The sequence below is a fragment of the Priestia iocasae genome (assembly GCF_016909075.1).
GTDB classification, from domain to species: domain Bacteria; phylum Bacillota; class Bacilli; order Bacillales; family Bacillaceae_H; genus Priestia; species Priestia iocasae.
The window spans coordinates 863,698-1,048,944 of the sequence record NZ_JAFBFC010000001.1; the positions used below are offsets into that span (position 1 = coordinate 863,698).

Sequence of the window (185,247 nt, forward strand, 5' to 3'; positions counted from 1 at the left end):
GTGTCATCACGTAGCACTTCAATTCTCATCCATTCATGAGGGTTTTCTTTTGAAAAAATCATATCTTTCCCTGGTTCTTCTTCTGCAAATTCATATTCGTTAAATACATAGAGAGTGTATTGTTGATTAGCACTTGTTTTTAATAATGCGTTTTTTGAGTCCTTGTTTATAATGAAAGATTTCTTTAATGGTCTATTTGCTTCAGCGGCTAGCCATTTATTTAGAATGATGGTCTTTTTATCTTCAATTGATAGTTGGGAGATTTGCATAGGTTTCTCAGTATGTATAGTAGTGGGAGAACTTAGCAACATGGCACTTATTAATAAATGAATACTCATGGTTTTCCTCCTTGTGAAAGTTAGACTTGCTTTTTTACGTATAGTTTATCAATACCCTATATCTAGAAATTGTAAACGCATTCAAATTGGATATGCTAAAGATAATAAGCTTGATATCGAGGTGATAAGGATGAAGAAGCAACTGCAAAGTGAGATTCAACAAGAGAAACATTTGATTTGCAGTGAACAATTATTTTGGGCGGATTTACGTGCGATTGTAGATGACACGGTTGAAGAGAGCTCTAAATCTAAGTCTGATGTAGTAGAAGATTGAATTGGAGGGAGAGTTAATGAGACAGGTTCGTTTGTGGGGAGCTTTCCTATTATTTACATTAATCATTCTTACTCATAATGAGACAGAAGCAGCTAAAAAAAGCCGGTTTTATTACGAAAAAAAAGGGGACATCGTGTGGGAGGTTCCAACGAAAGAAGAGAAAATTATTGCGTTAACATTCGATGATGGTCCAGATCCTAGATATACGCCTGTCATTTTGAATTTATTAGATGAATATGAAGCAAAAGCAACATTTTTTGTCGTTGGAAGCCGGATTGATCGCTACCCTCGCATTGCCAAAAGGCAAGTGAAAGAAGGACATGAACTTGCTAATCATACATATAGTCACCTTCAAGTTCAAGGGCAATCCGTTCAACGAATTGAAGAAGAGATTAAACGTGCGGGTACTGCGATTGAAGAAATAACGGGGCAGCCGTCCTATTTATTTCGTCCTCCAACAGGCTATTATGATGATAACGTAGTAAATGCAGCTAAAAGTCAAGGGTATACGGTTGTAATGTGGTCATGGCATCAAGACACGTTTGATTGGAGAAATCCAGGTGTAGGGCGCATTGTAAATCAAGTGTTGAATAATGCTAGGTCGGGCGATATTGTATTATTTCATGATACAGGAGGTAATCGTAGACAAACGATTGAAGCACTTAAACAAATTTTGCCTGAACTTGAAAAACGAGGATATAAATTCGTTACCATCTCTGACTTGCTAAAACATCATCCAAATTATAAATCACTCTATCCTTTATAGAGGAAGTGCCTTTCATTTTCATTGTGTAAGCAAGGGCTTTTACAGTTAGCATCTCTTGTTGAATGCTTGGGATTCCTATTTGCGTATAAGTAAAGAAGGACTGAGATAAACGTAAAGATGGATAGAAGGGTTATTCTTGTAAAGAAACAGTAATTAAAACGTAATTGATTTATTATTGCGATTTCGAAACGGACATGTTCTAATGAAAGAAAAGGAACGATGTCGTCGGAAAGGGTCGTATAGATGAATGTGTCTCAGCCAGAACCAAAAATTACTCTATCATATACGCTAGAAAATTTGCGATCGTTACTTTTGCAGATTTGTGATCGTGAAAATGGTTTTTCTCATCAGCAATTAGTTTATTGGTGTGATAAATATACACTTTATCACTATGAATATGAAATGGATGACCAAAAATGGTTAGATGATATGTTAAGTGAAGATCCAGTGAGAAAAGAACGAGCAAAAGGATATGGAGTAGCAAAAGATGTTAGTTGGAAGTGGTACTTTTATCTGTTACAAGGTACGACGTATAAAGATGTTGTAAGTGAAGATTTATCTCACCTTGAACTTCCAGGAGATTTGTTTGTTAAATGGCTTACAGAACTATATTCCTAAAAAGAGTTGTCTCGACAAGAAGAGGCAACTCTTTTTTATAATTCAAAAGAAAAACATACTGAATAACTAGGGATTAAGAAAGGGAAGTAGATGTGTGGAGAAATTTCAAATGAACGATAAGCCTTGATTTATCGAGGTTTAGATAGAGTGTTAATAATTCGAAAAATAAGACTTTTGATTTTTTTGTATATCCTAGTTGACTTATTGGTTTTACTGTAATAAAGTGTAATATACGTTGAAAATAAAAGTAAGAAAATGGGAGGATCAATAATGAACACATTGTTTGTCATTGTAAACATTGCAATATTACTATTCATTATTTGGGGTTTATTTACAATGCAAAAGAAACATGTTTCATTTTCGAAGCGTGTATTTACAGCTCTAGGACTAGGGATTGTATTTGGTTTTGCATTACAATTTATTTATGGAGCCGGTTCAGATATTATTACAACAACAGCTGACTGGTTCGCAATTGTAGGAAGCGGATACGTTAAATTTCTGCAGATGATTGTCATGCCTTTAGTATTCATTTCAATTGTTGCAGCATTCACTCGTTTAAAGTTAACAAACAATATTGGTAAGATTAGTGGTCTTATTATTAGTATTTTAGTAGGAACAACGGCTATTGCGGCAGCGGTTGGGATTACAACAGCAATAGGTTTTAATTTAGAAGCCGTACAAATCGAACAAGGAGATGCAGAAGTAGCTCGTGGTCAAGCATTAGAAGAAAATATGTCAGGCCTTGAAGGAAAAACGATGCCTCAGCAAATTCTAGAGCTTCTTCCAGCAAATCCGTTCTTAGATTTTACAGGAGCACGTCCAACATCAACGATTGCGATTGTTATTTTTGCAGCGTTTATCGGTCTTGCTTATTTAGGTGTGAAACGCAAAAAACCTGAAGAGGCAGAAATGTTCGCTAAGATTGTTGATACGTTCTACGCAATCGTAATGCGCGTTGTTACGTTGATTTTACGCCTTACTCCGTACGGCGTACTTGCAATCATGACAAAAACCGTTGCAACAAGTGACTTTAATGCGATTGTAAGCTTAGGGAAATTTGTCGTTGCATCTTATGTAGCGTTAGCGGTTATGTTTATCATTCACTTATTATTATTAACAGTCGTTGGATTAAATCCATTAACGTATGTGAAGAAAGCTTTACCTGTTCTAACATTTGCCTTTACGTCACGTACAAGTGCAGGAACATTGCCATTAAATATTAATGCACAAACAAAACAAATGGGTGTACCAGAAGGAATTGCAAACTTTGCAGGCTCATTTGGTTTATCAATTGGTCAAAATGGTTGTGCGGGTATTTATCCAGCGATGTTAGCAGTAATGATTGCGCCAACAGTAGGGATTGATCCATTGTCTCCATCTTTCATCGCATCGCTAATTGCCATTGTAGCCATTAGTTCATTCGGTGTTGCAGGTGTTGGTGGAGGAGCAACATTTGCGGCATTATTAGTTCTTTCAGCGATGAACTTACCAGTTGCATTAGCTGGTCTATTAATCTCTGTTGAACCTTTAATTGATATGGGGCGTACAGCCGTTAACGTAAGTGGTAGTATGACAGCTGGAGTTGTGACGAGTAAAGTAACAAATGAACTTGATACAGAAACATACAATGATCGTTCAATTGAAGCAGAAGCAGTAGAAGCGTAACAGAAAAAGGTTGATTACTCATTTTAACGAGTAATCAACCTTTTTTCATTTTGTGCATACGGCAATGCCGATTGGATAGTGCAAGCCTTGACGTCCTGGTTCGACTAATACTCCTTTTTGATAATAAAAGTCCACTTGGCTGTAGTTGTGAAATAACTGTTTAAATTCTTCTTCTGTTAATTGATGTACATGAAAAGGTTCGGAAGTAGGCTTTCCTCTTCCTAAGCCAAACGGAGTAGAGATAATAAGTGTTCCACCAGGTTTTAGCATGTGAAAAATATTAGACATATATTGACCTTCATCTTCAATATGCTCTAATGTTTCAAAACTGACAATGACGTCAAACTGTCCAAGCTTCTCAGGGAGAGAAGGATCAACAGCATCGGCTTGTTGAAATGAAACAGAAGGATGATAATAATGTGCATTTGCGTATTGAATAGAAGCGGCGTCTATATCGATACCTACAATTTGATTAATCCGCTTTTTAGCTGCTTTGGCCATTGCTTGACTACCAAATCCACTTCCACAAGCAAAATCAAGAACTCTTCCATTTAAATAATGAATCGCAAAATGATAACGAGCAAGGTGTTCTAATAGCATACCGTTCGTTGGTTTCATTAATTCAGGGATGATTCGTTCCCCTGTATATTTCAGCATAGATAACTCCTTTAGAAAGCGTTGTTCTCTCTATTCTATCATACTACATCAATCCATTTAGAGAAATTGACATAACGATAGGACTGGCATATCTATTTTTTTAGACATAAGCAGTTGCCACCTTCCTGGTGAAGTGAATGTTATCTGCCTATGTGAATTGATTGAGGAGGGTCAGTAAATTTGGATCACTGTTTGTGAGTTCTTTTTAATCTAAAAGATTGATTTTTCAAACAAATTAGTTGATTTTAAAGAAAAGCATGATAGAATATATTTTGTAAGCGTTTCCAATATATAGGGGAGGTATGGGAATATGCAAAATATTGGTACAAAATCAGTTGAAGTGAGTGCGAAGCTAGCTAATTTTTTAACAGGTGTGAAAAAGCTATACATCAATGGTGAATGGGTTGATTCATTATCAGGTAAAACGTTTGAAACCGTTAATCCAGCAACAGGTGAAAAACTAGCAGAGGTTGCAGAAGCAAATCCTGAAGATATTGACCGAGCTGTAAAAGCGGCAAGAGAAGCGTTTGACAATGGTCCTTGGTCCAAGATGGGGACGGCAGAGCGTAGTCGTCTCATTTATAAGCTTGCGGATTTAATGGAAGAAAATAAGTTAGAACTAGCTCAGCTTGAAACATTAGATAATGGTAAGCCTCTTCGAGAAACATCAGCTGCTGACGTACCATTAGCGATTGAACATTTCCGCTATTTTGCTGGTTGGTCCACAAAAATTGTTGGACAAACCATCCCTGTTCAAGGAAATTATTTTAATTATACTCGCCATGAAGCTGTAGGAGTTGTAGGACAAATTATTCCTTGGAATTTTCCGTTACTTATGGCTGCTTGGAAGCTAGGAGCAGCACTTGCAACAGGGTGTACGGTCGTATTAAAACCTGCAGAGCAAACGCCATTATCTGCTTTATATTTAGCAAAGTTAGCTGAAGAAGCAGGTATCCCAAAAGGCGTATTAAATGTTGTTCCAGGTTACGGTAAAACAGCAGGCGCACCGCTTGTTGACCATCCACTTGTTGATAAAATTGCCTTTACAGGATCAACAGCCGTTGGAAAATATATTATGAAGCAAGCGAGCGAATCATTAAAGCGTGTTACATTGGAGCTTGGAGGGAAATCACCGAATATTATCTTACCTGATGCGGATCTATCAAAAGCAGTACCCGGGGCATTAATGGGTGTGATGTTCAATCAAGGACAAGTATGCTGCGCAGGAAGTCGTTTATATGTTCAAAAAAGCTTGTACGATAACGTTGTAGCTGATTTAGTATCACAAGCTAAGTCAATTAAGCAAGGACATGGCTTAGCACAAGATACGACAATGGGACCTCTAGTCTCTGCTGAACAGCAAAAGAGAGTAAAAGGATACATCGATAAAGGTATTGAAGAAGGAGCAGAAGTATTAACAGGTGGAAATATTCCTTTTGACAAAGGATATTTTGTTGAGCCTACTATTTTTGCTGATGTGAATCATTCAATGACGATTGCCCGTGAAGAAATCTTTGGGCCAGTTGTAGCTGCAATGCCATTTGATGATTTAGATGATTTGATTTCAAAAGCCAATGATACATCATATGGTCTAGCAGCTGGCATTTGGACGCAGGATCTTAAGAAAGCTCACTACCTTGCTCACGGTATTAAAGCAGGAACAGTGTGGGTGAATTGCTACAATGCATTTGATGCAGCAAGTCCATTTGGTGGATACAAACAATCAGGCATAGGCCGTGAAATGGGAAGCTATGCATTAGAGAATTATACCGAGGTCAAAAGCGTTTGGATTAACATGGATTAATCGTTCGCAATCTCATAAAATAACCCCTATCGGACAAGCGATAGGGGTTATTTGCATGCCTTTTAAAAAATTAGTAGAATGGTTTCATTTTGCTAAAAGGTGGTACCAATTAATAAGCCAAACATATATTAATAAGGAGAAAGCGTTTTCTTGAGTATGTATTTAAAGGGGAATGACAATGAGATTTCTACCCGTATTTACCATGGTTTTATTAATTATTGGTGGTTTAAATTGGTTATTTGTTGCACTAGATTTTAACATTGTTCAAGAGTTATTTGGATCGATGCCACAGATAGTGACATTCGTTTACTGGTTAATCGGATTATCTGCTATTTATCAATTATATGATCGTTTTTTAAGAGGGCGCTAGTAAACAAGAGCTGATGAGGGCTTACTAAATCCTCATCAGCTTTTTTGAAAATACATCTTTTCATTTACTGTGTAGATGCGTTACAGTATACATAATAGTTTTAAGAGATGAAGTGAAGAAAATGAGAAAAGATGTATTTAATGAACTAGTACAGAAAACGTTGTTACCAGATTTACAGATTTCTAGTGAGTATAGCTATGATCCTGTTATTGTAGAGGCTAGCCCGAGTAATTGGACATGTATTGGAGTTGGCAATTATGCTGCTGTATTTGAGCATAAAGATTATGAAGAATGGGTTGTAAAAGTATATAGTAGAGAGCCCGAGCTCGTCAAAAAAGAAGTGTGGGTGTATGAAAAGCTGGGTGTGCATCCATCTTATTCAGAGCTTATTCATTATGAGCAGAACTATTTGATCCTAAAAAAATTAAAAGGTATTACTTTATATGAAGCCGTTCATCGAGGCATCCGTATTCCCGAACAAGTTATTAAAGATGTGAATGAAGCATTAGATTATGCTCGAATGCGTGGATTAAACCCGTATGACATTCACGGGAAAAATGTGATGATGAATCATAATAGAGGTTATGTTGTGGACATTTCTGATTTTTACAAAACAGGAATTGACCGAAAATGGCGTGATTTAGTTAAAGCCTATTATAAAATATATATGCCTTTTTTTTATAAATATAATATTCATATTCCTTATTTTGTGTTAAATGCAGTTAGACGTGGATACCGTATTTATCGGAAAATAAAAAGAAAAGATATCCTCATGTAATCTAAAATCGGTTAGCTCATTTCATATGAGTTAACCGATTTATATTTGATGATTATGAATTATACACATCTAAATAATTGAATCTCCTTCATTGTAGAATTTAGTCGGAACATAATAGTCCTATGCATTTCATGCTTGTAAACAGAAGTTAATGCGCGATTTAAGCGAGAGGATGTAAAGAAGAGGTCAATTTGTTTGCTGATGTAACGGTGTACTTGTTCTTGATAAAAAAGCTTTTTTTCTTTAATTCTTGTTTTAACATCATCAATTAGAGAGAATGTAAATTGTAAAATAGAATGATCAAATGTACCACAATATTCTTCTACTGTCATATCTATACCCCCTTAGTTTGTCAAGGTTTTTGTGTAATAATTTACATTATCTTTACAATAGTTTAATATAAGATTGAAAAAAAGCAATAGACATGACAAAAGTAGACAAAAATAGACGAAAACTATTTACCTTAAAATAAGAAACGTGCTCGACAATTGTGTAGTCGAGCGCGTTTCTTATTTGTACTGAGTTAATGGAAGATAATCTTTATAAACGTTATCGATAAGATCATTGATAATGGTTTTAGATGCTTGAGGTTGATAGATGACTTGGATAGCATGCTTCATTTTCTCTAACTTTAAGTCGTCTTCTAGTAGCTCGTATACAATTTGATAGACTTCTTCGGTATGGTATGCAACCATAGCCGCTCCTTTTTCTTCAAAAAATAAGGCATTAGACTTCTCCTGACCTGGAGTGGGTTTATAGAGGAGAAGAGGAACACCCACTGCTGCTGCTTCTGTTAACGTAATACCCCCTGGCTTTGTGATCATAAGAGAAGCTAGCTTATAGAGTTCATGGACTTGTTCAACATAACCAAATACGTTTAGTTGAGTTGGGAAGGATGTTTGAAGATCTTGTAGTTCTTCTTTTAATTGATCATCTTTCCCACAAACAACGATGACTTGACAATTATGGGTAGAAAGAATCTTTTCACATAGCTTTTTAATCTTCTTTAAAACACCGAATGCACCAGCCATTATGAGAATGACTTTTTTGGTTGGATCAATTTGGTATTTGCTTATTAAATCGATTGATGATTGGTCCTCAAATGATGAGCGAATGGGAATACCAGATAGAACAATCGATTGATGAGGTACACCTAAAGAGTGCAATTTTTCTTTTGTGTGAGCGGAAGCTACGTAATATTTGTCAATCTCGCGCTGTACCCATGTGTTGTGCACGCAGTAGTCGGTAATGATGTTGACAACAGGTATCATCATATCCGTTTTGCGACGAAGAGCTGATACTGCTAAGACTGGAAATGTATTGATAATCACATCTGGTTTTTCTGACTCAATTAAGTAGCGAAGGCGTTTTTGGCCAATCTTTGTTATCCAACTGGCGACCTTTTTATTACATACTTTATCAAAGCTGTGATAGCAAAAAGAATAGAGTGGTTTTCCAAGAGGTGTGTAGCTTTTTAAATACATTGATTCTGAAATAGTTGTAAGAGTAGGGTAAGATTCTGAATAAATGCTAGAAACAACGACATCTGCGCAATTACGATCTAAAAGTTCTTGTACCAATGCTTTTGCGACTTGTACATGTCCATTTCCATATTCTGCTGTTAGTAACAAAAACTTTGGGCGTCTTTTCAATGCTCATCACCTCATGAGACAAATTTTAGGATGGAAAAGTCCTCATTTTTTATTGTACTATGAGGGTTTTCATTATAATGTAAAGCTTTCTTTAAGAGTTTGTAAGACTCCTTATCATATAAGATAAATAGAAGTGAAGATGATGACGGTTTATATCTTTATGCAATAGTAAAAAAGAAGAAAAGGTTGTAGAAATAAAACGATAAATTGTAGTAAACTAAGAGCGTATATTCCGAGAATGCACTTTCTTTGAGACGCATGAGCGTTCAAAGGAAATGTGCGCTAGCCTTAGTGAAAATACGTGGTTTATTTTCTGAACATTTAGATATAAGGAGAGGAAGGATGTTCATGCTTACATCCACGTTAGAGAAAAACATATTTGAACATCAGGGATCTAAAATTAAAATTGAGCAACAAGAGGTGCAAATTATTGCTCGATATGAACAACCACTAGTCGTCGTGTTAGATCACGTTCTTACAAATGAGGAATGTGATAGGCTCATCACTTTATCACAAAACCGATTAGCACGTTCAAAAATTGGGGCATCGAAACACGTAAATGATATTCGTACGAGTAGCAGTATGTTCTTTGATGAAAATGAAAACGAATTCATAGGAGAAATTGAACAGCGTATATCAGCCTTGATGTGTGTTCCAGTGGAGCACGGGGAGGGGATTCAAATTCTTCACTATGCACCTGAGCAACAATTTAAAGCTCATCATGACTATTTTGTTGAAACAAGTAGAGCGGCAGCTAATAATCGAATTAGTACACTTATCATGTATCTAAACGATGTAGAAGAAGGTGGAGAAACGTTATTTCCAGAGCTAAACCTTTCGATTTCCCCTCGAAAAGGGATGGGCGTGTACTTTGAATACTTTTACAATGATTCTTTATTAAATAAGCAAACTCTTCATGCTGGAATGCCTGTTGTAAAAGGTGAAAAGTGGGTTGCTACACAATGGATGAGACGAAAGCCGTATCGTGTGTAAAGTTCATGAAAAATCTAAAATAAAATTACGCTAAAAAGGCACAAAGCGTTAGTCGCTTGTGCCTTTTTAGCATGTTACCTCTTGTATTTGAATCTGCATAAAGTATGTTACGATACTGCTTTTTTTGGCATACGATGTTGCCACTTTTTTAATAGTTGTTCGAAGAATGGGAAAGAGTATTGTACAACAAGACCCAGTGTGAGTGTCACAATAATTGTTCCAATTCCGATTGCTCCTTGAAATAAGAAAGCCAGTGATAAAGCAAATCCTTCACTAATGATTCGCGAAGTACGTAGATTCAATCCAAAGCGTGTATGAATGGCAACCATTAGTGTATCCATTGGACTTGCTGGGAACTTCGCTTGCAAGTAAATAGCGATTCCTACACCCATTGTTAAAATACCAGCTAAAAGTGAAATGATTTGTAAAATAAGTGCTTCTGGAGACTGAACAATTGATAACCAAAAATCAATTAGTGCCCCAATTAAAAGGATGCTTCCGGCAGCAAGAATTTCTGGGCGTTTCTTTAATAAAAATGAGTTAATAAAAATTAATACAATTCCATTTATAAATACAAATGTTCCTACGGATAAACCAAACATTTGTGATTCGCCAACCGCTAAGGCATCCCAAGAAGATGCTCCTAGGTTCGACTTTATAATAAGCGCTACACCAAGCGTTAAAATCAATAAACCAACTGTGAAAAATATGATCCGTTCTTTCATTTTATATCCCCTTTTATTTTATATAGTGGTCAGTCGTCAGACTTCTTTGAACCGCTTACATATCGAATCATACTCAAAAATGAACATAAAAGCAAGATGAAATAACTTCTAACGAAATCTTTTTGTTTAACCATATTCTTTTTTGGGAAGTAAACAAATAACAATCACAACATTTTACAGGAGGAGATTAACATGCCACAAGTAACAGTACGTGAGGAAAAAAACAGTAAACTTGTAAAAGGAATTGTCATTGGAGGGATTGTTGGAGGAGTGATTTCGCTATTAGACACAACAACGAGAAATCAAGTGAAAAGTGCAGCAGTAGACCTTAAAGATTCTTCTAAAGAAATGCTCAATGAAGTAAGAGAAAATCCAGGCGAAGTAAAAAATCAAATGGTTCAACAATTTAAATCTGCTTCAGAAACATTAAAAGATGCTATAAATGACGCTCAAAAATTGTACGAGCGTATTAACAATGATGTATTTGGTAAATTAAATGATGTTGTTGAAATCACAAACGAAACAGTTTCAACTGCCAAAGAAGCTACTGAAGAGCTTAGTGAAATCGGTTCGAAAGTAAAAGAAGCAGGTGTAGAGTTGACAGAACCTCTTTCAGATTCTTCCGTAGAACATGAAAAGAAATCAGACTCTATGAGCCAAGCTAATCAGCTCCATGCTCATAACGAAGCCGTGAAAGAGCATAGTTATTCTTAAATGAATTGAAAAATATGTATAATAGAACAGCCCTGCCATTATCTATTACTATAAGTGGATAAATGGCAGGGCTGTTTTATGAAGAGAAATGATTTTGTAGAGAAAGTGATAAAAAATAACCATCTGTAATCACGATTTAGATACCATCGAAAGAGAAAGATGAAGAAGCCACATCAATAAGAAATTAATGCTAAATCCGATTGGAAAGAAAATAAATGAATGTAACCAAAGTAGATGTATAAAGCTCGTGAAAAATGAAACAATCGCAAATTCGAGGTGTAAGAAGAAAGAAGAGTTTGTTAGTTCAAACAATTCATCTAGCACGCGATTTGTTTCGTCCGTCATGTTTTTTCTAGCAAACCGCTTCATGAGGATTCCTCCTTCAAAGAAAATCACGATTTATGAAATTGTTAACATTCTCTCCTAGATCATTTGCTTTTATCCATTTACATTACTCTAACTATATGAAAAATAACCTTTGTCTTATGTAACGTTTTTAAAGACATAACGTCAAAGTAATAGATACTTTATTCGTCTAGAAAATATCACATAGAGACAGGGCTGTGAGGTGACTTACATGTATAAACAAAGGAGAGTGAATCGATGTACAAGTATTTCTCAATAAATGGAAGATTGGTAAGCGTAATGATAGGATTAAACTTGACCGTAATAGGATGTGGTCAAGAGACGCATACAGAAAATACTGTAAAACAAGTAAATGGAGGTCAACAGATGACGGAACAGCTTGTAGGAGATGCAGTAATTACAAATGAGAAAAATGGAAGAGTGAAGATTGTTTATACGGTTAACAATCAATCAGAAGAAGATGTTGAACTCGAATTTCCAAATGGGTTAAAAGCAGATTATGTGTTGTATGATGAAGCAGGAAATAAAATAGCAAAGTATTCGGAGGGAGTTTTTACGACGATGGCCATTGAGCATCTGATGTTAAACCCACATCAAGAGTTTGTTCAAGAATTTACCATCAATAACCTTAAAAGTGGGAAGTATTCGATCACTCTCTTTTTAAATGTAGCAGGAAAGAAAGGAAAAGTGACAAAAAGCTTTTCCGTCTAATGGCAAGTAAAATGACAAAAGCTGACTGTTCACGTGTTAGTCAGCTTTTGTTGATTTATAAAGTTTCACTATCCAAGTTCTCGGTTAATTCTACATTATGCTCTTCGGCTAGGTTTTTAATATTAACTTGGTAATCTCTCATTAATTTTCGTGCTTCATCTAGCATGCTATTTGCTTCCTCAATTAATTGCCGGTCTTGTTGTTCAAGAGCGGTTACCATTCTTACAAAAGCATTGTATTGAAGATTTGCTCCCTTAATATATCCCTCATGAATCTCTCTTACTTCATCTGTATCAATTGAAATGGCTTCTAATTCTCTGACAAATTCATTGTAGGTTGGAATAATTTCGTTTACAAGTGCTTCATATAAAACGATGTCATCTGTGTAGTTTGGGCCAGTTACGCTATCATAGGTACCAACGGCTTTCAATTCTAACTCAAATACTGTTGGGATATCATCATTGATGTACGTAATTAAGTCATCTTGAACAGGGTCATTCAAACATCCAGTTACGAGCGAAATCATCACTAAAAATGGAAAAAGCCATTTGAGCTTCAAGAGACCACCTCCATTTTTCAGTGTATGAAAGTCTGCAAGTCCAGTAGTACGATGTCCACTCGAGATTAATAAACATACATCATTTGTGTGAATGGAATAGATTCAAAAAGGTGATAGTACTATGCATCTGTATTAATTAAGAGAATGGATAATAGTAAGAAAGTATGATTGATGTATTAATAAATATAAAATATTATGTATAAGTAAACAATTATGCAGTGAGATTATGAAAGGAGCATTATGAGAGATGAAAAAAGTTAGTGTAGTGATTACAATTATTTTTACCTTGTTATGTGCATCGGTTGCTTCTGCGCATGGACCAGTAAAAGGAAAGAAGAACGGGAAAATAGCATATAAGCATATGACATACATATCTGAAACAATTGGCACACGTGTAATGGGAACAGAGAAAGAAAAAGAAACAAGTGAGTATATTCAACGTGAATTACGTAAATTAGGCTATGATGTAGAAGCGCAGCCGTTTACGTTTACGAGAAAAGGGAATCAAATTTCGTCCGAAAATGTCATTGCAGTTAAGAAAGGGAAATCAAAAAAAGAAATCATTGTTGGTGCTCACTATGATTCTGTTGCGACAGCGAAAGGTGCAGATGATAATGCCTCAAGTGTAGGTGTAATTTTAGAAGCAGCAAAAGCACTGAAAAAGAAAAAAACGCCACATACCATTAAGTTTGTGTTATTTGGTGCTGAAGAAGGTGGGCTAAATGGGTCTACCTATTACTTGTCACAGATGTCTGAAACAGAAAAAGAGAATACAGTCGCAATGATAAACTTAGATAGTTTAGTAGCTGGAGATTATATGTATGTCTATGGAAGCAAAGAAGCAGCAAAAGGGTGGGTGCGTGACCAAGCGCTAAAAGTAGCGGCTAAGAAAAAGTTAGATGTCACAACAAATCCAGGGTTAAACCCAGATTATCCAAAGGGGACAACGGGTGACTGGAGTGATCATGCTCCATTTGAAGCATCAGGTATTCCTATTGCCTATTTTGAAGCAACAAACTGGCAAATTGGTGATAAAGATGGTTATACACAAACCGTAAAACATGGAGCAATCTGGCATACGGAAAAAGACAACATTGCTTTTTTAGAAAAAGAATTTCCTGGACGTATCCAAGAACGACTTCATACATTTACAACGGTATTAACGGAGTTACTGCTAAATATAAAAAAAGAAAAATAGACTTCTTCACTATAAACGATGAGGCAGAACGATTTTTCGTCCTGCCTCATCGTTTAAGTTGACGCTTTAATTAAGTAATAAAGTAGCTTGATAACTTTCTAAAATGTGGAAAGTTATTGTTGACCGATTATTTGCAATCGCATACAATGAGTGTAGTTATTAGTCTATTTAGAAAATTCAAAAGAGGTTTTTCCATGCTTGAAGATGTAAGCAGACGTATAGGGCGGAATGCCATTTTACTCGCATTTACAAATGAAGAGGGAGAGCTTTCTTTAAAGAAAGAGCTCGCTAAGTTGGGTTGGTCTTATTGCCAAGGTAAAGTAGGTGCCATGGAGCTGCAAAAAATTGTGGCTGCGATTGAAACATCTGCGAAAAGGCAAGGAATTGTGAATCACGATGTGTATCGAGAAATGCATGCTTTGTATCATGCGATTTTAGAAGCGGTTCATGGTATTACACGAGGACAAGTGGAATTAGGTGGACTGTTACGCACGGCTGGCTTACGTTTTTCAATTGTAAGAGGAAAGCCATATGAAAAAGAAGCAGAAGGCGAATGGATTGCAGTTGCGCTTTATGGAACCATTGGAGCGCCTGTTCGAGGTTTTGAACACGAAGCAATCGGATTAGGAATCAATCATATTTAACATAAGCCCAGAGTTTAGTAGATGAAGAGGGGGCTATATTGCAGACGGGATACGTCTGTCAATATAGCCCCCTCTTTTATTTTTTAGAAGAGAGGTGCATACAATGGTTGTATTAACAGGTGAGACATTAACCATTTTACAAGCGAAGCAAGTGTTAGATGAAGATGCATTTGTGAGTGCATCATTAGATAGCTTAAAACGAGTAGAAAAAAGTCGAGAAGCGGTTGATCGAATTGTGGATCAGAAAAAAGTCGTGTATGGGATTACGACTGGATTTGGCAAGTTCAGTGATGTGCTCATTGATTCGCAAGATGTAGAAGCATTGCAATGGAATCTCATTCATTCTCATGCGTGCGGAGTAGGAGACCCCTTTCCTGAAGTCGTTTCAAGAGCGATGGTGCTGTTACGAGCGAATGCATTGTTAAAAGGCTTTTCAGGTGTCCGTCCGGTTGTGATTGAAACACTTTTAGAATTGTTAAATGCACATATCCATCCGGTCATTCCACAGCAAGGATCTTTAGGTGCAAGCGGGGACTTAGCGCCACTTTCACACTTAGCACTCGTTGTCATGGGTGAGGGAGAAGTCTTTTACAAAGGTCAAAAAATGCCGGCAATTGATGCATTAAACAAAGAAGGAATCCAACCAGTCACGTTAAAAGCGAAAGAAGGTCTTGCACTGATTAATGGTACACAAGCAATGACGGCAATGGGCGTTGTTAATTACATGGAAGCTGAGCAGTTAGCGTATCAAGTTGATGCAGTTGCATCATTAACACTTGAAGGGCTACAAGGAATTGAAGAGGCATTTGATCACCGTGTTCACGAAGTGCGTGGGTATCGTCAGCAATGTGAAGTAGCCAAACGAATTCGTCATATGATTTCGGGAAGTCAGCTTACGACAAAGCAAGGAGAATTACGTGTTCAAGATGCGTACTCATTAAGATGTATTCCTCAAGTTCATGGTGCTTCCTGGCAAGCGCTTGATTATGTCAAAGAAAAGCTTGAAATCGAAATGAATGCAGCCACGGACAATCCACTTATTTTCGATGAAGGAGAGAGTGTCATTTCAGGAGGGAATTTTCATGGTCAGCCAATCGCGTTTGCCATGGATTTTATGAAAATTGCGGTAGCGGAGCTTGCGAATATTTCAGAGCGACGTATCGAGCGTCTTGTAAACCCACAGCTGAATGATTTACCCGCTTTCTTAAGTCCTGTACCGGGCTTACAATCAGGCGCTATGATTATGCAATATTGTGCGGCTTCGCTTGTTTCAGAAAATAAGACGTTAGCTCATCCTGCTAGTGTCGATTCCATTCCTTCGTCAGCAAATCAAGAAGATCACGTGAGCATGGGGACGATTGGTTCTCGTCATGCTCATCAAATTATCCAAAATGTCCGTCGTGTTGTAGCGATTGAATTAATTTGTGCGCTTCAAGCGGTTGAATATCGAGGGGTTGACCGAATGGCTTCTTTTACAAGAGCGATTTACGAAGAAGTTCGACAGTTGATTCCGAGTATTACACAAGATCGTGTGTTTTCAAAAGACATTGAAAAAGCAGCAAGCTGGCTCAAGGACGTTAATTGGCCATCATTTATGAAAAAGCATTTATCAATGAATCAAACAAAGGGGGAATTCAAATGACACAAAAAATGTCTAGAAACGTAAAAGTGAAAAAGGGGATAGAGATTGAGTGTAAAGGATGGGAGCAAGAAGCGGTATTACGGATGCTTTATAACAATTTAGATCCAGAAGTAGCGGAAAAGCCAGAAGAATTAGTCGTATACGGAGGAATTGGCAAAGCTGCTCGCAACTGGGAGTCGTTTGATGCAATTGTTGCGACACTTCGTGATTTAGAAAATGATGAAACAATGCTCGTTCAGTCTGGTAAGCCAGTCGCTGTATTTAAAACTCATAAGCATGCACCACGTGTTTTATTATCAAACTCTGTGCTTGTACCAAAATGGGCAAACTGGGAACATTTCCATGAACTTGATCAAAAAGGACTTATGATGTATGGACAAATGACGGCAGGTAGCTGGATTTACATTGGAACACAAGGGATTTTGCAAGGAACGTATGAGACGTTCGCCGCTCTTGCCAAAAAGCATTTTGGTGGTTCATTAAAAGGAACATTAACCCTTACAGCAGGTCTAGGAGGAATGGGGGGAGCTCAGCCTCTTGCCGTTACAATGAATGAAGGGGTGGTTCTTGCTGTCGATGTAGACCCAGATCGTATTCAAAAGCGATTAGATACGAAATATTGTGATCGAATGACGAATTCGTTAGATGAAGCGTTAATGTGGGCGATGGAGGCGAAGAAAAATGGCGAACCTCTTTCAATTGGTCTTATCGGAAATGCAGCGGAAATTCATCCTATCTTGTTAGAAAAAGGCATCGAGATTGACATCGTCACAGATCAAACATCTGCTCATGATCCGCTAAACGGCTATGTACCAGAGGGAATGACACTCGCAGAAGCAGATGCTCTTCGTAAAGAAAATCCAACAGAATATGTGTGTCAGTCAAAGAAAAGCATGGCAAACCATGTAAAAGCGATGCTTGCTTTCCAAGAGCGCGGAGCCATTGTATTTGATTATGGAAATAATATTCGCCAAGTTGCACTAGATGAGGGCGTTGAGAATGCATTTAACTTTCCTGGATTCGTTCCGGCGTACATTCGTCCATTGTTCTGTGAAGGAAAAGGACCGTTTCGCTGGGCAGCATTATCAGGAGATCCAGAAGATATTTATCGCACAGATGAACTCGTGAAAGAGCTGTTTCCTGATAATAAACCGCTTTTACACTGGATTGAAATGGCAAAAGAAAAAGTGAGCTTTCAAGGGCTACCTTCACGTATTTGTTGGTTAGGGTATGGCGAACGTGTGAAGATGGGGCTAGCGATTAATGAATTAGTACGTAAAGGAGAGTTAAAAGCGCCAATCGTTATTGGTCGTGATCACCTTGATTGTGGATCCGTTACCTCACCGAATCGTGAAACAGAAGCAATGAAAGACGGTAGTGATGCTGTAGGAGACTGGGCTGTGTTGAATGCACTTATTAATACAGCTGCAGGTGGTTCATGGATTTCATTCCATCACGGTGGAGGCGTAGGTATGGGGTATTCACTTCACGCAGGTATGGTTGTCGTTGCAGATGGTACGGATTTAGCACAAGAGCGTCTAGAACGAGTGTTAACGACAGACCCAGGTATGGGGGTTGTTCGCCACGTTGATGCAGGTTATGAAAAAGCAATTGAAGTAGCAGATGAAATGGACATTACGATTCCAATGAAGAAATACGGAAAGGAGTGTTAACGTGAAACTGGATCTTTTAGTAACCAACATTGGGCAACTACTGACAATGGATCATGGAAATGGGCCGTTAAAAGGAGCAGACATGTCAACGCTGCCAGTTTTAACACATGCATCAGTAGGAGTAAAAGACGGTAAGGTTGTTTTTATTGGACCTCGAGAAGAAGCGAAGCAGCATGAGGCAGAAACGGTAATCGATGCGAAAGGTAAGCTTGTTACACCAGGGCTTGTCGACCCACATACCCACCTTGTATTTGGGGGATCGCGTGAGCATGAGATGATGCTAAAGCAACAAGGAGTACCGTACTTAGATATTTTAAAGCAAGGTGGGGGGATTTTATCAACCGTAGCCGCAACAAAAAAAGCAACAGAAGAGGAGTTGCTAGAAAAGGGTTCGTTTCATTTAAATCGATTGCTGTCATTTGGAGTCACAACGGTCGAAGCAAAGAGTGGATACGGGTTAGATGAAGAGACAGAATTAAAGCAGCTACGTGTTGCAAAAGCGCTAAATGAACAACATCCAGTTGAGGTTATTTCGACCTTTTTAGGTGCACACGCCATTCCGCCACAGTACAAGGATGATTCTAACGCGTTTTTAGATGAAATGGTTCGGATGCTTGATGTGATTAAGGAAGAAGAGCTTGCAGAGTTTGTGGACATTTTTTGTGAAACAGGTGTTTTTACGGTTGAGCAATCACGTGCCTTTTTACAGCAAGCGAAAGCGAAAGGGTTTGATGTGAAAATTCATGCTGATGAAATTGATCCTTTAGGAGGAACGGAGCTTGCAGCTGAATTAGAAGCGGTAAGTGGTGATCATTTAGTTGGTGCATCAGATCAGGGCATCTTTATGCTGGCAAATAGCGATACAGTAGCGGTCCTGTTACCGGGAACGTCCTTTTATTTAGCTAAAGAGAAGTTTGCAAGAGCACGTACGATGATTGATAACGGATGTGCCGTTGCTTTATCAACGGATTTCAATCCTGGAAGCTCACCGACAGAAAATATTCAGTTTATTATGAATCTCGCAGCACTAAAGTTAAAAATGAAGCCAGAAGAGATTTGGAATGCTGTCACAGTGAATGCAGCTTATGCAATCAATCGGGGAAATCGTGCAGGTCAAATTAAAATTGGTCAACAAGCAGACCTCGTCTTATGGGATGCCCCAAACTATGAATATGTTCTGTATCATTATGGTGTGAATCACGTTCATGCCGTTTGGAAACAGGGTGTGAAGGTGTATGAAAGGGGGATATTCTTTGAGCGAAACGTTCCCGTATCTTAAGTCTGCTGGTAAAGCACAGTTTGTTGATCGTCACGTGCGAAAGGCAGGAGAACTTCTGCAACAACGTGAAAGTGCCTCTGTCACCTTGTTAGGAGCGCCGCTATCAAAATCAAGTATTAGTCATTCTGGGGCATTATTAGCACCTACGACCATTCGAACGATGCTGCATTCTTATAGTACGTATTCAATTGAAGAAGAGATTGAATTAGATGATATCCAAATAGCAGATTTAGGTGATATTTGCATGCATCCAACCGATATTATCGGATCACAATCACGTATTTATGAGACAGTATCAGCTGTCACAGAAAAGTATCCAGATTCTTTGTTTGTATTACTTGGGGGAGATCACTCGGTTAGCTATCCTTCCATTAAAGGATTTTCAACGAAAAAAGGAGCGGTAGGAGTTATTCAGTTCGATGCACACCATGACTTACGCAATTTAGAGGATGGTGGGCCAACAAATGGTACCCCTTTTCGAAGCTTAGTGGAGAGTGGCGTGATGAAGGGTGAACATCTTGTTCAAATTGGTATTCGTGATTTCTCTAACAGTAAGCCTTATTCAGACTTTGCAAAAGAGCATGGTGTGAAGGTGTATACGATGAAAGAGGTTGCATCCATGTCCATCTCTTCTATTGTAAAAGAAAGTGTAGCATGCTTGAAAAACAAAGTAGATGCTATTTATATATCGGTCGATATGGATGTACTAGATCAAGCATTCGCACCAGGTTGCCCGGCTATCGGTCCTGGAGGGATGGATAGCGCTACTTTGTTAGAAGCGATTATGCTGTTAGGGAAAGAAGAAATGGTTCAAGGAATGGATATTGTTGAAATTGATCCAACGCTCGACTTTCGTGATATGACGAGTCGGGTAGCTGCTCATGTGATTCTCACTTTTTTAAAAGGAAAGAAAAAAGCACAATTATTGTAAAATGAAGAAGGCAAAATAAATAAAAAGAGTTGTATTAACGGGTGCTTATTAGCTCGTTTGATGCAACTCTTTTTGTATAGAATAGAGTCTGCTGCTTCATAATAAAAGCAATAAATGGAAAGGAGTGCTAATCATGCGCAAGTTTATAAGCACGGTTGCCTTAACAGCGATTGTTCTATCGAGTAGTTTGACGGCTGTGCATGCCGAGACTAGCAATCAACCTATAAGAGAGAAAAATATACAGTTAACGGACGCACAAAAACAGGAGCTTTCTACGCTTCATAAAGAACTTCTGACAAAGCGAAAAGAAGTCATTCAAAAATATGTTGAGTACGGTGTTATGCCAAAAGAAAAAGGAGACAAAATTATGTCTCATTTAGAAAAACGGTACGATCAATTAGAGGAAAATAACTTTATTCCAAAGTGGGAGCATCATAAAAAGCATCACTCTCATTGAGAACTGCGATAAATAAACGGTCAATTCGGTAGAGGACTAGAGTGGAACTAGTAAGATTGCTCGACTGTAAATGGTAAATGACGTTACAATAGTGATAAAAAGGACAGGTGCTGTGCGTCTGTTCTTTGTTTTGTTTTCATAGGAGGTGATGGGATTGAAGAGCACGGTTGAGATTGCAACATTTGCAGGAGGTTGTTTTTGGTGTATGGTTTCGCCGTTTGATCAACGTCCTGGTGTAATAAAAGTGGTCTCTGGATATACAGGAGGAACAGAAGAGAATCCAACATATGAACAAGTCATAACTGGAAAAACGGGTCACTATGAAGCCGTACAAATTACGTTTGATTCAACACAGCTCTCTTATGATGAACTTCTTACAATCTATTGGCAACAAGTTGATCCAACAGACGAAGGTGGCCAATTTAGTGATCGAGGATCTTCATATCAGACTGCTATTTTTCACCACAACGAACAACAAAGGCAGAAAGCAGAACAGTCAAAGCAACATTTAGAAAACAGTAGAAAATTTATGGTTCCGATTGTGACCAAAATTTTGCAAGCAGGTCCTTTTTATGTAGCGGAAGAAGAGCATCAAGATTTTTATAAAAAAAGCAACTTTCAATACAAGTTATATGTAAAGGGATCAGGGAGAGAACGATTTTTAAATGAGCATTGGCCAAAAGATCGTACGTACTTAAAAAAGCTGTTAACGCCTATACAATACCATGTGACGCAGGAAAATGGAAAAGAACCACCGTTTGAAAATCAATATTGGAATCATAGAGAAGAAGGCATTTATGTAGATGTGGTGTCAGGCGAGCCTTTATTTGTTTCAAAAGACAAGTGCGATAGTAAAACGGGTTGGCCTACGTTTAGAAAGCCGGTGATGTCAGCAAGTGTCAATGTGACAGCTGTTATAAATGAAGAAGGAGGACAAGAGGTACGTAGTCGAGAAGGAAATAATCATTTGGGATATGTATATAATGCTACATCTCAATCTAAAGACATTCAGTATCATATCTATTCTGCTTCCCTGCGTTTTATTCATAAAAGTCGATTAGAAGAAGAAGGATATGGTGATTTTATACTATTATTTCCAGTCTAATACTATTAGAGAAGTGAATGTAGTAAAATAAAAGAATAAACGATATGTAGAATGGATGTGAAAACATGGAGAAAGTAGATTCATCCATCATTAAAGAACGCTTTATCCAAGTAGGGTATGTGATGGGTTTGTCTCTTATATTAGCGGCAATTATTTATTTTTTTGCTGCAAATTGGCCTGGATTTGATAAGTGGACCAAAATTAGTCTAAGCATCGCTTTGATGGTCTTATTTTATGGCACTTCCTATTTATTCACAACTTGGTTAAAGCGTCGCCCATTTTTAAGCGAGTGGCTTATGTTTACAGGATGTCTTACATTTGGAGTGACTGTAGCGATTTTAGGGCAAATTTATAACTCCCATGCAGATAGTTTTCAATTGTTTCTCGTATGGGCCATACCCGCACTGTTATTTTCCATTTTTACAAAGTATCAACCTTTTTATATTTTAAGTCATGTGCTTCTTCATGTCGCGCTTTGGTTTTGGATGTTTCCATCTTCAAGCTTCTTTGGAGCAGATGAAGGGTGGTATCGTTCATTATTAATAATCGTGGCGGTTGTTAATGTTAGTTTGTTCTTAATCATTCAAAAAGGGTGGCTACAGTCAAAAGCGTTGTCATTTTTATCACTTGCTGCCTTTCATGGTGCCATGTTGGGGTTAACGTTAGGAGAATTATTTGAACCGTTTATCGTCTTTGTGAGTGTGATTTACATTGCGGCTGCAGCATTCTTGTTTTGGTATAGCAATCGGCAAGGTTGGAGTAAATGGTTTACAGTCATAAGTGGTTTAGCAGCAACGTTCTTCCTGATTTGGAAGTTTATCGCCTTTCTTCTTTACATTGGATCAGAGTCAATCTTTTACTTGACCATTTATTTTCCTTTCATCATTGTAGGAATTGCAGTTGTTCTTATTCGTAAATTTAAAGAGAATACGATGGCAAAACGAGTGTTTATCGGTGTGATTGCAATTGTATCAGCATTTATCGGTGCAAGCTCCTTCATTGGAATCGTTATGTTAATAGTCGGAGAAATGGAGCCAATCATGTTTGCGCTTTTTGCTACAGCCTTTCTCATTGTGCCGGCTGTACTCAAGCCACAGTGGGATAGTGTAATCCGATATACGATGTTATTAACGGGTTATTTTATTACCATTCCTTCTGTTCTATTCGAAGGAATGTGGATTTCTCTGCTCTTTCTGCTTGTACTAGGCTTTGTCTTTTTGAAAGTGACAAGTCAAATTTTTAAATACATCACGTACTTGGCAGGAATGATCGTTTTTGTAGCAGCATTCTCCGTTGAGAACATATCTCCAGAAACAGTGAGTATGGCTGTTATTGCCCTGAATCTTGTTATTTTATTTGGGCGAACGTATTTACTAAAGAACTTGCAACACATTCTGTATCACAATAGTGTTATTTATTCATTGCTCGCATTTTTTGTTTGGACGTTTTTAAATGAACAATCGTATGCTCTCTATTTTGTTGTAAACGTACTTTATTTTGTTACTGTGACCGTTCTTTTATTTGTCGCGATTAGGAAGGAAGCCACATTTTTGTTTATCGTTAGTTTTGTAGGGTGGCTAGCCTATGTCGGATACAAGTATTACGATTTATTATGGAGCCTACTTCATAAATCCATTACATTTATGCTTGTGGGTGTGCTCATCTTTGCAATTGTGAACTGGGTGGATAAGCGAACAGCCTTCAATAGCGAGGTTCGTAGTTTTGTAGCGATAAGAAAAGGGATTTTACTAGTAATCATTAGCATTCAGCTTGTCATTATTGGTGTGCAAGTAACCAAAAGTGAACGAGTGCTAGCAAATGGTGAAACCGTTACGCTACAGTTAGAGCCACTAGATCCACGGTCGTTGCTGCAAGGAGACTATGTAATATTACGATTTACAATATCACGCCTCGAATTAAAAGAAGAACCGAGCTACAATGAGAAAATTAAAGTAGGTCTTGTTCAAAATAAGCAAGGTGTTTACGAATATCATACGCATGTAGTAGGCGATGAGAAAGAAAGTGGCGCCGCAGATGTATGGATAACGGGTCGCTATAAAGGAAATGGAAATGTAGAATACGGCATTGAAAACTATTTTATTGAAGAGGGAACAGGGCGAGAGGTTGAGGAAAACGCAAGATACGCGAAAATCAAAGTAGGTAAGAATGGAGACGCGTTGTTAATTGAAGTGTATGAGTAAGTACGAATGACAGAGAGGGCGTTCTAAAAGAAACAAGTGATGATATTTAAAGCTGGATCGTCATTCAAAGAGATTTGATTGACAATCCAGCTTACATACAGTCGAAAACTGTCCACTTCTAAAAACGTTCAACGTCAGCTTCTTTTACTCATTTCACCTGTAGTAGGCTGGCTCACTGTTGGAATCTGTTGAATCTTTTTCTTTCATTATTTTAATAAATAACGAAGCGAAATAAGGATCCCATTGTGTTCCTTTTCCATCTTCAAGGATGGCAAGTGCTTTGTCTACAGACATCCCTTTTCGATAAGGACGATCCGAAGTCATTGCATCAAATGCATCGGCTACAGCGATAATTCGTCCGAATAGAGGGATGTTTTTTTCTTTTAATCCATCAGGGTATCCTTTTCCATCAAATCGTTCATGGTGATATTTCACGCCTGGAAGGATAGGCTTCATTTCTTCTGTTAAACTAACTTGCTCTAATATAGTCGCTCCAATGACAGGGTGTTGTTTAATATAACTAAACTCTTCGTCTGTTAATCTACCGTCTTTTAATAAGACGCGATCAGGAATGCCAATTTTTCCGATATCATGCAATAAAGCTGATTTTTTGAGTAAGTTGAGTTCCTGCTCATTAAGATGTGCGTTCTCACCGATTTTTACAGCATAACTTGCTACACGTATTGAGTGACCAGCTGTATAATGATCACGTGCGTCTAATGTAGCAGCAAAGACTGTGAAAAAGCTTTCTAATAATTGCTTATTTAGAGCATCTCTTTCTTTAATTGCCGTTACCATATGATTGTATCCTGTCACGAGCTGAGAGAACTCATCTGAATAAGTGTTTTCTAATACATTAAACTCCCCGTTTTTTACGTCATGAAACGCTTCTTGAAGTTCATGAAGTGGCTGTTGGATGTTTTTATAAAGCAAAAATGCACCGCTTAATGCAATAATCATGACCATTACTAAAATGATACTTGCCCAGCTCCAATATTCACTCCATCGTAATCCTTGCTGTTCAAAAACATGTACTTCGTTTGCAAGACTAAATAACATGACAGGAAAAATGGCCGAAAATAAAGAGCTTGTTAACATCTTTTTTTTGATGCTAATAAACGTGTTTTTATGAAGAGATAAGTTTGCACTGAATTGGGTTTTTGCTTGCTCACTTAAATACGTAAGTAGCGGTTGAATGGTACGAAACGTTAAAAAAAACTCAATGAGTGCATGCATCGTTGCAATTAATATAGCTCCAGCCCACGCCAAAATAATAAAGTAGTAGGGAATTGTTAAGTGGCCCATAAAAATAAAAAAGCTTGCTAATAAAGAAGCTGGAATGGATAAGCCAAGTAAGTGAGGAATCAAAATTCTTTTTACGGTCAACACAGGAAAAGTGTGAGCTTGCTCATAAGCTTGTTGAAGTGTTCGTAAGCTATTTGATTTTTCGGTAAAAGCGAGTTTGATTGGCTTGATTTGTTTTTTATATGTTACAAACTCACAGGTAATCATAATGAGAACTGATAGCACCATGATGACTAAAAGAATAATCGTTTCGAATAGAGATAAAGAAATGGTATAAAAAATGAAGGTGCTTCCAACACCGAATACAGCAAAAGCTGAGCTAAGTAGGTTGTTTAAAAACATTCTTTTTTGAAAGGTTGAAAAAATAGGCAATGAAATCTGCCTCCTATGTAGTAATGTGAGCTGAATCTTAGGTCTTAGGTAAATTATATCAAAAATGGCAGAGGTGTAGAACGATGAGAAGTGACAAAAAAATGGAGAAGTGGACAATGAAAAAGGCTAACCTTCACTGTCCACTTGAAATAGGAATGTGCGATTATCGTTAGCTTTGTAGGACGTGATCTCCTACATTCCAATCCATTGGGCAATAGCCGCCTGTTTGGAGCGCTTTTAAAACTCGTAATGTCTCGACCGCGCTTCTTCCGACATTGTCATTCGTCATTGTAGCATATTGAATGGTTCCTTTTGGATCAATGATAAATGTTGCGCGATAAGAGGCGCCTGTTTCCGGTTGAAGAACATCGTAAGCTTGTGTCACTTCTTTTGTAAAATCAGATGCAAGCTTTACATTAATGGTTCCAATTGCATTTGGGTGATCTGCTTTTAACCATGCACGCTGTGTGAAGACACTATCGGTACTAATGGCTAACACTTCTGTATTCAATTCTTCAAATTCTGGAAGATTTCGATCTAAACTTTTTATCTCGGTTGGACAAACAATTGAAAAAGAATAAGGATAGAAAAAGAGAACGAGCCACTTACCTTTATATGCATCAAGTGAAACTGGAATAGGTAACGTGGAATGAGAAGAAACAGTGTTCACTGTAAAATGTGGTGCTTGTGTGCCGATGTTTAACATCATGCTACCTCCTGGTAATAGTTCTAAAGTACTTAGTTCTATTATACTATCTGACTTACTTATTTGAAAACTTTTGTGCTCTCTATACAAAAAAAGCACTCCGACAAACGGAGAGCTTTTCATTTTATGCTCGCTTAAATCCTTCTTCTTCTAAATACTGCTCTGCTTCTTCGTATGTTTCAAACGCTGCTTCTAAGTTTAGGCCATCGTAAATGTTCCATAAGTCATCTTCATCAATTAGTAAGAGAACAGCGTTATTAGGACCAATCCAGCGTTCTTCTTCTCCATCCCCAACAATCGCCATTTCAAGGTGTACATCTGATTTAGGTGACAATGATTGAATGGCTTCGTGAATAATGGTTTTTAATTCTTTTTCTGAGAAATCACGAATGTTTACAAAACCTTTATCATTTGTTTCATAGTTTGTTAAGTTCCCGCCATATACAAATCCATTTCCATTAGGGTGTAAGTGATACACGACCGTCTTTTTTTCAAACACACTTTCATCATAATGAAAATTAACACGACCTAGTGATACGTTGTTACGTGTTAGTTGTGGGAACGATTCAATAATACCTATTTTTTCTTCAAAAGTTAACATGAATAAATCCTCGCTTTAGTTATAATTTACGATATGCTTAAGTTTTATCTTCTACTATTTAAAAAAGAAAGAGTATCGCATGTGTATATATTCGTGCTTGTTGATTATACCATATGCTGTACAAGAAAAAAGAACGTCACCCGATCATCACCTAGAAAAGTTAAAGTACAAGCAATGTTACCATGTCGTCCTTTAACGATATTGCTCCAATAATGAAAAGAATTCTGTTGCAAACTGGAAAAATACTTTTTCAGACGGAGCTAGATCACGGTTTGTTGGAATGATAATGCCGACTGTGCGACGAACGATTGGAGTTTCAATGGCTACTTTTTTTGTGAAGCGTGGCGTTGTTTCATGGAATGTACTTTCGGGTAGAAGAGTTACACCAATGCCAGCAGAAACCAATCCTTTAATCGCATCTAAGTCTTCCCCCTCAGATGAAACATTCGGCTGAAACCCAGCTTGTTTGCATGCATCAATGGCAATTTGTTCAAGAATAAACCCTTTCGGAAACAAGACAAATTGATCTTTTCGTAAATCACGCAATCGAATGCTTTGACGCTCTGCAAGAGGGTGGTTAATCGGGAGTAGGGCTGAGATGTTTTCTGTAAATAAAATGTGACCTTCAATGTCAGGATCGTCTGTTGGAACAGGGCCAAGAAACGCTAAATCAATTTCTCTTTTTTTGACTGCATCGATTAAAAAGCTATAAGAGCCTTGTCGTAAGTGAAAAGCTACGTTCGGATGTTTTTGTTTAAATGCCGAAAGAACAGTAGGAAGAAGATGGCTCGCAAGACTTGTTGGAAATCCAATTTTAATCGTTCCACGCTCCGGATCTAAATATTCGTCGATTTGCTTTTTTGCGTGTTCAATTGCTTTCATGGCGACTTCCGCTTCCGACAAAAAAATTTTTCCGATGGAGGTGAGCTTTACATTCCGTCCTTCACGCTCGAACAATTCAACGCCGAGCTCACTTTCTAAATTGCTGATTTGTCGACTAATTGCAGACTGTGCAACATGTAAATGAGCAGCTGCTTCAGAAAAATGTTCTTTTTTAGCAACTTCGATAAAGTACCTTAATTGGCGTAATTCCATAGGTTCCTCCTGCATTCATCTCAAAATGAGATTGGTTTGATCTTAATTATATATTGTTTATATAATTCTGAAAACCTACAATAATTAATAAGTGATCTGAACTTGATAAATAGACAGAGGATAAAATTAATGAAACGGGGGAGAAAAGATGACATACAATCAATTACCGAAAGCGCAAGGTCTCTACCGTCCTGAATTTGAACATGATGCATGCGGAATCGGTTTATACGCGCATTTAAAGGGAGTTCCTACACACGATATTGTAAAAAAGGGACTTGGCATGCTTTGTCAATTAGACCATCGCGGTGGACAAGGAAGTGATCCATTAACAGGTGATGGAGCAGGACTTATGGTACAGATTCCTGATGCTTTTTTTCGTAAAGAGTGTGACAACTTAGATTTGCCAACTAAAGGTGAATATGGAGTTGGAATGATCTTTTTCTCAAAAGAGGATCAAAATCGCCAAAATATTGAATATAAAATAAACGAATATATAGAACAAGAAGGTCAAGTTGTCTTGGGATGGAGAACTGTACCTACAAATGTCGGAAAAATCGGAACAGTTGCACAAAAGAGTGCGCCAATTGTGCGTCAAGTGTTTATCGGAAAAGGAAAACAAGCAGCAGATGATTTAGCATTTGAGCGTAAATTGTATGTCATTCGTAAGCAAGCTGAAAACTGGGGCAAAAAGGAAGAGAAATCATTCTATTTTGCAAGTCTTTCTAGTCAAACAATTGTTTATAAGGGATTGTTAACTCCTGAGCAAGTAGATGCATTTTATTCTGATTTACAAGACGAGTCTTTTGTTTCAGCATTTGCTTTAGTACACTCCCGCTTTAGTACAAATACATTCCCAAGTTGGGAGCGAGCGCATCCGAATCGCTATCTCATTCATAATGGTGAAATTAACACGCTACGCGGAAACATTAATTGGATGAAAGCGCGTGAACAACAGTTTGTGTCAGACGCATTTGGAGAAGATTTAGATAAATTACTTCCTATTTTAGACACAGATGGAAGTGATTCCTCCGTTCTTGATAATGCATTTGAATTTTTCGTACTAGCAGGACGTAAGCCAGCTCATACCGCGATGATGCTTATTCCAGAACCATGGACAGAAAATGAACACATGGCAAAAGAAAAGAAAGCATTTTATGAATATCATAGCTGTCTAATGGAGCCTTGGGATGGACCAACTGCTATTTCATTTACGAATGGAAAGCAAATCGGTGCGATTTTAGATCGAAATGGTCTTCGTCCTGCTCGTTATTATGTGACAAAAGACGATTACATCATTTTCTCTTCAGAAGTAGGTGTTATTGATGTCGAAGCTGAAGATGTTTTATACAAAGATCGTCTAAGTCCAGGTAAAATGCTTCTCATTGACTTAGAAGAAGGTCGAATCATTTCTGATGATGAAATTAAGTCGGAAATGGCAGCTGAGTATCCTTATGCTCAGTGGTTAGAAAACCAAATCGCGACATTAGAAGATAGCCAAGAGAAAGTTCCACAATCATTTAACGATTTACGTAGCCGTCAAAAGGCATTTGGCTATACGTATGAAGATATTCATAAATATTTACTTCCGGTTGTAACTGAAGGAAAAGATCCGCTTGGTTCAATGGGGAATGATACACCACTTGCCGTTTTATCAGATCGCCCACAGTCGTTATTTAATTACTTTAAGCAATTATTTGCACAAGTAACGAACCCACCGATTGATGCGATTCGTGAGCAAATTGTGACCTCAACGCTGTCATTTTTAGGAGCTGAAGGTGATCTTCTTCATCCGAACGAATCAAGCTGTCGTCGTATTAAATTAGACACACCTGTTTTAACTAATGAACAGCTTACACACCTACGAAATAATCGTTTTGCCGAGTTTCAAACTCGAACGATTCCAACTTTGTTTAAGGAAGATTTAGAAGGTGCTATCCAGGAAGTGTGTGTAAAAGCTGATGAAGCAATTAAAGAGGGTGTAAGTCTTCTTATTTTATCAGACCGTAATATGACTGCTAACGAAACAGCGATTCCAACATTATTAGCTGTTAGTGCATTACATCAGCATCTTATCCGTCAAGGAACACGTACGAAAGCAAGCATCATTGTAGAAGCTGGTGAAGTAAGAGAAGTTCATCATTTCGCAGCGCTAATTGGCTACGGTGCTAATGCAATTAATCCTTATTTAGCATTCGCGACGTATCATGATGAAATTCAAGCCGGGGCTTTAGCAGTGAGTTATGAAGAAGCGGTGCAAAAGTATGTAAAAGGTGTGACTGAGGGTGTTGTCAAAGTCATGTCGAAAATGGGAATTTCCACTGTACAAAGTTACCGAGGTGCTCAAATTTATGAAGCGGTTGGAATTAGCCAAGAAGTGATTGAGCGCTATTTTACAGGTACGGCTTCACAGCTAGGCGGTATCGAGTTAGATGTTATTGCAAAAGAAGCAACCGTTCGACACGAAGAAGGGTATAAAGAAACACACGAACAGTCATTAGAGTCTGGTAGTGACTTCCAATGGAGAAAAACAGGTGAGCATCATGCGTTTAATCCTAAAACCATTCATACGCTTCAATGGGCGTGTCGTAAGAACGACTATAACTTATTTAAAACGTACTCTGATATGGCAAACGAAGAGCGAATGGGCTTTTTACGTAACTTATTCGCATTCGATGAAGAGCGTCCAGCGTTGTCTCTTGATGAAGTAGAGTCTGTCGATTCCATTGTGAAACGCTTTAAAACAGGGGCGATGTCATTTGGTTCATTAAGTCAAGAAGCGCATGAATCATTAGCTATTGCAATGAACCGTTTAGGGGCGAAAAGCAACAGTGGTGAAGGTGGAGAGGATCCAAGTCGCTACAAACTTGATAAAAATGGTGATTTACGTCGCAGTGCCATTAAACAAATTGCGTCTGGTCGTTTCGGTGTGAAAAGCCATTATTTAGTAAACGCAGATGAGCTTCAAATTAAGATGGCGCAAGGAGCAAAGCCAGGTGAAGGTGGTCAGCTTCCTGGAAACAAAGTCTATCCATGGGTAGCCGATGTTCGTGGATCTACACCAGGGGTTGGGCTCATTTCACCACCTCCGCATCATGACATTTATTCAATTGAAGATTTAGCACAGTTAATTCACGATTTAAAAAATGCAAACCGTGATGCACGCATTAGTGTTAAGCTTGTAGCAAAATCAGGGGTTGGTACCATCGCAGCAGGTGTGGCGAAAGGGGCAGCCGATGTTATTGTTATTAGTGGATATGACGGAGGAACAGGTGCTTCGCCAAAAACGAGTATTAAGCATACAGGCTTACCGTGGGAGCTTGGTTTAGCAGAAGCTCATCAAACATTAATGCTAAACGGCTTACGTGAAAAAGTGGTATTAGAAACAGACGGGAAGTTAATGACGGGTCGCGACGTTGTAATGGCAGCTCTTTTAGGGGCTGAGGAGTTTGGATTTGCAACAGCTCCATTAATCGTGCTTGGCTGTGTCATGATGCGTGCTTGTCACTTAGACACATGTCCGGTTGGGGTAGCAACACAAAATCCAGAGCTTCGTGCGAAATTTATGGGCGATCCAGACCACATTGTGAATTACATGCGATTTGTGGCAGAAGAAGTACGTGAATTAATGGCTCAACTAGGCTTTAAAACAGTGGATGAGATGGTTGGACGTACAGATGTATTGAAGGTGAGTGAACGTGCAAAAGCACATTGGAAAGCAAGTCACCTTGACTTAACAAACTTACTGTATCAACCAAAAGGAGCTCGTACATTCCGTACACCACAAAATCATAAAATTGACGAATCACTTGATATGCAAAAGCTATTACCGGCTGTTCGTCCAGCTTTAGAAAAACAGCATCAAGTGGATATTGAATCTCCGATTACAAATATCAATCGTGTAGTTGGAACGATTGTTGGTAGCGAAGTATCGAAGCGTTACGGAGAGAAAGGATTACCAGAAGATACAATTACACTTCGCTTTACAGGATCAGCAGGTCAAAGCTTTGGTGCATTTGTACCAAGCGGCATGTCGATGTATTTAACAGGAGATGCAAATGACTATGTTGGAAAAGGCTTGTCAGGCGGGAAGATTGTGGTCTCTTCACCGAAAGAAGTAACACTTGTCGCAGCTGAAAATGTCATCATCGGAAATGTTGCGTTTTATGGAGCAACAAGCGGTGAAGCGTACATTAATGGTCGCGCTGGCGAACGCTTCTGTGTTCGTAACAGTGGGGTAAAAGCAGTTGTGGAAGGCATTGGTGATCATGGCTGTGAATACATGACAGGTGGCCGAGTCGTGATTTTAGGTGAAGTAGGTAAAAACTTTGGAGCTGGTATGTCAGGTGGTATCGCATACGTATTACCAGAAGATATCACATCATTTAAAAAGCAATGTAATCAAGAGATGATTGATTTCGAATCTCTTTTAAATAAAGAAGAAATCGCGGAAGTAAAAGCGTTAATCGAAAAACATTATGCATATACAGAAAGTCCAAAAGCTGCGTATATTCTAGCAAACTGGGACGTATTCGTTTCAAAATTTGTAAAAGTTATTCCGAAAGATTACAAGCGAATGATGACGCTTATTGAGGATAATGAAGCGAGTGGATTACCGAAAGAAGAAGCGGTTATGAACGCGTTTCAACAAAATGCAAGTCAAGAGAAAAAGGTTATCGCAAAGAAGTTAGAGGTTGTATAAGAACGGAAGGGAGAGAGAGTAATGGGAAAAGCAACAGGATTTATGGAATATACACGTGAAAAGGCGACAGAGAGAAATGCTAGCACGCGTATTAACGACTGGAACGAATATTCAGCTCCTTTCTCTGATGAATCATTAAGCAGACAAGGTGCCCGCTGTATGGACTGCGGGACTCCTTTCTGTCACATGGGAATGGAATTAAACAATGTTACAACAGGATGTCCAATTAACAATTTAATTCCTGAGTGGAATGACTTAGTGTATCGTGGTAGGTGGAAAGAAGCATTAGAGCGTTTAATGAAAACAAATAACTTTCCAGAGTTTACAGGACGTGTTTGTCCAGCTCCATGTGAAGGTTCCTGTACATTGGCCATTACAGATCCGGCTGTCGCGATTAAAAATATTGAGCGTACAATTATCGACAAAGGATTTGAAAATGGCTGGATTACACCAAGAATTCCGACAAAGCGCACTGGTAAAAAGATTGCAATTGTTGGTTCAGGACCTGCGGGATTAGCAGCGGCTGATCAGTTAAATCAAGCTGGACACTCTGTGACCGTGTATGAGCGTGCTGATCGTCCTGGTGGACTGTTAACGTATGGGATTCCAAATATGAAGTTAGAAAAAGAAGTCGTTGAACGACGTGTACGCTTGCTTACACAAGAAGGCATCGATTTTGTAACGAATACAGAGGTTGGAAAAGATATTTCTTCCGAAGAGATAAACGAGCAATATGATTCTGTTATTCTTTGTATTGGTGCACAAAAGCAGCGCGATTTAGTTATCGAAGGACGAGAAGCAAAAGGAATTCATTTAGCGATGGATTACTTAACAGAAACAACAAAGAGTCTATTAGACTCAAACTTTGAGGATGGTCAATTTATTGATGCAGAAGGTAAAGATGTTATTGTCATTGGAGGCGGTGACACGGGTGCAGACTGTGTCGCAACCGCTTTACGTCAAAAATGTCGTACCGTTGTTCAGTTCGGTAAACACCCTCAGCTTCCAATGGCACGTACAGAAGACAACATGTGGCCAGCTTATCCGGATGTGTATTCACTTGATTATGCATACGAGGAAGCACAAAAGCAATATGGCCGTGACCCACGTCAATATTTAATTCAAACGAAAAAAATAGTAGCGGACGATAATGGTAATTTAAAAGAGTTGCATACGATTCAAATGGAAAAAGTAAAAGGGGAAGATGGCCGATTTGTGTTCAACGAAATACCAGGTACAGAAAAAGTGTGGCCTGCACAGCTTGTATTCGTTGCAATCGGATTTGAAGGGGCTGAGCAACCGCTCCTTAAGCAATTTGGTATTGAAACGACGAATCAAAAAGTAAAAGCGGCTTACGGAGAGTACACAACAAATGTAGAAGGGGTATTCGCAGCCGGAGATGCAAGAAGAGGTCAAAGTCTCATTGTGTGGGCCATTCACGAAGGTCGTGAAGTAGCTCGTCAAGTTGACACGTATTTAATGGGAAGTACGGTGTTAACGTAAACATAGGATGGGAATGTTGTATGAACAAAGGGGTTTTAATAAATAAGACAAAGAGCGCGAACCGTTCGTCAAAGGTTCGCGCTCTTTTTTTGAATGATTCACCTACTAGTTTCTTTGACAGGCAGCCCTTTGTGTATGGATGGCTTTTGCTTTAACCCAAACAGAAAACGCATCACATTAAAAGGACGGATGAGTACGTGATAGAGTAATAGAACAAGACTAAAGCACGTTGCGAAGAGAAAGGTTAATTTCCATTCCACTGACCAAGATAAATCTTTTATAAAAAAACCAATGATGACGATAACGGGCTGATGAAGAATATAAACCGGCATCGCTGCTTCACTCGTATAAGCAAGTGTATGGTTTGAACGTCTCAAATAGCGATGACCTAGATAAAAAATTGTTATAAGAGAGCTCCAGCAGCTAAGTCCACGAATACTTTTAAATAAATAGAAAGCCGTTGTTCCGACTTCTGGTATATTGATGATAAACCAACTTGTATAAATGATGGATGTTGAAACACCGATAAGCAAGTGAATCCAAAACGTTTTTTGAATCATTGTTTGAAAGACATTGCCATGAAAAAAGTAATAGCCATATATGAAAATAACGACATAGAAAAAAATGTCCCAGCTACCTAAGTCTACGATATTGATAGTTGACAACAAAACGAGTGGAATCGGTAGGAAATAGTAATAAACCGGTTTAATTGTAAGGTGTTGTATGAATCGAAAAAGCGGCAGGGTAAGGATTGAAAATACTAATAAAACAAGCAAATACCATAAATGTAGACCAACAAATGCAAAATTTCCACTACCTCCAATGCCAAGGTATAACCCATCTACATAATGAGGAATAAAATCTAAAAATGAGCCGTTAAATTGTTCGTATGAAATCCTCTCAATATAGACTTGAGGTGGAGATAAAATCCAAATGCCTAAAAGTAAAGGAATTCCAAGCCGAGTCAATCGTTCTGTTATGTAATTTCTAACTGTTTTTCTCTCGAGTGCATACCGCACACTAATGCCTGAAATGGCAAAGAATATAGGCATAAGCCATGTACTTAGAAGGAGAGAAAGTGAAAAAACCCATCCTGAATTTAACTCGTTGTTCTTAACGTGCCACGGAAAAGCGTTTGCAAACATTGTACAATGAAAAACAAAAACAGCAACTGTTGCAGCGACGCGTATCCAATCTAAATCATACTGTCTGTTCAATCTTCTCATCTCTTCTTTCTATTCAACAATCTATTCATTTCCTTATTCTAGCTTATGTTATTCCTTTTCTGTTTTCAACTATAAAAAGAGATGGTTTAAAAGGTAAGATGTTCTATGTACGGATCCCTTGCACATTACCTTCTAACGATGTAATAGCAGGGACCGATGCACAGGGAGATATCTTTGGCTCAATTTCCATTTACAAATGGAAAGCCTTGATAAGGAGAGAATGCTTGATGAGGTGTATAGGATTTCATAAGGGCAGGATTTAGATAATACAAATGATAGTGATTGGTGTGTAAGTTATGCCAAGGCCCTGTATTGTAAGGAGAAAAACCATAATATCCCCACGTTTGTGGATGAGGAAAACGATTAAATTGATTGAACATCTTTTATAACCTTCCTTCGTTAAACTGTTATAGATTATGCTACAGACGATGCAAAAGAGCTTTTATACGAAAAAAATAGGTGTTGTTTATAGTTCATTGGTTTTGTTTTAGATAAGTTTTTTATTATTTTCGTAGTCTTAAAGGTTTAAATTTATGTAAAATTTTTCTATAATAAATATAGTTGTATAAAAGAGGTGGAAAGATATGAAAAAAATGGCCATTGCTGCTTTAACGGGAATGTTACTACTGTCTCCTTTAGGGCAATCACAAGATTCAGCAGAAGCAAAAGTAATGTGGGGAAGTACAGAATTAGTGAAAGGACAAGTTGGAAAGGTCACATTTTCATCAGATATCAAGCTATATAAGAAAAACAAAGATGGCTCATTTACTGTATCAATTGGTAAGAAAGGTCAAGCATATCGTGTCTATGAAATGATTTATCAAAATGAAAAAACGCTTTATAACATAGGTGGAAACATCTTTGTTCCTCAAACGAATATCGTAAAATTTGAAAAAGCACCAAGCGATAGAATTCAAGCTTTAGGCGTAAATTATACAATCAAAACATTGATGGAAGGGATTACATATCCTGAATTCTCGGGTCTTTTCAATAAGAAGCTAGAACGAAGTATTAATCATCATTTTCTTAATCTAGCAAATAAAGCAGAAACAGAGTATTGGGACCTAAAAGACATGGAAGCCGAAGATGAAGCAAGTGGTTGGTATTTAGGACCTTACGATTATTCAATGAAATCATCTGTTTCGTACAATCAAGATAACCGACTAAGCGTTTCCTCAACTTACTACATGTATAGTGGTGGTGCACATGGCCTTGGGGGTGTCGAGACCTACAATTACGATTTACTAAAAGCGAAAGAAATTCAGTTGGGTGACGTTATTACGAATAAAACTCAGCTTAATAAAGTGAATACATTCATTAAAAATACGATGATTGCTCGCAACAAAAAAGGTGCTCAATTTTGGGTAGAGGAATTTGAATCTGTCAATCTAAAGCAAGATCAGTTCTATTTTAAAGAAGATGGAATTATGATTATCTTCCAAGAATATGAATACGGCCCTTATTCAAATGGCATTAATTTCTTTAAAGTTCCTTATTCGGTGTTTAAGCACTAAACTAGTTCAATACGTATCTCTACAGCTAAGGAAGAGGAGGAAATCTCTTGAGTACTTATGAAACGTATCAAACTTATCAAAAAAAGTATCGAGCGTGGGGTATTCAAGAGGTTCATGCCTTTTTTCTTAATGAGCTTGAAGCCTTACCGCTGCCCATTGATCATCCAGATGTGCAAAATCATTTAGCTGATCCGTTTATGCCCGTTCGTGAAAAAATTTGTGGAATCTATGTTATTTATAAAAAATCGATTTTGGCACTTCTGCAAGGAAAAGTACAACATCGATACGGACTCGATTTTGCTTTAGTAAAGGAAAAGGACGTTGAATTAAGTCTTGATGATGCAGAGTCAGCGCTTTTTATCGGCGCATTGGTTGTAGTAGAAACAACTAACCATAAACAAATTTCTTCTTGCTTTATTGGTGGAAGCGCGGATCGACTTTATCATTTAGTTAAGATTTTTGCAGGATTGCCCTCTATTTCTCGTGAAGATTTTGATGAGAAAGAACTGCAATCGTTTATTTCATCGCTTCATGTTGTGAAAAGTATGGGGTTTCTTAACGAGTAACCACTTTACCCTCCAGATGATCGAGACGATGAGTACTACTTGTAAAAAAAGCACCAACATGTAGTCAGTGCTTTTTAGACGTAGCCCAGTCAGTTTCTTTATTCTCCAGTCATCTTCCTTCGAATTCTCTCTAATACCGCATCTAACTCATCTGGCTTCAAAAATTCAATTGGCGATACGCCTTTTTCAAACAGAATGGATTCCGCTTCAACCACAGCGACGTACCGTCCATTTACTTTGGCAAGATGTATATTTTGCCCGAAATCGGCTAGTAATCCTTTAATCTCGGTTTCTCCTACTTTCATTTTAAGCTCTGCTTCTGGTGAGTGTTCAATAATGTGGGCAGCAGCTTCAACGACTTGGTGTGTGTCTAGTCGCTCTTGAATTTCACGCTTTTCACTTGTGGCCCATGTTTCCATTTCCACTTCGAATTGTTCAAGCTCTTCACTTTCTGGCTCAAACGTTTCATGAATATGTCCACGTACCATTTCCATCACTTGATTTTTCATGATTTCTGGCATCGGTTCGCCGTACTCAACAAATTTTAAGAAGTCTTCAAAATAGCGAGCATGTGATGATTGGTGAATTTTTAATTCGTTTTCTTCAATCATGCCTTCTTCAGGCATGTAGGGGTATTGAATCGATTTCATGTTTTTCGTTGTGATGGCCATTTCAACGTGACGGATCAGTGTTGATTCGTCAGCGATGGACGCTACCTTTGGTTCAAAGTCACATTTCATCACGAAAACGAAAGAGTGGTCAAAGTATTTTCTTGGTGTAGCCGTTGCGACTAAAAATGCGCCACCTCGTACAGCGGCTGTATCGATGTAGGCCCGAACGAATTCTTCACTGACTTCTTTAAACGCTTCATTGGAGTCAGCATGGAGAGCACGGTGAAAAAGATTGTAGTTCGGGTTTGATGTGAGTTCATGACCAGGTTCAACAATAAAGTAACCAAGCTTTGTTGGAACTTGCTCGGATTTGGGGTGACGCTCCACTTTACGTTTGACAATCTTTTTAAACTCACCGTCTAAAAAATCTTTTAACGCACTATTTTCATATTGTTCTTCATTCATCGTTTGAAAGTGTTTATAGTGCTTAGCTGCTTGATCTTCTTTTCCTTCTATTTGAACGACATAAAAAGATAAAAATCGCATTTGAAAGTCCATTGTTTTCACCTTCATTCATTAATTAAGAGTCTTTTAAGTATAGAAAAGGGAGATCGTTTCGTCAATTCACGCTCACTTTCATTGCATGATGCATACCATACTGTAACGGCAGGGTGAAAAAAAGGAGGGAGTGGAATGGGGCAATATGAACTCCTTGGTGCGTGGATAACGGCAACGGGAAATGTAACAGCAGCAATCGGAGCAACGAGAGAATTGATGAAAAGCTCTCGTGAAAATGAACAGATTATTATCTTAGGTAACGGTTTACAAGCGCTTGGAAGCTCTCTGCAAATTAATGAGCCACCTGGTGAAATCCTTGAAAGTTTAGGTAGTAAAGTGCAAATAACCGGTAATTTATCGGTTATTGCAGGGGTGATAGGTGGACAACGTGAAGAGCTTATTGAATATGATATTTTAATTGTGATTGGTGACAGTTTACAGGGGATTGGAGCGGGTTTGGAGGTTATCAATGATTTGCAAAATGTAGACACAAATCAGCCAATCTTTTTAGAAGTAGTCGGTAACTCTTTACAATCTATAGGAGCTTTCATACAAGCATTATCAGGAGCTTATCAGCTAGGAAACGAGCAGCGGATATTTGAGATTATTGGTGTAACCGGTAGTTGGATTCAAGCTACAGGAGCCGTCATTGAAGCATTCAAAGAAGCGATTCGTCCTCATTCGCCCAAACAACAAGAGCAAAATCCAGAGGAAAGCAAGAGTGAAAAAGAGCAGGATGCATACTTATATTGTAAATTCTAAAATATAGTATGTAATCAACTTATTACCATACTAAAAAATGTTTGAATTATCAGTTAATTTAAGTTATAATAAAAAGGGACAAGGAGTTGATATCTATGGAAAAAAATCTACTAAACGAATCCTACCAATCGGAAGAGAAAGTGATTGATGCTCTATTAGCAGAAATGTTTTTAGATAAGGTTCTGCGAGATGTCCATGAAGAAAAACTTCGAAGCCAAATTGATTTGTCATTACAAGAGCGAGATAAGGAAAAGTTTTTGCGTTTAACACAGGAGTTACGAACTATATAGAGTAAAAAAACAGGGGAAAGAACCCCTGTTTTTTTTTTCAAAGATTAAGTGCTTTTTTTGTTATTGGCCCGACGACACCATCAGCATCGAGGTTGTTGGTGCGCTGAAAGTTTCGTACTGCTGCATTTGTTGCAGCTCCAAATATACCATCAATACCTCCTGTGCGATATCCTAATGCATGTAGTCTTTGTTGAAGAGTCATCACTTCATTTCCACGACTACCTTGTCTTAATGTACTTGAAATCCCTTTAGAAGAGATGACGGTAGGTGGAGCTGTTTTCTTAGATGAAAGATTTGAAAGATGTAATGCTTTTTTAGTTGCAGAGCCTACGATACCATCGACAGCTAGCTCGCTTTTTCGTTGAAAGTCGCGAACTGCTCTTTCTGTTGCTACTCCAAATACACCGTCAATACCACCTGTGTTATAACCTAACGCATGTAGCTTTTGCTGCAGCTGTTTTACTTCACTTCCTCTATGTCCCTTTTTTAAAGCGCTGCTCGAACTTGGCGTAGACACGACTGGTGTGTGACTTCCACCACTTACCTTAAATCCGTTTGCAGCAGCAATTGAATCAAACGACTTTTGCGAAGTGGTGATAATGACGACTGCATTGACACGAACTTGATCAAATAACCAACGTACTTCCTCATCGTACATACGAATGCAACCATTGCTAACATACCTCCCGATAGAGCTGGGATTGTTGTTTCCGTGTATAGCATAGGTCGTACCATATGTGCCACGTGCATTAATACCTAGCCACCGATCGCCTAATGGATTGCGTGGATCACCGCCTTTTACCTTGCCTTTGTAGTAAGGGCGGTTCTTAATTTTGTTTACAATTTTAAAGGTTCCTTCTGGGGTATAGGATGGTTTTTTACCCGTTGCCACGCGAAAGACTTTGATAAGCTTGCCGTTATTGTAATAAGCGAGTTGATTTGTGGATTTGTTAATAATGATGAGTTGACTGCTAGAAGCTTCCGCTGAGGTTATATTGACGGCCAAAATAAGAAGACAAGCGGTGATCAGAGTTACAATAAGCTTACGAATCAATGATTACCCTCCTTTTGTGTGTAATGAATCTGTTGAACTCTTTGTATGTTATGTGGGAAGAGCTTGGACACTTTACAGTTTTGTTAAAATTGTTACAAAAAGGAAAAAATACCTATGGGCAATCTGTTCAAAACGATGATTAAAGTTCGTAACGTGAAAAGTAACTCACTAGCTTGACCGAGGTGTGTGGTACAATAATCAGACCGAAGAAAAAGAAAGAGGTCGTGTGTGTGCAATGATAAGGATTCAACGGTTTATCAGAGAAACAGGCTATTGTTCAAGACGTGAAGCAGAGCGTCTAATTGCTGCTGAGCGTGTAAGAATCAATGAAGAAACGGCGAATAAAAACAGCTTTGTTACACAAGGCGATGTCGTGTTGATTGATAGAAAAGAAATTAAGCAAAATGAAGATCCCGCCATTTATATTGCGCTAAATAAGCCTGTTGGTATTACATGTACGGCTGCTGAACATATTAAAGGGAATATTATTGAGTTTGTCAATCATCCATATCGAGTGTTTCCGGTAGGACGTCTAGATAAAGCATCGGAAGGGCTCATTTTACTGACGAATGATGGTGACATTGTCAATAAAATTTTGCGTGCGGAACATCATCATGAAAAAGAGTATGTTGTCACAGTAGATAAACCATTTAGCGATGCTTTTCTAGAAGGAATGTCAAAGGGTGTGCAGCTTCCGAATGTGAAAACGAATCCTTGTCGAGTGTTTCGAGTGAATGATGTAACATTTCGGATTATCTTAACACAGGGACTTAATCGCCAAATTCGTCGCATGTGCCGAGCATTTGGGTACACCGTGACAAAGCTAGAGCGCATTCGCATTATGAATGTTAAGTTAGGTGGACTTGAAAAAGGGAAATGGCGTGACTTAACAGCTGAAGAATTAAAGACGCTACATATGCAAGTAGAAAACTCTTAAAAAATAGCTTGTGTTTTTAGAAGAGAAGTGATATATTAATTGAGCGATGAGCTAATTTGTGTAAGTCGAGCGACACGCCTTGAGCAACGTGTGGATGTGGCCACACGGTCGATCTCGCCTCAAAACGCATCAAAGACGCCTGCTTTGTACAGGCGTCTTTTTATTTTGATCAAACAAGCACGTTTGTTTTTAACACAAATTCTTCTACTACTTTTGCTACACCATCATTCATATTTGTATCGGTTACATGATTAGCAATCTCTTTAATGTCATCAGGTGCATTCCCCATTGCCACACCTAATCCAGCAAATTCAATCATGGCTAAGTCATTATAGCTGTCACCCATGGCAATAACCTCTTCTTGTTTAATGCCAAGCTTTTTAATTAAAAGGTGCAAACTTGTTCCTTTTGTCACACCCACTTCTGTGAATTCTAAAAAGAAAGGCTTTGAGCGCATAACACTTAGCTCACCGTCTAGCTCTGCTTGTAATTTTTTCTCTACTTCTACTAATCGATTTGCTTCTTGCAGCATTAGCACTTTGACTACAGGTTCATTCACCGCATTCACGAAATGTTCGACCTTTACAATTGGCATGCCAGTTAAGTTGCCTTCTACATCCGTAAACTCGTTTTCTTCTTCCGTCACAATGTCATTCCCTACATATGTGTGAATCCATACGTTTTCACGACGACTAATGTCATATAAACGATGAACCGTCTCAGGAGGTAGCGTACTACTAAATAGTTCTTCGTTCGTTTGGCAATTTATAATTTTGGCACCATTAAATGAAAGAATAAAACTACCATATTCTTTTAAACGAAGCTCTTCGGCAATATGGGTCATTGCATACGTTGGTCGTCCTGATGCTAGTACAACTTTTACACCCATTTCTTGGGCTTTCATTAACGCTTCTTTCGTACGAGGTGAAATCGTCTGATCATCACGAAGAAGGGTATCATCTAAATCTAATACAATCATTTTATAAGTCATTTGTACAATTCCTTTCTATGATGAGTTACTCATCACTATCCTACTATAAAAAATTGATTCTACAAATAAATCAAAAGTTCTTACTATTCATTCTACTAGCTAGGAAGTTTACACTAACGTTATCGTTTTAATCAGTAGATTCATGTATCAATCGTTCTATTGATGGTGCTTTTAGAATAAAATGAGTTGGATAATCGATGAAAGTGAGGGGAAATTACGTGAGAATAAAGGCAACTCAAAGTAACGAACTCCTTCAAATCATTTATAATGGATTGGAAAAAGGGAAGCCTTCCAAAAATATCATAATCATTGGTGCCGGTATAGCTGGTTTGGTTGCGGCTTCTCTTTTAAAAGATGCAGGACATGAAGTGACAGTATTAGAGGCAACGAATCGAGTGGGAGGGCGAATCTTTACAGAAAAGGCACCATTTATCGATGGTTTATATTTAGATGTGGGAGCGATGCGTATCCCAGAATCTCATGAGTTAGCTCTTGCGTATATAAAGAAATTTAATCTTCCTCTTGATCCATTCATTAATCGAACACCTCATGACATCATGTATATAAATGGTGTGAAGACAACCTATGGAGAATATGAAAAAAATCCTGATATCTTTAACTATCCTGTAGACGAACATGAAAAGGGAAAAACGGCAGAAGAACTGCTAAATTGGGCGATTGAACCAATTACGAACTTTATTAATCAAAATCCTGAAGAGAATTGGCCGAAAGTCATTGACGATTTTGATTGTTATTCAATGGGTAGCTATTTACGATATAACCCATTTGGACGTACACTCTCAACGGGTGCAATTGAAATGATTAAAGTGATCGTTAATTTTGAAGGGTTCGCCGAATTGTCTTTCTTAGGTATTTTAAAAGAAATTATGGTTCTTTCTATTCCTAATCTAAAATTTTTTCAAGTTAGAGGAGGAAGTAGCCAGCTTCCGGAATCATTTTTACCTCAGTTAAAAGAGCATCTCTTTTTTTCTCAACGAGTAACGAAAATTGTGCAAGAAGAAAAGAAGGCTATTGTTCATTCGGTTCACACTCAAAGCTTCCGAAAGTTTCAAATTGAGGGGGATATCGTCATTGTGACGATACCGTTTTCAGGTATGAACTTTATTGAAGTTGATCCTTACGATTCCATTTCTCATAATAAAAGAAAAGCCATTCGAGAACTTCATTATGTACCTTCTACTAAAATAGGACTTCAATTTAAAACGAAATTCTGGGAAAAGCAAGGTATTACAAGTGGAAGCTTAATTACAGACTTACCGATTCGTAGCGCTTATTATCCAAGCCATGTAACGGGAACAACAGGATCAGGTATTCTCCTTGCTAGTTATACATGGGAAGATGATGCACTCATTTGGGATAGTTTAACCGAAGAAGATCGAATCCGAAATGCACTTGATAATATTGCTACCATTCATGGACCAGACATTTATCAGGAATTTATCACAGGGGCTTCTCATATTTGGTCGCAGTACCCGTATGTTGGTGGCTTCTCGATGTTTAAACCAGAGCAAATGAAAGAACTAGGGCCATCACTTGCTACTCCTGAAGGTCACATTCATTTTGCAGGAGAACATACGTCATCCTTACCAGGTTGGATTCAAGGAGCGATTGAATCAGGTATTCGAGTGGCAAGAGAAGTGAATGAAAAAGTATAAAAGTGGAAAATAATCAACTTTTTATTCAGAATATTTTGTATAATAAAAGGTGTAACAAATAAAGAAAGGAGAGAGCGTATTGAGTTCAACACTGATTCACGCAGATGATACGTTGACGCTATGGGGGATTATTGTCGTGTGGGCCTCTGTTAGCATTTTCTTGGAGCAGCGATATCAATGGGCTTCAAAAATATCAGGAGCCATCATTGCATTAGTTGGGGCTATGATTCTATCGAATACGGGAGTGATTCCAACCGAGTCGACGGTGTATGATTCCATTTGGGGAGTGGTTGTACCTTTAGCCATTCCGTTGCTTTTGTTTCACGTAAATATTAAGAAAGTATGGAAAGAGAGTGGAAAGCTGCTTATTCTTTTCTTAATTAGCTCGATTGGAACAGTCGCAGGCACAATCATTAGTTTCTTTTTATTAAAAGCTCACATTCCTCATCTTGAAAAAATAGGGGCGATGATGAGTGCGTCGTATATTGGTGGAGGCGTGAATTTTGCAGCCATGTCCGCAAAATTTGAAACACCAGGTGAGCTCGTTTCAGCAGCTGTTGTTGCAGATAATTTGATGATGGCTGTTTATTTTGTTCTTTTAATGACAATACCAGCACTCGCATTCTTTCGAAAACGGTATCCAATTCCGCACATTACAGAAGTAGAACAAAGAGGAGCAGCAGAGAAAGGAAAAACACTTGCAGAAAGCTTTTGGAAGCGGAAAGATATTTCTCTAAAAGACATGGCACTTGCTGTTGGAACGGCTTTTTTACTTGTAATCATATCATTCAAAGTTGCACAATTTTTCGATACGATTATTCCATCTGGAGAAGATGTCTCCATTGTAATGAATATCGTAAACGGTTTTCTAGGAGATAAATATTTAATGCTAACAACCGTCACACTAGGATTACTCGCATTCTTTCCTGCCTATTTCGAGAAAATTAACGGTAGTCAAGAGATGGGTACATATTTGATTTACCTTTTCTTTGTTGTCATTGGAATTCCAGCATCAATTCCACTTATTTTAGAAAATGCACCTTTACTGTTGTTATTTGTCTTCATTATTGTCGTGATGAATATGTTGTTTTCATTTATTGGCGGAAAGCTGTTGAAGTCTGATCTTGAGGAAATTATTGTTGCAAGTAATGCAAATGTCGGAGGGCCCACAACGGCTGCTGCTTTAGCGATTGCGAAAGGTTGGAAAGACTTAGTCGGTCCAATTTTAGTTGTTGGAACATTTGGTTATATTATCGGAAACTACGTTGGAACGATACTTGGCTTTTGGTTTTCGAGTTTACTGTAAGGTAGAAAAGTCTAGAGGTAGTACTCTAGGCTTTTTTGTTTGTCCTATTGAATTATTCATTATGAAAGAGAAATTGTATGCTATAGTTAGTGTGATAGTTGGAATTAGTAGAAAGGAGCGTTCGTATGCAGTTAACGATTCGTGCAACAGGAGACAACGTGAAAGCGGTTTCGTATTTATTATCAAAAAATCCAGCGAACGTGTATGAACGAAATCAAAAAGGGCACCTTGTGCGCTTATTTTATAGTCGATTTGAAGAACAAGAGGTAGAGGTGACGATGTTTGTCACACCTGATCCGCTAGAGATTGTGAAAAATAGTGCTCAAGCCTATGACATTACACATTATATAAATGATCGAGAGTTTGCGGTAAGCAGTATTTTTTGTTCGTTTATTCGAACTGCTTTAGGCACGGCATTAAATGGACAACCAAAGGAAGAATATATGAAATGGGTCTCTCATCCTTTTTCATTTGAATTTGAGTTAGGGCCGGTTGTGTCGTCATTATCAGATCAACAAGTGAGAGATTTATTTGAACCAATTGGATATGACATCACCATCTCTCGACCAGAGATTGATTACTCGTTTCATGTAAAAGCCAAAAGTACGGCAAGATATTTAACATTAAAAGGAACAACCACGTTACAGCAAGCGCTCAGACAGCTGTTTGTGTTAATTCCTGTAATGGATAACTATAAACATTATTACATTGATGAAAAAGAAATAGAGAAGCTCGAACGATATGGAGACGGATGGTTAGATCATCATCCACTAAAGGCGTTTATCCTTCGTCAAGCGCTTCGTTTTAAAGAGATTTATAGTCAGGTAGAGAGTGAAAAAGAAAAGGCATCGACAAAAAATGAAGCAGAAACAGCGAAAAAGGTTCGGCTAAATGATTTGCGCTATGAAAAGGTTGTTGAAACCGTTCGTTCTCTTCCAACGCGTCAATCAATTGTTGACTTTGGTTCGGGTGAAGGAAAGCTTTCTGTTCAGTTAGGATTTGTAGAAGGTGTAACTGACATTTTAGCTGTTGAGCCATCTGAGTATGCCACTCTTCAGGCAATTGAACGATTTGAGAAGGCAGCATCCAAGTCAACATTTGTGACGCCAACACCATTATGGGGTTCACTTTTTTACTATGATGAGCGCTTAAAAGAAAAAGATGTGATGATTCTTTGTGAAGTCATTGAACACATTGAGGAACGTCGTTTGCCTAAAATCATGGACACGATTTTAGGACAATACAAGCCGCGCGTATTAATTGTTACAACGCCAAATAAAGAATATAACGATGTCTATGACATGGTGGAGCACATGCGTCATCACGATCATCGTTTTGAATGGACAAGAAGCGAATTTGAAACCTGGTGCGCAAGCCAAATAGAAAATCATCCATATGACGTACAAATTGAGGGGATTGGAGACGTACATGAAGAGCATGGTTATCCAACGCAAATGTGCATCTTTGTAAGAAAGGAAGTTAGGTCATGAAACTATCATTACCTTATGCTGGAATCGTTTTACTCATAGGTCCATCCAATAGTGGGAAAACAACCTTTCTAGCGAACATGATGGAGAAAAATCAGTTAAAGAAGTCGGAAGTCGTTAGCTCAGATGAGTATCGCGTTGTCGTCAGTGATAAAGAATTCATTGACTGGCGTGACCGACCAAAAGATGAAGCAGATGGTTTGTATGATGAATATCACCTCATTTCAAAAGAAGCATTTGTCATGATGGATGCGGTCATTGAGGCAAGATGCCGGTTAAATAAATTAACGGTTGTCGATGCCACACATCTTCATCCAGACGATCGAAAGAGATATAGTAAGTTAGCGAGAAAACATAGTGTGCCGATTGTGGCAGTTGTTTTCGATATTGCCCAGCATGTATTAGTCGAGCGAGATGCACAGCGTGATAACCCACGTGGAAACCGACGAATTAAACAACAATATCAAGTATTTAAACGTGAAAAGCGCTTTATTAAAAAAGAAGGCTACAAAGACGTGTATGTCATTTCTGATGGAGAAGAAGTTGAATTGATTCGTCGCGCTCATCCTCTACAGCAAGACGTAGGGCAAGGCATTGACATCATAGGAGACATTCATGGTTGCTATGATGAGATGATCGTACTTTTAGAGAAGTTAGGATATGAGAAAAACAACGAAGGATTATACACTCATCCTGAAGGACGAAAATTCGTGTCAATCGGTGATGTCATGAGCCGAGGGCCAAAATCACTTAAAGCGATGCAGTTTTTCTATCATCACGTTCAAGCGAATCTGGCGTATATGATTGATAGTAATCACGGTTGGAAGATTGCTAGGTGGCTAGATGGACGAAACGTGACGTTACATCATGGTGATGAAAAAGTAGCGGAAGAGTTTGAGCAATATGAAGAAGAACATGGAAGCGAAAAAGCAGCAGAGTTAAAGCGAGAATTAAAGCAATTTTTACTGAAAGCACCATCTCATTATGTGTTTACCAAAAACGGAGTACAAACGCTCATTTGTACTCATGCGGGAATAAAAGACGAATACATCGGAAAGCAATCACATGAGATTAGTGACTTTTGCCGTTACGGTGATACAGATGGAGTAGATGAGGTAGGAAAGCCTATCAGAAAAGACTGGTTTGTTCATCATCAAACAAGTGCACTTATTGTATGGGGGCATGATCCAAAGCCGCAGCCGCTCATCATTAATCAAACAATTAATATTGATCAAGGGGCTGTGTTCGGAGGTAGCTTAACAGCTTTTCGATACCCTGAAAAAACGTTCCTATCGGTAAAAGCGCAGCATGATTACGCGCAAGTTGAAGATAATCCGCTAAAAAAATGGGATAAGGAGCGCTTAAATCCACCAAACATTGCAACGTTCATTAATGGTTATTCGGTGTTAACAGAAGAAGCAGGAGACATTCACGTTGAATCATCTGTTGTTAAATCTGCCATTGATACGGTTTCTCATTTTACGATTCCGATTGAACAGCTTTTATATATCCCACCGACGATGAGCCCGACACCGAAGACATCAGAGCTTCCAGATTACCTAGAACACCCGAAAGAAGCAGTCGAGTATTATCGAAGTCATGGTGTCACAACGATGGTAGCGCAGAAGAAGCACATGGGAAGTCGAGCTGTTTTGTTTTTATTTAAAAGCAAAGAGGCTGCAAAAAAGCATGTAGGTACTGAAACGTTAGGTGTTGTTTACACGCGAACGGGTAGACGCTTTTTTGATGAAGAAACAGAAACGAAGATGGTTCAACAGTTAAATGAAGATTTACATGCACATGCGTACTTTGACAAATATGACACCGATTATGTGCTACTAGACGCAGAAATCATGCCTTGGAATTTAAAAGCAAAAGAGCTAATTAGTAATCAATACGCACATGTAGCAGAAAATGCTTTATTAGACCGCACAAAGATAAAAGAAAAAATTCAAGCAACTGTTCATCAGCATGAGAGGTTGCTTGAATGGTTGAATGAGTATGAACAAAAGCTAGAAAATGCACAAACGTTTAAAGAGGTGTTTCAACATTATTGTTGGGATATTCAAGAAATAAGTCATATTCAAATTGCACCTTTCCATGTGCTAGCTCATAGTAACGAAACGTTTTTTAATCAATCTCATATGTGGCATATGGATAAAAATCGAGAGTTTGCACAATGTTCCGATCTATTTGTTGAAACCGATTATAAGATTATCCATGATGAAGCAAGTGAAGCTGAGGTCATTCAGTGGTGGGAAGACATGACTTCTGAAGGTCATGAAGGCATTGTCGTTAAACCGCAGTCCTTCATTGTAAGAAGCAAAGGAAAACTAGTTCAACCAGCGATAAAAGTGAGAGGTCGTAAATATCTACATATCATTTATGGGATGGATTATTTACAGGAAGAAAATTTGGCTCGACTAAAAGCGCGTCATACAGGTAAAAAGCAAAGGCTTGCCTTAAACGAATTTGCATTAGGAATTGAAGGGATTCGTCGTTTTGTAAATGGTGAATCCATTGAGCGTGTACATGAGTGTGTACTGGCCACATTAGCGTTAGAGTCAGATAAAGTGGATCCAAGATTGTAAGAATAAAAGAATGAAGCAGCTGTCTTAAGTAGAGTCAAACGTCCTCTAATCGAGACAGCTGTTTTTTATGAATTGGCCTTCATAGATAACCGATACATCACAACGAGAAAATTACATGAGTTTGTAGTAGTAGGAAACAACGACCTCGTACATTTAGATAGAGGTCGTTGTTTTTTAATAAGCTGATGAAACAAATGTTTTTGAAATATGAGTGACAACAGGGTCAAATTTTTCTTTTAAAAAGAGATGAATAGTTCTTTAACGCGATAGCTATGTTGAAAACAGGTCTTTTTTACGAAATAGTTTGTAGCTGATTGGTAATAGATTAAAATAAGATGTGTAGTACTCAATGTCTGTTCAATGTGAGGAGAGAGGAACATGAATGAGAAAGAGAATGTCCTTCATCAATTCGGCAAAAATGCAGGGAAGTATGTAACCAGTCATGGACATGCAAAGGGAGCAGATTTAGCTATTTTGACAGAAATTGTAAAAGGACAAAGTGGGGAACAAGCCCTTGATATTGCAACAGGTGGCGGGCATGTAGCCAACGCAATAGCTCCTTTTTATGAAACAGTGACAGCGTTAGATTTAACACCTAAGATGCTTGAAAAAGCGAAAGAATTTATTGAGGGTAACGGCTATCAAAACGTGAATTTTGTACAGGGAGATGCGGAATCACTTCCTTTTTCAGATGAGCATTTTCATACAGTCACATGCCGTATTGCTCCTCATCATTTTCCGAATGTTAATCTGTTTATTCAAGAAGCACATCGGGTAACAATGGCTGGAGGATTATTTATCCTTATCGATAATGTGGCTCCAGAACAGGATGAGTACGATCAGTTTTATAATATGGTCGAAAAAAAGCGAGACCCAAGTCATTATCGAGCGCTCAAGAAAACAGAATGGATGGCTAAGCTCGAAAAAGAAGGGTTTCGAATTGAATCAATGATGACGTTTGAAAAAACATTTATGTTCGACCAATGGTGGGACATGATGGGATTACCTCTTAAAGAAAAAGAAAAATTGAATCAAGACATGATTTCTGCTTCAAAAGAGATGATGAAGCAATTTTCCATTAAGCTAAAAAATGAACGCGTTCAATCTTTTCAAGGAGAATCAGCATTATTCGTGGCAAGAAAAAAATAGTAAAGTAAAGGCTGCTCCGCGTACTGGGGGTGCAGCTTTTTTGATTGATAGACCCTTTTCTAAACGAGTGTTGTATGTCAAGACTCGTCATGAAAAGCTAAATAAGCGATGAAGAAGTGGAATGGGTAGGATTAGACTTCGATATCCCAACAAAGCAAGCCAATTTTCGCGTTATCTATCACTCAGAGGTAATAACAGATTTGTCTAAGCTAATGAATGATTTTTCTTTTATGGATGAGCTAGATTTGGATTCTTTTCCAATTCAACATGAGATGAAGCTGTCATTTAAAATGGATGAAGAACCGGTATCAATGACTGACTTTCAATCAGAACCATTACCTATTGATTTTGACGAATCAGTGAGTGAGGATTTAGTGCTATGGGATGTTTATGAGGAAGCTTTTAGTGGAGATGGTTCTAAGATAGGTGGATATGGATTTTTCACCCAACAAGATCCGCGTAGTTATGGTAAGAAATATAAGGGCCACAGCGTGATGCTGCTGCAAATTGATTCAGATGACGATGCAATCATTTGGGGTGACAGCGGAGTGGCAAACTTCTTCATTACTCAAGAGGATTTAAAAAGCAGAAACTTTACAAATGTACTATATAATTGGGATTGCTATTAAGAAGAAAGAGGGATACCAACATAGGTATCCTGTTTTTTTTATTCATTTTTACCAGCCTCAACCATTAAAAAGATAGCGGTCAAAATATGCATAATCATACCGACAACAGGGATCCAACCGAGACATGAAGCAATTATTCCTACAACATGTCCATTTGGCTTTTTACCAGCACGTATGGCAAATACAAGGCCAACGATGTGGAGGGCGAGCATGAACAATAGTGGCGTCCATAAAAGACTTACAACTAGTGTTCCTCCAATAATCGGAAGTCCCCACAATGCTTCCAACCCACCTGCTACCCACTTCAAAACGTTGGATGTCATCGCATCATCTCCTTTTTTCCTTTTAAAAGGTATGCGGAGAGAAAAAGGAATATGTGAAGAGTTGACTTTACAGAATGTGAGGTAAAAAGAAAAGCTACTTATCACGATTCAAATAGTGATAAGTAGCTTTTTTTACAAAATTGAATAGTGACTATCTTTCACATCTGTAATCAACATATGTCCTGGTGCGTGCGTAATCATTAAGTCTGGCTTACTCGACATCGCCACGGATTGTGGGGTTACGCCGCATGCCCAAAATACAGGGATTTCACCGTCCTTCAATGTAACGGTATCTCCGAAATCAGGTTGAGATAAATTGTGAATACCAATTTGTTCAGGATTTCCAATATGAACAGGTGATCCGTGAACAGATGGGAATCGAGAAGTAACTTCTACTGCACGGATGGCATCTGCTGCTAAAAACGGACGCATGCTCACCACGAGATTTCCTTGAAAAGCGCCTGCTGGTTCACAAGGGATATTCGTTATATACATTGGGACATTGCGATCTTCTTCAATATGTCGAATGGAGAGACCATTATCGATTAACGCTTGCTCAAATGTAAAGCTACAGCCAATTAAGAACGACACGAGATCTTCTTGCCAGTACGCTTCAATATCATGGACTTCTTCGGCGAGTATGCCTTTTTTATAAATGCGATATTTTGGTAAATCAAACCGTAAATCCGCATGTGGTGTTGTAAGCTTTGGAACAGGTGAACCTATGTCTGTTACTTCAATAAGTGGACACGATTTAGGATTTCGCTGACAAAACAATAAAAAGTCATATGCATAGGCTTTTGGTAAAATAACGAGGTTTACTTGCGTGTGTCCTGGTGCAAACCCCGAGGTTGACTGAGTAAATTGATTTCTTCGAATTAGACTTCGTAACTCGACAAGATTGAGTTTTCGACTCATTGTCTTCATAAATATCACGCCACCTTTTAGTAGTTTGAAAAAGTCTTACTTCTTCTAATTTACAAAAAATATCGTCTTTTTTAAAGGGATAACAAGTAAATTAGAAAGATTATGAATGAATATGTTCGCTTTTTTAATACGAACAATTCGTGAACAACAAGTGAACATTTATTTTTTTATGACCTACTACTAAAAAAATAGTGGCAGTAACCGCTATAAACTTGTATGATTAAGATGTGAGTGATTACATGGTTGTTACCAAGTACTAAATTGACAGGTAGCTTTTATGAAGAAGGGAATTTGGAATTTGAAAAGTGTTCAGTGATAAAAATATTAGCACTTTATTGGTGCCTCTTATTAGTAAAGAGACGTTCAGGAGGAACTTATGCGTAACGAAAAGCAGAGGAACTTAAATAAGGAAATTGCGCCTTATACAAAATCAGATCTAAAAGCAAGTATACGACAACTATGCAATACAGTTATTCCGTTTGTAGCACTTTGGTATTTAGCGTATGAAAGCTTAGCTATCTCGTATTTTCTAACGTTACCTTTAACGATTATAGCTGCAGGTTTTACGATTCGAATCTTTATCATCTTTCATGATTGTTGTCATGAGTCATTTTTTAAACATTCAAAAGTCAATCGAATTGTTGGAACAATTACAGGCGTGTTAACCTTTCACCCTTATTATCAATGGAAGAGAAGTCACTCCATTCATCATGCGACAAGCAGTAATTTAAATAAGCGTGGGACAGGTGATATTTGGATTTTGACAGTCGACGAATATTTAGCTCAATCGTTTTGGCAACGTCTTGCTTATCGTTTATACCGTAATCCATTCGTTCTCTTTTTGTTCGGGCCATTTTACTCAATCTTAATTGAAAATCGCTTTAATCGTAAAGGTGCACCAGCAAAGGAACGCATCAATACGTATATGACCAATATGGCAATTGTAGGGATTATTGCGTTGCTTTGTTGGTTAATTGGTTGGAAAGCCTTTTTACTCGTTCAACTTCCAATCTTTTATTTCTCAGGTGCAGCAGGCATTTGGCTATTTTATGTGCAGCATCAATTTGAAGATAGCTATTTTGTAAAAGAAGAAGAGTGGGATTATGTAAAGGCAGCTGTCGATGGAAGCTCATATTATAAGTTGCCAAAAATCATTCAATGGTTAACAGGTAATATTGGATTTCATCACGTTCACCATTTAAATCCTCGTGTACCGAACTATTATTTAGAAGCTGTTCATGAAAACACACCTGCGCTTCAAAATGTGACAACGATTACGATTTGGTCAAGTTTAAAAGCAATGAAGTTCCGCTTGTGGGATGAGCGTAACAGAAGGTTTGTTAGTTTTAAAGAATTAAAGAAACTAAGTACAACGATATAAAGAATAAAAGAAGCCTTGCCTACAACATCCATTCACATTATGGATAGAGAGGGCAAGGCTTTTTGCACTTCTGTGATTTTTAGGTAATGGAGCAATTCTTATTGATCTAATCGAATTCCATATAAGAGGTTTTATGCGGCATTAAAAGTCATCGTCAGACGAAGAAATGATGATGTTTAATGTTCTCTCAACTGTGCGTAGTCGTCGATTCAATCGATTTAATCGATTTGTATGGCGCTCTACAACTCGGTTTAATCGCGTAATTTCTTGAGCTTGTAATTCAGTTTGTCTCTCTAAGTTTCTTACACGTCTTTCAAGGCCGCCATAATAAAGAAGCTGTTGGCGCTCTGCTTCAGACTGATTTTGATGCGGTACATATTCTGTCATATAATCATAATTCATATATGGTATTTGTTGGGGAGCATATCCATTATAAAGATAATATGGATTCATGTGTAATCCCTCCTTCTCCTATGTCAGCGTAGTGTAAATACCCTATATGTTATGTAGATGCCTATTATTTGTTTGGGTGGGTGCCTAAAAATGTAAAAATAGCATAAAAAGGCTTACCATTGCAGAAGCAGGTCTAGAAGATGGCAAGAAAGAATATAGTAAGGAAGAAAGAATAAGTGCTTTAAAAAAATTCCTTCTTGACAATCATCCTTTTTCAAAGGATAATATCAAAAAAATTAGAACTAAAAAACGGTAGAGGATTAGTAAATCTAGGGAATGTGATAGAGAGTGAAACCCATCGGCTGAAAGGTTTCTCACAGAAAGCAGATTGAACCTACCTTGTCATACCGCTTATGAAAACATAAGCCGTCTTCCTTCGTTACAGGAACAAAGTGGATGCTTTAGCATCAATGAAGGTGGTACCGCGGAACGATTTTTCCGTCCTTTTTACAAGGATGGAGAAGTCGTTTTTTTATTTTAGAAACAGATAAAGAAAGGTACGAAGAGAATGAAAAAACAACGCATTGTCGTCAAAATTGGAAGTAGTTCGTTAACAAACGATTCAGGGGCATTATCTGAACAAAAGATGCGTGATCATGTAGAAGCGCTTGCGTTTTTAAAACAACAAGGTCACGAAGTCATTCTAATCTCGTCTGGTGCAGTTGCGGCAGGATTTGGTTCACTCGGTTATCCAACGCGCCCTAAAACAGTGGCTGGCAAGCAAGCAGCAGCAGCAGTCGGACAAGGATTATTAATGCAAGGATATCTTTCGCTTTTTAGCGAATACAGCATTGTACCTGCTCAAATGTTATTAACGCGTGAGGACTTTTACAGCCAAGAACGCTTTCGCAATCTTTATTCAGCAATGTCAGAGCTACTTGATCGCGGCATGCTACCCATTATTAATGAGAATGACTCGGTCTCTATCGAAGAATTAACGTTTGGCGATAACGATATGCTATCAGCACTTGTAAGTGGCTTTTTACATGCGAATGCGCTCATTATTTTAACCGACATTAACGGCCTGTATGATGGTAATCCAACCGTTTCAAAAAGCGCAAAAAAATATCATTTCATTCCAACGGTAACTGATGAATTGTTAGGGGTCGCAGGTGACAGTGGTTCTTCTGTTGGAACAGGTGGAATGAAATCAAAGCTTCTTGCTGCTAAAAAAGCCCTTTCACTCGGAGTGAGCGTATTTGTTGGAAAAGGAGAAGGCAAGGAAAAGCTTGTCGATATGTTAGCTGGTAAAGGAGACGGAACCTATATAGGAGGGCCTTTCCAAACACAGATGCAAATGAAAAAGCAGTGGATTGCTCATCATTCTCAAGTAGCAGGTGTCATTGAAATCGATGAAGGAGCTGAAAAAGCGCTCATTCAAAACGGAAAAAGCTTGCTTCCAGTTGGCATTACAACCGTTATGGGTACGTTTAATGCATTAGACGTGGTCGTCGTTCGAAATCAAAAAGGACAAATGATTGGAAAAGGACAAATTCATTATTCGTCCGAGGACCTTCAAAAAGTGAAAGGATTACCTAGTGAGCAAGCGAAAAGCTATTCAATTAATCAACGTGCAGAAGTCATTCATCGAGACAATTGGGTGACGGTTGAAAAGGAGCGTGTATGAAGATGAGTGAGTTAATTCAAAAAGCAAAGAAGTTACAGCAAGCAGCCAAAACATTAAGCATGCTAACAACGGAAGAAAAGAATGAAGCGTTAGCGAAAATGGCAGATCGTCTTTTAAACGAAAAAGCATGGATTGTTGCTGAAAATGAAAAAGACATTAAACAAGGTGAACAAAATGGCTTTTCTCCAGCCCTTTTAGATCGCTTACTATTAACCGAGGATCGAGTGGAACAAATTGTTGAGGGCATTCGTCAGCTAATGGAATTAGAAGATCCAATTGGAGAAGAGATTGAGGCTTGGGAACGACCAAACGGGTTACATATTCAAACAATTCGTGTGCCGCTTGGTGTGGTTGGAATGGTGTATGAAGCACGTCCGAATGTGACCGTTGATGCAGGGAGTCTGTGTTTAAAAGCTGGAAATGCGGTGCTTTTACGAGGAAGCTCATCGGCACTTCATTCAAATAAAGCGCTCGTTCATGTCATGAGAGAAGCATTAACTGATTCAGCCATTCCAGCGGATGCGGTTCAATTATTAGAAGACACAAGTCGTGAAACAGCAGCGGATATGTTTAAGCTAAATGAATATTTAGATGTACTCATTCCACGCGGCGGAGCCGGGCTCATTCAATCCGTTGTTCAACATGCAACGGTCCCCGTCTTAGAGACAGGTGTAGGAAACTGTCACATTTTTGTGGATGAAACGGCACAAAAACAAATGGCAATTGACATTGTCATCAATGCAAAAACACACCGCCCATCGGTTTGTAATGCGGTGGAAACGGTCTTAATTCATAAAGAGTGGCCTCATATTTCTATCCTGCTGCATGCACTTCATGAGCAAGGAGTCGAGCTACGTGGAGATGAAAGCTTAGTGTCAACTTATTCGTTTATGAAACAAGTAACAAACGAAGATTGGCAGACAGAATTTTTAGCACCGATTTTAGCGGTCAAGCTTGTACAAAATGTAAAAGAGGCCATTGTGCACATTGATCAGTATGGAACGAAGCATTCAGAAGCAATTGTTAGTGAGGAAGGCCAAAACGTAAGCCTGTTTTTCCAAGCAGTTGATGCTGCGGTCCTATATCATAACGCATCTACTCGCTTTACAGATGGTGAACAATTTGGTTACGGAGCCGAGATTGGCATTAGTACACAAAAGCTACACGCAAGAGGACCGATGGGACTAAGAGCGATTACAACGACAAAAGCGATTGTCAGAGGGACAGGTCAAATTAGAAAATAAAGAGATGAATAAGGGACAAAACTCTTATTTTATCTCCGATTGATCAAGAGTAGAGACTCGTTCCATGTTAGGTAAGGATGAAACAAGTCTCTTTCTTTTACCGTTAGCATAGACCTTCTTCTATGCATTCCTTCTCGCACCACTAGGGTATGATAAAGATTCGAAAACTAAGAAGCTTGTGCCTAATGAACGTTCTGAAGATATTAAATATATATTTGCAGAAGTAGTTAAAGGTACTACTATACCTGACTTATTAAGGAAGCTTAAAAGTATGGAGATGAAGACAAGGCAAGGATATGACTTTAAGTACAATAGTATCCAACGAATTATCACTAACGAAGCATGCAAAGGGACAATCATTAGTAATAGAACAATTGATAGATACTCTAAAATCTTCGACCAAAAGAAGAGTGGATTATTGTTCATAATGCACACCCACCTATAGTTGATCAAAATATATGGGAAATAGCTAATAAAGTGGTCAATGAGTATTCATTTAAAGCCCCGAGAGGATATATCCAACAAGTAATTTGATATACTGTGCGAATTGTGGGAAAGTACAAGGTTGTAACTATCACCCACATATCGACAAGTTTTATATTAAACATTGTCAATGCGGTAACAGAAGCTTTTATTATAATTCTGTTTTAACTTTGATTAAGGAGGAAGTAATAAGACATAAGGACAGCCTCATAAAAGCACTAGAAATATTAGAAGAAGGTAAACAGGAAGACAATACTGAATATAAAATGAAAAAGTTAAGTAGCAGATTAAATAAGTCTAAAAAGGCTTTAGACAACATCAATTTTCTTTTTGAAGAAGGCGAATATGATATTGTTGAGTACAGACAGAGAAAATCTAAAAGACAAGAAGAAATAAAGCTAATAGAAGAAATATTGACACTAGAGAGGGCAGGTAAAACGGCTAAAATTAAAACTGTACAGGAACAAATTAAGGCAATTGATAGTCTTATAGGTAAATAGAATTTTCTGGACGGTGAAGGCTATTCAGATGAAAAAGTAAATCGTTTATTGCATGTTTTGATTAGTGGTGTATTATGGTCTTACAAAAAAGGTGCGGAATCTCCCGATATGAACATAATTTACAAGTAGGGATAATCATTGTTGATTCTCTTTTTTATTTAAACAAAAAGAAAAACCCCTAACAGCTAAAAGCCGTTAGAGGGAAAAGGCAAAGGTCAGCCTTTATTTATATAAGGTTATTAAGAACAAAAGATTGACTTCGTCACTCATTCACTTCGTTCGTTCGTTCGTGCAATTCTTTAACTAATAACTATAATTCCTGTCTATAGCTATCATTAGTTATTTGGAGAGGAACTTTAGTTCCGAACTGGCGAAGTCATATTCTTTATTACTGTTATAGCAGTTATTTATAATTTATTATCTTTACTTCTTCTCTTACTAGTTTACCAACGAACCCTCATTTAAAGGTAGTTTTTAAAAGGGGTTTTTTACCAACTATAAAACTCTTGATACCGCTGGTTTTCTTTAAAGTCATAAGTTTAGGGATTAACCTGTGGGACCCTGTACGGATTTTGGGATATTTGTTAATCACATGATATTTTAACCAACTAAAGACCTTTGAATTTAATGGGTTTCTAAATAGTTAGTCACAACGCTAATATTATTCTGTTTCTTACTAAAGTTGCTTTACCACGAGGCAATTTTAGTCACATCATTATTTCCTGGTCCTGGTATTCTTAAAGTCTTTCCAAGGTATCTTGCTTCGAAACGGTAATATAATTCTCTTCGACTTAAATCTGTCCCGATAATCAACTTCCATTTTACTTTTGTTGGAACACCATAGACAGGTATTGTATACTCATCTTGGAATGGTGGTAATTGGCCAGCAGGCATTGGCATTGTTGTATCTACTACTACATTGTCAAATACTAATGCTTGAAGCTGTAACTGCTGACCTCCACGAAGAATTTTACCTCTTACTGTAAATCCCAATGGTCCGAATACAGGGACGTTAATATCGAATGGTTTTGAACTTACTTCAGTACCACCTGTTGTACCACCTGTTGTACCGCCTGTTGTACCACCTGTTGTACCGCCTGTTGTACCGCCTGTTGTACCACCTTCAATAATAGCAGACCATACAGTACCAGTTCCTTGCTGGCATGTATACGTACCTGAAACAGAATTTCCTTGGATTACACCTACGTAATCACAATCGCCACCTTCGTTTGCTTGTCGTCTCTGTGCAGTCACTTGATTGCCGTTAAGTGTAATAAAGATAGTGGCATAGATAGGGTTGTCGTGCGGGTGCGTATATACTGCATCAAAAACATTGGAATTTCCTCTACGTGTCCATGTCCATTTCCATTGTTTTTCTTGTCCTACCCATCTTGTACCTAATTGGTCTACTCGAAATGATACATTCGTTGGATTACTGTAGTAATGATGATACTGATTGTATTGTGGAGTAACATAATTATATGGATTAGCATAGTAATTTCTATTATCAAGGTAATACGGGGTGCTATTGTAATAAGGACATAGGTAATAATTTGGGAAACCGTAGTTATTATACATAAATATAACCTCCTATCAAGTTGTAGCTAAGAAATACAAATTATCATATGTAAAATTAAGTGGAGGGTGTTTGGATAATCTGAAAAAATGAAATCAATGCACAAAGGATCTCTAGCTGAGAACTTTCATGAAATAGGGGTTTGGGAGTTTTGGGGGTGTTGAAATTTGTGTAAATATCGCTTACTTGCTCTTTTTATACAGTTTCATAGAAATGTTTTTTAAACATTAGGAAACCTCAAAAAAATGACCACACCTATTTCAGTGTAGCCTTCTTCTTAGCACGAATTAAGGTACTTTTACTTATTCCTGTTGTTTCCTCGACTTCTTTATATGAATGAGTTTCTAACAACTTCAAAGCGTGTTCTAGCTGTTTCTTAGTATATTTGTTTGGTCTGCCCTTCTCTAAAGTCGTCGCGCTGCTTTGCAATAGCCTTACCTTCCTGAGCACGTTCTACAATCATATCCCTTTCAAACTCAGCAAAGGAACTCATAATATTAAAGATTAGTCTGCCTGCTGGTGTTTCCTCAACTATACCCATATTTAATACATGAACCCTGACTCCCTTTTTAAATAGTCCTTTAATAGTTTTTATAGCATCACCTGGAAGCGGTCTAATTTAGTAATTACTAAAGTGTCGCCAGCCTCAAGGGTTGATAGCAATTCTTTAAAGTGTGGTCTATCTGCTTTTGTACCTGTGAACTTCTCAGAATGGATTTTTTCACAGCCCTCATTTTCTAATACTGTTATTTGTGATTCTAAATCTTGATTAACTGTTGATACCCTTGCATATCCGTATTTCATATGTAAAAACCCCATTTTCTTTAGTTTATTTATGACACTGTGATTATAAATATTACCACTAAATAATATTAGGGCTATACCTACCGATACAGCACCTGATTAGCACCTCTAAACAGGCAAGTGAATAGGAAAGAGGGAAGGGCAAGAACTAGGACAACGAGGGCAACAGGACAAGGCAAGGAAGGACAACAGCACGAAACAAGAAGGGAAGGACAATATGTAATGAATGAAGAACAAACGAATGAAAAGAAATAAAGAAAAGAAACAAGTGAACTTAGGCACGATACATCAAGGAATAGAATAAAGATCAGGCCTACCAGCATACCCTCACTATAGGGGCGTGTATGTCCAAATAGGCGATCTGGCACTTACTGTTTATGTACCGTTTTTTAAAACCTTTCCACGCACAATTGGTGCTGCAAAGCAAACATAGTTATTACCACTTCTGCTGAAACGACTTTCCAATTAAAGTAATGTAAGTTAGAGTGCTTTAAAATAAGTTAGGTTAAATTAAATTATTTGTAGTTTAATTTACTAGGTGATATAATCTGTGTTTATTTAGTTTACAGTCTCGTCTACATTTGGTAAGTTTAGAATATCAGATGCAGTTTTGGAGGATTATATGAATATTGAAGAATTTTATCAAAGAGAAAAACCAATTGAGAAAAAGTAAATATCAATATATTTAGACACTGACGTAATTGAAGCCTTCGATGAATTTGGAAAAAGTAACGGCAAAGGTGCAAAAAGTGATCTAGTTAATAATTTCTTAAAAAAGGTTTTTAACATTGGGCAGGAAGATGTCCTTAATAACCTTGGAAAAGAGTTCAATGATCCTATGAATGAAATAAATTTACAGTTCAATCAAATACACCAAAAGCTTGATAGAATCATAGCTAAAAAAGAAGAACAAAACGAAGAACAAAACAAAGAACTTCGCCAAGTCTTACTAAAAGTTTTAAAAAACTTAGAACGTTAATATAGTCAAGAGTGTGCTAACATGGGAGTAATAAACATTGATAGCACCTCTTTAATTTCTAATGATTTCTTTGAGTTCGTCAAATGTGTCTAACAGGTATTCGATAATTTTCTTGATTGCTTTCCTCGTAAAAGTGTTCGTCGCTGTCTGACGAATAAATTGATTCATCAATGACTTCAACTACCGCATATATTTTACGCTTTAGCTTTTGTTTACCGCTTATTTGTTCCTTATTTCTATAGTTGTAACCAACTCTAATAACACCTAATTGTCCTTTCTGAAACCAGCCTTTTTGCCAACTAGTTATTGAAAATGTATTTTCAACTTTATTTGATGCTAAGAAATCGTTAATAGCCCATTTCTTTGGATTACAGAAGAATGTCCAAAATCCTGTAGATTCAACTCTTTCCATCTTTATGCCTCTTATGTTTCTTTAATAAAGCTTAATCTTTTCTAATAGCTGTTCACTTGTATATAACTTATCGTAATGTTCTCTTATAATCTCTTTAGTATTTAGATCATTTCTAATTCTTTTAATGAATTTACTAAAGTCTGGATTTTCCTTGCATAATTTATTTACTGTTTCCCAATCAATATCTTTCTTTGGTTTAGCGGGGAATAGTATTTCTGAAGAGTCGGGTTCTTCTACATTTAATTTAATAATTCCTATTCCAAATGATGTTGTTAATCGCTTTAATTCACTCATAAATTCATCATCATTTAAAATCTTAGCAGTAACTAGATAGCCTTCGTTAGCCCATGTAGAGTTAGAGACTGTTTGAAAAAATGCTTTCCTAATGTTGGTGAAATCTAGCTCTTTTTTTAGTTCGAAGGAATATATTTTTGACAACTGGCCACCATGAATTAAGCCAAAGTCTAACACCTCTGATTCCCATTCTTCTATAGGAAAGTTAATTCCGACAATATCAGGGTGTAGCCATTGGGTAAAAGAACGCTTTAAGGACTTTTCGTGATAAATAGTCTTTGTATAAACATTTAAATATGTGTAGGCGAAGTAAGATAAGAGGGGGTGTAAGTCCCGTTCAGAGTATAAGGGCTTTTTATATACTTTCTGCCTTACTTCCTCAACTACTGGCTTATTTGAGATAGCTTGAATATGGACTGGCTGTAATTCTTTCATAAAGAACTTTTTGGGCTTAGTATCAATCTTGATAAAAGGTGTTTCAGGGTTGTCTTTTAAATCTACATATATTTTAGCCCCCATAGTTCTCCATGGAGTTTTTCCCTTTGTTTCTACCAACATGTCATATTTATTTTCCACAGCGTATTCCCACATTTCTTCTGCGGTTAACGGTTGTTTTGATTCCTGTAATATTTTCACCGCTAGTTCTCCGAATGTTAATCTATTCATGAGTTAACACCTCACTATTTTAAAGTTCTGACTAATACTATATTACCATAAATCCCCTGATGGATTTTTAATTATGTAGCTAAAAGTACCCTAAATAGTTCTTCAATTGCAAGTACATGTTGGTAGAGGTATTTAAAAGAACTTTAACATTCAGTTACTAAGGTGCTAAAAATGCGGAAAGAGACAGTTAAGAAAAAGAAAGAAGTTACTATACATGTTACAATTATCAATAAGCCGTCTAATAAGGCAATTTTAAATACAGCAAGAATTTTAAAGACTTTAGGAACTAATTTCTAAGGTGTTTCTTTATTTTCACTTAAAGTTATCCTTAAAAACTGGTCCTACGAGCCGTGTGATTTTTATGCGGGTTTGTTAAAAAGAATAAGAACCATACTGCATGATTTTGTTCATCGGCTGCTGCACGTTGAAATGTTGCTTGAATAAAAGGGTTTTGAGATTTATCAGCGATATCTAAATAAAAGTCCACCGTTTCTTGCTCATCTTTAAATGCTACTAGTGTTCCTGCTCGATACGTACTTTTGCATTCTTCCGTTTGTGTTAAAGTAGGTGAAGTCCCTGTTAAACTCATATATATTTGGTGAAATGCTTCGAAGTGCCGTTTTTCATCTTTACGTATTTCAAGAATATGTTGTCGTTCTTCTTGTGTCGGTGCCATTTTGGCTAATTCTTTATAGCATAATATGGCACTATATTCATCATTAATTGCTCGCTGAATCTCTGTTATTAATCGTGAATCGTTCTGTAAGGTAGAATAATGGGATAGATGAAAAGAGTGATTTATATACATAGTAAAAAATCCTCCATATTTAAATAGTTAACGTATTATATATGTCAGTAAAACAGATAGAGGTGCAAGGTCTATTTAAGTGTATATAAAACAGAGTCGAAATAAGTTAAGAGTTGTCCGTACATTTGAAATTAAAATATTCAGTAAATAATTCTTGAAGGGTCGTGAAGAATTTGGTAAGATAAGAGCAATTCAAAGACTATATGTGACTGGCGAAACACGGATGACCGTGAGGGAGCATATAGTGTCGTTTAGCCGTTCGCCTGGGCAGAGGTAAGGGAAAGCAGTTCCTTACCTTTTTCTGTTTATAAGGAGAGGATGCAACAAGACGACTGTAACTTTTTATCGTGTTGGTACATGTAGGTTTTCTTGAGTGTAAAAACGTAGGTTGAAAAAATTATCAACAAAAAAGGGGAAAACAAAATGAGCGCATTACTAGTACAAAAAGTCAAAACAATCAAAACATTAAACAACATTGCACAAAGCGGCTTAAATGTTTTTAACAACGATTATTTCAAAATTGACAATGACAGTGAAAATCCAGATGCTATCGTAGCACGTAGCTTTAACATGCATGATATGGAATTTGGATCAAATCTAAAAGCAATCGCGCGTGCGGGAGCGGGTGTTAACAACATTCCAGTTGACCGATGCACAGAAGAAGGGATTGTTGTGTTTAACACACCTGGTGCGAATGCGAATGCGGTGAAAGAAATGGTCCTAACGTCATTAATGGCTTCATCTCGTAATCTTTTTGCTGGTATAGCATGGACGAAAACGTTAGAAGACCAAGGTGATCAAATCCCGAAGCTTGTCGAAGCAGGAAAGAAACAATTCGTTGGAAAAGAAATTAAAGGAAAAACATTAGGGGTAATCGGCTTAGGAGCAATTGGGGCTCTTGTGGCAAACGATGCACTTGATTTAGATATGGATGTCATCGGATTTGATCCATTTATCTCTGTTGATACGGCATGGAGCTTATCTCGTAACGTTCAGCGTGCCATGACAATTGAAGAGCTATTTGCACAATCGGACTACATCACGGTACACGTTCCACTTACAGATAAGACAAAAGGAATGTTTAATAAAGAAACATTCCGCATCATGAAGCCAGGTGTTCACATTTTAAACTTTTCACGTGGTGAGCTTGTGAATGAAATTGACATGGCGGTAGCGCTTGAAGATGGAAAAGTAGGTAAGTACATTACCGATTTTCCGAATGAGAACGTATTAAAAATGAAGAACACGGTTCCGATTCCACACCTTGGGGCATCTACACAAGAATCAGAAGAAAATTGTGCAGTGATGGCAGCTCGTCAAGTAAAAACGTTCTTAGAAACAGGAAACATTAAAAACTCTGTGAACTTCCCAAATGCATTTATTCCTTACACAGGAAAGCGACGCGTCACAGCGTTTCATAAAAATGTACCAAACATGGTTGGTCAAATGACATCAGCTGTTTCAAGTTACAGCTTGAACATTGCGGACATGGTGAATAGAAGTCGCGGCGAATATGCGTATACAATGATTGATATTGATAACAAAGTAAATGGTGATATTATTCCAGGGCTAGAAGAGCAGCTTAGCCAAATAGAAGGTATGATTACAACTCGAATTATTTAAGGATGGTTACGTGAAGAGTCTCACTTTCTTTTCAGGAGCGAGACTCTTTTACATGACAACTTAAGTAAATGGGCATTCTTTTAATAAAGGAAAAAAGAGTCAACCGTTTGGCTGACTCTTTTTGTGTTAAAACGTATGAGCAACATCTTTCGCTCGTGCTATTGCATGTTCTTTGATTTCTTGTGCTTTGTCTGGCATTGCCGCATGTCCTTCAACAAATACTCCCTCAAACGAAGGAACGCCGAAGAATTGCATAATGACGCTTAAATAGCGATGCCCCATTTCAAGTTCAGCTGCAGGACCTTCTGAATAAACACCGCCACGAGCTTGAATGTGTAATGCCTTTTTATCTGTTAGCAAGCCAACTGGACCTTCTGCTGTATAGTTGAATGTTTTTCCAGCAACTGCTACCGAGTCAATATAGGCCTTCATGACCGGTGGAAATGAGAAATTCCACAGTGGTGTAACAAACACGTATTTATCGCCAGAAACAAACTGATCGCATAGCTCTGACAGTCTACCTACTTTTGCTTTTTCCTCTGCAGAAAGCTCCTCAAAACCTTTACCTGATTGAAGCTTTCCCCAGCCGCTAAACACATCAACGTCAATATGAGGAATGTTCTCTTTGTAAAGGTCAATATGAACAATTTCATCAGACGGATTGACTTCTTTATACGTATCCATAAATGCTTTCCCCACAGCCATACTATAAGAAGCAGTATCGTCATGTGGATGAGCCGTAATGTACAGTACTTTAGCCATTGTTGCACTCCCCCTATTTCTTTGTACTAAAAGTCTGTGCGTTTTAGTTTGTGAAGAGACATCCTATTTATGTGCTTTGTAGCTGTTGAAGTATTTTGATGAACTGTCTTTATCTAACAGATTTATTTTGCCGCTACAGACGTACACTACTAACAAAGAATAAGACGTTAAAACCTCGGTTTTGTACGAATCGAGGTTAAATGTGTTTTGGTTTTGAAGAAAACTTGGTTAGGTCTTTAGGAGTGTGAGTAAATAGAGAAATTTTACCTATTTAGCTAAAATCTTTTCAAACTTATACTTTAAATGTTAAAGTTTCCAGTTAATTTACAGACGGGGAGTTTTGTATTAGAACGTAGAGACAGCGATAAGTTCGTAAAATGATTCATAGAGAGGAGTGCATCGGTTGGGAGCTATACGTTATGAAGCAAGTACGCTTTTACAAGCAGCAAGAGAGCGGGTAAAGGCATATGAACAGTTAGAGCAACAGATTCTTCATTTACAGCAAACCTTTAACGGAGTGGCTAACCTAGGTGAAGATTTAAAAGGAAAAGGAGCCGATAACATAAAGCAATTCTATAAAGGTCACGCTTCTATTGTAGATCAATGGCTCAATTTAATCCGTACACAGCTCGCTTTTTTTAAAAGTATTCCATTATATATGGAAAGTGAAAATTTAGCGGGGCAAACGCTTGTTTATGAAGGGTTTCTCGAAGGAGAAGTAGCAACTGGTATTCAAAAATCAAGAGAAATGGTCAATCAGCAACAATCGTCATTAAATGATATTTTGTCTTCCATTCAAGATATTGTTTCGTTGAATGTCTTTTCAGACGAAGTATTTGAAGAATCGATGGAACGAGCTGAAAAAGACAGAAAAGATACAGTCGAAGCAGTACGAACACTTGATGAAACACTTTTGAGTGAATATAGCAGACTTGATGTTTATTATCAATCAGTCGCGGCAAATCAACAAGCACTTATGAGCGCAACGAATAATGGCGGAAACGCTTCGCCTCTTTACTTTGATGAGCGAGCATTTCAGTCTAGTCGTGCTTATCAACTTCAAGAAAAAGCAACGGAAATGGCATTTTCGTATTTACGTCAAAAAGAACGAGAGCGAAAAGCATTAGAAGAACGCATTGAAGTTGCTCGAACATATGACTTTACTGAAGTGTATGAAAATCTGAATGCGACAGCAAGCAGTAAGGTAGATGAAGCACTTGATGGTCTAAAAGAATTTGGTCGAGGCTCAATGGATAGCATCCTATCAGCAAGTGAAAAATCAGCCAATAGCTTTAAAGAAATAGGTTCAGATGTGTGGGAAGGCATGGAAAACCGAGCTGATAAATGGAATGACTCATGGTATGATTTTGGAAACTACATGACAATGGGTGCATTCGATGGGGCGGTGGGCTTTAGAGACGGACTAAAAGATCGATCTGATCAAGCATTAAATTCAACTTATGATTTCTTCAACTATGCATCAGTCGGTCTTCTCGATATTGCCAATGAAGCAATCAACCCAAAAGACCCGCTCTCAAAAGAACATTGGAGCAGCAGTATCGCCTTATTCACAACCTTCCTAGGCGGAGTAAAACCGGTAAGTGCCACAAAATCAAAAATAGATATCGAAAGCACAAGAGCTCCTAAACAGCAGCCAGTCGTTCAACAACCGAAACGACCAACAGCACCAGCTCTGTCCCTTGTTGAAAGGTGGAAGCGTATGCTGTCGATGCCGGTGTTGCATAACAATGAGTTCGCGTTTGCAGGTATTGGTAGTCATGATATGATTCCAGATGTCAAACCAGAAACACCAAAACAATCGAATGTTATGAACTTCTCAACCGTAGACAATTACGGTGGTTCTCGACGAATAGACAGTTCAAAAACCATTCGTACTGTTAATGATGCCCATGAATGGGGAGAAAAACACTACCGTGAGTGGCTAAATTGGTTAACAGATCAGGAGCGAGAAGGTATTATTGATTACACAGGTAATGATTATGCGCCTATCAATAGATATTTAAGAGAAATAAGTGATACGTTAGAAGAAGGAGTCGACTCTCGAACAATTAGCGCGATTTATAACGGGCTGTCGAAAGCGGAAGTACCTCATGATATGACGGTATATCGTGGTACTGGAATAGGTGGAATTAGGAAATATCTAGAGTTTGATGAGTATCGTGAAGTTATTAATATTGAAAATTTTGTAGGTAGGATTGTGGAAGAAAAAGGATTTATGAGTACCGCAATACTAAAAGATAGCTCTTTTAATAACCAAGTATCTTGGACAATTAATGTTCCAGAAGGTGCTGATGGAGCATATGTGGGATCAGTAAGTAAATTTCCAGATGAAGCAGAACTTTTATTCAATATGAATCAAAAAATGATTATTAGAGAAGCGTCAGTAGATGATTATGGCAATATAAATTTAGTAGCAGATTTAATAAAGAAAAAGGAGATGGAATAATGCGTAGAGGTTCGTTGCAAGATAAGTGGGATTCAGATGAAAGTATATATATTGGAGTAACAATAAAAGAAAGGTTATACCCAACCATCCTAGGAGGCATTGTGGGAGACGCATTAGGCGTGCCCGTAGAGTTTAAAGATCGTGATACGATAAATGTAACCACGATGACAGGTTATGGTACATATAATCAACCGGAAGGAACGTGGTCAGACGATACATCGCTTACGATGTGCTTAATTGAAACCATCATCGAAGGAAAAGACGAGCGCGGTTTAATGGAGAAGTTTGAAAAGTATTGGAGTGAAGGATACTGGACGCCATATGGTGAAATGTTTGACATTGGAATTGCGACAAGTGATGCCATTTCACGTTATAAAAAAGGTCTACCCGAAAGTGAATGGGGAGGAAAAGGTGAATACGACAACGGAAATGGTGCGTTAATGCGTATTGCACCGCTTGCATTTACTTTATGGGATGAGTTGGACTTTAACAAACGTCGAGAAGAAGTAGAAAGAGTAGCGCACGTTACGCATTGTCATCCGCGCTCTACTTTAGGATGTATAATTTATATGGAATATCTACTTAGACTTTTTTCTAATAATAAGCCTCTTGACGCTTATGAGAGAGCGATTAATATTTGTAAGAGACACTTAACAGGCACCATATATGAACAAGAATTTGCAGCGTATTCACGCATCATGGATTTAAGTTTGCCAACGCTAGAAAGAGACAATATCCAATCCACAGGCTATGTCGTCAGCTCATTAGAAGCGTCTATCTGGTGTTTTCTTAATACCGACAACTATAAAGATGCCGTACTAGCAGCGGTGAATCTTGGTGGAGATACCGATACAATTGGTTTTATTACAGGAACCATCGCAGGTATGTATTATAAAATGGATGGTATTCCAAAAGAGTGGATGGATCAATTAGCGAGAAAAGATGACCTTTTAGATGCTTGTAAGAGGTTCTTTCATTATTGTCATGAACGCGCTGATATACAGCGCAAAGAGCGTGGAGAGTGAATGTGTGAAGAACCATGTTTGACCATTTATAAGCTTGTATGAGCTGTATCAAAGTGAGCGTGTTTCTCTCACTTGATACAGCTCTTTTTTATATTTATCATGCTTTCTGACATTTTATCTTAATTTTCTGAATAATAAATACTAATACGAGCTATGTCAAGAGAACTAGTCGTTTCGCACATACCACTTAATAAGGGGGCGCTGTATTGAAAGTTACGCTTAAAGATGTGCCAGCTATAGATGTTCATGCCCATCCGTATGAAGCCAATGTAGCACCATATACGGAAGTAGAATATGTTCGAAAGCTTTCTTTATCGGTTGTTTCAAACAATATTTCTAATCAAACAAAACGAATGGTAAAACAACCGTTTCCAGGCACGAATATGTGGGTGCAAATTTTAATTAAACGATTGTCTTCCTTTTTAGGATGTGAGCCAACTCTTGAAGAAGTCGTGGCGTATCGAAACCGTAGAGCGACAAACTTTAAGCAATTTACCCATGAACTCTTTCAAGATGCCAATCTAACAGGGATTGTAGGTGATTTTGGGTATCCTCAACCGCCACTTACGAAAGAACACTATCAAGATTTATGTGGAGTACGTATGTGGGAGGTGTATCGAATTGAGCCTGTGATGGTTCGAATGAGTGAACAATGTGACTCTTTTACACAGTTTGTTGAAAGCTACCGAGAAGATGTAAGAAATGAATTGCAAAAAGACGGAGTGATTGGTTTAAAATCCATCATTGCGTACCGAAGTGGTCTTGATATTCAAGAGATGAATGAGTCAAAAGCAAAAAATGATTATGCCACATTTAAAGCAAACACTCGCGCTGAAGCTAAAAATCTTCGAGACTATTGTTTACACATTGCGATGGAGGAATGTACAAAGGCAAATAAAGTGATGCATATTCATACCGGAATTGGTGATGGAGACGTCATCCTTCCAAAAGCAAGTCCAAGCTTTCTATTAGAAATGTTGCGACACGAAAAGTATAAAAGCGCAAAGGTTCATCTCGTACATGGAGGCTATCCTTGGGTAGAGGAAGCAGCTTTTATTGTGAGTATTTTGCCGAATGTCTATATGGACATCTCCCTGCAAAATCCTTTTAGCGGACATGGAGTAAAGCGCATTTTATCTCAGATTTTTGAACTTGCTCCTTTTGATAAAGTGATGTATGGCTCTGATGCGTTTACGATGCCGGAGATGAATTGGCTTGGCGTGCACTTGTTTAAAGAATGTTTTGAAGAAGTGTTAAATGAGTGGGTAACGTGCGACTATATGGATGCAGAGACTGCACGAATAATTGGTGAGATGGTTCTTTACAGAAACTTTGAACATGTTTACCAAGATCATTTAAAGGGGGCTACATCATGAGCAAACCACAAACGTTAAGTCTTGAGCCGCAAAGAAAGCTTGGTTATTGGTCCATCTGGGCACTTGGCGTAGGAGCGGTTATTGGAGATGGTATCTTTGTGTTAATGGGGCAAGGAATTGCTACGGCAGGACCGAGTGCCATGCTCGCGTATTTAATCGCGGGACTTTCACAGTTGTTTTTAGTTATTGCACTTGGCGAATTAGCAGTTGGCATGCCAAGCGCAGGGGCAATGTCTCAATGGGTAGAACGATTCATTGGAAAATGGTGGGGGTTTTTAGCTGGCTTTGCATTTGCGATTGGATGGGTTATTGCTGGCGGTAGTGTGGGGCTTGCATTAGGAAAGTTAACCATGTGGTTTTTTCCGAGTTTAACAGGGAATATATGGCCTGTCTTTTTTGCGATATTGTTTATTTCAATCTTTGCTATTTTAAACATTTTAGGCGCAGAGATTGCAGCAAAAACACAGCTTGTCCTCGTTGTCATTATGACGCTTGTCATGGCACTGTTTTCGATTATTGGCTTAAAAGATATCAATCTTGCTAACTTTCAACCATTCTTTGCAACTGGGTCGGAAGGATTTTGGGGAGCGGTTCCACTTGGAACGTATGCGTATCTTGGCGCGGTGACGCTCGCAACCGCAGGGGGAGAAGTGCGAAATCCAAAAGATTTACCGAAAGCTCTTATTTGGGCAAGTATTACATTTCTCGTTCTATATACAGCGGCACAAGCTGTGTTACAAGGATTAATTCCATGGGAACAGATTACGATGGATGGCTCACCGTTTACAGATGCAGCTGAGATGGTATTTGGCATTGCGGGTGCGTACATTATGAACATAACGGCTTGGATTGCGGCCGCTACGTGCTTATTAATGGGAACGTTATATGCATCTTCACGTATTTTTTATGCACAAGCGAAACGAGGGTTTCTTCCTGCATTTCTTGGTCAAATTAACCCAAAAACAGGCACACCCGTAAATGGCATTCTTGTTGTATGGGCAGTTTCCGTTTTGTTAATCATTTTAGGTTCGTTTAATCCAGACTTTCTCTATGTGGAGCTATCGACACAGCTTGTATTAGCGTGGCTTGTATCATGGACATTAGCACTCATTGCAGCTGTTTTATATCGAAAGCGTGCTTTTGATGAAGTGCAACAATTACCTTGGAAGCAACCGCTTTATCCGTTATTTCCAATCCTCGGTTTTATCGGAATTATCATTGTCTTCTACGGTACGTTCATCGGAGCACCGATGACACTTGTACGCGGTATCGTTTGGATGGCCGTTTTATATGTGCTGTTTCGTATGTTCCATAAAAATAAAAATGAATCAACAGACGCGAATGGCTAAAGAATCATGATGAAACATGTACGTGTCTCCTTAGAATTAGAGGCGAAATTAGTAAGCATTCGTCAACATTTACACAAACACCCAGAGCTATCGTTTCAAGAATTTCAAACGCAACAATTTATTATCTCCATTTTAAATGAATGGTCTATTCCTTTTAAAAGAATAGGAGAGACGGGCGTTTTTGTAGATATTGTCGGTGAACATGGAGAAGGGCCTCACATTGGGATTCGAGCGGATATTGATGCTCTTCCAATTCAAGAGAAGACGGAATTATCATTTGCTTCCGTCTATCCAGGTGTGATGCATGCGTGTGGTCATGATGGACATACAACCATTTTACTCGGAACGATTTATCAACTTTATCACAATCGGAGCCTCCTATCTGGGAGGGTCCGTTGTGTGTTTCAGCCTGGTGAAGAGGTAGATGGTGCAGCACATCAACTTATTCAGCTAGGTGTGTTAGAAAATCCAAAAGTGGATGAAATGCTTGCTCTGCACTTATGGCCTCACCTTCCACATGGAACGGTAGGGATTAAATACGGTGCCATTACCGCTTCCTGTGATGATTTTCGCATCGAGATAAAAGGAAAAGGAGGCCATAGCGCAAGACCTCATCAAGGGGTTGATGCCATTATGATTGGTGGTCATATTCTTCAAGCAATTCCGACGCTAGTCACAAAAACAACGAACCCTGTTGAACCAGTGGTCATTCACGTTGGGAAGATTTATGGAGGAGCAGCAAGTAACGTAGTGGCAGATACGGTTTTACTAGAAGGTACGACAAGAGCGGTCACGAGAGAAACGCGAGCAACATTAAAACATCAACTAACCGAGCTAAGTGAAAGAATTACAGAAGCTTTTGGTGGTAAAGCCTATGTGTTTTATGAAGAGAGTCATCCACCAGTAATCAATGACGAGTCTGTGACAAAGGTAGTAGAAGAGAGTGCACGAAAGCTATTGGGAGATGAACAAGTAGTCATGTTAAAAGAGCCGTCAATGGGTGCAGATGATTTCGGTGCTTTTGCAGAAGTAGTGCCAAGTACATACTTTCGTCTCGGTACCGCTCTTTCACATCAACCTGTTTACGACTTGCATCATCCTCAATTTACGTTTGATGATTCCATTCTCTCGATTGGTGTTGACTTATTTACGTCTATCGTTTTAAAAACGCTACAAAAAGGAGGAAAGAGCCAGTGAGAACAAAAGATGATGTGCTCGAAGAAGTCAAAAAGCAAGACATTCAGTTTATTCGAATCGAATTTTTAGACTACGCCGGCGTAACGAGAGGGCGTACCATTCGTGCATCACAATTAAAAAGCGCATTTGAACAAGGCGTTAATTTTAGTACGGCTATTATGAGTTTTGACATGTTTGACGAGTACATCCCTGATCCTACATTTGGTCCGGACGATGGGGACTTTTTTGCTGTTCCAGACCCTACTACTTTTGCAATCATTCCTTACCGAAGCCATACGGCAAGAATGCTTTGTGACTTAGTTGATGTTGATGGAAATCCATGGCCAGGCTGCCCTCGACAAGTATTAAAGCGGTTGTTGAATGAAGTAGAAGTAGTACTTGGTGGAACATTAAACATGGCGTTTGAACAAGAGGCTTACCTTTTAAAAGAAGTAGGAGGAAAGCTCCTTCCGGCTGATCAGAGTCATTGCTTTTCAACAGACGGAGTCGATATTCAAGATGACTTTATTCAAGACTTTGTTTCGACACTAGAAACGATGAATGTCACAACTGAACAAATTTCAAGTGAATACGGACCAGGACAGCTTGAAATCAATTTGAAGTATACAAACGCATTAAAAGCAGCGGATGATCAAGTGACATTTATGCACGTATTTAAGCAGCTTGCTCGTAATAAAGGGATGATTGGTACGCTTATGCCAAAGCCTTTTCAACATTTAGCGGGAAGTGGACTTCACGTGCATATGAGCTTATTTAATGAAGAAGGTGAGAACCTATTTGCTGATGTGACCGACAAACGAGATCTCGATTTATCGAAAACGGCTTATCAGTTCATTGGAGGACTGTTAACGCATGGAACATCTCTTGTAGCCATTGGCGCACCTAGTATTAACTCCTATAAAAGGATGCAGCCAGGTTCATGGGCTCCCGCTCATATTTGCTACGGAATGGGAAATCGTTCGGTGTTGATTCGTGTTGTTGATAAACGACGAACAAGACGTTTTGAATACAGAGGCGCAGACGGTACGTGTAATCCATACTTACTTGCAGCCTCTCTTATCGCAGCTGGACTTCAAGGTATTCAACATCGAATCGACCCCGGAGATCCAGCGCATTTTGATGTAGGTCATGCATCGGAATGTCAACTAAAAGAAAAGAACATTCACTCAATACCAAGAAACCTAAACGACGCCATCAATAGTCTCGAACAAGATGCAGTGTTAGCTCAAGTCATCGGTCCTACAATCTGGAAGGAATTGATTAAAATTAAACGAACAGAATGGGACAAATATTTGCGACATGTGAGTGATTGGGAGTTAGGGGCGTTTTCTGAGAAGTTTTAATTCTTTTAAAAAAAAACGATTCATAGGCTCGTCCCACCACTTATAGTTGCTTACACGAAACCACTGTTTTAAGCAGTGGTTTTCTTATGTCATGAAGAGATATTTTTAGATAAGATACTAAAGAAAAAAGTCGCAAAAGAGGTAGTGACGTTACATAATAGAAACGGAGAAGTAATTCTAAATATAAAAAAATAAAGCTGCACACTCATTTTGGGGCAAGGTGATTAGTTAGCAAACAGCGGGGACCTTTTCTGAACGAGAAAAAGAATAACGTAATAGTTTCATAGTTTTGTTAAGGTAAAAGAGTGGAGGGGTAAAAATTAGATGAGCGTGACACATACACAGTTAAAAAAGATGACGTTAGAAGAATTAGAAGAACTAGAGCAAGACCTTCATGATAAAGAGGACAACATAGAGTATTCTTTATATGCTCAAAAAATTAGCGTATACAAAGAAATGTATGCAAGGCTTCACAAACTAGCAAGAGAGAACAAAGAAGTAGCGAGGTATCTTGAGTATGTAAAAAAGAAGCTTTTATTTTGTCTCATTCACTATGGCACACATTTAAAAATGAAATACGAAAAAGATGATAAGATGGCCGTAAATTGTTTAGAACAGGCATTAAAATACGATGGGAAAAACCCAATCGCAGCGTATCGGCTAGGCTTCTTATCTTATAAACAAGAAAAGTATGACATGGCGCTCAATTACTTTCAAATGGCTATTAGGAACCAGACTTATGATGAAAGCAGAAAAGATTATCGATTAAATCATCAACAAATGATAAATGCACACCTTTATTTAACAAACAGTGCACTTTATATAGCAGCAAAAACACATGATGAGCTAGACGCGATGACACATGGGAGTCAACAAGAGCTCCCAAACTATGAATTTTCGTCTCTGTATCGTAGTTTAAAAGAAAACGAGACCTATTTAGAAAAGAATGCATTTTACAAAGTGAGTCAAGATGGAAAAGTGATGTGTTCAAAGCAAGAGTGTGAAGAATTAATTGAGAGCGAGCTATCTCATACGATTTTCCTTTATTTTAGTGATCGAGATATCAGACTCTCTTTTGGTGAGTACGATTGTCAGCTTAGTCCGAATCATGCGCGTATTTTTCATTATTTACTAACGAACACATCTCAACACTCACCAGGTACAAGAATCAACATGAAGTTATTTTTTACAGATTCACATGTGAAGGATGAAGTAACAAAAGATGCATTTAAACGAGCAATCAGTAGGTTGAGAGGAAAGATACGGGAGTGTGATATTCCTAACATCATTCAAACGACCAACCACTATGGTGAAACAGCATATTATTTTGATGGACAACTTCCATATTACGTGATGTACAGGGTAGACGATCCAATCGAATAGTTCTCTTGAAAAAGGTGGTGACAGGGGTGTCACCACCTTTTTGTGATAATAAAGTCATAACGAAGAGGGAGATGATCAAATGAAAACGTGGAATCAATTATTTACTCGTCATGGATTTATGGTGAAAGAAGAAGGAATCAATGAATTTATTTGTTGGGAAGAAACCGAAGAGAATATTGCTTTTCTAGTAGAAAGCTTAGAAAACGCATTTGTATCTTACAAGTTTGAACATGGTTTTTTAACGATAGACAGTCCAGTTGTTTCAGAAGAAACATGGTTAAAGGGTATAGACTTTAAGAATCGAGGTAGAGGAGAAGGATTATGGTTTCGTCCAGGAAAAGATGAGCCAAAAGTAAAAGAGCTAGATACGTATATCGCAGGTGTCGTACGCCAGTTGAACCGATTAGGTTTTCATACAATGCACTGCTGTGATGGTCATGAAAAAAGAAGACCGTCAATTGGTTTTGTACAGTCAGTGAATATGGATGTTGTAAGTAACGTTTTACAAGCAGCAGGCGTATCAAACTTTCACGTTAGAAGCCGAACAATTAGCTTATCTTTATCACGTACAAATCTGCTAGACATTGCAGAAAATCTTGCCGTTTTAAAAAAAGAATGGATTAATAAAGGATCGGAATGGATAAAAAAACAATTATTTTTGCATGAGCTCGAGCAGTGTTTATCCGTAAACGGAGGAAGTGGAAACGAAGGAGAAATTCGAGATTACGTGGTAGAGCGGCTAAGTTCTTATGTGGACTTTGTAACAGTTGACCGAACAGGAAATATCTTGGCTCAAAAAGTATGTGGAACAGGTCGTGGCCCAACGATTTTAGTAAACGCTCATCTCGACACAGTAGATATTATTGAAGATGGTAGAAAAATTATAAAAGAAGACGCTATCTGGTCAAGTAGTCAAGGGATACTTGGAGCAGATGACAGAGCGGGTGTAACGATTTTAATACAGTTAGCTCAGCGTCTTGAAATGATAAAGTTTGATGGCACCGTGAAATTTATCTTTACAGTGGAAGAAGAAATTGGGTTAGTTGGGGCAAGAAACGTTGATGAATACTTTCTATGGGGTGTTGACGCAGCATTCGTTGTCGATCGTCGTGGTGCAGGTGACATTGTGACATCATGCGGAGGATATGAAGCGTTTTGTCATCAAAACTACGGAGTGTTTGTTGAACAGATTGCGAAAACTCAAGAATTAGAAGGTTGGAAGTGTACAGTCGGAGGAAGCAGCGACACAAGAATTTGGTCTGCTTATGGTATTCAAAGTGTAAACTTATCAGTTGGCTATCAACATGAACATACAAGTGAAGAGACATTGGATGTAGATGCTTGTTATGAAACGTTTATGTTGTTAAATGGTGTATTTCAACACGGGAGAGAATTAGGAAGATTAGTAAGAGAGCTGAAGAGAGTCGAAAGACGAAGAGAAATGATGTCATCATAAACAAGTTTGTATAAAGACGTGAACTGTAAATAGGAAAGAAAGAGTTAAACTAGTGAAGGGACGTTGTCGAATGAAACATGATGACAACGCCCCTTCATGATTGAAATGGATGATGAAATAGTTACTCCACCTTAACATTCTCCTGAATAAACTCTTTTTCTTCTTCCAAACTCAAAATTCCTTTTGCTTTTCCAATGGTTCCTTTTTGTAACTTCCAAATCGCATTGTGATCTTTATCGATTTTTGAGAAATCGTGAGCTTGCCAGCGGGTTAGGATAGCTAGGTATGTATCGCTATGTTTATAAGCTGCTTTATTTTTTGTGACAATGTCCAGTAGACGGTTAATGCGATCATCGGTTAGCGGGATGAAGCCCCATTTGTCCTTTGCTTTTACTTTTTGATGGCTCATGCCATGGAGGGCGTTTTGAATGTCTTCTTCGACCATATCTATTGGGAATTCATCTTCAATTGGTTGTTTGCGAACTTCTTTAATTTTAAGAAGGGTGCTTGTGCCATCTGAGTTAGCTTCGACGTTTGTCGTAGTAACGCTTGATTTTGTGTACGCTTTGTAGCCGTAAAATCCAGCCGCTCCTCCAAGTATACATACAGTTATGGCAATCAGAATCGTCTTTTTCATTATGTGACTACCTCTTTCTCTCTGAAGTGGAATATTATGTATTTCGACATTGTCACATGCTATTCCTCCTTATGGTGAACAAGGAGGGGGGATGGTAGATGAAACGAAGGAGCAATAAAGTAGGTTTTCTAGTAAGGGAGGAATTTAAGAGCTTCTCATCAACTAAAATAAGCCTAGCCAACTGGCTAGACTTGTTTTCATTTGCTCATGTTAGAGATGGAGCTAGCGAGAATCGAACTCGCATTACTTGACTGCCAGTCAAGCGTAATCCCATTATACCATAGCCCCGTGTTCGTAAAAATTGTAGCGTTTTCATTCTGTTGTATTCATTTTAATCGTGTCCTATGATTTCGTCAATATAAATATAAGAAGAAGCTTGATGTTTGCTTAAAAAGCATGGCTTGAAAGTGTGACTTCATGTTGTCAAAAGCCACGTGATTACATGTTCAGTAGATGTAACAGTAAAAGAACACCTTCTTAATCGTGCGAGAAGGTGTTTTGGGTATTAACGAGGTTTTGCGACAATGCCGTTATGCACTTTAATAAAACCGTGGCGTAAAATGTCAAACCCACCTTCATATACGTACAAGCCCATCTGACGAATATCCATCAGTTCACGATACGTGTGATTCATGACGTCGGCCATAATTTTGTAAAAAAGAACCGATTTTAGCTGATGACGAGGTGTCGTCATAATCGCATAACCACCTGGTTTTAAAAACTTTCGGTGCCAGTTTAGTGCTTCGTGTTTATGTTCATCGGGAAAATGTTCAAGAAGTCCGACACTTAAGACAATATCAAATTCTTTTCCAAATGGTAAGTTACGAATGTCATCCACGACATAGTGGATATTCATTTGATTTTTGTACCAGACTTTTGCTTGACCTGTCGCCGGGTTGCTTCCTAAAAACGGATAGCTGTCAGGGAAATGTCCAAATCGGTCTGTTTTGCAAAACTCATCATAATCAACGAGAACCACTTCACCACCAGGATACATGGCATGTAGCTGCATGGCTTCATAGCCTTCTGCTGCGCCTAAAAATAAAATTCGAGGTTTGTGTACATCTAATCCATCAAATAGCGCACGTTTACCTCTTGGGTCCCATACGCCATCTTCAATGCGGTGTGCATAGTTCCATAGAGAGAGACGAAGAGTTTCACCAAGCGCTTTTTTTACTTCACTTATTTCAAAGCGAGATAAATAGCGCCAAAGTTGCTGTTTAGATTGAACTAATTCAGTTGGTACATCTTTAACGAACCATTCATGAAAGGAGCGGTTAAAAAACTCCCATGACTGTTTAACGGACATCGTTCCGTGTTCGCTTTCCCATTGTTGCTTTGATGCAGCTTCTGTTTTTACAATATAAGGTTTTTTTACTTGTTTCCATGTAAGCTGAGACCAATCAGAGACGAGGTTGGCGTTAATAAACTTATCAATGTTTTCATTTGAAAGCGTCGGATCTCGTAAATCAATTCGATAAGCAGGTGTTAGCTCTGTCTTACCGAAGTCATGTTCTGTATAGGCTTTTGCATGCTGCACAACTGACATTTTTACTTCCTCCTTACATGTCTAACTTGTTATGCTTGTTAATTATTTTTGTTCTTCTTTGAATTAATTTGTTACCGCTTACATTAATATTCCATAGAGAATGATTAATTCCTTTTTATAGGTAATGGAAGTAGTTGATGTAATACATTTTTTAATAAAGTGAACGAGTATGAAAAAATCATAAAGTCAGTGAGAATGATAACTGGATAGTCCAGAAGCAATTGTGGGGGAGAATGAACATGACATGTTGAAACGTATCTTGGTATAACGGAAAATTTTACACTCGTTCATTTAACAAGATAATCACAGATATTTGAGGAAAAGGACGAGCAATATTCTATAAAGAAGTTTAAGAAAAGATTTTAAGTGGAAAAAAAGGACAATAAAGATATACATCTTCTCATAAGATAGATATAATAAACTAACAATTCAAAAAAATAACTTCTTTATAGCTAAGGAGGATACAAGATGTTGGAACAAAATGAATTTCAGCAATTTGTAATGGCTCCTGCGAATGCTCGATACGATTATTTCATTCAGCGGGTGACAAAATCTCGTGAAGTGTGGGTCGTACTAGACAGCAATAATCAAATTAAACTGGCTGGAGATGAAGAAAATAAACTTGTTGTTCCTGTTTGGCCGTTTAAAGAATCCGCCCAGCGCTGTTTAGAAGGAAATATGGAGGATTGTAAAGTCATATCTATTTCGTTAGAGCAATTTATGGATAAAGTGTTGTTAGATATGAAAAAGCAGGGTGTACCCTCTTCAGTTTTTTGGAATGGTCGTGATACAGCAATTATTGATGTTGATCAATTGCTATTTGATTTAAACTGGGAGTTATCTAAAAATCAGCTTCTTCACTAATAAGAATAAAAAAAGCCTCGAATGCATTAATTCGAGGCTTTTTATTTGTTATGCAGATGTTTTGACATTTGATACAGGACCCTTCGTTGTTTTAGGTTGCCAATTTTTAAGCTTGTTCTTTAGGTAGTCTTTTAGAGAGTCGCGTCGTTTCTTTCGATTTTTATCTCGATTCTTCACGATCAATCACCACCCTTCCTTTGTATAGAAGTAGTTGTCCGTCCTTTAATGGTGTCGGTATACCTTATCTATCTTTATTATACGTCAAAGAACGCGTTGCTAATTACTATCTAAAATATATAATAAAAAAAGACTCTCGGAGAGAGTCTTTTTAACTACTTCGTTTAATTAACCTTCTTTAACAACGTTAGCAGCTTGAGGTCCACGTTGACCTTGCTCGATGTCAAATGATACTTTTTGGCCTTCTTCTAAAGATTTAAAGCCATCGCCTTGGATTGCGCTGAAGTGTACGAATACATCTTCTCCGCCTTCTACCTCGATGAATCCGAAACCTTTGTCTGCATTAAACCATTTTACTGTACCTTGTGCCATATTACTTTTCCTCCTGTTGTGGATGAAACCACATTGTATTACTACCCTTGCCCAAACATACTATTTCAAGATAAAAATTTCCTGTTAAAGATAATTCGTTTCTATCCATGTTACACCGAACAAAAATAATTAACTTGATTATAGCATATAAAATTTAAAATAGCAAAGCGCTAAAAAAGAAATGGACCTTTTAAAGAGTAGGTTATCCATATTTTGACTCCTTCTTTCTTCTTTTATTCCAATAAAATGTGAAAAATCCTCTCTATTTCTAGCTTCAAGGACTCTTGACTTCGTATAGAGTGATAAAAGTGAAACTGTTATCTAGGCTAATCTTCTGCTTTTACTAAAAAGTTACCAGCGTCTCTTAAAAATGCCCTATGTTGTTAAGAATCCGAAATCTATGCAACCAGCCTTGAAAAAAGTTGACTTAATACGGTTCAAACAAGGTCTTCTCTTTTTCAAGTATGTTTTTTTCAGAATGTTATGTATAATTCTAGATAGCGAAGCAAAGGGGAGATTAGATGGATACAAGGTGGATGGATCATCAACTAGCTGAAATTAAGAGAAAAGAGCTATATCGAACGTTACGTACGATGGAATCGGCACCTAAGTCAACCGGAATATTAAATGGAACAGAAAAGCTAATCTGTGCCTCAAACAATTATCTTGGACTTGCTGCCGATGAACGTTTAATTGAAGCAGCTACTGAGGCTATGCGAAAATATGGAGTAGGTAGTACTGGTTCTCGATTAATTACAGGAAATACAGCCATTCACGAACAACTAGAGAGAAGATTAGCGTCTTTTAAACAAGCAGAAGCGGCAATTATTTATTCGAGTGGTTATTTGGCGAATATTGGCGTATTGTCGAGCCTTGCTCAAAAAGGAGATATTATTTTTAGTGATGAATTAAATCATGCAAGCATTATTGACGGTTGTCGGTTAAGCCGAGCTGAAAAAAGCATTTATTCTCATGTAAATTTAGTAGACCTCGAATCACGCCTTCAGCAATCAGCTCACTTTCGTCGCCGCTTTATTGTGACAGATGCGGTTTTTAGCATGGATGGAAATATTGCCCCTCTAATAGAATTCAAGCGATTAGCAAAAGCATACGATGCATATCTCATTGTCGATGATGCTCATGGAACGGGTGTATTAGGAACAAATGGGCGTGGAACATGTGATTACCTTGGCGTAAGTCCAGATGTTTATATCGGCACACTGAGTAAAGGACTAGGAACAGAAGGAGGATATGTGGTTGGCTCTCAGACTCTCATCGATTTATTAAGAAATGTATCGAGGTCGTTCATTTTTCAAACGGCCATGTCACCAGCCGTGGCAGCTGCCACATTGAGAAGTATCGACATCCTCGAAAGCGAGGAAGGAAAGGAGCGTCGCCATCATTTGTTGCATCTCTCGGCACATTTGAGAGCTCGTTTAAAGGAAATTGGCTTTCATGTCATGGGTGATGTCACACCAATCATTCCAGTTTTGATTGGTGATGCTGATCGGACCTTAGTTTTTGCACAGCGATTACAAGAAGAGAACATTTTTGCACCTGCTATTCGACCGCCAACGGTTCCAGTAGGTAAAAGTCGTATTCGTATTTGTTTAACTGCTCAACACTCTATGGAACAGGTGGAAACAATTGCTCGTGTTATGAATAAAGTTGCACAAGAGCTAATTATCTTTTCTTGATAACAAGCAGGATGAACAACAGGAAGAAGACTCATCCTATGAGACTCTTTCACTTTATACGTAAATACAATATGATAGATAGTAAAGATAATCTGTGAAAGTGGTGAATATGTTGATATCATCCTCTGAAAGATTAACGGAGTTTCTTGATAATAATACGTCTCATTTTCTAAATTTCTGGAGAGAAAATATCTATATATCAAATAATGATTTATTTGTGGATGAAGTGGCGAGTAATGGTTTAGCGATGTATAAGTTAGTTCGAAAGCATATTCAAAGTCCGTTAACGGAAGATGAGATTAAAAGTCTAGCTTTTAAAGTTGCAAATGAACGTGTCAAAGCAAACATTAACATTGGCGACTTTGTATACAATGTTAATCTAGGGCGCAGTCTCATAGTTAAACATATTAATCAATCTGGCCTGCCAATTAACGAGTTACAGCTAGTTGTGGATGATATTAATTCATTATTTAATCGATTTTCATTCCACGCAGTAACGAAGTATACGGAATTAAAAGATCAAGAGATTCAAGAGAAGAATCAATTTATTAGTCAAACCCATAAAGATCGCCTTTCGCTTTTAGGACAAATGTCATCAAGCTTTGTACATGAGTTTCGGAATCCATTAACGGCTGTTATGGGGTTTATAAAATTATTAAAGGATGAAAATCCTAATTTGCGATATATTGATATTATCGACTATGAGCTAGATCAGCTTAAATATCGAATTACACAGTTTCTTCATACGTCTAAGCAACAAATTGTTGATAAAGGAAAAGAAGAGGTGTCCTTTGCGAAACTCTTTCAAGAAATTCTTGACTTTATTTATCCCACAATGGTAGACGACTATGTAGATGTAATCACAGATATTGAAAAAGAATGTCAAGCTATTGCGAGTAAAGAAGAGTTAAAGCAAGTGTTTATTAATTTAATTTTAAATTCAATTGATGCTCTTAGGCAAAAGGAAAAGCCAAGGCAAATTTGTATTGATGTAAAAGAGCAGGAAGCTTGTATTGTTATTCAATTAACAAATAATGGTCCTCAAATTCCGCCTGATAAAATCAGTGTCATCTTTGAACCTTTTTACACAACGAAGGAATTAGGTACGGGAATTGGATTATATGTATGTAAGCAAATTATTGAAAAGCATGGTGGGACCATCACATGCTCATCAGATGAAGAGTTAACGACTTTTCATATTTACCTACCCAAAACATTTGAAAGTGAAAGAAAGCTCGCTTACTGAATGGAAGAGGGTGTCATATGAATTTTTCGATGAAGAAAAACCATTTTATAAAGTGTATCAAATGGATTGCCTTAGTCCATAGTGATACACTTTTTTATGTTGCGAACTATTACTATAGTATGATTAAACGTGATTAGAGAGTGTGTTTGATATGATTAAAGTCACAGAATGTTGCGCTTATATCTTATAAACTAATAAAAGATAGAGTGTTTAAAATTGTTTTAGTGGGTAAAAAGAATTATATTGATAGCGACTTTACGTGCTCTTTTTATAAGTTTTTCAAAAAAGGTGTAATGATTAGATAGATTTTTTAGCAAAAAATGTTTCAGCTGATTGGGGCGAAAATCAGCTACTCTTTATTAAATGAAAAAAGATTATAAAAACAGCTTTTTATACTAAAAGCAACACATATAGGAGGAATCAAAATGGTTTTATCTTGGCGAATAAGAGAAGAAAAGAAGTCTTGGGTTGAAGAAGCAAAAAGAATGAACGTGTCTATTCAAGTGAATGAACAAAACGTGAGTGAAAAAATTCAAATGGTGAATCTTACAGAACGTGATTTACAGTTAATCAAGTATCTTCAACCCCTAATCAATGAACATATTTCTTTGTTAGTAGACTCTTTTTATCAAACGGTTCTCCAAATTCCTCAACTTGAACAAATGATTCATACATACACACGCGTTGACCATTTGAAACATACGTTAAGCCAGCATCTTCTTGAACTATTTAGTGGAGAAATTGATGAAACATTTCTTCAAAAGCGACTTCGAGTAGCGAAGGCACATTATCGAATTGGTCTTAAGCCAGCTTGGTATATGGGGGCTTTTCAAAACATTCAGCATTCTTTATTTGAACTAGTTTTTCAGCGTATACCAATCAAAGAAGAAGCAAAATCGTTTATCCAAGCAGCTACAAAGCTCCTTAGTCTTGAACAGCAAATGGTGCTAGAAGCATATGAAATTGAATATCGAAGTCACCAAGAACAGCAGTATGAATTGATTCGTCAGGAAGTAAGGGGGCGTATTTTAGACATTAGTGCAGAACTCGTTGCATTGTCACAACAAACAAATGCAGCAGTTGAAACACTTATTCATAATAGTAGTAAGATGAATACGATGGTGGTTGAGAACAATGAAGAATTAGGAAGCGCGCAATCATTTACCGAAGAAGGCCAAAGTTACATGAACCAGTTAATTGATAATATTCAAACCATTGGTTCAAATACAAAAAACATGAATGATTCTGTTGAAAAGCTATCGAAAGCTTCTTCACAAATTACCTCTGTTATTAAAATTGTACAAGATATTGCTGATCAAACAAATTTACTTGCCTTAAACTCAGCAATTGAGGCAGCGAGAGCTGGTGAGCATGGTCGAGGATTTGCAGTAGTGTCAGATGAAGTTCGTAAATTAGCAGAGCAAACGAAAAAGTCTGTAGGAGAGATTCAAGAGCTTGTTAATAATTCAAATCAGTATACGGAATACGTATTTAATGCATTAAATAAAGTGAATGAAACGGTTATAATGGGAGATCAAACATCAAAGCAGACGAGTGAAGCGTTCTCAAATATTTCTAGCTCGATTCATACGAGTGTGAAAAAAGCAATGGCTGTAAAAGAACAAGTTCATCATCTTGTGAAAACTATTGAAGAGATTGGACAGTCTACATCAGGTGTGGCAAAGTCAGCAGAGTATTTAAATGAAACAGCAAATATGAGCTAATTTAATGGAAAACGACAGAAAAAATCTGTCGTTTTTCTTTGTGTTTAACAGCGCAATAACCTTTACGATGAAATGCTTTTAAGAATAAATGACCTTCAACCCTTTAAACTTGACTTGAAAAAAGATAGAATAAAAGATGTTACTTCTATTCTTTAGCGAAGTAGCGAGGAGGTATCTCCAAAAAAACTAGTTGGTGATAGCATATGAGAGTAGCAGTGAAACAATTAGCAGAGTTATTTCTTAAAGGGAAAGTAGAAGAGTCTCTAACTATAATGGAGCAATGGATTGAAAAAGAAGTACCTAGTATGGAAGTTTATGAAGAGCTTTTAACTGAAACGATGTACCATATAGGAGAGCTGTGGGAAGAAAATCAAATTACCGTAGCTGATGAACACATTGCTTCAAATGTTTGTAAATATATCGCTTCAAACTATGTAGCGGCCAAAAAAAAGAGTCACCTTGATCAAGAAAGGTTAAAAGTGAAGAACAAAGCAATGTTTTTCTGTGTGGACGAAGAAAAACATGATTTGGGTATACAGATGGTGTCGAATATATTTAAGGAAAGCAATTGGGATGTACGACTACTGGGAGCGAGCTTACCTCTCGAAGATGCATTATCCTTTGCTCGAAAATGGCAACCGGATGTCATTGGTATGTCAGTAAGTATTGCCTATCATCTACCTTCAATCATCAACTATACAAATGAGCTTCAACAGCTCAGCTTTAAACCTACTATTCTTGTTGGAGGTAGGTTGGCGAGAATCTATAATTTGAAAGAATATTGCACGGACAATACGCTTGTTTTTCAAAATTTAAAAGAGGTTCATAATTGGATTAATTATATAAGGGATGATGAGCATGGAGATGCAAGCAGTTTTTAACCGGTATGAAACCATACCATTTTCATACTTTTTACTTGATAGAAACCTAGATATCCTTTCTGTATCGAAACATACGTTAAAACAATTTTATGAAGTAGAACATTTTTTAGATTTGATCGATATAGGTAGTCAACGAAAAGCGAGAAAGTTTTTATTGGAAACGCCTTCTCTCTATAAAATAGAGTTGAATTTGCGGACAAAATCAAATCCATATTCATTATTTGATGTATATACACAATATGAGCAAGATCATATTCACTTATTTTGTATTAACAAAGATGATGATTTACGAGAAATTCAAAACGTAATGAGGACGTTAGAGCTAGATTTAATGAATAGCAATATGCTGTTAGTAGAAAAAAAAGCAGAATTAGAAAAGGCATTGCAAGAGATTAGAGAAGCGGCGATTAAGAATGATAATTTAGCAACAGTAGGTAAATTAGCAGCTAGTATCGCTCATGAAATTCGTAACCCCCTTACTACAGTAAAAGGATTTATTCAACTATTAAAACCGCACCTAGTAGCAATTGGAAAAGAAGAATATGCAGACATTGCAATCGATGAGATCAACCGCGCCAATGACATCATCTATGAATTTTTGAATGCATCTAAACCATCTCCACCTATTAAACAAACCATTTCCCTTTCAAAGATAATAAATGATATAGTGTTACTGTATGAAGGGGAAGCGACTATGAATAATTGTGTTCTTTCATACAAGGCAACCAAACATGATGTTCTTATCAACATTGATGTAAAACAAGTGAAGCAAGTATTATTAAATGTCATAAAAAACGCAATTGATGCCATATTAGAAAGCAGTAATAAACAAAATGGACAAGTTTTCCTTTATACATTTCAGTGTGACCGCTATATTGAAATTTACATTCAAGATAATGGAAAAGGAATGGATGAGAAAGTTATTCAAAAGCTGTTTATGCCGTTTTTTACAACAAAAGAAAAAGGGACAGGAATTGGACTTTCGGTTTGCCACAAAATTATCGAAGCACATGATGGGAAAATTGAAGTAGAAAGTCATGTTGGTAAAGGCTCTATATTCAAAATTACGCTACCATTATAAGTAGCAAACATGGAAAGGGAGTACAACATGTATATTGTACACTCAACTTTTTCAGTTCCAACTGAAAAAGCAGACGAAGTCATTTCTATCTATCATAATCGATCAGGTTTGGTTGATGCTGCTAAAGGATTTATCCGCTTTTTGTTGTTACAGAATGAAAAGAAAAACGGTGAATTAACGGTACATATGGAATGGGAGACAAAAGATGACTTCCTCACATGGGTACAAAGTGAAGACTATCGACGAATTCATGAATTAGAAAAAAAATATCCCGATCAAGAACTAGCTTCAATCATTCCGTCTATTCAAAAGTTTAAGGTTGTGGCAGAATGATAAATTCTATCTACAAAGAATTATTGGATGAAGTCGTTCAAGAGATTTATGAAGCGTACCCAGATTTAATCAACCGCTATGGGGAACAAGGAAAGAAAAAATGTTTTGAAGACAATGTTCATCATATGAAACATTTAGAAACAACGTATGCACTTGGTGGCAATAGTCAATTTTTTACGGATTATGCGCTTTGGCTAAATGGTATACTTGTTCGTCATGGAATGGAAACGCGTCATTTAATTGATAACTTTGAGCGTATCCAGCGTGTCGTACCGAAATATATTTCGAATCCCGAAAGAGAAGCGTTTATTCATTATCTTAACGAAGGAATTGCCATTCTCAAAAACCGATAATAAACATGAGTAAGGCTTGTCTGTTCTCTTGTGAATAATAGAAGAGAATGGACAAGCCTTTTTTGTCTGTTATTAATTATGTGGGTACCATTTAATTTCGCCACATTTTTCTTCATAATCTACATCGATTTCAAAATCGTGCTTTTCATAAAAGTGAAGTAGACGATTTAAATGATCCCAATCACGCTCTGCAAGGTCTCCTTTAATACATGGAACGTTATGCTTGAGCGCTACCTCCTTTAAATAATCCATACAAATAGATCCGTATCCTTTATTAGCAGGACCTTTAATGTCTCCGATATGAATGGAATGATCATCTTGATACGTCGCATGAATGGAAAAATCCCATTGACCTCTAAATGAAGAATCACAATCCGTTAGCATGATTTTGCACATATCTTGTGTTTCATCAGCGTACACAATGACCCAGCGATCTTCTTTTGATTGTTCAATGCCAATGACATCCCATTTTTTTGCAATTTCCTTCAAGTTATCTTGCATGCGAAATACTTGAAATTCTAAGTCTTCGAGATTTTCTTGTAACTCTTCGCGATTCGTTTCTTCTTCTTTTGTTCTTACTTGACTCATGAACATCGAATACGCCTTCCTTTCGTTTTTGGCTTTATTACTCCGCAACTAGGAGGCAGGGTATATGATTGTTTACTCGTAAAGTTTTTCTATGTTTTACTAAAATCATCGTTCAATGACAAAATAAAAGGGAAAGACACAAGCTAGGGTAACTAGACGCTAGCAACGTTTCTTTCCCATTATTTTCAATCATTGAGCAGAGCCCTGACTTTTTTCACAACGTTTTTAATCGTAACAAAGCAAAAAAAAGTTGTCAAACATTCTAAATAAAGCACGAGACCATTCTCATACTAAAGTGCTAACTTCCTCGCTTTTTCGATATTTCCACGAACAAGCTTTAACTCTTGTCCATCTACAATAAGATTAATAAGAACACCGTTAAACACATCACCATTTTTCTTGCGATAATTAGATTGTAAATATTGAACGCGATACCACTTTTCGTCATATTGAAAATACATATAGCGCCCCCATGTATAATCGAGCCAAAACTTAGCCGTTTTTCCATTTACTTGTTTTGGGACATATCCCCACGTTCGTCCTTGATGTGTGAGAGCCATTTTTGGTCGAGAGGTATTAATCACTTTGTAATAAAGTTTATTGTTTAAATCATACAACATCATTATCGCTCACCTCACAAGATCTTCTTTTTACTAGTATAGTCACTCTCGTAATACATTAGACTAGTAAATTTCAAAAAATAATAGAGATAGGTCTTAATAACGATTGTGTATCCGAGAGTAAATCTGGTAATATTTTACTTGTATCATATAGTTGATAACGCTTACAAAAAAGGTGTGAAAAAAGAATGGTAAAGCGGTCATTCGTAGCATTGACTACGGCATCAGCATTGCTCTTTTCAAGTCCAGCAGTAAGCTTATTACAACATGAGGCGCATGCAGCTTATTCACCGGTTATACAGGGGGCGCATAGTGTGAAAGTAACGAAATTTAATGGTGAACAAGGCAATTGGTTAACAACGAAAAATCAAAAGCAATATGAAGCAGCCACTGTGTATGGAAACATCGGGTTAGCGCCTTATTTATGGGGCGATTCAAAAGATGGAACAGGCTGGTATCAAATGTACAAGCCTGCAGAAGTAACAGGTGTGCAAGTAAACGGTATGTTTGACGATGCGAAATTTGTGATTCGTGTACCTGATAATTGGAATGGAAAGCTAGTTGTCGCTGGCATTCCAGCGACACGCAATGAAACAGCGACTGATTTGTTATTTAGCGATTTTGTGTTAGCAAAAGGCTATGCATTTGCAGCAATTGATAAAGGAACACAAGGAGAAGAAGATCCAAACGATCCGTTGGCTAAAGTGAAAAATGCGCTCGTAGCAGAAGAAGATAGCCTTGCAGAATGGCACATGAGATTTAGACAAGTAACAAAAGCTGCGCACCGCTATTTAGAAGAAAATTATAAAGAGCGATTAATTTTAGCAAAAGACAAAAAGAATCCTGCTAGTAAACTCATTACAAAGGATCATAAAGTTCCAACGTATGCAATTGGTATTTCAAACGGTGGCTATGTTGTGCGTTATGCACTCGAGAATGATTCTCCTAAAAAGACAGGAGAGCCTGCGTTGTTCGATGGTGGAGTTGATTGGGAAGGTGTATTATGGCGAGCAAATGAGCCAAACCTGATTTCATCCCTTACACCAGTTGTCAATCATGCACAAGAGGCTCTTTACGGAACAGGAGAGCAAAAAGAAAAAGCAATGTCAGCATTATATAGGGCGGGTTTGCCTAAAGGATCAGAAAAACTATGGGCTTATCACGATCAAGTATATTGGTTTGTTTCGTTAAATATTTATCGTGATGAATTTGATTCGAAAGCTCCGAAACGAATACCATGGCAACAGTATTTAAACTTTACATCAAGTGGAGTGCGTGACCGATCTTATGATTCTATCTTTAGAAAATATGATTATTTCTCACGACCAAAAAAGGTAAGAGAACACGTGAAATCCATTGAGAATACAGGAGATATTAACGTTCCACTCATTAGCTTCACTGGAGAGTGGGATGCGCTTATTTTTCCAGATGTTCATGCCAAACCTTATGAAAAGCTTGTAAAGAAGGCTGGTAAACAAAACCTTCATCGAATGTATATGATAGAGAAGGGCAATCATGTTGATAGTTTAGTATGGAATCCTGCAACTGACCCAGCTAGAGAAGTGCAGCCGCTACTTCCATATGCACATCAATCATTTGATTTATTAGTAGATTGGGTAGAAAACAAACAAAACCCACCAAAGAGCCAGACCATTCCAACACCAACAGTTAATACAAATGTTATTGATATTAAAACAGGAAATGAAGTACCGCCGAAATCGATTGAATAAGAAAGAGCTCACAAGTAAGAGAGTCGCTTGTGAGCTCTTTCTTATTTTGAATCGTCTAATAATGAAAAGAGAGACTAGGACATAAGTGAGTAATACGAAGAAAAAAATTGATATGCAAAATCCCTTGACTCTCTATCCATTAATGTTACTGGGCTTTTTGTCTTATCCCCTTCTAAAAGCAGTTTTAAATGTTTAAATCCAAAGAGGAAGTGGAAAAGATGTAGCAATACACTACATATCATAGGAGGATGCTAACATGTATACACATAAACTTTATATCAACGGAGAATATGTATCTTCTACTTCTCAAGAGACCATTGATGTCATGAATCCATCTACAGAAGAGGTCATTTCACGTATTCCAGACGGCACAGAAGAGGATGCAAATAAAGCCATTGATGCAGCATATGAGGCACAGAAGGAGTGGAGAAAAATACCCGCAGTCGAGCGTGGAAAAGTAGTCCGTAGGATTGGAGATGAACTGAACAATCGTCGTGACACGTTCATTGAGTTGCTTATGGAAGAGCAAGGGAAAAGTTATGAACAAGCCAGTGGTGAAGTTGAGACAGCAGTTGATTACTTTTACTATATGTCAGAATGGGCTCGTCGTATTGAAGGAGAAATTGTACCGAGCGACCGCACGAATGAAAATATTTTTATTTATCGCAGACCGATTGGTGTAGTTGCAGGGATTGTACCATGGAATTTTCCAGTTTTTATCTTAGCGCGCAAAGTGGCTACTGCCCTTGTGACAGGATGTACAATCGTACTGAAGCCGAGTCAACAAACACCCAATACAGCGGCTGAGTTTACTAAGATTATCGATGGAATGAAAGAGATTCCAAAGGGTGTTTACAACTTTATTACTGGAAAGGGCTCAACGATTGGTCATGCGATGGCGTCCAATCCGAAAGTAGCCATGGTGACAATGACAGGGAGTATACCAGCAGGTTCAAAAGTAATGGAAGCAGCGGCAAAAAATATTACGAAAGTAAACTTGGAACTCGGTGGAAAAGCACCAGCCATTGTGACAAAGAATGCCGATTTGGATGTTGCTGTTAAAAGTATTAAAACATCCCGCATTACAAACTCTGGACAAGCTTGTACGAACGCAGAGCGTGTCTATGTCCATGAAAGTGTCGCCGAGGCATTCATTGAAAAAATGGTAAACGCCATGAAAGAAACAAAAGTAGGAAATCCACTTGAACAACGAGATGTGGACATGGGTCCACTTGTAAGTGAAGAACGCTTAAAAGCAGTGGATGAAATGGTACAAAAAGCTGTTGAACAAGGTGCAAAAGTGTTAACGGGTGGGAAGCAAGTAAACGATCAAAAAGGCTACTTCTATGAGCCAACGGTTCTTGTAAATGTGACGCAAGAAATGGAAATTATACAAGAGGAAATTTTTGGACCTGTTCTTCCGATTATGACGTATACAGATTTAGACGAGGCGTTAGTATTTGCGAATGATTCCAAGTATGGTTTATCATCATCCATTTATACCGAAAATCTGCATGAGGCGATGCGTGCAGCAAATGAGCTTCAATTTGGTGAAACCTTTATCAATCGTGAAAACTTTGAAGCAATCCAAGGGTATCATGCTGGTCTTCGCCAATCAGGGCTTGGTGGTGCAGATGGTAAACATGGAATGGAAGACTATTTAGTAACACAAGTCGTGTATCTAGAATATAACGAAAATCAGAACTAACCGTATTATAAAGCCAGTAAAAAAATCCTGCCTCGATATCCAGTGGATAGCATGGCAGGATTTTTATCGTTTTAAGTGAGCTGGGAAATCATATCGGCTTTACTATCAGCCCAAAGTTCTTTCTTTTACTATATTCGTTTTTACTTTTCTGTGCAAAAAGAAAGCACACTGAATCAGGAAAGATCTAGTATTGAGAGATATACTAAACAAAAGGAGTGGTAAAAATGGCGTTTGATGTTGTCATTGTAGGTGGTGGAATGAGTGGCATAATGGCTGCTCGTACGTTAAAAGAGCAAGGAATTCATTCAGTCGTCATTGTAGAAAAAAGCCGTAGCGTTGGAGGGAGAATGGCGACGAGAAGGGTAGGAGAAGGAAGAGCCGATCATGGTGCGCAGTTTTTTACAGTGAGAAGTGAATGGTTTCAACAGCATGTACAAAAGTGGATTGAGAATAATTGGGTGGAACGATGGTTTGGTGATCCGTATCCTCGCTATAAAGGAATAGGTGGAATGAATGCACTTGCGAAGCAACTAGGAGAGGGTCTAGATGTGATGCTTCAAACAAAAATTAAGAAGATCGAAGAAACAGAAAAAGGCATCATGCTAACATCTGAGGAAGGAAAAGATATTTATGCAAAAGCTGTCATTGTAACGGCTCCTGTTCCACAGACAATGGAATTACTTAAACAAAGCCGTCTTATGTATGATGAGGATGTGTTACAGTCGTTAACATCCATTCATTTTAATCCTTGCTTTGTTGGGCTTATCACAATGAAATCCGAAAGTACATTGCCTAAAAGTGGGCATCTCGATCAATCATTGCCTATTGAAGTAGAGCGTATTGTCAATCACATGAAAAAAGGAATCTCTCAAATTCCTGTTATTAGTATATACATGACCGGTCAATGGTCTCGCATGCACTTTCATGAGTCAGATGAAGTCATTTTGGAAAAGATAAAAAAAGTTGTTTCTCCTTATCTTTCAGTGAATGACATGGTAGCCACACAATTGAAAAGATGGAGATTTGCCGAGGCAACGTCTGTACTCCCATTTCCTTTTCTTCAAGTAACTCACCATCGAGCTGTATATATAGCTGGAGATGCCTGCCTACATAAAAACGATCAAGCTGGGAGAACGAGATTAGAAAGTGCTTTTTTGTCAGGCGTGGCAGTTGGTAACGAACTTGCACAGAAATTGAGGCGATAGCATGACGCAGAAATGGATTATGAAGCAAACATGGGAGAACTTATTATTTGTTCATTGGCCAGTAGATGCATCCTGGTTACAGACAATGATCCCATCACCTCTTAAAGTGGATACGTACGAAGAAAAAGCGTGGATATCACTCGTGCCGTTTGAGATGACAAATATTCGCTTTCGTGGTCTTCCTTCTATACCATATGCATCAAGCTTATCTGAATTAAATGTACGGACATATGTTAGGTATAAAGGAGAAAGAGGCGTATTCTTTTTTAGTCTAGATGCTAGTCATCACCTTGGTGTATGGATTGCTCGTCACTTTTTTCATCTTCCTTATTTCAAAGCGGTAATGAGTGTGACAAAAGATGGAGAATATGTTCGTTTTGTATCTTCACGAGCACACCGAGGGATGAAGAGAACCAGGCTAAAAATGACGTATCAGCCTTCCTCTGTACCGTACAAATCAGAAAAAGGTAGCATCGAAGAATGGCTAACAGAACGATACTGTTTGTTTACGACACATCGAGGGAGTGTCTACAAAGGGGCTCTCTCTCATGAACAGTGGTTATTACAAGATGCTGTTTTTGATATTCAAGAAGATACCCTAACACCGTTTTTTAAAAGACCAGATCATGCTCTTCTTGCTCATTTTTCGAAGGAAATCAAGACGTCTTTCTATCCTTTTGAACGGATATAACTACTATGCCTATACGTTTAGTGATTACCTGTTAGAGTAATATAGTATGAATAACTCTCGTTAGGTGAGGCTCCTGTGTTGGAGATACGCTGCTGCCCAGAAACGTCCAGAGACGCAAAGGGTCAACAAGAACCATCGAATAAAGGTGGTTTTAACGGTCCTTACTGTAACATGACGTGTAGTTAAATGTGCTAGTGTGACTATTCCACTGAGAGTAATCAACGCATCTTCATTGAGAAGATGCGTTTTTCATGCGGATTTTAAGCACTAGTTTACCATAATTAGAATGTAATAGAGTAAGAACAAACTACTTTCACAGAAAAGGAGGTTAAAAGATGGTACGTGATATAACACAAGATCAAATATTAATTAACATCATTCGCTATTTAAAAGATGGGAAGAAAAAGGATCTTCAAGACTTATTAGATGAACTTCATCCGTATGATGTAGGTGTTATTTTTGAGAGTCTACCGGAAAAACACCGCACACGTTTTTTAACATATTTAACACATCAGCAGCTGGCTAATTTGCTTCAAGAGGTAGGAGCAGAAACTCAACTTGTTATTCTGAAAAAGCTTAGTAAAGAAAAAGTCGCAAAAGTCATGGATATTATGGATAACGATGATTTAGCCAACTTAATATTAGAGTTATCGAAAGCAGAAAAAGAAGAGTTTTTAAGTGCGCTGAACGATGAAGAAGCTGTTGTTGTCCAAAATATTATGAACTACCCAGAAGAAACAGCAGGGCGCCTTATGACAAACCGCTTTGTTTGGATTCCTGTTCACTACACAGTGAGAGATGTGGTTGCCAAGTTGAGGTCTTATGCAGAAATTGCTGAAACGATTAACTACTTGTATGTGATTGATGAGCAAAAGCGACTCATCGGGGTTCTTTCTTATCGAGATTTAATTTTGGCTCATAAAGATGAGAAAGTAGAGGACGTTATGTTTAATCGTGTTATTTCCGTCCATGTTTTAACTGACCAAGAAAATGTGGCACAAGTAATTGAACGGTATGACTTTTTAGCGGTCCCTGTCGTAGAAGATGACCATGTGTTAGCTGGGATTATTACGGTAGATGATGTGATTGACGTTGTCATTCAAGAAGCAAACGAAGATATTGAGAAGCTTTCAGCATCAGGCAAAGACATCGATTTTGATACAAAGGCATTCGTGGCCGCTTATCGACGTCTTCCGTGGTTGATTTTATTGTTGTTTATTGGAATTTTATCTGGGAGTATTATTAGTCAATTTGAAGAGACATTAGATAAAGTTGTTGCATTAGCCTTTTTCATGCCAATGATTGCAGGGATGACAGGAAACACAGGTACACAGTCGCTAGCCGTTGTTGTCCGTGGTCTTATTACACGGGACCTCGACAAAAAAGCTGTGACGAAGCTTATTCTACGTGAATTAGGCGTAGGATTAATAATTGGCATTACATGTGGAGTCTTGATTTCGCTCATTGCGTTTTTTTGGCAAGGTAACCTAGAACTTGGCTTTGTCGTTGGGATTTCACTGTTTTGTACATTGATTATCGGTACAATTGCAGGAACGGTTATTCCGCTCATTCTATATCGTTTTAATGTAGATCCTGCGGTTGCATCCGGCCCGTTAATCACAACGATTAATGATATCTTCTCTCTATTAATCTATTTTAGTGTAGCAACGGCATTTTTAACAGCACTTATGTAATGAACAGAAAGGGGCTGAGACAAAAGGGAAAAAGAACAACCCTATTTGACTCAGCCCGTAAAATCCCTTGTCTCAAAAATCCAGTAACGTCAATGGATAGCGAGGCAAGGGATTTTGCATATTAATCTCCTTTTCTTCATTTTACTCAATTATGTCCTAGCCTCTTTTTTGTTTCAAAAGTAATAGGACTACAATGATAGATGTTTCTTCTAACGGATGAAAAGAGGTTAGCTATTATACAAAGAATTGATGAATTGAGAAATATGGCTATTTCATAGAAAAAATTCGGAAAATATAGATAATAGATTAAGAGAAGAAGGGAGAGATGGAGATGAAAAAAGTTAAAAACGTTCTTTTGTCATTAACGGTTGCAACAGGAGTGATGCTACCAACTTCAGCATTAGCAGATCAAGCATCTGAGAAGAAGGAGGGTGTTATTATTGGATTTAAGCAGCACGTCAATGAACAGGCAATTGTACAAGTGAATGGAAAAATAAAGAAAAAATTAAAAACGCTACCAATCGCTGTAGCAGAACTATCAAAATCAGAACAAAAGGCGCTAGCCAAAAATCCAAATGTTGCTTACATTGAAAAGGACATTCAAATCTCCATTGCAGCAGATACACAAGATTGGGGAATTCCAAAAGTAAAAGCACCTGTATCTTGGGATAATGGTCTCACAGGTCAAGGAGTAAAGGTCGCTGTTATTGATACAGGAATTGCAACCAATCATCCAGATCTTCGAGTGGCAGGAGGAGCATCGTTTGTTTCGTATACAGACTCCTACAATGATGATAACGGCCATGGTACTCATGTAGCAGGCATTATTGGTTCATTGAAAAATGATACTGGAACAATTGGTGTCGCATATGATGCAGATATTTATGGAGTGAAAGTGCTAGAAGAGAATGGGTCAGGTAGCTTATCTAGCATCGTTGAAGGAATTGATTGGACGATTGCTAATGACATGGATATTATTAACTTGAGCTTAGGAACATCAATTGGGTCAACAGCATTAAAAGAAGCAGTGGATCGCGCATATCAAAGTGGAATTGTTGTCGTTGCGGCAGCTGGAAACTCAGGTAATATATTAGGACTTGGAGATACTGTGAACTACCCTGCAAAATATGACTCGGCTATCGCAGTTGGCGCAACCGACCAAAGTGATCGTCGTGCTTCATTTTCTTCCCATGGAAGTGCAGTAGAAATTGCAGCTCCTGGCGAAGGGATTTATAGTACGTATTTAAACGGTGGTTATGCGACACTGAGTGGAACCTCAATGGCAAGTCCTTATGCAGCAGGAGTTTTAGCACTATATAAACAAAAGTATCCAATGTATACGAATGTGCAGTTGCGTCAATTGCTAGCAACTCAATCAGTAGATTTAGGAAGCACAGGGCGTGATCGTTATTATGGACATGGCTTAGCACAAGCAGAAGGATTTTAAGTAAATGAAAGAAGGATGATTCAAGAAAACATACTGAATCATCCTTTTCTTTTACTCTTCACTTACAAAGACGTTTCCATCTAAGTCAATTCGAGCATTGTATGAAATGTTATTTAATTTCTCGATGAGCTGACGATTGTATGTATCATCCATTGGTTGTGGACGATTATTGACAATTTTAAAGGGTATAATCTTTGTTGAAATGTTTTGATTGTCTATTTTTACTTCTACAATCATTGTTTCATGACCTTTGTTGGAAGAAGAATCTGTGAACACAAAATTTCCTAGACTATAGTAAATAGGAGCACCTTTGTAATGCTCAATGCCCATCAATGAGTGGCTATGACCACCGATAATAGCATTAACCCCTGCATCAATAAACTTTTTCCCCATTTCTCTTGCGTAAGCTTCAGGATAATCTTGTAGCTCACGATTCCAGTGAATCATCACAATCGTATAATCTGCTTTTTCTACGGCTTCTTTCACATAAGTCATCATGGGTTCATCATGATATCCTTGTGCAATGCCAGGTTTTTCACCTTTAGCAAACCAAGAAACATCCGGAAGAACACGGCTAATGCCGAGAATAGCTACTGTCTTACCATTTACTTCTCGATAATAAGCTTGATACGCTTCTCGCTCATTTTCACCAGCGCCCGTATAGCCAATTTGGTGTTCTTTTAAATGCTTCATCGTATCAAATAATGCATCTACACCATAATCCAGCGTATGATTGTTTGCAAGAGATACAACATCCACACCTGCATTCGCTACACCTTTTAATGTTTCAGGCTTTGAGCGGAACGTAAATTGCTTTCCATCTGGTGTCCCTCGTGTTGAAACAGAGGTTTCAAGATTTAGCGCAGCGAGGTCGGTTCTCTGAAAGTAAGGGGCAACATGTTTAAATGGATAATCGACGCCATTAGTAGCAATATGATGCCCTATAGACTTATCTAACAATACATCTCCTGCAAATGAAATGGTTATTGGCTCGTGTGATTCAGTTGATGTGGTTGCTTTTTTCTCGGGCGTAGCTTCTTGTTTAGATTTATTTGCTTTTTGTTCTACTTCTGATAAATCTTTTTTCTCTGGCTCTTCTTTTATAGGCTCACTCTCTCCTATTTGTTCCACCTGTTTTTCGGGTTCTTCATTCGTCGAAGAGGCGATGCTTTGAGGGCTATTGTTTAAGAGATGATAAACTGAATAAATTAAGAGAAGTGATAAGATAGCTACAGAAGCAAGAGCTACACGGTGTATTTGAAGTTCTCTCCGTTTTCGATTTCGTTTTTGTTGGCTATATCGCTCCACAATGTTAATCTCCTTATTAAAAGTGTAAACTTGTAACTATTAAATGATTAGACATATGATCTGATATTCCTTCTTTTTTGACGTAAAATGTAAAAAAACAGAGAAACTTTTCCTGTTTGGAAAGTTTCTCTGTTTTTCTTAGCTTCTTTTACATTAAATGGATACATGTTCACCAATAGGTTGTTTTTCAATCACATGTAGCTTTTGTCTTCGGTGTGTAGAAAGCTGAACAAGAATCCCAGCCATTGCTAGTGTAATAACAAGTGATGATCCACCATAACTGATGAAGGGTAGAGTGATTCCTGTAATGGGTAGTAAACCAGACATTGCACCTAAATTCAGAAACATTTGAATGCAGATTTTAAATGTAATGCCAATGGCTAATAACTTCGCAAAAATGTCATCCACTTGACGGCTAATTAAAAAACCTCGAATCATAAAGGTTATGTATAAACCTAACACGACATAAATCCCTATAAGACCAAATTCTTCTGCAATGACAGCCATAATAAAATCAGTGTGTGCTTCCGGCAAATAACCGAACTTTTGCGAGCTTAATCCGAGTCCTTGACCGGTCCATCCACCAGATGAAATGGCAATAAACGAGTTAATTAACTGATAACCAGCCCCATCTGGATCGGCATAGGGATCTAAAAAAGAGGTGATACGTTTTAGACGATATGGTTCGGAAACTGCAAGAATTAAAACCATAAACAAGGCAGTTCCCATTAGTAAAAAGATATGTCTCCAACGAGCACCAGAGCAAAACACAATGGTTCCGCATGCCGCCAAAATTAACGAAGCTGTACCTAAGTCTGGTTGCATAAGAATCAGCAGAAACACAAATCCTAATGCAATTAAAGGAGGAATCACTCCTTGTTTGAAGTTCTCAATGACTCGTTGCTTTTTTGTATAGGCGTGTGCAAAGTAAATAATCATGGTGAGCTTTGCAATCTCTGATGGTTGAACAACAAAACTTCCGATTCCAATCCACCTACGAGAAAAATTCCGCTCAACCCCAATGCCCGGTATCAGGACGACAATGAGCAAAAGTACGGTAATGAGCATAATGAATTTAATCCATTTTCCATACGCTTTGTAAGAGAAAACAGAAGCAAGCCAAAATACAAGACAACCTAGTCCAAGCCATATTAATTGACGCTTAAAGAAAGCGTGAAAATCGCCTGTAGTTTCATAGGATAGGTATAAACTTGCACTATATACCATTAACACACCGATTGAGCAAAGCGCAAAAATAGTTGCGATTAAAATCCAATCCATTTGCTTAAATTTTCGTATTGCTTTTTCTTTCATGAATCGATAGGCTCCTTCAATCAAGCTTCTCATTTTATGTATAGATTAATAGTTTATCATATTTTTAGATTGAGAACATGAACGCTCCTATTACATTCTTGTTAAAAAGGATTGATATTGAGTAAAAATGTGAAACTTTTAACAGAATTTCTACGTAGTACAAGTAATACTGATTTTCTTTTACTTAAAAACAAGATAAAATAAAAAAATCAATGGTTCATGTCGTACATAATCGACTACCAATACTTAGTAAGGTGAGGTATGAAAAAACGTATGCAACAATCTAAATTTTTTCGTTATGGTGTAGGACTGCTATTATTTTTGTTAATTTCCTTTATGTTGACGAAAGTAGACTTTATTTTACAGCCTATCGGTATTATGATTACAACCGTCTTAGCTCCCATTTTAATTGCTGGTGTTTTATACTACTTGCTTAATCCAGTGGTGCGAGTCATTACGAAAGGAAAGGTTCCGAAAACACTTGCTGTGTTAATCGTTTTTTTAGTTTTTATTGCACTTATGTCAAATGTGATTGCCTTTTTATATCCGATTATTAGAGAGCAGCTTATTTCCCTAGGTAATTACTTACCAACATTAGGGCGCGATTTAATGAAAGGAATTCAAGATTTACAAAACTCACCGTGGACAAGCCGCTTTGCAAGCGAGCTAGCCGACATGGATATTGAACAACGATTATCTGATACACTGGGTCAGCTCGGTACAACCGTTGCATCTAGTACAGTTAAATTCATCGATGTCATTAGTAATACAATTATTGTACTGGTGACGGTTCCATTTATTTTGTTTTATATGTTAAAAGAAGGGGACAAGCTTCCAAAACGCATTGTAAAGTTTGTACCGAAGAACTACAAACAAGATGCTCGTGACGTTTTAAGCAAGATGAATGCAGGTTTAAGTGCATTTATCCAAGGGCAAATCATCGTCAGCTTGTTTGTTGGTATTTGCATATACATTTGGTATTTGATTATTGGTCTTGATTATGCGCTTGTCTTAGCGTTAGTCGCTTTATTTACAAATTTAATTCCATTTATCGGTCCGTTTATCGGAACGATTCCTGGTGTCATTATGGGATTCATTCAAGATCCGTACGTTGCACTCTATGTAATTATTGGAGTTGTCGTTATTCAGCAAATTGAAAGTAACTTAATTTCACCACAAGTAATGGGGAAAAAGCTTGATGTCCATCCTGTAACGGTCATTTTACTATTATTAATTGCTGGTAGCTTAGCTGGTTTTATCGGTTTATTATTGGCTCTTCCAACCTATACAATTTTAAAAGTAATCGTAAGTCACATTTATTACCGCGTCACAGATGAAGAAGATCGTAAAGCTTAAAAGCTTGCCTACAGGGCGAGCTTTTTTTAGTTTTATTCGTGTTTTTTATCTATCTTTGATATGATAATAAAAACATAAAAACGAAACCCGTCACAGATGCAGTTGTCTGGTTATAACGTACGTTATTTGACTTATTTTTTAAAAAAGTAGAGATGAAACACAAAAAAAATTGAACAAAAACGAACTTTTGTGTTAGATTATTAAATATAGTTCGTACATAATCCCCGTTTTAAAAATGAAAGGAGAGCATGCATATGACAGCAACAATCATTAAAGGAAAAGAAGTAGCAGCTGAGTTACGAGCAGCGTTAACAGAAGAGGTTGCTCAATTAAAGGAACAAGGAATTGTTCCAGGCTTGTCCGTTATTTTAGTTGGTGATAATCCAGCATCACACTCTTACGTTAAAGCAAAGGCAAAGGCTTGTGAACAAATTGGTGTAGTATCTGAAGTGTTAAAAAGAGATGTATCAATTACACAAGAAGAGCTGTTAGCAGATATTCAACAATTAAATGAAAGTCCTAATGTTCACGGAATTTTAGTTCAATTACCTTTACCAAAGCATATTGATGAAAAGGCAGTCTTAAATGCGATTTCTCCATCAAAAGATGTAGACGGCTTTCATCCTGTAAGTGTCGGAAATATGGTAATTGGTGATGAGTGCTATTTACCATGTACACCACATGGAATTATTGAATTAATTAAACGTTCAGGGGAAGAGATTTCTGGTAAACATGCTGTTGTGATTGGTCGTAGCAACATTGTAGGTAAACCTGTATCCATGCTTTTACTTCAAGAAAATGCAACGGTTACGATTGCTCACTCTCGCACAAAAGATTTATCTGCTGTAACAAAACAAGCTGACATTCTTGTATCAGCAGTTGGTCAGCCTCGCCTCATTAAAGCGGAAGATGTAAAAGAAGGCGCCATTGTCATCGATGTTGGGAATACAATGGAAGAAGGAAAGCTTGTTGGAGATATTGATTTCGAAGCAGTAAAAGAAAAAGCAGGATACATTACGCCAGTACCAGGTGGCGTAGGGCCAATGACAATTACCATGCTGTTAAAAAATACAGTAGACGCTGCAAAAACGATTCATCACGTAAAAGCATAAGGATATAAAAAAGTTGACTCATCATCAGGGGTCAGCTTTTTTTATGAAAAAAGAAAGTTTACAAGCTCCCTTTTATGAACCATAGGCGTTGCGTTTGAATACTTTACTCGTAGAGAGTAAAAAGGGAGGACAGAAAATGATTAATTTTCCTGTTCAAGTGTACACGCAGCGTCTTGTAAAGCATAAGTTAGATGTATATGTTCCAATTATCCATGGATTGACGAACGCCACAGCACAATACCGTATTAATACGTCCATTATGCAATCGGTAAACAAGATGATTCAAAATCAAGGGTATGATGAGAACCCTGATACAGAAGTGTCAGGTTACTATGAAATTAAAAACAATCAACGAGGAATTTTAAGTTTAACACTCGTAAACTATGCTTACTCAGGAGGGGCACATGGAATAACTGTAACAAAAGGATTAACATTTGATACACAAACAGGGAAGAAGTATAAGCTGAAAGAATTATTTAATGCCGATAGTGATTATGTAAAAGTGCTGTCTGATATCGTTGGCAAACAAATTAAAGATCGAGATCTTCCACTCATCTCAGAATATAAAGGAATTAGTCCAGATCAAGATTTTTATATTGCGGATAAGTCGCTTGTGTTATTTTTTCAACTATATGATCTAACTCCGTATGTGTATGGATTTCCGTTCTTCCCAATTTCTGTTTATGAAATTCAACCGATTATTAAAGAGGACGGACCACTTGGTGAAATGATTGGCTAATCGTCAAAGAAACTTTTTATGCGGTCGAACATAACGTTTAAGTTCGGCCGCTACTTTTTGACGTAAAGATCGATTTGTCACAGCTTGTGCAATGTCTTTTGCAACAGGAAAGATACCAAATTCATTAAATTGTACACGCAGTTCTCCTTCATAAATCATGTTTCCGGTTGATTCGTGTTTGATTTTAGTGAGAACCGTACACTCTTTCATTTGTTCTTCTGGTCGCTCATTGGTATGTAAAATACGAAACTTACACGTATAGACTTCTTCCATAATAGACACACCTTTCATTCCTAGTTACTCTATCATGTCATGAATGGATGAGAGAATGCAATTTTTAGAAGCCACACATTATCGCCTTGTCTGTGTTACGTCTATCTGTATATTTTTTATCGCATACATAAACGTCTCGATTATTTAGAAAAAGAAGTAACGCGATTAAAAGGAGAAGAATAAGCAGTTTACTATCATGTTATAAAAAGGTTGATGCAAATGTGCGAACAGGTCGCCATTTGCATCAACCTTTTTATATATGGTTACTTTTAGGTACCTATCGTACTTCAAAGTGCGTACTTCCTTTTATTATCTTTACGCTTCATAATGAGGTGCAGGTTGATGAACGAAAGGCGCCTTCGTTCATTCTATGAAATGAAATAACAAAATCAAGGAGGAATTCGTTTATGAGTTCTCATGCACATACAATGAAACAAACCCAAACGAAGGGTGGCACACTGGCGCTATTAGCACTTGCCATTAGTGCTTTTGGAATTGGAACAACAGAATTTGTACCTGTAGGGTTATTATCATCAATTGCTGATGATTTGTCGATCTCGATTACGTTAGCTGGATTGTTGATTTCAGGTTACGCAATGGGAGTAGCCATTGGAGCTCCTATTTTAACCGCATTAACAAGTAAAATAAGTCGTAAGTCGCTTTTAATGTCATTAATGGTTGTCTTTATTATTGGTAACTCTGTTGCGGCTTTATCAACAAGTTTTGGTTTATTACTAGTAGCTCGTTTTATTACGGCCTTTTCACATGGTATTTTCTTTTCAATTGGTTCAACGATTGCAGCAGATTTAGTGCCACCGCATAAACGTGCAAGTGCCATTGCTTTTATGTTTACAGGACTAACGGTTGCAACGGTAACGGGTGTTCCCTTAGGAACATTCATTGGTCAAGCATTCGGTTGGAGAGCAACATTTTGGGGAGTGGCGTTACTTGGTATCGTTGGAATTATTGCAAGTGCAATTTTAGTTCCGAAAAACTTAAAAGAAGCACCACCAGCAAAATTTAGTGAGCAAGTGAAAATTTTAAAAAACGGTAAATTATTATTAGCCTTCGCCATTACAGCATTAGGATATGGCGGTACATTTGTTGCGTTTACGTATTTAACACCTCTTCTTGAAAATGTAACAGGTTTTAGTTCGAAATGGGTAAGTATCATTTTACTTGTGTATGGAGTAGCCGTAGCAATTGGTAACGTCATTGGAGGGAAAGCATCTGATAAAAAGCCTCTAAAAGCGTTGCTTTGGATGTTTATTTTACAAGCCGTTATATTAGTAGGTCTAACATTTGCCGCTCCATTTAAAGGAGCAGGATTAATTACCATCTTCTTAATGGGATTGTTTGCTTTTATGAACGTTCCGGGATTGCAAATTCTTGTGGTGAATTTAGCTGAAAAATACGTACCTTCTGCGGTAAATGTAGCCTCAGCCTTAAACATTGCGGCGTTCAACGTTGGGATTGCCATTGGGTCATTTATTGGTGGACTTGTTGTTGATTCAATTGGTCTTATCCATACACCATGGATTGGGGCGATTATGGTAGCAGGAGCAGTAGTGTTAACTGCTTGGTTACGTGGACTTGAGAAAGAAGCGTAAAAAGATGCAACAACCAAAGCACCTATTCACTAAAATAAGCATGTTTGTAGCCACTGCGATGATCATTATCGTAGTGGTAAAGTTAAAGAGAAGAAAGGAGCATGAAGATGAGTTCATTTCAGCATCATAAAACGTATCGTCGTACGTATAAAGAAGGAGAACTGACGCTAGGTCTTCATATTCCGCTTGAAAATTATCAATTTGCAACCCCAACAATGGAAAAGCAAGTAGAGCTTTCACAGTTAGCTGAACGATATGGATTTACAAGCCTATGGTTTCGAGATGTATTGCTGCAAGATCCAAATTTCGGTGATCCAGCAACAGGTCAAATTTATGATATGATGATTTACTTGACGTATCTTGCAAGTCAAACGAGCGAAATTGGATTAGGAACGGCTGCCACTGTATTATCGCTTAGACATCCGCTCCGTGTGGCAAAAGAGATTGCCACGATTGATCAATTATTTCCTAAACGATTACTGTTAGGTGTATCATCTGGAGATCGATACGCAGATTTTGAAGCGCTTCATGCTTCACATCCAAATCGTGGCGAATCCTTTGTCGAAGCTTTTCAGTATTTAAACAAAGTGCTTTATGAAGAGTTTCCAACTATTCATTCTTCTAAAGGAACGATTCAAGGTGCAAACCTTGTTCCAAAACCAACAACACGTATTCCAACATTTATTACAGGCTACGCACAACAAGACATGTCATGGTTTGCCGAACATGGAGATGGATGGATGTATTATCCACGTAATCCGTATCACCAAGAAGAATCAATTAAAAAATGGCGTGAGCTTGTCGAAGACTATCATCCTGGTGTGTTCAAACCATTTACACAGCCGATGCATCTAGACTTAGCAGAAAATCCAAACGAAGCACCAACTCCTATTCGGTTAGGATATCGACTTGGACGAAATTATTTAATTGAATTGTTGAATATTTATAAAAATGCAGGTGTTAACCACTTGTTCTTTGCCTTATTTGATAGCCAGCGTCCAGCGGAAGAAGTTATTCATGAGTTAGGGGAAGAGGTTTTACCGTATTTCCCAGCCAATAAAGCTTGAGGAGCTATTCCTCAAGCTTTTTTTCTTATCTAAGTGAGATGAAAAATCTCATTCACAATCGTGGGCACTGTGCATAGACTAAAACGAATGAAAGGAAAAGGAGAGGGTATACGTATGTCCTACGAACAAGATGAGAGAGATTACCAAGCTCCTCATATGGTCACTTTAGTTGATCCATATGTATTTGAAACGCTACAATCTGTAAAAGGAAAAGAAGTAGTTATTGAGACGGTACGTGGAAGTATAAGAGGAAAGGTAAAGGATGTAAAAGTAGATCATGTTGTGATTCAAGCAAAAGATTCTGCGTTCTTTGTGCGCCTTCAGCAGATCGTTTGGATTATGCCAGACTAATGAATGATGCGAATACGTCTTTTTAAAAGCTTGATTCCTAATCAAGCTTTTTTATTTTGGGAAAACTACTTTAGTGAATGAAACAACCACTTGCTTACATACACCTTAATAGATGGTCATCCAAAATATGATACACCATTGGAGGGAAGCCTCGTGTTTAAGCGGAGTGACAGATTGTTGATTGAATTACCAGAGCCTAAAAGTGCAGATCCAAATGCAGCGGCCGCTGTGCAGGAATTGCTAGGTGGGAAATTTGGTGAAATGTCGACGTTAAACAACTATATGTATCAATCATTTAATTTTCGTTCGAAAAAGAAGCTGCGACCCTTCTATGATTTAGTCGCAAGTATTACGGCTGAAGAATTTGGTCATGTAGAGCTTGTATCAAATACAATTAACTTAATGCTAACAGGTACAACGTTCCCTGGAGACCCTAATATTGCGCCGATGCAAGATGCAAAGGATTTACGTAATACGTATCACTTTATCTCAACTGCCCAAACATCTTTTCCATTCGATTCAATGGGGAAAGCATGGACAGGGGATAACGTGTTTAATAGCGGGAATTTAATTTTAGATTTACTTCATAACTTCTTCCTAGAGTGCGGCGCTCGCACGCATAAAATGCGTGTGTACGAAATGACTGATAATCCCGTTGCACGTGAGATGATTGGATATTTACTAGTACGCGGCGGGGTGCACGTGGTTGCGTATGCCAAAGCGCTAGAAATGGCTACAGGTGTCGATATGACAAAGCTCATTCCGATTCCAAACTTAAGTAATAAATCATTTGATGCAGCAAAGAAGTATGAAGATCAAGGTGTTCACCAAAAGCTTTATACGTTTAGTGATAATGATTATAAAGAAGTCACAAAGATTTGGAAAGGGAACCATCCAGAAGATGGTAGTAAGCTAGAAGTCATCTTTGGTGCACCAAATGGTGCTCCTGTTCCTGATCTAGATGAAGTACCAGAAGAATTCGCTCCTGGCATTGGGCCAGATGAGTTTGCTGAGATTGCCAAGCGTCTTCAGCGGTCGGCTGGATTAAAGGTCGATTAATTAGACAAGACGAACAAAGACACGAAAACAGAGGGTTCGTGTCTTTGTTCGTTTAAGTATGGGTTTTTTAAAAAGAGCTATGCTTATTTTTAATATTGATGTTTATGACCATTTTTCTTCATCATCAACCCATTGATTACTCTTCAAATCATAGGATTTATCATCATCGTGAAAAACAAAATATGCTGGTAATTTCAACGAACGTCCGCCTGCTTCTTCAAACATTGACTAAACCAGTCTATAAACACCTGCTGTTCTTGTGGAATTAATGTCTCTTCATTTTGCTCGTAAAACTCAAAAAAATCATCTAACTTCTGAACTTCTTTTACAGTTTCAGCTAATTTCATTGATATCCCTCCAAACTCGTCATGTTAGATCATTGAAGATCGTTGTTTCTAATATGAAAATATTAACATTTACCTTTAGCATAGCTTTTAAAAGAAAGGTACAAGCTTACGAAGCCATTAATCGCAAGTAGTATAACAACAATACCTGTCAAATGGGCAAGGTCAGGAGCAAAAGCGACAATTGTATGCCAAGGAGTATGAATACTGTAGATGAAGATAGGAATGATTCCAATGGAGGCTCCTATTAATAATAGTCCTCGTCTTCGCCATTTGGTTTTTTGGATAATAGGACTTCTGAGCTTTCTGACTATGAGATATAAAAGCAGTGTTACTAGTAGACAAGCAATCAATGTAATAGATAGTTGAATATAAGGAAATGGCTTTGTAACATTTTTTGTTTTTTCTCCGTTTATAATGGAAAGAATGCCATCTCTGAATTGCGTGAGGGTAGCTTCTTCTAAAATATGATTTTTGTTTGTTAAAATAACACCACCTAATCTAGAAGAAGGGTAGTAGAAAATTTCAGATCTTGAATCAGGGGTAGAGCCTGCGTGCCAAATCATTTCTGTATTTTCTCCCCAATCTGTCAGCATCCATCCCAGTCCATAATGCCTGTCTTGTCTTGTTTGTGTAAGAGGAGATAGAAATGTATTCATATGCTCGGTAGAGAGAATATCATTTGATGGATTCTGAAGAAACGTTAAATAGTGAATGAAGTCGTTTGCGCTTGCAGCGATGTATCCGTAAGGGGCTCCGCTGTTATCGTAGCTCACTCTACTTTTAAATGAATAGCCAAACCAAGATTGATACCCAGATTGATAGGCATTTTTGTAAACAGAGAGCTGGTCAGCTCCGGCAGAATACATATGTAGCGGTTCAAAGATACGTTCTTTCATATATTCTGCATATGATTGATTGGATAGATTTTCAATAATGGCTCCAAGTAACATATAATTGGCATCACTATATTGATAACTGGCTCCAGGTGGTGATGTTAATTGTATGTTTGCTAGTTTCTTTGCCTTTTTTTGAATGGCATGAGTAGTGTGATCTTCTTGATCGGCTAGCTTTAAGCCATCATAAGTACTGATTCCACTCTTATGAGCAAGCAAATGTTCGACTTTTAATTGTGATTGTCCATCATGACGTGGTGTGAACCATGAAAGATGCTTTTGAACAGGATCATGCAGCTTCAGTTTTCCTTCTTGAACGAGTGTCATGATGGCTAAACCAGTAAAAGACTTACTAATCGAGCCAATTAAAAACGGCGTATCCATTGTCACTTCTCTTTCGTTTTCTCCGGTTATTCCTGATGTGAACGTATAAATGACTTTTTCATTTTGAACGAGTGCAAGAGAAGCGCCAGGAATATGATGAGTTTTAAGGAAATGCTTTACATATTGATTAAGCTGCTTTTCTTGCCCTGTAGAAGCATGAATAACGTAGGGGGAAATAAAAAAGAAAACATAAATGAATACAATAACTATGTTTATAACTTTCATCAAATCACCTTCTTTTTTACATTAATCATACATGGAGTTTTTCCTTTTTATCACAATCTAGAGAATGAGATAAAGCTAAGTCTAGAGGTGTATATGTAACGGTGAATGAATGCTGTTTTATTAAGTGAATGAGTAGATACCTATGATTAAAAACAATAAAGGTATTGACATATGAATGTCGAATTAGGAGGCGAATATATATAAGGTGGGATAAAGGATGAATCGCTTAAATTTAATCACGCTCGGAACAAAAGATCTCGTAAAAAGTCATGAGTTCTTTAAGGAAGTAGGGTTTGACACATCTATTAGGGGAGAGACGTCAAATCCATCTATCATCTTTTTCCGTAACGCAGGAACGCGCATTGCATTGTATCCACTAGACGAGTTAGCGAAAGATATTAATAAAGAACAGCCTCCGTTGACATCTTCTCACTTTGGAGGCATTACATTGTCCTACAATGCGAAATCAATGAACGAAGTAGATGAGGTTTTAAAGCGAGCAGAACAAGCGGGAGCAATCATTGTCAAGTTACCTCAAAAGACGGACTGGGGTGGCTATGGAGGTTATTTTGCAGACTTAGATGGTTACTATTGGGAAGTGGCATACAGTGAAGGTTGGGAGTTTGATGAAAACGATATGCTAGTCATTGAAGATGAATAAAAGGAGTGATTTACATGTTTAAAGTAGGAAGTATTTTCATCCCTGTTACAAGCCTTGAGGAATCAACGAAATGGTATGAAGAACACTTAGGCGTTAAAAAGATTGCAGAGTGGGGAGAGGGAATGGAAAGAGGAGTAGGTTTCTGTTTTCCAAAGAGTGATGTACAACTTGGTCTCGTTGAAGTACAGCATTCTCAATCAACTGAATTTACCATTCAAGCAAACAAGAAAAATGTGTATTTTAACTTTATTGTTGAAAACATAGAAGAGTCTTATAAACAGCTTCAGAAAAAGGGGATACAAGTCACTGAACTGAAAGATAGCGGCTGCATGAAAAGCTTTGAATTTTTTGATTTAGATGGAAATGCTTTTAGTGTCGTAAGTGAGGAAGAAAGCTCCCCGTTTCACGAAGTGCAAGTAAGAAAGCTTCAACAAAAATAATCGTTTTCATAAAAAAGAGATTAGGGATGTTCACCTAATCTCTTTGATTATTTATCTCATTGGCTTTTGACATTTTCTTTACCAATGTACCAATCATACTAAAAAGTGCGACTGCAATTCCGATAACAGAGAGTGCACACATTAATAGGACTCCAAGCATTTTCTTCACTCCCACGGTTTGTTCATTCACTTATTAATACTATTTTAACATAGGGAATAATAAAAACGTCAACTACGAGATAAAAAGCGTTAGTGCTCGATATGGTGAACTAAAATATCGAATAATTTCCCGTCTGTATAGGTTAAAAACGCCCATTCTCCCTTTTGAGGAATCTCTACACTTGATGGCTTATGTGCATCTGCTCCATTTAGAGCACCAGCCATTTCAATCGTCCATTGTTCATCTTTTAAAATCGGATAAATGGTATTGGTTTCTTTATGAAAACCGATAATTGTTAGTTCTTTTGGTTGAATTCCCCATAGGTGCCACATCCACTTTTGACCATTTAAGCTTGGCATATTGGCTCCAATAACCCCTAATTTATTCTCATTCCCAATCATATTTTTATTCTCAAGGATTTTTGCTTGTTTGTTCCAGTCAATTTTTTCTAAATCTTGTTCGTTGAAAAAGTTAGGGAGGTTATCGGGGGATTCTACAGTTGAATGATTCACTTGATTCGAACAACTAGTCAATAAAAAAAGTGCTAATAGAAATACCCATCTTTTTTTCAAACAATTCGCTCCTTTGCACGTTTTAATCATCTTCACAATATAACGTAATAAGATAGTTCGTGATGAAAGCTGATTTTCCTTTCGAAGCTTTTGTTATTAAGGGAGAGATGATATCGGTGATTCAAATAAACGGCATGTTCATTAGCTTTAATCAGCTTCAACAAGCAACCTTAGATCGCGAAAAAATGAAGCTGCTAGAGAAAATGTATGAGCAAAATGAGGTGTACGAATATGACAACGTTGGTCAGCTTGAATTTGAGTTAGAACTAAGGATTCAAATTGTAAAAGCAGCAAAGCTACTAAATGAGAGCGGAGCTAAATTTGCGAATTTTGCTAATTCGAAGTGTAACGAAGACTATTGGTTACTTACGGATAAAGGAGCATTTATTCTTAAAGAAGATGTGTTACCTGAAACGGGAATTAAGGATATTTTCAAAAATGGCCCTCTTTACGCATTCGAGTGCGCTACAGCGATCGTCATTATTTTTTATAAAGCAATCTTAGAGTCGATTCATCACGAGAGGTTTAATCAACTTTTCTCTGGCCTTTATTTATATGATTGGGAATATCATGACAACCTTGATTTGTATGTTCATAAAGGAGCAAATGTTCTTCCAGGAGACTGTGTCTATTTTCAAAATCCAGATTATGATCCAGAATTGCCGCATTGGAAAGGTGAAAATGCAATTGTAATGGGTGACAATCTTTATTTTGGTCATGGCATAGGCATTCGTACAAGTGAAGAAATTATTAGCTTTTTAAATACAAAAAGAAAAGAGGGTTCTAAAACATCAGCTTTTCTTGTGGAAGAAAGTGTACGGGTGAATACTGAAAAACTTAGGCCATTTAGAAGTAGTAAGAGTCAAAAAGCAAGATGAAATGCTCATCTTGCCTTTTCTCCACATTATCTGAACTACTTAGCATTTTAATTAGTTTCTTTTAAATGTTGAATCAAATCGTAAGAATCAACTTTCCATATACCGCCTTCTTTCTTTAACATCATGATAGTTGAGTAGCTGTTAAGGCCATATGAACCGTTTATGACCACAAAGCTTTGATCTGCTTCTAAAGGTTTAATTGGTTTTATGTATGGATCATTTGCCGAAATGGAATTGTAAAACCGATAGTCAATCACCATTTGCTGCATGACTGATAATAGGTACGTGTTGTATTCTTCTTGAAACATTTCAAAGGTAGAAAAAGCGCTGTTGTTGTAGGTGAGTGTATAGACAGTTTCAGTGTCTAACATATCACATGAATGAAGATAGATTAATAAGATTTCTTCTGGCTTAAAATCTTCTAAAAGGCTAAGGTTTTTGCTTTGAGCAAATTGTTCATATGCTTTTTGTTTTTCATCACTTAAATCTTGTAAATAAGAAAAATCTTTTTTCTCTTCTACTTGCTCTGTAACCGCGACTGAAGTTTCTTCAGAAGAGGTATTGTTGGTGACCATTTTCTCTTTTGAACAACCTATTAGTGCAATGGATGATAAGATGAAAATATTCCTCAACTAAATTCCCCCTCTCTTTCATAATGTACCATAAATTCCCTTATTGAAAAGAATGGTTGTCTAGTAAAGCAATATTTTTAAGAAAACCTGTTAAAAATGACCTGTTGCTTAAGAGGGAAATTCGTATCAATACTTGTTATTTAGTCGAAACAACGTGCCAATCTAAAAACACTGTCTGTTTTTGTTGGAAAAATCAGATATCTTAAAGCGATTCATTTGTTATAATAAATATACACCTATTATGAAAGGAGTTGTCTAACAGTTAGATTAAGATGAGTAAAAAAGGGAATGAGATAAAAAGACATTCACACTTTCATAAAAAACAGAGAAAAAAAGCAGGAGTGAAAGTGATTTTATATAAGCTTGAACGAAGTGGAATGATTCCGTGCATCCGTCTGGGTGATGCTTATTAAATAGAGAGATTATATGGGAGGGAATAGAGATGAAACATGTTTTACATAGTTGGGGTATTGAAGATGGTGTAATGAATCAAATTAGTCAAAGTGTATATGTAGTAGAAGAAGGTGGAGGGCAGCGCTACATTTTAAAAAGAATGAGTGGAGACATTGAAAAAATCAATGCTGAATTAGAGTTACTTTTCAATTTGTCTTCACATGAAGTGAAAGTACAAAAGCCTATTATGAATAAAGAGGGAACATGGTCAGTGAGTGATCAACATCAAGTATACGTCCTCTTTAATTATGTAGAAGGTTCTCCGTTACCTGCAAATGATATTCATACTATTATCGCACATGGCAAGGAGGTAGGCGCACAGCTTGCCATTTTGCATCGTGAGCTGAAGGATATTCAACAAACTCCTTTTTATCCAACCATTTATTTAAATAAAAAAATATGTGAATGGGCCATTCCGCAATTAGGATCTCATTTAAAGCTCAGAGCAGACACACATCATATTTTTGCGAATGTTGAACAAGGGCTAAAAGCAGTATGTCCGAAGTTACCGGCTCAACTCATCCATCGCGATGCGCACATTACAAACCTTATCTTTAATAATCATAAGTTAACGGGCTTTATCGACTTTGAAATTGTTGAGCATAATATTCGCCTGTTTGACATTTGTTACTTCCTCACTAGTGTATTAAGTGAAGTGTACAAAGATGAACAAAAACGTGAAAAGTGGTTAGAACTTGTGAAGGTTGTAGTAGCTGGTTATGAAGAAGTAGAGATGTTAACAGAAGAAGAGCGTCAGTCCATTTGGCTTGTTATGTGTAGCATTGAAATTATTTTCATTAGTTTCTTTAAAAATATTGAAATTATGGCAAGACTCAACGAAGAGATGTTGCATTGGATTTATAATAAGCGCGATGAAATATCAGATGTTGTGACAAAACAAGAGCATTAATAATCATGGCTCTCAATAAATGAATGACAAAGAGCTGTATGAAGAGACACTGTACGTTATGTCTCTTCATACAGCTTTTCTACTTTCGGATATTCCAATTTTTGTATAGAATGAAAGGGATAACAAGAGACGGAGGATTTTACATTGAATCGAGTTCTATACATAGAAGACAATCAAGAGATTGGCAGATGGGTAGAAAGAGAATTAAACAGTACAGGATATGAAGTATATTGGTTCCAGTCTGGAGAAGGTGCTATTGAAAAAGCAAAAGAAGTTGATATTGTTGTGTTAGATGTTATGTTACCAGGACTTGATGGATTTTCAATTGGAAAACGGGTAAAGAAAATGGATTCAAGTATCCCCATTTTAATTTTATCAGCGAGAACAGCTTTAGAAGATAAGATTGAAGGATTAGAGTTTGCGGATGATTATGTGACGAAGCCATTTCATCCAGAAGAACTAATTGCACGCATTGAAGTGCTACTACGCCGGTTTAAAAAACGTGAACAGCAAACCATTGATCTCCGTAACGTGGTTTTTTATCCAGTTGAAAATCGAATCGAACGCAAAGATACAAACGAAGAGGTTTTATTAACAGGGAAGCAATATCAAATCTTCTCTTATTTCATTCAACATTTAAATCAAATTTTAACGAAAGAACAACTATATGAAGGTGTGTGGAGAGAATCATACATTGAAGGCGATAAAACATTAATGGTACATATTCGTTATTTAAGAGAAAAGTTAGAAAAAGACCCAGCGAACCCTGAAATCATTGAAACCATTCGTGGTGTCGGCTATCGGGTGCGCGGATGAAGTTTCATCAATCATTATTAGCTAAATATTTAACGGTTGTCGTCGTTGCTATTTTATTATTACCTCTATCCATCCCTACATTGTCTATTGTTATTTATATGCCGCCTATTTTATACAATGAAGGCATGAAACCATACGAGGGGCCATCTGACTTTGAAAAGAAATGGCACAAAGAAGCTAAAAAGCTAGAAGGAGCAACAAATGAAGAAATCAATCAAGCCTTGCTTTTATTTCAACAACGTTATCCTCATGCAGAAATGTTTTGGGTAGATGAATCTGGTGAAACGAGAGCATCTTTTCCGAAAGATCGAACATTACCAAAAAGGTGGACAGCTGCACAAAGTATCCAATTTATGAAAGATAGTTTTGATGCTGATCCGTTTACAGTCGTTGCATTTATTGGTGAAAATCGTTCCAATGGTTTCATGGTGTTAAAAATCGAACGAGAGCATTTAAAACTTCCTATTGAACGTGTAGGTAAAGAATATGAATACATGTTTATGGGTGTCGTAGTCATTGTTATGACGCTATTTATTTTTTGTTCATGGATTTTCTTTCAACGCATTCGCAAGCGTTTGATGAGGCTTCAGCATGCGATGGAACAAAAGGGCGATAGTGGAATTCCGAATCTCGTTGAACGAAAAGAAATGGATGAAATTGGTCAACTAGAAGAGTCATTTAATGTTATGATTCAGCAATTAGAGGACAGTAAGCGCCGACAGCAGGAAGAGGAAACCTTACGCCGAGAGCTAATTATGAATCTATCACACGATTTGCGTACCCCGCTGACAACCGTACGCGCACATGCATATAGCTTGCAAAAAGAAGCGTTATCCCATGCGGGAAAGGAGTCCCTACAGCTTATTGATCATAAAATTCAGTTTGTGAGTCACTTAATGGACAATCTGTTGTCTTATACCCTTTTATCGTCTGGGAAATATTCACATGAATCCAAGCAAGTAGAGATAGGGAGGTTGATTCGGCAATCCTTAGTCGCGTGGTATCCTATTTTTGAAGAAAAAGATTTCAAGATTGACATTCGGTTACCTGAAGAAAAAGTTGAATGGATTGTTGATCAACAGTGGATGGAACGAATTTTAGATAATTTATTTCAAAACATTAATCGTCATGCCGTGCAAGGAAAATATGTTGGTGTATCACTTAATCAAACGACACTAGTTATCTCTGACAAAGGAAGCGGCTTTTCAAATGAAACAAATGAAAAAGGTGCAGGTGTTGGATTAGCCGTAGTGGATATGATGCTAAAAGAAATGGGATTACAGTGGCGAATTGACTCAACGGATAGGGGAACAACCATCTTCATACAAAAGAGATGAAGGGTGGTCTTACTTTTCTATAAAACCTAGATTTCGTTATTTGAACTCTGTCAAATAACGATTCTTATACAATTGTTACCGTTCTTTACTAAGTATAAAGAGTAGATAACTTTGTAGGCTTTGCTAAATAAGAGCTTTCTTTGCTCTTTTTAGCAAAGCCTTCTTTTTAAACAAATTTTAACCTTTCCATTTCCTTCATTTTAACCTTTGTTATCTACAATAAGGAAGAGGTGAGGGAAATGAATCATTTAATTATTGAGACTAATCATTTAACAAAAGAATTTAAAGGAATGAAAGTGGTAAATGAAGTCAATCTATTAATTAAAAAAGGAGAGATTTATGGGTTCTTAGGACCGAATGGTGCGGGGAAAACAACGACGATTCGCATGCTGTTAGGCCTCACAAAGCCAACGAGTGGCTCGATGAAATTGTTTAACCAACCAGCTGAAACGCATCATTTACAAGCGCGACGAAAAATAGGTTCGTTAGTTGAGAGCCCGTCTTATTACGGACATTTAACAGGACGAGAAAATTTAGAAGCACTTCGGAAGATACTACAAGTTCCAGCATCTAGAATTGATGAAGTGCTACAAATCGTGAAGCTCACAAAAGATGCCAATCGAGCTGTAAAGGATTATTCTCTCGGAATGAAGCAAAGACTCGGTATAGCTGCGTCTATGCTTGGTAATCCAGAGCTTCTCATTTTAGATGAGCCGACAAACGGATTAGATCCAGCTGGGATTCAAGAAATTCGCACGCTTATTAAAGAAATGCCTGTGCAATATGGAATGACTGTATTAGTATCAAGTCATTTGCTTAGTGAAATCGACCAAATGGCAACACAAGTAGGGATTATTACAAAAGGAAAGCTGATTTTTCAAGACTCCATTGATACATTACGTAACAAGGCAACGAGTCATCTTTTATTAACGGTGAATGAGCTAGACAGAGCGAAGCGTTTGCTGTTGTCAAAGGGGATTGTCAGTGAAATACAGGGAGAACAATTGAGCATCGACTATATGGCTAATAAACAATTAGCAAGTATCGTTTCCTTTCTTGTATCTGAGCAAGTAGACATGTACCGAATCGAGGAGCAGAAAACATCGCTTGAAGATATCTTTTTAGAGTTAACAAAAGAGGAGGCGCCAAACGATGCTTCAAGTGCTGCAAGCTGATTTATTAAAAGTAAAAAGAAAAGGCCTTTGGTTTTTAGTTGCGCTTGGTCCGATTGGAGTCATTGCTTTGCAAGTGGTGAATTATGGCGTTCGCTATGAGTATTTAATGAAGATATTCCCGAATGTATGGGAAGGGCTTTTGAATCAAGTTAATTTATTCTTACCAACGGCTTTATTATTAGGTATTGCTATTTTAACGTCTATGGTCGCAACGATTGAGCATCAGCAAAGCTCATGGAAACAATTAATCAGCTTACCTATTCCTCGTTGGACTGTATTCGCTTCTAAATTTTTAATGGTTTCTATTATGTTAGCAGTCTCGTGTGCTCTTGCTTTTATTGGCACAATTGGTTTAGGAATAGGCCTCGACTTTGAAAACATTCCGTATGGTGATGTAGCAAAAAATAGTTTTTACCCACTATTGGCAGCATTACCTGTAGTGGCTCTTCAATTGTGGCTTGCAATTATGTGTAAAAACCAAAGCATTCCCTTGTCTGTTGGCATTTTCGCTTCCGTGTTTTCGATGTATGCACATGACATCCCTAATTGGGTGTTTTGGCTTTGGCCCTATTTTGTTAGTATTCATAATCAAGTCGGCTATGTGTATACGGGGATAGCGTTAGGCTTTCTTATTTTAATGATGGGTATCGTTGACTTTAATCGAAGGGATGTGCATTGAAGTGTTCTGGAGATTACTTCAAGTAGAGTGGTTTAAAATGAAGCGCTCTAAACTATGGCCTCTTATTTTACTTAGTCCATTGACCGCTTCAATTGTTGGGTATGGAGCTGTTTCAAGAGTAGATTTTGAATTGTTGAATGATTGGTATGAGCCTCTTGTATTTATGGTCAGTATTCACGCCATTTTATTTTTACCGCTAATATCAGGAGTATTAGTATCGTTAATCTGTCGCCACGAGCATCAAGCAGGAGGATGGAAGCAACTATTGTCTCTTCCTGTAAAGCGTTCAACCGTTTATTTAGCAAAAGGAGTACTTACTTTTTTTCTCATTGGGCTTATTCAACTTCTGTTTGTGATGGGTTGGCTCGTAGTAGGTGCTTCGCAAGGATATGCAGATCCGCTTCCCATTAAGTTGATGCTAACGGTTTTAATTGGAGGATGGATGGCGATGATTCCGTTAATCTGTCTTCAATTATGGGCCTCTACATTATGGGCAAGCTTTGGAGCGCCGCTTGCGCTAAATGTGATCTTCACTGTGCCCAATATCATGATTATTAACTCAGAGCGATTTAGCCCTCTTTATCCATGGGCGCAGCCATTTATGTTAATGATGCCTCAAGATCAAAGTGTAATTGGATTTAGTGCCTCTGCCAACGTGTTATTTCTTGTTATCGGAGGAAGTGCTGTCCTCTTTTTCATAGGAGGTCTTCTTACGTTTCAACGAAAACTTGTTTAAAAAGAGGGGTACCGCATGAAGCACATTATTGTGATACTCTCTTTTTTAACACATCCATTTTTCGAACTGCTACATAGTATTGATATAATAGTTAATAAGTAGAGGTGAGAAAATGGAGAAAATTTTATATCTTATTTTAGGTGTCATTGTAGTAGGAATTATGCTAGTTGCTGGGCCAATGCTTTATGAAAGTCTGACAAAAAAATCGACGGGGAGCTCACCTGTCAACACAGTACAAAGCAATTCTACGAAAGAAGTCGCTACATTTGCTGGGGGCTGCTTTTGGTGTATGGAGCCACCGTTTGAAAAACACAACGGTGTTTTGGATGTCACCTCGGGTTATACAGGTGGAAAAGAGGAGAATCCGGCTTATAATGATGTTGCGTCAGGCTCGACAGGACACGTGGAAGCTGTTCAAGTCGTGTATGACCCAACGCAAATTTCATATGAAGAGCTGTTAGCCATCTTTTGGCGCCAAATTGATCCAACAGATGAAAAAGGACAATTCGTGGATCGCGGCTTTCAGTACACAACGGCTATCTTTTATCATAGTGAGGAACAACGTCTAGTGGCAGAGCAATCAAAAACAGAGCTGATAGACTCAGGACGCTTTGAGAAAGAAATTGTTACGCCTATTAAAGAAGCGATGACATTTTACAAAGCAGAGGAGTATCATCAAGATTATTATAAAAAGAATGCTGCTCGCTACAAGTATTACAGAAATAACTCAGGTCGAGATCAATTTTTAGATAAGGTTTGGGGAAAAGACCGTGAAGTGAAGGTTGGGAAGCATGCTCCATATCCTACATTCACAAAGAAAGAGCTAAAAGAAAAGCTTACATCAATGCAATATAAAGTGACCCAAGAAGATGGAACCGAACAAGCATTTAACAATGAGTATTGGGATTTAAAAGATGACGGAATTTATGTGGATATCGTATCCGGTGAGCCGCTTTTTAGCTCAAAAGATAAATACGATAGTGGAACAGGATGGCCGAGCTTTACAAAGCCACTTGTAAAAGAGAACATTGTTGAAAAAGAAGACAAAAGTTTATTTATGACAAGAACGGAAGTAAGAAGTAAATATGCCGACTCACATTTAGGGCATGTATTTGATGACGGTCCTGAACCAACAGGGTTACGTTACTGCATGAACTCTGCAGCGATGCGATTTGTACCAAAAGGAAACTTAGAAAAAGAAGGATATGAAGAATTTCTTTCATTGTTTGAGTAAAAGTGCCCGAGGTTAATTGTAAGTCGTTCTGTTTTAAAGTAGAAAATGAAATAAATATCAAATTCGCATACTAACTCAAAATGAATGTGATTTGAAAACGATAACTATTTTAGCGCAAAAACGCTTGGCATCATGCTAAGCGTTTTTTTACGCTTAAGATCATGCTGTAATCTTTAACGGAAAAGAAAGGATAAAATTGTAAAGATAGTATATACTAGGTTAGTAGATTGAATATTTAGACAGTTTGGTATTTAAGGCAATGGGGGGAACGATATGCTTAGTCAATCATTAATTGAAGATGTATTACATGAAGCGCTCTCAACAGGGGGAGATTTTTCCGAAGTATTCGTGGAGGATCGATTTAATCATTTATTAACCCTTCAAGGGGGAAAGCTTGAATCTAGTGTGTCAGGAAGAGACTTTGGAGTAGGTATTCGCGTGTTTAAAGGGGAACAAAGTGTTTACGCTTACACGAATGATTCCTCAAAAGAAGGCTTGTTAAAAGCTGCTCACAACGCCGCGCAAGGGATAAAAGGAAAAAGTCAGCAAACCATTTTACCTTTAGTAAAAGAAACTGCGCCACCCATGCATCCATATATGCTTTTACCTCGAGAAGTGGAAAAAAGAAGAAAGATTGATGTGATGAAAAAAGCATCAAATATAGCAACAAACTATCATTCTACGATTGAACAAGTGAAGATACGACTAATGGACCAAGAGCAACATGTGTTAATTGCCAATTCTGAAGGAACCTATGTTGAAGACAAGCGTGTATATAATCGCCTTGCTATTCTTGCGGTGGCAGCTCGAAACAATCAAATGGAACAAGGCTTTTACGGTCCTGGAGCGCTTCAAGGATTTGAATTTATTGAAGGATTAGATTTAGAGCATTATGCAGGTGAGGCAGCTCGAATTGCAGTCACCATGTTAGACGCTGAACCATGCCCAAGCGGAAAGTTTCCGGTTATCATTGATAACGAATTTGGCGGTGTTATTTTCCATGAAGCGTGTGGCCATGGATTAGAAGCAACGGCCGTCGCCAAAAATCAATCGGTATTTGCAAATCGCATTGGTGAAAAAGTGGCGTCTGACCTCGTTACTTATATTGATGATGGAACGATTCAAAATGAGTGGGGCTCCATTAATATTGATGATGAAGGAGAAAAAGTACGTAAAAATGTGTTAATTGAAAATGGTATTTTAAAAGGATATTTAATTGATAAATTAGGAGCGAGGCGAATGGGGATGAATTCAACAGGCTCTGGACGTCGTGAGTCGTATCGCTTTGCTCCAACGTCACGCATGACCAATACATTTATCGCTCCAGGTACATCCACACCTGAAGATATTATTGCGAATACAGAAAATGGTATTTATGCGAAGTACATGGGCGGTGGGCAAGTAGATCCAGCGAGTGGTGATTATAACTTTGCAGTCATGGAAGCGTATAGAGTAGAGAATGGAAAACTTACTACACCACTTCGAGGGGCGACACTCATTGGCAATGGTGCAAAGACGTTACAGCTTGTAGACATGGTTGGAAATAATTTAGCGCATGGAGCAGGTATGTGTGGGTCTGCTAGTGGAAGTATTCCTGTTAATGTTGGACAACCGATGCTTCGTGTAAGTGAAATGACGGTTGGTGGACAAAAGGGGGACGAGTAAGATGGAGTTAATGTCATTTCAGCAGCAGCTCTTTATGTATGGAACGAAACAAGGATTCGAAGAGATGGAATTATCATTTGAAAGTACAGACAAATTTTCTTGTCAAATTCATAAAGGAGAGCTCGACCAATATGACACGTCATTTGAGTCAGGTGTTTCCTTCCGTGGGCTCTTTAACGGAAAGATGGGCTATGCTTATACAGAGAAGCTAGATAATGAATCCATCTTGTTTTTAGTAGAAAACGCAAAAGAAAATGCCCTAATCATTGAAGACGAAGATGAAGAGCTTATTTTTGAGGGAAGTCCATTGTATGAAAAGCATTCATTTTACTCAAATGAGCTAGCAAACGTTACAATTGAAGAGAAAATTGCTTTTCTATCAAAAGTAGAAGCGCTTATTAGAGAATGTGATCCGCGAGTTATTGGCACTAATTACTGCATGCTTGAAACAGGTGAACAAAAACGAGCACTTTTAAATAGTAAAGGATTATCACTTTCTGAACATCATAACTATTTAATGATTTATATTGCGGTGATGGTGAAAGATGGAGAAGAGGTCAAAACTGGTCAATACACAAAATTGACGAGAGATTTCTCAACCTTGAAGGAAGAAGATATTGCACGTGAAGCAGTAAATGAAGCGCTCTCTTTTATTGGTGGTAAATCAATTAAAAGCAAAGGTTATCCCGTTGTGTTACGTCATGATGCCGCTGCTAGCTTACTTCATGTTTACTCTGCTGTCTTTTCATCGGAAAATGCACAAAAAGGGCTATCGCGCTTGAAAGGAAAAGAAGGAGAAAAAATAGGAGTCACAGCATTACAGGTTGTTGATCATCCATTATTAGAAGAAGGATTTGCGAGTCGAACGTTCGACAGTGAGGGTGTAGCATCAACGAAAAGATCTATCATTGAAGGCGGTACGCTTAAAACGCTTCTTTATAATACAAAAACAGCTAAAAAAGAAGGAAAGCAATCAACAGGACACGCATATAAATCTTCCTATAAAGGTACAGTGACTGTTGCACCGTCCAACTTATACATTGAAGCAACAAACACGTCATATGAACAGATTATTGAATCGGTGAGTGAAGGTGTACTCATTACACATCTATCTGGTTTACATTCAGGGACAAACCCAATTTCAGGTGACTTTTCCGTTGCCGCGAAAGGGTACTATATTAAGAATGGAAAAGTTGAGACACCTGTTACTCAAATGACGATAGCAGGAAACTTTTATGAGCTGCTAAACTCTATCGATTCAATTGGATCGGATCTTGATTTCGCGAAGGGCTATGGTGGAGGCTACGTGGGCTCCCCGACATTAAAAATCAATCGTTTATCTGTAACAGCTGAATGAAAAGAGGACTGAGTCAACATGAACAAAAACAGTGAACATGACTCAGTCCACTACATCCCTTGCCTCTAAAATCCATTATAATCAATGGATAGAAGGGCAAGGGATGTTGCGTTTAGGAGGTCAGTTTTTAATTGTAGTGACGTTTGGGACATTCTCTATTTCATCAACATGTTTTAAAACAACTTCATTTTTAAACTAAACGAAATGAATAATCTAGAAATTTTTGTAAGTGGTGGCGCTTATGGCCCGAGACGAAAGGGGTAAAGGTGTGCTATAGTGAATACTACGTATGTGAAAAATGCTTCTGTTTTCTTTGGGAAATTAGGCTTTTTTCTAAAAGTTGTTGCTTTTAGAAAGTGTGTTGAAACATAGTTGTTAAAGGTTGTGTGGAGCAAGAAGCTACCACTTGTCATAACTTATTTAATCGCAATAACATTTACGAAAGTAGCTAAAAATGAATAAAGAAAGGATTGACAATAGAGGCTATGGAACACTTTGTTCCTTTGGAGAAGCCAAAGGTTTCTTCACCAAAAAAGATAATTAAAAAGCTATATATTCAATATAAACAGTATGTAAGAACCGTCGCTTTTTCGTACTTTAGAAATTATGACCTTGTTGATGACATTGTTCAAGAGGTCTTTTTAAAAGCGTATATGCATGTCAATCAATTTAAAAGGAAATCGACTTATAAAACATGGCTCTATCGAATTACAATTAATGTATGTAAAGACTATGAGATGAAACAACGTACGCGCGATAAATATAAGCCAATGTTGACAGAGAGCAAGGAAGAATTTTTGGATCTTTCTGCTGAAGAGTATGTATTCAAAAAAGTAGAAAAACAAGATGTAAAACAGGCTCTGTTATCGTTGTCAACCATGCATCGTCAAGTCGTTGAGTTATACTATTTTAAAGGTTTTTCAATTCAAGAAATGAGTCAAAAACTAGGGTTAAACCCATCTACGATTAAAAGTCGTTTGCGAAGAGCAAAAAAAGGATTTAAAGAAACGTATGAGAGTATGATAAAATAGAGTGTCAATTGAGTAGAAATGAGGATCCATAAAACATGAGTAAACAAATTCAACAAGAGGTCGTAGATTCACGTCGTACATTTGCGATCATTTCTCACCCCGATGCGGGTAAAACGACGTTAACCGAAAAGCTTTTACTACTAGGAGGTATGATTCGCTCTGCTGGAACGGTAAAAGGGAAAAAGTCAGGCAAATATGCAACGTCTGACTGGATGGAAATTGAAAAGCAACGTGGAATTTCTGTTACATCAAGTGTAATGCAGTTTTCTTACCGAGATCACCATATTAATATTCTAGATACACCGGGACATGAAGACTTCAGTGAAGACACATATCGTACATTAACAGCGGTTGATAGTGCAGTCATGGTTATTGACGGAACAAAGGGAATTGAAGCCCAAACGTTAAAGCTATTTAAAGTGTGTCGTATGAGAGGAATTCCAATTTTAACGTTCATTAATAAGTTAGACCGTGAAGGAAAAGATCCACTTGAATTGTTAGAGGAAATTGAAGAGGTGCTTGGCATCGAATCGTATCCTGTTACATGGCCAATTGGAATGGGGAAACGATTCCAAGGGACGTATGATCGCTTTCAAAAAAAGGTTGAAGTGTATCAAGGAAATAAAGAATCCTATTATGTTGATTTTGATGGTGAGAATATTACCAGTGATGTCACAGAACACGTAAATGAACTTTATTTACCAGGGTTAGTTGATGAATTAGCTTTATTAGAGGAAGCGGGAAATGAATTTTCGGTTGAAAAAGTAAAACAAGGGCTATTAACACCTGTTTTCTTCGGTAGTGCCATTGCAAACTTTGGAGTTCAATCGTTCTTTGATGCGTTTTTACAATTAACGTCACCGCCGCAATCACGAGAATCATCCGTTGGAACAATCAAACCAACTGATGGATCGTTCTCTGGCTTTGTGTTTAAAATTCAAGCAAATATGAACCCAGCTCACCGTGACCGTATTGCATTTATACGTGTATGCTCAGGGAAATTTGAGCGTGGGATGAATGTCACGCTTTCACGTACAGGTCGAAAGATGAAGCTAGGGCAATCTCATCAGTTTTTAGCAGCCAGTCGTGAAACGGTTGATGAAGCGTATCCTGGAGATATTATTGGATTATACGACTCAGGCAACTATCAAATTGGAGATACGATTGTCGGAGATGGTACTTCAGCCTTTAACTTTGATGCATTACCGAAGTTCCCACCTGAATTATTCGTAAAAGTACGAGCGAAAAATGCGATGAAACATAAGCATTTTGAAAAAGGTATTACGCAGCTTGTACAAGAAGGAGCGGTACAGCTTTATCGTACGCCTTATTTCGGAGATAACATTTTAGGGGCAGTCGGTGAACTTCAGTTCCAAGTGTTCGAATATCGCATGAAAGCCGAATATGGTGTAGATATTGAGTTTGTACGTATGAAGCACGATATTGCAAGATGGGTAGACCGAAAGCAAATTAAAGATAACATGACTGATTCGCGCGTTATGCTTGTAGAAGATCGCGATGAACATGCCGTGTTATTATTCGAAAATGATTTCGTTTTACGCTTATTCCAAGATAAGTACCCAGATGTGACACTAAGCACACCATTGTAATGGAAAGAATCATTTAGCTATAGAACGATAGAAACAATTGACACGCTGTCAGTAGAGAAGTCTACATACAGCGTGTTTTTTGTCTTTTAGGTGGATTCGTCCCTTACCTCAAGGAACGTAGTCGGTAGGTAGGAGATGAGTCCGTCTTTTTTAAAATCAGAATAAAGGTCTTTTGTTTTCAAAGCATTGTATCGACACACTAAGCATATAGTAAATAAAAGGGGAAGAGAAGGGGAACGGGATGGAGAAAGAGCGAAGAAGGTTGAAAAGTAAAGAAGTAGATTTGAAAGAATTTGTAAGAAGGCGCGTGTATCGCTTTTTAGCAACGCTTGGCTTAGCAACGGCTGTAGGAATTATTTTATACCTATTCTTGTATATGTTTGGTTGATAAGACAAAAAGGAGGCTAGCTATTAGTCTCTTTTTTTGTTTTTTTTGTTTGCTTCGAGTGTTTTTGGATGTATTTGAATGTTTTTGATTGAAAAAGATTGTTATCCGTGATAAATTAGAGATACATTAAAATGAAAACGTTTTTAATGAGGTGTAAAAGTATGTTAACCCCAGAGAGACATCAACTAATTTTAAATTTGATAAAAGAAAAAGAAGTTGTAAAAGTACAGGAGTTACTTGAAATAACAGGTGCTTCTGAATCAACCATCCGACGTGATTTAAGTCAGTTAGAAGACGAAAAGTTGTTAAAGCGAGTACACGGTGGTGCATCTTCAACGAATAATAAGCTACACGAACTAAGCATGAATGAAAAATCAATCAAAAACATTCATGAAAAAAAGCAAATTGCGCAATATGCAGCATCACTTATTAACGAAGGTGATTGTGTCTTCCTAGATGCAGGTACAACGACATTCGAGATGATTCCATTTCTAAAAGGAAAGGATATTGTTGTCGTCACCAATGGACTTCCTCATCTAACAGCTTTACTTGATCAAGATGTCACTCTTTATTTAGTAGGAGGGGCAGTCAAACATAAAACAGGAGCGTTTATAGGTCAAGGTGCATTACTTAGCCTTCAGCAATATCGTTTTGATAAATGCTTTATCGGAGCAAATGGTGTTCATCCTCAATACGGCTATACAACACCAGATCCGGAAGAAGCTTCGATTAAGCAAAATGCCATTCATTTATCTCAACAGGCCTTTGTACTTGCTGATTCTTCAAAGCATTTGGAAACGAGCTTTGCGAAAGTGGCTAATTTACAAGACGCGATGCTAATTACGAATGAGCTAGATGATGAGTTAATGAGACAATATGAAACAAAAACGACGATAAAGGTTGTGAAAGAGTGATTTATACAGTTACATTAAATCCTTCTGTTGACTATATTGTTCAGACCGAACATTTTACAGAAGGAGAACTACATCGCACAACAAATGAAGCAAAGTTTCCAGGAGGTAAAGGAATTAACGTTTCACGCGTATTAAAGCGCCTAGGAGTAGAAAGCAAGGCAACTGGCTTTATTGGTGGCTTTACAGGCGCTTATATTAAAGATTCGTTAAAACAAGAACAGATTCAGACTGCATTTATTGAAGTTCAAGAAGATACCCGTATTAATATTAAGTTGAAAACAGCGGTTGAAACGGAAATTAATGGACAAGGTCCTACCGTGGATGACGTGTCTTTTCAAAAACTTGTTGATCAAATCCATCAAATGAAAAACGATGACATACTTGTATTGGCAGGAAGTATCCCAAGCTCGTTGCCACAAGATGTGTATCAACATTTATTGCAACTAGCAAACGAGCAAGGAGCAAGCGTAGTTGTGGATACAAGTGGAAAAGCGCTCTTAAATCTTGTGCAGCATCGTCCATTTTTAATTAAGCCAAATCATCATGAGTTAGGTGAACTATTTGACGTAGACATTCATGATGTTGACACAGCGGTGTTTTATGGAAAGAAGCTAGTTGAGCAAGGAGCTCAGCATGTTATTGTATCAATGGCAGGAGATGGTGCATTGTTAGTCACAGAATCAGCTGTTTGCTTAGCAACTGTACCAAAGGGAGAAGTGAAAAATTCAGTAGGTGCAGGAGATTCACTTGTCGCAGGTTTTCTTGCTTCCTATGTTCAAAGTAGAGATATAGCGGAAGCATTTCAAATAGGTGTGGCAACGGGAAGTGCAACTGCATTTTCGCTTGAACTATGCACAAAAGAAGAAGTGGATATGTTACGACCACAAATAATGATGAACAACCTAGGGTAAGAGGGGGAGCAACAATGAAAATAACAGATTTATTAAAGAAAGATACCGTTATTTTAGATTTGACTAGCTCGTCAAAGGAAGAAGTAATTGATGAGCTTATTCATAAATTAGGAGAAGCTGGACGCCTTCAAAATGAAGAAGAGTTTAAAAAGGCAATTTTAAAAAGAGAATCGCAGAGTACAACAGGAATTGGCGAAGGTATTGCTATTCCACATGCAAAAACAAGTGCAGTAAAAACACCAGCCATTGCATTTGGTCGTTCAACGGCTGGAATTGATTATGAATCACTTGATGGTCAACCTGCACATTTGTTTTTCATGATTGCTGCAAGTGAAGGAGCTAATAATGCTCATTTAGAGACCCTTTCTCGATTATCTTCATTATTGATGGATCCTTCGTTTCGCTCATCCTTGTTACATGCATCATCGATTGAAGAAGTCATCTCCAATATTGATGAAAAAGAAAGTGAAGGAGAGGTAGAAGAAGACGTTACCGTAATAGATGAACAATTAATCTTAGCCGTGACTGCTTGTCCAACAGGAATTGCTCATACGTATATGGCAGCCGATAGCTTAAAAGCAAAAGCAAAAGAAATGAACATTGCTTTTAAAGTAGAAACAAACGGTTCAAGTGGTGTGAAGAATGCGCTCACAAAGGAAGAAATTGAAAACGCTACCACCATTATTGTCGCAGCTGATAAACAAGTGGAGATGGAGCGCTTTAACGGGAAAAAAGTGATTCAAGTACGAGTAGCAGAAGGCATTCGTCGCCCTGAGGAACTGCTAAATCGTGCGTTAAAAGGGGATGCACCGGTTTATCACGGAGATGAAAAGCAACAATCATCTAACACGAAAAAGGAGCGAACAGGATTTTATAAGCATTTAATGAGCGGTGTATCTGCGATGCTTCCATTTGTCGTAGGTGGTGGAATTTTAATTGCCATTTCATTTATGTTTGGTATTAACGCGGCAGACCCGAATGATCCAAGTTATCATCCATTTGCAGAAGCGCTAAGCACCATTGGTGGTGGAAATGCATTTGGCTTAATGATTCCGGTTTTAGCAGGGTTTATTGCAATGAGTATTGCAGATCGTCCTGGTTTAGCACCTGGTATGGTTGGTGGACTAATGGCTTCAACAGGGGGAGCTGGATTTTTAGGAGGATTAATTGCAGGGTTTTTAGCAGGTTACATCGTTGTAGGATTAAAGAAACTATTAAGCGGACTTCCGCAAACGTTAGATGGTTTGAAGCCCGTTTTGTTATATCCTTTATTAGGGGTTTTCATCACAGGAATGGTGATGATGTATGGAATAATTGGACCGGTTAAAGCTTTAAATGATGGATTAACAAGTGTTCTTGGAAGCATGGGAACAGGAAACTTAGTTTTACTTGGTCTTGTGCTAGGTGGGATGATGGCCGTTGATATGGGTGGCCCAATTAATAAAGCAGCCTTTACATTTGGAATTGCGATGATTGATGCTGGTAATTATGCACCACATGCAGCGATTATGGCAGGAGGAATGGTTCCACCATTAGGATTAGCACTAGCTACAACACTGTTTAAAAGTAAATTTACAGAGCAAGAACGTGAGGCAGGGAAAACAAGTTATTTCTTAGGAGCTTCATTTATTACAGAAGGAGCCATTCCGTTTGCAGCTGCTGACCCAGGACGAGTTATTCCGTCAGCCGTTGTTGGTTCAGCCGTTGCTGGAGCGTTAACGATGATGTTTGGAATTGGCTTACCTGCTCCACACGGAGGAGCGTTTGTTATTCCTGTTGTAACAGGAAATCCATTTCTTTATATCGTTTCTATTTTAATTGGTTCATTTATTACGGCACTTATGGTAGGATTGTTAAAAAAAAGAAAAATTGAATCGTAATTGTACATAAAGGGTGGACATTTGTTCACCCTTTATGTACAATTGGTTTAATTCTTGTTTAATTTTTAGAAAAATTAGACATCATACTTTCCTTGAATAAAGAGTATGATACAATAGTCTACTATTAAAAAGAGAGTAAGGAAGTGTCGTAAAAATGAAGGTTGCGAAATTTGGTGGGAGCTCTGTAGCGAGTGGAGAAAAATTCAAGCAAGTAGCAAAAATTGTGACAAGTGATCCAGAGCGACGTATAGTGGTCGTATCAGCACCTGGTAAGCGATTCAGTGAAGATACAAAAATGACAGACTTATTAATCGCACTAGCAGCAAAAGTACAGCTAGGTGAAGACTATATGAATGAATTCGGGCAGATTGTTGATCGCTATCGAGAGATTGTCACCGAGCTAGAAATGTCCACTGATATTCTGTCTGACATTATGGCAAACTTACAATCCATTATTGATATACATAAACATGACTCATTCCGTTTGCTTGATTGCATAAAAGCAAGTGGTGAAGACAATAACGCGAAATTAATGGCTGCTTATTTTAATCATTTAGGACACGAAGCCTATTATGTAAATCCGAAAGAAGCGGGCATTTTCGTAACCGATGAGCCAGGTCATGCGCGAGTATTACCTCATTCTTATCAAGAGATAGAGAAATTAAAAGAACGAACAGGTATTTTAGTTGTGCCAGGTTTCTTTGGTTATTCTGAAAACGGCAACATGGTAACATTTTCACGAGGTGGATCTGACATTACAGGTTCTATTTTAGCTGCAGGTGTTAAAGCAGCTTTATATGAAAACTTCACAGATGTAGATTCCATTTATAGTGTAGATCCGCGTATTGTCAAAAATCCAAAAGAAGTAAAAGAAGTGACGTATCGTGAAATGCGCGAGCTTTCTTACGGTGGGTTTTCTGTGTTTCACGATGAAGCGTTAGAGCCTGTGTATAAGTTAGGTATTCCAGTTTGTGTAAAAAATACAAATAACCCAAGTGCTCCTGGTACGTTCATTGTGCCAAAGCGTAAATATAGTGACACACCAGTTGTTGGTATTGCAGGAGACACTGGTTTTTGTAACATTCATGTGAGTAAGTATTTATTGAACCGTGAGCTTGGTTTTGGCCGTCGCTTACTTCAAATTTTAGAAGACGAAGGCATTTCATATGAGCATACACCGTCTGGAATCGATAACATCTCTGTCATCATGCGCGAGCATCAACTAACACCTGAGAAGGAAGAGCGAGTGTTCTCACGTATTCAAACAGAGCTTGAAGTAGACGAACTCTTTATTGAGCGTGACTTAGCCCTTATCATGGTTGTAGGTGAAGGGATGAATAGCTCGGTAGGAATTGCAGCAAAAGCAACCGAAGCATTGGCTCGTGCAGATGTTAACTTAGAAATGATTAACCAAGGTTCATCTGAAGTTAGCATGATGTTTGGCGTGAAAAGTGAAGTCGTTCCAAAAGCAGTCGAAGCGCTTTATAACGCTTATTTTAATAACGTGTATTCTATCTCTTATACGAATAGCTAAATGTCTTCTTATTCAATCGGACACTCTTTATAAGGGTGTCCGATCTTTTATGTCTGTTCCTTTTAATTCATTGATTTTACGTAAACGAATTAAGTCTAATAAGCTGAATCCAACTTTTGAAAAAATCGGTAGCAAGACAAAAAACATCGTATCAGCAATTTGTCCTATTACACCTAATCCAGAAGGTCCTAAAAGCCATACTGTTGGATACGATACCCAAAAAGCAGTTAAATAACCTGCCATAATTGTATAAGTTGTATGTAATTGAGAACTTTGAGATTGTGCAATTTGTCGAAGTGGGTACCAAATGATGTAGAGGATAACTAAAAATGCACTAAGACCAACTAAATACCATGTATAGACTGCTGGACCACTAGATAGATCACCAAGTAACCCGCTTAACACCATAATAATATCTGCTACAACGAGTGTACCAATCATGATAAAATCTTTCTGTTTCGAGTAAAACATCGCTGTTAAAGATAACGCAACTAAAAGAAGAGGCGTAGTCACTACCCAGTCAATATAACGAGCAAAATAAATGATTGAACCATTTAGTTGTAAGACACCTTGACCGAGAGCCATTGAAAGGTAAGCAAGACCTGACCAAACAGGAATGATAATAGCAATCATATACTCAACACGTGGAACACCTTTACGATTCCTACTCATAAAAAAGAACACGATTGCTCCTAAGAACATGATCGATACATAAAGCCATAGTAGTTGCACTTCTACTGGATACACAAGCATACTCCTCTTTTCGTTTTTTATCCAGTCTTACCGTAACCATTCATTCATATACAAAAAGAGGCTGAGACAAAAGGGATAAAGAACACCCCTGTTTGGCTCAGCCTACAACGTCCCTTGCCCAAAAACTCAGAAACATCAATGGATAAGGAGAAAGGGATGTTGCTTGTAAATCTTTTTTCTTGTTACTCACGTATGTCTGAGCCTCTACAGCTTTTTAGCAAACAGAATCATTTGGTTTCGGATTTGATAGGCCGAATAATGGTCTAATAAAGAGCGCAAGGTACGTTCCAAGCATCGCCATGACCATCCATACCCATCCGTGCAAGCTAAATGAAGCGATACCTCCAAAGTAAGCACCAATGTTACAACCGAAAGCAAGACGAGCGCCATATCCCATCATTAATCCACCAATTAGTGAGGCAGCTGCAACGCCTGGTCGAATCTTTTTAAGAGCAAAGATTCCAGCAATACTTGAAGCTAAGAATGCACCGAGCATAATCCCAAAATTCATTACACTTGTTGAATCAGCTAGTACAGATTGAGTGAGCGAAGCAGCTTGTGCGTCTTGTTGCCAGTAACTCCATTGTGTAACATCAATGCCAATAGCCGTTGCCACTTTTGCACCCCATAAAGCAAATGCAGATGTAATGCCCCAAGGTTGACCACGAACCATGAGTGTTACAGCGTTTAAAACAGCTAATACAATCGCTGCTACTAGAATTGGCCAAGAACCACGGAAAATACGTTTCCATCCTTGAACGGTTGGAAGCTGTTTCATTTTCGGTGGATTTTTCTTTTTCTGAAGATAAATCGTTAATAAAAAAATAAGTCCAAATATAGTCATTTGAACGAACCATGCTCCTAAATAGCCTAAACCTGTGCTCTCAGCTAATGAAATTGCAGGGAGAGAAGGCATGTCGTTCATCCAAAAATCGAAATGTGCCGTTGCAACTACAGAACCAACAATAAAGCCAGTTAGTGTAATCCACATCGAAGAGCTACCGCCACCAAGTGAATAAAGAGTACCTGATGCACATCCATTTCCAAGTTGCATTCCAATTCCGAAGATAAAGGAACCAAATAGTAAGCTTACACCTACAGGCGACACATAACCAGTTGGTGTTACGCCTGTGAAGCTAAGTCCACTCGATAAAATAAGAGCAAATAACGTTGTCGCTACAGCAAGCATCACCATATGAGCACGTAAAGCTTCGCCGTTACCAACAGCCATTAGGCGTCGAAACGCTGAGGTAAAGCCGAAACGTGCATGAAACAATGTAAATCCAAGTAATAACCCAAGAATAAACAGAACACCTTGTACCGAACCCTCAGATCCTACAATGATGCTTCCTAATACGGCTGAACCAATTAATCCAGCACCTACAAGCATATTTTTCGGCTCTTTCAATGGAGAAGGAGCTAAAGGATTATGTTGTTTATGGAGCGAGTTTTGTTGGTTTATAACTGTTGTACGCAATATCATCACCTTTTCCTATTGAAATAGTAGGCTTTGATTATAACACGTTATGATAAAGATTCAAGTTAAAACATTCTAGCTAAACGCCGTCTGATTTATACATAAAAAAACAAATTTGTACACATTACTAGGGAAACAATACATTTTTTAAAAGGAGTGTACGGTGTGTTAGAGCTATGGAGAATGTATGCAATGAAGACATTAGGGATTGTGTCTGTAATAAATATTGTTGCTGGGCTATACCTCATTATTTTATATTTAGATAAATCTCCGATATATAAAGTTGGATTTGGTAGTGCACATGTTGGAATTACCATTGCATCTATGTTATTGATTTATAAAATAGGAGAGGTCGTTTTTAGGTGGTATGAAAATTAAAGTAGAGATTGATAAAACAAGCGCTCTCAAACATTTACGTTTGAGAGCGCTTGTTCATTTTTCTTCTGTAAAAGCAGGAATTCTAATATGAAAGCGAACCCCGCTTTCTTTATTTTCAGCCCATATTGTGGCACCATGATAAGAGACCACTCTTTTTACAATGCTGAGTCCGATTCCAAATTCTCCTTCCATTCCTTTATGAAAAGGTTCAAACAGAGTTTCAAGTACATGATATTCGATAGGTGGTCCATCGTTTCCAATTGTTAACTTCGCGTGCTTGTCTTCCTGTTTAAAAGAGATTGTAATCGTCGTTTTGGCATATCGTAACTGATTCTCAATTATATTTTCGAGTACTTTCATCCATTGTTCACGATCTCCTTTTATAAAAAGAGCAGAAGCATTTACGTTCCATTCTAAATCTGAACGTGTCCAACGAAAACGATCAATCACTTGATTAATTAAGAGAGAAAAATCAAATGACTCACCTTCTACTTTTTTTGTGGCTAAATAATCTAGCTTTGTTAAGTACAATAAATCTTTAATTTTCTTTTCTAATCTCTCCGCTTCGTCTTCAATGACCTGTACCGTTGATTGTAAATCCCCTTTAGGATAAATGCCATCTTGAATGGACTGAGAATAGCTTCTTATAACCATCACGGGTGTTTTTAAATCGTGAGAAATATTTTGAAGCAATACTTGTTGAGCTTCATCTTTTTTGACAAGTCGCTCACGCATCTGTTCAATTGAAGCTCCAAGCTTTCCAATTTCATCTTCACGATCGACGTTTACGGGCTCATGCCAATCTTGCTTTGAGATTCGTCTCACATGCTTTTCTAATGCGACGAGGGGACGACTTAAATATTTAGCAAGCCAAATGGATGGAATCCAACTAAGTAAAAAGACAATACTCATAATAAAGAGTAACTGCTTGAATAATGTTTGAACTAAGTCATTTCGGTAAGAATCCCATGAATAGGAAAGAAGAAAAGCTGGTTGTCCATTTACAGTTACCTTTTGAATGACATAAAAAAGAGTCTTTTCACCTACATCTGTTGAATAGCGTTCTGTTAGATTCTCTTGTGTAGCAGCTGCAAGTTGGATTTCTCGTAACACGTTAATTGGCAATGTTTGAGAGATTAATGGAATATTTAAATTCTCAGGTAGAAATACATGGTGAACAGAACGGTTTCGAAGAGGAACGTTATCATTTCCTCCGAAATAATATTCTTCACTTGAATTAGGAAGTCCGTATTCTTTTAAAATCAGTTGTTCATTTTCAATGGCTCGATACATCTCTTTTGTGAAGAAGCTTCTTAATGTAGTCGGAAATAAGATAGCAAGTAATAGTGAGATGACTAGTAGAATAGCAGAAATCACAAACCAAATTTGTAAGGTCAAAGGTTTATTTTTCATCCTTTTGTCATCCTATATCCATAGCCATAAATCGTTTCAATTCGTAAATGAGGCATTTTTTTGCGTAATCGGCGAACAAGATCATCAACAACTCGATCCGTTCCGAAGTAATCCTCACCCCAAATACGATTAAGAATTTGCTCTCGAGAGAATGCTTGTCCTTGATTTTTAGCAAATAGAAGAACGAGGTCAAATTCCTTAGACGTTAAGTCAAGCTGTTCATGTTCGTCAGAAACGGATCTTACTTCCATTTCAATTGTATAAGGTGAAAGGATAATAGGACTTTCTTTTTTATCAAGCTCTCCGTATACTCTAGTTAATAGTTTTTGAACACGAATCACAAGCTCTCGTGGTAAAAAGGGTTTTGCTAAATAATCATCGCTGCCCATTTCAAGCCCAAGTACCCGATCAATATCTGCATCTCGAGCGGAAATAAAGATAACGGGTACATCAGAATGAGCTTTAATCTCACGAATGAGTTGATAGCCATCTAAATCTGGCAACATAATATCTAAAATCCATAGATGTGGCTGTTTATGTATGGCGGCTCGTGCCCCTTCCCCTGTTACAAAAGAGGTAACGTTCCATCCTTCTTTTTCTAGGTAAAGAGTTAATACTTCATTTAGATTCTTTTCATCTTCAACAAGATAAATTTCATAAGACACTTTTCTCACACTCCTCTCACACTTCACAGACATTATACTACGCGTGCTCTTTAGAAAAGAAGCATTTCACAATTTCCCACAATGTTTTGATACTTTTCCCAAATTATTTATGTATAGTAAGAAGCATCAAAAGAAAATCGTTCATCAAAAGGAGAGATTATCATGGATATGCGTGAACAAAACAACCATGATTCACAAGAACATCAACATTCACAAGAAGTGGAAAACACAACGGAGCGTGAAGAACATCAACTTAATCAACCTACCTCTTATACAAGACAGGAAAAACGCCAAAAGCGATTTATTCCATTTGTTGCTTCATCCTTAACAGGAGCTATTTTAGGTGGTGGGATTGTATTATATGGGAGTCCGCTCCTAGGGATCAATGAGCCGGTATCTATCCCATCAAGCACGGTAGAGGAACGGCCTTCTAATGATTCATTACCAATTCAACAAACATCGATGAATTCAAGTGACCTTGTAAAAATGATTGAAGAGGTGTCACCATCTGTTGTAAGTGTGACCAAATTTGAACAGAGAAGCAATCCATTCTCGTCGAATACACAAGAAGCAGAAGGTGGGACTGGCTCTGGTGTAGTGTTTAAAAAGGACGGTAAAGATGCTTATATTGTGACAAATAACCATGTAATTGAAGGGGCAAGTAAAATAAACGTTACGATGTCAACTGGTGAAACAGTTGATGCTGAAGTTGTTGGGGCAGACGCTTTAACTGATTTAGCAGTATTGAAGATTGATAGTCAGTATGTTCAAAAGGTTGCTGAGTTCGGAGATTCTTCACGCATTGTACAAGGAGAACCAGCTATTGCAATTGGCAATCCATTAGGGGAACAGTTCTCACGTACTGTTACCCAAGGGATTATTAGCGGAACAGAGCGTTCCATTGCGATTAACACTCAAGAAGGGGAATGGGAATTAGATGTCCTGCAAACGGATGCAGCGATTAACCCTGGTAATAGTGGGGGCGCGCTTGTAAACGCTGCTGGGCAAGTAATTGGTATAAATAGTTTGAAAATTGCTCAATCTGGAGTTGAAGGATTAGGATTTGCCATTCCTAGTAATGATGTGAGTAAGATTGTTGATGACTTAATGAAGAATGGAAAGGTACAACGTGCTTACATGGGGGTATCAATGGTCGACATTACACAAGTGTCTCCTCAAGCGCAACAAGAAGAATTAAAGCTGCCTAAGCAATTTGATAAAGGCGTAGCATTAGCAAGCGTTGAACCATTTTCTCCGGCAGCAGATGCAGGGCTTCAATCAAAGGATGTCATTGTAGCAATTAATGGACAAGACGTAGCAACTGGTAAAGAGCTACGTAAGTATTTGTATACGAAGACAAAAATAGGAGATAAAGTAGAAGTGACCTATCATCGAGGTGCTCAAAAGAAAACGACGTCTCTAACTTTAACAGAAAGAGGTTTAAATAATGAGTAAAAAAATCAGTGTCATTGCGCTAACTGCAGCTCTTGCGATGTCTTTAATGGCTTGCAACAACGCAGATTCATCAGCAAAAAAAGAAACAAGTCAAGCTCAAGAGGTATCCTTTCCAAAATTAGAGCGAAATGAACTTGAAAAACAAAATGAAGTGGTGACTTACAAAGGGGGAGAAGTATCTGGTAAGGAATTCGCAGATTATTTAGCGTTTCAAGGTTTTGTCAATCCAGATGCCCCTATTAATGAAAAAGAGTTCCAAAAAGAAGTGTTAAATCATCTTGTAATGGAAGAAAAAATCACGCAAGAAGTGAAAGATGATCAGTGGGCATCAGAGCGAGCAGATGAGCTGTGGGAGCAAATTTCTGCTTCGTATGACGAAAAAACACGAAAAAAAGGGTATGAAACGTTAAGTGTAAAAGAAGAAACAATTAAAAACCATCTTTTAAACTATTATAAAGTGGAACAATATTTTAGAGAAGGATTGACTGATAAAGATATCCAAGCTTTTTATGAAGATGTATCGGATGAAGTAACAGGTCTGACATTTCAACATATTTTAGTGGCGACAAAGCAAGCAGATGAAGAGGGTAAAGAAAAAGAAGTGAGGACAGATGAAAAAGCGAAGAAGATTGCTGATGATGTGAAGAACCAGCTCGATGAGGGCGGTGACTTTTCAAAGCTAGCAGAGAAGTACAATGAAGACCCTGGTAGCAAAAAAACAAAAGGTGTATATGAGCAGATGCCGCTTTCTCAGTTAGATGGAGAATTTCGTGATGCAGCAGCGAATCAAAAAATTGGTGAAATTGGAGAACCAGTAAAAACGGATTATGGTTATCATATTATAAGGGTCGATAAGCGACAAAAGAAAGAATTAAAAGAAGTGAAAGATCCAATTATGCAGCAATTAGCCATTGAAAAAATGAATAATTATATGAAAGAAACATTGCCTTCGGTCATTAAAGAAACAAACATATAATTAATAGCCCCCTTATATGCTATGCATTTTACGATGGATAATAGCATATAAGGGGGTTTTTTATTGAAAGTAAAAGAAACATCATAAACCTTTTCACATCATGTCTAAAATTCGTCTATCTGTGAAAAGATGGAAAAGAATGAACGATAACATGGAGGGATTATGTTGAAAAAACTTGTTCTTAGTATGATGTTTTTTTTAATAAGTGCAGCACTAGTTGCATGTAATATGAATCAACGAGACCATCATCCATCTCATATGGAAAATCAGGAAGCTGCCCCTGCTAGTGAAGTAGCAATTGAAACAATGGATGTAAATCTGATAAACACGAAAGGTGAAACGATTGGAGAAGCGCGTTTAACACAGCAAGAAAACGGTGTGAAGATTAAGGTAACAGCAAAAAGTCTGCCACCAGGTCGCCATGGTTTTCATATTCATGATGTGGGGAAGTGTGAACAGCCAGATTTCCAATCAGCAAGTGGTCATTTCAATCCGTTTGATCGCCAACATGGTGTTAAAAATCCGAAAGGTCCTCACGCAGGTGATCTTCCTAACATTGAAGTTGGCAAAGATGGCAAAGTGAATACAGAAGTGTTTGCTTCACTCGTAACCCTTCAAGAGGGAAAGCAAAATTCACTGCTTGATATGGATGGAACATCACTCATTATTCATGAAAAACCTGATGATTATATAACAGATCCATCTGGAAATGCAGGAGAACGTATTGCATGTGGAGCTATTCAAAAATAAAAGGGTGTCATGCAAGTGGAAAATATCCTCTTTAAACGCCCCTTTTGCAAACTATAGGATTGTCATAAAAACTCAGTAAAATCACGGGTTTTTATTGACAGTCCTTTTTGCGTAAAACAGAAAAATTAGTTCTTAAACTTGGAGAGTAGCGTTCTCTTCGTTTTAGAACTTTTCTTACCCCTTTTAAACGTCAAAGAATACGAATGTTTTTCATTAATTGAGAAAAACTACCTGTAAGAAATGGTTGGTGAAAAAAATAAAATGATTACATTCCTTTCTTTGTTAGTTTTAAGTGGCTTAATAAGTATGACGATTTTCATTGATGCGTTTTTAACTAAAACAAGCATGATCGATGCATTTACGATGATGTTTATCGAAGGAAAAAACATAGGAAAATATTATGTACTCACTTTTACAATCATTTGTTTAGGTGTTGGAATAGTAAGTGACTGGAAGCGAAAAAAGAAAAAGAAGAATATGCAGCAGGGTTGAGGTGGAGATGATACGTAAAGAGGTTATTTCATATTCACAATTGTTCATGTTAATCGTTAGTTTTGAAATTGGGTCAGCTGTCGTTGTCGATATTGGCAGTGAAGCAAAACAAGATGCTTGGCTAGCGGTATGTGGTGGTGCCTTGCTCGGTTTAGTATTGATTGTCATTTATTGTCATATGTTATTCAAAACGAAACATAAGCATCTTTATGATACTTTCACTACGCTATTAGGTAAGAAGCTAGGAGTGATTCTAGCCTTTTTCTATGTTCTTTATTTTTTATATGTGGCAGCTCGGGTGCTGAGAGATTTTGGTGAACTTGTAAATACTGTTATTTATCCTAACACCCCTATTGAAGTAATTTCAATTTTGTTCTTATTAGTCATTATGTATTACCTTGTACTGGGTCTTGAAGTAACAAGTCGATCTGTTGGTATTTTTATGCCGTATTTCATTTTGTTCTTATTTTTAATTGTTCTATTTTTATTTATTAATCAAAGTATGGAAATTGATAAATTACGTCCTGTTTTAGCAGAGGGGGCACGCCCGGTAATCAAAGCTATTTTTCCGGGTGTACTCACGTTTCCTTTTGGAGAAATTGTTGTGTTTACCACATTTGTGGCATCAATGAATGAGCGAAAGAAGACAATTAAAATTTGTGCATACGCCATGTTGTTTTCTGGAATCATGCTTGCGGCTTTTACAGTAATCAAATTATCCGTTCTTGGAGTAGATGCAGCAGACCGCGCTGCATTTCCTCTACTATCAGCTATTCGCACGATATCACTTGCTAATTTTTTAGAACGATTAGATGCGCTTGTTGTATTTGTGATGATGCTTGGTATTTTTGTGAAGGTAACCATCTTTTTATATGGCGCATTAAAGGGGCTTGAATTTATTAGCGGTCAATCGTATCAAGTATTTGTCATTCCAATTACGTCTATTGTTGGGTTGCAGTCTATTTTAATTGCAAACAATTATGCTGAGCATTTAGAAGAGGGGTTAAAGTTCGTTCCATACTATTTACACCTACCATTTCAAGTGTTTATTCCTTGCTTTTTACTAGTAGGGCTATGGATAAAAGACAAAATGATAAAGAAAGGAGGAAACGAAGCGTGAAATTAGAAGAATTTATTGAAATTCGAAAGCAAAAAAGAGAAAAGCAAAAACAACTAAAAGATCAGAACAAACAAAATCAGCATACTAATCAAGATCAAAGCAACAAGCAAGAAAATCAACAAGATCAACAAGGTAATAATCAGCAGAACGAACAAACGAATGAGCCGAATCAACGAAGTAAAGAGCAAGTGAATCAACAACATCAACAAGAGCAAGATCAGAAAAAGGATAAGCAAGAAAGTGAGCCAAAACCTCTATCAACAAAGAGTTCAGAGACTAAAAATCAGCAACAGGAAAATCAGCAAAGTGCTGAGCAAAAAAGTCAGCAAAGTAAAGTAGATGCAATTGATATTTCAAGTGAATTAGAAAAAACAAAATCCATCATTGAAAGCAGCTTTGGCAAGTCTGTTGATTTGACAATTATGACACTTTTAATAAATGGGCAGAGAGCACTTGTTTGTTATTTGGATTCAATGACTGATGATCAGATGATTGCACAAAAAATTATTGAGCCAATTAGCACAATGAACGAAAAAAAACGGCAAATTTATAATCGAGATGAATTTTCTCATTTTTGTGATGGCGTATTTGCAGGAACGCCAAAGACATTTGTTCATAATTATCAACAAGCAGTCAAGCAAATGCTTGCCGGTTTCTGTGTGCTATTCTTAGAAGGGCTAGAAGACGCAGTAACATTAAAAATCCAAAACATCCCGTATCGACAAATTAGTGAACCAACTGCTCAAACTACAATTCGGGGCCCTAAAGATGTGTTCACAGAAAGTGCGGATGTTAATATTAGCTTAATTCGCAGACGCTTAAAGAATGAAGCACTACGTGTTGAATCCTTGTCAACAGGAGAGGAAGTAGAAACAACTGTGTTTCTTTGCTACATGGACGGAATAGTAGATTCGACAATCGTGACGGAACTAAAGCAAAGAATTCAACGTGCAAAATCTAATATGATTTATGATTCTGGTACATTAGAAGAATACATACAAGATCAAACGATGACACCATTTCCGCTCATTTTTAACTCTGAACGACCTGATTCCATTACCGCAGGCATTCTAGAAGGAAAAATAGCCATTGTAGTGGAGGAAAGTCCTTTTGTCCTCCTCGTTCCGGCTATCTTTAGCGATTTCTTCCGAGTATCAGAAGACTATTTTCAGCAATTTATGATGGTCTCGTTTATACGGTTTATTCGATATGGTGCATTCTTACTATCGATGATTTTGCCATCTATTTATGTAGGGATTATTACCTTTCATCAAGAGCTTATTCCGACTCAGCTTCTGATTAGCATTATTTCGCAGCGAGAAGGGATTCCGTTTCCGACTGTAGTCGAAGCATTTATTATGGAGTTAACGTTCGAAGTTTTACGTGAAGCAGGAATTCGAATGCCAAGAGCCATCGGGATGACGGTTTCTGTAGTAGGGGGATTAGTCATTGGTCAGGCAGCCGTAGAAGCAGGCCTTATTTCAAGCATCATGGTTATCATTGTTTCGCTAACTGCCATTGCTGGATTCGTTAGCCCTGTTTATTCTTTTTCCATGGCTGCTCGATTACTCAGATTTGGGTTTATTATTATCGCTGCATCCATTGGTTTATATGGTGTCATGCTAGGGCTCATGGTGATGGTTGCTCACCTTAATGCGTTGCGTTCGTTTGGCGTACCTTATTTAGCATCTGTAGCCACAGTGAACAAAGAAGATCAAAAAGATACGTTTTTTCGCATGCCGATGTGGATGATGAAATGGCGACCTGCTTTCTTAACATCTGAAAAGCCATTAAAGCAACCAAATTCCACAGGTCCGCATCCCCCTAACGAGGATGATTCTTCATGAAAAAATATTTGTTAGTTATCGTTCTTTGTTGCACAACATTTTTGTCTGGGTGTTGGGATTTAATAGAATTGAGTGAGCTGTCGGTTGTGAGTGGTTTAGCGGTGGATAAGGGTGAAAATAAACGATATAAAGTAAGTGTTGAAGCGGTGAATGCAACGCAATTAAATCCAAAAACAGGAGGTAACGCATCGCCTTCTATACTATTCTCAGTAGAAGGTGATGACATTGGAGAGGTAACTCAAAAAATGAATATAGGCTTATCTCGACATTTAGTCTATTCTCATATGCGAGCGGTGGTCATAAGTGAAGAAGTAGCAAAAGAAGGAGTAAACGACATCTTTGATTTCTTAGAGCGCAATCGTGAAATTCGTAATGATTTTAATATTGTCATTGCGAGAGGAAGCGAAGCAGCTGATATATTAAGCGTCGTGTACCCTCTTCAAAAAGTGTCAAGTATGAAAATCAATGCACAGTTGGAGACGCTTGAAAAAGAATGGGGAGGAGACCCTGGTGTTCGTTTAAATGATATGATTCAAGCATTGCTTTCAAAAGGAAGAGAACCTGTGGCTGCAGGAGTGTCTATCGAAGGTTCAGCTGAAAAAGGGGAATCAATGGAAAATATGCAAAAGGTAAAATTAGATGCCATTGTAAAGGCAGATAGTCTAGCCGTGTTAAAAAAGGGAAAGTTTATTGGTTATTTAGACCTTGAGGATACACGTCAGTATCTTATGATCACTGATAAATTGAAGCATACAACGTTTACAATTCCTTGCGGAGAAAATGATTACTTTGCCATTCGTGTTTATCATAATGATACAGTGACACACGTAAAATATAAAAAAGGCACTCCAAGAGCAACAGTTAGCTTAACAATGGAAGCTTACATTGACAGCGTCTCATGTAAAAAAGACTTAGGAAAAGTAGCAACATATGAAGAATTTGAAAAATTAGCAGAACAATACATTTCAAAAAAAATAGAACAAACCATCGAAAAAACACAACAACAATATGGTGCTGATATCTTTGGATTTGGAGAAAAGATGTTTGTTCAAGACTACCGAAACTTTAAAAAAGTGGAGAAAAGGTGGAATGAAGAGTTTGTGGACATGGAAATCGACGTAGATACAGTCGTGAAAATTAGACGATCAGGCATTGATCGAGGAATATTTATTGATGAAACGTCTTAATAGGAGACAAACTCAACGTTAGTCTCCTATTTTTAAAAAATGTATCAAATCAAATGATTGACTATTCAGAAAACGACTTGTACCTATGTGTCAACTGTGTTACAATAAACAAGACATGTATTCCATATTTATCCTATTCGTAGCAATGATAAAGGAAATATAAATCTTGGCTAATTACTATTAAAAGTCCTAGCAGTTATTTGTAAGCTGTTTAGGACTTTTTTATGTAGAAAGGAGGTGGTAGGCATGCAGTGGCTAGAGCAGTCTTTGCAACTGTTCGCTTTACTTGCCACCATTTTTACGACTATTACAATCGGATTGAAAAACATAAAAGAATTAAAATTAAAAGAAAAGCCCAAAAAGAAGAGGCGATTCTTATCATAGAAGCGCCAACCATCATGGAAAAAAAATCGTTACAAGTTTATTATAATACAAAATAGCGAAAAAAGACCAATATTTTTCTGAATTATTTGTTTATTTTGTGATAAATTGCATAGTTTCAAAGTAGGATAATGGGATTACATGTCATGTTTTACTCATTCATTTCTAAAATGGAGGGAAAAAAATGGGCAAAGTAGGTCTAATTCCTTATCGTGTACAAGCTGTTATGTCATCAACAAAAACAATTCCACCTGGTATCCAAATGATTGAAGCACCAGCTCTATGGAAAGAAGGTTACAAAGGGGAAGGCATTGTCATCGCCATATTAGATACAGGATGCGAGATGAATCATTCAGAATTAAAAGAACGTATTGTTGATGGGTACAATTTTACATCTGATGATGAAGGAAATCCAAAAATGTATCAAGATTATAACGGTCATGGAACTCATGTAGCGGGAACGATCGGTGCAACGGAAAATGAAGAAGGTGTTATTGGGGTTGCTCCGTTGGCTGATCTTCTCATCTTAAAAGTGTTATCAAAAGATGGATTTGGTACGAATGAATGGGTAACAGCTGCTATTTATCATGCTATAAATTGGCGAGGACCCAATGGAGAGAAGGTGCGAATTATCTCTATGTCTCTTGGAGGGAAAGTGAATGATTCCTCTTTACATGAAGCGATTAAAAAAGCTGTACAAGAACAAATATTAGTCGTTTGTGCAGCTGGAAATGAAGGAGATGGAAAAGATAAGACAAACGAATATGCCTATCCAGGGGCGTATAATGAAGTTGTTCAAGTAGGCTCTGTTAATTTGAAAGGCGAGATTTCGAAGTTCAGCAATACAAATGATGAAATTGACTTAGTCGCACCAGGTGAAGAGGTGCTATCAACGTATCTGGAGAACGAATATGCAGTCTTATCAGGCACATCCATGGCTACTCCTCACGTCTCAGGTGCAGCCGCTCTTATTATTGAGAAGTGGGAATCAAAGATGGACAAGCCTTTATCTGAACCGGCACTGTATGAGCAAATTATCAAACATACAGTGGAATTGTCATATAGTCGCAAGTACCAAGGAAATGGTTTGTTAAAGTTAAGTGGTCAAAAGCAAATTGATAAAATAAAGCAGCAAATAACAACAGCATAAAAATAAGAGGTGAAGTGAAAGAGACAAGGTTGGGCTTTTTGACTTCACCTCTTTTTTAACATATTAAAAGTTGAATGAATTGAAGAATGCACCTCACAATATACATATATCTCTTTAGATGGAAGGTGTACATATGCAAGAAAAAGTAGTCATTGTAGGTGGGGGAATTGGAGGGTTAACGGCAGGTGCACTTTTAGCGAAAAACGGCTTTAACGTTCAAGTCCTTGAAGGTTCACGTGAATGGGGAGGGTGCGCTGGTAAATTTCAACGTCAATCGTTTATCTTTCCAGTTGGCGCAACACTTGGAATGGGATTTGAATACGGAGGTATTCATGACCGGATATTACGTTATTTAAAAACAGAAGTTGAGACAAAGTCATTAGATATTGTAATGAAGATACATACGTCTCATCGTACGTTTATGTATTATCAAAATCGTACACAGCATCTTCTTCATCTACAAACACAGTTTCCTCATAAAAAGCGAGAAATAGCACAGTTTTATCAGCATGTTCAATCAATTGCAAGAGAGATTCGAAAATTAATGCAGCCATTACCTACCTTACCTCCCATGACGCTAAAGGAGTGGTTAACACTATTTTCATCTCTTTCCCCAACTTCCTTAAAGCTTGTGCCGCTCTTTTCAAAATTAATGAGGGACCTTTTACATCAACATGGGCTTTTAGAAGTCGAAGAATTTGTACATTTTATTGATGGGCAGCTTATTGATAGTATGCAAACCACAAGTAAGAACTGCTCATTATTAATGGGGTGCTTAGCACTTGATATTTATCATGAAGGAGCTTTTTATGTTAAGGGGGGGTTATATAAACTAGCAGAAGCATTAAAAGGATCTATTGAGACAAATGGGGGACACACTCTATTAGGTCGTAAAGTTGTAGCGGTCCATCGTAAGAAGAAGGAATGGATGGTTCAAGACCATCGAGGAAATGAGTACAGTGCTAATCACCTTATTTGTAACATCCCCATTCATAACTTAAAGCAAGTGCTAGAACCGAATGTTTACGATGCATTGCCTAATCGCTTAAAACAAAAAGCAAGCTTACCACAGTGGGGTACGTTTACGATGTATATGGCCATTGAGGAGGAGGTACTACCAGAAAACATAGAATTGTTTCACCAAGTGCTAGCATCAGAGGCAGGAAATATGACGGAAGGCGATCATATCTTTCTTTCTCTTTCAGACAAAAGCGATGAATGGCGTGCACCAAAAGGAATGAGGACGTTAACAGCCTCTACTCATATTGATTTAACAAATTGGGAAGATAAAGCTCTTTATGAGAAACAAAAGAGAGAGATGCAGGAGAAAATGTTGAAGATGATTAAAACAGTCATTCCTGATTTGAATGAAGGAGTCATTCATCAAATACCTGGAGCCCCAAAAGCGTGGGAACGGTTTACATCACGTGTTGATGGAGGAGTAGGAGGCTTTCCACAAACAATAGAGCATACACTCTTTAAAAGTATCTCTCATCGTACAGGTATGAACGGGCTGTGGTTATGTGGAGATACGATTTTTCCAGGAGCGGGTACAATTGGTGTTTCTGTTAGTGGTTATCATGTTTTTCAATCTATTTCAAACCAATCTATTCCGTAAAAGTGCTAACCATTTTTTGATTGTAAAAAGATATTCTTTGAGCATAGTAAAAGGGAGGGGAATCCTCTAAAAAATGCAGGGGGGAAATACAATGACAAAACGTAATCGAAAACAAAAAGCGGGCTTGCAAAGTGTAAAAAGTGTTGCAGGTAGCGAATTCTCTAAGGAGCTTGCAACTAGCAAAGCGAATCAGAAAGCTGAGAAAACGCGCCCTAACTAATTCACCTTGAAGTCGTTAACTCACATCATGCGACACTCTAAAAAAGGTGTCGCATGATGATTCGCTTATAGCGTTATTCTTTCCAAACCTTCCACCATTTTTTATTCGTACGCTTTGCTTCTGCAGCGGCAGCTTGGCGAAAACCTTGAACAAACTCGCTAAACATTTGCTCACGCTCTGAAATGTTTTGCCGGTGAATTTTACGGTCTTTTTCCATTTCTTTCAAAAAGTAGATACGCTCTTCGTTCATCGAATCAATTAAGTCTCTCAGTTCTTCACTTGCTGTACTACTTGAATTAGTGAGTTTTTCCACCATAAATTTGACTTGATTCATGGCAACAGTTGAATTGCTTGAAAAGCGATCTAATAAATATTGCATTTCTTTCGATGATTCATCTGAAGATTGAGCCATTTCATTTAAAACGCGCATCGTTTCTTCTTTTTGATCTTTTGACAAATCAGTGATATCATCCATCACATTTGCAATTTCTTCAAATGCGAGCTCGTTTGTACGAATAATCTTCTTTGAAATATTTTCTACTTCTTTTACATTTCGCTCAGAGGATTCAGCAATAAAAGCTTCAACGGATTCAACAATTTCTGCTGTTTGATGATTGCCTTTTTCAATTTCTTTTTTTACTTCTGAAATAATTTCTTCTCTTACTTCATTTCGAATGCCTTGTCGCATTTCAGATAACAAATCTTTCTTGAAAGAATCAAGAGCAGCAAAGACGTCTTCGTAGGTTTTTGCTTTGTCAATGAGCTCACCGTGTACATGCTCTGAGTCAGACAAAGATAAAGCTGTACCTATTTCATCCTCTTCCACTTGCTCTTTCTGTTTTTCAAGTTCAGACTCTTCTTCACCGACTGGTTCCATTACATCTTCGGTAGCTGTTACCAAATCTTCTTCTGATGTTGCTACTTGTTGCAAAGACTCAGTAGTCATTAACTGCACATATTCACGAATGTCTGGCCAACTTACTTTTTGTTCAACTAACTCTCTTACATCTTTAAACAATTCCATTTGCTCTTGTCTATACACTCTTGCATTATTAATTCGTTCTATTTTTATGTACCCTTCAAGTTGGTCCTCCCATTGTTTTAGCGTGCGTTTATCTACTCTTAATGCATCCGATACTTTTTTTATTGTATAGTGCTCCATAGAATGACACCATCCTCTCTTTTTATGCAAAGCTTGATAAAATTGTCATTTTAAAGCTTCGTATGTAGCTTGTTTGTTTTATTCACCACAGATTCCTCTTTTTTCCTGCCTGTTGACAAAGGTTGTCAAAACTAGACGTAATCTTTGCTTTATGTAAAGAATTGAAGAATGATGTAATAATAGCCGTTTTATTTGACGAATAAGTAAAATTTCGTTATTATACGTTTAAGCGTTTAAGTTCTTAAACGTTTAGACGACATATCATAATCATGAAATAAATAGGGTATAACTGATAAAAGAAGAAAGCAGAAAAGAGGAACAAACAATGAGTGAAAAAGCCGTTCGGTTATTTCGAGCAAGCATACCAGTATTTCAAGCGTTAAGTGATCCAGCAAGACAAGATATTATTTTATTGTTAGCCGAAAAAGAGCCATTAACAGTGAATGAAATTGCAGCCGAATCAACACTATCACGTCCAGCTGTTTCTCATCATTTGAAAATATTACGTGATCAAAAGTTAGTTCAAATTGAGCAAAAAGGAACACAACGTCATTATTCTTTAGCTTTAGAAGATGCTGTTGGATTATTAAAAGCGTTATTAGCTACTGTTGAGGAAGAATGCTTTACACAAGAAGTAAGGGAGGATTCTTATGAATCATGAACAGTATTATGTAACGGATGAAGCAGTGATTGCACATATTGTCGAAAAGCAAAAGCATTATTTTCACGAAGGCCAAACACGAGATGTAAAAAAACGCATTGAAGGGCTTGAAACGTTAAGGAAAATGGTTAAAGACCATGAACAAGAGATTTTAGAAGCAATGAAAACAGATTTAAACAAATCAGAGGTGGAAGCCTATACAACAGAAATTGGTGTGCTACTAGAGGAAATTCGCTTTACATTAAAACATATTCATAAATGGGTGAAGACGAAGAAAGTCAAAACAGCGTTAACTCACGTAGGGTCTAAAGGATATGTTGTTCCGGAGCCGTATGGTGTCACACTCGTCATAGCACCATGGAACTATCCACTTAACTTAGCGCTGTCTCCAGTCGTAGGAGCGCTAGCAGCAGGTAACACAGTTGTGTTAAAACCTTCTGAACTAACGCCAAATGTTTCTCGTTTATTAGAGAAAATGCTAGCAAAGGCATTTGATCCATCGTTGATAACGGTTGTAGAAGGCAGTGTGGAAACGAGTGAAATTCTCTTAAAACAAAAGTTCGATTATATCTTCTTTACAGGAAGCGTTAATGTGGGGAAAATCGTCATGCAAGAAGCAGCGAAGCAGCTTATTCCTGTGACATTAGAGCTTGGCGGAAAAAGCCCGTGCATTGTACATGAAGATGCGAATATTGAGCTAGCAGCAAAGCGAATTATGTTTGGTAAGGGAATTAATGCAGGGCAAACGTGCGTAGCCCCTGACTATTTGTTTGTGCATAAAAACGTAAAGTCGGCATTAATAGATCAACTTCAAAAAGTTATTCATGAGTTTTATGGTGAATATCCAGAACAAAGCGACCGCTATGGGCGAATTGTAAGTAAGCGTCATTTTGAGCGCCTTCGCTCTTTTCTACAAGATGGTGAGATTGTAGTAGGTGGTCAAGTAAATGAAGATGAATGGAAATTAAGTCCAACCATTTTAGACCACGTAAATGAGGATGCTCCTGTTATGCAAGAAGAAATTTTCGGCCCTATTTTACCTTTGATGGAATATGATGAGCTTTCTGAAGTAATTCAATTTGTGAATAATCGTCCAAAGCCACTGGCCTTATATTTGTTTACCGAAAGTGATGAGGTTCAACAGCAAATTGTAAACAATATTTCGTACGGGGGTGGCTGTATTAACGATACATTAATGCATTTAGCGACTCCGTATTTACCGTTTGGTGGTGTCGGAGAGAGTGGAGTTGGACAATACCATGGAGAAAGTAGCTTCCAAACGTTTTCTCATTATAAAAGTGTGTTAAAACAAACAACGAAATTCGATATGTCGTTTCGCTATCCGTCTGAAAAGCAAAACATCGCAATTATAAAAAAATTGTTAAGGTAACCAAAAAGCTGATTCAATATGTGTGAATTGAATCAGCTTTTTTATGTATGAAAAGCTCAATTTTTTCAAAAGATAAACTGACTACATATGAAGAGTGGAGTGAGTAACATGGATGTAAAGCGTATAAAACAAATTTTATCATCAACAGCGGATATTGAAGTTACATACAACCATCAATCGGTCTGGATTGATGAATTGAATGAAGATGGAACAGTGACCATCCATTCTAGAGGTCCGTTAGAAGAAAGAACAACTGTAGATGTAGCAGATTTGCAAGAAAAATAAATAATTGTACAATATCCTTTGCTTATCATGCACGTTCACAATTAAAAAGAGGTAAACAAAAAAAGACTCCTAAACTAGGAGTCTTTTGTAGTTATCAGCTTATTTTTGAACGTTAGTAGCTTGAGGTCCACGAGCACCTTCAACAACTTCGAAAGAAACTTCTTGACCTTCTTCTAAAGTTTTGAAGCCGTCGCCTTGAATTGCAGAGTAATGAACGAATACGTCATTTTGACCTTCAACTTCGATGAAGCCGAACCCTTTTTCTGCGTTAAACCATTTTACTTTACCTTGTAACATATTAATGTACCTCCTATGTGGCAAACTCTCCACAAATATATTACTATTCTTGCTCTGCACAATCTATTAAGACGAAAAACATGGTAAAACATATTTCTTCTCTCAATCATGTTTGAACAAAAATAAGTACCTTTAATTTAACAAATTTAGAGGTGAAGTGCAAGAGGGTTTGCTTGTTAAATAAGCGTCTCAGTCTTTGGGAATAGCCACTTCTCTTGCTTATAAGCCATGTCCCAAAACAGGTATTCAAGCTCGCAACTTTTAATAAAATGATCTTTCATTTTTGCTCGTTCTTCCTCTGATGCTTGTGCTGCTAATTCATCTAATTTATCGCAATACCATTGTGTAGAGCTGTTTACTTTTTCAGCTCCATAAAACGTAATCCATTCATAAAATGGATGAGTAGGCTCTAGATTTATGTCTTTTATTAGTTTTTGACCAATTTCTAAATACGTCCATGGGCAAGGCAGTAAAACAGCAATTATTTCTCCTAAAGAACCTGTATGAGCAACAGTCATCATATGTTTAATATAGTGACTTGCCGTTGGTGCGAGTGGTTCATGATGTAAATCTTCATACTTAACACCAGCAACTTCACAAAAGTTATTGTGAGGGTGGATTTCACTATTAAGTACAAAGGAGATTCCTTCATTGAACACGGCCATTTCCTCGCGATTTTCACATTTTGTAATCGCCGCAGCGTAAATTCGTACGAAGGCCGTTAAATATTCAAAGTCTTGAGAAACGTAGTGAATGAGCGCTTCTTTAGGAACGTTGCCCTCACCAATTCCTTTCACAAACGGATGGTTAAAGATGGCTTGATAAATGTGATCGGCCTCAAGGCGCAATTCAGCTGAGAATGACATGATACAATTCCTCCCTAAAAGTAGTTTGGAAGACACATAGGGGAAAAGAGCAATAAAAAACACTCCGCACGGACGGAGTGGTAGATGGCAGTTTATATGTAAAAAGTATAGAGGCGTAGTCCCTCTACTAAACTGAACATTACCACTTCCCTACGCTGGTATAACCCAGATCAGGTTCAAAGGGATCAAGTAACCTTGTCTCAGCCCGAAGGCACCCCTAGTGGACTTCCTATTGAATTCTACTATAACATGCTTGTTAAAAGAAGGAAAGGTGTGTAGACGCTAATCTCTTTGTTCATGTGCGAAGAACATGTATGAATTTAGGTGAACATTAAAATTAATAAGCTGCCTATAGATTAATATTCTAAATGAAGGTATTTAAAAATCTTTATACAGAGGATAGATGATAGTCTCTATAGGGTTTTAGCGTTTCATTTGAATGTAAATAAGTATTACGGATATATTACGATTCATGTCGAAATGTGCAAAAGTACAAAAAAGTGTGTATAATATGAGATAGTTGAATAAGAAATATTCTATTCTAGAAAAATATTTTATAAGTAAAAAATTTGAAAAATTCTATTTAGACAATTTGTTTTTATAGGTCATTCAAGTGCACATTATTGTCCTTAAATAAAATTTTTCAATTTTTTCAGTTTAATAGACCACTAAACCTATGAGATTACTATGAATTAATGATGATTAGGAGGTTGATTAGATGAATTTATCAGCATGGGATATGTTTATTGATTTAGGATTCATCGCGTTACTACTATTAGTAGGAACAATTATTCGAGCAAAAGTCAGGTGGGTGCAAAATCTATTCTTACCAGCGAGCATTATCGCCGGAATTTTAGCTTTAGCACTAGGACCTAATGGAGTAGGGATTATTCCATTTACAGATCAAATTGGAACGTATCCAGGCATTCTAATTGCCGTTATTTTCGGTGCATTACCAATTGCGACACAAAATGTAAAGTGGAAAGAGATTGCAGGACGAGTAGGAAGTATGTGGTCTTATTCTCAAATGATCATGTTAGCAATGTGGGGAGCAGGCTTACTATTTGGATTGCTTATTCTTAATAACGTTTGGGGAGACTTAAACTTAGGTTTCGGTTTACTGTTAGCAGCAGGTTTTGTAGGTGGCCATGGTACTGCAGCAGCTGTTGGTGATGCATTTGCAAAGCAAGGTTGGGATGATGCATTATCCCTTGCGATGACGTCTGCAACAGTCGGAGTTATTTGTTCAATTGTAGTAGGTTTATCATTTATTAAATACTATTCGAAAAAAGGTCAAACGAACTATCTTACAAGATTTGAAGATTTACCGATGGAATTGCGAACTGGGTTAGTTCCAGAAGATAAGCGTAAGAGCAGTAAGCCTGATACAGTATCTTCGATTGCCGTTGATCCACTCGTGTTGCACTTGTCCCTTGTTGTGGCAATTGCGCTAGGTGGTTATTATTTAAGTGAATTAGGTCAGTCGTTGTTACCAGATGTAACCATTCCAGCTTTTTCACTAGCATTTTTAGTAGGGTTAGCAGTAAAAGCAATGATGGTGAAAACGAAAAGTGATCAATATATTGATAAAGATACAGTAAATCGCATCAGCGGTAGTGCAACGGATTTACTTGTTGCTTTTGGAATTGCCTCAATTAGTTTATCGGCCGTAGCAAGTTATCTTGTACCACTTCTTATTTTATTAGCATTTGGTTTATTGTTCGCATGGTTTGTTTTCCGTGTGTTATCAGGTAAATTCTTCGGTAACATTTGGTTTGAAAGAGGAATTTTCACGTGGGGTTGGATTACAGGTACGATGGCCATGGGAATTGCATTACTGCGTATTGCAGATCCTGAAGGTGAAAGTAAAACGCTGGATGATTATGCACTTGCTTATATTCCGGTAGCGCCTGTTGAGATTGCGATTGTCACATTTGCACCAGTCATGATTGCGACAGGACAGCATTGGTTGTTTGTTGTTATCACATTAGGTATTAGTATCGGGTTGTATTTGCTAGCGGTAGCAAAAGGCTGGGTTCAACCTAGAACGAATAAAGCGAAATCAAGTGCAGCTACTGAAGAAGTAGGCTCAAAATAAAGAGAAGGCTCACTGTTTATAACAGTGGGCTTTTTTGTTTAAGGATGTACAAAATGTATAGAATAAGTACTAAAAAAGGAGTGAAAGAGATGTGTGGCCGCTTTTATTTACATACCCCGTTAGAAGAGTTGAAGTCTGTCTTTCATTTTGACTATAGTCATGAGCTAGAACCACGCTACAACATTGCACCTACACAATCAGTATTAGCGATTGTGCAAGAGAATGAGAGGCGGATTGGACATTTATTTGATTGGGGACTCGTTCCGTCTTGGGCGAAAGATACATCGTTTCGTCATAAGATGATCAATGCTCGTGCAGAAACATTAACTGAAAAGCCAAGCTTTAAGTCATCTTTTCGTTCAAAACGATGCATCATTTTAGCAGACGGCTTTTTTGAATGGAAAAAAGAAGGGAAAACAAAGGTACCGTATCGAATTCAGTTAAAAACAAGTCAACCATTTGCATTTGCTGGACTGTGGGAAAAGTGGGAGAAAGGTGAAGAACCACTCTATACTTGTACAATAGTAACTACTGAGCCGAACGAGTTGGTAGGAAAGCTTCACCATCGAATGGCGGTTATTTTAAAAGATGAACATATTGATGCATGGTTAGATCCCACAATAACAGACACCGATTATCTTCAATCGTTATTAAAATCATACCCAGCGGATGAGATGGAATATAGTCAAGTCTCATCGCTTGTTAATTCACCAAAAAACGATGTAAAACAATGTATTGAACCAATATAGAAAGGAAAAACAATGAAATCTATTCATCGTTCATTAACACATATAAAAAAAGAACGTATGCCATTTGATGTTCGTTCTCTTGAAAACCACTTTATAAATGATTATTTAAGGTTTTATGGAATAAACGATCAAGAAGTGACTTATAGCCATGGCTATGTATCGTTTCACGATGAAAATCATTTTGTTCAATGGTTTCAGCCAACTTCTATAAAAGGAACTGTTTTATTGGTTCATGGTTACTTTGACCATGCAGCTGCTCTATCAAAAACGATTAATTATCTACTGAAGCAAAATTATGCTGTTTTAACATACGATTTACAAGGGCATGGGCTTTCGACAGGAAACCGTGCGCATATTAATCAATTTAAAGAGTATGTTGTCTTTTTAGAGTACCTACTTACGATAATGGATGATCGGATTCAAAAACCGTTGCATGTTGTGGCTCATAGTACAGGGTGTGCCATTGTAGCATCCTATATGATGACAAACTCTTGCCCTTTTCAAAAAGTTATTTTCATTAGCCCGCTTGTTCGTTCATATAGATGGCATGTATCAAAAGTAGGATTTTATCTTCTTTTTCCATTCATTAAGGAAATGAAGCGTATGTTTAAAGGTAACTCCTCTAACACCAAATATTTGCAGTTTGTTAAGGAAGATCCACTTCAACCTCAAAAACTTCCGCTTTCATGGTTGAAAGCGCTAATTCAATGGAATAATCAAGTAGATACGTTTCAATCCGTATCACATCCACTTCTTATTGTTCAAGGAAAGAAAGATAAGACGGTTGATTGGCGCTATAATTTAAAAGTATTAAAAGAAAAATTTCCTCATTGTCACATTCAAATGATTCGTAAGGGAAAGCATCAACTTTTAAATGAACAAGAAAAAATCCAAAAAGATGTGCATGAGATAATAGAACGATATCTATTATCTTAGAATAGAGATTTAACTACTAATAATATAACGTTAATCTTATTTACCTATTTTATCATCAATAAGTGAGAAGAGACCCTCTACTTCAAGGAGTGAGAGAAGGGTAAGTAGTGGGTAGTTCAACCTACTTTACACTTATTTTGTAAAAAAGTGCATAACGATCTCAAAGACGAGGTATGTATAAACGAAAAGGTATCTTTCTTGCTATTTTATTAACAACCACGAATGAAAGGAGAGAACACTTTTGAACCGTTTTCGTTTTTACGCTATTTTAAATGTTATTGGGTTAGTACTCGTTTTAACGGTCAATTACTTAGCAAATGCATTACCAATAGGTGGTCAAACAGCAGGAGAAGTGTCAGATAAGGTCTTTACCCTCTTTACTCCTGCTGGCTATGCCTTTACGATTTGGGGATTGATTTACCTATTACTAACGGTATGGGTAGCTCGTCAATTCTTTACGAGTGATGACCAAAAAGACATTTATCGGAAAATTGGGGTTTGGTTCTTTTTAAATGCGCTACTGAATAGCTTGTGGGTCTTTGTTTTTCAAAATGAGTACTTTAATGCATCAATTTTTATTATGCTAGGCATCTTGCTTACACTAATTATCATCTATACCATTATTCAACATTCACCTCATTCTACGTGGTTTATGAGGTTTCCAATCTCTGTTTATATTGGGTGGATTTCTGTAGCAACCATTGTCAATGTATTTGTCATTTTTGAAGCAAACGGCATTGAACAGTTATTTGGATTAAGTGAACAATCGTGGGCTGTTATCATGCTAATTGTGGGAGCCCTACTTGGGGTGGTCTTTACATTAACGCAAAATGACATTGTTTACTCACTAGTCTTTATTTGGGCATTTATTGCCATCATGGTGGAGCAAAGTGACCATTCTGCTATCGTAACAACAAGTAGGATAGCGATTGCGATACTAGTCATTGGAATGATCATACAAATAATCAAGAGGGTAAGGAAATAAAAAAAGATTCTAGTCTATCTAAAAGCATTAATCCCGCTTAATAAAGGTGGAAGTAAAACCAATTAAGCAAATTAAAATACCAATAGGTGCAACGATTGGAGCAAAAGAAAGCAGATTCACTGACAAGCTCCTCCTTTTTACGTTTTTAATATGTGTATGAAAGGGAGACTTTTCATATGTTTAGAGAAAAAGAAAAGAGGATACAAACTACTAAACACGAAAAAAGGGAGGAGTTTGAAATGACCTATCTGGTAACCTACACAGACAAAGAGACTTTAGAATATAAACAAGTGACATGTCCTGACTATGAAACAGCTGAACGAGTAAAACTAGAAGTTGAAAAAGAAGGACATAATCACATTGAGATTTTATCCGAGCAAGAAGCACACGGAGATGATGAATCAGTGTTTCTTTAAAAATAAAGCCACGCTGTAAGACAGCGTGGCTTTATTTTTTCTTGAAATATTCATCTAGAATGCTGATAGCATCCGTAATCCGTTCAACGGTTACATCAGCACTTGCTTCGTTTCCGATATGAAAAGGATCAATATAGATGGTCGAGCAACCTAGCTCTTTTGCAGGTGCAATCTCATTTATTAAATTGTCGCCCACACTTAACATATTCTCAAAATCTATCTGAAAGTGACGTTTCACTTCTTCAAAACGTTGCGTAGTCATTGTGGGCTTTTGTCCCATAAATATTTTTTTGTGAAAAACATGATCAAGTCCTAGCTTATGTATAATTGCTTCACTGTCACGCTCTGGGCTGTTCGTTAATAAAACGAGTTTGCACTTTAATGAAATCGTTTCAAGCAATTCTTTTAAGCCTTCCACTCGCTTCATCTGGAATTGATCACTCATCATATATTCACGCGTTTGTAAAAATGCATCATAAGATTCTTCATTTGATACCCCATAATGGCGGGCAATCGAAGAAGGGACCCACCATAAATCTCCAATACTTAGCATATCATCTAAATTTACGTTGATGGTGTTTGGGTATAACCTTTTTAATTCTTGTTGTGATAGCCGTGTCCCATTCCAGCGATGCACACGATCCGCTTTTTTATTTTTAATAGACAAGATGAGGTCGTTTTTAACGTCATAGATACGCCCAACTCGTAAAGCATGTTGACCAGAAAGAACATGTTCATAGTCCTGGCGGTACATTGTTCGATATCGTGGTGCTATTTTTTGCTCTAATTTTATTGCATAATAATCAAAGTGATGCGTGTCTTCATAAAGAGTGCCATCTAAATCAAACACGATGACATGAATGTCATGTTGAAACATATGAATCATCCTTCTTTCGTATATGATGTCCTATACATATGAATACTTTACAAAAATAGTCTTTTAAATTCCTAATTATTAGAAGAAAAAGTATTATGAAGAAAGAAGAAATGAAACAAAATCATGTTAAAGGGAAATGAAAGCGTAAACAAAACATAGAATACATGATTTTTTTATTAAATTGTGATACATTACTACACATGTCGTGAAAGAGAAAGGGGACATCACATGAATAAAGCAAACCAATGGTCCTCGCGATTTGGTTTTATTTTAGCGTCAGCCGGAGCTGCAATTGGATTAGGTGCAATTTGGAAATTTCCTTATGTAACGGGAACGAGCGGCGGTGGCGCATTTTTCTTCTTATTTATTTTGTTTACCTTATTTATTGGAATGCCGCTATTACTAGCCGAGTTTATTATCGGAAGAAATACAGGTAAAGAAGCGATTAGTGCCTATAAAGCCATTGCTCCTGGTTCGAATTGGGCTTGGATTGGCCGCATTGGTGTAGTCAGTTGCTTAGTGCTCTTGTCTTTTTATAGTGTTGTAGGTGGATGGGTTCTCATCTATGCATTAATGAGTATCAGTGGTCAATTAATTGGTCAGTCGTATGGCTCGCTTTTTGATACAGTCATTGGAAATCCATTTATTGTTCTTGGTGGTCAGTTGCTCTTTTTAGTTATGACGGTTTTTGTTGTTTCTAAAGGGGTGCAACATGGAATTGAACGTGCAAATAAATACATGATGCCACTGTTATTTATTTCGTTTTTAATTATTGTTGGCCGCTCTTTAACGCTAGAAAATGCGACAGAAGGCTTGCTGTTTTTCTTAAAGCCCGACTTCTCAGAAATAACCGCATCGTCTGTGTTGTATGCATTAGGACAATCCTTTTTTGCATTATGTGTCGGCCTTTCATGTATGGTCACATATAGTTCGTATCTAGGAAAAGAAGTGAGTTTAACAAAATCGGCAAGTTCGATTGCGTTTTTAAATTTATTTGTGTCTTTATTAGCTGGATTAGCCATTTTTCCAGCCGTGTTTTCGTTTGGATTAGAGCCGGCGGAAGGACCTGGGCTGTTATTTGTTATTTTACCAGCAGTATTTGAGCAAATGCCATTTGGAACAGTATTTTTATCGCTCTTTTTAGTGTTGTTTTTATTTGCTACGTTAACGTCTGCCTTTTCACTTCTTGAAATCATTGTGGCATCATTAACAAAAGAAGAGCAAGAAAAGCGTGTGCGCTATTCTTGGCTATCAGGTCTGATTGTTTTTCTTGTTGGAATTCCATCTGCCCTATCATTTGGAGTATTCAGTCATGTTTCATTTGGAGGTCGAAACTTATTTGACGTCGCAGACTTTTTTGTCAGTAACGTGATGCTACCACTTGGAAGCTTAGCCATTGCTATCTTTTTATCGTTTAAAATGAAAAAAGAAGTTCTTTACAAAGAGTTTATGGCAGGAGGGACAATCTCAACTAAATGGTTTGAATTATGGCTGTTTTTAGTGAAATATGTACTTCCAATCATCATTGTCATTGTTTTTATTAACTTGTTGCGATCTTATTAAAACACTTGAATATTATTTCAAGTGTTTTTTATTTTTTTAGAAAAAGACTGTTCTAAAAAGATAAGTTTCTTTATACTAATTATAGTCAGAATTTTCATTCATTTATAAAAGGAGAGAGTGTATGTCTGAAGGTTATCTGAAGGAGGAGCATCATATTTTTCGAAAGTCCTTACGCAAGTTTCTTGAGAAAGAAGCAGTTCCCTATTATGACAAGTGGGAAGAAAATCGAATGATTCCTAGAGAATTTTGGTTAAAGCTAGGAGCGGAAGGATTCCTCTGTCCGTGGGTAGATGAACAATATGGAGGATTTAACGCTGATTTTGCTTATTCGGTCGTATTAAATGAGGAATTAGAGCGCGTTGGATCAAGTTTAGTAGGCATTGGCTTACATAATGACATTGTCGTTCCTTATTTAGCTTCTTATGGCACAGAAGAACAAAAGAAAAAATGGCTACCTAATTGTGTAAGCGGTAACAAAATTACAGCAATTGCGATGACAGAACCAGGAGCAGGGTCTGATTTAGCCAATTTGAAAACAACTGCAATAAAAGATGGAGATTATTATATTGTAAATGGAGAAAAAACATTCATTACAAATGGTATTCAATCCGATTTAATTGTGATTGCATGCAAAACAGATTCACATGCTAATCCAGCATACAAGGGAATTAGCTTACTAGTTGTAGAACGCGATACGGTTGGGTTTAAGCGTGGAACAAAATTAAATAAAGTAGGATTGCATAGTCAAGATACAGCGGAGCTTATTTTTGAAGATGCAAAAGTACCTGTGACTAACTTATTAGGTGAAGAAGGAAAAGGCTTCTATTACTTAATGGACAAGCTTCAGCAGGAACGGCTCATTGTCGGAATTACGGCTCAAGTAGCGGCTGAAGAAATGGTTCGAATGACAATCGATTATACGAAAAATCGCCAAGCATTCGGTCAACCAATTAGCAAGTTTCAAAATACACAATACAAACTTGTTGAAATGGCAACCGAGGTTGAGATTGGTCGTACGTTTCTTGATAATTTAATTAGGAATCATATAGAAGGAAAAGATGTGGTCACACAAGTCTCCATGGCAAAGTGGTGGATTACGGACATGGCAAAACGTGTGGCTAGTGAATGTATGCAGCTTCACGGCGGATACGGTTATATGGAAGAATATCCAATTGCAAGAAGGTATCGAGATATCCCGGTCATGGCGATTTATGCAGGAACGAATGAAATTATGAAAAACATCATTGCAAAGAATTTAGGGTTGTAAAAGGAGGAGTTTTATTGCTCAAGTCGTTAAAAGTCCTTGATTTTTCACGGTTGTTACCAGGCCCATACGCCACGATGATGCTTGCTGATTTAGGGGCTGAGATTTTAAAAATAGAGTCACCATCCATTCCTGATTTAATTCGAACAGAACCACCTTTCGATGGAGAAGAAGCTGCTGCACATCACTATTTAAGTCGTTCTAAGCAGTCAATGACACTTGATTTAAAACAAAGAGAAGCAATCAATCTTGTAAAGGAACTCATTCAAGATTATGACGTGTTAATAGAAGGTTTTCGACCGGGGGTAATGGAGCGACTCGGGTTGGATTATGAAACATTAAAGGAAGTTAACCCACGTTTAATTTATTGTTCTTTAACAAGTTTTGGTCAAACAGGTCCTTATCGTGATCGGCCAGGTCATGATAATAACTTTTTAGCGCTATCAGGAGCTCTTCATTATTCAAGGCGTCAATTAGAACCACCTGTTACAATGGGTATTCAAGTTGGGGATGTAGCAGGTGGATCACTACACACCGTCATCGGTATTTTAGCCGCCGTCATCCATCGAGAGCAAACGGGAAAAGGGCAGTACGTTGATGTAAGCATGACGGATGCAACGTTTGCCTTAAATGCTTTATATGGTTCAGCCTACTTAGCATGTGATGTAGAGCCAGAACCAGAACGACAGCTATTAAACGGTGGAACCTTTTATGATTATTATGAAACGAAAGATGGACGATTTTTTTCTGTCGGTAGCTTAGAGCCTTCATTTCGAAAAAAGCTATGTGAAGCATTAGGGTTGAATAATCAGCTAGATCTTGCGTTTAGTCGCCAACCTCAAGATGAGATTTCATTCAAGTATGAAGTTAGGCAAGCATTTTTAAAGAAAGACTTTAATGAATGGCTGAGAATCTTTGAGAGCGTTGAAGCTTGTGTTGAGCCTGTTCTAACGTTTTCAGAAGCTTGTCATCATGAGCAAATTCAAGCGCGTAACATGATAGTTAAAGTGCAAAAGCAAGATGGTTCATCACAAAAGCAATTAGCGCATCCCATTAAATTTAGCGAGTTTCAACCTTTGTATAACCAAGTAGGAAAGAGGGTAGGAGAAGACACAGTGAAGGTACTTGAAAAACTCGGTTATACACAACAACAGATTGAAGTACTACAACAAAAAGGCGTATTCGGAACAGTCTCAACGAAGTAAAGTCAAGTAAGGATGCATTCCATTTTTCATAAATAGGGGGATATAGGATGAATATTGGGAGTTATGTGGCGTTAAACGCAAGAAGACATCCGAAAAAGTGGGCTTTAACTTGTGAAGAGCGAGTGTATACGTATGAACAGTTTAATCAAAAAGTGAATCATTTCGCATGGGGTCTTTTGAATCTCGGTGTAAAAAAAGGTGAAAAAGTTGCGTTATTTATGACAAACTCTGATTACTTTGCCATTAGTTATTTTGCCATTCTTAAAATTGGGGCGGTGGCTGTACCAGTTAATTTCCGATTAGTTTCAAGAGAGGTTCATTACATTTTAAATCAGTCCGAAACAGCAGTCATTATTTGTGATGTAGAGTTAAAAAGTGTGATTGAACAGGCAAGAGAAGGAGTTCGTTCTGTACGAAGAGTCATTACTGCTGGAAATGGTGAAGGTGCTGATTTTCAAATGGTGATGAAGGAAATTGATGACGAACCAAATATCGATGTCAGCAGTACAGACGATGCCCATATTATTTATACGTCTGGAACGACCGGCCATCCGAAAGGTGCTGTATTTGATCACGAGCGCGTATTGAAAGTAGCAATTGGCATTTCAGGTGTGTTAGGTCTTCAAGTCGAAGATCGTCTTTTACATGTAGCACCATTGTTTCATTGTGCACAGCTTTGTTTATTTTTAATTCCAGGCTTTTTCTTAGGTACAAGTCACGTTATTCAGCGTGAATTTCACCCAGTTGAAGTACTGAAAAATATTGATACACATAAAATTTCACTGTTTTTTGGAGTGCCAACGATGTATAACTATTTATTTCAAGTACCTAATGTTGAAAATTATAACCTTTCATCTATTAAACGTTGCTGTTATGGAGCAGCCCCGATGGCACCAGAACTAGTGAAAAAAAGCATGAATGTGTTTCAAACAAAGCAGTTTTATAACTTATGTGGCTTAACGGAAGGTGGACCAACAGGTATCTATTTAACGCCAGAAGACCATCAAAAGCACTTAGGTAAATCCGGTAAGACACCACTCTTATTTACAGAAGTGAACGTTGTGAACATCAAAGGACAAGAGGTCGTACCTGGCGAAGTAGGAGAGCTCATTCTACGCGGTGAAACAATTATGAAAGAGTACTACAAAAAACCAAAAGAAACAGAAGATGCATTGCAAGATGGATGGTTATTTACAGGAGATTTAGCAACAAAAGACGAAGAAGGCTATATCACACTCGTCGATCGTAAAAAAGACATGATTATTTCGGGTGGTGAAAATGTCTATTCCGTCGAGGTGGAGCATGTTTTATATGAACACCCTAACGTATTAGAAGCAGCTGTTATCGGTACACCTGACCCACAATGGGGAGAAGTTGTGACCGCTGTTGTCGTGGTGAAAGAAGGAGAGTCTCTGATAGAAGAAGAAGTTAAACAGTTATGTCGCAATCAACTTGCTGGTTATAAAGTACCGAAGAAAATAGTCTTTGCTGATCAGCTACCTCGAAATGCATCTGGAAAAATTCAGAAATTTAAGCTTCGAGATACGTTTAACGTACAGGTGTAAAAAGAGCGAGAGGGTGACGAACTCGTCACTCTCTCTACTAACAAACAAGGGGGATGAAAAGATGAGAGAAGTCGTCATTGTCGAAGCAGTACGAACGCCGATTGGGAGAAAAGGTGGAGCGCTAAGTGGAGTTCGACCAGATGATTTAGCGGCAGAAGTGTTACGTGAAGTTGTTAAAAGAGCAAATGTTGATCCGATACATATTGATGATGTGATTATGGGGTGCGTATCGCAAGTAGGTGAACAAGGAGGAGACATTGCAAGAGTGGCAGCTTTGCTAGCAGGATATCCAATTGAAGTGCCAGGCACGACAATTGATCGTCAATGTGGATCGAGTCAGCAAGCGGTTCATTTTGCGGCTCAAGCTATTTTAAGTGGAGATATGGATGTTGTCGTTGCAGCGGGTGTTGAAAGTATGTCGCGAGTTCCAATGTTTTCAAATTTAAAAGGCTCAACGTGGAATGAAAAGTTAATAGCTCGTTTTGGTGCCTTCAATCAAGGGATATCAGCAGAGAAAATTGCTGAGAAATGGGGATTTACACGAGAAAAAATGGATGAGTATTCATTCAATAGTCATATGAGAGCCATTCGAGCTCAAGAAGAAGGGCGATTCGAACGCGAGATTATGCCACTAGAAGTAACGCTATCAGATGGATCGAAAGCAGTTGTAAAAACAGATGAAGGTCCACGAAAAAATACATCAATTGATAAATTAAATGCATTACATCCAGTTTTTTTAGAAGAGGGTAAAATTCATCCGGGAAATGCGAGTCAAATTAGTGATGGAGCGGCTGCTTTATTGTTAATGTCAAAAGAAAAGGCAGAGGAATTAGGAGTAAAGCCGCGCTTTAAAATTGTCACACGTACGGTTGTAGGCTCTGATCCAGAACTCATGCTAACAGGACCTATCCCAGCGACTGAAAAAGCTTTGAAAAAAGCGGGATTAACAATCGATGATATGGATGTATATGAAGTCAACGAAGCATTTGCGCCAGTGCCTCTAGCTTGGTTAGAAGAGTTAAAAGCAAATCCTGAAAAATTAAATCCAAACGGAGGAGCAATTGCACTTGGTCATCCATTAGGGGCGAGCGGAGCGCGTGTCATGGTTACGCTTATTCATGAATTAGAACGAACGGGTGGAACTTATGGATTACAAGCAATTTGTGAAGGACACGGAATGGCAAATGCAACGATTATTGAACGATTAGATTAACGAGGGGGAGAGAAAATGAAAGTAAATGAATGCGTAGCAGTTGTGACAGGTGGAAGTTCAGGTTTAGGAGAAGGAACGGTACGAAAGGTTGTGGAAAGTGGCGGGAAAGTCGCGATTTTCGATTTAGCAGAGGAAAAAGGAAAAGAGATTGTAGAGCAACTGGGCAGTGATCAAGTGATATTTATGAAAGTAGATGTTACCAATGAAGAAAGCGTAAAAATGGGGCTAGAACAAGTAAAGAAAGTATTTGGCTACGTGAACGTTGTCGTCAATTGCGCCGGTATTGCCATTGCGAAGAAAGTCATCAATAAAGATGAGCCACATGATTTATCACTTTTTAACAAAGTTATTCAAGTGAATTTAATAGGAACATTTAATGTGATTCGACTTGCATCAGATATGATGAGTCAAAATGAACAGAATGAACATGGAGAGCGCGGTGTCATTATTAATACAGCATCTGTGGCAGCATTTGAAGGGCAAATTGGACAAGCAGCCTACAGCGCTTCCAAAGGTGGAGTGGTAGGTATGACATTACCAATTGCGCGAGAACTCGCTCGATTTGGCATTCGTCATATGTCAATTGCACCCGGTTTATTTGAAACACCGATGTTTGCAACACTTCCAGAAAAAGCAAGAGCAGCGCTTGGTGAAATGGTGCCATTTCCCTCACGATTAGGTCAGCCTGCTGAATATGCAATGCTTGTTCAAAGCATAATTGAAAATCCAATGTTAAATGGAGAAGTCATTCGCCTTGATGGAGCTGTTCGTTTTCAACCGAAGTAAATAAGAAAAGAGGCTGTTCAGAAGACAGCCTCTTTGTAACGTATTATTTAGCAAATACGTGATCACCAATTGTTGTGGTTACTTCTTTTTGACGTAACCATTGATCACTTGTTTTATCAGGATTAAAGAAGAATAATGAATCGTTACCTAGTCCTTTAAATGCAAGTGCCTCATTTACTGCTTTCTTTGCATCTTCACTTGCTGGGTTATTAATTTGCCCATTTGCAACAGGTGTAAACTGAATACCATCGTCTTGGTGAATAACCGTATGAATAGAATCTGGGAATTGATCACTTTCTACACGATTTAATACAACTGAAGCAACGGCTACTTTACCTGCGTACGATTCACCCTCAGCTTCAGCTTGTACTAAACGCGCTAATAAGTCTTTTTCATAATCACTAATTGTCGTTGGGATCGTTAATGTTTCATTAACTGACAGATTGTTTCCTTTTTTATCGTTAGCCTCTTTTAATTCTGTTATCGGTACGCCATGTTCGATACCAATTTTGTAAAGAGACTCTCCTTCTTTTACAACGTGTGTATTACTTTCTGCACTAGCTGTTTGTTGTATACCGATCACCGGAATAACAAGTGCACTTACCATTAACATTTTCTTAAGCATCTAGAAAAAACCTCCTATAGCTTTTAAGCTGTTTTTGTTGAGCGCATGTATACAGGTTAACAGCTGTAAAGTAGGATGTCATTGCTTAAAAAGTGGTACAGTAGGATATCATTTCCTTATCATAAAACAGTAAAAATTAGAGAATAGGAGAAAGCAACCTTGAAATTGATTCTTTAAAGCGAATGAGAAGTCGACGCTGTTCATAAGCATCTCGTGTTAAGAGTGTAGAATCATTCATATCCTTTTCAAACACACATGTAAGCTGATGAGTAAGAGATGAGTCATAAAGGAATGCATTTACTTCAAAATTCAACCGAAAGCTTCTCATGTCAATGTTAGCTGTCCCAACAGACGCTACTTTATTATCGACTACAATCGTTTTTGCATGAAGAAATCCTTTTTCATAAATATAAACTTTTGCGCCGACTTTTAATAATTCACCAATGTGAGAGTAGGTTGCCCAGTACACAAAAGGATGATCTGGTTTGTTTGGAATCATAATTCGAACATCAACACCAGAGAGGGCTGCAATCTTTAGTACATCTAGCAAGGTGTCATCAGGAATAAAATAAGGTGTTTGGATGTATACATAATCTTTTGCTGCTAAAATCATTTTTATATAGCCATTTTTAATTTGTTCTTCTTCTGAGTCAGGTCCACTTGATACAATTTGCATCCCAACCTCACCGATCGATGATAGGGGTGGATAATAATGTTGATGATACGTTATGGCAGAAGAAGATGCATGATTCCAGTCGAGGATAAAGCGCGACTGAATATAGTGAACAGCTGCTCCCAACACTTTTAAATGCGTATCACGCCAGTAACCAAATTTTGGATTTAAGCCTAAATATTCGTCCCCAATGTTGAAGCCACCGATATATCCTATCTTTCCATCAATAATGACGAGTTTACGATGATTACGGTAATTAATACGTAAATTGAAAAGTGGAAACTTTGATGGAAAAAAAGGAGCCACTTCTCCTCCAGCTTTTGTTAATGCTTTAATCAGTTTTCGCTTAAACTTTTTTGATCCCATATCATCATATAATACTTTTACTTGAACACCTTCGTTTGCTTTTTTAACGAGAGCATTTACAAGCTTTGTTCCTAATTCATCTGAGCGAATAATGTAGTAGACGAGATGAATATGGTGGGTTGCTTGCTCGATATCTTGAAGTAACGAATCGAATTTGTCGTGGCCATCTGTGAAAATCTTCACTTCATTATTTTGAGTGAAAATCGCTTCATTATGGACTAAGTTCATCAATACTAAATCTTTATATTCTTCAGCACTTTCATTTAAAAAAGAGAAGCGATGTTCTTTTAATTGCTCCGTTTGTTCAGCAACAGATTGACGTAGGGCAATATAACTTTTTTGATCCCACGTAAAGATTTTTTGTTTACTTAAATTTTGGCCGAAAATTAAATAAAGAATAAATCCCAGTACAGGGATAAAATAAAGAACCATCAACCAAGCCCATGTAGTACTAATGCTACGTCTTTCTAAAAAGATAAGAGTAATGGCTAACAACATATTAAGAATAAATAAAACTAGCAATAAGGCTGTCACAACATTCACAAAATAAACTCCTTTAACAAAAAACTCAAATGCTACTTTATTATAATGCAGGTTGATGTGAGAAGCCAAAATTTGGACTAATTTTGTAAAAGATATAAAATTACAGATAACGCTTACATTTTTTGTTGACCAATGAAACATAATTATATATAATCAACTTGTATTAAGTTAACCGTTTAACCGGAGGAGACATGAATCAAAAAATAACAATCCGTGATGTAGCGAAGTACGCTGGTGTTTCACCTGCAACCGTTTCATATGTACTAAATGGTGTAAAGAAAGTATCGGATGAAACAAAGTACCGAGTTTTGGAAGCGGTTAAAGAACTGAATTATCAGCCGAATTTTACAGCCATTAGTTTATCGAAGCGAAAATCAAATATGATTGGTGTTATGCTTCCGTTAGTAGACGATTCACTTGCTACAATTTTTAAAGAAAATCATTACTATAGTGAAGTAATTAGTGGGATCGAATATGTATCTCGCAAAAATGGATATGATATTTTAATCTCGGGAGCCGGAAATCCAGAAGATTGTAAAAATTGGATCACAAAACGAAATTTAGATGGGTTACTATTTTTAGGTACATTTTCAGAAAATTTATACAAGGAAATGAAAACGCTATCGACTCCAATCGTGCTAATTGATACGTATGAAGAGTATGCAAAACATTATCACAACATTCATGTTGATGATGAATTAGGTGGCTATCTAGCAACCAAGCATTTACTTCAGTTAGGACATCGTTCAATAGGGTTCGTAGCTCATCGCCTAACGAATAGTCCAGTTGATACAAAGCGTTTTATAGGTTATAACAAAGCACTAGCAGAAGCGAACATTTCTGTAAATCAAGAACTAATCTTTGAAGGTCATGATAGCTCGTTTGAAAATGGCTATCGGATGGGTGAAAAAGTGTTAGCTCTTGGTGATAAACTAACAGCAGTTTTCGCTACATCTGATATTTTAGCGTTAGGGATAATGAAAGCATTAAACGAGCATGGAAAGCAAGTACCACATGATTATTCCATTGTTGGATTTGATGATTTAACAATTAGTAACTACTCAACGCCAAGCTTAACGACAGTTAGGCAAGATGTTTTCAAAAAAGGCGTTGTATCAGCAGAAACATTAATTCAAGCTATTGAAGGTAAGATACAAACGTTAGCACGAATTCATTTACCTGTTGAAATTGTAAAGAGGGATTCAACATCGAAGCGTTGAGTATCTTCTTATATGTCAGGTTAACCGGTTCACTAACGATGCAATAAAAAATGAGATTGCTATTTTTATAATAAAAAAGGATAGGTGACAAGTATGGTAAAGGTAACAGTATGGAATGAAAATCGACATGAACAAAAAAATCCAGTGGTAAGAGAAATTTATCCTGAAGGAATTCACGGTGCGATTGCACAATTTTTAACAGAAGCAGGTCTTGACGCTAAAACTGCTACGTTAGATGAGCCACAACACGGATTAACGGATGAAGTTCTAGCAGATACAGACGTACTTGTATGGTGGGGCCACCTTGCGCACGATGAAGTAGCAGATGAAATTGTAAAAAAAGTACAACAACGTGTGCTTGATGGAATGGGGTTAATCGTTCTTCATTCAGGTCACTTCTCAAAAATCTTTAAAACATTAATGGGTACAAGCTGCGACTTAAAATGGCGTGAAGCCGATGAAAAAGAACGCATTTGGGTAGTAGATCCAAGCCATCCAATTGCAGAAGGTATCAGTGAATATATCGAGCTAGAAAAAGAGGAAATGTACGGAGAGCATTTTGATATCCCAGCACCAGATGAGCTTGTTTTTACAAGTTGGTTCGAAGGAGGAGAAATCTTCCGCAGTGGTTGCACGTATAAGCGTGGAAATGGAAGAGTCTTTTATTTCCGACCAGGTCATGAGACATATCCAACATACTACAACAAAGACATCCAGCGTGTCATTATTAACGGCGTAAAATGGGCTGCACCGGTTGACCGCCAACGTCCAGTATACGGAAACGCACAGCCATTAGAGAAGATTGCTGTAAAAAACTAATACAAAGTATGATTTCATTCAAATACTTGCAACGAAATTTAACGACTAGTTGAAAAGATAAACAGAGCCTACGTGAATTAAGTATGAGAAGCCGAGCTCACATTTGATTTCGTATACATTTATTGAAAAAGGGAGAGATTTTTGATGAAAACATTAAAGGTTGGGGTAATTGGTTGCGGAAGTATCGCACAACATCGTCATTTACCGGAGTATCAAGCAAATAAAAATGTAGAGATCGTAGCTGTTTGTGATCCTAATGAAGCGCGTGTAAATGAAATCGCTGCAAAGTATGAAGCAAAAGCTTATACAAATTATGAAGAATTATTAGCAAGCGGTGAAGTTGATGTAGTAAGTGTATGTACACCTAACTATTTACATGCACCTATCTCCATTGCAGCTTTAGAAGCAGGTGTTCACGTATTATGTGAAAAGCCAATGGCTACATCACAAGAAGAAGCAGATGCCATGATTGAAGCAGCAAAGAAAAGCGGGAAGAAATTAATGATTGCACATAATCAACGCTTTGTTCCTTCGCATCAAAAAGCGCGTCAATTAATTGAGAGTGGCGAAATTGGAAAGTTGTATAGCTTCCGTACAGCATTCGGCCACCCGGGGCCAGAGGGCTGGAGCGTAGACGGAAAAGACAGCTGGTTCTTCCGTAAAGAACAAGCATTTATTGGAGCGATGGGTGATTTAGGTGTTCATAAAACAGATTTACTTCGTTATCTACTAGGTGAGGACATTACAGAAGTAGGTGCATTCGTTGAAACAAGTGCAAAAGACTTTGCCGATGTAGATGATAATGCAGTATGTGTTTTAAAAACGGAAAGCGGCGTTGTTGGAACATTAGCAGCTAGCTGGGCGTACACGGCAAAAGAAGATAACTCAACGATTATTTACGGAGAAAAAGCAATTCTTCGCCTGGAAGATCATCCAACGTATTCATTAATTGTTCAATATGCTACTGGTGAAGTTGTGAATTATGAGCTTGGTAAAATTCAATCAAATGATGAAGGTGGACAAAGTAGTTCTCAAGTAGTTGACCACTTCGTAGAGTCAATTCTAACAGACAAAGAGCCATTAATTACAGGCGAAGAAGGTATGAAATCATTAGCTGTTATTTTAGCGGCATTAAAATCAAGCGACACAAAACAAATTACACGAGTATAAGTGATGAGGTGATTTCATGAGTAAACTTCGCATTGGAATGATAGGGGTTGGTGGCATTGCAACGGGCCGCCATATCCCGGCGTTTCAACACTTAGCTGAATTTTGTACGATTACAGCTGTCAGCGACGTGAACGTTGAGCGAGCAAAGGAAGTAGCAACAGCTAATAATATTGAACACGTCTTTGAAGACTATCATGACTTGTTTAAAGAAGTAGATGCTGTATGCATTTGTACACCAAATAAGTTTCATGCAGAAATTACAATTGCAGCGTTTGAAGCGGGTGTTCATGTTCTTTGTGAAAAACCAATGGCACTATCAACGACTGAATGTGAAGCAATGATTGCTGCTGCGAAAAAAGCGAATAAAGTGTTAGCCATTGCGTATCACTATCGCTTTATGAAAGAAGCACAAGCGGCGAAAAAGATGATGGAAGACATTGGAACGCCTTTAGTGACACGAGTTCAAGCATTGCGTCGTCGCAAAGTACCAGGATGGGGTGTATTCACAAACAAATCCCTTCAAGGTGGGGGGAGTTTAATCGACTATGGTTGTCATTTACTTGATTTAGCCATTTGGTTAATGGGAAATCCAAAGCACGTTGAAGTCAGTGGAAGTGCGTACAATGCACTAAGTAAAATGCCAAACCAAGTGAATCAATGGGGAGCGTTTGACCATACGACGTTTGATGTGGATGATCATGTTACAGCTTACATTAAATTTGAGAACGGAGCATCTCTGTTACTTGAAACGTCATGGTCGGCAAATGTAAAAGATGATGCTGAACATGTCAGCATCTCGGGAACAGAAGGTGGCATTAGCGTCTTTCCATTTGAGCTATATACAACGAAAAATGGCATGCTATTAAATAGTGAAGCTGCATGGATTCAAGGAGAAGACAATCCTGGATTGCCGCAGGCGAAAAACTTTATTGATGCCTGTTTAGGAAATGCTGAGTTGATTGTCAAGCCAGAAGAAGCACTTCAAGTGTCGAATATCATTGATCAAATCTATGAAAAAAGCAAAACAGTGCAAAACGTCGCGTTAAATTGAGGGGAGATACAAAGATGAAACTAGGAGTATTTACGGTTTTATTTGCAGATAAATCGTTTGAAGAAATGCTTGATAAGGTGAAGGCAGCGGGATTACATGCAGTTGAAATTGGAACAGGTTGTTACCCAGGGAATAATCACTGTGACTTAGATTTATTGTTAGAAGATGAAGAAGCACGTCAGCAATACATTCAAAAAGTAAAAGAGCGCGATTTAATCATTAGTGCGTTTAGTTGTCACGGTAACCCAATTTCACCAGAGAAAGAATTTGCGAAAGAATCTCATGAAACATTATTAAAAACAATTAAGCTAGCATCATTGTTAGATGTACCAGTTGTCAACTGTTTTTCAGGAACGGCAGGGGATCATGAAGACGCAAAATATCCAAACTGGCCTGTTACACCTTGGCCTAATGAATACGGCGATGTACTAAAATGGCAATGGGAAGAGAAATTAATTCCTTACTGGAAAGAAGTAGGCGATTATGCTAAAGAACATAATGTGAAAATTGGACTTGAGCTTCACGGTGGATTCCTTGTTCATACGCCATATACACTATTAAAGCTACGCGAGGAAACGTGTGATGCAATCGGTGCGAACTTAGATCCAAGTCATTTATGGTGGCAAGGAATTGACCCTGTGGCAGCAATTAAAATTTTAGCAAAAGAAAATGCAATCCACCATTTCCATGCAAAAGATACGTATCTTGATCAAGAAAACATTAACATGTATGGCTTAACAGATATGCAGCCATACGGTAGTGTTCAAACAAGAGCGTGGACATTCCGCTCAGTTGGTTGTGGGCATAGCTTAACAGAGTGGTCTGACATGATGAGTGCATTACGTACGTATGGATATGATTACGTGGTGAGCATTGAACATGAAGATCCAATCATGTCGATTGAAGAAGGATTTAAGCGTGCTGTTAAAAATCTGCAGTCTGTTTTAATTGAAGAATCTCCTTCACAAATGTGGTGGGTATAAAAAAGTTCAGGGAGTTTTCCCTGAACTTTTTTGTTGAGGTGAAAATTAGCGAAAATGAATGAAAAGGAAGGAATTTTGTTAAGAAATAGCGAAAGTGAATACATAAGTGAGATTCGTTTTATCTTGTCATTTTTTCTACTTTGAGACAAAGGCATTGTTTGTTATCCAAAAGCGCCATGGATAATCTTTTGCTTCCCCTGTGTTTGGAATACCAATACGAGGTCCTTGAGAAATAGCTGACGGAGTGATACCACGAGCAATGAACAATGGTGGCATAAAAAAGGTCTTTCCGTAATCGTCCATTGTAATCCCCATTGCTTTTGTCAATTTTCCTGGTCCGCTTGTTAAATTACGTTCAACAGCCGTTTGGCGTCTTTGCATCATTAATTCTTTACCCTTAAAAGGCTGGACCGCGCGAATCAAAACCGCTTCAGGTTGATCGACATTTCCGCTTACAACATTTAATAAGCAATGAGTATGCATGACGTATGTATAGACGTGTCCTGCTTCATGAAACATAATCTCCGTTCGCTTTGTCCGACGGTTGTTAAAGCTATGAGCGGCACGATCATCAGGTCCTATATATGCTTCAGTTTCAACGATAAATCCACTCGTTACACCCTGTTTTGTTTCCTTTATAAGCAAACAGCCGAGTAATGACTTAGCTAATTCAATTGTTGGTTGTTCGTAAAAGTCATGTGTAAGAAGTGTTGGTGCTTCTAATGCTTGCATAGATTGTTCATCTATATGCAAAATGCTCTTTTTCATTTTACAATCACTCTCCAATCTTACCATTAACTTTACTGCTTTTTTATGCCCAAATTCAAATACAATATCAATCTTTTTAAGAAATAACCGATATGAACAGTGTGTAATGAGATGATCAGGCTGACTGACAACGTAATAACGTTTATAAGAAAAGCAAATCTTTTAAAAAGGGAAGGTATCAACATGGCTAAGAAAGCACTTATGTATAGCGTGTGCTGTTCAGCAGTACTCAGCTCTCTAATCGTTCAGGCATCTCCTACTGTTGCTGCTCCTACTCAAGCGACGGTTAAAGCGAATACGCTAAACGTTCGCTCTGAACCTAGTACAAAAGGGACTATTATTGGTAAAATTCAAAAAAATACACGAGTAGAGATAAAAAATGAAAAAGATGGTTGGTCACATGTTGTGTATCAAGGAAAAGCGGGCTGGATTTCATCTACATATGTGCAAAAGCAAAATGTCACATCAACGACTGCACCTTCACAATCTACGTTAGCGTCTGCTGTTGTAAATGCAAGTACACTAAACGTTCGTTCAACACCAAGCACAAATGGTCCAATACTAACAAAATTGCCGAGAAATACGAAAGTAACGATTCTTTCGATAAAGGGTGAATGGTCACAAATTCTTACATCGAGCAATCAAGTAGGCTGGGTGGCGAGTCAATATGTAAAGGGGACTAGCCAAGCAGTACAGCCAGCCACCCCATCTTCATCTAATACAGGAAGTAGCCTAGAAGTAAAGGTCGTGACTGCCAGCTCATTAAATGTCCGCTCATCAGCAAGTACAAGTGGGCAAGTCTTAACGAAAGTAACGAGAAATACAAAAGTTACCGTTCTTTCTGTAAAGGGTGAATGGTCACAAGTTCGTACATCAAACAATCAAGTAGGGTGGGTAGCCAATCAATATTTAGCTTCTACTAATAGCCAACCAACTCAGCCAGCACTTCCGGTTCCAAATCCGGAAAGTGAAGAAGCGAAAATTGTCAGTGCCAGCTCGCTCAATGTTCGTTCTGTACCGAGTACAAATGGACAAATATTGATGTCTTTATTAAAAAACACAGAGGTACATGTGTTAAAAGTAGAGGGAGATTGGACTCGAATCAAAACAAAAGATAATCGAATTGGTTGGGTAGCAAGTCAATACTTAATAGCCAAACAGACAACAAGTCAACCGAATGAGCCATCTGAACAAGCAAAGATAGCGTTTGTAAACGCAAGTTCACTAAACGTTCGAGCTGTGCCAAGTATCAATGGAAATGTGCTCGCGTCTTTGCCAAATCAAACAGAAGTTTACGTCATGAAAGCAAATGGAAATTGGACACAAATTAAAACAAAGAATAATCAAATAGGCTGGGTAGCAAGTCAATACTTGACAACCTCTAATCCGGTTGTAACGCCGACTCCGAATCCTGTTTCTTCTCCATTTTTAAAAGGCGAAACAATCGTGTTAGATGCAGGTCATGGTGGAAAAGACCCAGGTGCAGTAGCAAACGGTATATCTGAGAAAGATGTAACGATGGGTGTAATTAAGCATGTTCAACAAATGCTGCTGTCGGCTGGTGTAAATGTTATTATGACGCGCTCAAATGATACATACCCAACTCTTGGCGGCCGAGTGGATGTGGCGAATAAAAATAAAGCGGATCTCTTTATAAGTATTCATGTAAACGCAGGTCCTCCAAGTGCACAAGGAGCCGAAACGTTTTATGACTCTTCTCGAAATCCAAGAAGCGAAGAAGGAAAAAAATTAGCTGAAGAAATTCAACGTCAACTTGTTTCACTTGTGGGAATGAAGGATCGAAAAGTAAAGGCTGCTGGTTTCCAAGTGATTAAGTATACAAATATGCCAAGTGTTCTTGTTGAGCTTGGATTTGTAACAAACGCATCTGATGCGAAAAAGCTCGCTACACAACAGGAGTTGTACGCGCAAGCTATTGTAAATGGAATTATCATGTATTACGAGAAGCAATAAGAAGCATTATCTATATGTAAAAGCTTGAAAACTTACATAAAAAAGAGTAGACTTCTAATCAATAAGAATTGTATAAATCGGGAGCCAATGGAATTTGGCTGAGAGTACGACTAATCCGTCGTAGACCGTTTGAACCTGTTGGATAATGCCAGCGTAGGGAGTAAGAATGGAATGTCATTAGAAGAACTATGGCCATTTTTAGCACTTTGCGCTTGCAAAGTGCTTTTTTATTTACATATTAATCAGGAGGATAAATACATGGACATTAATCAAGTTATTCGCGTAGTAGAAAATGTTAAACAAAAAACCCCGCTTGTACATAACATCACAAATGTCGTAGTCACAAACTTTACCGCAAATGGGCTATTAGCGTTAGGAGCATCACCAGTTATGGCCTATGCAAAAGAAGAAGTAGAAGATATGGCGAAAATTTCTAGGGCGCTTGTGTTAAACATTGGGACATTGAATGAGACAGAAGTGGAAGCGATGATTCTTGCTGGTAAATCTGCAAATGCACACGGTGTACCGATTGTGTTTGATCCTGTTGGAGCGGGTGCTACATCATATCGAACAAAAACTGCGCAACGTATTGTGGAAGAGTTGGATATTACAGTGTTAAGAGGGAATGCAGCAGAAGTAGCCAATGTAATGGGTGAGCAATGGCTTATTAAAGGTGTTGATGCTGGAGAAGGTCATGGTGATCTCGTTTCACTTGCAGAATCAGCGGCTAAGCAATTAAAAACGGTTGTTGTCATAACAGGAAAACAAGACATCATCACAGATGGCGTAACGACTTACATTGTTCATAATGGCCATGTTTTATCAACGAAAGTGACAGGGGCAGGTTGTTTATTAAGTGCAGTAGTAGGGGCATGTATAGGGGTAGAAGAAAATCCATTAACGGCAGCTGTGTCAGCCGTCTCTTCCTATGGAGTTGCAGCAGAACTAGCTGCAATGAAAAAAGAGAAAGAGGGACCAGGTAGTTTTCAAGTCGAATTTTTAAATCAACTTTCTCATCTGTCTGCACAGCATATCAAACAGTATGCATCAATTGAAAAGAAAGAGAGTGTGTGAGGACTATGACAACATATAAAGCATTAACAATTGCGGGATCAGATAGTGGTGGAGGAGCTGGGATTCAAGCAGATTTAAAAACATTTCAAGAATTAAAAGCTTATGGAATGTCAGCCATAACGGCTGTAACGGCTCAAAACACATTAGGTGTGCAAGATGTGTATCCGATGAGTGTGGCAGCAGTTGAAGCGCAAATTGATTCAATTGGTGCAGATCTTGGAGCTGATGCTGTAAAGACGGGTATGCTATTTAGCAGTGAAATCATTGAAGCGGTAGCCAATAAAATTAAGCAGTATAAGTGGGAGCGCATCGTTGTCGATCCAGTTATGATTGCAAAGGGTGGAGCGTCCTTATTACAGCAACAGGCTGTGCAAGCTTTAAAGGATCATCTACTTCCATTAGCGATGGTGATTACACCGAATATTCCAGAAGCAGAAGTATTAACAGACATGTCCATATCTAATTTAGATGAACGAATGGAAGCTGCCAAAAAGCTTCATAAAATGGGCGTACAGCATGTTGTTATTAAAGGTGGTCATGGAGAAGGAGAAGACCTTGTTGACCTTCTTTATGATGGCCAAGAGTTTTTATATATAACGAGCAAACGAATTCATACGAAAAATACCCACGGAACAGGTTGTACATTTGCGGCTGCTTTAACCGCACAGCTTGCAAAAGGAAGCTCGGTTCGCCAAGCAGTGGTCGTAGCAAAAGATTTCATTCAAGCAGCGATTGAAGAAGACTTGAAGATTGGAAACGGGCATGGTCCAACCAATCACTGGGCCTACCATCATAGACAAAAAGAAAACGCTTGAAGGGAAGGATTAGATGGGGACTATTTCAGTAAATGAGATGAAGACTTTATTACACGTTTATTTTATTATGGGAAGTAACAATTGCTACAATGACCCTAAAGAAGTGCTAACAAAAGCGATTGAAGGTGGGGCAACCCTCTTTCAATTTCGTGAAAAAGGAACCAATGCGTTAGTAGGAAAGGAGAAGGTGTTGTTTGCTAAAGAGTTACAACACATATGCAAACAGTATGGCGTGCCGTTCATCGTTAATGATGACGTGGACTTAGCGATTGAACTCAATGCTGATGGTGTACATATCGGGCAAGACGATGAATCAGCAGGCATAGTGAGAAGACGAATAGGAGAAGGTAAAATACTAGGTGTGTCTACTCATCATTTAGACGAAGTGAAACGAGCAATTGAGCAAGGTGCAGATTATGTAGGGATTGGGCCAGTGTTTGCGACAGTCACCAAAGAAGATGCAAAAGCGGTACGAGGAACCGTGCTTATTCGAGAAGTGAGAGAAAAAGGATTGAGCATTCCAATTGTGGGAATTGGTGGCATTACAGAGCAAAATGCAAAAGTAGTGATGGAAGCTGGTGGAGATGGTGTATCGGTTATTACTGCCATTAGTCAAGCAGAAAATCCACTTGAAACGACCAAGCGCCTAGCAGAGGTAGTATTTTTAAATTCAAAACAATAAATTTTAAAAATTGATAGACAATTCTAATTTATTTGTTATAATGAGTTATATTAAAATAACAATTCGTTGATGAGAACGAGTACGTTGCGAGAGCTGTTCTACAGAGAACTGATGAGTAGCTGAGAATCAGTGTTCAGCACGCAGCCGAATATCCTCTCTGAGAAGATACGCTGAAGATAAAAATAAGTAGGTGTATCCGGCTTCCGCCGTTAACAGGGGCACGTATGAACACGTACGTGGCAGAGTGCTATGTCTTTTGTTAAGTGACATAGAACGAGGGTGGTAACGCGAGAATACATATAAATCTCGTCCCTTTTTAGGGACGAGATTTTTTTATTTTTATAGGTGGTGATTGTAGTGGATAGTGACATTGATATTTTGTATATAAAACGAATGCATAAATGTGCGAGGAGGAATCATCATGAAAACTTTATCCAAAAAAGACACGTTATTTACTAGCTTAATGTTATTCTCATTATTTTTCGGAGCGGGCAATTTAATTTTCCCTCCATTTTTAGGTCAATCTGCTGGAACAGCTTTTTGGCCAGCGATGATTGGGTTTATTCTTTCTGCAGTTGGTCTTCCGATTCTTGGTGTGATTGCAGTAGCAAAATCAGAGGGTCTACACGTATTGGCAAGCCGTGTTCATCCTATGTTTGCGATGGTTTTTACAGTGATTATTTATTTAGCAATTGGTCCACTTTTAGGCATTCCACGAGCAAGTAGTTTAGCATTTGAAATGGGTGTACAACCATTTTTACCAAATGGTATGAAGGGGGCAGGAGCATTATTCCTTTATACATTTGTTTACTTTTGTGTTGCTTATTGGCTCGCGTTAAAACCAGGAAAGCTTGTTGATCGTTTTGGTAAATTGCTGACGCCTCTATTATTAACGTTAATTGTCCTCATCGTGGTACGTGCATTGTTTCATCCATTTGGAGAACCAACTCCACCAGTAAACAGCTATGCGAAGAATCCATTCACAACAGGGTTTTTAGAAGGATACTTCACAATGGACACGATTGCCGCATTGAATTTTGGAATTGTTATTTCGCTTACGTTTAAGCAAATGGGAATGACCGATAAAAAGCAAGTTGTATCATCATCTGTACGTGCAGGTGTTGTTGCTGTCCTGGTGTTAACGTTTATTTATGTCATGCTTGCTTATTTAGGATCGTTACATGGAGGTTCAACTGAAAATGGTGCTCAAACATTAACAGAAATTGTCTTCACGTTATTTGGCCCTGTTGGAGCAGTACTGTTAGGGTTAGTCTTTACATTGGCTTGTTTAACAACCTCTGTTGGATTAGTGACATCATGTAGTCAATATTTTGCTAAAATTGTTCCGGCGTTATCATATCGTATGTGGGTGACTGTCTTTGCTGGATTTAGCTTATTAGTTGCAAATCTAGGCCTAACGAAAATTTTACAGGTTTCGGTTCCAGCTCTTACAGCTATTTATCCCGTTGCCATATTATTAATTGTCTTGTCATTTGTAGATCATTGGTTTGGTGGTCATCGAGCTGTGTATGGTTTTGCTACATTATTTGTTTCGGTTGTAAGTACGACAGATGCCTTGATGCAAGCTGGATTAGATGTCGGGGGGATAGGGAAGTTTGTAAAAAGTCTTCCGTTTTACGAAGTTGGATTTAGCTGGCTTGTTCCGACGGGAGTTGGATTATTGCTTGGGTTAGTATTTAAAATGGTAATACCACATAAATTAACAGACAAACAAATGGAAGGAACGCCAGCGAAGTAACAAAGCCATTCAATTGTATTTGGATTCTTAACGGAAGGCTCTGTGTTAAAAGGGAAAAAGCCCTCTATTTGACACAGAGCCTTCTTTTCTCATTTTAATGATTTATGAGACGTTTTCTTCTTTTTGTTTCCAAACAGATTTCATTTTTAGTAAAACCAATCCGATAAGGCCAACAAATAAAAGGCTAATAAAAAAGCTTGGACGACTGGATTTTTCAATAATGGTGCCGCTAATTGCTAAGACGATAAACACCATGCTTAGAAGCTGTTTCATCTTGTCTCCCGCTGTTAATTCCAGAAGCTTACGTGAAGAGAGTAAAATGAAAAACCAATTGTAAAGCAGCATAAGACCAGCAGCGGTTGTAATGTATTCGTACACTTTTCCCGGCATTAAAAAGGCAGCGAGAATTGAAGCAATAAGCCCAAGGATCGTAAGTCCAAGCGAAGGCAAAGATACTTTCAATTTCCCCTTATTTTTTTTAGCAAATAAAGACGGTGCATCTCCATCTTCAGCAAGTGTGACAAGTAAATTTGTTACAGCGAACATTGAAGCAATCATTGTTGAAAAGCCAGCAATAATAAGGGCAGCGTTAAAAACATGAGGGAAAAAATCAAGGTTATAGTCAGCTAGCGCTGTAACAAATGGGCTTTCTTTTTGATTAAAGGCATCTCTGGATGTTAAGATGATGGCTAGCCCAACTGAAAGGATATAAATAGCTGTTAAAACAATGAGCATTACAGTACCAGATTTAGCAGCTTCTTTTTTTTCTTTTAAATTTATTGCCATAAGCCCCATAATTTCAATTCCACCGAATGCATAAAACGCATAAATGAGTGCTCCCCATAACCCAAATAACCCAGCACCAAAAAAGTCATCAATTGTATTAGGTATATTAATAGAAGGATTGTCTTTTAACACACCAAACACGGCTAAAAGAGCAATAATAATAAACATAACAATAGCACCGATTTTCATTAGAGCAAACACATTTTCTAAACGTTCAAACCCTTTTGTACCAATTAATAGAACGGCAAGCCCTAAAATAGCGTATCCCGAAGCAAACACCCAAAGCGGTAAATTTGGAAACCAGAACTTTGAAAAGATAGAAAGTGCTGTTAGCTGACTTCCCATTATGAGAATTTCTGATAACCAATAAACCCAACCACAGCTGAATCCAGCCCAATGGCCGTAAGCATTTTTTGCATATGCACAAAATGATCCTTTTTGAGGATCATTAGCCGTCATTTTTGCAAGAGTGTTAAATACAATGTAAGTTGAAAAAGCAGCAACAAGAAATGCCAGAAGAGTAGCGAGACCAGCTTTTTTAATTGCAATTCCAGAAGCGAGAAAAAAACCTGTTCCAATAATACAGCCCACTCCAATTAATGACAATTGCCACCACTTTAAATCACCGCTTTCTTTCTTTGAGGCGCTACATGCTGGCTTCTCCATTTCACTGTCTCCTTTAGAGTAACGTTATTCATACGGTTACTAGTGTTTCTTGAAAAAGTGAATTTATGCAAAATAAGAGCTTTACTAAAAGCTACGAGAAGGGAGAAGTCTTTAATGCAACATGCCTTTTCTATCTGCTAATATAACTAAGTTTTAAAGTCAAGGGACGTTTTAGACAAAGTATACTGAGGTACATTATTCTTTTTTATGTTGACTCCCTAATGATTAGCTCAAAAGGTAATTGTATAACTTCTCTTTCAATATTTTCATCATGTTGTATATTTTCTAATATTTTTTGAACAGACTTTCTCCCCAGTTCAAAAATAGGAATTCCAATACTCGTTATAGTAGGGGTGGTCACTTGACAAATTAATTGATTGTCGAAGCCTATTACCGCTAAATCTTTAGGTACATGATAATTCCTACTAATTGCTTCCTTAATGATTCCTGCTGCTACTTGATCACTACCAGTAAAAATGGCCGTTGGCTTCTCTGCCATCCCATCTAATTTCTTAAAAATGTTAAAGCCATCTTTTATATCAAAAGCTCGATCAAATATCCATTCTGTATGAACCAATAAGTTTTCTTCCTTTAATGCTAATGAAAATCCCTTCATTCTTTCTGCTTGAGCTTGACTATAGAAAGTATCAAAGCAAAAACCAATATTAGTATGTCCTCTCTGTATTAAATGCTTTACAGCTATATATGTAGCTTTAAACTCATCATAACAAATGATAGGAATGGGAGCACTTTCATGATATTCATTGCACAATAATATTGGACCATATGCTAGATAGGGCTCTAATGTGGACCATTCATTCTCTAAAGAGCATAAAATGACGCCATCAATTTCTTTGTTTTTAAGTAGATTTATTGTTTCTAGTTCAATTTCTTTCTTATAAAAAGTTTGATAGATAAGTACTTTATAGCCTTGATCAAATGCCTGATTGGATATTCCTTTCGTTAATTGAGAAAAAAATGGATGATCAATACTAGGTATAGAAATAGCAATTGTTCTTGTTTTATTTGTACGTAAGTGCCTTGCTAATGAATTAGGAGAATAATCCAGTTCTTTTATCACATCTAATATCTTTTTGCGCTTTTCTTCAGAAACATAAGGGTGATTATTTAACACTCTAGATACTGTTGTCTTTGATACTTTACAGATTTTTGCTATTTCATCAATGTTAGGCATAAAGTCACTTCCTTAAAAAAATATGTTGACATGTTATCGATTTCACAAATTAATATCTACTTGTAAAATATATCATTACCTTAACAAAATTTGGAGGTAGTATTAAGTGTTCTTAAATAAGATTGGTAAATGTAGACAAGTGAATGAAGTTAAGAATCCTAAATATCTCATATTTTTTGATTTTGATGAAACGTATTATCCACACGAAAGTAATGAATATCGACAGGAAAAGATTCGAGAGTTAGAAAATTATTTATTCAATAAATCATGGCAACAGCAACTTATATTTGGATGGGTTACAGGAAGCAGTATCGAGTCAGTTATAAGGAAAATGGAAAAGGGTAAAATTGAATTATTTCCACATTTTATAGCAAGTAATTTAGGAACTGAAATTACTTATTTTGATGAGAATCACTTGAATATAACGGATTCTGATTGGAATGAGTTGTTAGAACAAACTAAATTTTCAGCTGATAAAGTTGAAAATATTGTAAAAGTACTAAATGATAAGTATGACATCATTTTAGAACCACAAACCAATATAGGTAGTTCACGATTTAAAAAGAATTACTATTATAAAGAACAAACCCTTATCGTGGATGAGAATAACATTGAAAAAATAAGAAAGGTAGCAAAGGAAAACGACATTTTTGTGAATATTAATAGATGTAATCCATTGGCTGGAGATCCGGAGGACAGTTATGATGTAGACTTTATTCCTGTTGGTACAGGCAAAGATAAAATTGTAGAGTTTATGCTTAATAAATACAAAGTTAGCCAAAATGACGCTTTTGCTTTTGGAGATAGTGGAAATGATTTATTGATGCTTAAGTCGGTTACGCATGGCTTCTTAGTGGAGAATGCGACAGAAGAAGCTAAATCAAAACATTCGAAAGTTTCTATCGGTGAATATGCTGAGGGTATTTTAAATACATTACAATCTATCATTGAAGATTGAACTACCCACCCCTTATTGACCTCACGGTCTAATTGAAGTGGGGGATTCCTAAGAACACAAACCTATCGGTTTGTTATTGATTAGGCTATCCCCGCAGTTCCTGCGG

The 185,247-nt window shown here is 37.7% G+C and carries 177 protein-coding genes, 1 tRNA gene, 1 pseudogene, 4 riboswitches and 2 other annotated features (1 of these 185 only partly in view); of the genes and pseudogenes, 126 read left to right on the forward strand and 53 right to left on the reverse strand.

What is annotated here, in order from left to right; translation table 11 throughout:
* Positions 1-338, reverse strand: the 5' portion of a protein-coding gene (locus JOC83_RS04370; RefSeq protein WP_205184258.1) for a hypothetical protein. The gene continues 271 nt to the left of window position 1, outside the view; only the first 338 of its 609 coding nucleotides appear in the window; the start codon lies at positions 336-338; the stop codon falls past the left edge of the window.
* A 130-nt stretch (positions 339-468) separates the two neighbouring features.
* Between JOC83_RS04370 and JOC83_RS04375 the strand changes: the two genes are divergently transcribed.
* The 4 genes from JOC83_RS04375 (at position 469) to JOC83_RS04390 (ending at position 3,661) form a co-directional block, all read left to right on the forward strand.
* Positions 469-612, forward strand: coding sequence for a hypothetical protein (locus tag JOC83_RS04375; RefSeq protein WP_205184260.1), 144 nt, complete (start codon positions 469-471; stop codon positions 610-612).
* Positions 613-628: 16 nt separating this feature from the next.
* Positions 629-1,378: a polysaccharide deacetylase family protein gene (locus JOC83_RS04380; RefSeq protein ID WP_205184263.1), complete on the forward strand. Its 750-nt coding sequence runs from the start codon at positions 629-631 to the stop codon at positions 1,376-1,378.
* A 243-nt stretch (positions 1,379-1,621) separates the two neighbouring features.
* Positions 1,622-1,996 (forward strand): hypothetical protein, encoded by a 375-nt coding sequence (locus JOC83_RS04385; protein ID WP_239583294.1) that lies wholly within the window; start codon positions 1,622-1,624, stop codon positions 1,994-1,996.
* Between the two features lie 270 nt (positions 1,997-2,266).
* Positions 2,267-3,661 carry an L-cystine transporter gene (locus tag JOC83_RS04390; RefSeq protein ID WP_205184265.1) on the forward strand — a complete coding sequence of 465 codons (1,395 nt, stop codon included), beginning with the start codon at positions 2,267-2,269 and terminating at the stop codon, positions 3,659-3,661.
* A 45-nt stretch (positions 3,662-3,706) separates the two neighbouring features.
* Here JOC83_RS04390 and JOC83_RS04395 read toward each other — a convergent pair whose 3' ends face one another.
* A complete protein-coding gene (locus JOC83_RS04395) occupies positions 3,707-4,318 on the reverse strand; it encodes a class I SAM-dependent methyltransferase (RefSeq protein WP_205184268.1) in 612 nt (203 codons plus the stop codon).
* Between the two features lie 310 nt (positions 4,319-4,628).
* Here JOC83_RS04395 and JOC83_RS04400 point away from each other — a divergent pair, with 310 nt between their 5' ends.
* The 3 genes from JOC83_RS04400 to JOC83_RS04410 all read left to right on the forward strand — a co-directional run bounded on the left by JOC83_RS04400 (position 4,629) and on the right by JOC83_RS04410 (position 7,270).
* Positions 4,629-6,122: an aldehyde dehydrogenase family protein gene (locus tag JOC83_RS04400; RefSeq protein WP_239583295.1), complete on the forward strand. Its 1,494-nt coding sequence runs from the start codon at positions 4,629-4,631 to the stop codon at positions 6,120-6,122.
* A gap of 178 nt (positions 6,123-6,300) precedes the next feature.
* Positions 6,301-6,492 (forward strand): DUF378 domain-containing protein, encoded by a 192-nt coding sequence (locus JOC83_RS04405; protein ID WP_205184270.1) that lies wholly within the window; start codon positions 6,301-6,303, stop codon positions 6,490-6,492.
* 121 nt (positions 6,493-6,613) lie between these two features.
* On the forward strand, positions 6,614-7,270 hold the full coding sequence (locus tag JOC83_RS04410; protein WP_205184831.1) for a protein kinase family protein: 657 nt from the start codon (positions 6,614-6,616) through the stop codon (positions 7,268-7,270).
* Between the two features lie 59 nt (positions 7,271-7,329).
* Here JOC83_RS04410 and JOC83_RS04415 read toward each other — a convergent pair whose 3' ends face one another.
* Both JOC83_RS04415 and JOC83_RS04420 read right to left on the reverse strand, forming a co-directional pair.
* Entirely contained in the window at positions 7,330-7,602 is a 273-nt protein-coding gene (locus JOC83_RS04415) for a hypothetical protein (RefSeq protein ID WP_205184272.1), read from the reverse strand.
* A gap of 177 nt (positions 7,603-7,779) precedes the next feature.
* Positions 7,780-8,922: an MGDG synthase family glycosyltransferase gene (locus JOC83_RS04420; RefSeq protein ID WP_205184274.1), complete on the reverse strand. Its 1,143-nt coding sequence runs from the start codon at positions 8,920-8,922 to the stop codon at positions 7,780-7,782.
* 342 nt (positions 8,923-9,264) lie between these two features.
* Between JOC83_RS04420 and JOC83_RS04425 the strand changes: the two genes are divergently transcribed.
* Complete coding sequence (locus JOC83_RS04425; RefSeq protein ID WP_205184276.1) at positions 9,265-9,915, forward strand: 2OG-Fe(II) oxygenase; 651 nt, start codon at positions 9,265-9,267, stop codon at positions 9,913-9,915.
* A 107-nt stretch (positions 9,916-10,022) separates the two neighbouring features.
* On the opposite strand, the gene JOC83_RS04430 is transcribed toward JOC83_RS04425, so the two are convergent.
* Positions 10,023-10,640, reverse strand: a complete 618-nt coding sequence (locus tag JOC83_RS04430; protein ID WP_205184278.1) for a YczE/YyaS/YitT family protein — start codon at positions 10,638-10,640, stop codon at positions 10,023-10,025.
* 192 nt (positions 10,641-10,832) lie between these two features.
* Between JOC83_RS04430 and JOC83_RS04435 the strand changes: the two genes are divergently transcribed.
* Positions 10,833-11,354, forward strand: coding sequence for a YtxH domain-containing protein (locus tag JOC83_RS04435; RefSeq protein ID WP_205184281.1), 522 nt, complete (start codon positions 10,833-10,835; stop codon positions 11,352-11,354).
* 129 nt (positions 11,355-11,483) lie between these two features.
* On the opposite strand, the gene JOC83_RS04440 is transcribed toward JOC83_RS04435, so the two are convergent.
* Positions 11,484-11,723 carry a hypothetical protein gene (locus JOC83_RS04440; protein ID WP_205184284.1) on the reverse strand — a complete coding sequence of 80 codons (240 nt, stop codon included), beginning with the start codon at positions 11,721-11,723 and terminating at the stop codon, positions 11,484-11,486.
* Positions 11,724-11,957: 234 nt separating this feature from the next.
* On the opposite strand from JOC83_RS04440, the gene JOC83_RS04445 reads away from it, so the two are divergent.
* Entirely contained in the window at positions 11,958-12,431 is a 474-nt protein-coding gene (locus tag JOC83_RS04445) for a BsuPI-related putative proteinase inhibitor (protein ID WP_205184287.1), read from the forward strand.
* A 55-nt stretch (positions 12,432-12,486) separates the two neighbouring features.
* On the opposite strand, the gene JOC83_RS04450 is transcribed toward JOC83_RS04445, so the two are convergent.
* Entirely contained in the window at positions 12,487-12,990 is a 504-nt protein-coding gene (locus JOC83_RS04450; protein ID WP_239583297.1) for a hypothetical protein, read from the reverse strand.
* A 247-nt stretch (positions 12,991-13,237) separates the two neighbouring features.
* Here JOC83_RS04450 and JOC83_RS04455 point away from each other — a divergent pair, with 247 nt between their 5' ends.
* The 9 genes from JOC83_RS04455 (at position 13,238) to JOC83_RS04495 (ending at position 24,120) form a co-directional block, all read left to right on the forward strand.
* The gene (locus JOC83_RS04455; RefSeq protein ID WP_205184290.1) at positions 13,238-14,188 is read left to right on the forward strand and encodes a M20/M25/M40 family metallo-hydrolase; all 951 of its coding nucleotides are present in this window, start codon (positions 13,238-13,240) and stop codon (positions 14,186-14,188) included.
* Positions 14,189-14,382: 194 nt separating this feature from the next.
* On the forward strand, positions 14,383-14,832 hold the full coding sequence (hutP, locus tag JOC83_RS04460) for a hut operon transcriptional regulator HutP (RefSeq protein WP_205184292.1): 450 nt from the start codon (positions 14,383-14,385) through the stop codon (positions 14,830-14,832).
* 103 nt (positions 14,833-14,935) lie between these two features.
* The gene (gene hutH, locus JOC83_RS04465) at positions 14,936-16,474 is read left to right on the forward strand and encodes a histidine ammonia-lyase (protein ID WP_205184294.1); all 1,539 of its coding nucleotides are present in this window, start codon (positions 14,936-14,938) and stop codon (positions 16,472-16,474) included.
* 8 nt (positions 16,475-16,482) lie between these two features.
* Positions 16,483-18,147, forward strand: coding sequence for a urocanate hydratase (gene hutU, locus JOC83_RS04470; RefSeq protein ID WP_378912585.1), 1,665 nt, complete (start codon positions 16,483-16,485; stop codon positions 18,145-18,147).
* Between the two features lie 46 nt (positions 18,148-18,193).
* A complete protein-coding gene (hutI, locus tag JOC83_RS04475; RefSeq protein WP_239583366.1) occupies positions 18,194-19,426 on the forward strand; it encodes an imidazolonepropionase in 1,233 nt (410 codons plus the stop codon).
* Complete coding sequence (gene hutG, locus JOC83_RS04480; protein WP_239583298.1) at positions 19,401-20,357, forward strand: formimidoylglutamase; 957 nt, start codon at positions 19,401-19,403, stop codon at positions 20,355-20,357. The genes hutI and hutG overlap by 26 nt, the downstream gene beginning before the upstream one ends.
* A gap of 133 nt (positions 20,358-20,490) precedes the next feature.
* Positions 20,491-20,814 carry a YckD family protein gene (locus tag JOC83_RS04485; protein WP_205184302.1) on the forward strand — a complete coding sequence of 108 codons (324 nt, stop codon included), beginning with the start codon at positions 20,491-20,493 and terminating at the stop codon, positions 20,812-20,814.
* A 148-nt stretch (positions 20,815-20,962) separates the two neighbouring features.
* On the forward strand, positions 20,963-21,919 hold the full coding sequence (gene msrA / locus JOC83_RS04490) for a peptide-methionine (S)-S-oxide reductase MsrA (RefSeq protein ID WP_205184304.1): 957 nt from the start codon (positions 20,963-20,965) through the stop codon (positions 21,917-21,919).
* Positions 21,920-21,984: 65 nt separating this feature from the next.
* Positions 21,985-24,120 (forward strand): GDYXXLXY domain-containing protein, encoded by a 2,136-nt coding sequence (locus JOC83_RS04495; RefSeq protein ID WP_205184307.1) that lies wholly within the window; start codon positions 21,985-21,987, stop codon positions 24,118-24,120.
* A 153-nt stretch (positions 24,121-24,273) separates the two neighbouring features.
* On the opposite strand, the gene JOC83_RS04500 is transcribed toward JOC83_RS04495, so the two are convergent.
* The 4 genes from JOC83_RS04500 to JOC83_RS04515 form a co-directional block, all read right to left on the reverse strand.
* Positions 24,274-25,797, reverse strand: coding sequence for an HD-GYP domain-containing protein (locus JOC83_RS04500; RefSeq protein WP_338038864.1), 1,524 nt, complete (start codon positions 25,795-25,797; stop codon positions 24,274-24,276).
* A 169-nt stretch (positions 25,798-25,966) separates the two neighbouring features.
* Entirely contained in the window at positions 25,967-26,503 is a 537-nt protein-coding gene (locus tag JOC83_RS04505) for a peroxiredoxin (protein WP_338038865.1), read from the reverse strand.
* Positions 26,504-26,627: 124 nt separating this feature from the next.
* Positions 26,628-27,104, reverse strand: a complete 477-nt coding sequence (locus JOC83_RS04510) for a hypothetical protein (RefSeq protein WP_205184313.1) — start codon at positions 27,102-27,104, stop codon at positions 26,628-26,630.
* Between the two features lie 192 nt (positions 27,105-27,296).
* The gene (locus JOC83_RS04515; RefSeq protein WP_205184315.1) at positions 27,297-28,199 is read right to left on the reverse strand and encodes a glutamate biosynthesis transcriptional regulator GltC; all 903 of its coding nucleotides are present in this window, start codon (positions 28,197-28,199) and stop codon (positions 27,297-27,299) included.
* A gap of 148 nt (positions 28,200-28,347) precedes the next feature.
* On the opposite strand from JOC83_RS04515, the gene gltB reads away from it, so the two are divergent.
* Positions 28,348-32,898, forward strand: coding sequence for a glutamate synthase large subunit (gltB, locus tag JOC83_RS04520; protein WP_205184318.1), 4,551 nt, complete (start codon positions 28,348-28,350; stop codon positions 32,896-32,898).
* Between the two features lie 21 nt (positions 32,899-32,919).
* Positions 32,920-34,401, forward strand: a complete 1,482-nt coding sequence (gltD, locus tag JOC83_RS04525; protein WP_205184320.1) for a glutamate synthase small subunit — start codon at positions 32,920-32,922, stop codon at positions 34,399-34,401.
* Positions 34,402-34,499: 98 nt separating this feature from the next.
* On the opposite strand, the gene JOC83_RS04530 is transcribed toward gltD, so the two are convergent.
* The gene (locus tag JOC83_RS04530) at positions 34,500-35,627 is read right to left on the reverse strand and encodes an acyltransferase family protein (RefSeq protein WP_205184322.1); all 1,128 of its coding nucleotides are present in this window, start codon (positions 35,625-35,627) and stop codon (positions 34,500-34,502) included.
* Positions 35,628-35,806: 179 nt separating this feature from the next.
* On the reverse strand, positions 35,807-36,007 hold the full coding sequence (locus JOC83_RS04535) for a hypothetical protein (protein ID WP_205184324.1): 201 nt from the start codon (positions 36,005-36,007) through the stop codon (positions 35,807-35,809).
* Positions 36,008-36,211: 204 nt separating this feature from the next.
* Between JOC83_RS04535 and JOC83_RS04540 the strand changes: the two genes are divergently transcribed.
* Both JOC83_RS04540 and JOC83_RS04545 read left to right on the forward strand, forming a co-directional pair.
* Positions 36,212-37,141: a DUF3298 and DUF4163 domain-containing protein gene (locus tag JOC83_RS04540; protein ID WP_205184326.1), complete on the forward strand. Its 930-nt coding sequence runs from the start codon at positions 36,212-36,214 to the stop codon at positions 37,139-37,141.
* 47 nt (positions 37,142-37,188) lie between these two features.
* Positions 37,189-37,707 carry a hypothetical protein gene (locus JOC83_RS04545; protein WP_205184329.1) on the forward strand — a complete coding sequence of 173 codons (519 nt, stop codon included), beginning with the start codon at positions 37,189-37,191 and terminating at the stop codon, positions 37,705-37,707.
* A gap of 98 nt (positions 37,708-37,805) precedes the next feature.
* Here JOC83_RS04545 and JOC83_RS04550 read toward each other — a convergent pair whose 3' ends face one another.
* Positions 37,806-38,876, reverse strand: coding sequence for a DUF3900 domain-containing protein (locus JOC83_RS04550; protein WP_205184332.1), 1,071 nt, complete (start codon positions 38,874-38,876; stop codon positions 37,806-37,808).
* Between the two features lie 135 nt (positions 38,877-39,011).
* Between JOC83_RS04550 and JOC83_RS04555 the strand changes: the two genes are divergently transcribed.
* Positions 39,012-39,638 (forward strand): DUF6944 family repetitive protein, encoded by a 627-nt coding sequence (locus JOC83_RS04555; RefSeq protein WP_205184335.1) that lies wholly within the window; start codon positions 39,012-39,014, stop codon positions 39,636-39,638.
* A gap of 95 nt (positions 39,639-39,733) precedes the next feature.
* Positions 39,734-39,928 carry an IDEAL domain-containing protein gene (locus JOC83_RS04560; protein ID WP_205184337.1) on the forward strand — a complete coding sequence of 65 codons (195 nt, stop codon included), beginning with the start codon at positions 39,734-39,736 and terminating at the stop codon, positions 39,926-39,928.
* 37 nt (positions 39,929-39,965) lie between these two features.
* On the opposite strand, the gene JOC83_RS04565 is transcribed toward JOC83_RS04560, so the two are convergent.
* A complete protein-coding gene (locus tag JOC83_RS04565; RefSeq protein ID WP_239583299.1) occupies positions 39,966-40,982 on the reverse strand; it encodes a L,D-transpeptidase family protein in 1,017 nt (338 codons plus the stop codon).
* A gap of 238 nt (positions 40,983-41,220) precedes the next feature.
* On the opposite strand from JOC83_RS04565, the gene JOC83_RS04570 reads away from it, so the two are divergent.
* Positions 41,221-41,919: a pseudouridine synthase gene (locus JOC83_RS04570; RefSeq protein WP_205184852.1), complete on the forward strand. Its 699-nt coding sequence runs from the start codon at positions 41,221-41,223 to the stop codon at positions 41,917-41,919.
* 169 nt (positions 41,920-42,088) lie between these two features.
* Here the strand turns inward: JOC83_RS04570 and JOC83_RS04575 are convergent, their stop codons facing one another.
* Positions 42,089-42,910, reverse strand: a complete 822-nt coding sequence (locus JOC83_RS04575; protein ID WP_205184340.1) for a Cof-type HAD-IIB family hydrolase — start codon at positions 42,908-42,910, stop codon at positions 42,089-42,091.
* Positions 42,911-43,107: 197 nt separating this feature from the next.
* Here JOC83_RS04575 and JOC83_RS04580 point away from each other — a divergent pair, with 197 nt between their 5' ends.
* From JOC83_RS04580 to JOC83_RS04605, 6 genes are all read left to right on the forward strand, one after another.
* The gene (locus tag JOC83_RS04580) at positions 43,108-44,586 is read left to right on the forward strand and encodes a flavin monoamine oxidase family protein (protein ID WP_205184343.1); all 1,479 of its coding nucleotides are present in this window, start codon (positions 43,108-43,110) and stop codon (positions 44,584-44,586) included.
* 79 nt (positions 44,587-44,665) lie between these two features.
* Positions 44,666-45,892 (forward strand): DUF819 family protein, encoded by a 1,227-nt coding sequence (locus JOC83_RS04585; protein ID WP_205184346.1) that lies wholly within the window; start codon positions 44,666-44,668, stop codon positions 45,890-45,892.
* Between the two features lie 125 nt (positions 45,893-46,017).
* A complete protein-coding gene (locus JOC83_RS04590; protein ID WP_205184349.1) occupies positions 46,018-47,382 on the forward strand; it encodes a 3' terminal RNA ribose 2'-O-methyltransferase Hen1 in 1,365 nt (454 codons plus the stop codon).
* Positions 47,379-49,970, forward strand: coding sequence for a polynucleotide kinase-phosphatase (locus JOC83_RS04595; RefSeq protein WP_205184352.1), 2,592 nt, complete (start codon positions 47,379-47,381; stop codon positions 49,968-49,970). The genes JOC83_RS04590 and JOC83_RS04595 overlap by 4 nt, the downstream gene beginning before the upstream one ends.
* A gap of 378 nt (positions 49,971-50,348) precedes the next feature.
* Entirely contained in the window at positions 50,349-51,119 is a 771-nt protein-coding gene (locus tag JOC83_RS04600; protein ID WP_205184355.1) for a class I SAM-dependent methyltransferase, read from the forward strand.
* A gap of 116 nt (positions 51,120-51,235) precedes the next feature.
* Positions 51,236-51,748: a DUF1963 domain-containing protein gene (locus tag JOC83_RS04605; RefSeq protein WP_205184358.1), complete on the forward strand. Its 513-nt coding sequence runs from the start codon at positions 51,236-51,238 to the stop codon at positions 51,746-51,748.
* 38 nt (positions 51,749-51,786) lie between these two features.
* Here JOC83_RS04605 and JOC83_RS04610 read toward each other — a convergent pair whose 3' ends face one another.
* Together JOC83_RS04610 and JOC83_RS04615 are read right to left on the reverse strand one after the other, a co-directional pair.
* Complete coding sequence (locus JOC83_RS04610) at positions 51,787-52,071, reverse strand: hypothetical protein (protein ID WP_205184361.1); 285 nt, start codon at positions 52,069-52,071, stop codon at positions 51,787-51,789.
* 132 nt (positions 52,072-52,203) lie between these two features.
* Positions 52,204-52,998 carry a putative hydro-lyase gene (locus JOC83_RS04615; RefSeq protein ID WP_205184364.1) on the reverse strand — a complete coding sequence of 265 codons (795 nt, stop codon included), beginning with the start codon at positions 52,996-52,998 and terminating at the stop codon, positions 52,204-52,206.
* 376 nt (positions 52,999-53,374) lie between these two features.
* Here JOC83_RS04615 and desA point away from each other — a divergent pair, with 376 nt between their 5' ends.
* On the forward strand, positions 53,375-54,379 hold the full coding sequence (gene desA / locus JOC83_RS04620; RefSeq protein ID WP_205184368.1) for a Delta(5) desaturase DesA: 1,005 nt from the start codon (positions 53,375-53,377) through the stop codon (positions 54,377-54,379).
* Between the two features lie 141 nt (positions 54,380-54,520).
* Here desA and JOC83_RS04625 read toward each other — a convergent pair whose 3' ends face one another.
* Positions 54,521-54,832, reverse strand: a complete 312-nt coding sequence (locus JOC83_RS04625) for a hypothetical protein (protein ID WP_205184371.1) — start codon at positions 54,830-54,832, stop codon at positions 54,521-54,523.
* Positions 54,833-55,075: 243 nt separating this feature from the next.
* Positions 55,076-55,281, forward strand: a binding site (T-box leader).
* Positions 55,282-55,340: 59 nt separating this feature from the next.
* Here JOC83_RS04625 and proB point away from each other — a divergent pair.
* From proB to JOC83_RS04645, 5 genes are all read left to right on the forward strand, one after another.
* On the forward strand, positions 55,341-56,459 hold the full coding sequence (gene proB, locus JOC83_RS04630; protein ID WP_205184374.1) for a glutamate 5-kinase: 1,119 nt from the start codon (positions 55,341-55,343) through the stop codon (positions 56,457-56,459).
* A 2-nt stretch (positions 56,460-56,461) separates the two neighbouring features.
* The gene (locus JOC83_RS04635; protein ID WP_205184377.1) at positions 56,462-57,703 is read left to right on the forward strand and encodes a glutamate-5-semialdehyde dehydrogenase; all 1,242 of its coding nucleotides are present in this window, start codon (positions 56,462-56,464) and stop codon (positions 57,701-57,703) included.
* Positions 57,704-57,881: 178 nt separating this feature from the next.
* Positions 57,882-58,148 (forward strand): recombinase family protein, encoded by a 267-nt coding sequence (locus tag JOC83_RS20305; RefSeq protein ID WP_205184380.1) that lies wholly within the window; start codon positions 57,882-57,884, stop codon positions 58,146-58,148.
* Positions 58,121-58,237 carry a hypothetical protein gene (locus tag JOC83_RS20310; protein ID WP_378912588.1) on the forward strand — a complete coding sequence of 39 codons (117 nt, stop codon included), beginning with the start codon at positions 58,121-58,123 and terminating at the stop codon, positions 58,235-58,237. The genes JOC83_RS20305 and JOC83_RS20310 overlap by 28 nt, the downstream gene beginning before the upstream one ends.
* Positions 58,238-58,356: 119 nt before the next feature.
* On the forward strand, positions 58,357-58,686 hold the full coding sequence (locus tag JOC83_RS04645) for a hypothetical protein (protein WP_205184382.1): 330 nt from the start codon (positions 58,357-58,359) through the stop codon (positions 58,684-58,686).
* A gap of 687 nt (positions 58,687-59,373) precedes the next feature.
* Here the strand turns inward: JOC83_RS04645 and JOC83_RS04650 are convergent.
* The gene (locus JOC83_RS04650; RefSeq protein WP_205184385.1) at positions 59,374-60,264 is read right to left on the reverse strand and encodes a hypothetical protein; all 891 of its coding nucleotides are present in this window, start codon (positions 60,262-60,264) and stop codon (positions 59,374-59,376) included.
* Between the two features lie 253 nt (positions 60,265-60,517).
* Positions 60,518-61,066: pseudogene (locus JOC83_RS04655) on the reverse strand (recombinase family protein).
* A gap of 838 nt (positions 61,067-61,904) precedes the next feature.
* Between JOC83_RS04655 and JOC83_RS04660 the strand changes: the two are divergent.
* Positions 61,905-62,045, forward strand: coding sequence for a hypothetical protein (locus JOC83_RS04660; RefSeq protein WP_205184387.1), 141 nt, complete (start codon positions 61,905-61,907; stop codon positions 62,043-62,045).
* Between the two features lie 79 nt (positions 62,046-62,124).
* Here JOC83_RS04660 and JOC83_RS04665 read toward each other — a convergent pair whose 3' ends face one another.
* The 3 genes from JOC83_RS04665 to JOC83_RS04675 all read right to left on the reverse strand — a co-directional run bounded on the left by JOC83_RS04665 (position 62,125) and on the right by JOC83_RS04675 (position 64,225).
* A complete protein-coding gene (locus JOC83_RS04665) occupies positions 62,125-62,457 on the reverse strand; it encodes a hypothetical protein (RefSeq protein WP_239583301.1) in 333 nt (110 codons plus the stop codon).
* A 21-nt stretch (positions 62,458-62,478) separates the two neighbouring features.
* Positions 62,479-63,417, reverse strand: coding sequence for a COG2958 family protein (locus JOC83_RS04670; RefSeq protein ID WP_205184389.1), 939 nt, complete (start codon positions 63,415-63,417; stop codon positions 62,479-62,481).
* Positions 63,418-63,745: 328 nt separating this feature from the next.
* Positions 63,746-64,225: a ferritin-like domain-containing protein gene (locus tag JOC83_RS04675; RefSeq protein WP_205184391.1), complete on the reverse strand. Its 480-nt coding sequence runs from the start codon at positions 64,223-64,225 to the stop codon at positions 63,746-63,748.
* Positions 64,226-64,420: 195 nt separating this feature from the next.
* Positions 64,421-64,501, forward strand: a riboswitch (ZMP/ZTP riboswitch).
* A 147-nt stretch (positions 64,502-64,648) separates the two neighbouring features.
* Here JOC83_RS04675 and JOC83_RS04680 point away from each other — a divergent pair.
* Complete coding sequence (locus tag JOC83_RS04680) at positions 64,649-65,848, forward strand: phosphoglycerate dehydrogenase (RefSeq protein WP_205184393.1); 1,200 nt, start codon at positions 64,649-64,651, stop codon at positions 65,846-65,848.
* Positions 65,849-65,974: 126 nt separating this feature from the next.
* Here the strand turns inward: JOC83_RS04680 and JOC83_RS04685 are convergent, their stop codons facing one another.
* Entirely contained in the window at positions 65,975-66,610 is a 636-nt protein-coding gene (locus JOC83_RS04685) for an FMN-dependent NADH-azoreductase (protein WP_205184396.1), read from the reverse strand.
* Between the two features lie 403 nt (positions 66,611-67,013).
* Here JOC83_RS04685 and JOC83_RS04690 point away from each other — a divergent pair, with 403 nt between their 5' ends.
* The 8 genes from JOC83_RS04690 (at position 67,014) to JOC83_RS04725 (ending at position 78,206) form a co-directional block, all read left to right on the forward strand.
* Complete coding sequence (locus JOC83_RS04690) at positions 67,014-69,077, forward strand: T7SS effector LXG polymorphic toxin (protein WP_205184399.1); 2,064 nt, start codon at positions 67,014-67,016, stop codon at positions 69,075-69,077.
* Positions 69,077-70,102, forward strand: coding sequence for an ADP-ribosylglycohydrolase family protein (locus JOC83_RS04695; protein WP_205184402.1), 1,026 nt, complete (start codon positions 69,077-69,079; stop codon positions 70,100-70,102). Before JOC83_RS04690 ends, JOC83_RS04695 begins: the two co-directional genes overlap by 1 nt.
* Positions 70,103-70,308: 206 nt before the next feature.
* The gene (locus tag JOC83_RS04700) at positions 70,309-71,478 is read left to right on the forward strand and encodes an amidohydrolase family protein (RefSeq protein WP_205184406.1); all 1,170 of its coding nucleotides are present in this window, start codon (positions 70,309-70,311) and stop codon (positions 71,476-71,478) included.
* On the forward strand, positions 71,475-72,827 hold the full coding sequence (locus JOC83_RS04705; protein WP_205184409.1) for an APC family permease: 1,353 nt from the start codon (positions 71,475-71,477) through the stop codon (positions 72,825-72,827). The genes JOC83_RS04700 and JOC83_RS04705 overlap by 4 nt, the downstream gene beginning before the upstream one ends.
* A gap of 9 nt (positions 72,828-72,836) precedes the next feature.
* A complete protein-coding gene (locus JOC83_RS04710; RefSeq protein WP_239583302.1) occupies positions 72,837-74,024 on the forward strand; it encodes a M20 metallopeptidase family protein in 1,188 nt (395 codons plus the stop codon).
* Positions 74,021-75,367, forward strand: a complete 1,347-nt coding sequence (locus tag JOC83_RS04715) for a type I glutamate--ammonia ligase (protein ID WP_205184415.1) — start codon at positions 74,021-74,023, stop codon at positions 75,365-75,367. Before JOC83_RS04710 ends, JOC83_RS04715 begins: the two co-directional genes overlap by 4 nt.
* A gap of 324 nt (positions 75,368-75,691) precedes the next feature.
* Positions 75,692-76,750 carry a hypothetical protein gene (locus JOC83_RS04720; RefSeq protein ID WP_205184418.1) on the forward strand — a complete coding sequence of 353 codons (1,059 nt, stop codon included), beginning with the start codon at positions 75,692-75,694 and terminating at the stop codon, positions 76,748-76,750.
* 79 nt (positions 76,751-76,829) lie between these two features.
* Positions 76,830-78,206 carry a M20/M25/M40 family metallo-hydrolase gene (locus JOC83_RS04725; RefSeq protein WP_205184421.1) on the forward strand — a complete coding sequence of 459 codons (1,377 nt, stop codon included), beginning with the start codon at positions 76,830-76,832 and terminating at the stop codon, positions 78,204-78,206.
* 121 nt (positions 78,207-78,327) lie between these two features.
* Here JOC83_RS04725 and JOC83_RS04730 read toward each other — a convergent pair whose 3' ends face one another.
* From JOC83_RS04730 to JOC83_RS04740, 3 genes are all read right to left on the reverse strand, one after another.
* The gene (locus JOC83_RS04730) at positions 78,328-78,843 is read right to left on the reverse strand and encodes a DUF6241 domain-containing protein (RefSeq protein WP_205184424.1); all 516 of its coding nucleotides are present in this window, start codon (positions 78,841-78,843) and stop codon (positions 78,328-78,330) included.
* Between the two features lie 217 nt (positions 78,844-79,060).
* Positions 79,061-79,131, reverse strand: a tRNA-Ala gene (locus tag JOC83_RS04735).
* A 217-nt stretch (positions 79,132-79,348) separates the two neighbouring features.
* Positions 79,349-80,392 (reverse strand): class I SAM-dependent methyltransferase, encoded by a 1,044-nt coding sequence (locus tag JOC83_RS04740; RefSeq protein WP_205184427.1) that lies wholly within the window; start codon positions 80,390-80,392, stop codon positions 79,349-79,351.
* 468 nt (positions 80,393-80,860) lie between these two features.
* On the opposite strand from JOC83_RS04740, the gene JOC83_RS04745 reads away from it, so the two are divergent.
* Positions 80,861-81,256: a DUF2750 domain-containing protein gene (locus JOC83_RS04745; protein ID WP_205184431.1), complete on the forward strand. Its 396-nt coding sequence runs from the start codon at positions 80,861-80,863 to the stop codon at positions 81,254-81,256.
* Positions 81,257-81,304: 48 nt separating this feature from the next.
* On the opposite strand, the gene JOC83_RS20135 is transcribed toward JOC83_RS04745, so the two are convergent.
* A complete protein-coding gene (locus JOC83_RS20135) occupies positions 81,305-81,433 on the reverse strand; it encodes a hypothetical protein (RefSeq protein WP_275425446.1) in 129 nt (42 codons plus the stop codon).
* A 168-nt stretch (positions 81,434-81,601) separates the two neighbouring features.
* Complete coding sequence (locus JOC83_RS04750) at positions 81,602-81,805, reverse strand: cold-shock protein (protein WP_205184434.1); 204 nt, start codon at positions 81,803-81,805, stop codon at positions 81,602-81,604.
* A gap of 521 nt (positions 81,806-82,326) precedes the next feature.
* Here JOC83_RS04750 and bioF point away from each other — a divergent pair.
* The 7 genes from bioF (at position 82,327) to JOC83_RS04785 (ending at position 89,120) form a co-directional block, all read left to right on the forward strand.
* Complete coding sequence (gene bioF / locus JOC83_RS04755) at positions 82,327-83,502, forward strand: 8-amino-7-oxononanoate synthase (RefSeq protein ID WP_205184437.1); 1,176 nt, start codon at positions 82,327-82,329, stop codon at positions 83,500-83,502.
* Between the two features lie 112 nt (positions 83,503-83,614).
* On the forward strand, positions 83,615-84,748 hold the full coding sequence (locus JOC83_RS04760; protein ID WP_205184855.1) for a histidine kinase N-terminal domain-containing protein: 1,134 nt from the start codon (positions 83,615-83,617) through the stop codon (positions 84,746-84,748).
* Between the two features lie 425 nt (positions 84,749-85,173).
* On the forward strand, positions 85,174-86,472 hold the full coding sequence (locus tag JOC83_RS20140; RefSeq protein WP_205184440.1) for a globin-coupled sensor protein: 1,299 nt from the start codon (positions 85,174-85,176) through the stop codon (positions 86,470-86,472).
* Positions 86,473-86,675: 203 nt separating this feature from the next.
* Positions 86,676-87,353, forward strand: coding sequence for a cobalamin B12-binding domain-containing protein (locus JOC83_RS04770; protein ID WP_205184442.1), 678 nt, complete (start codon positions 86,676-86,678; stop codon positions 87,351-87,353).
* A complete protein-coding gene (locus JOC83_RS04775; RefSeq protein ID WP_205184444.1) occupies positions 87,331-88,434 on the forward strand; it encodes an ATP-binding protein in 1,104 nt (367 codons plus the stop codon). The genes JOC83_RS04770 and JOC83_RS04775 overlap by 23 nt, the downstream gene beginning before the upstream one ends.
* A gap of 27 nt (positions 88,435-88,461) precedes the next feature.
* Positions 88,462-88,767 (forward strand): antibiotic biosynthesis monooxygenase family protein, encoded by a 306-nt coding sequence (locus JOC83_RS04780; RefSeq protein WP_205184446.1) that lies wholly within the window; start codon positions 88,462-88,464, stop codon positions 88,765-88,767.
* A complete protein-coding gene (locus JOC83_RS04785) occupies positions 88,764-89,120 on the forward strand; it encodes a globin family protein (RefSeq protein ID WP_205184449.1) in 357 nt (118 codons plus the stop codon). Before JOC83_RS04780 ends, JOC83_RS04785 begins: the two co-directional genes overlap by 4 nt.
* 72 nt (positions 89,121-89,192) lie before the next feature.
* Here JOC83_RS04785 and JOC83_RS04790 read toward each other — a convergent pair whose 3' ends face one another.
* A complete protein-coding gene (locus JOC83_RS04790; RefSeq protein ID WP_378912527.1) occupies positions 89,193-89,714 on the reverse strand; it encodes a hypothetical protein in 522 nt (173 codons plus the stop codon).
* A gap of 284 nt (positions 89,715-89,998) precedes the next feature.
* Entirely contained in the window at positions 89,999-90,331 is a 333-nt protein-coding gene (locus tag JOC83_RS04795; protein WP_205184451.1) for a hypothetical protein, read from the reverse strand.
* Positions 90,332-90,516: 185 nt separating this feature from the next.
* Here JOC83_RS04795 and JOC83_RS04800 point away from each other — a divergent pair, with 185 nt between their 5' ends.
* From JOC83_RS04800 to JOC83_RS04825, 6 genes are all read left to right on the forward strand, one after another.
* Positions 90,517-92,058 (forward strand): alpha/beta hydrolase, encoded by a 1,542-nt coding sequence (locus JOC83_RS04800; RefSeq protein ID WP_239583303.1) that lies wholly within the window; start codon positions 90,517-90,519, stop codon positions 92,056-92,058.
* Positions 92,059-92,314: 256 nt separating this feature from the next.
* Positions 92,315-93,766: an aldehyde dehydrogenase gene (gene aldA / locus JOC83_RS04805; protein ID WP_205184453.1), complete on the forward strand. Its 1,452-nt coding sequence runs from the start codon at positions 92,315-92,317 to the stop codon at positions 93,764-93,766.
* A gap of 224 nt (positions 93,767-93,990) precedes the next feature.
* Complete coding sequence (locus JOC83_RS04810) at positions 93,991-94,971, forward strand: NAD(P)/FAD-dependent oxidoreductase (protein WP_205184455.1); 981 nt, start codon at positions 93,991-93,993, stop codon at positions 94,969-94,971.
* A gap of 1 nt (position 94,972) precedes the next feature.
* Positions 94,973-95,662, forward strand: a complete 690-nt coding sequence (locus JOC83_RS04815; RefSeq protein ID WP_205184459.1) for a YqjF family protein — start codon at positions 94,973-94,975, stop codon at positions 95,660-95,662.
* A gap of 49 nt (positions 95,663-95,711) precedes the next feature.
* Positions 95,712-95,882, forward strand: a riboswitch (M-box (ykoK) riboswitch).
* 115 nt (positions 95,883-95,997) lie between these two features.
* Positions 95,998-97,356, forward strand: coding sequence for a magnesium transporter (mgtE, locus tag JOC83_RS04820; protein ID WP_205184461.1), 1,359 nt, complete (start codon positions 95,998-96,000; stop codon positions 97,354-97,356).
* A 331-nt stretch (positions 97,357-97,687) separates the two neighbouring features.
* Entirely contained in the window at positions 97,688-98,803 is a 1,116-nt protein-coding gene (locus JOC83_RS04825) for a S8 family peptidase (protein WP_205184463.1), read from the forward strand.
* A 51-nt stretch (positions 98,804-98,854) separates the two neighbouring features.
* Here JOC83_RS04825 and JOC83_RS04830 read toward each other — a convergent pair whose 3' ends face one another.
* Positions 98,855-100,111 (reverse strand): CapA family protein, encoded by a 1,257-nt coding sequence (locus JOC83_RS04830; protein ID WP_205184465.1) that lies wholly within the window; start codon positions 100,109-100,111, stop codon positions 98,855-98,857.
* 153 nt (positions 100,112-100,264) lie between these two features.
* Complete coding sequence (gene ftsW, locus JOC83_RS04835; protein ID WP_205184467.1) at positions 100,265-101,425, reverse strand: putative lipid II flippase FtsW; 1,161 nt, start codon at positions 101,423-101,425, stop codon at positions 100,265-100,267.
* Between the two features lie 261 nt (positions 101,426-101,686).
* Here ftsW and JOC83_RS04840 point away from each other — a divergent pair, with 261 nt between their 5' ends.
* The 3 genes from JOC83_RS04840 to JOC83_RS04850 all read left to right on the forward strand — a co-directional run bounded on the left by JOC83_RS04840 (position 101,687) and on the right by JOC83_RS04850 (position 104,632).
* Positions 101,687-102,781, forward strand: coding sequence for an AI-2E family transporter (locus JOC83_RS04840; protein ID WP_239583304.1), 1,095 nt, complete (start codon positions 101,687-101,689; stop codon positions 102,779-102,781).
* 254 nt (positions 102,782-103,035) lie between these two features.
* Positions 103,036-103,893, forward strand: coding sequence for a bifunctional methylenetetrahydrofolate dehydrogenase/methenyltetrahydrofolate cyclohydrolase FolD (gene folD, locus JOC83_RS04845; protein ID WP_205184469.1), 858 nt, complete (start codon positions 103,036-103,038; stop codon positions 103,891-103,893).
* A 136-nt stretch (positions 103,894-104,029) separates the two neighbouring features.
* Entirely contained in the window at positions 104,030-104,632 is a 603-nt protein-coding gene (locus tag JOC83_RS04850) for a DUF3298 and DUF4163 domain-containing protein (protein WP_205184471.1), read from the forward strand.
* A gap of 3 nt (positions 104,633-104,635) precedes the next feature.
* Here JOC83_RS04850 and JOC83_RS04855 read toward each other — a convergent pair whose 3' ends face one another.
* On the reverse strand, positions 104,636-104,905 hold the full coding sequence (locus JOC83_RS04855; protein ID WP_205184473.1) for a diaminopimelate epimerase: 270 nt from the start codon (positions 104,903-104,905) through the stop codon (positions 104,636-104,638).
* A 407-nt stretch (positions 104,906-105,312) separates the two neighbouring features.
* Between JOC83_RS04855 and JOC83_RS04860 the strand changes: the two genes are divergently transcribed.
* The 5 genes from JOC83_RS04860 (at position 105,313) to JOC83_RS04875 (ending at position 108,992) form a co-directional block, all read left to right on the forward strand.
* Positions 105,313-106,515, forward strand: coding sequence for an MFS transporter (locus JOC83_RS04860; RefSeq protein ID WP_205184475.1), 1,203 nt, complete (start codon positions 105,313-105,315; stop codon positions 106,513-106,515).
* A 4-nt stretch (positions 106,516-106,519) separates the two neighbouring features.
* A complete protein-coding gene (locus tag JOC83_RS20145; RefSeq protein WP_275580396.1) occupies positions 106,520-106,645 on the forward strand; it encodes a hypothetical protein in 126 nt (41 codons plus the stop codon).
* A complete protein-coding gene (locus tag JOC83_RS04865; RefSeq protein ID WP_205184478.1) occupies positions 106,623-107,582 on the forward strand; it encodes an LLM class oxidoreductase in 960 nt (319 codons plus the stop codon). Before JOC83_RS20145 ends, JOC83_RS04865 begins: the two co-directional genes overlap by 23 nt.
* Positions 107,583-107,696: 114 nt before the next feature.
* Positions 107,697-107,933, forward strand: coding sequence for a DUF2642 domain-containing protein (locus JOC83_RS04870; protein WP_239583305.1), 237 nt, complete (start codon positions 107,697-107,699; stop codon positions 107,931-107,933).
* A 153-nt stretch (positions 107,934-108,086) separates the two neighbouring features.
* Entirely contained in the window at positions 108,087-108,992 is a 906-nt protein-coding gene (locus JOC83_RS04875) for a manganese catalase family protein (RefSeq protein ID WP_205184483.1), read from the forward strand.
* A 194-nt stretch (positions 108,993-109,186) separates the two neighbouring features.
* On the opposite strand, the gene JOC83_RS04880 is transcribed toward JOC83_RS04875, so the two are convergent.
* Together JOC83_RS04880 and JOC83_RS04885 are read right to left on the reverse strand one after the other, a co-directional pair.
* Positions 109,187-109,339, reverse strand: a complete 153-nt coding sequence (locus tag JOC83_RS04880; RefSeq protein WP_205184485.1) for a hypothetical protein — start codon at positions 109,337-109,339, stop codon at positions 109,187-109,189.
* A gap of 62 nt (positions 109,340-109,401) precedes the next feature.
* Positions 109,402-110,841, reverse strand: a complete 1,440-nt coding sequence (locus tag JOC83_RS04885; protein WP_205184488.1) for a serine hydrolase domain-containing protein — start codon at positions 110,839-110,841, stop codon at positions 109,402-109,404.
* A gap of 217 nt (positions 110,842-111,058) precedes the next feature.
* Here JOC83_RS04885 and JOC83_RS04890 point away from each other — a divergent pair, with 217 nt between their 5' ends.
* Positions 111,059-111,502 carry a VOC family protein gene (locus JOC83_RS04890; RefSeq protein WP_205184491.1) on the forward strand — a complete coding sequence of 148 codons (444 nt, stop codon included), beginning with the start codon at positions 111,059-111,061 and terminating at the stop codon, positions 111,500-111,502.
* 14 nt (positions 111,503-111,516) lie between these two features.
* Positions 111,517-111,942, forward strand: coding sequence for a VOC family protein (locus tag JOC83_RS04895; protein ID WP_205184494.1), 426 nt, complete (start codon positions 111,517-111,519; stop codon positions 111,940-111,942).
* Between the two features lie 34 nt (positions 111,943-111,976).
* Here the strand turns inward: JOC83_RS04895 and JOC83_RS20150 are convergent, their stop codons facing one another.
* A complete protein-coding gene (locus JOC83_RS20150; protein WP_275580397.1) occupies positions 111,977-112,102 on the reverse strand; it encodes a hypothetical protein in 126 nt (41 codons plus the stop codon).
* Positions 112,103-112,191: 89 nt separating this feature from the next.
* Positions 112,192-112,674 (reverse strand): hypothetical protein, encoded by a 483-nt coding sequence (locus JOC83_RS04900; RefSeq protein WP_239583306.1) that lies wholly within the window; start codon positions 112,672-112,674, stop codon positions 112,192-112,194.
* Between the two features lie 116 nt (positions 112,675-112,790).
* Here JOC83_RS04900 and JOC83_RS04905 point away from each other — a divergent pair, with 116 nt between their 5' ends.
* On the forward strand, positions 112,791-113,552 hold the full coding sequence (locus tag JOC83_RS04905; protein WP_338038866.1) for a protein-glutamine gamma-glutamyltransferase: 762 nt from the start codon (positions 112,791-112,793) through the stop codon (positions 113,550-113,552).
* Between the two features lie 47 nt (positions 113,553-113,599).
* Here the strand turns inward: JOC83_RS04905 and JOC83_RS04910 are convergent, their stop codons facing one another.
* On the reverse strand, positions 113,600-114,184 hold the full coding sequence (locus tag JOC83_RS04910; RefSeq protein ID WP_205184500.1) for a hypothetical protein: 585 nt from the start codon (positions 114,182-114,184) through the stop codon (positions 113,600-113,602).
* A gap of 442 nt (positions 114,185-114,626) precedes the next feature.
* Between JOC83_RS04910 and JOC83_RS04915 the strand changes: the two genes are divergently transcribed.
* The 16 genes from JOC83_RS04915 (at position 114,627) to JOC83_RS04990 (ending at position 132,814) form a co-directional block, all read left to right on the forward strand.
* Positions 114,627-115,547, forward strand: coding sequence for a phosphotransferase enzyme family protein (locus JOC83_RS04915; RefSeq protein ID WP_205184503.1), 921 nt, complete (start codon positions 114,627-114,629; stop codon positions 115,545-115,547).
* A gap of 144 nt (positions 115,548-115,691) precedes the next feature.
* Positions 115,692-116,363, forward strand: coding sequence for a response regulator transcription factor (locus JOC83_RS04920; RefSeq protein ID WP_205184506.1), 672 nt, complete (start codon positions 115,692-115,694; stop codon positions 116,361-116,363).
* Complete coding sequence (locus JOC83_RS04925) at positions 116,360-117,700, forward strand: sensor histidine kinase (protein ID WP_205184509.1); 1,341 nt, start codon at positions 116,360-116,362, stop codon at positions 117,698-117,700. The genes JOC83_RS04920 and JOC83_RS04925 overlap by 4 nt, the downstream gene beginning before the upstream one ends.
* A gap of 239 nt (positions 117,701-117,939) precedes the next feature.
* Positions 117,940-118,875 carry an ABC transporter ATP-binding protein gene (locus JOC83_RS04930; RefSeq protein WP_205184514.1) on the forward strand — a complete coding sequence of 312 codons (936 nt, stop codon included), beginning with the start codon at positions 117,940-117,942 and terminating at the stop codon, positions 118,873-118,875.
* Entirely contained in the window at positions 118,853-119,554 is a 702-nt protein-coding gene (locus JOC83_RS04935) for an ABC transporter permease (protein WP_205184517.1), read from the forward strand. Before JOC83_RS04930 ends, JOC83_RS04935 begins: the two co-directional genes overlap by 23 nt.
* Before the next feature lies 1 nt (position 119,555).
* The gene (locus JOC83_RS04940; protein WP_205184520.1) at positions 119,556-120,290 is read left to right on the forward strand and encodes an ABC transporter permease; all 735 of its coding nucleotides are present in this window, start codon (positions 119,556-119,558) and stop codon (positions 120,288-120,290) included.
* Between the two features lie 112 nt (positions 120,291-120,402).
* Complete coding sequence (gene msrB, locus JOC83_RS04945; protein ID WP_205184539.1) at positions 120,403-121,524, forward strand: peptide-methionine (R)-S-oxide reductase MsrB; 1,122 nt, start codon at positions 120,403-120,405, stop codon at positions 121,522-121,524.
* Between the two features lie 273 nt (positions 121,525-121,797).
* The gene (locus tag JOC83_RS04950) at positions 121,798-123,189 is read left to right on the forward strand and encodes a TldD/PmbA family protein (RefSeq protein ID WP_205184541.1); all 1,392 of its coding nucleotides are present in this window, start codon (positions 121,798-121,800) and stop codon (positions 123,187-123,189) included.
* 1 nt (position 123,190) lies between these two features.
* Entirely contained in the window at positions 123,191-124,546 is a 1,356-nt protein-coding gene (locus JOC83_RS04955) for a TldD/PmbA family protein (RefSeq protein WP_205184544.1), read from the forward strand.
* A 503-nt stretch (positions 124,547-125,049) separates the two neighbouring features.
* Positions 125,050-125,577, forward strand: coding sequence for an RNA polymerase sigma factor (locus JOC83_RS04960; RefSeq protein ID WP_205184546.1), 528 nt, complete (start codon positions 125,050-125,052; stop codon positions 125,575-125,577).
* A 35-nt stretch (positions 125,578-125,612) separates the two neighbouring features.
* Positions 125,613-127,187: a peptide chain release factor 3 gene (locus tag JOC83_RS04965; RefSeq protein ID WP_205184548.1), complete on the forward strand. Its 1,575-nt coding sequence runs from the start codon at positions 125,613-125,615 to the stop codon at positions 127,185-127,187.
* Between the two features lie 241 nt (positions 127,188-127,428).
* Complete coding sequence (locus tag JOC83_RS04970; protein WP_205184550.1) at positions 127,429-127,575, forward strand: hypothetical protein; 147 nt, start codon at positions 127,429-127,431, stop codon at positions 127,573-127,575.
* Between the two features lie 161 nt (positions 127,576-127,736).
* Entirely contained in the window at positions 127,737-128,489 is a 753-nt protein-coding gene (locus tag JOC83_RS04975) for a DeoR/GlpR family DNA-binding transcription regulator (protein ID WP_205184552.1), read from the forward strand.
* Positions 128,486-129,400, forward strand: a complete 915-nt coding sequence (gene pfkB, locus JOC83_RS04980; RefSeq protein ID WP_205184554.1) for a 1-phosphofructokinase — start codon at positions 128,486-128,488, stop codon at positions 129,398-129,400. Before JOC83_RS04975 ends, pfkB begins: the two co-directional genes overlap by 4 nt.
* A 14-nt stretch (positions 129,401-129,414) precedes the next feature.
* Entirely contained in the window at positions 129,415-131,280 is a 1,866-nt protein-coding gene (locus tag JOC83_RS04985) for a PTS fructose transporter subunit IIABC (RefSeq protein WP_205184557.1), read from the forward strand.
* 154 nt (positions 131,281-131,434) lie between these two features.
* Positions 131,435-132,814, forward strand: coding sequence for an aspartate kinase (locus JOC83_RS04990; protein ID WP_205184559.1), 1,380 nt, complete (start codon positions 131,435-131,437; stop codon positions 132,812-132,814).
* Positions 132,815-132,841: 27 nt separating this feature from the next.
* Here the strand turns inward: JOC83_RS04990 and JOC83_RS04995 are convergent, their stop codons facing one another.
* Entirely contained in the window at positions 132,842-133,561 is a 720-nt protein-coding gene (locus tag JOC83_RS04995) for a bacteriorhodopsin (protein WP_205184569.1), read from the reverse strand.
* 220 nt (positions 133,562-133,781) lie between these two features.
* Positions 133,782-134,957: a YeeE/YedE family protein gene (locus tag JOC83_RS05000; protein WP_239583373.1), complete on the reverse strand. Its 1,176-nt coding sequence runs from the start codon at positions 134,955-134,957 to the stop codon at positions 133,782-133,784.
* Positions 134,958-135,209: 252 nt separating this feature from the next.
* On the opposite strand from JOC83_RS05000, the gene JOC83_RS05005 reads away from it, so the two are divergent.
* Complete coding sequence (locus JOC83_RS05005; protein ID WP_205184575.1) at positions 135,210-135,422, forward strand: hypothetical protein; 213 nt, start codon at positions 135,210-135,212, stop codon at positions 135,420-135,422.
* A gap of 54 nt (positions 135,423-135,476) precedes the next feature.
* Here JOC83_RS05005 and JOC83_RS05010 read toward each other — a convergent pair whose 3' ends face one another.
* A complete protein-coding gene (locus JOC83_RS05010; RefSeq protein ID WP_205184578.1) occupies positions 135,477-136,835 on the reverse strand; it encodes a sensor histidine kinase in 1,359 nt (452 codons plus the stop codon).
* Entirely contained in the window at positions 136,832-137,500 is a 669-nt protein-coding gene (locus tag JOC83_RS05015) for a response regulator (protein WP_205184581.1), read from the reverse strand. The genes JOC83_RS05010 and JOC83_RS05015 overlap by 4 nt, the downstream gene beginning before the upstream one ends.
* Positions 137,501-137,662: 162 nt before the next feature.
* On the opposite strand from JOC83_RS05015, the gene JOC83_RS05020 reads away from it, so the two are divergent.
* The 11 genes from JOC83_RS05020 to JOC83_RS20155 all read left to right on the forward strand — a co-directional run bounded on the left by JOC83_RS05020 (position 137,663) and on the right by JOC83_RS20155 (position 148,696).
* The gene (locus JOC83_RS05020; protein ID WP_239583308.1) at positions 137,663-138,955 is read left to right on the forward strand and encodes a S1C family serine protease; all 1,293 of its coding nucleotides are present in this window, start codon (positions 137,663-137,665) and stop codon (positions 138,953-138,955) included.
* The gene (locus JOC83_RS05025) at positions 138,948-139,931 is read left to right on the forward strand and encodes a peptidylprolyl isomerase (RefSeq protein WP_205184584.1); all 984 of its coding nucleotides are present in this window, start codon (positions 138,948-138,950) and stop codon (positions 139,929-139,931) included. The genes JOC83_RS05020 and JOC83_RS05025 overlap by 8 nt, the downstream gene beginning before the upstream one ends.
* A 165-nt stretch (positions 139,932-140,096) precedes the next feature.
* On the forward strand, positions 140,097-140,681 hold the full coding sequence (locus JOC83_RS05030) for a superoxide dismutase family protein (protein WP_205184587.1): 585 nt from the start codon (positions 140,097-140,099) through the stop codon (positions 140,679-140,681).
* Between the two features lie 306 nt (positions 140,682-140,987).
* Positions 140,988-141,173 (forward strand): hypothetical protein, encoded by a 186-nt coding sequence (locus tag JOC83_RS05035; protein ID WP_205184590.1) that lies wholly within the window; start codon positions 140,988-140,990, stop codon positions 141,171-141,173.
* Between the two features lie 7 nt (positions 141,174-141,180).
* Entirely contained in the window at positions 141,181-142,293 is a 1,113-nt protein-coding gene (locus JOC83_RS05040; protein ID WP_205184592.1) for a GerAB/ArcD/ProY family transporter, read from the forward strand.
* Positions 142,290-144,140, forward strand: coding sequence for a spore germination protein (locus JOC83_RS05045; RefSeq protein ID WP_205184595.1), 1,851 nt, complete (start codon positions 142,290-142,292; stop codon positions 144,138-144,140). Before JOC83_RS05040 ends, JOC83_RS05045 begins: the two co-directional genes overlap by 4 nt.
* Positions 144,137-145,327: a Ger(x)C family spore germination protein gene (locus tag JOC83_RS05050; protein ID WP_205184597.1), complete on the forward strand. Its 1,191-nt coding sequence runs from the start codon at positions 144,137-144,139 to the stop codon at positions 145,325-145,327. Before JOC83_RS05045 ends, JOC83_RS05050 begins: the two co-directional genes overlap by 4 nt.
* A 246-nt stretch (positions 145,328-145,573) precedes the next feature.
* Entirely contained in the window at positions 145,574-145,711 is a 138-nt protein-coding gene (locus tag JOC83_RS05055) for a hypothetical protein (RefSeq protein WP_205184599.1), read from the forward strand.
* Between the two features lie 181 nt (positions 145,712-145,892).
* Positions 145,893-146,858, forward strand: a complete 966-nt coding sequence (locus JOC83_RS05060; protein WP_205184602.1) for a S8 family peptidase — start codon at positions 145,893-145,895, stop codon at positions 146,856-146,858.
* 133 nt (positions 146,859-146,991) lie between these two features.
* Positions 146,992-148,476, forward strand: a complete 1,485-nt coding sequence (locus JOC83_RS05065) for an FAD-dependent oxidoreductase (RefSeq protein WP_205184604.1) — start codon at positions 146,992-146,994, stop codon at positions 148,474-148,476.
* Between the two features lie 91 nt (positions 148,477-148,567).
* Positions 148,568-148,696, forward strand: a complete 129-nt coding sequence (locus JOC83_RS20155) for a hypothetical protein (protein WP_275580400.1) — start codon at positions 148,568-148,570, stop codon at positions 148,694-148,696.
* Positions 148,697-148,769: 73 nt separating this feature from the next.
* Here the strand turns inward: JOC83_RS20155 and JOC83_RS05070 are convergent, their stop codons facing one another.
* Entirely contained in the window at positions 148,770-149,858 is a 1,089-nt protein-coding gene (locus JOC83_RS05070; protein WP_205184606.1) for a MerR family transcriptional regulator, read from the reverse strand.
* 325 nt (positions 149,859-150,183) lie between these two features.
* Here JOC83_RS05070 and JOC83_RS05075 point away from each other — a divergent pair, with 325 nt between their 5' ends.
* The 3 genes from JOC83_RS05075 (at position 150,184) to JOC83_RS05085 (ending at position 152,194) form a co-directional block, all read left to right on the forward strand.
* Complete coding sequence (locus JOC83_RS05075; RefSeq protein WP_205184608.1) at positions 150,184-150,519, forward strand: ArsR/SmtB family transcription factor; 336 nt, start codon at positions 150,184-150,186, stop codon at positions 150,517-150,519.
* On the forward strand, positions 150,509-151,909 hold the full coding sequence (locus JOC83_RS05080; RefSeq protein ID WP_205184610.1) for an aldehyde dehydrogenase: 1,401 nt from the start codon (positions 150,509-150,511) through the stop codon (positions 151,907-151,909). The genes JOC83_RS05075 and JOC83_RS05080 overlap by 11 nt, the downstream gene beginning before the upstream one ends.
* 108 nt (positions 151,910-152,017) lie before the next feature.
* Entirely contained in the window at positions 152,018-152,194 is a 177-nt protein-coding gene (locus JOC83_RS05085; RefSeq protein WP_205184612.1) for an H-type small acid-soluble spore protein, read from the forward strand.
* Positions 152,195-152,293: 99 nt separating this feature from the next.
* Here JOC83_RS05085 and JOC83_RS05090 read toward each other — a convergent pair whose 3' ends face one another.
* Positions 152,294-152,491: a cold-shock protein gene (locus JOC83_RS05090; RefSeq protein WP_205184615.1), complete on the reverse strand. Its 198-nt coding sequence runs from the start codon at positions 152,489-152,491 to the stop codon at positions 152,294-152,296.
* Positions 152,492-152,667: 176 nt separating this feature from the next.
* The gene (gene tenA / locus JOC83_RS05095; protein WP_205184626.1) at positions 152,668-153,357 is read right to left on the reverse strand and encodes a thiaminase II; all 690 of its coding nucleotides are present in this window, start codon (positions 153,355-153,357) and stop codon (positions 152,668-152,670) included.
* Between the two features lie 130 nt (positions 153,358-153,487).
* Positions 153,488-153,586, reverse strand: a riboswitch (TPP riboswitch).
* Positions 153,587-154,075: 489 nt separating this feature from the next.
* Between tenA and JOC83_RS05100 the strand changes: the two genes are divergently transcribed.
* The 5 genes from JOC83_RS05100 (at position 154,076) to JOC83_RS05120 (ending at position 158,541) form a co-directional block, all read left to right on the forward strand.
* Positions 154,076-155,455 (forward strand): sodium/glutamate symporter, encoded by a 1,380-nt coding sequence (locus JOC83_RS05100; protein WP_205184632.1) that lies wholly within the window; start codon positions 154,076-154,078, stop codon positions 155,453-155,455.
* Between the two features lie 89 nt (positions 155,456-155,544).
* The gene (locus JOC83_RS05105; RefSeq protein ID WP_205184875.1) at positions 155,545-156,204 is read left to right on the forward strand and encodes an SOS response-associated peptidase; all 660 of its coding nucleotides are present in this window, start codon (positions 155,545-155,547) and stop codon (positions 156,202-156,204) included.
* 12 nt (positions 156,205-156,216) lie between these two features.
* Positions 156,217-157,140 carry an alpha/beta hydrolase gene (locus JOC83_RS05110; protein ID WP_205184633.1) on the forward strand — a complete coding sequence of 308 codons (924 nt, stop codon included), beginning with the start codon at positions 156,217-156,219 and terminating at the stop codon, positions 157,138-157,140.
* Between the two features lie 241 nt (positions 157,141-157,381).
* Positions 157,382-158,125 (forward strand): tryptophan-rich sensory protein, encoded by a 744-nt coding sequence (locus JOC83_RS05115; RefSeq protein WP_205184634.1) that lies wholly within the window; start codon positions 157,382-157,384, stop codon positions 158,123-158,125.
* 239 nt (positions 158,126-158,364) lie between these two features.
* Positions 158,365-158,541 carry a hypothetical protein gene (locus tag JOC83_RS05120; protein WP_205184635.1) on the forward strand — a complete coding sequence of 59 codons (177 nt, stop codon included), beginning with the start codon at positions 158,365-158,367 and terminating at the stop codon, positions 158,539-158,541.
* 31 nt (positions 158,542-158,572) lie between these two features.
* Here the strand turns inward: JOC83_RS05120 and JOC83_RS05125 are convergent, their stop codons facing one another.
* Positions 158,573-159,418 (reverse strand): HAD family hydrolase, encoded by an 846-nt coding sequence (locus tag JOC83_RS05125; RefSeq protein WP_205184636.1) that lies wholly within the window; start codon positions 159,416-159,418, stop codon positions 158,573-158,575.
* A gap of 228 nt (positions 159,419-159,646) precedes the next feature.
* Here JOC83_RS05125 and JOC83_RS05130 point away from each other — a divergent pair, with 228 nt between their 5' ends.
* The 6 genes from JOC83_RS05130 to JOC83_RS05155 all read left to right on the forward strand — a co-directional run bounded on the left by JOC83_RS05130 (position 159,647) and on the right by JOC83_RS05155 (position 167,014).
* Positions 159,647-160,981 carry a sodium-dependent transporter gene (locus JOC83_RS05130; RefSeq protein WP_205184637.1) on the forward strand — a complete coding sequence of 445 codons (1,335 nt, stop codon included), beginning with the start codon at positions 159,647-159,649 and terminating at the stop codon, positions 160,979-160,981.
* Between the two features lie 121 nt (positions 160,982-161,102).
* Positions 161,103-162,248 carry an acyl-CoA dehydrogenase family protein gene (locus tag JOC83_RS05135; RefSeq protein WP_205184639.1) on the forward strand — a complete coding sequence of 382 codons (1,146 nt, stop codon included), beginning with the start codon at positions 161,103-161,105 and terminating at the stop codon, positions 162,246-162,248.
* A 14-nt stretch (positions 162,249-162,262) separates the two neighbouring features.
* Complete coding sequence (locus JOC83_RS05140; RefSeq protein ID WP_205184641.1) at positions 162,263-163,450, forward strand: CaiB/BaiF CoA transferase family protein; 1,188 nt, start codon at positions 162,263-162,265, stop codon at positions 163,448-163,450.
* A 47-nt stretch (positions 163,451-163,497) separates the two neighbouring features.
* Positions 163,498-165,015: a class I adenylate-forming enzyme family protein gene (locus JOC83_RS05145; protein WP_205184643.1), complete on the forward strand. Its 1,518-nt coding sequence runs from the start codon at positions 163,498-163,500 to the stop codon at positions 165,013-165,015.
* Positions 165,016-165,076: 61 nt separating this feature from the next.
* The gene (locus JOC83_RS05150; RefSeq protein WP_205184645.1) at positions 165,077-166,228 is read left to right on the forward strand and encodes a thiolase family protein; all 1,152 of its coding nucleotides are present in this window, start codon (positions 165,077-165,079) and stop codon (positions 166,226-166,228) included.
* Between the two features lie 15 nt (positions 166,229-166,243).
* Positions 166,244-167,014, forward strand: coding sequence for a 3-hydroxyacyl-CoA dehydrogenase (locus JOC83_RS05155; protein ID WP_205184647.1), 771 nt, complete (start codon positions 166,244-166,246; stop codon positions 167,012-167,014).
* 43 nt (positions 167,015-167,057) lie between these two features.
* Here the strand turns inward: JOC83_RS05155 and JOC83_RS05160 are convergent, their stop codons facing one another.
* On the reverse strand, positions 167,058-167,639 hold the full coding sequence (locus JOC83_RS05160) for a cell wall hydrolase (RefSeq protein ID WP_205184649.1): 582 nt from the start codon (positions 167,637-167,639) through the stop codon (positions 167,058-167,060).
* A 136-nt stretch (positions 167,640-167,775) separates the two neighbouring features.
* Positions 167,776-169,176, reverse strand: a complete 1,401-nt coding sequence (cls, locus tag JOC83_RS05165) for a cardiolipin synthase (RefSeq protein ID WP_239583375.1) — start codon at positions 169,174-169,176, stop codon at positions 167,776-167,778.
* A gap of 236 nt (positions 169,177-169,412) precedes the next feature.
* Between cls and JOC83_RS05170 the strand changes: the two genes are divergently transcribed.
* The 5 genes from JOC83_RS05170 (at position 169,413) to JOC83_RS05190 (ending at position 174,464) form a co-directional block, all read left to right on the forward strand.
* The gene (locus tag JOC83_RS05170) at positions 169,413-170,441 is read left to right on the forward strand and encodes a LacI family DNA-binding transcriptional regulator (protein WP_205184654.1); all 1,029 of its coding nucleotides are present in this window, start codon (positions 169,413-169,415) and stop codon (positions 170,439-170,441) included.
* A gap of 93 nt (positions 170,442-170,534) precedes the next feature.
* Positions 170,535-171,260, forward strand: a complete 726-nt coding sequence (locus tag JOC83_RS05175) for a ThuA domain-containing protein (RefSeq protein WP_205184656.1) — start codon at positions 170,535-170,537, stop codon at positions 171,258-171,260.
* A 144-nt stretch (positions 171,261-171,404) separates the two neighbouring features.
* Entirely contained in the window at positions 171,405-172,430 is a 1,026-nt protein-coding gene (locus tag JOC83_RS05180; RefSeq protein ID WP_205184658.1) for a Gfo/Idh/MocA family protein, read from the forward strand.
* A 16-nt stretch (positions 172,431-172,446) separates the two neighbouring features.
* Positions 172,447-173,481, forward strand: a complete 1,035-nt coding sequence (locus JOC83_RS05185; protein WP_205184660.1) for a Gfo/Idh/MocA family protein — start codon at positions 172,447-172,449, stop codon at positions 173,479-173,481.
* A 14-nt stretch (positions 173,482-173,495) separates the two neighbouring features.
* Positions 173,496-174,464, forward strand: a complete 969-nt coding sequence (locus tag JOC83_RS05190) for a sugar phosphate isomerase/epimerase family protein (protein ID WP_205184662.1) — start codon at positions 173,496-173,498, stop codon at positions 174,462-174,464.
* Positions 174,465-174,599: 135 nt separating this feature from the next.
* On the opposite strand, the gene JOC83_RS05195 is transcribed toward JOC83_RS05190, so the two are convergent.
* Positions 174,600-175,196 carry a DNA-3-methyladenine glycosylase gene (locus JOC83_RS05195; protein WP_205184878.1) on the reverse strand — a complete coding sequence of 199 codons (597 nt, stop codon included), beginning with the start codon at positions 175,194-175,196 and terminating at the stop codon, positions 174,600-174,602.
* A gap of 219 nt (positions 175,197-175,415) precedes the next feature.
* On the opposite strand from JOC83_RS05195, the gene JOC83_RS05200 reads away from it, so the two are divergent.
* From JOC83_RS05200 to brnQ, 5 genes are all read left to right on the forward strand, one after another.
* On the forward strand, positions 175,416-177,206 hold the full coding sequence (locus tag JOC83_RS05200) for an N-acetylmuramoyl-L-alanine amidase family protein (protein WP_205184664.1): 1,791 nt from the start codon (positions 175,416-175,418) through the stop codon (positions 177,204-177,206).
* 67 nt (positions 177,207-177,273) lie between these two features.
* Positions 177,274-177,383: riboswitch (TPP riboswitch) on the forward strand.
* 81 nt (positions 177,384-177,464) lie between these two features.
* On the forward strand, positions 177,465-178,280 hold the full coding sequence (gene thiM / locus JOC83_RS05205) for a hydroxyethylthiazole kinase (RefSeq protein WP_205184666.1): 816 nt from the start codon (positions 177,465-177,467) through the stop codon (positions 178,278-178,280).
* Positions 178,281-178,285: 5 nt separating this feature from the next.
* Positions 178,286-179,095 carry a bifunctional hydroxymethylpyrimidine kinase/phosphomethylpyrimidine kinase gene (thiD, locus tag JOC83_RS05210; RefSeq protein ID WP_205184668.1) on the forward strand — a complete coding sequence of 270 codons (810 nt, stop codon included), beginning with the start codon at positions 178,286-178,288 and terminating at the stop codon, positions 179,093-179,095.
* A gap of 13 nt (positions 179,096-179,108) precedes the next feature.
* Positions 179,109-179,777 carry a thiamine phosphate synthase gene (gene thiE, locus JOC83_RS05215; RefSeq protein ID WP_205184671.1) on the forward strand — a complete coding sequence of 223 codons (669 nt, stop codon included), beginning with the start codon at positions 179,109-179,111 and terminating at the stop codon, positions 179,775-179,777.
* Between the two features lie 57 nt (positions 179,778-179,834).
* Positions 179,835-180,094 (forward strand) — a binding site (T-box leader).
* A gap of 104 nt (positions 180,095-180,198) precedes the next feature.
* Positions 180,199-181,536, forward strand: a complete 1,338-nt coding sequence (brnQ, locus tag JOC83_RS05220) for a branched-chain amino acid transport system II carrier protein (protein WP_205184674.1) — start codon at positions 180,199-180,201, stop codon at positions 181,534-181,536.
* Between the two features lie 102 nt (positions 181,537-181,638).
* Here brnQ and JOC83_RS05225 read toward each other — a convergent pair whose 3' ends face one another.
* Together JOC83_RS05225 and JOC83_RS05230 are read right to left on the reverse strand one after the other, a co-directional pair.
* A complete protein-coding gene (locus JOC83_RS05225; RefSeq protein WP_205184678.1) occupies positions 181,639-182,988 on the reverse strand; it encodes an amino acid permease in 1,350 nt (449 codons plus the stop codon).
* Between the two features lie 205 nt (positions 182,989-183,193).
* Entirely contained in the window at positions 183,194-184,183 is a 990-nt protein-coding gene (locus JOC83_RS05230; protein WP_205184680.1) for a LacI family DNA-binding transcriptional regulator, read from the reverse strand.
* A gap of 106 nt (positions 184,184-184,289) precedes the next feature.
* Here JOC83_RS05230 and JOC83_RS05235 point away from each other — a divergent pair, with 106 nt between their 5' ends.
* Positions 184,290-185,141, forward strand: coding sequence for an HAD-IIB family hydrolase (locus JOC83_RS05235; protein ID WP_205184682.1), 852 nt, complete (start codon positions 184,290-184,292; stop codon positions 185,139-185,141).
* Positions 185,142-185,247: the final 106 nt, after the last annotated feature.

Coding starts and splice junctions, on each gene's coding strand:
- JOC83_RS05125 (WP_205184636.1), bottom strand. CDS start 159,418: ATGTTTCAACATGACATTCATGTCATCGTGTTTGATTTAGATGGCACT.
- JOC83_RS05075 (WP_205184608.1), top strand. CDS start 150,184: ATGAGTGAAAAAGCCGTTCGGTTATTTCGAGCAAGCATACCAGTATTT.
- JOC83_RS20155 (WP_275580400.1), top strand. CDS start 148,568: ATGACAAAACGTAATCGAAAACAAAAAGCGGGCTTGCAAAGTGTAAAA.
- JOC83_RS04650 (WP_205184385.1), bottom strand. CDS start 60,264: ATGTATAATAACTACGGTTTCCCAAATTATTACCTATGTCCTTATTAC.
- JOC83_RS05105 (WP_205184875.1), top strand. CDS start 155,545: ATGTGTGGCCGCTTTTATTTACATACCCCGTTAGAAGAGTTGAAGTCT.
- JOC83_RS04955 (WP_205184544.1), top strand. CDS start 123,191: ATGGAGTTAATGTCATTTCAGCAGCAGCTCTTTATGTATGGAACGAAA.
- JOC83_RS04495 (WP_205184307.1), top strand. CDS start 21,985: ATGGAGAAAGTAGATTCATCCATCATTAAAGAACGCTTTATCCAAGTA.
- JOC83_RS04635 (WP_205184377.1), top strand. CDS start 56,462: ATGAGTGAGTTAATTCAAAAAGCAAAGAAGTTACAGCAAGCAGCCAAA.
- hutP (WP_205184292.1), top strand. CDS start 14,383: ATGCTTGAAGATGTAAGCAGACGTATAGGGCGGAATGCCATTTTACTC.
- JOC83_RS04415 (WP_205184272.1), bottom strand. CDS start 7,602: ATGACAGTAGAAGAATATTGTGGTACATTTGATCATTCTATTTTACAA.
- JOC83_RS05035 (WP_205184590.1), top strand. CDS start 140,988: ATGACGATTTTCATTGATGCGTTTTTAACTAAAACAAGCATGATCGAT.
- JOC83_RS04925 (WP_205184509.1), top strand. CDS start 116,360: ATGAAGTTTCATCAATCATTATTAGCTAAATATTTAACGGTTGTCGTC.
- JOC83_RS05190 (WP_205184662.1), top strand. CDS start 173,496: ATGAAACTAGGAGTATTTACGGTTTTATTTGCAGATAAATCGTTTGAA.
- JOC83_RS04435 (WP_205184281.1), top strand. CDS start 10,833: ATGCCACAAGTAACAGTACGTGAGGAAAAAAACAGTAAACTTGTAAAA.
- JOC83_RS04440 (WP_205184284.1), bottom strand. CDS start 11,723: ATGAAGCGGTTTGCTAGAAAAAACATGACGGACGAAACAAATCGCGTG.
- tenA (WP_205184626.1), bottom strand. CDS start 153,357: ATGTCATTCTCAGCTGAATTGCGCCTTGAGGCCGATCACATTTATCAA.
- JOC83_RS05150 (WP_205184645.1), top strand. CDS start 165,077: ATGAGAGAAGTCGTCATTGTCGAAGCAGTACGAACGCCGATTGGGAGA.
- JOC83_RS04965 (WP_205184548.1), top strand. CDS start 125,613: ATGAGTAAACAAATTCAACAAGAGGTCGTAGATTCACGTCGTACATTT.
- JOC83_RS04985 (WP_205184557.1), top strand. CDS start 129,415: ATGAAAATAACAGATTTATTAAAGAAAGATACCGTTATTTTAGATTTG.
- cls (WP_239583375.1), bottom strand. CDS start 169,176: ATGTTGTTAGCCATTACTCTTATCTTTTTAGAAAGACGTAGCATTAGT.
- JOC83_RS04375 (WP_205184260.1), top strand. CDS start 469: ATGAAGAAGCAACTGCAAAGTGAGATTCAACAAGAGAAACATTTGATT.
- JOC83_RS04895 (WP_205184494.1), top strand. CDS start 111,517: ATGTTTAAAGTAGGAAGTATTTTCATCCCTGTTACAAGCCTTGAGGAA.
- JOC83_RS05085 (WP_205184612.1), top strand. CDS start 152,018: ATGGATGTAAAGCGTATAAAACAAATTTTATCATCAACAGCGGATATT.
- thiM (WP_205184666.1), top strand. CDS start 177,465: ATGGACATTAATCAAGTTATTCGCGTAGTAGAAAATGTTAAACAAAAA.
- JOC83_RS05050 (WP_205184597.1), top strand. CDS start 144,137: ATGAAAAAATATTTGTTAGTTATCGTTCTTTGTTGCACAACATTTTTG.
- JOC83_RS04705 (WP_205184409.1), top strand. CDS start 71,475: ATGAGCAAACCACAAACGTTAAGTCTTGAGCCGCAAAGAAAGCTTGGT.
- JOC83_RS04390 (WP_205184265.1), top strand. CDS start 2,267: ATGAACACATTGTTTGTCATTGTAAACATTGCAATATTACTATTCATT.
- JOC83_RS05025 (WP_205184584.1), top strand. CDS start 138,948: ATGAGTAAAAAAATCAGTGTCATTGCGCTAACTGCAGCTCTTGCGATG.
- JOC83_RS04445 (WP_205184287.1), top strand. CDS start 11,958: ATGTACAAGTATTTCTCAATAAATGGAAGATTGGTAAGCGTAATGATA.
- proB (WP_205184374.1), top strand. CDS start 55,341: ATGAAAAAACAACGCATTGTCGTCAAAATTGGAAGTAGTTCGTTAACA.
- JOC83_RS04710 (WP_239583302.1), top strand. CDS start 72,837: ATGAAACATGTACGTGTCTCCTTAGAATTAGAGGCGAAATTAGTAAGC.
- JOC83_RS04795 (WP_205184451.1), bottom strand. CDS start 90,331: ATGATGTTGTATGATTTAAACAATAAACTTTATTACAAAGTGATTAAT.
- JOC83_RS04840 (WP_239583304.1), top strand. CDS start 101,687: ATGAAAAAACGTATGCAACAATCTAAATTTTTTCGTTATGGTGTAGGA.
- JOC83_RS04430 (WP_205184278.1), bottom strand. CDS start 10,640: ATGAAAGAACGGATCATATTTTTCACAGTTGGTTTATTGATTTTAACG.
- JOC83_RS04810 (WP_205184455.1), top strand. CDS start 93,991: ATGGCGTTTGATGTTGTCATTGTAGGTGGTGGAATGAGTGGCATAATG.
- thiD (WP_205184668.1), top strand. CDS start 178,286: ATGACAACATATAAAGCATTAACAATTGCGGGATCAGATAGTGGTGGA.
- JOC83_RS05160 (WP_205184649.1), bottom strand. CDS start 167,639: ATGCTTAAGAAAATGTTAATGGTAAGTGCACTTGTTATTCCGGTGATC.
- JOC83_RS05100 (WP_205184632.1), top strand. CDS start 154,076: ATGAATTTATCAGCATGGGATATGTTTATTGATTTAGGATTCATCGCG.
- JOC83_RS05020 (WP_239583308.1), top strand. CDS start 137,663: ATGGATATGCGTGAACAAAACAACCATGATTCACAAGAACATCAACAT.
- JOC83_RS04860 (WP_205184475.1), top strand. CDS start 105,313: ATGAGTTCTCATGCACATACAATGAAACAAACCCAAACGAAGGGTGGC.
- JOC83_RS04725 (WP_205184421.1), top strand. CDS start 76,830: ATGAAAACGTGGAATCAATTATTTACTCGTCATGGATTTATGGTGAAA.
- JOC83_RS04380 (WP_205184263.1), top strand. CDS start 629: ATGAGACAGGTTCGTTTGTGGGGAGCTTTCCTATTATTTACATTAATC.
- JOC83_RS04670 (WP_205184389.1), bottom strand. CDS start 63,417: ATGAATAGATTAACATTCGGAGAACTAGCGGTGAAAATATTACAGGAA.
- JOC83_RS04770 (WP_205184442.1), top strand. CDS start 86,676: ATGAGAGTAGCAGTGAAACAATTAGCAGAGTTATTTCTTAAAGGGAAA.
- hutU (WP_378912585.1), top strand. CDS start 16,483: ATGTCTAGAAACGTAAAAGTGAAAAAGGGGATAGAGATTGAGTGTAAA.
- JOC83_RS04800 (WP_239583303.1), top strand. CDS start 90,517: ATGGTAAAGCGGTCATTCGTAGCATTGACTACGGCATCAGCATTGCTC.
- JOC83_RS04775 (WP_205184444.1), top strand. CDS start 87,331: ATGGAGATGCAAGCAGTTTTTAACCGGTATGAAACCATACCATTTTCA.
- JOC83_RS04580 (WP_205184343.1), top strand. CDS start 43,108: ATGAAAGTGAGGGGAAATTACGTGAGAATAAAGGCAACTCAAAGTAAC.
- JOC83_RS05080 (WP_205184610.1), top strand. CDS start 150,509: ATGAATCATGAACAGTATTATGTAACGGATGAAGCAGTGATTGCACAT.
- thiE (WP_205184671.1), top strand. CDS start 179,109: ATGGGGACTATTTCAGTAAATGAGATGAAGACTTTATTACACGTTTAT.
- msrB (WP_205184539.1), top strand. CDS start 120,403: ATGGAGAAAATTTTATATCTTATTTTAGGTGTCATTGTAGTAGGAATT.
- JOC83_RS04425 (WP_205184276.1), top strand. CDS start 9,265: ATGTTCATGCTTACATCCACGTTAGAGAAAAACATATTTGAACATCAG.
- folD (WP_205184469.1), top strand. CDS start 103,036: ATGACAGCAACAATCATTAAAGGAAAAGAAGTAGCAGCTGAGTTACGA.
- JOC83_RS05175 (WP_205184656.1), top strand. CDS start 170,535: ATGGTAAAGGTAACAGTATGGAATGAAAATCGACATGAACAAAAAAAT.
- JOC83_RS05070 (WP_205184606.1), bottom strand. CDS start 149,858: ATGGAGCACTATACAATAAAAAAAGTATCGGATGCATTAAGAGTAGAT.
- JOC83_RS20145 (WP_275580396.1), top strand. CDS start 106,520: ATGCAACAACCAAAGCACCTATTCACTAAAATAAGCATGTTTGTAGCC.
- JOC83_RS04990 (WP_205184559.1), top strand. CDS start 131,435: ATGAAGGTTGCGAAATTTGGTGGGAGCTCTGTAGCGAGTGGAGAAAAA.
- JOC83_RS04550 (WP_205184332.1), bottom strand. CDS start 38,876: ATGGACTTTCAAATGCGATTTTTATCTTTTTATGTCGTTCAAATAGAA.
- JOC83_RS04740 (WP_205184427.1), bottom strand. CDS start 80,392: ATGTCAGTTGTGCAGCATGCAAAAGCCTATACAGAACATGACTTCGGT.
- mgtE (WP_205184461.1), top strand. CDS start 95,998: ATGGTACGTGATATAACACAAGATCAAATATTAATTAACATCATTCGC.
- JOC83_RS04865 (WP_205184478.1), top strand. CDS start 106,623: ATGAGTTCATTTCAGCATCATAAAACGTATCGTCGTACGTATAAAGAA.
- JOC83_RS05010 (WP_205184578.1), bottom strand. CDS start 136,835: ATGAAAAATAAACCTTTGACCTTACAAATTTGGTTTGTGATTTCTGCT.
- JOC83_RS04890 (WP_205184491.1), top strand. CDS start 111,059: ATGAATCGCTTAAATTTAATCACGCTCGGAACAAAAGATCTCGTAAAA.
- JOC83_RS04615 (WP_205184364.1), bottom strand. CDS start 52,998: ATGAAGACAATGAGTCGAAAACTCAATCTTGTCGAGTTACGAAGTCTA.
- hutH (WP_205184294.1), top strand. CDS start 14,936: ATGGTTGTATTAACAGGTGAGACATTAACCATTTTACAAGCGAAGCAA.
- gltD (WP_205184320.1), top strand. CDS start 32,920: ATGGGAAAAGCAACAGGATTTATGGAATATACACGTGAAAAGGCGACA.
- JOC83_RS04395 (WP_205184268.1), bottom strand. CDS start 4,318: ATGCTGAAATATACAGGGGAACGAATCATCCCTGAATTAATGAAACCA.
- JOC83_RS04730 (WP_205184424.1), bottom strand. CDS start 78,843: ATGAAAAAGACGATTCTGATTGCCATAACTGTATGTATACTTGGAGGA.
- JOC83_RS04485 (WP_205184302.1), top strand. CDS start 20,491: ATGCGCAAGTTTATAAGCACGGTTGCCTTAACAGCGATTGTTCTATCG.
- JOC83_RS04510 (WP_205184313.1), bottom strand. CDS start 27,104: ATGTTAACTTTTGAAGAAAAAATAGGTATTATTGAATCGTTCCCACAA.
- JOC83_RS05065 (WP_205184604.1), top strand. CDS start 146,992: ATGCAAGAAAAAGTAGTCATTGTAGGTGGGGGAATTGGAGGGTTAACG.
- JOC83_RS04400 (WP_239583295.1), top strand. CDS start 4,629: ATGCAAAATATTGGTACAAAATCAGTTGAAGTGAGTGCGAAGCTAGCT.
- JOC83_RS04870 (WP_239583305.1), top strand. CDS start 107,697: ATGTCCTACGAACAAGATGAGAGAGATTACCAAGCTCCTCATATGGTC.
- JOC83_RS04515 (WP_205184315.1), bottom strand. CDS start 28,199: ATGGAATTACGCCAATTAAGGTACTTTATCGAAGTTGCTAAAAAAGAA.
- JOC83_RS04915 (WP_205184503.1), top strand. CDS start 114,627: ATGAAACATGTTTTACATAGTTGGGGTATTGAAGATGGTGTAATGAAT.
- JOC83_RS04880 (WP_205184485.1), bottom strand. CDS start 109,339: ATGAAATTAGCTGAAACTGTAAAAGAAGTTCAGAAGTTAGATGATTTT.
- bioF (WP_205184437.1), top strand. CDS start 82,327: ATGGATACAAGGTGGATGGATCATCAACTAGCTGAAATTAAGAGAAAA.
- JOC83_RS04695 (WP_205184402.1), top strand. CDS start 69,077: ATGCGTAGAGGTTCGTTGCAAGATAAGTGGGATTCAGATGAAAGTATA.
- JOC83_RS05145 (WP_205184643.1), top strand. CDS start 163,498: ATGAATATTGGGAGTTATGTGGCGTTAAACGCAAGAAGACATCCGAAA.
- JOC83_RS04505 (WP_338038865.1), bottom strand. CDS start 26,503: ATGTTAAACATCGGCACACAAGCACCACATTTTACAGTGAACACTGTT.
- JOC83_RS04530 (WP_205184322.1), bottom strand. CDS start 35,627: ATGAGAAGATTGAACAGACAGTATGATTTAGATTGGATACGCGTCGCT.
- JOC83_RS05180 (WP_205184658.1), top strand. CDS start 171,405: ATGAAAACATTAAAGGTTGGGGTAATTGGTTGCGGAAGTATCGCACAA.
- JOC83_RS05200 (WP_205184664.1), top strand. CDS start 175,416: ATGGCTAAGAAAGCACTTATGTATAGCGTGTGCTGTTCAGCAGTACTC.
- JOC83_RS04825 (WP_205184463.1), top strand. CDS start 97,688: ATGAAAAAAGTTAAAAACGTTCTTTTGTCATTAACGGTTGCAACAGGA.
- JOC83_RS04455 (WP_205184290.1), top strand. CDS start 13,238: ATGAAAAAAGTTAGTGTAGTGATTACAATTATTTTTACCTTGTTATGT.
- JOC83_RS04855 (WP_205184473.1), bottom strand. CDS start 104,905: ATGGAAGAAGTCTATACGTGTAAGTTTCGTATTTTACATACCAATGAG.
- JOC83_RS04595 (WP_205184352.1), top strand. CDS start 47,379: ATGAAACTATCATTACCTTATGCTGGAATCGTTTTACTCATAGGTCCA.
- JOC83_RS04970 (WP_205184550.1), top strand. CDS start 127,429: ATGGAGAAAGAGCGAAGAAGGTTGAAAAGTAAAGAAGTAGATTTGAAA.
- brnQ (WP_205184674.1), top strand. CDS start 180,199: ATGAAAACTTTATCCAAAAAAGACACGTTATTTACTAGCTTAATGTTA.
- JOC83_RS04750 (WP_205184434.1), bottom strand. CDS start 81,805: ATGGCACAAGGTACAGTAAAATGGTTTAATGCAGACAAAGGTTTCGGA.
- JOC83_RS04780 (WP_205184446.1), top strand. CDS start 88,462: ATGTATATTGTACACTCAACTTTTTCAGTTCCAACTGAAAAAGCAGAC.
- JOC83_RS05155 (WP_205184647.1), top strand. CDS start 166,244: ATGAAAGTAAATGAATGCGTAGCAGTTGTGACAGGTGGAAGTTCAGGT.
- gltB (WP_205184318.1), top strand. CDS start 28,348: ATGACATACAATCAATTACCGAAAGCGCAAGGTCTCTACCGTCCTGAA.
- aldA (WP_205184453.1), top strand. CDS start 92,315: ATGTATACACATAAACTTTATATCAACGGAGAATATGTATCTTCTACT.
- JOC83_RS05130 (WP_205184637.1), top strand. CDS start 159,647: ATGAATAAAGCAAACCAATGGTCCTCGCGATTTGGTTTTATTTTAGCG.
- JOC83_RS04665 (WP_239583301.1), bottom strand. CDS start 62,457: ATGGAAAGAGTTGAATCTACAGGATTTTGGACATTCTTCTGTAATCCA.
- JOC83_RS04785 (WP_205184449.1), top strand. CDS start 88,764: ATGATAAATTCTATCTACAAAGAATTATTGGATGAAGTCGTTCAAGAG.
- JOC83_RS04660 (WP_205184387.1), top strand. CDS start 61,905: ATGAATGAAATAAATTTACAGTTCAATCAAATACACCAAAAGCTTGAT.
- JOC83_RS05060 (WP_205184602.1), top strand. CDS start 145,893: ATGGGCAAAGTAGGTCTAATTCCTTATCGTGTACAAGCTGTTATGTCA.
- JOC83_RS05195 (WP_205184878.1), bottom strand. CDS start 175,196: ATGCAAGCATTAGAAGCACCAACACTTCTTACACATGACTTTTACGAA.
- JOC83_RS04540 (WP_205184326.1), top strand. CDS start 36,212: ATGAAAAAAATGGCCATTGCTGCTTTAACGGGAATGTTACTACTGTCT.
- JOC83_RS05090 (WP_205184615.1), bottom strand. CDS start 152,491: ATGTTACAAGGTAAAGTAAAATGGTTTAACGCAGAAAAAGGGTTCGGC.
- JOC83_RS04575 (WP_205184340.1), bottom strand. CDS start 42,910: ATGACTTATAAAATGATTGTATTAGATTTAGATGATACCCTTCTTCGT.
- JOC83_RS04385 (WP_239583294.1), top strand. CDS start 1,622: ATGAATGTGTCTCAGCCAGAACCAAAAATTACTCTATCATATACGCTA.
- JOC83_RS05185 (WP_205184660.1), top strand. CDS start 172,447: ATGAGTAAACTTCGCATTGGAATGATAGGGGTTGGTGGCATTGCAACG.
- JOC83_RS04405 (WP_205184270.1), top strand. CDS start 6,301: ATGAGATTTCTACCCGTATTTACCATGGTTTTATTAATTATTGGTGGT.
- JOC83_RS05110 (WP_205184633.1), top strand. CDS start 156,217: ATGAAATCTATTCATCGTTCATTAACACATATAAAAAAAGAACGTATG.
- JOC83_RS04685 (WP_205184396.1), bottom strand. CDS start 66,610: ATGGCTAAAGTACTGTACATTACGGCTCATCCACATGACGATACTGCT.
- msrA (WP_205184304.1), top strand. CDS start 20,963: ATGGGATTGAAGAGCACGGTTGAGATTGCAACATTTGCAGGAGGTTGT.
- JOC83_RS04720 (WP_205184418.1), top strand. CDS start 75,692: ATGAGCGTGACACATACACAGTTAAAAAAGATGACGTTAGAAGAATTA.
- JOC83_RS04975 (WP_205184552.1), top strand. CDS start 127,737: ATGTTAACCCCAGAGAGACATCAACTAATTTTAAATTTGATAAAAGAA.
- JOC83_RS05170 (WP_205184654.1), top strand. CDS start 169,413: ATGAATCAAAAAATAACAATCCGTGATGTAGCGAAGTACGCTGGTGTT.
- JOC83_RS04610 (WP_205184361.1), bottom strand. CDS start 52,071: ATGACATCCAACGTTTTGAAGTGGGTAGCAGGTGGGTTGGAAGCATTG.
- JOC83_RS04935 (WP_205184517.1), top strand. CDS start 118,853: ATGCTTCAAGTGCTGCAAGCTGATTTATTAAAAGTAAAAAGAAAAGGC.
- JOC83_RS05135 (WP_205184639.1), top strand. CDS start 161,103: ATGTCTGAAGGTTATCTGAAGGAGGAGCATCATATTTTTCGAAAGTCC.
- JOC83_RS05225 (WP_205184678.1), bottom strand. CDS start 182,988: ATGGAGAAGCCAGCATGTAGCGCCTCAAAGAAAGAAAGCGGTGATTTA.
- JOC83_RS20150 (WP_275580397.1), bottom strand. CDS start 112,102: ATGCTTGGAGTCCTATTAATGTGTGCACTCTCTGTTATCGGAATTGCA.
- ftsW (WP_205184467.1), bottom strand. CDS start 101,425: ATGAAAGAAAAAGCAATACGAAAATTTAAGCAAATGGATTGGATTTTA.
- JOC83_RS04815 (WP_205184459.1), top strand. CDS start 94,973: ATGACGCAGAAATGGATTATGAAGCAAACATGGGAGAACTTATTATTT.
- JOC83_RS04745 (WP_205184431.1), top strand. CDS start 80,861: ATGTTGGAACAAAATGAATTTCAGCAATTTGTAATGGCTCCTGCGAAT.
- JOC83_RS04680 (WP_205184393.1), top strand. CDS start 64,649: ATGAGCGCATTACTAGTACAAAAAGTCAAAACAATCAAAACATTAAAC.
- JOC83_RS04790 (WP_378912527.1), bottom strand. CDS start 89,714: ATGTTCATGAGTCAAGTAAGAACAAAAGAAGAAGAAACGAATCGCGAA.
- JOC83_RS04600 (WP_205184355.1), top strand. CDS start 50,349: ATGAATGAGAAAGAGAATGTCCTTCATCAATTCGGCAAAAATGCAGGG.
- hutI (WP_239583366.1), top strand. CDS start 18,194: ATGGATCATGGAAATGGGCCGTTAAAAGGAGCAGACATGTCAACGCTG.
- JOC83_RS04885 (WP_205184488.1), bottom strand. CDS start 110,841: ATGAAAGTTATAAACATAGTTATTGTATTCATTTATGTTTTCTTTTTT.
- JOC83_RS04625 (WP_205184371.1), bottom strand. CDS start 54,832: ATGAATCCATATTATCTTTATAATGGATATGCTCCCCAACAAATACCA.
- JOC83_RS05000 (WP_239583373.1), bottom strand. CDS start 134,957: ATGCTTGTAGGTGCTGGATTAATTGGTTCAGCCGTATTAGGAAGCATC.
- JOC83_RS04590 (WP_205184349.1), top strand. CDS start 46,018: ATGCAGTTAACGATTCGTGCAACAGGAGACAACGTGAAAGCGGTTTCG.
- JOC83_RS20140 (WP_205184440.1), top strand. CDS start 85,174: ATGGTTTTATCTTGGCGAATAAGAGAAGAAAAGAAGTCTTGGGTTGAA.
- JOC83_RS04675 (WP_205184391.1), bottom strand. CDS start 64,225: ATGTATATAAATCACTCTTTTCATCTATCCCATTATTCTACCTTACAG.
- JOC83_RS04560 (WP_205184337.1), top strand. CDS start 39,734: ATGGAAAAAAATCTACTAAACGAATCCTACCAATCGGAAGAGAAAGTG.
- desA (WP_205184368.1), top strand. CDS start 53,375: ATGCGTAACGAAAAGCAGAGGAACTTAAATAAGGAAATTGCGCCTTAT.
- JOC83_RS05055 (WP_205184599.1), top strand. CDS start 145,574: ATGCAGTGGCTAGAGCAGTCTTTGCAACTGTTCGCTTTACTTGCCACC.
- JOC83_RS04930 (WP_205184514.1), top strand. CDS start 117,940: ATGAATCATTTAATTATTGAGACTAATCATTTAACAAAAGAATTTAAA.
- JOC83_RS04535 (WP_205184324.1), bottom strand. CDS start 36,007: ATGTTCAATCAATTTAATCGTTTTCCTCATCCACAAACGTGGGGATAT.
- JOC83_RS04555 (WP_205184335.1), top strand. CDS start 39,012: ATGGGGCAATATGAACTCCTTGGTGCGTGGATAACGGCAACGGGAAAT.
- JOC83_RS04850 (WP_205184471.1), top strand. CDS start 104,030: ATGATTAATTTTCCTGTTCAAGTGTACACGCAGCGTCTTGTAAAGCAT.
- JOC83_RS05230 (WP_205184680.1), bottom strand. CDS start 184,183: ATGCCTAACATTGATGAAATAGCAAAAATCTGTAAAGTATCAAAGACA.
- JOC83_RS05040 (WP_205184592.1), top strand. CDS start 141,181: ATGATACGTAAAGAGGTTATTTCATATTCACAATTGTTCATGTTAATC.
- JOC83_RS04950 (WP_205184541.1), top strand. CDS start 121,798: ATGCTTAGTCAATCATTAATTGAAGATGTATTACATGAAGCGCTCTCA.
- JOC83_RS05120 (WP_205184635.1), top strand. CDS start 158,365: ATGACCTATCTGGTAACCTACACAGACAAAGAGACTTTAGAATATAAA.
- JOC83_RS04410 (WP_205184831.1), top strand. CDS start 6,614: ATGAGAAAAGATGTATTTAATGAACTAGTACAGAAAACGTTGTTACCA.